187 protein-coding genes, 5 tRNA genes, 3 rRNA genes, 6 pseudogenes and 2 riboswitches (2 of these 203 only partly in view) are annotated in these 230,686 nt (G+C 38.4%); of the genes and pseudogenes, 100 read left to right on the top strand and 101 right to left on the bottom strand.

Annotated elements, in window-relative coordinates; all coding sequences use genetic code 11:
• Positions 1–1,339, top strand: the 3' portion of a protein-coding gene (locus A6A20_RS04250) for an ABC transporter ATP-binding protein/permease (RefSeq protein WP_279572297.1). Its footprint begins 440 nt before the window's first position; 1,339 of the gene's 1,779 nt are visible here — the last part of the coding sequence; its start codon lies beyond the left edge, outside the window; it ends in the stop codon at positions 1,337–1,339.
• Positions 1,340–1,395: 56 nt separating this feature from the next.
• Here A6A20_RS04250 and argH read toward each other — a convergent pair whose 3' ends face one another.
• From argH to folD, 4 genes are all read right to left on the bottom strand, one after another.
• On the bottom strand, positions 1,396–2,769 hold the full coding sequence (gene argH / locus A6A20_RS04245; RefSeq protein WP_279572296.1) for an argininosuccinate lyase: 1,374 nt from the start codon (positions 2,767–2,769) through the stop codon (positions 1,396–1,398).
• 18 nt (positions 2,770–2,787) lie between these two features.
• Positions 2,788–3,561 carry an acetylglutamate kinase gene (gene argB / locus A6A20_RS04240; protein WP_279572295.1) on the bottom strand — a complete coding sequence of 258 codons (774 nt, stop codon included), beginning with the start codon at positions 3,559–3,561 and terminating at the stop codon, positions 2,788–2,790.
• Positions 3,561–4,577 carry an N-acetyl-gamma-glutamyl-phosphate reductase gene (argC, locus tag A6A20_RS04235; protein WP_279572294.1) on the bottom strand — a complete coding sequence of 339 codons (1,017 nt, stop codon included), beginning with the start codon at positions 4,575–4,577 and terminating at the stop codon, positions 3,561–3,563. Before argC ends, argB begins: the two co-directional genes overlap by 1 nt.
• Positions 4,578–4,727: 150 nt before the next feature.
• Complete coding sequence (folD, locus tag A6A20_RS04230) at positions 4,728–5,582, bottom strand: bifunctional methylenetetrahydrofolate dehydrogenase/methenyltetrahydrofolate cyclohydrolase FolD (RefSeq protein ID WP_279572293.1); 855 nt, start codon at positions 5,580–5,582, stop codon at positions 4,728–4,730.
• A gap of 161 nt (positions 5,583–5,743) precedes the next feature.
• On the opposite strand from folD, the gene A6A20_RS04225 reads away from it, so the two are divergent.
• Together A6A20_RS04225 and A6A20_RS04220 are read left to right on the top strand one after the other, a co-directional pair.
• Positions 5,744–5,820, top strand: a tRNA-Pro gene (locus tag A6A20_RS04225).
• Positions 5,821–5,844: 24 nt separating this feature from the next.
• Positions 5,845–5,921, top strand: a tRNA-Arg gene (locus A6A20_RS04220).
• Between the two features lie 90 nt (positions 5,922–6,011).
• Here A6A20_RS04220 and A6A20_RS04215 read toward each other — a convergent pair.
• Positions 6,012–6,289 (bottom strand): annotated as a pseudogene (locus A6A20_RS04215) (radical SAM protein); the annotation flags it as partial.
• A gap of 175 nt (positions 6,290–6,464) precedes the next feature.
• Here A6A20_RS04215 and A6A20_RS04210 point away from each other — a divergent pair.
• The gene (locus A6A20_RS04210) at positions 6,465–6,689 is read left to right on the top strand and encodes a hypothetical protein (protein WP_279572292.1); all 225 of its coding nucleotides are present in this window, start codon (positions 6,465–6,467) and stop codon (positions 6,687–6,689) included.
• Positions 6,690–6,691: 2 nt separating this feature from the next.
• Positions 6,692–7,273: a hypothetical protein gene (locus A6A20_RS04205; RefSeq protein WP_279572291.1), complete on the top strand. Its 582-nt coding sequence runs from the start codon at positions 6,692–6,694 to the stop codon at positions 7,271–7,273.
• A 287-nt stretch (positions 7,274–7,560) separates the two neighbouring features.
• Here the strand turns inward: A6A20_RS04205 and A6A20_RS04200 are convergent, their stop codons facing one another.
• Positions 7,561–7,893: a helix-turn-helix domain-containing protein gene (locus A6A20_RS04200; RefSeq protein ID WP_279572290.1), complete on the bottom strand. Its 333-nt coding sequence runs from the start codon at positions 7,891–7,893 to the stop codon at positions 7,561–7,563.
• A gap of 343 nt (positions 7,894–8,236) precedes the next feature.
• On the opposite strand from A6A20_RS04200, the gene A6A20_RS04195 reads away from it, so the two are divergent.
• Positions 8,237–8,692 (top strand): DUF805 domain-containing protein, encoded by a 456-nt coding sequence (locus A6A20_RS04195; protein WP_279572289.1) that lies wholly within the window; start codon positions 8,237–8,239, stop codon positions 8,690–8,692.
• 38 nt (positions 8,693–8,730) lie between these two features.
• Here the strand turns inward: A6A20_RS04195 and A6A20_RS04190 are convergent, their stop codons facing one another.
• From A6A20_RS04190 to galE, 13 genes and pseudogenes are all read right to left on the bottom strand, one after another.
• On the bottom strand, positions 8,731–9,360 hold the full coding sequence (locus tag A6A20_RS04190) for a 7-carboxy-7-deazaguanine synthase QueE (RefSeq protein WP_279572288.1): 630 nt from the start codon (positions 9,358–9,360) through the stop codon (positions 8,731–8,733).
• A 3-nt stretch (positions 9,361–9,363) separates the two neighbouring features.
• On the bottom strand, positions 9,364–9,792 hold the full coding sequence (gene queD / locus A6A20_RS04185; RefSeq protein ID WP_279572287.1) for a 6-carboxytetrahydropterin synthase QueD: 429 nt from the start codon (positions 9,790–9,792) through the stop codon (positions 9,364–9,366).
• Positions 9,782–10,468 (bottom strand): 7-cyano-7-deazaguanine synthase QueC, encoded by a 687-nt coding sequence (queC, locus tag A6A20_RS04180; RefSeq protein WP_279572286.1) that lies wholly within the window; start codon positions 10,466–10,468, stop codon positions 9,782–9,784. Before queC ends, queD begins: the two co-directional genes overlap by 11 nt.
• Positions 10,469–10,470: 2 nt before the next feature.
• A riboswitch (PreQ1 riboswitch) is annotated at positions 10,471–10,515 on the bottom strand.
• Positions 10,516–10,586: 71 nt separating this feature from the next.
• The gene (lysS, locus tag A6A20_RS04175; RefSeq protein ID WP_279572285.1) at positions 10,587–12,095 is read right to left on the bottom strand and encodes a lysine--tRNA ligase; all 1,509 of its coding nucleotides are present in this window, start codon (positions 12,093–12,095) and stop codon (positions 10,587–10,589) included.
• A gap of 369 nt (positions 12,096–12,464) precedes the next feature.
• A protein-coding gene (gene prfB, locus A6A20_RS04170; RefSeq protein ID WP_279572284.1) for a peptide chain release factor 2 occupies positions 12,465–13,563 on the bottom strand; the annotation gives its coding sequence in 2 pieces (ribosomal slippage) (positions 12,465–13,487 and positions 13,489–13,563; 1,098 coding nt in all).
• Between the two features lie 233 nt (positions 13,564–13,796).
• The gene (locus A6A20_RS04165) at positions 13,797–15,866 is read right to left on the bottom strand and encodes a TonB-dependent siderophore receptor (RefSeq protein WP_279572283.1); all 2,070 of its coding nucleotides are present in this window, start codon (positions 15,864–15,866) and stop codon (positions 13,797–13,799) included.
• A 246-nt stretch (positions 15,867–16,112) separates the two neighbouring features.
• A complete protein-coding gene (gene fhuB / locus A6A20_RS04160; RefSeq protein ID WP_424585412.1) occupies positions 16,113–18,086 on the bottom strand; it encodes a Fe(3+)-hydroxamate ABC transporter permease FhuB in 1,974 nt (657 codons plus the stop codon).
• Positions 18,080–18,967, bottom strand: coding sequence for an iron-siderophore ABC transporter substrate-binding protein (locus tag A6A20_RS04155; RefSeq protein WP_279572282.1), 888 nt, complete (start codon positions 18,965–18,967; stop codon positions 18,080–18,082). Before A6A20_RS04155 ends, fhuB begins: the two co-directional genes overlap by 7 nt.
• A gap of 257 nt (positions 18,968–19,224) precedes the next feature.
• Positions 19,225–19,704 (bottom strand): annotated as a pseudogene (locus A6A20_RS12810) (ABC transporter ATP-binding protein); the annotation flags it as partial.
• Positions 19,705–20,044: 340 nt separating this feature from the next.
• On the bottom strand, positions 20,045–20,626 hold the full coding sequence (locus A6A20_RS04145; RefSeq protein WP_279572280.1) for a DNA glycosylase: 582 nt from the start codon (positions 20,624–20,626) through the stop codon (positions 20,045–20,047).
• A 98-nt stretch (positions 20,627–20,724) separates the two neighbouring features.
• Complete coding sequence (adk, locus tag A6A20_RS04140) at positions 20,725–21,372, bottom strand: adenylate kinase (RefSeq protein ID WP_279572279.1); 648 nt, start codon at positions 21,370–21,372, stop codon at positions 20,725–20,727.
• Positions 21,373–21,534: 162 nt separating this feature from the next.
• Entirely contained in the window at positions 21,535–22,821 is a 1,287-nt protein-coding gene (locus tag A6A20_RS04135) for an AmpG family muropeptide MFS transporter (RefSeq protein ID WP_279572278.1), read from the bottom strand.
• The gene (gene galE, locus A6A20_RS04130) at positions 22,821–23,840 is read right to left on the bottom strand and encodes a UDP-glucose 4-epimerase GalE (RefSeq protein WP_279572277.1); all 1,020 of its coding nucleotides are present in this window, start codon (positions 23,838–23,840) and stop codon (positions 22,821–22,823) included. Before galE ends, A6A20_RS04135 begins: the two co-directional genes overlap by 1 nt.
• Before the next feature lie 134 nt (positions 23,841–23,974).
• Between galE and A6A20_RS04125 the strand changes: the two genes are divergently transcribed.
• On the top strand, positions 23,975–24,355 hold the full coding sequence (locus A6A20_RS04125; protein WP_279572276.1) for a DUF805 domain-containing protein: 381 nt from the start codon (positions 23,975–23,977) through the stop codon (positions 24,353–24,355).
• Between the two features lie 103 nt (positions 24,356–24,458).
• Here the strand turns inward: A6A20_RS04125 and A6A20_RS04120 are convergent, their stop codons facing one another.
• The 5 genes from A6A20_RS04120 to A6A20_RS04100 all read right to left on the bottom strand — a co-directional run bounded on the left by A6A20_RS04120 (position 24,459) and on the right by A6A20_RS04100 (position 26,590).
• The gene (locus A6A20_RS04120; protein WP_279572275.1) at positions 24,459–24,695 is read right to left on the bottom strand and encodes a tetratricopeptide repeat protein; all 237 of its coding nucleotides are present in this window, start codon (positions 24,693–24,695) and stop codon (positions 24,459–24,461) included.
• A 201-nt stretch (positions 24,696–24,896) separates the two neighbouring features.
• Complete coding sequence (locus tag A6A20_RS04115) at positions 24,897–25,298, bottom strand: DUF805 domain-containing protein (RefSeq protein ID WP_279572274.1); 402 nt, start codon at positions 25,296–25,298, stop codon at positions 24,897–24,899.
• Positions 25,299–25,356: 58 nt separating this feature from the next.
• Positions 25,357–25,716: a DUF805 domain-containing protein gene (locus A6A20_RS04110; RefSeq protein WP_279572273.1), complete on the bottom strand. Its 360-nt coding sequence runs from the start codon at positions 25,714–25,716 to the stop codon at positions 25,357–25,359.
• 25 nt (positions 25,717–25,741) lie between these two features.
• Positions 25,742–25,927, bottom strand: a complete 186-nt coding sequence (locus tag A6A20_RS04105) for a hypothetical protein (RefSeq protein ID WP_279572272.1) — start codon at positions 25,925–25,927, stop codon at positions 25,742–25,744.
• Positions 25,928–25,942: 15 nt separating this feature from the next.
• Complete coding sequence (locus tag A6A20_RS04100) at positions 25,943–26,590, bottom strand: tetratricopeptide repeat protein (protein WP_279572271.1); 648 nt, start codon at positions 26,588–26,590, stop codon at positions 25,943–25,945.
• 131 nt (positions 26,591–26,721) lie between these two features.
• On the opposite strand from A6A20_RS04100, the gene A6A20_RS04095 reads away from it, so the two are divergent.
• The 4 genes from A6A20_RS04095 (at position 26,722) to A6A20_RS04080 (ending at position 35,537) form a co-directional block, all read left to right on the top strand.
• Positions 26,722–27,093 (top strand): helix-turn-helix domain-containing protein, encoded by a 372-nt coding sequence (locus A6A20_RS04095; protein ID WP_279572270.1) that lies wholly within the window; start codon positions 26,722–26,724, stop codon positions 27,091–27,093.
• A gap of 768 nt (positions 27,094–27,861) precedes the next feature.
• Positions 27,862–29,445, top strand: a complete 1,584-nt coding sequence (gene asnB / locus A6A20_RS04090; RefSeq protein WP_279572269.1) for an asparagine synthase B — start codon at positions 27,862–27,864, stop codon at positions 29,443–29,445.
• 160 nt (positions 29,446–29,605) lie between these two features.
• Entirely contained in the window at positions 29,606–34,069 is a 4,464-nt protein-coding gene (gene gltB, locus A6A20_RS04085) for a glutamate synthase large subunit (protein ID WP_279572268.1), read from the top strand.
• Between the two features lie 43 nt (positions 34,070–34,112).
• A complete protein-coding gene (locus A6A20_RS04080; RefSeq protein ID WP_279572267.1) occupies positions 34,113–35,537 on the top strand; it encodes an FAD-dependent oxidoreductase in 1,425 nt (474 codons plus the stop codon).
• Between the two features lie 302 nt (positions 35,538–35,839).
• Here A6A20_RS04080 and A6A20_RS04075 read toward each other — a convergent pair whose 3' ends face one another.
• Both A6A20_RS04075 and A6A20_RS04070 read right to left on the bottom strand, forming a co-directional pair.
• Positions 35,840–36,286: a DUF2846 domain-containing protein gene (locus A6A20_RS04075; protein ID WP_279572266.1), complete on the bottom strand. Its 447-nt coding sequence runs from the start codon at positions 36,284–36,286 to the stop codon at positions 35,840–35,842.
• A 47-nt stretch (positions 36,287–36,333) separates the two neighbouring features.
• A complete protein-coding gene (locus tag A6A20_RS04070; RefSeq protein WP_279572265.1) occupies positions 36,334–36,867 on the bottom strand; it encodes an opacity family porin in 534 nt (177 codons plus the stop codon).
• Positions 36,868–37,030: 163 nt separating this feature from the next.
• Here A6A20_RS04070 and A6A20_RS04065 point away from each other — a divergent pair, with 163 nt between their 5' ends.
• On the top strand, positions 37,031–37,417 hold the full coding sequence (locus A6A20_RS04065) for a helix-turn-helix domain-containing protein (protein WP_279572264.1): 387 nt from the start codon (positions 37,031–37,033) through the stop codon (positions 37,415–37,417).
• A 120-nt stretch (positions 37,418–37,537) separates the two neighbouring features.
• Here the strand turns inward: A6A20_RS04065 and A6A20_RS04060 are convergent, their stop codons facing one another.
• The 7 genes from A6A20_RS04060 to A6A20_RS04030 form a co-directional block, all read right to left on the bottom strand.
• Positions 37,538–38,839, bottom strand: a complete 1,302-nt coding sequence (locus tag A6A20_RS04060) for an MFS transporter (protein ID WP_279572263.1) — start codon at positions 38,837–38,839, stop codon at positions 37,538–37,540.
• A 5-nt stretch (positions 38,840–38,844) separates the two neighbouring features.
• Positions 38,845–39,786, bottom strand: coding sequence for an ABC transporter substrate-binding protein (locus A6A20_RS04055; protein WP_279572262.1), 942 nt, complete (start codon positions 39,784–39,786; stop codon positions 38,845–38,847).
• Between the two features lie 13 nt (positions 39,787–39,799).
• Positions 39,800–40,558, bottom strand: coding sequence for an ABC transporter permease (locus A6A20_RS04050; RefSeq protein WP_279572261.1), 759 nt, complete (start codon positions 40,556–40,558; stop codon positions 39,800–39,802).
• A complete protein-coding gene (locus A6A20_RS04045) occupies positions 40,555–41,268 on the bottom strand; it encodes an ABC transporter ATP-binding protein (RefSeq protein WP_279572260.1) in 714 nt (237 codons plus the stop codon). The genes A6A20_RS04050 and A6A20_RS04045 overlap by 4 nt, the downstream gene beginning before the upstream one ends.
• Before the next feature lie 75 nt (positions 41,269–41,343).
• A riboswitch (TPP riboswitch) is annotated at positions 41,344–41,441 on the bottom strand.
• A gap of 91 nt (positions 41,442–41,532) precedes the next feature.
• Positions 41,533–42,783: a NupC/NupG family nucleoside CNT transporter gene (locus A6A20_RS04040; RefSeq protein WP_279572259.1), complete on the bottom strand. Its 1,251-nt coding sequence runs from the start codon at positions 42,781–42,783 to the stop codon at positions 41,533–41,535.
• 14 nt (positions 42,784–42,797) lie between these two features.
• The gene (locus tag A6A20_RS04035; protein WP_279572258.1) at positions 42,798–43,586 is read right to left on the bottom strand and encodes a 4Fe-4S cluster-binding domain-containing protein; all 789 of its coding nucleotides are present in this window, start codon (positions 43,584–43,586) and stop codon (positions 42,798–42,800) included.
• A gap of 13 nt (positions 43,587–43,599) precedes the next feature.
• Positions 43,600–45,138 (bottom strand): YjjI family glycine radical enzyme, encoded by a 1,539-nt coding sequence (locus tag A6A20_RS04030; RefSeq protein WP_279572257.1) that lies wholly within the window; start codon positions 45,136–45,138, stop codon positions 43,600–43,602.
• Between the two features lie 298 nt (positions 45,139–45,436).
• Here A6A20_RS04030 and A6A20_RS04025 point away from each other — a divergent pair, with 298 nt between their 5' ends.
• Entirely contained in the window at positions 45,437–46,180 is a 744-nt protein-coding gene (locus tag A6A20_RS04025; protein WP_279572256.1) for an OmpA family protein, read from the top strand.
• A 160-nt stretch (positions 46,181–46,340) separates the two neighbouring features.
• Here the strand turns inward: A6A20_RS04025 and A6A20_RS04020 are convergent, their stop codons facing one another.
• From A6A20_RS04020 to ilvG, 5 genes are all read right to left on the bottom strand, one after another.
• On the bottom strand, positions 46,341–46,715 hold the full coding sequence (locus tag A6A20_RS04020; protein WP_279573738.1) for a transposase: 375 nt from the start codon (positions 46,713–46,715) through the stop codon (positions 46,341–46,343).
• A 79-nt stretch (positions 46,716–46,794) separates the two neighbouring features.
• On the bottom strand, positions 46,795–47,097 hold the full coding sequence (locus tag A6A20_RS04015) for an IS630 transposase-related protein (protein ID WP_279571896.1): 303 nt from the start codon (positions 47,095–47,097) through the stop codon (positions 46,795–46,797).
• A 342-nt stretch (positions 47,098–47,439) separates the two neighbouring features.
• The gene (gene ilvD / locus A6A20_RS04010) at positions 47,440–49,278 is read right to left on the bottom strand and encodes a dihydroxy-acid dehydratase (protein ID WP_279572255.1); all 1,839 of its coding nucleotides are present in this window, start codon (positions 49,276–49,278) and stop codon (positions 47,440–47,442) included.
• A gap of 35 nt (positions 49,279–49,313) precedes the next feature.
• Complete coding sequence (ilvM, locus tag A6A20_RS04005) at positions 49,314–49,547, bottom strand: acetolactate synthase 2 small subunit (RefSeq protein WP_279572254.1); 234 nt, start codon at positions 49,545–49,547, stop codon at positions 49,314–49,316.
• Positions 49,548–49,549: 2 nt separating this feature from the next.
• Entirely contained in the window at positions 49,550–51,208 is a 1,659-nt protein-coding gene (gene ilvG / locus A6A20_RS04000) for an acetolactate synthase 2 catalytic subunit (protein ID WP_279572253.1), read from the bottom strand.
• A gap of 443 nt (positions 51,209–51,651) precedes the next feature.
• Between ilvG and A6A20_RS03995 the strand changes: the two genes are divergently transcribed.
• The 11 genes from A6A20_RS03995 (at position 51,652) to A6A20_RS03945 (ending at position 63,448) form a co-directional block, all read left to right on the top strand.
• Positions 51,652–52,470 carry a Cof-type HAD-IIB family hydrolase gene (locus A6A20_RS03995; protein WP_279572252.1) on the top strand — a complete coding sequence of 273 codons (819 nt, stop codon included), beginning with the start codon at positions 51,652–51,654 and terminating at the stop codon, positions 52,468–52,470.
• A gap of 39 nt (positions 52,471–52,509) precedes the next feature.
• Positions 52,510–53,439 carry an ADP-glyceromanno-heptose 6-epimerase gene (gene rfaD, locus A6A20_RS03990; RefSeq protein ID WP_279572251.1) on the top strand — a complete coding sequence of 310 codons (930 nt, stop codon included), beginning with the start codon at positions 52,510–52,512 and terminating at the stop codon, positions 53,437–53,439.
• Positions 53,436–54,488, top strand: a complete 1,053-nt coding sequence (gene waaF, locus A6A20_RS03985; protein ID WP_279572250.1) for a lipopolysaccharide heptosyltransferase II — start codon at positions 53,436–53,438, stop codon at positions 54,486–54,488. Before rfaD ends, waaF begins: the two co-directional genes overlap by 4 nt.
• A complete protein-coding gene (rfaC, locus tag A6A20_RS03980; protein WP_279572249.1) occupies positions 54,488–55,450 on the top strand; it encodes a lipopolysaccharide heptosyltransferase RfaC in 963 nt (320 codons plus the stop codon). The genes waaF and rfaC overlap by 1 nt, the downstream gene beginning before the upstream one ends.
• Positions 55,451–55,594: 144 nt before the next feature.
• On the top strand, positions 55,595–56,746 hold the full coding sequence (gene mnmA, locus A6A20_RS03975; RefSeq protein ID WP_279572248.1) for a tRNA 2-thiouridine(34) synthase MnmA: 1,152 nt from the start codon (positions 55,595–55,597) through the stop codon (positions 56,744–56,746).
• A 201-nt stretch (positions 56,747–56,947) separates the two neighbouring features.
• Entirely contained in the window at positions 56,948–57,760 is an 813-nt protein-coding gene (locus A6A20_RS03970; RefSeq protein WP_279572247.1) for a pyridoxal phosphatase, read from the top strand.
• Positions 57,761–57,994: 234 nt separating this feature from the next.
• On the top strand, positions 57,995–60,565 hold the full coding sequence (clpB, locus tag A6A20_RS03965) for an ATP-dependent chaperone ClpB (protein ID WP_279572246.1): 2,571 nt from the start codon (positions 57,995–57,997) through the stop codon (positions 60,563–60,565).
• A gap of 232 nt (positions 60,566–60,797) precedes the next feature.
• On the top strand, positions 60,798–61,241 hold the full coding sequence (gene exbB / locus A6A20_RS03960; protein ID WP_279572245.1) for a TonB-system energizer ExbB: 444 nt from the start codon (positions 60,798–60,800) through the stop codon (positions 61,239–61,241).
• Positions 61,242–61,255: 14 nt separating this feature from the next.
• Positions 61,256–61,642, top strand: a complete 387-nt coding sequence (gene exbD / locus A6A20_RS03955) for a TonB system transport protein ExbD (RefSeq protein ID WP_279572244.1) — start codon at positions 61,256–61,258, stop codon at positions 61,640–61,642.
• Positions 61,643–61,644: 2 nt separating this feature from the next.
• Complete coding sequence (locus A6A20_RS03950) at positions 61,645–62,406, top strand: energy transducer TonB family protein (protein ID WP_279572243.1); 762 nt, start codon at positions 61,645–61,647, stop codon at positions 62,404–62,406.
• Between the two features lie 118 nt (positions 62,407–62,524).
• Entirely contained in the window at positions 62,525–63,448 is a 924-nt protein-coding gene (locus tag A6A20_RS03945) for an IS256 family transposase, variant Zn-binding type (RefSeq protein ID WP_424585440.1), read from the top strand.
• 47 nt (positions 63,449–63,495) lie between these two features.
• On the opposite strand, the pseudogene A6A20_RS03940 reads toward A6A20_RS03945, so the two are convergent.
• Positions 63,496–64,080: pseudogene (locus A6A20_RS03940) on the bottom strand (IS1595 family transposase); the annotation flags it as partial.
• 61 nt (positions 64,081–64,141) lie between these two features.
• Positions 64,142–65,521 (bottom strand): cysteine--tRNA ligase, encoded by a 1,380-nt coding sequence (gene cysS, locus A6A20_RS03935; protein WP_279572241.1) that lies wholly within the window; start codon positions 65,519–65,521, stop codon positions 64,142–64,144.
• Between the two features lie 102 nt (positions 65,522–65,623).
• Here cysS and A6A20_RS03930 point away from each other — a divergent pair, with 102 nt between their 5' ends.
• The 3 genes from A6A20_RS03930 to A6A20_RS03920 all read left to right on the top strand — a co-directional run bounded on the left by A6A20_RS03930 (position 65,624) and on the right by A6A20_RS03920 (position 68,012).
• On the top strand, positions 65,624–66,118 hold the full coding sequence (locus A6A20_RS03930; protein WP_279572240.1) for a peptidylprolyl isomerase: 495 nt from the start codon (positions 65,624–65,626) through the stop codon (positions 66,116–66,118).
• Positions 66,119–66,316: 198 nt separating this feature from the next.
• A complete protein-coding gene (locus A6A20_RS03925) occupies positions 66,317–67,093 on the top strand; it encodes a carbonic anhydrase (RefSeq protein WP_279572239.1) in 777 nt (258 codons plus the stop codon).
• Between the two features lie 118 nt (positions 67,094–67,211).
• Positions 67,212–68,012: a TatD family hydrolase gene (locus A6A20_RS03920; protein ID WP_279572238.1), complete on the top strand. Its 801-nt coding sequence runs from the start codon at positions 67,212–67,214 to the stop codon at positions 68,010–68,012.
• Between the two features lie 4 nt (positions 68,013–68,016).
• On the opposite strand, the gene era is transcribed toward A6A20_RS03920, so the two are convergent.
• The 12 genes from era to mutH all read right to left on the bottom strand — a co-directional run bounded on the left by era (position 68,017) and on the right by mutH (position 79,778).
• The gene (gene era / locus A6A20_RS03915; RefSeq protein ID WP_279572237.1) at positions 68,017–68,919 is read right to left on the bottom strand and encodes a GTPase Era; all 903 of its coding nucleotides are present in this window, start codon (positions 68,917–68,919) and stop codon (positions 68,017–68,019) included.
• Positions 68,916–69,587 carry a ribonuclease III gene (gene rnc / locus A6A20_RS03910; protein WP_279572236.1) on the bottom strand — a complete coding sequence of 224 codons (672 nt, stop codon included), beginning with the start codon at positions 69,585–69,587 and terminating at the stop codon, positions 68,916–68,918. Before rnc ends, era begins: the two co-directional genes overlap by 4 nt.
• 1 nt (position 69,588) lies before the next feature.
• A complete protein-coding gene (gene lepB / locus A6A20_RS03905; RefSeq protein WP_279572235.1) occupies positions 69,589–70,542 on the bottom strand; it encodes a signal peptidase I in 954 nt (317 codons plus the stop codon).
• Positions 70,543–70,556: 14 nt separating this feature from the next.
• The gene (lepA, locus tag A6A20_RS03900; protein ID WP_279572234.1) at positions 70,557–72,353 is read right to left on the bottom strand and encodes a translation elongation factor 4; all 1,797 of its coding nucleotides are present in this window, start codon (positions 72,351–72,353) and stop codon (positions 70,557–70,559) included.
• Between the two features lie 225 nt (positions 72,354–72,578).
• Complete coding sequence (gene hemN, locus A6A20_RS03895; RefSeq protein WP_279572233.1) at positions 72,579–73,970, bottom strand: oxygen-independent coproporphyrinogen III oxidase; 1,392 nt, start codon at positions 73,968–73,970, stop codon at positions 72,579–72,581.
• Between the two features lie 9 nt (positions 73,971–73,979).
• Positions 73,980–74,414 carry a DUF2489 domain-containing protein gene (locus A6A20_RS03890; RefSeq protein WP_279572232.1) on the bottom strand — a complete coding sequence of 145 codons (435 nt, stop codon included), beginning with the start codon at positions 74,412–74,414 and terminating at the stop codon, positions 73,980–73,982.
• Between the two features lie 7 nt (positions 74,415–74,421).
• On the bottom strand, positions 74,422–74,973 hold the full coding sequence (yihI, locus tag A6A20_RS03885) for a Der GTPase-activating protein YihI (protein WP_279572231.1): 552 nt from the start codon (positions 74,971–74,973) through the stop codon (positions 74,422–74,424).
• A 141-nt stretch (positions 74,974–75,114) separates the two neighbouring features.
• Positions 75,115–76,431, bottom strand: coding sequence for a polyamine export protein PaeA (paeA, locus tag A6A20_RS03880; RefSeq protein WP_279572230.1), 1,317 nt, complete (start codon positions 76,429–76,431; stop codon positions 75,115–75,117).
• Between the two features lie 149 nt (positions 76,432–76,580).
• Positions 76,581–77,111 (bottom strand): DUF1523 family protein, encoded by a 531-nt coding sequence (locus A6A20_RS03875; protein ID WP_279573737.1) that lies wholly within the window; start codon positions 77,109–77,111, stop codon positions 76,581–76,583.
• Positions 77,112–77,151: 40 nt separating this feature from the next.
• Positions 77,152–77,934 carry a YchF/TatD family DNA exonuclease gene (locus A6A20_RS03870; protein ID WP_279572229.1) on the bottom strand — a complete coding sequence of 261 codons (783 nt, stop codon included), beginning with the start codon at positions 77,932–77,934 and terminating at the stop codon, positions 77,152–77,154.
• A gap of 252 nt (positions 77,935–78,186) precedes the next feature.
• Positions 78,187–78,906, bottom strand: coding sequence for a TerC family protein (locus A6A20_RS03865; protein WP_279572228.1), 720 nt, complete (start codon positions 78,904–78,906; stop codon positions 78,187–78,189).
• A 185-nt stretch (positions 78,907–79,091) separates the two neighbouring features.
• Entirely contained in the window at positions 79,092–79,778 is a 687-nt protein-coding gene (mutH, locus tag A6A20_RS03860; protein WP_279572227.1) for a DNA mismatch repair endonuclease MutH, read from the bottom strand.
• Positions 79,779–80,434: 656 nt separating this feature from the next.
• Here mutH and ffh point away from each other — a divergent pair.
• Positions 80,435–81,805, top strand: coding sequence for a signal recognition particle protein (ffh, locus tag A6A20_RS03855; protein ID WP_279572226.1), 1,371 nt, complete (start codon positions 80,435–80,437; stop codon positions 81,803–81,805).
• A gap of 121 nt (positions 81,806–81,926) precedes the next feature.
• On the top strand, positions 81,927–82,376 hold the full coding sequence (locus A6A20_RS03850; RefSeq protein WP_279572225.1) for a surface-adhesin E family protein: 450 nt from the start codon (positions 81,927–81,929) through the stop codon (positions 82,374–82,376).
• Positions 82,377–82,442: 66 nt separating this feature from the next.
• Here A6A20_RS03850 and frdD read toward each other — a convergent pair whose 3' ends face one another.
• The 6 genes from frdD to cysZ all read right to left on the bottom strand — a co-directional run bounded on the left by frdD (position 82,443) and on the right by cysZ (position 88,100).
• Complete coding sequence (gene frdD, locus A6A20_RS03845) at positions 82,443–82,790, bottom strand: fumarate reductase subunit FrdD (protein WP_279572224.1); 348 nt, start codon at positions 82,788–82,790, stop codon at positions 82,443–82,445.
• 12 nt (positions 82,791–82,802) lie between these two features.
• Positions 82,803–83,207, bottom strand: a complete 405-nt coding sequence (gene frdC, locus A6A20_RS03840; RefSeq protein ID WP_279572223.1) for a fumarate reductase subunit FrdC — start codon at positions 83,205–83,207, stop codon at positions 82,803–82,805.
• Between the two features lie 10 nt (positions 83,208–83,217).
• On the bottom strand, positions 83,218–83,988 hold the full coding sequence (locus tag A6A20_RS03835) for a succinate dehydrogenase/fumarate reductase iron-sulfur subunit (protein WP_279572222.1): 771 nt from the start codon (positions 83,986–83,988) through the stop codon (positions 83,218–83,220).
• 4 nt (positions 83,989–83,992) lie between these two features.
• The gene (gene frdA / locus A6A20_RS03830; RefSeq protein ID WP_279572221.1) at positions 83,993–85,777 is read right to left on the bottom strand and encodes a fumarate reductase (quinol) flavoprotein subunit; all 1,785 of its coding nucleotides are present in this window, start codon (positions 85,775–85,777) and stop codon (positions 83,993–83,995) included.
• A gap of 474 nt (positions 85,778–86,251) precedes the next feature.
• Complete coding sequence (gene cysK, locus A6A20_RS03825; RefSeq protein WP_279572220.1) at positions 86,252–87,199, bottom strand: cysteine synthase A; 948 nt, start codon at positions 87,197–87,199, stop codon at positions 86,252–86,254.
• A gap of 109 nt (positions 87,200–87,308) precedes the next feature.
• Positions 87,309–88,100 (bottom strand): sulfate transporter CysZ, encoded by a 792-nt coding sequence (gene cysZ / locus A6A20_RS03820; RefSeq protein WP_279572219.1) that lies wholly within the window; start codon positions 88,098–88,100, stop codon positions 87,309–87,311.
• Between the two features lie 191 nt (positions 88,101–88,291).
• Here cysZ and zipA point away from each other — a divergent pair, with 191 nt between their 5' ends.
• Together zipA and ligA are read left to right on the top strand one after the other, a co-directional pair.
• On the top strand, positions 88,292–89,503 hold the full coding sequence (zipA, locus tag A6A20_RS03815; RefSeq protein ID WP_279572218.1) for a cell division protein ZipA: 1,212 nt from the start codon (positions 88,292–88,294) through the stop codon (positions 89,501–89,503).
• Between the two features lie 106 nt (positions 89,504–89,609).
• A complete protein-coding gene (gene ligA, locus A6A20_RS03810; protein ID WP_279572217.1) occupies positions 89,610–91,625 on the top strand; it encodes an NAD-dependent DNA ligase LigA in 2,016 nt (671 codons plus the stop codon).
• 105 nt (positions 91,626–91,730) lie between these two features.
• On the opposite strand, the gene A6A20_RS03805 is transcribed toward ligA, so the two are convergent.
• The 4 genes from A6A20_RS03805 to A6A20_RS03790 form a co-directional block, all read right to left on the bottom strand.
• Complete coding sequence (locus tag A6A20_RS03805; RefSeq protein ID WP_279572216.1) at positions 91,731–92,723, bottom strand: hypothetical protein; 993 nt, start codon at positions 92,721–92,723, stop codon at positions 91,731–91,733.
• 97 nt (positions 92,724–92,820) lie between these two features.
• Positions 92,821–97,749 carry a YadA-like family protein gene (locus A6A20_RS03800; RefSeq protein ID WP_279572215.1) on the bottom strand — a complete coding sequence of 1,643 codons (4,929 nt, stop codon included), beginning with the start codon at positions 97,747–97,749 and terminating at the stop codon, positions 92,821–92,823.
• Positions 97,750–97,770: 21 nt separating this feature from the next.
• Complete coding sequence (locus A6A20_RS03795) at positions 97,771–98,553, bottom strand: OmpA family protein (protein WP_279572214.1); 783 nt, start codon at positions 98,551–98,553, stop codon at positions 97,771–97,773.
• Positions 98,554–98,797: 244 nt separating this feature from the next.
• Positions 98,798–98,956, bottom strand: coding sequence for a hypothetical protein (locus A6A20_RS03790; RefSeq protein ID WP_279572213.1), 159 nt, complete (start codon positions 98,954–98,956; stop codon positions 98,798–98,800).
• A 277-nt stretch (positions 98,957–99,233) separates the two neighbouring features.
• On the opposite strand from A6A20_RS03790, the gene A6A20_RS03785 reads away from it, so the two are divergent.
• The 16 genes from A6A20_RS03785 to A6A20_RS03710 all read left to right on the top strand — a co-directional run bounded on the left by A6A20_RS03785 (position 99,234) and on the right by A6A20_RS03710 (position 119,293).
• The gene (locus A6A20_RS03785) at positions 99,234–102,689 is read left to right on the top strand and encodes an acyl-[ACP]--phospholipid O-acyltransferase (RefSeq protein WP_279572212.1); all 3,456 of its coding nucleotides are present in this window, start codon (positions 99,234–99,236) and stop codon (positions 102,687–102,689) included.
• Positions 102,690–103,131: 442 nt separating this feature from the next.
• The gene (gene nrfA, locus A6A20_RS03780; protein WP_279572211.1) at positions 103,132–104,595 is read left to right on the top strand and encodes an ammonia-forming nitrite reductase cytochrome c552 subunit; all 1,464 of its coding nucleotides are present in this window, start codon (positions 103,132–103,134) and stop codon (positions 104,593–104,595) included.
• A 147-nt stretch (positions 104,596–104,742) separates the two neighbouring features.
• Positions 104,743–105,294: a cytochrome c nitrite reductase pentaheme subunit gene (gene nrfB, locus A6A20_RS03775; protein ID WP_279573736.1), complete on the top strand. Its 552-nt coding sequence runs from the start codon at positions 104,743–104,745 to the stop codon at positions 105,292–105,294.
• The gene (gene nrfC / locus A6A20_RS03770; protein ID WP_279572210.1) at positions 105,291–105,965 is read left to right on the top strand and encodes a cytochrome c nitrite reductase Fe-S protein; all 675 of its coding nucleotides are present in this window, start codon (positions 105,291–105,293) and stop codon (positions 105,963–105,965) included. Before nrfB ends, nrfC begins: the two co-directional genes overlap by 4 nt.
• A complete protein-coding gene (gene nrfD, locus A6A20_RS03765) occupies positions 105,962–106,927 on the top strand; it encodes a cytochrome c nitrite reductase subunit NrfD (protein WP_279572209.1) in 966 nt (321 codons plus the stop codon). Before nrfC ends, nrfD begins: the two co-directional genes overlap by 4 nt.
• A 23-nt stretch (positions 106,928–106,950) precedes the next feature.
• The gene (nrfE, locus tag A6A20_RS03760) at positions 106,951–108,855 is read left to right on the top strand and encodes a heme lyase NrfEFG subunit NrfE (RefSeq protein ID WP_279572208.1); all 1,905 of its coding nucleotides are present in this window, start codon (positions 106,951–106,953) and stop codon (positions 108,853–108,855) included.
• Entirely contained in the window at positions 108,848–109,378 is a 531-nt protein-coding gene (locus A6A20_RS03755) for a DsbE family thiol:disulfide interchange protein (protein ID WP_279572207.1), read from the top strand. The genes nrfE and A6A20_RS03755 overlap by 8 nt, the downstream gene beginning before the upstream one ends.
• Positions 109,375–109,839, top strand: a complete 465-nt coding sequence (nrfF, locus tag A6A20_RS03750; RefSeq protein ID WP_279572206.1) for a heme lyase NrfEFG subunit NrfF — start codon at positions 109,375–109,377, stop codon at positions 109,837–109,839. Before A6A20_RS03755 ends, nrfF begins: the two co-directional genes overlap by 4 nt.
• A complete protein-coding gene (locus A6A20_RS03745) occupies positions 109,839–110,660 on the top strand; it encodes a TPR domain-containing protein (protein WP_279572205.1) in 822 nt (273 codons plus the stop codon). Before nrfF ends, A6A20_RS03745 begins: the two co-directional genes overlap by 1 nt.
• Positions 110,657–111,868 (top strand): BaiN/RdsA family NAD(P)/FAD-dependent oxidoreductase, encoded by a 1,212-nt coding sequence (locus tag A6A20_RS03740; RefSeq protein ID WP_279572204.1) that lies wholly within the window; start codon positions 110,657–110,659, stop codon positions 111,866–111,868. The genes A6A20_RS03745 and A6A20_RS03740 overlap by 4 nt, the downstream gene beginning before the upstream one ends.
• Before the next feature lie 168 nt (positions 111,869–112,036).
• Positions 112,037–112,894 carry a 1,4-dihydroxy-2-naphthoyl-CoA synthase gene (gene menB, locus A6A20_RS03735; protein ID WP_279572203.1) on the top strand — a complete coding sequence of 286 codons (858 nt, stop codon included), beginning with the start codon at positions 112,037–112,039 and terminating at the stop codon, positions 112,892–112,894.
• 82 nt (positions 112,895–112,976) lie between these two features.
• On the top strand, positions 112,977–113,948 hold the full coding sequence (locus tag A6A20_RS03730) for a fimbrial protein (RefSeq protein ID WP_279572202.1): 972 nt from the start codon (positions 112,977–112,979) through the stop codon (positions 113,946–113,948).
• Positions 113,949–114,187: 239 nt separating this feature from the next.
• Positions 114,188–114,733 (top strand): fimbrial protein, encoded by a 546-nt coding sequence (locus A6A20_RS03725; RefSeq protein WP_279572201.1) that lies wholly within the window; start codon positions 114,188–114,190, stop codon positions 114,731–114,733.
• A gap of 92 nt (positions 114,734–114,825) precedes the next feature.
• The gene (locus A6A20_RS03720) at positions 114,826–115,542 is read left to right on the top strand and encodes a fimbrial biogenesis chaperone (RefSeq protein ID WP_279572200.1); all 717 of its coding nucleotides are present in this window, start codon (positions 114,826–114,828) and stop codon (positions 115,540–115,542) included.
• A 51-nt stretch (positions 115,543–115,593) separates the two neighbouring features.
• Entirely contained in the window at positions 115,594–118,134 is a 2,541-nt protein-coding gene (locus tag A6A20_RS03715; RefSeq protein WP_279572199.1) for a fimbria/pilus outer membrane usher protein, read from the top strand.
• 94 nt (positions 118,135–118,228) lie between these two features.
• Positions 118,229–119,293, top strand: coding sequence for a fimbrial protein (locus tag A6A20_RS03710; protein ID WP_279572198.1), 1,065 nt, complete (start codon positions 118,229–118,231; stop codon positions 119,291–119,293).
• 181 nt (positions 119,294–119,474) lie between these two features.
• Here A6A20_RS03710 and A6A20_RS03705 read toward each other — a convergent pair whose 3' ends face one another.
• The 4 genes and pseudogenes from A6A20_RS03705 to tsaD all read right to left on the bottom strand — a co-directional run bounded on the left by A6A20_RS03705 (position 119,475) and on the right by tsaD (position 123,097).
• On the bottom strand, positions 119,475–120,548 hold the full coding sequence (locus A6A20_RS03705; RefSeq protein ID WP_279572197.1) for a fimbrial protein: 1,074 nt from the start codon (positions 120,546–120,548) through the stop codon (positions 119,475–119,477).
• A 94-nt stretch (positions 120,549–120,642) separates the two neighbouring features.
• On the bottom strand, positions 120,643–120,954 hold the full coding sequence (locus A6A20_RS03700; RefSeq protein WP_279573735.1) for a FimD/PapC C-terminal domain-containing protein: 312 nt from the start codon (positions 120,952–120,954) through the stop codon (positions 120,643–120,645).
• A pseudogene (locus A6A20_RS03695) lies at positions 120,949–121,950 on the bottom strand (fimbria/pilus outer membrane usher protein); the annotation flags it as partial. The gene A6A20_RS03700 and the pseudogene A6A20_RS03695, both read right to left, overlap by 6 nt.
• Positions 121,951–122,062: 112 nt before the next feature.
• A complete protein-coding gene (gene tsaD / locus A6A20_RS03690) occupies positions 122,063–123,097 on the bottom strand; it encodes a tRNA (adenosine(37)-N6)-threonylcarbamoyltransferase complex transferase subunit TsaD (RefSeq protein WP_279572196.1) in 1,035 nt (344 codons plus the stop codon).
• Positions 123,098–123,218: 121 nt separating this feature from the next.
• Between tsaD and gmk the strand changes: the two genes are divergently transcribed.
• The 14 genes from gmk to A6A20_RS03620 all read left to right on the top strand — a co-directional run bounded on the left by gmk (position 123,219) and on the right by A6A20_RS03620 (position 143,262).
• Positions 123,219–123,839: a guanylate kinase gene (gmk, locus tag A6A20_RS03685; RefSeq protein ID WP_279572195.1), complete on the top strand. Its 621-nt coding sequence runs from the start codon at positions 123,219–123,221 to the stop codon at positions 123,837–123,839.
• Positions 123,840–123,893: 54 nt separating this feature from the next.
• On the top strand, positions 123,894–124,166 hold the full coding sequence (gene rpoZ / locus A6A20_RS03680; protein ID WP_279572194.1) for a DNA-directed RNA polymerase subunit omega: 273 nt from the start codon (positions 123,894–123,896) through the stop codon (positions 124,164–124,166).
• A 37-nt stretch (positions 124,167–124,203) separates the two neighbouring features.
• The gene (gene spoT / locus A6A20_RS03675; protein WP_279572193.1) at positions 124,204–126,327 is read left to right on the top strand and encodes a bifunctional GTP diphosphokinase/guanosine-3',5'-bis pyrophosphate 3'-pyrophosphohydrolase; all 2,124 of its coding nucleotides are present in this window, start codon (positions 124,204–124,206) and stop codon (positions 126,325–126,327) included.
• 2 nt (positions 126,328–126,329) lie between these two features.
• A complete protein-coding gene (recG, locus tag A6A20_RS03670; protein ID WP_279572192.1) occupies positions 126,330–128,411 on the top strand; it encodes an ATP-dependent DNA helicase RecG in 2,082 nt (693 codons plus the stop codon).
• A gap of 16 nt (positions 128,412–128,427) precedes the next feature.
• Complete coding sequence (gene murI / locus A6A20_RS03665; protein WP_279572191.1) at positions 128,428–129,225, top strand: glutamate racemase; 798 nt, start codon at positions 128,428–128,430, stop codon at positions 129,223–129,225.
• A 452-nt stretch (positions 129,226–129,677) separates the two neighbouring features.
• A 16S ribosomal RNA gene (locus A6A20_RS03660) occupies positions 129,678–131,219 on the top strand.
• A 65-nt stretch (positions 131,220–131,284) separates the two neighbouring features.
• A tRNA-Ile gene (locus tag A6A20_RS03655) sits at positions 131,285–131,361 on the top strand.
• A gap of 39 nt (positions 131,362–131,400) precedes the next feature.
• A tRNA-Ala gene (locus tag A6A20_RS03650) sits at positions 131,401–131,476 on the top strand.
• A 219-nt stretch (positions 131,477–131,695) separates the two neighbouring features.
• Positions 131,696–134,707: ribosomal RNA gene (locus A6A20_RS03645) — 23S ribosomal RNA — on the top strand.
• A gap of 147 nt (positions 134,708–134,854) precedes the next feature.
• Positions 134,855–134,970: ribosomal RNA gene (rrf, locus tag A6A20_RS03640) — 5S ribosomal RNA — on the top strand.
• Together the 16S, 23S and 5S rRNA genes with 2 tRNA genes alongside form the textbook arrangement of a ribosomal RNA operon.
• A gap of 452 nt (positions 134,971–135,422) precedes the next feature.
• Positions 135,423–137,690 carry an NADP-dependent malic enzyme gene (locus A6A20_RS03635; RefSeq protein WP_279572190.1) on the top strand — a complete coding sequence of 756 codons (2,268 nt, stop codon included), beginning with the start codon at positions 135,423–135,425 and terminating at the stop codon, positions 137,688–137,690.
• Between the two features lie 159 nt (positions 137,691–137,849).
• Positions 137,850–138,485, top strand: coding sequence for a superoxide dismutase [Mn] (gene sodA, locus A6A20_RS03630; protein ID WP_279572189.1), 636 nt, complete (start codon positions 137,850–137,852; stop codon positions 138,483–138,485).
• Positions 138,486–138,785: 300 nt separating this feature from the next.
• Positions 138,786–140,240, top strand: coding sequence for a catalase (locus A6A20_RS03625; protein ID WP_279572188.1), 1,455 nt, complete (start codon positions 138,786–138,788; stop codon positions 140,238–140,240).
• Positions 140,241–140,394: 154 nt separating this feature from the next.
• Positions 140,395–143,262 carry a valine--tRNA ligase gene (locus A6A20_RS03620; RefSeq protein WP_279572187.1) on the top strand — a complete coding sequence of 956 codons (2,868 nt, stop codon included), beginning with the start codon at positions 140,395–140,397 and terminating at the stop codon, positions 143,260–143,262.
• A 69-nt stretch (positions 143,263–143,331) separates the two neighbouring features.
• Here the strand turns inward: A6A20_RS03620 and A6A20_RS03615 are convergent, their stop codons facing one another.
• Positions 143,332–144,090, bottom strand: coding sequence for a YaaW family protein (locus tag A6A20_RS03615; protein WP_279572186.1), 759 nt, complete (start codon positions 144,088–144,090; stop codon positions 143,332–143,334).
• A gap of 116 nt (positions 144,091–144,206) precedes the next feature.
• On the opposite strand from A6A20_RS03615, the gene A6A20_RS03610 reads away from it, so the two are divergent.
• The 3 genes from A6A20_RS03610 (at position 144,207) to arcA (ending at position 147,289) form a co-directional block, all read left to right on the top strand.
• On the top strand, positions 144,207–144,470 hold the full coding sequence (locus tag A6A20_RS03610) for a helix-turn-helix transcriptional regulator (RefSeq protein WP_279572185.1): 264 nt from the start codon (positions 144,207–144,209) through the stop codon (positions 144,468–144,470).
• A gap of 382 nt (positions 144,471–144,852) precedes the next feature.
• Positions 144,853–146,436, top strand: a complete 1,584-nt coding sequence (gene prfC, locus A6A20_RS03605; protein ID WP_279572184.1) for a peptide chain release factor 3 — start codon at positions 144,853–144,855, stop codon at positions 146,434–146,436.
• 142 nt (positions 146,437–146,578) lie between these two features.
• Positions 146,579–147,289 (top strand): two-component system response regulator ArcA, encoded by a 711-nt coding sequence (arcA, locus tag A6A20_RS03600; protein WP_279572183.1) that lies wholly within the window; start codon positions 146,579–146,581, stop codon positions 147,287–147,289.
• Positions 147,290–147,348: 59 nt separating this feature from the next.
• On the opposite strand, the gene A6A20_RS03595 is transcribed toward arcA, so the two are convergent.
• The gene (locus tag A6A20_RS03595; RefSeq protein WP_279572182.1) at positions 147,349–148,563 is read right to left on the bottom strand and encodes a pyridoxal phosphate-dependent aminotransferase; all 1,215 of its coding nucleotides are present in this window, start codon (positions 148,561–148,563) and stop codon (positions 147,349–147,351) included.
• A gap of 157 nt (positions 148,564–148,720) precedes the next feature.
• On the opposite strand from A6A20_RS03595, the gene A6A20_RS03590 reads away from it, so the two are divergent.
• From A6A20_RS03590 to pnuC, 4 genes are all read left to right on the top strand, one after another.
• Positions 148,721–149,995, top strand: coding sequence for an isochorismate synthase (locus tag A6A20_RS03590; protein ID WP_279572181.1), 1,275 nt, complete (start codon positions 148,721–148,723; stop codon positions 149,993–149,995).
• A gap of 10 nt (positions 149,996–150,005) precedes the next feature.
• The gene (gene menD, locus A6A20_RS03585) at positions 150,006–151,715 is read left to right on the top strand and encodes a 2-succinyl-5-enolpyruvyl-6-hydroxy-3-cyclohexene-1-carboxylic-acid synthase (RefSeq protein WP_279572180.1); all 1,710 of its coding nucleotides are present in this window, start codon (positions 150,006–150,008) and stop codon (positions 151,713–151,715) included.
• Positions 151,716–152,504 (top strand): 2-succinyl-6-hydroxy-2,4-cyclohexadiene-1-carboxylate synthase, encoded by a 789-nt coding sequence (gene menH / locus A6A20_RS03580; protein WP_279572179.1) that lies wholly within the window; start codon positions 151,716–151,718, stop codon positions 152,502–152,504.
• 258 nt (positions 152,505–152,762) lie between these two features.
• Positions 152,763–153,458 carry a nicotinamide riboside transporter PnuC gene (gene pnuC, locus A6A20_RS03575; protein ID WP_279572178.1) on the top strand — a complete coding sequence of 232 codons (696 nt, stop codon included), beginning with the start codon at positions 152,763–152,765 and terminating at the stop codon, positions 153,456–153,458.
• Here the strand turns inward: pnuC and A6A20_RS03570 are convergent.
• Positions 153,448–154,167 carry a tRNA1(Val) (adenine(37)-N6)-methyltransferase gene (locus A6A20_RS03570; RefSeq protein ID WP_279573734.1) on the bottom strand — a complete coding sequence of 240 codons (720 nt, stop codon included), beginning with the start codon at positions 154,165–154,167 and terminating at the stop codon, positions 153,448–153,450. The genes pnuC and A6A20_RS03570 overlap by 11 nt on opposite strands.
• A gap of 209 nt (positions 154,168–154,376) precedes the next feature.
• Here A6A20_RS03570 and srmB point away from each other — a divergent pair, with 209 nt between their 5' ends.
• Positions 154,377–155,687: an ATP-dependent RNA helicase SrmB gene (gene srmB, locus A6A20_RS03565; RefSeq protein WP_279572177.1), complete on the top strand. Its 1,311-nt coding sequence runs from the start codon at positions 154,377–154,379 to the stop codon at positions 155,685–155,687.
• Positions 155,688–155,732: 45 nt separating this feature from the next.
• Here srmB and A6A20_RS03560 read toward each other — a convergent pair whose 3' ends face one another.
• The 3 genes from A6A20_RS03560 to A6A20_RS03550 all read right to left on the bottom strand — a co-directional run bounded on the left by A6A20_RS03560 (position 155,733) and on the right by A6A20_RS03550 (position 157,594).
• Positions 155,733–156,512, bottom strand: coding sequence for a M48 family metallopeptidase (locus A6A20_RS03560; protein WP_279572176.1), 780 nt, complete (start codon positions 156,510–156,512; stop codon positions 155,733–155,735).
• A 61-nt stretch (positions 156,513–156,573) separates the two neighbouring features.
• A complete protein-coding gene (ppa, locus tag A6A20_RS03555; RefSeq protein ID WP_279572175.1) occupies positions 156,574–157,101 on the bottom strand; it encodes an inorganic diphosphatase in 528 nt (175 codons plus the stop codon).
• A 58-nt stretch (positions 157,102–157,159) separates the two neighbouring features.
• Positions 157,160–157,594 carry a GNAT family N-acetyltransferase gene (locus tag A6A20_RS03550; RefSeq protein WP_279573733.1) on the bottom strand — a complete coding sequence of 145 codons (435 nt, stop codon included), beginning with the start codon at positions 157,592–157,594 and terminating at the stop codon, positions 157,160–157,162.
• Between the two features lie 169 nt (positions 157,595–157,763).
• Between A6A20_RS03550 and tpiA the strand changes: the two genes are divergently transcribed.
• On the top strand, positions 157,764–158,531 hold the full coding sequence (tpiA, locus tag A6A20_RS03545) for a triose-phosphate isomerase (protein ID WP_279572174.1): 768 nt from the start codon (positions 157,764–157,766) through the stop codon (positions 158,529–158,531).
• A gap of 201 nt (positions 158,532–158,732) precedes the next feature.
• Here the strand turns inward: tpiA and A6A20_RS03540 are convergent, their stop codons facing one another.
• Positions 158,733–158,996, bottom strand: coding sequence for a GrxA family glutaredoxin (locus A6A20_RS03540; protein ID WP_279572173.1), 264 nt, complete (start codon positions 158,994–158,996; stop codon positions 158,733–158,735).
• A gap of 137 nt (positions 158,997–159,133) precedes the next feature.
• Here A6A20_RS03540 and nfsA point away from each other — a divergent pair, with 137 nt between their 5' ends.
• Positions 159,134–159,856, top strand: a complete 723-nt coding sequence (gene nfsA / locus A6A20_RS03535) for an oxygen-insensitive NADPH nitroreductase (RefSeq protein WP_279572172.1) — start codon at positions 159,134–159,136, stop codon at positions 159,854–159,856.
• A 4-nt stretch (positions 159,857–159,860) separates the two neighbouring features.
• Positions 159,861–160,769 (top strand): ATP-grasp domain-containing protein, encoded by a 909-nt coding sequence (locus A6A20_RS03530; protein WP_279572171.1) that lies wholly within the window; start codon positions 159,861–159,863, stop codon positions 160,767–160,769.
• 457 nt (positions 160,770–161,226) lie between these two features.
• Here A6A20_RS03530 and A6A20_RS03525 read toward each other — a convergent pair whose 3' ends face one another.
• The 3 genes from A6A20_RS03525 to ispB all read right to left on the bottom strand — a co-directional run bounded on the left by A6A20_RS03525 (position 161,227) and on the right by ispB (position 163,538).
• Positions 161,227–161,703 (bottom strand): hypothetical protein, encoded by a 477-nt coding sequence (locus tag A6A20_RS03525; protein WP_279572170.1) that lies wholly within the window; start codon positions 161,701–161,703, stop codon positions 161,227–161,229.
• Positions 161,704–161,812: 109 nt separating this feature from the next.
• Positions 161,813–162,553: an epoxyqueuosine reductase QueH gene (locus A6A20_RS03520; protein ID WP_424585411.1), complete on the bottom strand. Its 741-nt coding sequence runs from the start codon at positions 162,551–162,553 to the stop codon at positions 161,813–161,815.
• Positions 162,554–162,566: 13 nt separating this feature from the next.
• Positions 162,567–163,538 (bottom strand): octaprenyl diphosphate synthase, encoded by a 972-nt coding sequence (gene ispB / locus A6A20_RS03515; protein WP_279573732.1) that lies wholly within the window; start codon positions 163,536–163,538, stop codon positions 162,567–162,569.
• Between the two features lie 228 nt (positions 163,539–163,766).
• On the opposite strand from ispB, the gene rplU reads away from it, so the two are divergent.
• The 5 genes from rplU to cgtA all read left to right on the top strand — a co-directional run bounded on the left by rplU (position 163,767) and on the right by cgtA (position 167,553).
• Positions 163,767–164,078, top strand: a complete 312-nt coding sequence (gene rplU, locus A6A20_RS03510) for a 50S ribosomal protein L21 (RefSeq protein WP_132691382.1) — start codon at positions 163,767–163,769, stop codon at positions 164,076–164,078.
• A gap of 19 nt (positions 164,079–164,097) precedes the next feature.
• Entirely contained in the window at positions 164,098–164,355 is a 258-nt protein-coding gene (gene rpmA / locus A6A20_RS03505) for a 50S ribosomal protein L27 (protein WP_005539872.1), read from the top strand.
• 142 nt (positions 164,356–164,497) lie between these two features.
• On the top strand, positions 164,498–165,403 hold the full coding sequence (locus A6A20_RS03500) for a DMT family transporter (protein ID WP_279572168.1): 906 nt from the start codon (positions 164,498–164,500) through the stop codon (positions 165,401–165,403).
• On the top strand, positions 165,400–166,323 hold the full coding sequence (locus tag A6A20_RS03495) for a DMT family transporter (protein WP_279572167.1): 924 nt from the start codon (positions 165,400–165,402) through the stop codon (positions 166,321–166,323). The genes A6A20_RS03500 and A6A20_RS03495 overlap by 4 nt, the downstream gene beginning before the upstream one ends.
• 51 nt (positions 166,324–166,374) lie before the next feature.
• The gene (cgtA, locus tag A6A20_RS03490; protein ID WP_279572166.1) at positions 166,375–167,553 is read left to right on the top strand and encodes an Obg family GTPase CgtA; all 1,179 of its coding nucleotides are present in this window, start codon (positions 166,375–166,377) and stop codon (positions 167,551–167,553) included.
• 40 nt (positions 167,554–167,593) lie between these two features.
• Here cgtA and A6A20_RS03485 read toward each other — a convergent pair whose 3' ends face one another.
• From A6A20_RS03485 to A6A20_RS03475, 3 genes are read right to left on the bottom strand one after another with little or no spacing between them, the layout of a single operon-like run.
• Positions 167,594–168,430 (bottom strand): hypothetical protein, encoded by an 837-nt coding sequence (locus A6A20_RS03485; RefSeq protein ID WP_279572165.1) that lies wholly within the window; start codon positions 168,428–168,430, stop codon positions 167,594–167,596.
• Positions 168,431–168,457: 27 nt separating this feature from the next.
• Positions 168,458–169,717 (bottom strand): glutamate-5-semialdehyde dehydrogenase, encoded by a 1,260-nt coding sequence (gene proA / locus A6A20_RS03480; RefSeq protein WP_424585410.1) that lies wholly within the window; start codon positions 169,715–169,717, stop codon positions 168,458–168,460.
• A 9-nt stretch (positions 169,718–169,726) separates the two neighbouring features.
• The gene (locus A6A20_RS03475) at positions 169,727–170,401 is read right to left on the bottom strand and encodes a trimeric intracellular cation channel family protein (protein ID WP_279572163.1); all 675 of its coding nucleotides are present in this window, start codon (positions 170,399–170,401) and stop codon (positions 169,727–169,729) included.
• A 191-nt stretch (positions 170,402–170,592) separates the two neighbouring features.
• Here A6A20_RS03475 and A6A20_RS03470 point away from each other — a divergent pair.
• Positions 170,593–170,838 (top strand): annotated as a pseudogene (locus tag A6A20_RS03470) (transposase); the annotation flags it as partial.
• A gap of 150 nt (positions 170,839–170,988) precedes the next feature.
• On the opposite strand, the gene gap reads toward A6A20_RS03470, so the two are convergent.
• On the bottom strand, positions 170,989–171,990 hold the full coding sequence (gene gap, locus A6A20_RS03465) for a type I glyceraldehyde-3-phosphate dehydrogenase (RefSeq protein ID WP_279572162.1): 1,002 nt from the start codon (positions 171,988–171,990) through the stop codon (positions 170,989–170,991).
• A 434-nt stretch (positions 171,991–172,424) separates the two neighbouring features.
• On the opposite strand from gap, the gene rpsU reads away from it, so the two are divergent.
• From rpsU to A6A20_RS03445, 4 genes are all read left to right on the top strand, one after another.
• Positions 172,425–172,640: a 30S ribosomal protein S21 gene (gene rpsU, locus A6A20_RS03460; protein ID WP_132691019.1), complete on the top strand. Its 216-nt coding sequence runs from the start codon at positions 172,425–172,427 to the stop codon at positions 172,638–172,640.
• 101 nt (positions 172,641–172,741) lie between these two features.
• Complete coding sequence (gene dnaG, locus A6A20_RS03455; RefSeq protein ID WP_279572161.1) at positions 172,742–174,520, top strand: DNA primase; 1,779 nt, start codon at positions 172,742–172,744, stop codon at positions 174,518–174,520.
• Between the two features lie 55 nt (positions 174,521–174,575).
• The gene (gene rpoD, locus A6A20_RS03450) at positions 174,576–176,441 is read left to right on the top strand and encodes an RNA polymerase sigma factor RpoD (protein WP_279573731.1); all 1,866 of its coding nucleotides are present in this window, start codon (positions 174,576–174,578) and stop codon (positions 176,439–176,441) included.
• A gap of 340 nt (positions 176,442–176,781) precedes the next feature.
• Positions 176,782–178,560 (top strand): AMP-dependent synthetase/ligase, encoded by a 1,779-nt coding sequence (locus A6A20_RS03445; protein WP_279572160.1) that lies wholly within the window; start codon positions 176,782–176,784, stop codon positions 178,558–178,560.
• Between the two features lie 134 nt (positions 178,561–178,694).
• On the opposite strand, the gene A6A20_RS03440 is transcribed toward A6A20_RS03445, so the two are convergent.
• On the bottom strand, positions 178,695–180,098 hold the full coding sequence (locus A6A20_RS03440) for a multicopper oxidase domain-containing protein (RefSeq protein WP_279572159.1): 1,404 nt from the start codon (positions 180,096–180,098) through the stop codon (positions 178,695–178,697).
• A 3-nt stretch (positions 180,099–180,101) separates the two neighbouring features.
• Positions 180,102–180,830, bottom strand: a complete 729-nt coding sequence (locus A6A20_RS03435; RefSeq protein ID WP_279572158.1) for a 1-acylglycerol-3-phosphate O-acyltransferase — start codon at positions 180,828–180,830, stop codon at positions 180,102–180,104.
• A 101-nt stretch (positions 180,831–180,931) separates the two neighbouring features.
• Here A6A20_RS03435 and lpxH point away from each other — a divergent pair, with 101 nt between their 5' ends.
• From lpxH to A6A20_RS03400, 7 genes are all read left to right on the top strand, one after another.
• The gene (gene lpxH, locus A6A20_RS03430) at positions 180,932–181,645 is read left to right on the top strand and encodes a UDP-2,3-diacylglucosamine diphosphatase (RefSeq protein WP_279572157.1); all 714 of its coding nucleotides are present in this window, start codon (positions 180,932–180,934) and stop codon (positions 181,643–181,645) included.
• A gap of 280 nt (positions 181,646–181,925) precedes the next feature.
• Positions 181,926–183,050, top strand: a complete 1,125-nt coding sequence (gene rlmN / locus A6A20_RS03425) for a dual-specificity RNA methyltransferase RlmN (RefSeq protein WP_279572156.1) — start codon at positions 181,926–181,928, stop codon at positions 183,048–183,050.
• A gap of 33 nt (positions 183,051–183,083) precedes the next feature.
• On the top strand, positions 183,084–183,665 hold the full coding sequence (gene pilW, locus A6A20_RS03420) for a type IV pilus biogenesis/stability protein PilW (RefSeq protein WP_424585409.1): 582 nt from the start codon (positions 183,084–183,086) through the stop codon (positions 183,663–183,665).
• A gap of 93 nt (positions 183,666–183,758) precedes the next feature.
• Positions 183,759–184,685 carry a helix-turn-helix domain-containing protein gene (locus tag A6A20_RS03415; protein WP_279572155.1) on the top strand — a complete coding sequence of 309 codons (927 nt, stop codon included), beginning with the start codon at positions 183,759–183,761 and terminating at the stop codon, positions 184,683–184,685.
• An 11-nt stretch (positions 184,686–184,696) separates the two neighbouring features.
• On the top strand, positions 184,697–185,800 hold the full coding sequence (gene ispG, locus A6A20_RS03410; RefSeq protein ID WP_279572154.1) for a flavodoxin-dependent (E)-4-hydroxy-3-methylbut-2-enyl-diphosphate synthase: 1,104 nt from the start codon (positions 184,697–184,699) through the stop codon (positions 185,798–185,800).
• A gap of 25 nt (positions 185,801–185,825) precedes the next feature.
• A complete protein-coding gene (hisS, locus tag A6A20_RS03405) occupies positions 185,826–187,112 on the top strand; it encodes a histidine--tRNA ligase (protein ID WP_279572153.1) in 1,287 nt (428 codons plus the stop codon).
• An 11-nt stretch (positions 187,113–187,123) separates the two neighbouring features.
• The gene (locus tag A6A20_RS03400; protein ID WP_279572152.1) at positions 187,124–187,726 is read left to right on the top strand and encodes a YfgM family protein; all 603 of its coding nucleotides are present in this window, start codon (positions 187,124–187,126) and stop codon (positions 187,724–187,726) included.
• 145 nt (positions 187,727–187,871) lie between these two features.
• Here A6A20_RS03400 and xerD read toward each other — a convergent pair whose 3' ends face one another.
• Positions 187,872–188,765, bottom strand: a complete 894-nt coding sequence (gene xerD, locus A6A20_RS03395; RefSeq protein WP_279572151.1) for a site-specific tyrosine recombinase XerD — start codon at positions 188,763–188,765, stop codon at positions 187,872–187,874.
• A gap of 309 nt (positions 188,766–189,074) precedes the next feature.
• On the opposite strand from xerD, the gene A6A20_RS03390 reads away from it, so the two are divergent.
• Both A6A20_RS03390 and A6A20_RS03385 read left to right on the top strand, forming a co-directional pair.
• The gene (locus tag A6A20_RS03390; RefSeq protein WP_279572150.1) at positions 189,075–189,554 is read left to right on the top strand and encodes a hypothetical protein; all 480 of its coding nucleotides are present in this window, start codon (positions 189,075–189,077) and stop codon (positions 189,552–189,554) included.
• Entirely contained in the window at positions 189,541–191,955 is a 2,415-nt protein-coding gene (locus tag A6A20_RS03385) for a hypothetical protein (protein WP_279572149.1), read from the top strand. Before A6A20_RS03390 ends, A6A20_RS03385 begins: the two co-directional genes overlap by 14 nt.
• Positions 191,956–192,024: 69 nt before the next feature.
• Here A6A20_RS03385 and metF read toward each other — a convergent pair whose 3' ends face one another.
• Positions 192,025–192,924, bottom strand: a complete 900-nt coding sequence (gene metF, locus A6A20_RS03380) for a methylenetetrahydrofolate reductase (protein ID WP_279572148.1) — start codon at positions 192,922–192,924, stop codon at positions 192,025–192,027.
• A gap of 192 nt (positions 192,925–193,116) precedes the next feature.
• On the opposite strand from metF, the gene folX reads away from it, so the two are divergent.
• From folX to A6A20_RS03355, 5 genes are all read left to right on the top strand, one after another.
• Positions 193,117–193,572 (top strand): dihydroneopterin triphosphate 2'-epimerase, encoded by a 456-nt coding sequence (gene folX, locus A6A20_RS03375; protein WP_279572147.1) that lies wholly within the window; start codon positions 193,117–193,119, stop codon positions 193,570–193,572.
• 8 nt (positions 193,573–193,580) lie between these two features.
• Positions 193,581–195,542 (top strand): YdgA family protein, encoded by a 1,962-nt coding sequence (locus tag A6A20_RS03370; protein ID WP_279572146.1) that lies wholly within the window; start codon positions 193,581–193,583, stop codon positions 195,540–195,542.
• Between the two features lie 242 nt (positions 195,543–195,784).
• Positions 195,785–197,161, top strand: coding sequence for a prephenate-dependent tRNA uridine(34) hydroxylase TrhP (gene trhP, locus A6A20_RS03365; RefSeq protein WP_279572145.1), 1,377 nt, complete (start codon positions 195,785–195,787; stop codon positions 197,159–197,161).
• A gap of 199 nt (positions 197,162–197,360) precedes the next feature.
• Positions 197,361–197,436 (top strand) — tRNA-Ile (locus A6A20_RS03360).
• A gap of 56 nt (positions 197,437–197,492) precedes the next feature.
• Positions 197,493–197,849, top strand: a complete 357-nt coding sequence (locus tag A6A20_RS03355; RefSeq protein ID WP_279572144.1) for a SirB2 family protein — start codon at positions 197,493–197,495, stop codon at positions 197,847–197,849.
• Positions 197,850–198,543: 694 nt separating this feature from the next.
• On the opposite strand, the gene A6A20_RS03350 is transcribed toward A6A20_RS03355, so the two are convergent.
• The 16 genes from A6A20_RS03350 to argS all read right to left on the bottom strand — a co-directional run bounded on the left by A6A20_RS03350 (position 198,544) and on the right by argS (position 226,038).
• A complete protein-coding gene (locus A6A20_RS03350; RefSeq protein ID WP_279572143.1) occupies positions 198,544–199,584 on the bottom strand; it encodes an Imm49 family immunity protein in 1,041 nt (346 codons plus the stop codon).
• Positions 199,585–199,599: 15 nt separating this feature from the next.
• On the bottom strand, positions 199,600–199,920 hold the full coding sequence (locus A6A20_RS03345; RefSeq protein ID WP_279572142.1) for a hypothetical protein: 321 nt from the start codon (positions 199,918–199,920) through the stop codon (positions 199,600–199,602).
• Between the two features lie 249 nt (positions 199,921–200,169).
• On the bottom strand, positions 200,170–200,739 hold the full coding sequence (locus tag A6A20_RS03340) for a hypothetical protein (protein WP_279572141.1): 570 nt from the start codon (positions 200,737–200,739) through the stop codon (positions 200,170–200,172).
• Positions 200,732–202,378 (bottom strand): hypothetical protein, encoded by a 1,647-nt coding sequence (locus tag A6A20_RS03335; protein WP_279572140.1) that lies wholly within the window; start codon positions 202,376–202,378, stop codon positions 200,732–200,734. Before A6A20_RS03335 ends, A6A20_RS03340 begins: the two co-directional genes overlap by 8 nt.
• A 26-nt stretch (positions 202,379–202,404) precedes the next feature.
• Positions 202,405–202,770: a hypothetical protein gene (locus A6A20_RS03330; RefSeq protein WP_279572139.1), complete on the bottom strand. Its 366-nt coding sequence runs from the start codon at positions 202,768–202,770 to the stop codon at positions 202,405–202,407.
• Entirely contained in the window at positions 202,770–203,735 is a 966-nt protein-coding gene (locus A6A20_RS03325; protein WP_279572138.1) for a hypothetical protein, read from the bottom strand. The genes A6A20_RS03330 and A6A20_RS03325 overlap by 1 nt, the downstream gene beginning before the upstream one ends.
• A gap of 161 nt (positions 203,736–203,896) precedes the next feature.
• A complete protein-coding gene (locus A6A20_RS03320; protein ID WP_279572137.1) occupies positions 203,897–204,175 on the bottom strand; it encodes a hypothetical protein in 279 nt (92 codons plus the stop codon).
• On the bottom strand, positions 204,156–212,774 hold the full coding sequence (locus A6A20_RS03315; RefSeq protein ID WP_424585438.1) for a two-partner secretion domain-containing protein: 8,619 nt from the start codon (positions 212,772–212,774) through the stop codon (positions 204,156–204,158). The genes A6A20_RS03320 and A6A20_RS03315 overlap by 20 nt, the downstream gene beginning before the upstream one ends.
• 21 nt (positions 212,775–212,795) lie before the next feature.
• On the bottom strand, positions 212,796–214,517 hold the full coding sequence (locus A6A20_RS03310; RefSeq protein WP_279573729.1) for a ShlB/FhaC/HecB family hemolysin secretion/activation protein: 1,722 nt from the start codon (positions 214,515–214,517) through the stop codon (positions 212,796–212,798).
• Positions 214,518–214,827: 310 nt separating this feature from the next.
• Entirely contained in the window at positions 214,828–217,101 is a 2,274-nt protein-coding gene (gene nrdA / locus A6A20_RS03305) for a class 1a ribonucleoside-diphosphate reductase subunit alpha (RefSeq protein ID WP_279572135.1), read from the bottom strand.
• A 334-nt stretch (positions 217,102–217,435) separates the two neighbouring features.
• Complete coding sequence (locus A6A20_RS03300) at positions 217,436–218,812, bottom strand: DegQ family serine endoprotease (protein ID WP_279572134.1); 1,377 nt, start codon at positions 218,810–218,812, stop codon at positions 217,436–217,438.
• Positions 218,813–219,122: 310 nt separating this feature from the next.
• Entirely contained in the window at positions 219,123–220,460 is a 1,338-nt protein-coding gene (gene glmM, locus A6A20_RS03295; RefSeq protein WP_279572133.1) for a phosphoglucosamine mutase, read from the bottom strand.
• Positions 220,461–220,483: 23 nt separating this feature from the next.
• Entirely contained in the window at positions 220,484–221,314 is an 831-nt protein-coding gene (folP, locus tag A6A20_RS03290; protein WP_279572132.1) for a dihydropteroate synthase, read from the bottom strand.
• A gap of 200 nt (positions 221,315–221,514) precedes the next feature.
• The gene (ftsH, locus tag A6A20_RS03285; RefSeq protein ID WP_279573728.1) at positions 221,515–223,419 is read right to left on the bottom strand and encodes an ATP-dependent zinc metalloprotease FtsH; all 1,905 of its coding nucleotides are present in this window, start codon (positions 223,417–223,419) and stop codon (positions 221,515–221,517) included.
• A gap of 65 nt (positions 223,420–223,484) precedes the next feature.
• Complete coding sequence (gene rlmE, locus A6A20_RS03280) at positions 223,485–224,111, bottom strand: 23S rRNA (uridine(2552)-2'-O)-methyltransferase RlmE (protein ID WP_279572131.1); 627 nt, start codon at positions 224,109–224,111, stop codon at positions 223,485–223,487.
• Positions 224,112–224,304: 193 nt separating this feature from the next.
• The gene (gene argS, locus A6A20_RS03275) at positions 224,305–226,038 is read right to left on the bottom strand and encodes an arginine--tRNA ligase (protein ID WP_279573727.1); all 1,734 of its coding nucleotides are present in this window, start codon (positions 226,036–226,038) and stop codon (positions 224,305–224,307) included.
• A 90-nt stretch (positions 226,039–226,128) separates the two neighbouring features.
• On the opposite strand from argS, the gene A6A20_RS03270 reads away from it, so the two are divergent.
• Both A6A20_RS03270 and A6A20_RS03265 read left to right on the top strand, forming a co-directional pair.
• Positions 226,129–226,716 carry a VOC family protein gene (locus A6A20_RS03270; RefSeq protein WP_279572130.1) on the top strand — a complete coding sequence of 196 codons (588 nt, stop codon included), beginning with the start codon at positions 226,129–226,131 and terminating at the stop codon, positions 226,714–226,716.
• A gap of 2 nt (positions 226,717–226,718) precedes the next feature.
• Positions 226,719–227,180 carry an outer membrane lipoprotein gene (locus A6A20_RS03265; protein WP_279572129.1) on the top strand — a complete coding sequence of 154 codons (462 nt, stop codon included), beginning with the start codon at positions 226,719–226,721 and terminating at the stop codon, positions 227,178–227,180.
• A gap of 96 nt (positions 227,181–227,276) precedes the next feature.
• On the opposite strand, the gene accD is transcribed toward A6A20_RS03265, so the two are convergent.
• Positions 227,277–228,173 carry an acetyl-CoA carboxylase, carboxyltransferase subunit beta gene (gene accD / locus A6A20_RS03260; RefSeq protein WP_279572128.1) on the bottom strand — a complete coding sequence of 299 codons (897 nt, stop codon included), beginning with the start codon at positions 228,171–228,173 and terminating at the stop codon, positions 227,277–227,279.
• A gap of 212 nt (positions 228,174–228,385) precedes the next feature.
• On the opposite strand from accD, the gene A6A20_RS03255 reads away from it, so the two are divergent.
• Entirely contained in the window at positions 228,386–230,305 is a 1,920-nt protein-coding gene (locus tag A6A20_RS03255) for an FTR1 family protein (RefSeq protein WP_279572127.1), read from the top strand.
• A 40-nt stretch (positions 230,306–230,345) separates the two neighbouring features.
• A pseudogene (locus A6A20_RS03250) lies at positions 230,346–230,686 on the top strand (iron transporter); it runs 180 nt beyond the window's last position.

The following is a 230,686-nucleotide window of genomic DNA, read 5'->3' as shown; positions in this document are numbered from 1 at the left end:
TTATTATAAATCACAACAAGTTTTTAATTTATTAGATAACCCTGATCAACGTATTCAACAAGATGTTCAATCTTATGTAAAATTTACCTTGTCTTTATCCACAGGGGTGATTAGTGCGGTTACGTCAATTATTTCCTTTACCATTTTGCTCTGGGGCTTATCTGGCTCAATGCAATTATTCGGCATTGAAATTCCCCATATGATGGTATTTTTAGTGTTTAGTTATGTGTTAGTAAGCACTGTTATTGCATTTTGGTTAGGACGCCCCTTAATTAGTTTAAGTTTCTTAAACGAAAAATTAAATGCAAATTACCGTTATTCCCTTATTCGGGTACGTGAATATGCGGAAAGTATTGCTTTTTATGCGGGCGAAAAAGCGGAAAAAAATCTGTTATACCGCCAATTTAGCCAAGTCATTAAAAATATGTGGGCGATTGTATTTAGAACCTTAAAATTTTCGGGGTTTAACTTAATCGTTAGCCAAATTTCTGTGGTCTTCCCATTTTTAATTCAAATTGGACGTTATTTTGAAAAGCAAATTAAGCTGGGCGATTTAATGCAAACCATACAGGTATTTGGGCGTTTACATAGTAACCTGTCTTATTTTCGTAATGTGTACGATACCTTTGCGGAATACAAAGCTACATTAGACCGTTTAACAGGCTTTGAAAATGCCATTAATGTTTCCACCAAAGTATCAAAAACCCATATTCAATCACACCCAAGTGATGTGATTTTTGAGCAACTGAGTATTAATTCACCCAATGGGGAACCCCTTATTCATCAGCTAAATGCCACTTTCCCCGCAGGTAGTTCAGTGCTAATTAGTGGTGCATCAGGGGTAGGGAAAACTACCTTATTGCGTACTATCGCAGGCTTATGGCCTTATTCAGAAGGAAAAATCGCTCGTCCTGACGATGTGCTTTTCCTTTCACAAAAACCTTATTTGCCACAGGGCAAACTCTTAGACGCTTTGCATTATCCTAACGCCGCCCCTGAACAACACACTTTTCATCAAGAAATTGAGCTACTCAAGGCTGTGCAACTAGGGCATTTAACCGATAAATTAAATCAAGAAAACGATTGGACAAGGGTGTTATCCTTAGGGGAACAGCAACGTTTAGCCTTTGCCCGTTTATTATTGCATAAACCTAAGGTGGCATTTTTAGATGAAGCCAGTGCCAGTATGGACGAGGGGTTAGAAGACGCAATGTATCGTTTACTAAAACAAGCCTTACCTCACACCACCATTATCAGTGTCGGTCATCGCTCAACCTTGTTTGCTTATCACCAACAGCGTTTAGTGATTGAGGCTGATAAAAGTTGGCGGTTAATTTAATGAAGAAAAGTGCGGTGTAAAATTTTTTATTTTTACACCGCACTTTACCTAACAAATTAAACTAATCTCGCTTTCGCCTCTGCAATGGCTTCGGCGACACGTTGTGGGGAAACGCCACCTTTGGCACAACGTTTGTCTAAACAAGATTGTAGCGAAAGAATTTCATAGACGTCATCGCCAACCACTTGGCTAAATTGTCTAAACTCTGGGATTGTAAGCTGTTCGAGGGCTTTGCCCTGTTCAATGGCATAAACCACTGTTTCGCCGACAATATGATGAGAATCACGAAATGGTACGCCTTTTGCCACTAAATAATCCGCTAATTCAGTGGCATTTGAATAGCCTTTGAGGGCGGCATTGCGAGTGCGTTCTACATTGACTTTAATATCCTCTAACACTAAGGTCGCCATATCTAAACAATCGTGCCAAGTGTCTAAGGCATCAAAAATGCCCTCTTTGTCTTCTTGCATATCTTTGTTATAGGCTAATGGCAAGCCTTTTACTGTCATCAACATACCTGTCAATGCGCCCACTACACGTCCCACTTTACCACGAATTAACTCACAGGCATCAGGGTTTTTCTTTTGTGGCATTAATGATGAACCTGAAGTAACCCGATCGGATAATTCCACAAAATTTGCTTCGCCACTGTTGAAAATAATCATATCTTCCGCAAAGCGAGAAAGGTGTACCATACTTAATGAGGCAGTGGATAATAACTCAATAATATGATCACGATCCGATACGCTGTCTAAGCTGTTGCGGGTGGCAGTGGCAAAACCGAGATCTTTGGCTAATTGTTCACGATCAATGGCATAAGCAGTTCCAGCCAACGCCCCGCTACCCAGTGGACAACTATCTAGCCGTTGGTAAGCATCAGTAAGACGGCTATAATCTCGTTCTAGCATTTCCACATACGCCATACACCAATGAGCAAAGGTAATCGGCTGGGCTCGTTGTAAGTGGGTATAACCGGGCATAACGGATTGTTGATTTTGCTCGGCGGTTTCCACTAATTTACTTTGTAATTGGCGTAAGGATTTTTGTAATAGGGTAATTTGCTGTTTACACCAAAGTTTGATATCAACCGCCACTTGGTCATTACGGCTGCGCCCTGTGTGTAATTTTTTGCCTAAGCTACCTACTTTATCAATGAGCTTACTTTCTACCCAGCTATGAATATCTTCGGCATCATCTTGCAAAATCATTTCAGGTTGTTGCAAGACTTCTTGTTTTAATTGTTGTAAAGCCTGTTCTAGCTGTTGTTGTTCCTCTTGCGTTAATACGCCCACGCTAACTAAGGCTTTTGACCAGCCAATAGAGCCATCAATATCTTGCTCCGCTAAGCGATAATCAAAGCGTAAAGAATCGTTGAAGGCTTTAAAACGTTGATCTGCTGGTTGTGTAAAACGTCCACCCCAAAGTGCCATATTTTTTCTCTCTCGTTATTAAGGTTTAATGGTTGTGCCAATTTGTTCGCCCGCAAAAAGTGCGGTCAGTTTTTCAGCATTTTTCCAGCTGGCAATACGCACGCCACGTTGTAATGTAGTTGCCGCCGCTAAAGCAGCATTGACTTTGACAATCATTCCGTCCGTAATCACTTGCTGTTGAATAAGCTGATCGATTTGTTGGCTGGTTAATTCGTTCAATAATTGTTTATCTTGATTAAGCACGCCATCAACATCGGATAACAATAATAAATCCGCATCGAGCAGTTGTGCAATCGCTGTGGCGGCTTGATCGGCGTTCACATTCATCAATATTCCATTTTTATCAACCGCAATGGAACTGATAATGGGTAAAAAATGGTGTTGTAATAAATTCAATAATAATTTGTTGTCTTTGCCAAAGACATTCGCAACGTGTCCCAATTCAGGATCGAAAACTTCCGCTTGGGTCATATTGCCATCGGCTAAGCTCAGCCCTACGGGATTAAGTTGAGCTTTGCTGGCTTGTGCCACCAGTTTTTTATTGGCGATACCTGCCAATGCCCCAACAATCACTTCAATTTGTGAGCTTGGTGTAATTCGCAAGCCATTTTTTTTCTGCACTGGTAAGTTAAGCTGTTGTAATAAATCATCAACCACGCAACCGCCACCATGCACAATCACGATTTGGCGGGCATTGTTCTGCATATATTTTGCCAAGGCATTGAATAAATTGTCTATTGCTTGTGCTGTATCTAATAATGCACCGCCGACTTTAATGACTAATGGTTTCATTAAATTAATCCTGTTGTTTCCGCTAAATTATAACGAATATTGGCACATTGCACCGCTTGTGCTGCCGCCCCTTTGAGTAAATTATCTTCTGCCCCCACAACGATAATATGTCCTTGATGACAAGCAAAACCAATATCGCAATAAGGGCTAAATTCAACGGCTTTAATGCTTGGCAAGCCTTGTGAATACAAACGAACCAAGGGTTTGTCTTCATAATATTGTTGATAACAGGCGTAAACTTGCTGTTCATCAATCTGAGGTTGTAATTTTGCGGTAATTGTCGCCAAAATGCCACGTTTAAAATTGCCTAAATGTGGGGTAAAAATCACGTCGGTACCAAGGTGTGTCGCGATTTCAGGTTGATGACGATGATGAAACACGCCATAAGGCTGTAAGCTCACTTCACAGAAACTGCTGGTTAAACTGGCTTTACGCCCCGCACCACTCACGCCACTGACCGCATTGATAATCGGTAATTGGGTTAAATCTAACAGCTGATTTTCAATCAGGGGCTTTAAACAAAGCTGAGAAACCGTAGGATAACAACCTGGGACAGCAATTAAATCTGCTTGCTTAATTTGTTCCGCATTCCACTCCGCTAAACCATATACTGCCTTAGCTAATAAATCGGGATATTGATGCTCAAAGCCATAAAACTGGCGATAAAAGTCGCTATTATTAACCCGATATGCCCCAGATAAATCAAAAACTTGACAATTTGCTTGCAAAAAAATAGGGGCAAGATCGTGGCTGACTTCGTGTGCCGTAGCTAAAAAGACTAAATCCACATTTTCCGCAAGTGCGGTCAGTTTTTCCGTTGAATCGGGCAACGGCAATAAAGGCAAATCCACTACCTGTTTCAGTTGCGGATATAATTCAGAGATATTTCGATTTGCATCCGCACTCTGGCTGGATACATAAAGTCCTTGCAAATGAAAATAAGGGTGAGAAAGCAAAATTCTGGCTAATTCCGCCCCTGTATAACCACTTGCTCCGATAATGATTGCATTTAGCATAAACGCCCCTTAAATTGATTATTTATGCTAATATTTTGCATAAATATTATTTTAAAGCAATGAATTTTTGTTTAAATTTTTATATCAAGAGAATTGGGTCTATATAAAAAGGGGAATATTAATCCCCTTTTAAAGTGGAATCATTATTCATTATAGATTTTGGTGGCGTTCATACGCCAATAAAGTATTTTCCATTAACATTGCCACCGTCATTGGACCAACCCCACCCGGTACAGGGGTAATAAAACTGGCTCGTTGTTGTGCTTGTTCAAAATCCACATCGCCCAATAATTTGCCCTCAACACGATTAATGCCCACATCAATCACAATGGCATTCGGTTTAATCCATTCCCCAGCAATAAACTTCGCTTTGCCCACAGCCACCACTAAAATATCCGCTTGACGTACATAGGATTCTAAATCTTGAGTAAATTTATGGGTTACCGTTACCGTTGCCCCAGCTAATAAAAGCTCTAACGCCATTGGACGACCGACAATATTAGATGCCCCCACAATCACCGCGTGCTGCCCATGCAAATCCACGCCTGTGGTGGCTAATAACTTCATAATCCCATAAGGGGTGCAAGCACGTAGCACAGGAATACGCTGACATAACCGCCCAACATTATAAGGGTGAAAGCCGTCCACATCTTTATTTGGGGCAATGCGTTCAATCACCTTGGTGGTATCAATATGGGCTGGTAAAGGTAATTGCACTAAAATGCCATCAACTTGATTATCTTGATTTAATTTATCAATTAACTCTAATAACTCTGCTTCAGAGGTTTGTTCGGGTAAATCATAGGATTTTGATTCAATACCAATTTCTGCACAGCTTTTACGCTTACTTCCCACATAAACCTGTGAGGCAGGATCTGCCCCCACTAAAATAACCGCCAACCCGGGCGCTCGCTTACCTTGTGTAACATAATTACGAATTTTATCCGCAATCTGTGATTTAATATTTTTCGCTAATTCTGTACCTGAAATAATTTTTGCGGTCATACTGATACCTTTATTTGAACAAGAAATTTTTTGCGTGCTTATTCTGTCAGAAAATAGCGGGAAATGTAAGACTAATTGAAATAAATTTAACCGTTCAAACCTAAAATAGAAAAAAATGATTGACTGACACGAAAAGAAATTTATAATCATCAATCACATATCGGCGAGTAGCGCAGCTTGGTAGCGCAACTGGTTTGGGACCAGTGGGTCGTAGGTTCAAATCCTATCTCGCCGACCACCTTTCTAAATATCCCAATGAAATGCGCCCTTAGCTCAGCTGGATAGAGCAACGGCCTTCTAAGCCGTAGGTCATTGGTTCGAATCCAATAGGGCGTGCCATTTATTCATCATTACTATTCTTATATTAATATCAATAAGCTATTTGGTTTACCTCATTCCCACCAATTTATGGGTTTGAATACTCAACTGTTATTTAGGTTTATTGGGGCGTTGGTTTAATAAGCCTAATTGGTAAATGGTTTGTTCCAAATTCATTTTGCCCTCGTTTTCACAAGGGGAGAGGTAATAATGCTGGGCTTCAATGGTGTTTCAATTTGTTCACAAAATGCTAAAACATTGTCATCGGCAACAATGCGGACTTCATGAGCAAAAGGGATACAGCGTTGGCGGTATTTATGCTGGTACAAGCGTTTGGGGCTGGTAGCGATATAATCAATTTGCGGTGGAATAGGTTTTAAGCCGTTGGTTTAAAGCCCTCTCCTAAAATATTATCTAATCAATAATAACTCTATGAAGTTGGTAGTCAGCTTAGCTAATAAACTCCATTATAAAAAACATAAATCAATATTGACAATAAATGAATATTATTTAAAATAAATATTCATTTATAATTGCGTTGTTGTAAGAGGTAATATGAATCTAATGAGAAAAATGATTTTATCTATGGCATTATTCTTTTCTAGTTTTGTCTATGCTGATAACTGGGATAGTGCTTATTTGGACTCCCAAGAATGCCGTTATCCTTATTGCCGATGTATTTATACTGTGGGCGGTAGTGGCGGTTTTAAATTTAACATTACTGTGCGAAAAAGTTTTTGCTCATCAATTATTTATGTTGATTTAGAGCGTGGAGTTTGGAAAGATTAACTATGAAATCAATATTTTTTATTTTTGTATGCATTTGGGGATTATTCGGTTGTACTAGTGCTAGTAATAACATTCCTAATCGTATTACTGAGGTTGTAAAACAAACTAATGCAGAATTGGCCAAACATCAAAATGTAATAAATGTTGCTCAAAAAATGTTTGATAAATTGGAACCTGTAAATCAATATGCAAACCAAGAAGAAATAGCTAGTTTAAATCAATTAGCTCATATTATTAAAAGTACAGTGTATCAATTAGAAGCTATTTATCATATTTCCCCTGAGTTAGAATTTTATACAGATTTTTATAAAATTATTATAGGGGTAAGAGATAAAAAGCTTACTTATTACCAAGCAAGTGAGTATATTTCTGTTATTCAAGCTAGATACCATAAAGCTTATGATATTATAAATCAGGCTCATAGAGAAAGAATTGCGGCAGAAAATGCCATATTTCAGCGAAAATTAGAACGAAATAATGAGCGTTTTAATAGAGCAATGCAAAATAATAGATCACAAAAAACAAGTCGAACAAGATGTTATAATTTAGGAAGTGATGTTATTTGCGATACAACAAGTTATTAACATTGATAGGAGTATAACAACAATATGCGTATGTTCAGTTATATTAAAGAAATATTCTATAACATTGTTGGTGTTTTATCTTATGTTATATTTACACTTTTCGCGATATTACCTATTTATTCAGCAATAAAAGATCTTATGACAGACAAAATTCTTTGGGCTGTTTTAGATTTTACAACAGTCATAATTGGGATAATTAGGGGTATTATGTATCTGTTAGGTTATTTATAAATTTAATTATTAGTGATAGATTTTCATTTTGTGAAAAAATGAAAATCTATTTGCTGCTAATTTTTTATTTTTTCTAATAAGTTTATAAAAGCTTTTTTTTGTTCTTGTGTTAATTGTTGCCAATACAAATCCAGCTCATCACTATTCCATTCACCAGTTTCTATACAACCTACAAAAAAGTAGCTTATAGGTGTTCTTAGGAAATTAGCTATTGCAACTAAATGACTTATATTAATTTTATTTGTACCTCTTTCATAGCGAGAAAGCTGTGGTTGTGAAATATCTACATATTCTGATAGTTTTTCTGCCGTATAACCTAATTCCTTACGTTTTTGTTGAATTCGTTGTCCAATTATCTTATCAATGTTAGTAGATATTAATTGTGCCATGTTTATTTCCTTATTAGTTATTCATTTATGGCATAATTTTTGGTTATTTTTAGCATTGACTGAATACTATTGTAGGAATATAATGATAACTAATTATTCAGTTGATGAATAAAATTAGAGTTGCTTACTAAAAAAGGGATTAATACGGTAATGATCAAAATAGGAATTTTATTCATTACACCAAATTGTAATCGTTCCATTTTGAAATAATACGTTGTTGATACGCTTTGCTTTATTCTTGGTAATGTCTTCAATATTGCATTGTCTTATTTTAAATTGAAGCGGCTATAGTAGAAATACAGAGACTAATTTTTTATTTGTTATAATTAAGGAGTGGATAATTATGTTAAAAAAAGTATTTTGGTTTCTTTTTGGGTTTAAAGGAAGAATTAGTAGATTACATTTTACTTTATTTCTACCATTTTTAAGTATTTTATTTCTACTGCTAGCTAGCTTTTTTACATTTATGATCAAAAAGAGTCATAATATTAATTCATTCTCTGATTTAATGATTAGTTTACTATTAGTCCTCTTCATAGCAGGAATTTATCTTTTAATTAAATATTCTCATATTGTAAGAAGAATACATGATTTTGATAAAAAAGCTAATGAGAGTTTATTGTTTATTATTATATTTTTATGCGATGTAATAAGCTTTTTCTTTCCATTTTTAGATCAGAATGGATTTGTTGTTATTCTTAGACCAATACTCGCTATATTATCAATAATATGTATTATATCTTTATGTTTTATAAAAGGTTCTAAATCAACTAATAGTTTTGATGATAAGACAGAGTGATTGAAAAAATATAAGTAAAAGTTTATAGAACAATCTAATCACCTCATCCCCACCAACTTATGGGTTTGAATACTCAACTGCCATTTAGGTTTATTGGGGCGTTGGTTTAATAAGCCTAATTGGCGAATGGTTTGTTCCAAATTCATCTCGCCCTCGTTTTCACAAGGGGAAAGGTAATAATGTTGGGCTTCAATGGTGGTTTCAATTTGTTCACAAAATGCTAAAACATCGTCATCGGCAACAATACGGACTTCATGGGCAAAAGGAATACAGCGTTGGCGGTATTTGTGCAGATATAAACGTTTGGGGCTGGTGGCGATATAATCAATTTGCGGTGGAATAGGTTTTAAGCCGTTGGTTTCAATGGCGAGAAAATAGCCTTCCGCTTTTAATTGTTCTAACAGTAGGCTTAAATGTGGCACAATCGTAGGTTCGCCGCCAGTGATAATAATATTTTTTGCGGAAAACGACCGCACTTTTGCCATAATTTGGCTTAGGGAATAGGGCTGATACTGGTTGTAATTGGTATCACACCAAGGGCAGGAGAGGTTGCATTTGCCAAAGCGGACAAAAATACTCGGCATGCCTGTGTTAAAGCCTTCTCCTTGTAAACTTTCAAAAATTTCCACAATATTAAATTGTGGATCAAATAATGCTTGTGTTGGCATAATTTATTCCTGATATTCACAAAATGAGGTGGGCGTTTCCCATAAACGAATGGCACTGACGGGTAAATTTTCCTCGTATTTTAGACGGTTAAAAATAAATCTCGCCATTTCTTCTGCGGTTGTACGCGTCGGAAAAGCAAAAGTTTTTGAGTTGAGTTGGTTCAGTAGCTGAGCAATTTGGCTTTCTCGTTCGCTATGTTGATCATAAATAAAGGCGTGATCAAGGGGATCAAGAATGGCACGTTTAACGATATTTTTAATGTCGCCAAAATCCATTACCATACCTTTTTTAGCCCTTGTTTGCTGTAAAGATTGGCTTACTTCCACTTGTAATTTATAGGTGTGTCCGTGTAAATTTTGGCATTTGCCATCATGTCCATCAAGTAAATGCGCCATATCAAAGCTAAATTCTTTGCTAATCTTAAATGCCATTATTTCCCCCTTGCTTTTGTTGTAAATATTGTTGCAAGCCCTTTTCCCTTAATTGGCAACTTGGGCATTGTCCGCAGCCGCCTTGTATCCCTTGATAACAAGTGTGAGTATGTTGGCGAATATAGTCTAAATAGCCCAGTTCATCGGCAAGTTGCCAAGTTTGGGCTTTGGTTAGGTACATTAATGGGGTAATAATATTGAATTGATAGTCCATCGCAAGGTTGAGCGTGATATTCATTGATTTGATAAACACATCTCGACAATCAGGATAGCCACTAAAATCGGTTTCACAAACCCCAGTGATAATATCCTTAATGCCTTGCCCTTTAGCATAAATGGCAGTGTAAAGCAAAAATAGCGCATTGCGTCCGTCTACAAAGGTGTTAGGCAGTTCGCCTTTTGCTTGGGCAATGGTTTGCTGACTATCCATTAAGGCATTATGGGTAATACTTTGCATCACTGAGAGATCAAGGATAGTTTGCTTTACTTTGAGATCTTGAGTGATCCATTTGGCTTTTTCCAGTTCAATATGATGACGTTGTCCATATTGAAAACTGATGGTTTCTACATTTTCAACACCATAATGTTGAATGGCTTGTAATAAGCAGGTGGTGGAGTCTTGTCCACCCGAAAAGATAACAATCCCTTTAGGATTGTTGGTTGCTAAATTGTTCATTGATTTTCCTAGTTTTTTTGCGTGGGAGGTTTGCGAACCACGGTTAAAGGCTATTTGTAGATACAAATAGCCTAAATTTTATAGTCGCCTCATTTTAAATTGAAATGACTATACAGAATTAACTCTTATGCTTCATCGCAGGAAATAAAATCACATCACGAATAGAAGCGGCATTAGCAAATAGCATAGCTAAGCGGTCAATTCCCAAGCCTTCGCCTGCGGTTGGTGGTAAGCCGTGTTCAAGGGCGACCACAAAGTCTTCATCTTTAAACATGGCTTCATCATCGCCAGCTTCTTTGGCAGCAACTTGAGCATCAAAACGGGCATTTTGATCTTCGGCATCATTAAGCTCCGAGAAACCATTACCAATTTCACGTCCCCCAATAAATAACTCAAAGCGATCGGTTACCTCTGGGTTTTGATCATTACGGCGTGCTAATGGCGAAATTTCTGCCGGGTGTGCCATTAAGAACGTCGGTTGAATTAAGTGCGGTTCTGCTACTTCTTCAAAAATAGCATTCACAAGACTACCTAATCCCCAAGATTTTTGTACTTCAATACCTAATTTATTTGCCACCGCAACAGCACGATCAAAATCATATAAATCTGCTTCCACAATTCCTTTCTCCGCACCATATTTTATGATTGCCTCGTGCATTGTAATGCGTTCAAATGGTTTACCAAAATCAAACTCATAGTCGCCATAAGGTACAATGGTTGTGCCAAGAATATCTAAGGCTAATTTACGCAATAATTCCTCGGTGTTATCCATTAAATCGTGGTAATCCGCATAGGCTTGGTAATATTCCAACATAGTAAATTCAGGATTATGCCGAACGGATACCCCCTCATTGCGGAAGTTACGGTTTAGCTCAAATACACGCTCAAAACCGCCGACAACTAGACGTTTTAAATAGAGCTCAGGGGCAATGCGTAAATACATATCCACATCTAAAGCATTATGATGGGTAACAAAAGGACGAGCCGATGCACCGCCTGGGATCACTTGTAGCATAGGTGTTTCCACTTCAAGGAAACCTTTGTTAATAAAATATTCACGAATACCAGCCACCACTTTAGAACGAATAATAAAAGTACGGCGTGATTCTTCATTGGCAATTAAATCTAAATAACGTTGGCGATAACGGGTTTCCTGATCACTTAAGCCATGGAATTTATCAGGCAAAGGGCGTAACGCTTTGGTTAATAATTCCACTTGGTTACAACGTACGGTAAGCTCATTGGTTTTGGTTTTAAATAACGTACCTTGCACCCCTACGATATCGCCTAAATCCCATAGCCCTACGTTATTTTGATATTCGCCCTCAGGTAAATTATCACGAGCAATATAGAGCTGAATACGTCCGCTCACATCTTGTAGGGTGACAAAGGTCGCTTTCCCCATAACACGTCTGGTCATAATTCGTCCAGCAACTTTGACTTGGATTTCTTGGGCTTTTAAACTTTCGCCATCGCTTTCGTCATATTGTTGATGTAAATCCTGTGCTAAAGCATTACGGCGAAAGGTATTAGGAAAGGCGTTACCTTTTTGACGTAAGGTATTTAATTTTTCGCGGCGAGCAAGCATTTCGCCGTTTAAATCTAATTCTTGGTTTTGGTCTGTCATTTTGTTACCTTTTTGTATGTTTAATTTTTAAATTTGTACTTTTTTATGACAAAGTGCGGTGAGTTTTTCGTTTATTTTTTCTATGTTATCAACCGTTTTTATTGTTGGTAATTTATAATCGTTCCACTTTAAACTCATACTGTGTTGGCACGTCTCGCCATACTATTTGTACTGTATTCGGCGTGCCACCTTGTCTTATTTTAAATTGAAACGACTATACTTTAATTTCTTCGTTATGGCTAACGGTTTTCGCCGTTGGCGACTTACTTTCTTTGTTTATCAGAGAACATAAGACAGAATAATAGATGCGCTATAAAATGAGTATCCCAAAAAAACTGTCCTCTGTATTCTGTCCTCTGTCTTCCGAAACTACAACCCCGCCTTTAAACTCGCTTCAATAAAACGGTCTAAATCACCGTCAAGTACAGCTTGGGTATTGCGGTTTTCTACCCCTGTGCGTAAATCCTTAATTCTTGAGTCATCAAGCACATAAGAACGGATCTGGCTACCCCAACCAATATCAGATTTACTTTCCTCCATGGCTTGTTTTTCCGCATTTTGTTTTTGCAATTCCAATTCATACAACTTAGCTTTAAGCTGTTTCATCGCTTGATCTTTATTCTTATGTTGAGAACGATCATTTTGGCATTGTACCACAATACCACTAGGTAAATGGGTAATACGCACCGCACTTTCCGTTTTATTGACGTGCTGTCCGCCTGCACCAGAAGCACGATAAACATCAATGCGTAGATCTGCTGGATTAATTTCAATATCAATATCTTCATCAATCTCAGGATAAACAAACACCGCAGCAAAAGAGGTATGGCGGCGATTGTTAGAATCAAAGGGGCTTTTTCGCACTAAGCGATGAATACCTGTTTCAGTGCGTAACCAACCAAAAGCATATTCCCCTGAAACCCGAATGGTGGCGGATTTCAAGCCAGCTACATCGCCGTCAGAAACTTCCATTAATTCTGTTTTAAAGCCTTTACTTTCCGCCCAACGCAAATACATTCGCAACAACATTTCTGTCCAATCCTGCGCTTCCGTACCGCCAGAACCTGCTTGTAAATCCACATAACAATCTGCACTATCGTGCTGTCCGCTAAACATACGACGAAATTCAAGCTGGGCTAAATTTTGTTCTAGCTGTTCTACTTCTTGACAGGCTTCGGCAAAACTTTGTTCGTCCTCGCCTTCAATGGCAAGTTCAAGCAAGACATCAATATCTTCTACGCCTTGCTCAAGTTGACGAATAGTATTAACCACATTTTCAAGGCTAACACGTTCTTTACCTAAGGCTTGGGCTTTGTCAGGATCATTCCACACTTCGGGTTGTTCTAATTCCGCATTAACCTCTTCTAAACGTTCAATTTTGCTATCAAGGTCAAAGATACCCCCTCAGCAACTGAGTACGCTGCTGAATATCAAGGATTTTATTTTTGATTGGATTGAGTTCAAACATAATGTTTATTTGGTTAAATGAAAGCGACGAATTATAAGCTATTTTGTGTCATTATGATAGCTAATATAGTCGTTTTACTTCAAAATCATACTGTGTTGGCACGCCTCGCCGTACTACTTGTACTGTCTTCGGCGTGCTGCCTTGTCTGATTTTGCATTAAAACGACTATAAGCCAAAACAAAGCTCCGCTAAATACAATTTTTTAACGGAGCTAAACTCAAGAAAGGTTTTAATTAGAATTTATAAGATAAGCTGGCAACGCCACTAATGCCCTCGCCGTAATAACAATAGTAATCACAGCCTGCGAGATATTTACGATTGCCTAGGTTATCAATATTTACTCTAGCTTGCCATTGCGGTGAAATATTATAGCTAGCAAACAGATCCACTAAGGTAGCAGACGGTACTTTAGCACCTGAATATAATGATCCTGTTGCGGTTACACTATTACCAATATAGCGTAAGCCAATGCCTGCATTAAAATCAGGGGTAAATTGATAAGCTAAACGGCTCGCAAGGGTATGTTTAGGGATAAGAGGCTGTTTTGCTCGAGTAGTTTCATCAATAGAATACAAATAAGTATAAGCCAATAAGGCACTTAATTTATCGGTAATATTGGCATTAATTTCTAATTCAATCCCTTTTCTTTCTATTGGATCAGCACTACTTACGGTATTACCACCACTGGCTGACATAATTAATGCTCCTTTATCACGAGCTTGGAAAGCTGCTAAAGAAATAGTCCCCTCTAACCAACTTGGCATATATTTTACCCCAATTTCATGTTGGCGAGTGATGTAAGGTTTATATAAGGTTTGATCACCACTTAAACCATTCGGCAAATAAAAAGATTCACTGTAAGCATAATAAGGGTTTAAGCCTAGATCATTAAAGTACATAATAGAACCTGAATAAGAAGTATGATTTTTCTTCACAGTTTGATCTGTACCTAACTGACTATTTCTTGCTCTATCGTGGCGGACACCTAAGGTTACTCCAAGGCTATCAAATAAATGTGCATTATTTTGTAAATAATAACCTTGTTGAATGGATTTAATATGTACACGAGGGGCATTAATACTATAAGGTTGTCCATAAGAAAGCGAAGGACTATATACATTTACGCTACTTGTTGAGCCAAATAAAGTATAAAGAGAATTAAAATCCTGATGACGGTAATCAAAACCTGCTAATAAGGTATTTTCTAACCAATCATTGTTATATCGCCAAGTAATACGATTATCAATACTATGGCTTTTTGCTCGCCCATTGTTATACACAACACCTCGGGCTAAATCATAATTACTGGTAAAGGGAATGGGATTCCAGTTTGCATCATATTGAGAGGGATAAGCATAAGCCCCTTGATGTTGATTAGAAATATATTGATAGCGATAATTTTGGCTAAAGGTTAAACCTGCACCAAAATCATGGCTAAATTCATAACCAATACTTTTGGCATGATTACGATCATAATCTTGGGTCGGATCGCCAAGGTTGGCATGACGAGAAATTTTGCCATAGGCAGTTGGTACTAAAGTGCCACTTTGTGGTAAGAAATTTGAGCTTGGTGTACCCACATTTTTTAAATAGCTAGCAAGCAAGGTTAAATGAGTGCGATCGGAAATATCCCAGCTAAGAGAGGGAGCAAAATAATAGCTTTCTGACCAAGTGCCATTCCATTCGCCGTCGGCACGTGCATAAGATCCCACTAAACGGTAACGTAGGCTATTATCCGCATTTAATCCGCCCGTATAGTCCAATCCGATGCCACGTTGGTTTTTGTTACCTACATAACTAACGATCGTACCCCCCCCCACAAGATCTTTATGTGGGCGTTTACTAATATAGTTAATTAAACCGCCAGCTTGGGCTGCCCCAAAGGTCATAGAGTCTGCCCCTTTAACCACTTCTACAGCTTCCACCCCAAATAAATCAATTTGTGGCGAGAAGAAACCTTGTTTTAACATTGGTGCACCGTCAAGGGATTGATTTGCTTCCACACCACGAATATTAAACCAGTTTGTATTGGTATCTGAACCATAGGTTTGATTGACAAAACCTGCTTGATAACGTCCTAATTCATCAGCTTTTACCACGCCTTCCTCTTGTAAGGTTTGCTGGCTAATCACTGTGGCAGATTTTGCTTGATTAAAGGGTTGTACATCAAGTTTATTTAATGTACCTACCACTTCAATAGCCTCTAACAATTCTGCTTGTGAGGCATTTTCTTCTGCGAATGCTGGGTTGATTGCCATAGCTATGGCACTGGCTAAGCCAGTATAAACAAAGGATTTTTTCATTGTTAAGTTCCTAGTTAGGTTAAGCCCACAAGGGGCGGTTACACAAAGCAAAAAATACACTTTTTCGCTTTATCGTATTTTATAGTCGTCCCACTTTAAAATGATACAGCGTTGGTACGCCTCGCCGTACTACTTGTACTGTCTTCGGCGTTCCGCCTTGTCTCATTTTTAATTGAAACGACTATAAAATATAACCGTTTCAGCTTGTCTTATTTTAAATTAAAACCACTATGTAACGGCTATATATTACACTTTACGCATCATCACTAAAAAATAGCTACCGCCAAGTAAGGTGGCGACCAATCCCGCAGGAATTTCATAAGGGAAAAGTAGCTGACGTCCTAGCCAATCTGCCATAATCATAATAATGCCACCCAATAAAGCAGCCACAATAAGCTGTTGATAAACCCGCGCCACCACTAAACGGGCTAAATGGGGTACTAATAAACCAATAAAGCTCAGAGGGCCGATAATCAAGGTGGCAATAGCTGTAAGCAAAGCGGAAAATAAAATTAAAATCCACCGCACTTGGCGTAAATTCAAGCCCAAGGCTTGTGCCATAGGGGCTTGTAAGCCTAAAATTTCTAACCAACGGCTAAATAACAAACTTATGCTAAATAACGCCAAGCTAATCAATAAAAAGCCCCAAGCGAAGTGGCTTTCTACCGGTTGAATTGAGCCTGAAGTCCAGTTAAGTAATAAAATGGCTCTCGGATCGCCACTGGCAATGGCTAATCGTTGTAAGGTATCAAATAATGCTGACAAGGAAATCCCTGTGAGTAGCACTTTTTCTGGCAACATACCATTGGCTTGATTAATCAGTAATAATAAGGATAACGCCAGTAATGCCCCGATAATCCCTGCTAACCAAAAGAATACGGGGCTTTGGCTAGAAAAGAAAAATAACAACAGCAAAATGCCCATACTGGTGCCTGAGGATATGCCCAGTAATTCAGGGCTTGCCATAGGATTTAGGGTAAGCCGTTGTAGTAAGACCCCTGCGGTGGCTAATAAAATCCCTACGGCTAATGCCATTAATAAACGGGGATAGCGTAATGCTATAACAATATCTTGTAAGTTATCTTGATTTAGCCAATGCCAACCCTGTCCGCTACGCCCAAAATTTAACGCCACAAAAATAACTGCAAACAAAAGCAACAAGGCAATGCCTATAAAGTGCGGTCTAAATTTAATTTGTTTTGTGGTGGCAGTTTCATTCAATCCTGTGGCTTTCGGTAAGGTGCGGAACATTAACCATAATAATAAAGGTGTACCTAATAACGCGGTTACTGCCCCTGTGGGTAAATGAATACCTCGCCATAATGCCAATAATTGCAACAATAAATCTGTTATTGCCAGTAATAATCCGCCACAATAAAATGCCAAAATAAGCTGATATTTTAGGCTACGCACCCCTAATTGACGCACCAATGTGGTGGCGACTAAACCAATAAAACCTAACATACCAACCGCACTGACCACACAAGCGATCAAATAACTTGCTACTGCAATCCCAATAAAACGCAAGCGAGCCACAGGGACACCTAAGCTGACGGCATTGCTTTCATTTAAACTTAAAATAGTGAGTGGGCGTATTAATAGGGCAATAATCAATAACATTGGGCAAATTTGCCAAATAAGCCATTGACTATCGTGCCAAGACTCTTGCACCAATGAACCTGCTCCCCATAATGCTAAGCCTCGCGATTCTTCGGGATAAAATAACATCATCAGTGATGAAAACGCACCAAAATATAAATTTACCACTAAGCCTGCCAAGATTAGCAATAAGGGCGACATGGTTTTACGCCAAGCTAAACAAAATACTAATAACAAACTCACCACCGCACCGCCTAAAGCGATTAGGCTTGCCCCATAATGTAAACTGGCAGGAAATAAAATGGTGGCTAAAAATAAGGCAAACTGAGCGCCACTGCTGATCCCAATGGTGCTATCGGATACCAAATTATTTGCCATAATTTGTTGTAATAAAAGGCTTGCTAAACCTAATGTCCCGCCCGCTAATAACGCCATAACAATACGAGGTAGGCTATAGTTTTGCAATAACAATACCTCAAGATCTGCGGACTGACGGAATAAATCCGTTAGATTAAAGTGAGCGGGTAATTGCTGGCTTAACAACATTATCGCTAACACAAAAAATAATAAGCATAGGCCCACAAAGAAAAGTGCGGTGGGTTTTGTGTTTATTTTTACCAAGGTTCCCCTCCTGTTTGTAATGCCTGCACCAAGGTTTGGGCAAAACGCTGTGCCGAGGGAATACCGCCAAAGGTCCAAATGGCAGGCAAAACTAAGGTGTTTTCATTGAGCTTTAAATGTTGCCATAAACTATTATGGCTAAGGGCTTGCACCACATTGGCAGGATAAGGTTTAATTACCACCAGTCGCACATTTTGGGGTAATTGGCTTAATTGGGTAATATTAATGGTGGCAAATCCCCACAAGTTATGTTCCCCTTGCCAAGCATTGCGGAAACCCAGCTGGTTTAACACCGCGCCAAGTAAACTATTTTCCGCATAAATGCGTAAGTGGCGAGTATCAATAAATTGCACTAAAGCAATAGGACGTGAGATAAAAGGCTGAGCCTGTGGCAATAACTGTGCAATCTGTTTATCAAAATTTGCCAATAATTTCTCCGCATAATCCGCTCGCCCTACTAAATTTGCTACTTGTTGAGTGGCAGTAACAATATTTTGCCAAGCATTGCCCGCTTGATAAAAATCCACCATTTCTACTTGAGCAAAGGGCTTGAGCATTGCACTTGCCATAGCATAAAAAGGGGTATTAATAAAAATAAGCGGTCTTTGGCTATCTTGCTTGGCTAACCAAGCCACTTGTTCAAGATTAGGTTGATGACGAAGCCCTAAATCAATAATCTGTGGCGGTAAACTAGGCTTTGCCACCCATTTTTCATACGCCTCAACATCGCCAATCGCCACAGGCTCAACCCCTAGGGCTAACAAAGTTTCTGCCACTGTCCAATCAAGGCTTGCATAGCGAGCAGTTCCCGTTTGAGCCTGTGCCAAAACAGCGAAAAAGCAACAGTAAAGTGCGGTGAAAATAAACAAAATTTTTTTCATTAGTAAAAGCTCACTGGACAAGTGGTATTAGGGTGAGGCATTACATTAAGTTGAATACCATAAATCGCTTGTAAATTAGGCTGAGTAATCATTTGTTGCGGCGTACCTTGCATTAACAAACGCCCACTATGCAAGGCAATTAATTCATCGCAAAAATAGCTGGCAAGGTTAATATCATGAATAACAATCACTACTCCTAAGCCCAATTCTCGGCTTAATTGACGAATTAACTGCATAACTTCCACTTGATGAGCAATATCCAAAGGGGCTAAGGGTTCATCAAGCAATAAAAATTGGCTTTGCTGAGCTAATAACATGGCTAACCAAATGCGAGAGCGTTCGCCACCTGATAGAGTATCAATAAATTGTTCAGCAAATTGACAAGTATGGGTCAGTTGCATTGCCCGTTCAATCGCCTGCTGATCCGTTTCAGTTTGACGCCCTAATAAACCATTCCACGCATAACGTCCCATAGCAATCAATTCACGCGCCGTTAATTGTGTTGAAGTAGGTAAATGTTGCGGTAAATAAGCCACTTGTTTCGCAAAATCACGACTTCCCCAAGAGGAAATATCCTGTTTATTAAGCAAAATCTGCCCACCACTGATTTTTTGTTGACGAGCCATTAATTTAATTAAGGTAGATTTCCCTGAACCATTATGCCCAATTAAGCCATACACCTTGCCAGCACTAAAATTCAAATTAAGAGGATATAACAAGGTACGTTGCGGGATCACAAATGACACTTGTTTTAATTGAAACACAATTTCCTCTCCTTATTTTATTCTTGCTGACATTTATGCTGTGGAAAAAATCGGCAAGATTTTAACTGTAAATAAAAATAATTTCAATTTGATTTCTATGTTTGTTGAAAAATGTAATTCAAGACATTTTTGTTAGTTTTTAAATAGTAAAAAACTAAAGAGCGGTAAGTTTTGAGATTATTTTTGCATTGTTATTTCTTATTTTTGTCTTATTTAACGAGAAACGATGATAAAAGGTAGGTTGAATAAGTTTTAAATAGATAGCTAATGATTAATTAGCTATCTATTTTTTATTTCTTTTAAAGAGGAACAACTATAAAACCCCTGCTAGCTCAAAAAAAGTTTTATAGGCTTGAGCTTTTTTCTCTAAACTCAGTGGATAGGCTCTTGAGGTAGAGGGTAGGCGGTAGAGTTTTAATGAGCGATGTTGAAAGGGGAAATCAATATATTGATTGGTTTTAGGGGCTTTAATTTTTTCAGGTAATAAGCTGAGAAGAATTTCTGTGGCTTTACCGCCAGTGGTAAAAATCCATTGGCAATCAGGAAGTTGTTCAAGGATATGCGTTAAGTTTACAGGTTCAACAATTTTGAGAAATTTGTCTGAGGCATTATCTTGTTCACGAATAGCTTTCATTACGGTTGGGCAGGTTGCGATGCCTTTTTGATAGAAAAAATCTTTAATTTTATTAGGATCAAAGCGTTTTTCATTATTGACTTGAAAATAATGAGGATCATTAAAAAACACTAATCCATAAATTCGCCACATATCATTTTGAAAATTCGGGTAATGGAATTCCATACAACGTTTTTCTTCTTTGGGCGGAAAGGTTCCCATCATCATTACTGTTGCCTTTGGGGGTAAAACAGGTGGGAAAGGGTGGGTTTCAATAAGCATAAGAGTATAGTCGTTTTAATTTAAAATAAGATGACTATAAAAGGGCGATTTGCCCTTTTATAGTCGTACCGAATTTGTACATTATTTAGAATGATAGATTATTTCGTTAAGATGCTGTCTAATTCTGCACTGACTTGTTCTACTTTTTGAGTGCCATCTAAACGAAAATATTGGGTATGACCTGCTTTTGCCTCTGCTTGATAATAATCAATTAGTGGTTTGGTGGTGGAGTGATAAACTTTTAAGCGGTCTAACACAGTTTCTGGTTTATCATCGGCACGAATAATGAGTTCTTCACCAGTTATATCATCTTTCCCTTCCACTTTTGGTGGATTATAAATAATATGATAAGAACGCCCAGAAGGTTGGTGTACGCGACGACCGCTCATTCGTTCCACAATGACATCATCAGGCACATCAAACTCAAGCACATAATCAATGGCGATGCCAGTATTTTTTAGGGCATCTGCTTGTGGAATGGTGCGAGGGAAGCCGTCTAATAAAAAGCCATCAGCACAATCAGCTTGAGCAACACGTTCTTTCACTAAGGCAATAATAAGTTCATCAGGCACTAATTGTCCTGCGTCCATTAAGGTTTTTGCTTGTTGTCCGAGTTCTGAGCTTGATTTGATTGCGGCACGTAACATATCCCCAGTAGAAATTTGTGGGATATTAAATTTATTCATAATAAATTGTGCTTGTGTGCCTTTGCCTGCTCCGGGTGCACCTAATAAAATGATTTTCATATTAACCTCTTTGTTAAAATCGCTTTATGGATTTTGTGGAAAATTACCGAGGTAATTTACCTGATTGTCTTAAAAACCGTTATAAAATACCTATATTCCTAATAAAACTCAAGATATTCTAAAAACTTGTTAAAATTTGACCGCACTTTAATCACTTATAGCTTAATTTTGCTGGGGTTTGTTTTGCTTCTCTCGCCAAGGGGCAACCCAAATTAAACAGAGCATACCCGGCACAGCGAGCCAAAAGCAGAACCAGAAATAATGATAATAGCCGAAATAATCAATTAAAACCCCTGCTTGAGAATTAAATAGAGAGCGAGGTAATGCCGCTAAACTGGTAAATAACGCTAATTGTGTAGCGGTATGAATAGGGTTGGTTTCTCTTGCCATAAATGCCACAAAGGCGGCAGTGCCTAATCCTATACCAATATATTCCGCAGCCACCACAAGGGTTAAAGAAATAAGGGCATAGCTATTGATTTGCTCAAAACGTCCATGGCTTGCCAGCCAAGCAAAACCTAAGATTGTAACAATTTGCACTAAACCAAATAACCATAGGGCTTTATTAATGCCAATTTTGAGCATAATAATGCCCCCTAAAATCCCTGCTAAAATCATGGGCCATAGTGAGGCATTTTTTACCACAATGCCAATATCGGTCTTGCTAAAGCCCATATCTAAATAAAATGGCGAAATCAATGCAGTTGCCATACTATCGCCTAATTTATACAGAAAAATAAAGGCGAGAATACCCAATGCAGGCATAATTCCTTTGCGACTAAAAAACTCTTGAAAGGGTTCAAGTACGGTTTCGCGTAAGGTACGGTTAGGACGCAAAGCCACTTGAGGTTCTTTAGCAAGGCATAAGGTCATAAAAATACCAGGTAGCATAAACAATGCGGTAATGATAAACACTGTATGCCAAGGCAAATGATCGGATAAAATCAAGGATAAAGAACCGGGAATCAGCCCAGAGATACGATAGGCATTAACGTGGATTGAATTACCTAGCCCTAATTCATTATCGGTTAAAATTTCTCGCCGATAAGCATCAAGTACAATATCTTGCGTTGCGGATAAAAATGCGGTTAAGGTAGCAAGTATAGCCACTAAGGTTAAATGCTCCGTTTGTGTTGGTTGCAATAATCCGAAACTGGCAAGCGATATAATTAAGCCCAGTTGGGAAAGCAATATCCAACCACGCCGCCGCCCAAGGGGTAAACTAAAACGATCAAGAAATGGTGACCATAAGAATTTCCAAGTATAGGGCAAGCTCGTTAAGGTAAGTAAGCCAATGGTTTCTAGAGCAATTTGTTGGCTGCGTAGCCAAACAGGAATTAAGGAAACTAAAATATAAAGGGGTAAACCAGAACTAAAGCCAGTAAATACACAAATAAGCATATTACGGCTAAAGATCTGGCTAATGAGGGAAGGTGAACGGGATATCATTATTCGTCTTTATAACCTTGTGGATTATTTTTTTGCCAATGCCAAGTGTCTTTCATCATGGTGGTTAAATCTCGTTCGGCAACCCAGCCTAATTGCTGTTTAGCTAAGGTAGGATCAGAGTAACAAGTGGCAATATCGCCTGCTCGGCGAGGGGCGAATTGGTAAGGAATTTGGATTTGATTGGCTTGCTCAAAGGCGTTTACCATATCTAATACCGAATAACCTTGCCCTGTACCGAGATTATAAATGTGTAAACCTGCATCATTATAATGACGCTCAAGGGCTTTAAGATGACCAATAGCTAAATCTACCACATGAATATAATCACGCACGCCTGTGCCGTCTGCAGTATCATAATCATTGCCAAAAATAGACAGTTTCGGAAGTTTACCAATAGCAACTTGGCTAATATAAGGCAATAAATTATTGGGAATACCATTAGGATCTTCGCCAATTAAACCGCTTGAATGCGCGCCCACGGGATTAAAATAACGCAAGATAGTTAAGCTAAATTGTGGAATAGCTTTGGCAACATCAATCAAGGTTTTTTCCACCATAAATTTTGAGGTACCATAAGGGTTGGTTGTTCCCCCCACAGAGCAATCTTCTGTAATTGGAATAATCTCAGGATCGCCATATACGGTTGCGGAAGAACTAAACACAAAATTCCACACACCCGCTTTACGCATTTCATCAATCAGGACTAACGAGCCTGTTACATTGTTCATATAATATTCAATCGGCTTCTGCACCGATTCACCAACCGCTTTTAACCCTGCAAAATGAATTACCGAATCAATAGAATGTTGTTGGAAAATTTGTTGTAATAACTCACGATCTAACACATCGCCTTGATAAAAATTGACAGATTTGCCCGTAATTTGCTCAACACGCTCTAAAGATTTCGCTGACGAATTAACCAAATTATCTAATACTACCACCTGTTTGCCTGCGTTTAATAATTCAACGAGTGTATGAGAGCCAATATAACCCGCACCGCCTGTGACTAAAATTGCCATAATTGAATTCCTCTTTATACCCAAAATTAGCCTAAATTATCGCATTATCTGTTAGAAAAGAAAGTAAAAATTCATTCTCTTTATGCTAATTTGTGCTATAAATAACTTATCTTAACTGCAAAATGGAGGACATTATGAATTGGTATATCAGTGTATTAAAACAATATGCTACATTTACAGGGCGAGCAAGACGCAAGGAATATTGGTTTTTTTGCTTATTTAATCTGATCATTTCTTTTATTTTAAGTATTGTTGATGGTATGACGGGGACTTATAATCCTGAGCTTGGTGTTGGATTTTTAGGTGGTTTATATGTATTAGCTGTATTATTACCAAGTATTGCTGTAACCGTAAGACGGTTACACGACACCGATCGTTCAGGCTGGTGGATTTTAATTGCTTTTATTCCTATTATCGGTGCAATCGTCTTATTTGTCTTTATGCTCTTTGACGGCACAAGAGGAACAAACCGCTTTGGCGAAGATCCGAAAGGGAATAGTCATTCTTTAATGTAATAAAAGTTAAGATTAATTAAAGTATTAAAGAAAAATCTTTTTCATAATGCTTGAGATAATGTTTGTTTTAGGGCTAATCTATTTTAGCCCTAATTAATGGTTATCAATAATTCAATTCTCTATACAAATCACAACCTTGTTGTAAACCATTATCACAAGCTTTACCAAACCATTCTTTTGCTTCAGAAAGGTTTTGGCGAACTCCCTTTCCATATTGATACATGATACCTAAATTATTTTGTGCTGTGGCATGACCTTGTTCAGCCGCTTTATTATACCATTCTACGGCTTTAAAATAATCTTGTCTTACTCCTTGTCCATTAGCATATATTAGCCCCAAATTAGTTTGGGCATTTAGATCTCATTGATTAGCTTGTTGTTGTAGCTGTTTTATATCATTTGCTTGAATGGGTAAACTGATTAGTCCCAAAAAGCTGATAAGAATAAATATTAAGAAATTAAAGCGTTTTATAATATTAATTAATAGAATTTTACTTTTTTCATTAAATACCTCTTTATATTAGTAATCTATAATGTTTTTTTATTGTTTTTCATCTAAATTGGTGTCATATAGATTATTCATTAACAATTTCTTTCCTTTTGATTTTGGATCTTCGCCATATTGATTATCCCTATCTTCCCCTTTAAGAAAAATAAGAATAAAGCTAACAAAGGGAAGGAGTGTCCATAGGCTATAATAACCACTTTTACCAAGATCATGTAGGCGAGCAATAATACAATAAAATCTAGGTACAGTATAAAAAATGAGAAGAATTATAGCAGTTATAAAAATAATAAGTAATTGACAAGCATAATATTCATAATATAAATAATCAATATTTCTTATTAAACTTAATAAAAAAATCCATATCATAGAACTAAAAAAACATGAACTAATATAGTAAATACCATAATCTAAGCGTCTCATTCTTCCGATTTTCATATATTATTCCTTATTTAAATTAGTATAAGTGAAAGTAGTTATTTATTAACAATTTTCTCTACTTTGACTTTGGATCTTTGCCATATTGATTATCACCAACTTCTCCTTTAAGAAAAAGGAGAATAAAACTAATAATACAACCAGCAATGGGAATAATTGTCCATAGGCTGTAATAACCACTTTTACCAAGATCATGAAATCTGGCAATAATAAAATAAAATCTCATTAATGTATAAATAATCAAAATAATGATGCTCCAGCCAAAAATAATGAATGATTGAAATAAATCAAGTTCATAAAGTGAATTATCAATATACTTTTCTAATGCTGTAAAAAATACCCATAGAAATAAATCAAAAACAAATAACCCAATATACCAAAGACCATAATCTAAACGTCTCATTCTTCCGATTTTCATATTTATTCCTTATTTAAGTGGATATTTAATTATTAGATGAATGTGGTGGAATTGAAGCTATAATTCCTATTATTATTCCAATGGCTGCAGCCCATTCAGGAATAAACAGATTAGCAATACCATAAGCAATCCAGCCTGAGGTTATTCCAACAAACAAATATTTATGTAGAAAAAATGATATTAAAATACTGGTAACAATATAAATAGCCATAATATCTCCTTGAAATTACCAAACTTTATTTTGACATTGGGTTAATAAATGTTGATAAATTTTTTGATTCTGCTGTTCTATATATTGATTTTCTATGGCATTAGCATGGTTCTGAGTAGCATATTGACTAGTGAGATATTGAATATCTTGAAAAGATCCTAACCCCACTTTTCCCATTAAAATACCAGCATAAGCAAGTTGTTCTCCTTGTGTCATATTACCAAAAGGCAGATTTGTAGGTTTTAAAGGGTAGAAACCATTAAAGCCAAAATAATCTTTTAAATCATCTAAAATATATTGCGTATTTGGATTAATAGAGTTAAATAGATAATTTAATCCTGTTGAGCAGTCACGTGGCGATTTATCTTGAATATAGAGCCAACCTAAATTTATTCTAGCGAGATTGGCATTATATTTTCGTATTGCTTGTTTATACCAATATTCTGCTAATTCAATATTTTTCTCAGTACCTAATCCATTTTGATAAAAGTAGCCCAAATTAATGTGATTATGAGAATTAGGCTCTGTTTCAGCTGCTTTAACATAATAGTTAAAAGCCTTAGGATAGTTTTTCTCTTTATAATATTGGAATGCAAGTTCAGTGTTAGAACTACAAGCTGTTACTAAAAAAATTATACTGAGAGTGATAACTGATTTTTTCATTTACCTGACTTTATCATTCATTAGCTTTACATAAGCAAATATTCTACCGTAAAAAAACTATTGAAAACCATTTGGTTTATAAAAACCATAAAGTTTACATTTTCATCTTAAATGCAAGCATAATGCCCACTATGAATATTAGTCCTGAAAAAGAAGATTTTGGGGTCAGATTGCGATTAGCACTGAAAATGGCAAACTTAGCTCATTTAAAAACCAGTGATATAGCAACAAGGTTTAATTTACGCCACCCTGAAGAACCCGTTACTCAACAAGCCGTACATAAATGGTTAAACGGCTTGTCAGTGCCTTCTGCTAATAAGATAGTTACTTTATCTAAATGGCTTAATGTATCGGAGCAATGGTTAAAATACGGTATTGATGATTCAAAAAGCTCAACATCACTTTTATCCTCTTTAGACAAGAAATTGCTTAGTTTATTCCTAAATTTATCTGATCCACAAAAAAAGCTGATTATTCAAATAATGCAAAATTTCAGAAAATAACCTTTACTCTTTGACGGTATAAGAGGTGTAAACCGCTTTGGCGAAGATCTGAAAGAGGAGGGTTATTCTTTAATACAGTCGTTTCAAGTTAAAATAAGATGGGGCTGTATGCCAAAAACAGTACAACGGATAGGACAAGGCGTGTTAACGCCGTATTATTTTAAAGTAGGAAGGCTTATAAATGAAAAATAGACCACATTTTGTGTAAAAAATCGCCTAATAGATAGTCTAGAGCATAGATCAAGGATATATTAATTAAAAAACAAAATATGTTCTAATGTTGAATATGAGAATAGGTACACCATTTTGTTTGAAAGTGCAGAATACAGAGAATAATAACAGAAAACAGGGTTGTTTAATATTTCATCAATAGGATTTTAACGATTGTGATGTTTTCCGTTCTCAGTCCTCTAGACAACAAAAAATCGCAAAAAAACACCGCACTTCAATTCAAAATAGGTATAACCTTATTTTAATTGACTATATTCAATAAATCTTATTAACAACCCAAACAAATCAAACAAAATCACAATAAATCGAGAAATAATTAAATAAAAACTAATTTAATTAGATTTTTTGTTAAATTTAATTTATTTTTATTGGCAATTCAATATTTTTCGTTTAAATTATTCACCCAGATAGCTTGCGATTCCTGATAGGTGGATAAGTAAGCCAATAAACAATAAGCTCCCTTGCTATTATTATGGTATATAGCCAAAGCATAGCGAGAGGCTGGCAAAAGAATTAAATAATAAAGGAAATGTATTTATGTGTGGATTTATTTTTTCGTCTTCAAGCGAAACCTCAGAACAGTTTAAGCGTGGTTACGATGCATTGTTTCATCGTGGACCGGATCATCAACGTTTAGTGTCGGATCAAAGTGGTATTTGGGGCTTTCATCGTTTATCTATTATGGATTTAAGCAACAATGGTAACCAGCCTTTTGAGCATGAAGGTGTTCGTTTGTTATGTAATGGCGAGATTTATAATTATCCACAGTTAAAAACTATGTTAGCCAGTGGCTATCAATTTCACTCTGGTAGCGATTGTGAGGTTTTGATCCCTTTGTATCAGCGTTTAGGCATTGAGATGATGATGAAAATGCTTGATGGGGAATTTGCTATTGTTTTATGGGATAGCCAAAGCGGCGATATTATGGCGGGGCGTGATCCTATGGGGATTCGTCCAATGTTTTATGGTTATGATAAGCAAACTGGTGGTATTGCTTTTGCTTCTGAGGCGAAAGGTTTAGTGCCGTTTTGTCGTGATGTGCAGCCTTTCCCACCGGGACATTATTATGCTCAAGGGCAATTTGTGTGTTATAACGATTTGGCGGATCCGAAACGTATTGTGGAACAAGATGTGGATACGATTGCCATTAACTTGCGTGAGAAATTAGAGGCAGCGGTGCTAAAACGTTTAAATTCTGATGCGCCATTAGGTTTTTTACTCAGTGGCGGTTTGGATTCATCTTTAGTTTGTGCCATTGCTCAACGTCATTCTGATAAGCCGATTAAAACCTTTGCGGTGGGTATGGATACCGATCCTATTGATTTGAAATATGCGAAGGAAGTAGCGGATTATTTGGGGACGGAACATACCGAAGTGATTATGACTAAAGATGAGGTGTTATCAAGCCTAGAAAAAGTCATTTGGCATTTGGAAACTTGGGATATTACCACGATTCGTGCCAGTATGGGTATGTATTTGGTGTGTAAATATATTCGTGAAAATACCGATCTGAAAGTATTGCTTACGGGGGAAGTGAGCGATGAAATTTTTGGTTATAAATACACAGATTTTGCCCCAAGTGCGATGGCATTCCAGCAAGAAGCACAAAAACGTATTCGTGAGCTTTATATGTATGATGTGTTGCGTGCTGACCGTTGTTTAGCGGCAAACTCTTTAGAGGCTCGTGTGCCGTTTAGTGATACTGATTTTGTGGATTATGCGATGAGCATTAATCCAGAACGTAAAATGAACGTATATAACAAGGGAAAATATTTATTACGCCGTGCTTTTGAGGGCTTGGATTATTTGCCTGATAGTATTCTTTATCGTGAGAAAGCGGCATTTAGCGATGCGGTGGGACATTCTATGGTGGATCATCTTAAGGCTTATGCGGAAAGCAAATATTCAGATCAAGATTTAGCACAAGCGAAACAAAAATATCCGCATGGTACGCCATTTACCAAAGAATCTTTACTCTATCGTGATATTTTTGAGCAATTCTACCCAGGACAATCTCATTGGATTAAAGACTTTTGGATGCCGAATAAAGAATGGGAAGGCTGTAATGTTGATGATCCAAGTGCGAGAGTATTGGGTAACTATGGGGATAGTGGAAAATAATTAAAGCATAGTTATCAAATTAATATGACTATATGGTGTGGTCAAAAAACTCTCTCTATTTTGACCGCACTTTTCTCTCTCTCCCTAAGGTAGGTATAACTACCAGAACACAACAAATCAATAAAACCAACGACTTTTACTTTTTACAGGAAGTTAAACTATGCAGATGTTATATGATCCTTCTCTGACACGAGAAAACTGCGGATTTGGTTTAATCGCCAATATTGATGGGGTACAAAGCCATAAGGTTGTGCGTAATGCCATTTTAGGTTTATCCAGAATGCAACACCGTGGGGCAATTTTGTCCGATGGTAAAACAGGCGATGGCTGTGGCTTATCCTTGCAATTACCCGAAAGTTTTTTCCGTACCATTGCACAAGAAAATCAATTTTCTTTAGCTAAAATCTTTGGCGTTGGGCAAATATTTTTGCCACAAGATGAACAAAAAGCCCAAGCCTATATTGCCATTATCAATGAAGAATTAACCAATGAAACCTTAGGCATTGCCGCTTGGCGTGATGTGCCTACCAATCCTTCGGTATTAGGGGCGATTGCGTTGGCAGATATGCCTTTGATTAAGCAAGTATTTATTAATGCACCGAGCGGTTGGCGTGTGCAGGATTTACAACGCCGTTTATTTATTGCTCGCCGTCGTATTGAGAAACGCATTAGCGATCCTGATTTTTATATTTGTAGTTTTTCTAACCAAACCATTATTTATAAGGGTTTGTGTATGCCAAAGGATCTGCCTAAATTCTATTTGGATTTAGCGGATTTGCGTATGCAATCTGCCATTTGTTTATTCCACCAACGTTTTTCTACCAATACTCAACCACGTTGGCGATTGGCACAACCTTTCCGTTATCTTGCTCATAATGGGGAAATTAATACTATTTCGGGCAACCGAGCTTGGGCAAGAGCAAGGGCTTATAAATACCGTACGCCGTTAATCCCTGATTTACAAACCGCCGCCCCTTTTGTTGATGAAAGTGGTTCGGATTCAGCTTCCTTGGATAATATGTTGGAATTATTTGTCTGTGGCGGTATGGATTTATTTCGTGCCATGCGTTTATTGGTGCCGCCAGCTTGGCAGCATAATCCTGATATGAGCGATGATTTGCGGGCGTTTTATGATTTCAACTCAATGCATATGGAGCCTTGGGACGGCCCAGCTGGGATCGTCTTATCCGATGGACGTTATGCCGCTTGTAATCTGGATCGTAACGGTTTACGTCCTGCTCGTTATGTGATTACCCAAGATCGTTTAATTACCATTGCCTCTGAAGTGGGAATTTGGGATTATGCCCCTGATGAAGTGGTGGAAAAAGGGCGGGTAGGACCGGGGCAATTATTGGTGATTGATACCCGTAAAGGGCAACTGCTCCATTCTGATCAAATTGATGAAGAAGTGAAAAATCGCCACCCTTATCGCCAATGGCTTAATAAAAATGTAAAAAGTTTAATGCCGTTTGAGCAAATTGCTGAACAGGATATTGGCAAAGCTAGCCTTGATAGTAAACAGCTCAAGATTTATCAAAAGCAATTTTTATATGATAGCGAAGAATTAGAGGGCATTATTCGTGTACTTGGCGAAAACGGACAAGAGGCTGTTGGCTCAATGGGTGATGATACGCCATTTGCGGTATTGAGCGAACGCCCTCGAGTGATTTTTGATTATTTCCGTCAATATTTTGCCCAAGTTACCAATCCGCCCATTGACCCATTGCGTGAAGCCCATGTAATGAGCCTTAACACCAGTATTGGGCGAGAAATGTGTGTGTTCTTTGAGGCGGAGGGAATGTCGCATCGGGTGAATTTTAAATCGCCGATTTTACTTTATTCTGATTTACAACAGCTACTCAACTTACCGCAACAACATTATAAAGCCGAACGCTTAGATGCCACTTATTCGGCGGAGCAAGATTTACAATCTGCCCTAGTACAGCTTTGTGATCAAGCAGAAAGTGCGGTCAAAAATGGCGCTGTTTTATTGATTATTTCTGATCGTCAAATTAGCAAAGAGCGCCAGCCAATTCCGTCTGCGTTATTTGTGGGCGCAATTCAACAACGCTTAGTCAGTGCTAATTTACGTTGTGATGCCAATATTATTGTGGAAACCGCTGAGGCTCGCAATCCTCATCATTTTGCCGTATTAATTGGTTTAGGTGCAACGGCGGTATATCCTTATTTAGCCTATGAAAGTTTAGCACATATGGTGCAAAAGGGTGCGATTAATAAGCCGTTACGAGAGGTGTTGGCGAATTTCCGCAATGGTATCAACAAAGGGCTATACAAAATTATGTCTAAAATGGGGATTTCTACCATTTCTTCCTACCGTTGCGCTCATTTGTTTGAACTCGTGGGAATGAGTAAGGAAATTACCCAATTATGTTTTCCAAAGATCAGCAGTCGGATCGAGGGAGCAAATTTTGCTGATTTACATCAACAAATTAGCCAAACTCGCCAACGTGCATGGCGAGCTAGCCAAGGGCTTGACGCTGGTGGTTATTTGAAATTTAAACCACAAGGAGAATATCACGCCTATAATCCAGAGGTAGTAAATACCATTCAAGCGGCGGTGAATACGGGCGATTACGAAAAATACAAATTATATCGTGATGCCGTTAATCAACGTCCGATTACTACTCTTCGTGATATGTTACGCTTGAAAACTGAGGATTGCCAAGCCATTGCTTTGGAGCAAGTAGAGCCTGCGGAAAATCTGTATAAACGCTTTGATAGTGCGGCAATGTCCATTGGAGCATTAAGTCCAGAAGCACACGAGGCTTTGGCTACGGCGATGAACCGTTTAGGTGGTTTTTCTAACTCAGGTGAGGGCGGCGAAGATCCTAAACGTTACGGCACCGAAAAAGTGTCTCGTATTAAACAAGTTGCCTCAGGACGTTTTGGGGTTACGGCGGCGTATTTAATGAGTGCGGATGTGATTCAAATTAAAGTGGCACAAGGGGCAAAACCCGGCGAGGGCGGACAATTACCTGGCGATAAAGTTACCCCTTATATCGCACAATTACGCTATGCTGTACCTGGCTCAACCTTAATTTCGCCACCACCTCATCATGATATTTATTCTATTGAGGATTTGGCACAGCTTATTTTTGATCTCAAACAGATTAATCCAACTGCGTTAATCTCAGTAAAATTAGTTTCCTTGCCGGGGGTAGGAACCATTGCCACAGGGGTCGCCAAAGCCTATGCGGATTTAATTACCATTGCAGGTTATGACGGCGGTACAGGGGCAAGCCCATTATCCAGCGTTAAATATGCGGGTTCACCTTGGGAATTAGGATTGGCTGAGGCACAACAAGCCTTAGTGGAAAATAATCTTCGCCATAAAGTCCGTTTACAAGTTGACGGTGGCTTAAAAACAGGTTTGGATATTATTAAAGCTGCCATTTTAGGGGCAGAAAGTTTTGGTTTTGGCACAGGTCCAATGGTGGCATTAGGTTGCCGTTATCTGCGTATTTGCCATTTAAATAACTGTGCCACAGGTATCGCCACCCAAGACGATACCCTACGCAATAACCATTACCATGGTACAGTAGAAAAAGCGATGAATTATTTCAAATTTATCGCTCAAGATGTGCGTGAATTATTAGCACAATTAGGGGTAGAAAAGCTCACTGATTTAATTGGACGTACTGACTTATTAGAAATTATTGAGGGAAAAACCGCCAAACAACGTGGGTTAGACTTAACTAAATTATTGTATTCGCCAAAAGTGCCTGACGGCAGTGCACGTTTTTGTCAAGAAAGCAATCCACCTTTTGATCAAGGCTTGTTAAACAAAGCCATTGTGAATGAAGTACAAGAGGCGTTTAACAAAGGCGAAAGTATCCGAGTGAATTTTGATATTAGTAACCTTGATCGTTCGGTAGGGGCAACCTTATCAGGTATGATTGCCAAAGAATACGGTAATAAAGGAAACAGCACTCAAGTTTTTGATATTAACTTAGTGGGAACAGCAGGGCAAAGTTTTGGTGTCTGGTTAGCTGGCGGCGTGAACCTTACCCTCACAGGCGATGCTAACGATTATGTGGGCAAAGGTATGGGCGGTGGTCGCATTGTGATCAAACCGCATAACGGTGTAGCTTTCAAAGCTGAACAAGCTGCCATTATTGGTAACACCTGTTTATATGGCGCAACGCAGGGCGAATTATTTGCTTCTGGGCGAGCAGGAGAACGCTTTGCGGTGCGTAATTCAGGGGCAAGTGCCGTAGTAGAGGGCATTGGCGACAATGGCTGTGAATATATGACGGGCGGTGTCGTGACCATTTTAGGCAAAACAGGTATCAATTTTGGTGCAGGTATGACAGGTGGATTTGCCTATGTCCTCAATGAAGACGGCAACTTCCCACAACGCATTAATCCTGAATTGGTAGAAGGTTTATCCCTAAGGGAATTACCAATGCACCAAGAACATCTACGCGGTTTAATTTCACGCCATGTGGAGCTAACCCATAGTGCCATTGGCGAACGTATCCTCACAGATTGGGAAAACTTTATTGACCGCTTTATTTTGGTCAAACCAAAAGCCAATGATGTCAATGCCTTACTCGGTCATAAACGCCGTAGCATTGAAGAATTACGCGTGGTTACGCAATAACCTTAACTAAGTTAAATATCAAAGGATTTCTAAGGAAAGTATTATGAGTGAGAATGTTTACCAATTTATTGATTTACCTCGAGTAGATCCACCAAAAATCCCATTAAATGCACGCAAAATAGAATTTATTGAAATCTATCAAGCCTTTAGCGATAGCCAAGCCAAATCTCAAGCGGATCGCTGTTTAGCTTGTGGTAACCCTTATTGCCAAAATAAATGTCCGTTACACAACAACATTCCTAACTGGTTAAGGCTGGCTAATGAAGGACGTATTATTGAAGCCGCCGAATTAGCTCATAGCACCAATAGCCTGCCAGAAGTGTGTGGACGAGTTTGTCCACAAGATCGCCTTTGTGAGGGGGACTGCACCCTAAACGCAGAATTTGGTGCAGTAACCATTGGCAACGTAGAAAAATATATTACCGAAAAAGCCTTCGCTATGGGCTGGAAGCCTAGCGTTCCAGCGGTAGAGGCAAGCGGTAAAAAAGTGGCGATTATCGGAGCAGGTCCAGCTGGACTAGGTTGTGCTGATGTATTAATTCGCAATGGGGTAGAGGTTACCGTTTACGAACGCCAACAAGAAATTGGCGGATTGCTGACCTTTGGTATCCCTGCCTTTAAATTAGAAAAGCAAGTGATGCAACGCCGCCGAGAATTGTTTAGCGAAATGGGTATCCAATTTAAACTTGGTGTAGAAATCGGCAAGGATATTGAATTAGCTGACATTGTGGAACAATATGACGCCGTATTTCTCGCGGTTGGGACTTATCAAGGGATCAAGGCGAATATCCCTAACGAACAAGCTCAAGGGGTATATTCAGCTTTACCATTTTTAATCGGCAATACCCAACATCTATTAAATTTACCAGCCCCTGATTATGTGAGTATGCAGGATAAACGCGTGGTTGTGTTGGGCGGTGGCGATACCGCAATGGATTGTGTTCGCACCTCTGTTCGCCAACGAGCGAAAGCGGTAACCTGTGTTTATCGTCGTGATGCCGCTAATATGCCAGGCTCCAAAAAAGAATACACTAATGCACAAGAGGAAGGGGTAAAATTCCAATTCAATGCCCAACCTGTTGAAATTGAAGCCGATCCTGTTGCAGTGGAAGTGGATAAACAAGGCAAAGTAACAGGCATTAAAATCGTCCGCACTCAACTGGGCGAGCCTGATCAACAAGGACGCCGCCGAGCTGAACCTATTGCTGGCAGCGAAGAAATTATCCCTTGTGATGCTATTATTGTTGCTTTTGGTTTTGCACCACATAGTATGCCTTGGCTGAGTAAAGTGGGGGTTACCACCGATCAACGAGGCAGAATTGAAGCAAAAACAGGCTTAAAACAACAAACCGCCAACCCAAAAATCTTTGCCGGTGGCGACATTACTCGTGGCTCTGATCTGGTAGTAACCGCCATTGCAGAAGGACGCGATGCCGCCCAAAGTATTATGGAATTTTTAGATATTTAGTTTCCATTTCATCAATGTTAGTTATGCTAATCCTTTTCGTGGGGATTAGCATTTTTGTTTCCATTAAAAACTAAACAAAAACTTACCGCACTTGGTTAAAATATAGTCGTTTAAATTTTGATATAAGACAACGCGGTGTAATGGACAAAATGGTTGCTAACAATTTGAGGAAATTATTATTAGCAACTATTTTGTCCATTACTCCAATAAATAGCGAAAGGCTTAACGATAAAAATGAGATTTACAAAAAAGAAAAAACAAAGACCTCATTTTAATAATGCTTAAAGAGGTCTTTAACCAGCCTATTTAGCTAAAGCTCTTCGTAATTGGAGAATTGCTTTTTTCCCTTTTTCTTCAGAAACTTGCTCTAAATTAGCACCACCAACAAAAACGCCCATTTTTATATATTGACGAATAAAATAATTTTTACCTGGTTCAGTATTGATATTTAAATCATTGTTGCTAAATTCCGATTCGGTAGAAATTTTATGTGGGCCTGCTTTAACTTGTTTATAAAAATAAACTTTAGGAGCAGACTCACCAATGAAATTATCATCAATATATAAATTCTTTTTTAATGCTGAGCCAAAATAAGAATCACGGTAGATATAGATACCAGTCATTCCTTTTGGTGGAGTGATAAATTGTTTAGCGACCGCATCGTTTTCGGCACTATCCATTGTTGTTTTAGCACAGCCAGTCAATAATAAAGATAAGCTAATAAATAAAATTGCAAAATATTTTTTCATATTAATCCTTGAAAAAGTCTGCATTAAGCAGACTTTTATATGTATTGTTAGAAGCTATAACGTAACCCCACTTGCCCACCGAATTGTCCAAAATCAGAGGCTAAACGATTATATTCTAGACCTAAGTTTAATGCAAAATTATCAGTAATAGAGAATTGTACACCGCCTAATACACCTATGCTATTACTGGTTTTACGTTCTGTTTCAGGGAAATAGAGATCATAGTCGGTTATTTTGGCGATAGAATATCCAACTCTTGCACCAACATAAGGAGTAAATCTGGAGCTATTACGGAAATCGTAGAAACCACTAACACCAAAAGATTGAATTTTAAAACTTGCCCCATAATCATCAAATTTAGCTTTACCAAAATTAGTATAATCCACTGCAATACGGAAACGCTCAAAGTCGTAACCTACGCTGATACGTTGAGTAAACACTGCTTTATTTGGAAGATCGTTATCTTCTGTATCAACAATATGTAAATTAGATACACCTAAATCCCCTTGTACATAAAAACCTTTAGCACTTACAGTTAAAGGTAATGCTGCTAATGCTGCGATAACAAATAATTTTTTCATAATAACACCTCTTTATAAAATTAGTTAAATGTGTAGAATAATCGGATACCTAAGTTTAAAGGTGTTGGTATTGTAAATTTATCTAAATAAGTCAACCAGTATCAAATAAGGCGTATAACATACCGATTTCATCATTAACATTGCTCAAATTGTGAGGGTAAAAATGGGATTAAAAGAAAAAATCAGAATGTTTCGAGAGCTACATCATCTCTCACAAGAAGAAATGGCAAATCGTATGAATATGTCATTAAGTGGTTATGCAAAATTAGAGAGGGGAGAAACCAAATTACATTATGATAAATTGGTACAAATTGCTCAAATTTTTAATATTGATGTGGTAGATTTAATTGATTCCCAAAAAGGCGTTGTTTTTTGTATGAATGAAAATAGTGACTATATTTATACTAATTATCATAATACTAATGACTCGCTTGCCTTTGAAAATGAAAAATTAAAATTGCTTATTGTTCATAAAGATGAGCTTTTAGTGCAAAAACAAAAAGAAATTGAATCCTTACAAAAAATTATTCAATTATTAGAACAAAAATAAAAAGTGTGGCAATTCTATATTGTACTTTTTATTATAGTTTTTCTAGTTTAATATAAGCAAGACGACATACCAAATGCGTTCCAAAATAGTGGTAAGACATGAGCAGTAGAATACTTATTCTTATAAGTTTACCCCCTTTGTTTCCTTAACCCAATATAAGGCAAACAAACTTAATAAGGCATTAAGGGTTAAATAAATACCTACTGCCATTAAACCATAATGGGCATTTAGTGGTAAGGTGACTAAGGTTGCTACGCTTGCTCCGAGAATACCTGCTCCGTTATAAGCTAATGAAGCCCCTGAATAACGTGCAGAGGTGGGGAATAATTCAGGTAAGAAACTGGCAAGAGGTCCGTATCCCATACCGATAAGTGCCATGCCAATCATTAAAAAGTAAAATAAACTTGTGGTTGTGCCGTTGTTGAGGAAAAGCGGTAAAACTAACCCAAAGAGGGCGACACCAAGGGTTGTCCAGATTAACCAACTACGGCGTCCAAATTTATCAATGGCAATGCCTGATAATAGTATTGAGCCTGCCAGTGCAATGGCGCTACACATTAATAATGTGGTAAAGATTTGTGGGGAAATACCTAATCCCATAGGATAGCCTGCTGGCGATAAGGTGGCAGGGGATTTGGCATAAATTTGGCTAAAAGCGATCATAATATAGAATAACACATAGCCTGCCACGCAAATTAATAGTCCTAAAATCAGTGGTTTATAATGACAGGTAAGTACTTGCCATATTGGAAGTTTTACGGGTTTATGTTGTTCTAATGCTGAGAGAAACACTGGGGTTTCCACTAATTTTAGTCGTACATAAATGCCGATGCCAATCAATACCACAGAAAACAGGAAAGGTAAACGCCACGCCCATTCTAGTAGGGCTTGCTCACCTAGGGTGTAGCTGATGAGTAAAAAGGCGGCATTTGCAAGCAATAAGCCAATAGGGGCACCAAGTTGGGGGAAAATGCCGTACCAACCGCGTTGTTGAGCTGGGGCATTTTCAATGGCGACTAATGCTGCTCCTCCCCATTCGCCCCCAAGCCCAATGCCTTGCCCTATGCGACATAGGCATAACAATAGCGTTGCCCAAATACCGATGCTTTGATAAGTGGGCAATAAACCAATGCAAACCGTTGCACCGCCCATTAAGAGCAAGGACATCATAAAGGTTTTTTTGCGTCCAATGCGATCGCCAAAATGCCCGAAAATCACAGCCCCTAAAGGGCGAGCGACAAAAGTTAGGGCGAGGGTAGAAAGTGCCGCTAGTTGATTGGACATAGGATCGCTACTAGAAAAGAATTGCTGATTAAAAATTAATACCGCAGCAATGGCATAAATATAATTATCAAAATATTCAATGGCTGTGCCGATCATGGTGGCACTGGCCACTTGGACTTTGCTATTTTTCTGTGGCATTGCAATTACTCCACTTGAATTGCGTAATCCGCTAAGTTCGGTACGCTATTGATCAGCCCTTGTTGTTGCATAAAGGTTGCCATTGCTTGATAACGTGCGTTATCTAATGCTCGTGGGCGTAAGGTTAATCTTGGTAAAGTATCTCGCCAAGCCAGACGGTTAAGTTCATTATCCAACTCTTGCGGTTTATAACTAACAAAATCTTGCCAAGCCTGTTGTGGGTGATTGATTAAATAGAGGGTAGCTTGTTCAAGTGCGGTTAAAAATGCCGATAATTTCGCTGAATGAAGCTGATTTTTGTTGGCGACTAAAATTAATTCGTCATAAACAGGCACGCCATGTTCTTCAGGATAAAAAGCTCGCCCGGGACGGTTTTCTAAGGCCATTTGATTAAGCTCAAAATTACGGAATGCACCAATGACGGCATCTACTTGTCCACTAAATAAAGAGGGCGAAAGCGACCAATTTACATTAATTAACTCCACATCTTGTGCCGACAAGTTGGCGGATTTTAACATTGCAGATAATAAAGCACTTTCAAAACCACTTACTGAATAGCCAACTTTTTTACCTTTGAGATCGCTTAATTGCTGAATATCACTATCCGCTAACACCACTAAGCTATTTAAGGGGGTGGATACCAATGTACCGATACGCACTAAGGGTAAGCCTTCAGCCACTTGCATTTGTAAATGAGGTTGGTAATCAACGGCTAAGTCCGCTTTACCAGCGGCAACCAGTTTCGGCGGCATTGAGGGATCGGCAGGCTCAATAATTTCTACTTCTAAACCATTCTGAGCAAAAAAGCCTTTTTGTTGAGCCACAATAATGGCGGCATGATCAGGATTAACAAACCAATCAAGCATTAAACTTAATTTCTCTTTAGCATTTAATGAGGGACTAAACATAGCGAAAAGTGCGGTTAAAATTAACAAATATTTTTTCATGGTTGCTCCTTTGTTAAGGTAAATAATTTGCCCAAGGAATTAGGCGGTTAAGTAATTTATCAAGGGTAAAATAAAGTGTTAATGCCATTAGCATCAGCATTAATAATGCAGCAAACATAAGGCTTACTTGCATTCGGGCATTGGCTTGTAACATTAAATAACCTAGCCCTTGGGAAGAACCCACCCATTCGCCCACAATCGCACCAATAGGGGCAATAGAGGTGGCGATACGTAACCCAGAAGCAAGGGCAGGCAAGGCGGCAGGTAATCTCACTTTAAATAAAATTCGCCAAGATGAGGGGGTTAATGTACTGGCTAATTCTAACCATTGTTTCGGTGTTTGGCGTAAACCGTCATAACAAGTCGCCGTAACAGGAAAATAAATAATTAAAACTGTCATCACGATTTTGGACGGCATACCATAACCAAACCATAAAACCAATAAGGGAGCAATGGCAAAAACAGGAATGGCTTGGGATAACACAAGTAAGGGCAATAATAATTTTGCTAAACGTGGGAACAAACAAAGCACCAATGCGGATAATAAACCTAATAAAAAGCCGATGACCAAACCGAGTATAATTTCTATTAAGGTAATTTTGCTGTGCAATAATAACAGCGGCCATTGTTCTATCAAGGTTTTTCCAACGCTAAAGGGCGGTGGTAATAAATAATGAGGTAAAGCAAAATAATGGATGATTGCCGCCCAAATTAACACTAATGCGAGGGCTAACAAAGTAATCTGGGCGAAATAACGCAGCGTTGTTTTCATAATGCCCTCATGAGTTGCTGTAATAATTGTTGTTGTAATTGCCATAAGGTTTGTTGATTAAGTTGACGAGGTTTTTGCCCCGGAGGTTCAATCGCCGCAGAGAGTTGTGCAGGCTGCCCACTTAACACATAAATTTTATCGGCAAGGCGTAAGGCTTCTTGCGGATCGTGGGTAATTAATAACAGGGTTTTATCTTGAAATAGCTGACAGGTCAGATCTTGTAGCTGTAAACGAGTAACGGCATCTAAGGCGGAAAAAGGTTCGTCCATTAAAATAATATCCGCCTGTTGCATTAGGGTTCTTGCCAACGCCACACGTTGTCGTTGCCCACCAGAAAGTTGGTAACAAGGTTTATGCCAATGTTCGTCCAAATTGACCGCAGCTAATAATTGACGAGCTTGCTGGCGAGTTTGTGTATTTTGCGTGCCTGCTAAATATTGAGCTAATTGCACATTATCTTCAAGGGACAACCAAGGATAAAGGCTATCTTGCTGAGCTAACCAAGCAATTTTTCCCGCACAATAAATTTGCCCCTGCGAAATTGCCGTTTGTTCTAACCCTGCAATGGCACGCAACAAGGTTGATTTTCCAATCCCAGACATACCTAACAATGCGACCCATTCGCCCTGTGCCAAACTAAAATCAAATTGATGAAATAGCTTTTGTTGAGCAAAAGACAGGGTCAGCTGGCTAATTTCAATGGCTTTCATGATTAATCCAGCTTTATGGGATTAATAATGATCGGATTTGAGCAAGAGAAAATAAAGGAATAAAGAAAAAAGAGAATAATGGCATAATTAGTTTCCTACGTCAGTATTAGCTGTATCAGGTTCACGGGTATTATCTCAGCTCGGTAAACACCTAAGCACCCCGACTAATGCAATGAATATAACTTAGCTTATGAAAAAAAGCAAAAATTTTGTGAAAATAGACCGCACTTTTTTATTGTGGTTCTTTTCTACATTGTTATCTTTTTAAATTAAAGCAACACCACTGAGATCAATAAAAATACCAGCTATCGTTGCACTGAGCAAATTAGCTAATGTTCCCGCAATGACCGCTTTTAATCCTAAACGAGCAATATCAGAGCGTTTATTAGGTGCAATACTCCCTATTCCTCCAATCATTACTGCAATTGCACTAAAATTAGCAAAACCACATAGTGCAAAGGTGATAATTGCTTTTGTTTTATCACTGAGTTGTGTAGGGGGATCAGGTTGTAAATATTGAGAAAATTCTAAATAACCTACAAATTCATTTACCGCTAGTTTCATACCAATCATTTGACCTGCAATACCCGCTTCTGACCAAGGTACTCCAATTAAATACGCAAGAGGTTTAAATAAGTAACCTAATAGCATTTGTATACTAAGATCTTGATAACCAAGATACCCACCAATATAACTAAGTATGCCATTAAGTAAGGCTATCATAGCAATTACTGCTATTAACATTGCACCGATGTTAAAAGCTAAATACATACCTGATGTTGCACCGTTAGCAAGAGCTTCTAGTACATTATTAGGCTTTTCTGTATTTTCATTTTCAATAAGCTCGTCGGTGAATTTTTGTGTTTGTGGTAGCATAAGTTTAGCAAATAATAATCCAGCGGGTGCCGCCATAAATGAAGCTGCAATAAGGTAGGTTAAAGGAATACCCATTCCTGCATAACCGGCTAATACTGAGCCAGCGATAGAGGCAGTTCCTCCAGCCATTACAGCAAAAAGCTCTGATTCAGTCATTCGGCTTACAAAAGGTTTGATGACCAAGGGGGCTTCGGTTTGCCCAACGAATATATTAGCCGCTGCTGACATAGATTCAGATTTTGAGGTGCCTAAGGCTTTTTGTAGCCCCCCTCCAATAATTTTAATAATCCATTGCATAATACCAATATAATAAAGTACAGAAATGAGAGCAGAGAAAAAGACAATAATTGGCAAGACTTTTATGGCAAAAATGAACCCCGAATTTTTTACATCCGCAAGCCCAGCAAATAAGAAATCGATTCCTTCGTTGGCATAATTGATTATATGACTGATTCCATTTGCCATTGCTAATAAGATTTCTCGTCCGATAGGAACATAGAGTATTAAGGCAGCAAAGGTAATTTGGATTAATAATGCACCTAAAATTGTACGCCAATTAATTTCTTTGGGTTGTGTAGAAAGTAAGATACCGATGGTTAACAAAACCACAATACCTAAAAGGCTAATAAGTATATTCATAATGACCTCAATAATTAGTAAATAGTTTTAATGTTGTGAATTCCGCATTGTTTTGCATAACATGCTAACTGATCAACTTGTTCTATACTGGGAACAAAAGATTGTAATCCCTCAGGATCTCTTGTTCCTTTAGTATGTACCCGAATAATTTTGAGTAGCACCTGAGGATAGGGTAATAATAATTGTGCAACTTTTGTAATTAAGGATTGACTATCAAAGAAATCCGTTAGTAAAACCAACCGCACCTCTTCAATTTTGTCGAGTTTTAATAAATAAGAGAGATTAGTTAAATTACGCATTAGATTGTTAGTTTTGATATATTGATGAGAATTAAATATTTGCAAGGGAACTTTTCCTTGCTGATTTTTTCGATCAAAACATAGCGTTTGTAAACCCTGTCCTTCTCCCTTTAAATCAAATAAAAATTTATCAGTGACGTTAATAAGCTCTTCAATTTGTTGATAATCAAAAAAACCGCTAGTATCAATATAGCAAGTAAGAGCTTGTTTCTTGAGTGCTTTAAATAATGGAATGAGTTTCCTATGATGAATTGTAGGTTCTCCACCAGAAAATGTTACTCCTCGAATGAAAGGGATAGCTTGCATTATTTGTTCATATAAATATTGTAGGCTAACTTGAGAGGCTAGCTTTGAATAACGAGGAATAGTTTCTGGGTTATGGCAATACAAACAATTTAGTTTGCAACCTTGTAAGAAAATACTTGTACGATTACCTTTCCCTTCCACATTAGAGAAGGGAATTATTCGATGTAATGGCACAAACAATTGAGGAAGTGCGGTCATTTTTATAATAATTTTAATTAGTTACATTTTTTTCATCACGTAATTGTCGGTCAAATACATTAGCGCAATCATCTGTACCTGAACCATACCAAGTGGTATCTCGTAATACAGCTTCTCCCTGACGATAGCGTTCCACTTCGCTTTTTTTCACTAAATAGCCTGTAACTCGAATGAGGTCCGTATTTTTGAGATAAGTTGTGATATAACGGTAACCTAGAGTAAAAGCGCCATCAATGATATCAACTATGGCATCTAAATGCTCAGTGTATGTTTGATCAAAGGCAAATAAATCTCCCGTTCCTGAAGGAAAATATTGATGAAAAGGAGCTGATTGTTTTAAATGAGCTAATAATGTTGGTTCTTCACCAACTCTAATACGATGAGCGGGAGTGTTGTGTCTATCTTCTTTATGATTACTTGCTCCTACTTGAGCATGTAATAAATAATGGCCATGAGTACGTTCAACGTATAGCCCTTGGTGTTGTTGATTAATTTGTTGTAGTTTATCCATAATCATTTTAGCAATTTCATCACCTCGTTGACTTTGCCCAAATGTCTCGTTCAATCCTTCTTGTTGTAACAAATGATTGGTTGCATCAGCTAATCCAACGATAGCAATCATACTGGTAAAATTGGTGCGTTTGATAAAACCTTCTTTAACTAAGAAATCAGTATCAAAAAAATGGCTTTGTTCTACTAAAAATTTATGGCGTTTATCCATAGTAGATAGTGCTAATGTTGCAACTTTAGGTAATAAATGATTAACCATTTCATCAACATTCTTACAAGCTCTTCCAATTGTGCCTAAACGTAATCTCGTGAGAGTATAAGCACCACCACATTCTGGAAGTGCATTATAACAACTAGCAATACCATATTGTTCACCTAAATCAGTTATATAATAGGCATCGTTAGCAAAAGAAGGTTTAGAAACTAATAAACAAGCTTTGGCCGCAAGTTCGGCAAATTCTCTTGATGTTTTCGTTTTATCATAACGAATAGTTATATTGGGAGTGGGATTTTCTAGCTCAATTATTGCTTTTAAAATTAAACGACCAGCTTTACTATCATAAGGACCAATATTGGCGTGACAAAAAGAATCAGGGATAGTTTTATCAATATGATTAAGAAAGCGTTTAATTTTACTATAATCTTGTTTTTCATCTGTAATAAAAGGATCGAGTAACAGATCTAAACGTCCAATATAAACGGGGTAAGTGGTAATAGATGGGACGTGAGTATAAAGGATTAATAAGCCATCAAGTACTTCATCTAAATTCTGTGGTGGAGGTAAATCTAGAAATTGACAACCTTTTTGAATATAAACATTATAGTCTGGTAAGATATAGCGAGGCCGATAAATAGCATAACCCTCATTTAAATCACAAATCATTTGATTTTCAATATATTGCCATTCTTCTTGAGTATAACCTAATAGATCAATAGGATTAAATAAGCGTTCAGCGATATTGGCTAAGATCATACCTTTTTGTTGGCAAGTTAGTGCGTTAGATTGCACTGTATCAAGGATATCTTGTAAAGATGATTGCATAGCGAACCTCTCTTCATAGTAAATAAGTGTCAATTTTAATTTAAAACCCATACAAAAACTTTGAGCGGAATCATTAAATTGATTGATTTATATATATTTTATAAAAATGGAAGTTCCTAGATAATATTCTTTTATTAAAGCTCGAGCTATATCTTTACTATATTAGGATATAACAATTATTTAATAAGTATGTCCCCAAGTTATCAACAAGAGAATAGTTACCTACTTGTTTAATTAGTACGTCAATGATAGAATTTCCCATTTACATTTCTGGGTAATCGTAAAATAAGGAAACGATATGAATATTAAACAACTTTTTTTTACTTCTTTGGTGGCCACAAGTTTAGTTGGTTGTGGTAATTTAAGCGAAGTAAGTGATCAAGGTACAACGGATAATCCAGTTTGGCCTAAAATTGAGAATAGCAGTTTTAATAATAGTGGTTCTCAATATGGTTCTTGGCCGAATTGGAATAATGTAAATCTTATTTCTTCAGGTATGAGTAAAGATCAAATTTATAGTTTAATTGGTCGTCCTCATTTTAATGAAGGATTATTTGATGTGAGAGAATGGGATTATGTATTTAATTTCCGTGAAAATGGTCAGCATAAAGTTTGTCAATTTAAGATTTTATTTGACAAACGAATGATTGCTCAATCTTTGTTATGGTATCCAGAAAATTGTGCCTATCGTTATGAGTTATCAGATAATTTATTATTTGGTTTTGATGCTGTTCAATTGAGTACCAAGGGGCGTGAATATTTACTCCAAGTGGCGGAAAAATTCAAAGCTCAAAAAGTAAGTCATATTCGTGTGGCGGGTTATACTGATCTATTGGGACCAGAGGCTTATAATTTGTCTCTTTCACAACAACGTGCAAATGCAGTAAAACAATATTTAATTTCAGCAGGTATTCCTGCGGACAATATTTCTGCGGTAGGTTATGGAAAAGCAGATCAAGTTAAAACTTGTGATGGTGAAACGGGGCAAGCATTAAGAGATTGTTTAGCACCAAATCGCCGAGTAGTGATTAGTGCAGAGTAATTTTTATTTTTCTGTTAATAAAATATTTCGCCCCATTTATTGGGGCGTTTTATTTTGGGTATTATCTATAGTAAAACCCATTAAAAATCGCCACGAAACCACATAAAATAAAAGAATAGACGGTCGATGCAATTTAACCGCCATTCTTTACGTTTTCGCTTTATCCAAGCCCAAGTACGTTCAATTGGATTAAGGCAGGACTGTAAGGTGGGAGCCAGAGAATGGTGTGCCCCGCGGCTTCTATCAATGCTTTTGTGTCTGAACCTTTATGAAAAGCGGCATTATCCATCACAATAACACTGTTATCAGGAAGCTTCGGAAGTAATAACTGCTCGACCCAACCATGAAAAACATCGCTATTAATACTACAATCATACAGCCCCACAGCAAAGAGCTGTTGATTAAGTACAGCACCGATGGCATTACTCTGGTTTTTAAGTTGCCAGTTATACTGGCTAAGACAAGGCTTACCTCTTTGAGCATACCCATAGGGTCTGTTGTCATGCATTTTAAAACCGCTTTCATCTAAATAAATGATTTTTCTCCCCGCTTTTTAAATGCTTTTAGCGCATTAAGAAAAGACTTTCGTTTTTCAGTATCTGCTTGAGAATGTGCTAACGTCTTTTTTTACGCGTTATTCCTAGCCTTTTTAAAGCTGTACAAATGGCGTTTTGGCTACAACCTAAACGCTGTGCCCGCTGCCATTGATAGTCATCGGGATAAGCTTCAACATCGGCTTTGAGGAGGTCATTATCAATCTTATAAGGTTTAACAATACGTTTCTTTCGCTCAGGGTTTTTCTTCCATCTCTGGATGGTGTTAGTACTGAGCTGAAACTCTTGTGCCAATTCTCGAAAGCTTGCGCCACCTTTGAGTTTGGCTAATATCATTTGTCGGTAGTCTTTTGAGTATGCCATGTGAATATTGTAGCGTATTTAATTAGATTTTACTATATAGTATGGTGAGGCAGACCAACACTGTATTATTTTAAAGTGGGGCGACTATAATAAAAATAGTTACTAGCAATTTAAGAATATAATTATTAATAACTATTTTGTTCTTTCTCCCCTCCTCTTTCTCACAAAAAATAAATAAAAAACGACCGCACTTTGGTTTGGGGATAAAAATACAGGTATTAACAGAGCCTAAGTGCGGTTAGTTTTAGAATTTTTTGCTGGTAATTTCTCCGATTTCATTAACGGAGTCGCCGTTAACTAAATCGGAGAACTAACCAAAAAAGATAACAGTAAAAAATAGTTTTATAACTTAGTTTTATCTCTTACTGCACCTTTATCTGCGGAGGTAGCAAAATGTCCAAAGACTTTGAGGGCAAAAGACACTTCTCGTTGGCGGTTAGCTGGTTTCCAGCCTTTTTGATCTTGTTCTGCTCGGCGTTGAGCCAGTTCTTGTTCTGATACTTGTAAATTGATAGCTCGGTTAGGAATATCAATTTCAATAATATCGCCATCTTTCACTAAGCCAATCGCACCGCCTGATGCCGCTTCTGGTGAAACATGCCCAATAGATAGTCCAGAAGTTCCGCCAGAAAAACGTCCGTCTGTTAATAAGGCACATTGTTTACCTAAGCCAATGGATTTGAGATAACTGGTTGGATAAAGCATTTCTTGCATACCCGGTCCGCCTTTGGGGCCTTCATAGCGTATGACCACTACATGCCCAGCCCGTACTTTGCCGCCTAAAATGCCTTCTACTGCATCTTCTTGGCTTTCAAACACAATGGCTTCGCCACGAAATTGCCAAATAGATTCATCAACTCCTGCGGTTTTTACGATACAGCCGTCTAAAGCCACATTGCCTGATAACATAGCCAATCCGCCCTCTTGGCTGTATGCGTATTCTTTGCTACGAATACAACCATGCTGACGATCATCATCAACATCGTCCCAACGACAATCTTGTGAAAAGGCTTTGGTGGTGCGAATGCCCGCAGGGCCTGCTCGGAAGAATTTCAATAGCTCTGGATCTCGGTTGCGCATAATATCATATTGATTTAATTGCTCTTCTAGGCTTAAACCTAAAATAGTACGAGTATGGCGATGCAATAAATTTGCGCGATCTAATTCGCCTAAAATGCCCATAATACCGCCTGCATGGTGGACATCTTCCATATGATATTTATTGGTATTTGGGGCAACTTTGCTTAGACAAGGTACTTTACGAGAAAGACGATCAATATCCGCCATGGTAAAATCCACCCCTGCCTCTTGAGCAGCGGCTAATAAATGCAAGACGGTATTGGAGGATCCGCCCATTGCAATATCTAAGCTCATAGCATTTTCAAACGCCTCAAAGGTAGCAATAGAACGAGGCAACACGCTGTCATCATCTTGCTGATAATAACGTTTGCAAAGTTCAACAATTTGTTCGCCAGCTTTGAGAAATAAGGTTTTACGATCGGCGTGAGTGGCTAGCATAGAGCCATTACCCGGTAAACTTAAACCTAAGGCTTCGGTCAAACAATTCATAGAATTGGCAGTAAACATACCAGAACAAGAGCCACAGGTAGGACAAGCGGCTTTTTCAATGGCATCAACCCGATCATCACTGACATTTTTATCCGCACTTTCAATCATAGCATCAACTAAATCTAAGCGAATAAGCTGGTCAGAAAGTTTGGTTTTCCCTGCCTCCATTGGTCCACCAGAAACAAATACCGTTGGAATGTTTAATCGCATCGCCGCCATTAACATACCCGGGGTAATTTTATCGCAGTTAGAAATACACACCATAGCATCAGCACAATGAGCATTAACCATATATTCCACAGAATCCGCAATTAAATCCCTTGAAGGTAAGGAATACAACATACCGCCATGCCCCATAGCGATACCATCATCAACGGCAATGGTGTTAAACTCTTTTGCCACCGCTAAACCTGTGGCTTCAATTTGCTCTGCCACTAATTTGCCAATATCACGCAAATGTACATGACCGGGAACAAACTGGGTAAAGGAATTGACCACTGCAATAATGGGTTTACCGAAATCATTTTCTTTCATACCGGTTGCACGCCATAAGGCTCTTGCACCCGCCATATTACGACCTTGTGTACTGGTCGATGAACGTAGTTTTGGCATAATCTCTCCAAGTAAATTTTGTTAGGGATATTTTATTAAGCAATCACTTCAACGCTCTCAACATCATAAAGTTTTATGAGTTGATTTACTAATAATGCCTCTGAACGTAAAGATTTTACCTTAAAATCTAACCGCACTTTTTGCTGTTGCTCATCAACTTGAGCGGTAAATTGTGTAACCACAAAACCACGATGACGAATAACTCGCAAAAGCCGTTCTAGGGTTTCAGGGCGATGTTGTGCAATTAACAATAATTGGTATTCATTCATGGTTACACTCCAATATCTTCTTCCATCATATCCGCATTACAAGCACCCGGCGGCACCAATGGCCAAACATTTTCTTCTTCATAAATGCAAACGTGCAATAAATAGGCTTGCTCTGAGCTTAATAAACGATCTAATGCCCCTTCTACCTCACTGGCTTTTTCAATGCGTTCCCCTTGAATACCAAAAGCCGCGGCTAAAGCAACAAAATCAGGATTATCATCAAGAATGGTTTGGCTATGGCGTCCTTTAAAAAACAAAGATTGCCATTGGCGTACCATACCTAGCCGTTGATTATCAATTAATAAAATTTTGATTGGCGTATTCGCGCGTTTGAAGGTGGCTAATTCTTGAATATTCATCATAAATGAACCATCGCCCGAAATTAAAATCACAGGATCTTGTGGACGTGCCTTTTGCGCCCCAATCGCTGCCGGTAAACCAAAACCCATTGTGCCTAAGCCTGCGGAAGTAATATAATTTTCAGGGGCAAAGTGCTGAACATGCTGTGCTGACCACATTTGATGTTGTCCTACATCGGTGGTAATAATAGCATTATTCGGTTTTTTTAAGGACAAACGATGTAATAAGGTAAGAGGGTTAATATCTTGTTCTGCTGCTGGTTGGGTATAGCGGAAATCAAAATCTTGTTTCAAACGCACAATATCCGCTTGCCAAGCGGTAATATCAAGAGGACGGCTAAGTTGTTGAAAGGCTTGTTTTAAATCGCCTAATAGCACCACATCAGGACGGCGTAATTTTCCAATTTCCGCCACATCAATATCCGCATGGATCACTTTGGCATGTGGGGCAAAACTTTCCAATTTTCCTGTTACACGATCATCAAATCTTGCTCCAAATACTAATAGCAAATCAGCCTCTTGTGCCGCATAATTCGCCGCTTTGGTACCATGCATACCAATCATACCCATATAATAAGGCTGATCAGCAGCAATCGCCCCCAATCCTTTTAGCGTAGAAACACAAGGTAATAAAGTAACCGCTAAAAAATCTCGCAATTCAGCAACGGCTTTCGCCATACCAACCCCACCGCCGACATAAACTAAAGGGCGTTTAGCCTGTTGTAACAAGCTCATTGCTTGCTCAATATTTTGTGCCGATAAGCTGGCAGGGGCTAATACAGGGTAACAAATAGGGCTAGCATTGGTTTGAGCAAATTGAACATCTTTCGGAATATCCACTAAGACAGGCCCCGGTCTGCCTGATTGTGCAATTTGAAAGGCTTTTGCCATAACCTCGGGTAATTCCTCAATGTTCTGAACAATAAAACTATGTTTAGTACAGCCTAAAGATAACCCCAATACATCAATCTCTTGGAATGCGTCTGTGCCAATAAAAGGCGTTGCTACCTGCCCAGTAATAGCGACAATAGGGATTGAATCTAACAAGGCATCAGCTAACCCAGTAATCAAATTGGTTGCTCCGGGTCCAGAAGTGGCTAAACAAACCCCCGTTTTACCACTTGCACGAGCATAACCAATCGCCGCCATGGCAGCTCCTTGTTCATTACGACACAATAAATGTTCTATCCCTGAATCGTAAATCGCATCATAAACTGGCATAATCGCCCCACCCGGATAACCAAACATCGTGGTTACCCCCTGTGCTTTTAAACACTCAATAACTAAATTTGCCCCATTCATACTTATTCTCACTCTGCAATTTCAAATTTTCATTATGCTATAAAAAAACCCTCGGCTATGGTTAGCGAGGGTTTATGTTGACCTAAAATCTTTTATTGACTTAGCTCAGCAAACTCTCGCCTCGCAGTAAATAATCACCACGAGGAGGTTAATAATGCTGACTAATGGACTATGTGCCATAAATTTCAATATCCAATGCTGGTCTAGTATGTATGTTGTGTGTCTTCTCGACCCTAATATAGATAGCATATTTTATTTAGAATGCAAATAATTTTTTTGTTTTTTGTAAAAATTAGAGAAATGTTTCTCTCTTTCTCAAATTCGCTAAAATGCCTCAAGTATTGTATTAACCACATTGATATACTAAGTAAAAGAGAAAAAGTGCGGTCAATTTAAGCAAAATTTGCTATGATTTCCCCTCTACAGATTAACTAGGAACAATAATGAATAAATTACCTTTTCGTGCGGTGGTGTCGGATTTAGACGGCACGTTGTTAAATGCTAATCATATTATTGGCGAGTTTACTCTGCAAACGTTGGCGAAAGTCGCTCAACAGCAGGTAGATATTATTCTTGCCACAGGACGTAATTATACCGATGTTAGTGCGATTTTAGCCAAGGCTCAGCTAGATAATGCGGTGATGATTACTTCAAATGGGGCAAGAATACATGATTTACAAGGCAATCTCTTATATAGTAATAGCCTTGATGAAAACTTGGCTTGGCAAATTATGAATGTTGAATTTGATCCTGAGCGTATTTGTGTGAATAGTTATCAAGATGAAGGCTGGTTTATTAACAAGGATATTCCTGAGTTACACAAATATCATCAAGATTCTGGTTTTATGTATCAAGTGGTGGATTTTGCTCAGCATCATGGACGAGGTACGGAAAAAGTGTTTTTTATTGGGCGAGAACCTGCGGATTTAATCCCGTTAGAACAAAGATTACGCCAACAATTTGGCGAGCAAACGGCAATTACTTTTTCTACGCCACAATGTTTAGAAGTCATGAGTAAAAATGTGTCAAAAGGCACCGCACTTGCTTATTTATTAACCCAGCGAGATTACCAACTGCAAGATTGTATTGCGTTTGGTGATGGTATGAATGATGTGGAAATGTTAAGCCAAGTAGGCAAAGGTTGTATTATGCTCAATGCCGATCCTCGTTTAAAAGCGGCTTGTCCGCAATTAGAGCAAATTGGTTTAAACAAAGATGAAGCAGTAGCCAGTTATATTCGGGCGACTTTTGCTATTTATTAATGCTAAAATAATGCAACAAATTGATGAAGGAGAAAGAAGATGATTATTGTAACAGGTGGTGCAGGCTTTATTGGTAGCAATATTGTGAAAGCCTTAAACCAATTAGGACGTAAAGATATTTTGGTGGTAGATAATCTTAAAGACGGCACAAAATTCGTTAATCTGGTGGATTTAGATATTGCGGATTATTGTGATAAAGAAGATTTTATTGCGTCAATTATTGCTGGCGATGATTTTGGTGAAATTGATGCCATTTTCCATCAAGGTGCTTGTTCTGCCACCACAGAATGGGACGGCAAATATATTATGCAAAACAACTATGAATATTCCAAAGAGCTTTTGCATTATTGTTTAGATCGTCGCATTCCTTTTCTTTATGCTTCTAGTGCCGCTACTTATGGCGATAAAACCGAGTTTATTGAGCAACGTGAATTTGAACAACCTTTAAATGTGTATGGCTATTCTAAATTTTTATTTGATCAATATGTGAGAGCCATTTTGCCACAAGCAAAATCCCCTGTGTGTGGCTTTAAATATTTTAATGTGTATGGGCCTAGAGAACAGCATAAAGGCAGTATGGCGAGCGTGGCTTTTCATTTGAATAAGCAAATGTTAAACGGCGAAAATCCGAAATTATTCGCAGGCTCAAGCCATTTTTTACGGGATTTTGTGTATGTGGAAGATGTGGCACAAGTGAATATTTGGGCATGGCAAAAGGGGATTTCGGATATTTATAATTGTGGTACAGGCAATGCGGAGTCCTTTGCGGAAGTGGCTAAGGCGGTAATCCAATACCATGGCAAAGGGGAAATAGAAACCATTCCCTTCCCTGAGCATTTAAAATCTCGTTATCAAGAATATACCCAAGCCAACCTTACCAAGCTACGTCAAGCAGGTTACGATAAACCTTTCAAAAACGTGGCTCAAGGTGTGGCTGAATATATGCAATGGTTAAATCGTAAATCATGAATATTTTAATTATTGGCCCTTCTTGGGTGGGCGATATGATGATGTCCCATAGTCTTTATCAACGCTTGGTACAATTATATCCCCAATGCCAAATTGATGTGCTTGCTCCCGACTGGAGTAAGCCATTATTACAGCGTATGCCCGAAGTTAGACAGGCGATTAGCATGCCTATTGGGCATGGCGAATTTGCCTTGAAAGCCCGTTATCACATTGGGAAATCATTGAGAAAGCAATATGATATGGCAATCGTTTTGCCAAACTCGTTTAAATCTGCCTTAATTCCTTATTTTGCGAATATCAAGTTACGCCGAGGTTGGAAAGGGGAAAGCCGTTATGGCATATTAAACGATTGGCGTAGTAACAAAAGGGATTATCCTATGATGGTGCAACGCTATGTGGCGTTAGCTTATCCTGCCAAACAAATGCCAAATGCTCAACAAATGATTATCCCTAAGCCTTATTTGAGGACAGATCCTGAAGAAATCGCCCAAACCAAGCAGGCTTTTGCTCGTCAGTTAGCCATAACAGAGGCACGCCCTGCTATCGGTTTTTGCCCTGGGGCGGAATTTGGACCAGCTAAACGTTGGCCGCACTATCATTATGCTAAACTTGCCGAGCAATTAATTGCACAGCATTATAGTATTCGCCTATTTGGTTCTGCCAAAGATTTTGCCGTTGGCGAACAAATTCGCAACAGCCTTGCCCCTGAGTTGCAGCCCTACTGCATTAATTTAGCAGGGCAAACGAGCTTAAATCAAGCGGTAGATTTGATTGCGGATTGTCGTGCGATTGTGAGTAATGACAGCGGTTTAATGCACATCGCCGCCGCCTTGCAACGCCCCTTAGTGGCTTGCTATGGGCCGACCAGTCCACAATATACACCGCCTTTATCCGATAATGCCTGTATTATTCGTTTAATTGAGGGAGACTTAATTAAAATTCGGCAAGGTAAAGATAGCCAAGAAGGTTATCATCAAAGTTTAATTGATATTCAACCCGAAAAAGTTTTGCAAAAATTGACCGCACTTTTAGCCGAGCAATCTTCATAATGAGAATTTGTTTAATTAAAACCTCGTCAATGGGCGATATTTTACATAGCTTACCTGCTTTAACTGATGCACAAATGGCAATCAAAGATTTGCAGGTAGATTGGGTGGTTGAGGAAAATTTTTGCGAGATTCCAAGTTGGCATTCAGCGGTCAAACAGGTTATTCCCATTGGACTACGCCGTTGGCGAAAACAGCTGTTTAACGCAGAACATTGGCAGCAATGGCGAGCCTATAAACAGCAATTACAGCAACAAAATTATGATGCGGTAATTGATGCACAAGGCTTGTTGAAAAGTGTGTTATTCGCCACTTATTGGGCAAAAGGGCGTAAATATGGCTATGATCGTCATTCTATTCGTGAACCTCTTGCGAGCTTATTTTATGATCATACCTATGCCATTAATTACCAACAACACGCCGTAGAGCGGATTAGGCAATTATTCGCCGCCAGTTTAGGCTATCCTTTGCCAACAACAAAGGGGGATTATGGTATTCTCTCCCATTTTGGCTCGCAAAATCCCTCTACTGAGCCTTATATTGTGGCAATTCACGCTACCACTAGGGCAAATAAGCATTGGCTTGAATCTTCTTGGGCGGCATTATTTCAGCAACTCAATCAACGAGGCATTAAGATCAAACTGCCTTGGGGCACGCCACAGGAAAAAGCCCGAGCGGAACGTCTCGCTCAACAAGCTCCCTTAGTAGAGGTTTTGCCCAAAACAAGTTTAAGCCAATTAGCCCAAATTATTGCTCAAGCTCGGGCAGTGGTTTCAGTAGATACGGGGCTAGCCCATTTAACTGCGGCATTAGCGGTTCCCAATATTAGTTTATATGGGGCAACGGATCCTCGCCTTATTGGCTGTTATGGGCAACAACAATATTATTTACAAGGCAACACCATGGCGGATATTCAAGTTTCACAAGTAATAACAAAACTTGAGCAACTTGCATTATTTGCTTAATATAACCATTTACAAATAAATAGCCGTTTCAATTTAAAATAAGACAAAGTGTACGGCGTGGCGTACTAACACATTATTTTAAGGTGGGACGAGGATATAAAATTTTTTAAAAATAGACCGCACTTTTACAACAATAGAGTTATTATGAAATCAGCAACTTATCAACAATATATTACCCCAATTAGCCAACAACAACGCCTTGCCAACCAAACGAAAAAAGTTATCGTTGGTATGTCTGGTGGGGTTGATTCTTCCGTATCCGCTTATTTATTACAACAACAAGGCTACCAAGTAGAAGGCTTGTTTATGAAAAATTGGGAAGAAGATGATGATACGGATTATTGCACCGCTGCGGCGGATTTAGCCGATGCACAAGCGGTATGCGATAAACTTGGTATTCACTTACACAAAATCAATTTCGCCGCCGAATATTGGGACAATGTATTTGAACATTTTTTAAATGAATATAAAGCAGGACGCACTCCAAATCCTGATATTTTGTGCAACAAGGAAATTAAATTTAAAGCCTTTTTAGATTATGCCGCAGAAGATCTTGGCGCGGATTATATTGCCACAGGGCATTATGTAAGACGAGGCAAACAACAAGGCAAAGCCCAATTATTACGCGGATTAGACAGCAACAAAGATCAAAGCTATTTTTTATATACCCTAAGCTATCAACAAATCGCCCAAAGCCTTTTCCCTATTGGCGAATTAGAAAAGCCGATAGTGCGTCAAATTGCCGAAGAACTTGACTTAGTGACTGCCAAGAAAAAAGATTCCACTGGCATTTGCTTTATTGGCGAACGTAAATTCAAAGATTTCCTCGCTCGCTTCTTGCCCGCTCAACCGGGCGATATTCGCACCGTTGATGGCGAGATTATTGGTCGCCACGATGGATTAATGTACCATACCCTAGGACAACGCAAAGGCTTAGGTATCGGTGGCTTAAAAAATGCAGGCGATGAAGCTTGGTATGTGGTAGAAAAAGATCTTGCCAATAATGAACTCATTGTTGCGCAAGGGCATAACCATCCAAAACTCTATGCCAAAGGCTTGATTGCTCAACAATTACACTGGGTTGATCGCCAAGCCTTGCAACAACCTTTACGCTGTAGCGTCAAAACCCGCTATCGCCAAACGGATATCGCCTGTACTATTGAGCCAATCAATCAAGATTGCATTAGCGTGATTTTTGATGAACCTCAAATGGCGGTTACCCCGGGACAATCTGCTGTTTTTTATCAAGGCGAAGTTTGTTTAGGTGGGGGGATTATTGAACAATCCTTGAAATAATCCAAGTCAGATTAAAGAGCCAATAAAACTGTTGGCTCTATGCCTAAGTGCGGTCAATTTTTCATTTATTTTTTCCCTATATTTCCACAAGTATTAGTATAGTCGTTTCTCTTTAAAAGAGAACGACTATATTTTATCCGTCAAAAGCCTTATACTTTCAAGCATAACTTTTCATCATCGCCATTTCACAAGGGAGAAAATATGAAATATAAAGTAATCGCATTTGATTTAGACGGTACATTATTAAATAAACAAGGGCAAATTTTGCCCTCAAGTCAGCAAGCCATTGAACAAGCAATCCAACAGGGTATAAAGGTGGTTTTAGTAACAGGACGACATCACACCGCCGTAAAACCTTATCATTACCAACTCAATCTTTCCACACCGATCATTTGTTGTAATGGTACTTATTTATATGATGCCGCTACGGATCAAACCCCTCTCGCTAATCCTTTAAGCCTAAGCCAAGCGGAACAGGTTATTCATCTTGCGGAAAAATACCAAATCCATTTATTAATGTATTCAAGAGATGCCATGAATTATCAGGTATTAAATGAACATATGCGTAAATTTAGCCAATGGGTAGCGGATTGTCCTGAACAAGTGCGTCCTAATTTACGCCAAGTGGCAGATTTTCGTCAGCTTTTAAATGAACAAGAAACTATTTGGAAATTTGTGATTAGCCACCCTGATCGCCAAATTATGCAACAAGCAGTGGCTGAATTATCGCCACAACAGTTTAATTGTGAATGGTCTTGGGTGGATCGTGTTGATATTGCCAACCAAGGCAATAGCAAAGGAAACCGTTTAGCTGAGCTACTAGCATTGTGGCAAATTCCTTCCGAACAAGTTATTGCTTTTGGCGATAATCATAATGATATTAGTATGTTAAAAACCGTAGGCTTGGGCGTAGCTATGGGGAATGCGGAAGAAGAAGTAAAAGCACAAGCAAAACTGGTTACCCTATCCCATAATGAAGACGGCATTGCTCAAGTGTTAAAGCAATATTTATAAGTCTTTCTACTTTAAATAGTACGGCGAGGCGAACCAACGCCGTATTATTTTAAAGTGGAACGACTATAAAACGTCCATATAAAAAAGAGAAAAGTGCGGTCAATTTTTAAAAAATTTTTCTTTTTCCCTTGAATTATGCTTATTAGTACCCACTTACATAAACAAAGTAAATGATAGAATTGATTTAATGAATATCATTATTTAGCAGAATAGTAAGACAGAGAGGAAAAGCAGATGAATATAGAAAAATTTACCACCAAATTTCAACAAGCCTTAGCTGAAGCACAATCTTTGGCATTAGGCAAAGATAATCAATTTATTGAACCTGTACATGTAATGCTGGCGTTGTTAGATCAGCAAGGTGGCTCAGTTGCCCCTATTCTCACTGCAAGTGGGGTAAATGTTGCTCAGTTGCGAAATGAGCTTACACAAGCATTAACAAAATTACCGCAGGTATCGGGTTCGGGCGGTAATGTTCAGCTATCAAATAATATCGTTAGATTATTAAACTTATGCGATAAAATCGCTCAGCAACAACAAGATAAATTTATTTCTTCTGAGCTGTTCTTATTGGCGGCATTAGAAGAAAAAGGAGAATTAAGTTCAATTTTACACAAAGTCGGCGTGCAAAAAGCACGTTTACAACAAGCTATTGAACAAATTCGGGGAGGACAAAACGTGAACGATCAAAATGCGGAAGAAAACCGCCAAGCCTTAGAAAAATATACTATTGATTTAACCGCTCGTGCCGAGGCAGGCAAACTTGATCCTGTGATTGGGCGTGATGAAGAAATTCGCCGAACCATTCAGGTATTACAACGCCGTACCAAAAATAATCCTGTATTAATTGGTGAACCCGGGGTGGGAAAAACCGCCATTGTAGAGGGTTTAGCTCAACGCATTGTTAATGGCGAAGTGCCAGAGGGATTAAAAAACAAACGTGTGTTATCCCTTGATATGGGGGCATTAATTGCAGGGGCAAAATTTCGTGGCGAATTTGAAGAGCGTTTAAAAGCAGTATTAAAAGAATTAGCCAAAGAAGAAGGGCGTATCATCTTATTTATTGATGAAATCCATACGATGGTGGGGGCTGGTAAATCTGATGGGGCAATGGACGCAGGTAATTTATTAAAACCCTCTTTAGCTCGTGGGGAATTACATTGTGTTGGTGCAACGACATTAGATGAATACCGTCAATATATTGAAAAAGATGCCGCACTTGAACGCCGTTTCCAAAAAGTGTTTGTGGGCGAACCAAGTGTTGAGGATACCATTGCGATTTTGCGTGGTTTAAAAGAACGTTATGAAATTCATCATCACGTACAAATTACCGATCCTGCGATTGTAGCGGCAGCAACCTTGTCTAATCGTTATATTACTGATCGTCAGTTACCTGATAAAGCCATTGATTTAATTGATGAGGCGGCGAGTTCCATTCGTATGGAAATTGATTCTAAACCGCAACCATTGGATCGCCTTGATCGCCGTATAATCCAATTAAAATTGGAACAACAAGCCTTGAAAAAAGAGGAAGACGAAGCAAGCCGTAAACGTTTAGCTATGCTAGAGCAAGAGCTAGCCGAGAAAGAACGTGAGTATGCGGAGTTGGAAGAAGTGTGGAAAAGCGAGAAAGCGGCACTTTCTGGTACACAACATATTAAAGCCGAGCTAGATAATGCAAAAACTCAAATGGAGCAAGCTCGCCGTGTGGGTGATCTTAATAAAATGTCAGAATTGCAATATGGCGTGATACCGTCCCTAGAGAAACAGCTTGCTCAAGCTGAATCCAGTGAGGGTAAAGAAATGAAATTACTTCGCTATCGTGTTACTGACGAAGAAATCGCGGAAGTGCTATCAAGAGCAACAGGGATTCCTGTGGCAAAAATGATGGAGGGCGAAAAAGAAAAATTATTGCGTATGGAGCAAGAGCTACATAAACGGGTTATTGGGCAAAATGAAGCGGTTGAGGCTGTTGCAAATGCGATTCGCCGTAGCCGAGCAGGCTTAGCGGATCCAAATCGTCCAATTGGTTCTTTCTTGTTCCTCGGACCAACAGGCGTAGGTAAAACAGAGCTTTGCAAAACCTTAGCTAATTTCTTGTTTGATGATGAAAACGCAATGGTGCGGATCGATATGTCCGAATTTATGGAAAAACACAGTGTTTCTCGTCTTGTGGGTGCACCACCGGGATATGTGGGCTATGAAGAAGGCGGATATTTAACTGAGGCTGTACGCCGCCGCCCTTATTCGGTTGTTTTGCTTGACGAGGTAGAAAAAGCTCACGCTGATGTGTTTAATATCCTATTGCAAGTGTTAGATGACGGACGTTTAACCGATGGGCAAGGGCGTACTGTGGATTTCCGTAATACAGTGGTGATTATGACCTCTAACCTAGGTTCTGACTTAATACAAAATCATCAGCAAGAAAGCTATGATGAAATGAAAATGTTAGTTATGTCAGTGGTTGGGCAACATTTCCGCCCAGAGTTTATTAACCGTATTGATGAATGTGTGGTATTCCACCCATTAGCCAAAGAGAATATCAAAGCCATTGCAACCATTCAATTACAACGGTTAAGCAAACGTATGGAAAGCCATGGCTACCATATTGTATTCAGCGATGCGTTATTAGACTTTATCAGCGAAGTGGGCTATGACCCTGTTTATGGTGCAAGACCATTAAAACGGGCAATCCAACAAGAAGTTGAAAACCCATTAGCTCAACAAATTTTATCAGGTCAAGTGTTACCAACCGAAAAAGTAACCGTTGATTATGAACAAAATAAAGTTGTGGTTAAACAATAAATCAATATAAGCGGGTATATGCCCGCTTTTTTATACTTTATATAGATGATTACAACGTATTAATACTCCAAATAAATATTCTTCTCTGAATTTCTATTCTCATCACAGTGATTTTATCTTAAAAAATATTTACCCCTTTATCCTCTTTTGCTAGAATAGTGAAATTGAAATTTATTCTCAATTAGATAGTTAAAACCTTTTAACACTTTTTTAATTTATCCATAGGTGTACAATGAGCTTATTTGAATTTTTACAAAATTATATTGATTATATTATTCTCGGATTATTGGCTTTAATGAGCTTTATCATGCTTTGGGCGGTAATTGAACGGTTTATTTTTTTAAATCGTGTTGATGTGAGCCAATATAGCAATAAATACCAACTGGATATTGATTTGACACGCAATTTAACCACCATTTCTACCGTGGGAGCAAATGCACCTTATGTAGGGTTATTAGGTACAGTAATTGGTATTCTATTAACTTTTTATGAATTAGGTAATTCTGGCGGTGATATTGATGCGGCCGCCATTATGGTACATTTATCCTTAGCCTTAAAAGCCACTGGTGTAGGTATCTTAGTCGCTATTCCTGCGATGATTTTTTATAGTGCTCTTGGGCGTAAAGTGGAAGTTAATCGTTTGAAATGGAAAGCCTTACAGCAACACCAAGCATAAATTAAGGGGGGATAATGAAAAAGTTTGATGAAATCAATATCATTCCTTTTATTGATATTATGTTGGTTTTGTTAGCCATTGTATTGATTACAGCTTCTTTTATTTCACAAGGAAAAATTGAAGTCAATGTGCCTAAAGCTTCTAGTGCGGTAGCATTTAAATCTGATGAACTAGCAAAATTATTGACGGTAACTGAAAAAGGCGAGCTTTATTATAATGATAAACCCATTGATAAGTCAGCGCTTGAACAAGAAGTGAGTCAATGGGATAAAGATCAGCGAGTAACTCTTAAAGTAGATGCCAATGCTCCGTTTCAGGATTTTGTATCTATTACCGATATTATGGCAAAAAATGATATTAAAAATGTTGCGATTGTAACATTAAAAGAAAAAGGCGAATAAGGATGCAAAAAAAAGATTCCTTAATCGGTTTTTGCGGTTCGCTGATTATTCATATTGTTATTTTTTCGCTATTAGCTTGGGCTATTTTTAAAGATAAAGCTGATGATACCGCTAATGGTTTTGAAGCTAATGTTGTCAGTACCCATATTTCTATGGAAATGATGATGGCAACTGTTATGGAAGAACCTGAACCAACTCCTGAGCCACAGCCTGAACATGAGCCAGAAGTAAAAGAGGAAATTCCTGATCCAACGGTAAAGCCCGAGCCTCCAAAGCCAGAAAAACCAAAGGAAGAACCAAAAAAAGAACCGCCAAAACCGAAACCAGAAAAACCAAAACCAGTAAAACGAGAAAAGCCTAAGCCTGATCGTCCTAAAGCTAATCGAGAGGTAAATTCCGATTCCGCAATTAACTCACAAGCGGCAACGACAGGACCTGTAACGACCAATAATCCTAATTTGGTGGGGAATGGGCGTAATACTGATGAAATCAGTGCTTATCGTAGTGCATTACGCCGAGAAATTGAACGGCATAAACGCTACCCACAAAGGGCAAAAATGATGCGACGTCAAGGGGTTGTTACAGTAAGTTTCAATATTGGTGCAAATGGAAACATTACTGAGGCAAAAATTGCTAAATCTTCTGGTAATGATGATTTAGATAATGCAGCATTAACCGCTGTAAAAAATGCACGCCCTATTGGGCCAAGACCAGCAGGAATGCCTGTTAGTATTACTGTTCCGATCAGTTTTAAAATTCAATAATTCCTCTTAATTTAAGGGTTATCATCAATGAGGTAGCCCTTTTATTTATAAAAAATGTGGGAAAAAAGTGGGTTAAGACCTTATACTGCAAGGCTTTAACCTACTTTTTTGAAAATGAATAAAAAATTGCCTATATTGTCAAAATAACTCAATCCACAAACATGGAAAGAAAAATACCATTCAACGCTATAAATGCAATCATTGTAATAAAACTTTTACCTTTCAAAATAAATTAAATCCCACCGAAATTTGGTTTTATTATTCTCAAGGAAAACAAACGTATAAAGAGCTTGCCATTAAATATCAATATTCTGTTAAAACAATCCAAAGATATATTGATAAAGCCCCTAAAACAGCGTTAAAATTTCCTCTATCAATACATTTAAATATTATTATGGATACCACTTTCTTTAAGCGAGATTTTGGTGTGTTAGTGTTAATGGATAGCCTGACAGAAAAAGTGATTTATCATCAAATTGTAAAAACAGAAAAGGATATTTATTATCAACTAGCTTTAAATAAATTAAGAGAAAAAGGCTATATTATTCAATCAATTACCTGTGATGGTCGTAGTGGGCTGTTAAAAGAGATATTCAATACACCTGTTCAAATGTGCCATTTTCATCTTGTGGCAATGGTGATGAGAAAATTAAGAAAAAAACATCAATCTCAGGCTGGAAAGGAATTAAAAATTATTATGAAAACCTTAAAAGAAAGCCAAAAACATGATTTTTTTCGTCGTTTGCATTATTGGTATTTAAAACATCAAGATTATTTGAATGAACGCTCAGAGAAATGTAATGAAAAAGGTTATTTCCCTTATAAACATAAAGGATTAAGAGGGGCATTAGAGAGTATTAAATATTATGAAAAGTATTTATTTACTTTTGAAAAATATTCGGAATTAAATATTGAAAAAACAATAAATCGGTTAGAAGGTTTATTTAGTGAACTTAAGCGTAAATTAATTAATCATAATGGATTAAGTGGAAAGCGTAAGATTATGTTTATAAAGGATTTTTTAAATAAAAATAGTTGCTAATAATTTGAGGAAATTATTATTAGCAACTATTTTGTCCATTACACCTTAAAACGCCATTCACATTCTTTTAAATACAGCTCAAAATGGGCTTTAGGAATACCATTAAACTTACGTAAATAGCGTTTTGCTTGACTCCAAAAATTTTCAATGCCATTAATATGATTATGATTTTCAGCAAAATGTGTGCTGTGATTGATGCGAAAATAACTAAATTCACTCAAATCAAGTACATCATCTCTGTGATAAGTATCGGTGTAAACAATACTATCAGGTTTTACTTTTTCTCGAATAATAGGCAGTAATGTCGCTGATTTTGTATTAGGGGCAGCAACGGTATAAACTTTACCATTACGCTTCAAAAGCCCGAATACAGCGACTTTACCTGCTGCACCACGTCCTCGTTTACCTTTACGAGCGCCGCCAAAATAACTTTCATCAGCTTCAATTTCTCCCTCAAACATTTCTAAATGAGGACTATTTTGATAAATGAGTAAGCGTAAGCGATGAAAATAAAAGGCTGCTGTATTTTTATTGACATTCACGAGTTCAGCGGCTGTTCGTGCCGTAATACCTGCAACGAAAAGTTCAATAAGTTTGTGTTGTTTATACTGACTTAGACGACTTTTTCTCATTGGACTATTGTACCCTAAATGGAAAATTTGTCAGTTATCTAGTACAGCCCCTTTATTTTTATTAAGCTCTCCGCCAAGTTGTACCATTTGCACTATCTTCTAAAATAATGCCCATTTCGGTAAGTTTATCACGAGCTTGGTCGGCGATTGCCCAATCTTTATTAGCACGAGCAGTATTGCGTTGTTCAATAAGTTGTTCAATAAGTACAATATCATCTTGGTTTGCCCCTGCTTGTAGAAATTGCTCTGGATCTTGGTATAAAAGACCCAATACGCTAGCTAATTCACGTAATCCTGCGGCGAGTTGATCGGCTTTTTGTTGATCTTCATTTTTTAATTTATTGAGTTCACGAGCCATATCAAACAGTACAGCTAGAGCGGACGGTGTGTTAAAATCGTCATTCATCGCTGTTTTAAATGCCGTAATATATTGTTCTCCTCCTGCGGGCTTGGTATGTGGATTTGTGCCACGTAAAGCGGTGTAAAGACGTTCTAAGGCTTGACGAGCATTGCTGAGAGCCTCTAAATCATAGTTAAGCAATGAACGATAATGTGCAGTGAGAAAGAAATAGCGTAAACTTTCAGCGTCATATTGTTCAAGCATTGTCCGAATGGTAAAAAAATTCCCCAGCGATTTGGACATTTTCTCTTTATCAATAGTGAGCATACCTGTATGTAGCCAATAATTGACATAATCATGTCCATTAGCACAGCAAGATTGTGCAATTTCATTTTCATGATGTGGGAACATTAAATCTGAGCCACCACCATGAATATCAAAATGCTTACCTAAGGTTTTTTGATTCATTGCGGAACACTCAATATGCCAACCCGGGCGGCCTTTTCCCCATGGCGAATCCCAGCTTGGTTCATTAGGTTTTGACATTTTCCATAGCACAAAATCCATGGGATTACGTTTCACCGATTTTATTTCAACCCTTGCCCCAGCTTGGAGTTGCTGTAAATTTTGGCGAGATAATGCCCCATATTGGCTAAAACTTGGTACATTAAACATCACATCGCCGTCCTCTGCCACATAAGCATGACCTTTAGCGATAAGTTTTTCTACCATAGCAATAATTTCTGCAATATTATGGGTGGCTCTTGGTTCAATATCAGGGCGTTGAATATTAAGGGCATCAAAATCTTGGTGCATTTCGTGAATCATTCGCTCTACTAATTGTTCACTGCTTTCGTTATTTTCTAACGCTCGCTTAATAATTTTATCGTCCACATCAGTGATATTACGAACATAAGTCAGATCATAGCCAAGATAACGTAAATAACGGGCAATGACATCAAAAGAAACAAAGGTTCTTCCATGTCCAAAATGGCAAAGGTCATAAACGGTTACCCCACAAACATACATGCCTACTTTATTATGATGAATAGGTTTGAAAATTTCTTTTTCTCGAGTTAGGGTATTAAATATTTTTAGCATAAAATTTTCCAATGATAAGTAAAATTATTCTTCACATTTTATAGCACTTTTTTCTAATTTATGAAATAATGATAACTTCATTTTCTAAATAGGATTGAAAAAATGGTTACATTACATACAAATTTTGGTGACATTAAAATTGCATTGAATCATGAAAAAGCACCTAAAACCGCAGAGAATTTTTTAAATTACTGCAAAAATGGCTTTTATAATAACACAATTTTCCATCGTGTTATTGATGGTTTTATGATTCAAGGTGGTGGTTTAGAAGTGGGTATGCAAGAAAAAGCAACCAATCAACCGATTCAAAATGAAGCAAATAATGGGCTTAGTAACAAACGTGGTACCATTGCAATGGCACGTACTGCTGATCCTCATTCTGCAACCGCACAATTTTTTATTAATACCGTTGATAATGATTTTTTAGATTTTAAATCAGAATCTATGCAGGGTTGGGGATACTGCGTATTTGGTGAAGTTGTGGGCGGTATGGAAATCGTGGATAAAATCAGTAAAGTGAAAACAGGTAACTATGGTTTTCACCAAGATGTTCCAAAAGAAGAAGTGGTTATTACTTCGGTTTCAGTAGATGAATAATAAAGATGATAAAAGAGGGCGTAATATACGCCCTTTAATTTTGCCTAATGTTTACTCTTTATGTGTTTTTGTTATATAAAATATATCTAAATTGTTATTATAATTATATGAGTTAATGCTTTGATTAAACTAGCTTAGTCAAAGCATTTGCTATTTATTTGGAGTATATTAATTTGTTCATAATATAAAGAGGTAATTATGATGAAAAAAATAGGGGTAATCAGCTTATTTACGGCTTTTCTTTTAGGTTGTAGTCAACAACAGTCAAACATGGCTCACGATGAAAAAGCAATACATTCTGTTCATCATCACTGGTCTTATGTTGGTAATGAAGATCCTGCCCATTGGGGAGATTTAGCAACAGATTATCAAGTTTGTAAGTTGGGTAAAAACCAATCTCCAGTGGATTTGTCTGAGTCTATTGTAACGCATTCTCATTCAATTAAATTGCGTACAGCTAAAACAGAGGTAACATTAGAAAATAATGGGCATAGTATTCAAGTAACGCCAGCAAACACGAATAATATGTTATGGATTAAACAAAAACCTTTTGTTTTACAGCAATTCCATTTTCATACACCAAGTGAGCATACCTTTAAACAGCAGCATTTTCCGTTAGAAGGACATTTTGTCTATCAAAGTGAAGATGGGCAGTTGGCTGTCGTTGCTGTCTTTTTTAATATAGGTAAAGCCAATGCTGTATTAACTCAATTAGAACAACAAACTTTATCTGTAGGACAAAAGTATTCTTTAACTCAAGCTATTGATTTAGCCAAACTTATACCTAAAAATCAAAAACATTTGCGTTTAACGGGGTCATTAACGACACCACCTTGTACTGAGGGAGTAAATTGGATTATTATGCAACAACCGATTGAAGCAAGTCAGACACAAATTGATTGGCTAGCGAAAATAATGGGAAAAAATAATCGTCCATTACAGCCGTTAAATTCACGTTTTATTATTCAAGAATAATATTAGGGACTGTTCTAGTTATCTAGTACAGCCCCTTATTTTAAATTGAAATGACTAATACTATAATGCCAATATTTTTAATATTGGCATTAAACTAACTGATTAAACTGTGCAACAAATGAGATTTTTTGATACCCATACCCATTTAGATTATGTTCAACAGCAAACTCAGCAACCTTTAGCTACTTTATTGCACAATGCCAAACAGCATCAAGTAGAAAAAATATTGATTGTGTCAGTCATGGCGAAAGATTTCAAAAAAATTGAAAAAATGACCGCACTTTATCCACAACAACTTTATTATGCTTTAGGCTTGCACCCTTTACATTTGTTACAACACCAAACTAAACACCTTGAGCAATTAGATTCATTATTGGCACAATGCCCTAGCCATTGTACTGCCATTGGCGAAATTGGTTTGGAGCGTGCAGTGCCTGAATTAATTACACCACAAAATTGGCATAAGCAATGTGAATTATTGGAATGTCAGTTGCAACTCGCTAAACGCTATGCCTTGCCTGTAAATATTCATTCTCGTAAAGCTCACGAACAGCTTGTCCCTTTCTTAAAAAGGGCTGATTTAACCATCACAGGGGTTATCCATGGTTTTGCGGGCAGTTATCAGCAAGCAAAGCGTTTTGTTGATTTAGGTTATAAGATTGGTGTTGGTGGAACAATTACTTATCAACGAGCCAATAAAACCCGTCAAACTATGGCAAAATTGCCGTTAGACTGTTTATTGTTAGAAACGGATAGTCCTGATATGCCTGTTTTTGGCTTCCAAGGGCAAGTTAATCGTCCTGAGCGAATTAATCAAATTTTTATGGCGTTGTGTCAATTAAGAACAGAATCGCCACAACAAATTGCCGAGGTTATTTGGCAACAAAGTTGTGGCTTATTTGCGAGTAAACAATATTGAGGGGTTAATTATCCATATAGCCTAAACTTCTTAAGGCACGTTCGTCATCAGCCCAGCCAGATTTGACTTTAACCCATAATTCTAAATGGACTTTTGCGTCAAATAAACGTTGCATATCTTGACGTGCCTCAGTGCCGATAGTTTTGATTTTTTGCCCTCCACGCCCAATGACCATTTTTTTCTGTCCTTCTCGTTCAACCAGAATTAAGCCATTAATTTCATAAATACCACGTTCATTAACTTTAAATTGTTCAATTTCAACGGTTACCGAATAAGGTAATTCCTCGCCAGTAAAACGCATTAATTTTTCACGAATAATTTCTGATGCCATAAAGCGTTGGGAACGGTCAGTAACATAATCTTCAGGGAAATGATGAATACCGGGACGTAGGGTTTTACGCACAATATTTTCTATTTCCTGTACATTTTTGCCCCGTTGAGCGGAAATAGGCACAACATAAGCAAAAGGAAATTTTTCGGTTAATTGGCTAATAAAGGGAAGTAATTCATCTTTATTTTTTACATTATCAATTTTGTTAATTGCCAATAACACAGGGGGGTTTGTTTTGCGTAGTTTATTTAGCACCATTTCGTCATCATCATTCCAATGTGTACCGTCCACTACAAAAATAATGAGATCCACATCGCCAATAGCACTGCTTGCTGCTCGATTCATTAAGCGATTAATGGCACGTTTTTCCTCAATATGTAGCCCCGGTGTATCCACATAAATGGCTTGGTATGCTCCTTCCGTATGAATACCTACAATACGATGGCGGGTAGTTTGTGCTTTGCGTGAAGTAATGGAAATTTTTTGCCCTAAAATTTTATTTAATAAGGTGGATTTGCCTACATTGGGGCGTCCTACAATCGCAATAAATCCACAATAAGTTTGTTGTTCTGTCATAGTTTTAACTCTTTTAAGATTTGTTCAGCGGCGGATTGTTCCGCTTTTCGGCGGCTTGAGCCTATGCCAATAAAGGTTTTTTTCATATTTTCAACATGGCATTTAATTTTAAAGGTTTGGCAATGATCCTTGCCTTGAATATCAAGAATTTCATAGTTAGGTAGAGGTAAATGTTTACCTTGTAGATATTCTTGTAAGCGAGTTTTGGGATCTTTTTGATTTTCACCGGGTTTAATTTGTTGCAATAATGGGGTATACCATTGTCTTACTATGGCACAAGCTGAAGTTAAATCACTATCAAGTAAGATTGCCCCAATAATAGCCTCAACGCCATCAGATAAGATAGATTCACGCCGAAAACCACCGCTCTTTAATTCCCCCGGTCCAAGATATAAATAACTGCCTAACTCAAACTCGCGAGCTAAAATAGCCAAGGTTTGTTCTCTCACTAAAGTGGCTCGCATACGACTAAGCTCACCTTCATTCGCTTTTGGAAAACGGTAATATAGGTCTTCTGCAATGGTTAAATTCAAAATAGCATCGCCAAGATATTCTAGCCGTTCATTATGTTTATACCCTGCACTACGGTGAGTCAGGGCTTGTTCTAATAAAGCAATTTGTTGAAATTGATAACCAATTTTTTGTTGTAGTTTTTTTAATTTATTCATATTATTGGATTTTTGTAAACATACGATCAAATCTTAAACCTGTTGGCCATTGATTTGGTTTTTTATCTAAACTTAACCAAATATAACTTGCTTTGCCTACCACAGATTGTTCAGGCACAAAACCCCAAAAACGGCTATCTTCACTATTATCACGATTATCGCCCATCACAAAATAATGCCCTGCTGGCACAACCCATTCGGTTTGTGGATAATAAAAAGGTTCTGGATTATTTAAGATCTTGTGGGTAACACTTCCATACTCAGTACGTTCTAATTGTGGTTGTTGATAATAGATAAATTCCGGATTAGGTTCAGCTTGCGAGTATTTAAAATGGATCACTTCACAATTTTGCTCACAAGGTTCGCCATTGACATTAGGAATAAGACTAATATCACGTGTGGCTAAATCATAAATCACTTTATCACCACCAACCCCAATAACACGCTTAATATAGTCTAAGCTAGGTTGTGGCGGTGCTTTAAACACAATCACATCGCCACGTTGCGGTTTGCCCGTTTCAATTAAGGTATGTTGAAAAATAGGATCTTTAATGCCATAGGCATATTTTTCTACAAGAATAAAATCGCCTACTCTTAATGTGGGTTCCATTGAACCTGAAGGAATTTGAAAAGGTTCAAAGAGAAATGAACGCAAAATTAATACAAACGCCAATACAGGAAATAATGAACCAATAAATTCAGAACCCTCTGAAAGCGGTTCAATTTGATTTTTTTCTGCCTCAGTCAAGGTTTTACCTGAGCGCTGTTCCGCGCGGGCAATTTGACGCTTACGCTTTGGTAATGCCGAGAAACGGTTATAACACCAAAATATCCCAGCAATAAAGGTTAAAATCACCAGTAAAAGGGAAAAAGTATTAGGTAAGTTAAGACTTTCTAATATTTTCCAACCAATAAAGGCAACAACAAGTAGAATAGGCAGAAAAAATTTTGACATAGTAATTTCCTTTTTTATTTATCCTTACCAACATGCAGAATGGCTAAAAACGCCTCTTGCGGGACTTCCACATTTCCTAAGGATTTCATACGTTTTTTCCCTTCTTTTTGTTTTTGTAACAATTTTTTCTTACGGCTTACATCGCCACCGTAACATTTGGCTAACACGTTCTTACGCAACTGTTTTACTGTTGAACGTGCAATAATATGATTACCAATCGCCGCTTGAATTGCAATATCAAATTGCTGACGAGGAATAAGCTCACGCATTTTCTCTACTAATTCACGACCACGATAAGGGGCATTATCTTTATGCACAATCAAGGCTAAGGCATCAACCCGTTCACCATTAATCATAATATCCACACGCACCATATTCGCTGCTTGGAAACGTTTAAAACCATAATCAAGAGAGGCATAACCCCGAGAAGTGGATTTCAAGCGGTCAAAGAAATCCAGCACCACTTCGCCCATTGGGATTTCATAGGTTAATGCCACTTGATTGCCATGATACACCATATTGGTTTGCACCCCACGTTTTTCCACACAAAGGGTAATCACATTGCCTAGATAACTTTGTGGTAAAAGCATATTACATTCCGCAATAGGCTCACGAATTTCTGCAATATTATTTAATGGCGGCAATTTCGCAGGACTATCAACATAGACTATTTCGCCATTGGTTAATTCTACTTCATAAACCACCGTTGGGGCAGTGGTAATTAAATCAAGATCGTATTCGCGTTCTAATCGTTCTTGGATAATTTCCATGTGCAATAAACCAAGGAAACCACAGCGGAAACCAAAACCGAGTGCTGTTGAGTTTTCTGGTTCATAAAATAACGAGGCATCATTTAAACTTAACTTACCCAATGCATCTCGGAAAGCTTCATAGTCATCAGAACTCACAGGGAAAAGTCCGGCATAAACTTGAGGTTTGACTTTTTTAAAACCCGGTAGAGCAGCATCAGCAGGATTATGTTGGTGCGTGAGAGTATCGCCCACAGGTGCACCCAAAATATCCTTAATAGCACATACAACCCAACCTACTTCGCCACATTTTAATTCAGCGGTATCTACTTGTTTTGGGGTAAAAATACCAAGACGATCAACGCCATAGGTTTGCCCTGTACTCATCACTTTGATTTTATCGCCTTTACGCAATGTACCATTTTTAATGCGTACTAAAGACACTACACCAAGATAATTATCAAACCAAGAGTCAATAATCAAGGCTTGTAATGGGGCATCAGGATCGCCCTCAGGTGCTGGAATTTTGGCAACAATTTCTTCTAGCACATCTTCAATACCCACGCCTGTTTTGGCTGAACAACGTACGGCTTCCATTGCATCAATACCAACAATATCCTCAATTTCTTCCGCAACTCGCTCAGGATCAGCGGCAGGTAAATCAATTTTATTCAGGATAGGCACAACCTCAAGATCCATTTCAATGGCGGTATAGCAGTTAGCGAGGGTTTGTGCTTCTACCCCTTGCCCTGCATCAACCACCAATAATGCCCCCTCACAAGCGGCTAAGGAACGAGATACTTCATAGGAAAAATCTACGTGTCCTGGGGTATCAATAAAATTCAGTTGATAGGTTTGCCCATCTTTGGCTTGATAATTTAAGGTTACGCTCTGGGCTTTAATGGTAATACCACGCTCACGTTCTAAATCCATTGAATCCAAGACTTGTGCCGCCATTTCACGATCACTCAAACCACCACAAGTTTGAATTAAACGATCGGATAAAGTGGATTTACCATGGTCAATATGAGCAATAATGGAGAAATTTCTAATATTTTGCATAAATTAAGGTTTTTTATCTTTTTCTAATGCTAATCATTATTTAATCGGCAAATTTTACCTGAATATTTGTTTTAGTGCTATATATTCCGATCAGAAGACGGAGGACTAAGAACTGAAGACAGGGTTACAAATGTATTTGATGCCAAAAGTGCGGTGGATTTTGAAAAAATTTTCTAAATCTCAATGTGAGGTAAATGTAACGCTCTCTGTCTTCTGTCCTCCGAACTAGATAATCCTAGAAAATTGTTGTCTTCTCGCTTGCTGGCGAGAATAGGTATCAAAACATAAACAAATATTACGAATTAACAAACGCCCCTGTGGTGTAACTTGTAATCCATTATTGTTAATCTCTATTAAGCCATCTTCTGCTAAAGGTGCTAAGAGGGTTAAATCTTCCGCAAAATGCTGTTTAAAATCAATCTGATAAAGATTTTCAATCCAACAATAATCTAATTTAAAGTTACAAATAAGTTGCTTAATCACATCTCGCCGTAAGCAATCTTCTTGCGTCATTGCTAAACCTTTATGTAACGCTGTTCCTTGTTTTTCCACTGCCGTATAATAATGTTTTAATTCTTTTTGGTTTTGAGCATAGGTATCGCCTAATAAACTAATGGCAGAAACCCCTAATCCAAGTAAATCACATTCTTCTTGTGTGGTATAACCTTGGAAGTTACGATGCAATACCCCTTGCTGTTGAGCGAGAGCTAATTCATCATCGGGTTTGGCGAAATGATCCATACCGATAAATTTATAACCAGCTTGAGCAAGGGTTTCAATGGTTTTTTGCAAGATAGTGAGCTTTGTTTGTGGTGCTGGTAATTGTGTTTCTTTAATTTTATGTTGACCTGCAAAGCGGCTTGGTAAATGGGCGTAGTTAAATACACTTAACCGATCTGGATTAAGCTCAATAACACGTTGCAAAGTAAACATAAAACTCTCTACGGTTTGTAAGGGTAAACCATAGATTAAATCAAGATTAATGGAATCAAATTGTAATTCTCTCGCTCGTTTTACTAGAGCAAAGACGAACTCTTCATCTTGCTCTCGATTAATGGCTTTTTGTACGTCTTTATTGAAATCTTGGATTCCCATACTGATCCGATTAAATCCTAATTGACGTAAATGCCCTAGCATAGAGAGTTCAATTTCACGAGGATCCATTTCAATACTAATTTCAGCATTGGCAAGGACATTAAAGTTTTCCCGTAACATGGCCATTAAGCGTTGTGATTGTTGTTCGGTTAAATAAGTGGGTGTGCCACCGCCCCAATGTATTTGACTTACTTGACGTTGTTTAAACAATGGCGAACGGGTTTTAATTTCTTTTTCTAAATAATCTAAATAGATATCTGCTTTATGTTGATGGCGTGTAATAACCTTGTTACAGCCACAAAAATAACAAAGTTTATGACAAAAAGGAATATGAACATACAGGGAAAGTGGGCGTTGCGGATAACGTTGTGTTGCTTGTTGAAAATCTTCCTCACCATAGGTTTCATTAAATTCTAGTGCGGTGGGGTAGGAAGTATAGCGTGGCCCAGAATGATTATATTTTTGAATAAGATCCAAATTCCAACTTACTTCAGTGGTAAGATTGGCGATAGATGCTGACATAAGTTTCCCCTACAATTTTTCTACATCAGCCAGTAACTGATGCAACTCCAACATAATTTTTTGTTCTAATTTGGCTTCTGCACTTTCTCGCTCTAAATCTAATCGCATACGTTCATTTTTGACTAAAGCACGCCGAGCTTCGTGAGTAGGCATATCTTGCACTACCTGATAAAGTTCAAACATAGCAGGATAGCGATCCAATTTGTGCCCAAGGGGTTCAAGGAGCATTTTTAAGCGAATTACCCCCTCGGAATGATTACAATCATTGCTCCTCATTGCTTTGGCAATAATCACAATACTTTCTTTTAAACGATTTTTACGGGCTAATTGAGCCTGCATAAATGCTTTTTTTTGTTTCTGCAATGAAAGTAATAAGCTCACAGCATAACCTAACAAAGCCAAAATAATAATTATGGCGATAATCGCCAACCAAGTGATTAACATCGTCTATTTACTTAAATTGGTTAATATCAATATGGGCAAAAGTGCGGTATAAATCTTCCTCATTTTCCCCTTCTTCCTCTACCATACCAAGTTGTTGCATTAGCTCGTCAATGCGTTGTAAACATTCATCAACAAAGGCTTGATCCTGTGGTTTTAAGGTTTTTCCTGCTTCTAATTGATCTAATAACTCATTTAAAATTTCATTATTTTCCAACCGTTCTAATTCTAGGGCAGGATCCATTGGCTGATATTGTTTCGTAGGGGCTTTATTTTCTCTATTGACAAATTCCACCACCAACGGCACTTTTTTACGACTGCCAAGGCGAGGATCTTGGCGAAGTGTATTTTCCTGTTTGTTATTGTCGCTTGCAACACTATGGCGAGAACCTGAAGGCAATCCCTTATGTTTTCTTTTGCGTTTTTCTTCCCTCGCTTTTGCATCTAACTCGTAACGTGTCAGTTTTTTACCACGACGAGGTTTTTCCGCCAAAGGCTTTTTATCAGCCTTACGAGCAGGCATAATATCTGTTACTTTACGGCTTTTTTTCTTACGTGCCATTTGTTTTACCTTTTTGATCAAAAATTGTTATGAATTGTATCATTATATTCTTTTTCTCTCTATTCTCTCAGCGAGAATAAAAAATCAGAAAATAGACCGCACTTGGTTCAGCTATAGTCGTTTCATTTTAAAGTACGATGACTATTTTTCCGTTTGGGACGTATGGCTAAATTCTTTGCGTAATGACACCATAAGCTGATCAATTTTGAAATTTTCTGTATCAATAATTTCAAATTTATATTTATCATACATGACAAAATCGGTTTTTTTCGGGATTTTGCGTAACATATACATCATAAAACCACTAATGGTTTCATAGTTCTGATCATCTGGAAATTGCTCAATATCCAAGGCACGTTGCACATCTTCCAAAGGTGTAGCCCCATCAATTAACCAAGAGTTTTCATCACGTCTGACAATTTGTTCTTCTTCATTGGAAACCAATTCGCCCATAACAATGCTCATTACATCTTTAAGGGTAATAATCCCCACCACTAAGGCATATTCATTCACAATTACCGCAAAATCTTCGCCTGAAGATTTAAATAATTCTAAAACCTCGTATAAAGACAGGGTATCAGGAATATACAAAGGTTTACGTAAAATACGATTATCGGTCAGGGTAACAGCATTATCATTTTGCAAAAATAAGGTTAAAAGATTATGCGACTCTACATAGCCTAAAATTTTATCAATACTGTTATCACAAATTAATAGTTTGGAATGGGAATTTTGGCTTAGGGTTTCCACCACTTTTTGCCGATCATCGGTTTTATTTAAAAACACAATATATTCACGACTTGTCATGGTTGAGGTAACCGTACGAGCCTGCATATCAAAGATATTCTCAATTAAATATTGCTCTTGGGCTTTAAATACTCCAGCTTGAGCGCCAGCATCAAGCATTGCCACAATATCTTCGGAACTCATACTTTCTTGGCGTACTGTTGGGATTTTGAATAAACGGAAAAGTAAATTAGCAACCCAATCAAAAACCCAAACAATGGGTTTGAAAATAAAAATTGAAATGCTCATAATGCGTACGGTGGCAATCGCCAACTGTTCTGGTTTGGTCATTGCTACACGTTTAGGCATTAAATCCGCAAATAAAATAAAGGACGCTGTGACCAAAATAAACGAAAGCCAAGAGGCAAGGGTTTCAAGCCAAGCTGAGCTAGAATATTGGGCTAATAATTCTTGCAAATAGGGACGAACCGCACTTTCGCCTACAATACCACCAGAAATTGCCACCATATTTAAGCCAATTTGCACTACTGTAATAAATTTTCCCGGCTGTTCTTGTAATTTAAGCACTTCTAAGGCTTTATTATTCCCCTCATTGGCTAACTGTTGTAATTTTAATTTCCTTGCACCAGCTAAGGAAATTTCAGCGGAAGAAATGACCGCACTTATCAGAATTAAAATCATTAAAATAATGATTGCTTCAATTAATCCCATAATATTTCCATTATTAATTAAACAGGACGATTATAATCGTTCCACATTAAAATAATAGGGCATTGGTAAGCCTTGTCTTATTCTAAATTGGAACGACTATAAATTAATCGCCCAAGAAAAGTTTCAATATCGGTTTATGCTTGGCTTGGTTACTTTTCGCTATCAAACCAACCACGAATAAGCTGAATGGATAAGAATAATGTCAGTGCCAAGCAGGCATATAAAATATAGCTTAATAGTGGAATAGCTGGCGTATCTTCGGCGGATACCGCTTTGATGGCTGTAATGTTGCGATATTCATCAAACATTACTAAACGCCAACCATAGTATTTTACTTGAACTAACTGATCTGGTTCATTAGCAAAAGCAGAGGCTTGTGCTTGTAAATTGGCAGAACCAAATTTAAAGTAAAATGGAAAACCCCAACGGGTATCTTCGTTACGATAAACCATAGGACCGCTAGTATTTGATTGTTGCGTATAAATATAGTAAACATCACGAGTTGGACCGTCCGCAGGATTGGCTTTGGTAATTGGACCGTCTTTATCCACACGCTTTACTTCAACCCCAGTAACTCGGGTAATTTCATAGTGCGGTGTAACATAATTGACTACCGCAAAAAGAAAAAGATGAAAAGCGAGAGTAACGAGAAGTAAAAAGTATTTAATATATTTTCTAATTGCCATAATTGATCCTTATTAAACGAGCAAACATCATACACTATACTAATTTGATTTTGAATAAGTCCATAAAGTTTTGTGTGGTAATTTCAGCGAATTCTGTCATAGATAATCCCTTTAATGTTGCCACATATTCGCAAACTTCTCGTACATAAGCAGGTTGATTTTGTTTACCACGATAAGGGACAGGGGCAAGATAAGGCGAGTCAGTTTCTACTAACAAGCGATCTAACGGAATATAGCGTACTACATCACGCAATTCTTCCGCATTTTTAAAGGTAATAATGCCTGAAATGGAAATATAAAAACCAAGATCGAGGGCTTGTTCTGCCATTTGTTGGTTTTCCGTAAAACAATGCAAAACACCACCGCACTTATCTGCTTGATGCTCTCTCAATAATTGAATTGTATCTTCTCGAGCCGAGCGTGTATGCACAACCACAGGTTTATTTAACTGCTTAGCGATCTCTATTTGTTGCATAAATACATTCTGTTGTAATGATTTATTTTCCGCACTGTAATAATAATCTAATCCCGTTTCGCCAATGGCTACTACTTTCTTATCGCTGGCTAAGGTTAATAAACGCTGATAATTAAAAGGCTCTTCCTCAAGATCTAAAGGGTGAACTCCACAAGCTAGCGACACATCGTCACGATGAGCTAAACTATCACGCATTTTTTCAAATCGGCTTAGTGTAACCCCAATAGATAATAAATGTTTTACGCCACGAGCTTTGGCTTTATCAATGACATCATCAATATTTTGGTGAATTTTTTCATAATCTAAGGCATCAAGATGACAATGGGAATCCACAATAAACATAGTATTCTTCACATTCCTTAATCAATAAATCGGTAAAAAAGCGTTAAAGTGTAACATAGTGAGAGGGGAAGGGCTATATAACAATTTTGTATTTCTTTTTATAGGAAGTAACAAGTACCGATTTTTTTATAGTCGTTTCAATTTAAAATGAGACAAGGCGGTACGCCGAAGACAGTACAAGTAGTACGGCGAGGCGTACCAACGCTGTATCATTTTAAAGTGGAATGACTATAATCGGTATTCGTTAATGGTCTAAGGCTTAGTAATATGCTTACGCATTTTAATATTAATCATCTCCACCACCACAGAAAAGCCCATGGCGAAGTAGATATAGCCTTTAGGAATATGCAGATCCAGCCCCTCACCTAATAATGCCACACCAATTAAAATCAAGAAAGATAAGGCTAAAATCTTTAAGGTCGGGTGTGATTCTACAAAGTCACTAATGGATTTTGCAGCTAACATCATTACGCCCACTGCAATAATAATGGCAAGGATCATCACTTCAATATGATTTGCCATACCAACAGCGGTAATGACGGAATCTAAGGAAAATACAATATCAAGTACGGCAATTTGTGCCAAGATACTGAAAAAATTAGCGTGTTTAGGCGCGTGTTGTTCATCGTTTTGTTCAGGCATCATCGCGTGATGAATTTCATGGGTACTTTTTGCCACTAAGAATAACCCTCCTATTAATAGGATCAGATCACGCCCAGAAATTTCATTGCCCATAATACTAAACAAGGGGGCTGTGAGTTTCATGACCCAAGCGAGGGAAAGTAAAAGTAAAATTCGCATTGCCATAGCAAGGGTTAAGCCAATTAAACGGGCGGATTGGCGTTTTTGTGCTGGCAGACGACTGACTAAAATGCTAATAAAAATGATATTATCAATGCCTAACACAATTTCCAATGCGGTTAGGGTAAATAATGCGACCCAAGCCTCAGGGCTTGCTAGCCATTCAAACATAATATAATGTCCTTAAATGTAGAATTATCGTTGTCCCACTTTAAAATAATACGGCGTTGGCATACCTTGTCACACTTGTTGTACTGTATTCGGCGTACCGTCTGGTCTTATTTTAAATTGAAACGACGATAAAATAGAAAGTAAAAAGAGAGATCATAGCTTGTTATCATAATAAAGCAACTTATTTACTTATTTTTATGGGCATTTTGTGCTAAAAATGCTTGTAATATTTGTGTGGTAAATTCTTTGCGTAAATAAAAACCAAGGGGAAGGGTATCTATAACTTGCCCGTTTTTGCCGATACCTTTGGTTAAGGCACGACGATTTGCCCCTTTGGGACGTAATTGCAATACTTCCCCTAATTTGGCGTTAATTTGTTGTACTTTGCCTAGGGCAATGTAATCCATGAGTTCTTCCCAATCTTGGCGTAATTGCTGTTCTTGTTGTGGACTAGGTTGCCATAAAATAGGACAACCTATCCGCCGTTCGGCGAGGGGGATTGTGCGTTCGCCCTCAATGGGTATCCATAAGACTTTGGATAATTTATGGCGAACATGGGAATTTTGCCAATTTACCCCAACATTCTGGATCAAGGGAGCGAGGCTTACGAAAGTGGTTTCTAACGGTAAACCTTGTTGATTGATTGGGATTGTTTTTAACTCGATCCCTAAATGGGCAAAATCTTGTTCTGCTTTACTGCCCGCTTTTGCCCCCAGTGCAGTTTCAATTAGCATACCCACCCAGCCTTTATCACGTTTAAGATCAGGAGGAACGGCAATGTTTAAACTGCGAGCTAATTCAGCAAAGGTTAGCCCAGCAATATCGTAGGCTCGTTGTAGTAATTCTTGTTCTGATTGTGGTGTTTGTATCATGCGTATTTAATTGTTTAATAAATAATCATCAAGATCCGATCCCAATATTGATCCTGTTAATTTATTCATACTGAATATTTATCACTATGATAAATAAAGAAAAAATATTAGATCTTAATGTTTGTTTTAAAGGCTAAAAAAGTTATTCTAAATTATACCTTATTTCAACCACAATTTTATCCACAGAAAATCTGAATAACTCACAAAGCAAAAAATATTTATCAATATTGATTAGGATTACAACAAGATTTGTTGCTTTTTTATCTGTTTTATTCAGTAAGATAACGTTAAAAAGTGAGGTATTATTTGAATAATACAAGGTTTATTCAAGATTTATTCATAACTTATCCACAAGCTAGAGTATCGCCATTTCACTTTAAAATAATACGGTATTGGCACGTCTTGCCTTATTTTAAATGATTAAGTGCGGTCTAATTTAGCAAAATTTTATGATTGCCTAATCCTTTTTCAATTGAGCAAGGGATTGCATTGATAAAATTAACAAACCTTTGGATTTAAAGTATAATTTGTTTAATCATTAGGCTGTCGTTGTTTTACTTTGCAATAATACTGTGTTGTCTCGTCTTGCTTTATTTCAAAGTGAACAACAATAAAAAGTGCGGTCAATTTTTGTAACGTTTTTATAAGGATTATTTATGTTTGAGAATTTATCGGATCGTCTAACAAAGACCTTGCGTAATATTACAGGTAAAGGACGATTAACCGAAGATAATATCAAAGAAACTTTGCGTGAAGTGCGTATGGCATTGCTTGAGGCTGATGTCGCCTTGCCCGTAGTGCGTGAATTTATTAACCGAGTGAAAGAACGGGCGATTGGTGAAGAAGTCAATAAAAGTTTAACGCCCGGGCAAGAATTTCTGAAAATTGTACGGGCAGAGTTAGAGTTAGCTATGGGAGAGGCGAATGAAAGCCTGAATTTAGCTACTCAGCCACCTGCGGTTATTTTAATGGCAGGTTTGCAAGGGGCGGGGAAAACCACTTCTGTGGGCAAACTCGCGAAATTTTTGCGTGAACGCCATAAGAAAAAAGTCTTAGTAGTTTCGGCTGACGTTTATCGTCCAGCAGCGATTAAACAGTTAGAAACCCTTGCTCAAAGCGTGAATGTGGACTTTTTCCCTTCTGATGTACAACAACAGCCCGTACAAATTGCTCAGTCAGCATTGCAACATGCCAAGTTAAAATTCTATGATGTGTTGATTGTGGATACTGCTGGTCGCTTACATGTGGATAGCGAAATGATGGAAGAAATTAAACAGGTTCATCAGGTATTAAATCCTATTGAAACCCTGTTTACTGTGGACGCTATGACAGGGCAAGATGCCGCTAATACAGCGAAAGCCTTTAATGAAGCTTTGCCTCTAACTGGGGTGATTTTAACTAAAGTTGATGGCGATGCACGTGGTGGTGCGGCGTTGTCCATTCGTCAAATTACAGGGAAGCCTATTAAATTTTTGGGTGTAGGCGAAAAAACCGATGCCCTTGAGCCGTTTCACCCAGACCGTATTGCCTCAAGAATCTTAGGAATGGGCGATGTTTTATCCTTGATTGAAGATTTAGAACGTTCCGTTGATAAAGAAAAAGCGGAAAAAATGGCACAAAAGTTCAAGAAAGGCGATGAATTTACCCTTGAGGATTTTCGTGATCAGTTGATCGAAATGAAAAAAATGGGGGGAATGATGTCTATGTTAGAAAAATTGCCGGGGGCTAAAAATTTACCTGACCATATTAAGGGGCAAGTTGATGATAAAATGTTTAATCGTATGGAAGCGATGATTAACTCTATGACTCCAAAAGAACGCCGCCGTCCAGAAATTATTAAGGGATCACGCAAACGCCGTATTGCTATGGGATCAGGCACGCAAGTACAGGATTTAAATCGTATGCTTAAGCAATTTGATGAAATGCAACGTATGATGAAAAAAATGCGTAAAGGGGGTATGGCTAAAATGATGCGAAATATGAAAGGTATGATGGGCGGTGGTTTCGGTGGTATGTTTGGACGCTGATACCTAAGCAAAGTGCGGTGAGATTGAGTAAAAATTTTATTATATAGTTGTTCCACTTTAAAATAAGAAAAATTGAGCCGCATACCTAAAGCTTTAATCAAAATAAAGAAAGGGGGAACAAATGAGAAAATATGTTGTTACAGTCATGATGTTGAGCTTAGTTGCTTGTAGCCATAGTGAAAATGTTGATTTAGCGAGACCTCAACAAGTGGAAACAGGTTTTATACAAGTGCTTAATCAACCGGGTTATTATATTGATAGTGCCTCTATTTGGATTGATAGCAAATCCCCTGCGGTAATTAATTTTGATATGGTAACCAATTTAAGCCAAGGGCAACAAGGCTTTAAACATTATCCTACGGAAATAGCTAAGTCTGTGCGTAGCCACAAAAAAATAAATTGTCAAACCAATACTTATTCAAGAGCTGGCGAAATTGTTTATTCTGATTTTTGGGGAAAAGGCATTGCATTAAGCCAACATCGTCAATTATCAAGAACAGTGACGATTCAACCTGATACGCGACTTGATACAGTGGCAAAAGTGCTTTGTGCGAATTTTTATAAAGATTAAATGGACGACTATAAGTATAAAAAACCTAATCTATATAGATTAGGTTTTTTATACTTTTACTTAGGATTATAGGTTAAATACGGCAAATAATACTAATACCGAGTATAAAGTAGATAACCCATAAAAAATTAAACCACCAGCGGGTACATGGATTTTAAAATCGTGCATACCATGATGAATACGGTGCATAGCTCCCCATACAGGGAAAATTAATAGTACTAAAATAAGTAATTTACCAATAATGGTTTGTGAAAAAGCAACGAGATTTTCCACGCCGCCATCAATAAGACCAAAGGGAAGTAAAAAACCAAAGATTAATACTAGTATTGGATAGAACATGGCACTAACCGTTGTCCCTGCACCAAAAAGTAACCATACAACAGGTTCATTGGAACGTTTTGGATCTGTTTTCATATTTCCCCCAATTTATCGATAAATTAGCACTAAGGCAATAATACTTACCAATGCGGTCGCAATCCAAAGACCAATAGTAATAATATTTGGATTAAGACGTTCGTTTTTAACCACAATATTTAATACCTTCGGTGTCATCACATAATAAGTAACGGTATTTAGTAATACAGCGGCTAAGGTAATCACATTGAGGATTACTACCACAGGATTTTGCAAAAACGGAATAAAATGTTGTTTTACACTTTCAACACCGCCACCTAAGCAAATTACCCCATAAAATAGGATAAGGCTGAACCATAAGGTTGGAATTGCAGTGGCTTCACGAAATACATAAAGTTTATAAAAATCTAATTTCGTCCACCAATTTGCTTTTATTTCACGCACATATTTGCGTCTTTTACTGGTTGTTGTCGTCATTTTCCTCTCCTTATTTCTGTGGTCTTAACATGGCAATAATATAGTCTTTTGAACTTTCCACTTTGCCTTGGTTCACTGCAGCGGCAGGATCCACATGTTTTGGACACACTTCGGAACAATAACCCACAAAGGTACAGCTCCATACCCCATTTTTGCCATTAATGATCTTCATACGCTCAGCTTTACCATGATCACGATTATCAAGGTTATAACGGTGAGCAAGGGTTAATGCGGCTGGTCCAACAAACTCAGGATTTAGACCAAATTGTGGGCAAGCGGCATAACATAGACCACAATTAATGCACATAGAAAAAGTGCGATATTTTTCTAATTGTGCAGGTGTTTGTTTGGTACGGCTTTTGGCAAGTTCTGCTGATGGGTGAGGTTTACCGTCTAAGGCAGGAGCTTGGTTGCCGATAATATAAGGTTTGATTGCCTCTAAACTTTCAATAAAGTGGCTCAAATCCACCACTAAATCTCGCTCAATTGGGAAGTTAGCCAAAGGCTCAATACGCATATGACCACTGTAATCACGTAAGAAAGTTTTACAAGCGAGTTTTGGCTTATTATTTACCATCATACCGCAAGAACCACAAATTGCCATACGACAAGACCAACGATAAGAGAGTTCTGGTTCAAGTTGATCCTTAATATAACCTAAAGCATCAAGTAATGACGTTTGGCTATCATAAGGCACTTGATAACTTTTTAAGTACGGTTCTTTATCTTCTTCTGGATTATAACGCAGCACTTCAATATTCATCATTTGTTGATTTATCATCTGCTTACTCCTTTGCTTTAGCGGCTTCTTGGGCTTCAGCTTCTGCACCATACACCCGTTTCGCTGGTTGAGATTTCGTGATTTTTACATCGCTGTATTCAATACGTGGCATACCATTTTCATTGTAAAATGCGAGGGTATGCTTCAAGTAATTGACATCATCACGTTCAGTATAGTCTAAACGTTGGTGTGCACCACGAGACTCTTTGCGTTCAATGGCTGAGTTGGCAATAGATTGTGCCACATCCAAAATATAGCCTAATTCAACGGTATATAAAACGTTGGTATTAAAGACGCTAGAACGATCAGCGATACGAATGCGTTTATAACGCTCTTTTAATTCGGCAATTTTATCTACGGTTTTTTGCATACTTTCTTGAGTACGATAAATCCCGCACCCTTCTTCCATAGAATCGCCCATTTCATCACGAATTTGTGACCAAGATTCATTACCTTCTTGGTTATAGAGATCTTGCAAACGATTAACCACATCTTGAGCTTGAGCATCTACTGCGGTTTGATTTACGGCGGTGGCTTCTACAGCACGTTGTGCGGCATATTCCCCTGCAACACGACCCAATACTAATAATTCAGCTAAAGAGTTAGAGCCTAAACGGTTTGCACCATGTAAACCTGATGACGCACATTCACCTACTGCAAACAACCCTTTGATGCGTGTTTCACTGTTAAAATCTACCTCAATACCACCCATAGTGTAGTGTACAACAGGACGTACAGGAATTGGTGATTTAGCAGGATCAACCCCTTCATAAGCACTGGCTAGCTCACAAATAAATGGCAAACGTTCGTGTAAGTATTTTTCCCCCAAATGACGTAAGTCGAGGTGAACCACATCAACCCCTTTTGCTGTTTTTAAGGTATTACCTTTACGCCATTCTTGCCAGAAGGCTTGTGATACTTTATCACGAGGGCCTAATTCCATATATTTGTTTTCAGGTTTGCCAATCGGTGTTTCAGGACCTAAACCATAATCTTGCAAATAACGATAACCGTCTTTATTGACTAAAATACCACCTTCACCACGACAACCCTCGGTCATTAGAATCCCTGTGTTTGGTAAGCCTGTTGGATGATATTGCACAAATTCCATATCACGCAACGGCACACCATGGCGATAAGCCATAGATAAACCATCGCCCGTTACAATACCGCCATTGGTATTAAAGCGGAAAGCACGACAACCACCACCTGTAGCAATGACTACTGCATTGGCATTGATTTGGACAAGTGTTCCCTCCATCATATTCATTGCCACTAAACCACGAGCATGACCATCATCAACAAGAATATCAAGGACGAAATGTTCATCAAAACGCACGATTTGCGGAAATTGAATAGAAGTTTGGAATAAAGTATGTAATAAATGGAAACCTGTTTTATCGGCGGCAAACCAAGTACGCTCAATTTTCATACCACCAAAACGGCGAACATTCACATCACCATCAGCTTTACGACTCCAAGGGCAGCCCCAACGCTCAAGCTGTGTCATTTCCACAGGGGAATGTTCCACAAAATATTCCACCACATCTTGCTCACATAACCAATCGCCACCTGCTACGGTATCGTGAAAATGTTTATCATAAGAATCTTCTTCTTTAATCACTGCCGCAGCACCACCTTCAGCGGCAACGGTATGGCTACGCATTGGATAAACTTTTGATACTAATGCAACTTTTAGATTCGGATTTGCTTCCGCAGCAGCGATCGCAGCCCGTAAGCCACCGCCACCAGCACCAATAATTGCAATATCGACATTAATGCTTTGCACGATATTCCTCCAAGAATTAACAAAAGTAAAATAAGAAAATAACTTTCTTTTATTAGGGTAGGGTTATTCTGCCATTATTTACGCAGGGATTTAACTTTTTTTTATAGAAAAACCAAGAAATTAATTCATTTCGTGATCTACCTCAAAAAAGTTAATTTGCTTAATTGGTTATCATTTTTATTTGTATATTGAGAATAAAAATCTTTGCGAGTTAGTGAAAATTATTATCAAATGGTGTAAGAGAATGAATAGTGAAAGAGGGAGAAAATAAGTGCGGTCAAAAATCAAAAAGTTTTTGACCGTTTTTTATAGTTGTTTTTCAATTTATAGTTGTTTCAATCTAAAATAAGACAAGGTAGTATGCCATTGCCAATATACGAAATAAAGTTACATAGGCAGAGAAAATAAAAAAATCCCCTTAGTAACTAAGGGGATTATTGAGGAGGAAAATGTCTTAAATAACAAAATAATACATTATGCCTCAATACCGTCAAATAATACGGTACTTAGATAACGTTCTGATGCTGACGGTAAAATTACCACGATTTCTTTATCAGCAAATTCTGGTAATTTGGCTAAGCGATCTGCTGCAGCGAGGGCGGCCCCTGAGGAAATTCCTCCTAAGATCCCTTCTTCCGCCATTAAGCGGCGAGCATATTGTACAGCGGTTTCGCTATCTACGGTTTCCACACGATCGACTAAAGATAAATCTAAATTTTTAGGAATAAAGCCAGCCCCAATTCCTTGGATTTTATGTGGACCCGGCTTGGCTTCTTCGCCGGCACGAGTTTGGGTAATGACAGGTGATTCTGCTGGTTCAACGGCAACAGAAATAATTTGTTTGCCTTTTTCTTGTTTAATGTAACGGCTAACACCTGTAATGGTACCACCAGTGCCTACGCCAGCCACTAACACATCAATTTTTCCTTCAGTGTCATTCCAAATTTCTGGACCTGTGGTTTTTTGATGAATATCAGGGTTGGCTGGGTTTTCAAATTGTTTTAACATGATATAGCGGTTTGGATCAGAATTGGCAATTTCTTCCGCTTTAGCGATTGCCCCTTTCATACCTTTTGCCCCTTCGGTCAAGACTAAATTAACGCCTAAGCCTTTTAATAGTCTTCTACGCTCTAAACTCATGGTTTCAGGCATGGTTAGGGTAATTTTATAGCCACGAGCCGCCGCCACATAGGCTAATGCGATACCTGTATTACCACTGGTAGCATCAACAATCTCTTTGTCTGCATTGAGGATACCGTCTTTTTCCGCTTGCCATACCATATTGGCACCAATACGGCATTTCACACTAAAACTTGGATTGCGCGATTCAATTTTGGCAAGAATATTGCCATTGCCAAAATGTTTTAAACGAACTAATGGGGTATTACCAATGGTTAATGAATTATCTGCATAAACGGTCATTTGGATCTCCTTGGATATGATATTGTTATTGGCGATTTATTCTGCATTATTTTTAACATAGCTTTTTATATGTAAAAAATAGTTATTTGCTATATTTTATAACTAAATGCTATTTTAGTATTGTAATTTCATTGGATTGATTTGTTTTATTCACTTGTGTATCAGGTAATTTTGTACGATATTGCTCTACCCACATTGCGGTTGCTCCGCAAACTGCTACAGGAATAATTAAAAAGTTGACCAGAGGCACAAAGGCACAGAGTGCTACCAAGCTACCAAATGTGGTATTTAACACAGGTTTTTGAGCGAGTTGATCACGCATAATGCGGAAAGGGATTTTATGATTATCAAAAGGATAATCACAATATTGAATGGCTAACATCCAAGCAGTAAAAATAAACATCAAAACAGGCGCGATAGTTTGCCCTAAAGCAGGAACAAAACCCAGTAGAAATAAGAATAATAATCTTGGTAGGCTATAACAAAGTTTTTGCCATTCACGTTTGAGCATACGCGGAATATCTTTAACAAAATCCCACATATTGCCGGTAGAAAAGTCTTCTCCTGTAAGCATTTTTTCTACTTTTTCCGATAATAGTCCATTAAAAGGGGCGGAAATAAAGCCTGCTAAGGTAGTAAAAATAAAATAAAAAACGAGGAGTATCATAATGATAGCCAATACTAAAATTACTGAACTTAGCCAGTCAAGCCAATCAGGCATGACATCAACAAACCACGCCGTAAATAGGGAGAGTTGAGATAATGCAATCCAAAAAATGGCACTAAGGAGTAGGATATTAATAAAAATGGGTAAAATTACAAAACGGCGTAAGCCTTTCTGCCCAATTAATTGCCAACCTTGAATAAAATAACCAATTCCTGCACTCAATTCTTTATGCATATTTTTTCTCCATTAGGGTTTACTTACTCTGACAAATAAATTCTCGGATTAGCTTATAAAAATAGGAAAAAATATGATAAGCTAACGACAAATTTCTTCTTTATTATATCCATAAATTCTCTTATTTTTAACTTGAAGTAGGGCGTATTTGTAGGATATGGATAAACAACAGTCAACAGAATGGGTTAATAATGGATTTGAATACAATTTTGATTATCTTGGGCATACTTGCGTTAGTTATCTTGATTGCCCATGGGTTATGGTCAAGTCGCCGTGAAAAAACACATTTTTTCAAAAATGCCAATACCTTTACACGAGATGGGCGGATTGAACAAGTAAATACCAATGTAACGGATAAACAAACCGATCCATTAACAGGATTGCCTATTCAACAAGCGGGGCAATTACATGGGCAACAACAACCTTTAACTGCACAAATAGAGCAACCAAGTTTAAGCCAAATTTCCCAACAAACTCAGCCAATACAACAAGGATTAGATTTTGAGGCGTATGATGTAACAGCGGATAAAGTTTCTGTTGAGCCATTAAGCGCATCGGCTACGGATAACTCAGCGGAAGTATCATTAGAACAAGCCGTAAATGAAATAAAAATTACCTTGCCTAACCAGTCTCAAGCAGAAAAGGCTGAGCCTGTTTATTATGATATGTCCTCAAGTTCACGAGCGAATACCGCTCATCAATCTACTTATTCATCGCCTTCTACATCTTATCAATATCATCAGCCTACGCCAACCAACACACAACAAGCGGATTTAGCATATCGTTCCATTGCGGATATTGAAGCAAGTTTAGGCGAAGAGGGCGTGAACTTATCCTCGCAAGTATTGCGTGAGCAATTAGCGACCGCTTCGTTACAAGGACGATCTGGAGCAAATAGCGCGACAGCACAAACGACATTAAATCATTCTTATGACGAACCTCAGCCTTTAGTGGATACTCAACAAAATCAACAATCTCAATCCACCAAAGCAACCAGCAATCATCAAGCTCAAGATTTTATTGTGCTTTATGTGGTTGCACCAGAAAACCGAGAGTTTAATGGCACACATCTCGCTCAAGCCTTAGAAGAATTAGGTTTTGTGTATAGCGATGAAGGCATTTTTAATCGTCATTTAGATACAATGGCAAGCCCTGTGCTTTATAGCGTGGCGAATATTCACCAACCGGGTACATTTGATCTGAATACAATGGCTGACTTTAGCACCATTGGTGTAGCGATCTTTATGCAATTAACGGGTAATGCAAATGATCGTGTGAATTTTATTTACCTATGCCAAGATGCTAAAAATTTAGCTGATAAATTGGCAGGCTATGTATTAGATGAACAACAAGAACTCTTTACAGAACAAACTAAAGCTAGCTATCTTGCTCGTTTAAATTAATGATTTAAGTAAAGAAATTTTCGCAAAACCGACCGCACTTTTAGGGCTATAAAAGTGCGGTTTGTTTTGAAATAATTTTTTATTTAGGAATAATGAGATTAAATCTATGCAACAATCAATAGAACAGCAACTTGAACAATTACGCCAACAGCTACGTCATTATGAGTATCAATATCATGTATTAGACAAACCAACAATCCCTGATGCCGAATATGATCGGTTAATGAACCAATTAAAAACCTTAGAGCAACAATATCCCGAATTAATTAGTGCCGATTCGCCAACTCAACGTGTAGGAGCAAAACCCCTCGCCAGTTTTGCTCAAGTACGCCACGAGATCCCAATGTTATCCTTAGATAATGCCTTTTCGGATCAAGAGTTTTATGCCTTTGTAAAACGCATTCAAGAGCGTCTAGGCTATGGCAATGATGATTTAACCTTTTGTTGTGAGCCAAAATTGGACGGATTAGCGGTAAGTATTTTGTATGAAAATGGCATTTTGAGCCAAGGCGCAACCCGTGGTGATGGTAGCACAGGCGAAGATATAACCCTCAATATTCGTACCATTCGCAATATTCCTTTGCAATTATTAACGGATAACCCACCTGCTCGTTTAGAAGTGCGAGGGGAAGTATTTATGTCGCAAGCTGGCTTTGAGCAATTGAATGAAAGAGCGTTGGCACGCGGCGAAAAAACCTTTGCCAACCCACGCAATGCAGCAGCGGGATCATTACGTCAACTTGATCCCAAAATTACTCGTCAACGCCCTTTAGTGTTTAATGCTTATGGTATAGGTATTGCTGAGGGCGTGGTATTACCTGATACTCATTTTGCACGCTTACAGTGGTTAAAACAGATTGGTATTCCCATTAATCAAGAAATTGAACTATGCCGAGGCACTGAACAAGTGCTTGAGTTTTACCGCCAAATGGGGCAAAAACGTGATGGATTAGGCTACGATATTGATGGCACTGTATTAAAAATCAATGAGATAGCCTTACAACAACAGCTAGGTTTTGTGTCTAAAGCACCAAGGTGGGCAATCGCTTACAAATTCCCTGCTCAAGAACAATTAACCATTTTAAAAGCCGTTGAGTTTCAAGTGGGAAGAACAGGGGCTATTACCCCTGTGGCAAAACTTGAGCCTGTTTTTGTGGCAGGGGTAACCGTTAGCAATGCCACTTTGCATAATGGCGATGAAATTGCACGTTTAAATATTGCCATTGGCGATACGGTAATTGTTCGCCGAGCAGGCGATGTGATACCACAAATTATTGGGGTCGTGCTTGAACGCCGTCCAGCTAACGCACAAGCTATTGAATTTCCAACACAATGCCCTGTGTGTGATTCTGCCATTATTCGTATTGAGGGCGAGGCAGTGGCACGTTGTACTGGCGGATTAATTTGCCCTGCACAACGTAAAGAGGCATTAAAACATTTTGTATCACGCCGAGCGATGGATATTGATGGTGTAGGGGGCAAGTTAATTGAACAATTAGTGGATCGTGAATTGGTGCATACCCCAGCAGATTTGTTTAAACTTGATTTAATTACCTTAATGCGATTAGATCGTATGGGGGCAAAATCCGCAGAAAATGCCTTAAATAGCCTAACTAAAGCTAAACATACCAGCCTTGCTCGTTTTATTTTTGCCTTAGGTATTCGTGATGTTGGCGAGGCAACCGCATTAAATTTAGCTAATCATTTCAAAACCTTAACCGCATTAAGACAAGCGGATATTGAACAACTCAAAGCGGTACAAGATGTGGGCGATGTGGTGGCAAATCGCATTTATCTGTTCTGGCAAGAACCCCATAATGTTGCAGTGGTGGAAGACTTAATTGCACAAGGGGTACATTGGGACGATGTACAAACTCAACAACCAGCCAGTGATAATCCTTTTAAGGATAAAACAGTAGTGCTTACTGGCACATTAACCCAAATGGGACGCAATGAAGCAAAAGCTTTATTACAGCAGTTTGGAGCAAAAGTAACAGGCAGTGTATCCGCTAAAACCGATTTTGTCATTGCCGGCGATAATGCGGGTTCAAAATTAACTAAAGCACAAGAGTTAAATATCCCGATCTTAACAGAGCAAGCGTTTTTGGCGTTAGTCAATTAAGGTATAATTTTGTTTATTACACCTCTTATCGGAGGACGAAATAATAGATACCACTAATTAAGTGACTATTCAAAACTAACACTGTATTCCGTCCTCTGAACTTGATTATCGCTTAACCGCCTGTAAAATCAAACTTTGCTTTTTATCATTTTGAATAGAAATTTGATTAGGGGCGCGGTTTTTCTTGTGGATAATGGCGAGGATATTGTCAAGTTGGATAATGTCCTCGTGTTTACTGCGTACATTGAGTTTGCTGGTGTCGGTTTGTTTATCAAACAACAAAAAGGTGGCGATTTTGGTGGTTTGTACCTTATCTAAACCCAAGCGGTTTTTGCTGTTGATTTTATAACTGGGGATAACTCGGTGTTGATATTGTTTGTCCTCATTGCTTAAGTTTGCCTCATTAATCAACTGTTCTAAACGACTAATTTGGGCGATGCGTTGCTCTTGCTCCGGGCTAAGGATAATGGGGGTGAGATTGGCTTGCTCTTGCGTGGAGTGGTCAATTTTTTCGTCAGGCTTTTCTTCTGGCTTTTCTTCCGTCTCCGTGTGTTGAGTTTGCAAGCTCTCTCTTTCCTCAGCCTGATTATCTTGTGGTTGTGGCTTTTCTGTTTCGTTATGTGCCGTTGGTTTTTGTCCGGTTTCCTCTGTTTGTGCAAGGATTTCCACCTCTAACCGATTGGCGGGTGGGGTAGGGCGTTCAAAAATCACTTGCCCAATATATTGTTGTGGTTGTTGTTCCCGTTGTAAGGGTTCATCGCCGGAGGAAAGCACTAAAAACACACGGTTACCTAAGGTTTCAAAGCGAATATTTACTTCGGGTAATTGTTGTTGAATTTGTTGGATAAGCAGAGGTAGAGGTTGGCTTTGGTTATGGGTATCAAGTTGAATAGGGCGGGTACTATCCACATTATAGCTAATAAAGCCTATATTTAGCCGTCCTGCCAGTTTTTGTAAAAAGTCGCCTAGTTCCCCTTGATAATTCAGGTTAATTTTAGCTTGTTCATAACGATTTAATTCCATATTTTGTGCCAACGCAGGAGAGGTGAGCAGAAAAAATAAGCCAAGTGCGGTGAGTTTTGAGATTTTTTTTAACATGATGATTCCTTGTTTAATCTTGCTGTGTTTGACATTATGACAGGCTATCCTTGTGGGATAGCCTGTTTACCTAAGACGAGGGTTGCCATGATTTAGCTTAGAATACCCAACCAATCCCCACTTTGGCAGCAGGTTTAGTCGCGCCGTTACCGGTGAGCGAGGTTCCTACCCCCAGGGAAATATTCATTTTGCCCGATTGGGAGAGGTAATTACCATTAATGGCAATGGCAGTCTGGCTATCATAAAAGCCTGTGCCGATACCCACAGCTAATTCACCTGGGTGCTGATTAGGCACTTGGGTAGAAAGGGCTAAAGCTGAGGCAATCCCTTGTGATGCCACTTTACGGTTACGCTGAATTTCATGGCGTAAGGTTTGGCTTACCGCTCCCACCGCTTGGCGTACTTGCCCTACGGTGGCAGCATCGGAATCTAAAATCCCATCAGCCACATTGGTAATACGGCGTTTTAATTCCGTATTCCCCACAGAAAACTCTGCTGTTCCCGGGGCATTGGCGCCCGCCTCACCAGTACGTGAACCAAAACCTAATGCTACATCAAGAGGGTTATTGGCTTGTGCTCCACTACCAATGGCAACACCACCATCGGCATTGGCGGTAGCACCACCACCGATAGCCACCGTTTCACGTCCTTGGGCTTGTGCTGGGGCAAGCTCGGAATTGGTACGGGTGTATTGGGTGCCATTTTGGTTAATATGGTCAATGGCGGTACCAATATTATTGACGTTTCGAGTACTGCCATCTTGGTTATAGACGGTATAGTTTGCCTTGACAGTTACCGAGCCATCAGGATTGACCACTAACTCACTGTCATCGCCTGCAAGAGATTTTACTGCGGTATAAAGCTGTGCCCCATTAACAGCCTCGCTACTGGTGCTACTTACTGCACCTGCCGCCACGTTACGAATTTTAGTTGGGGTGGTGGTTAAACCATCACTTGCCACGGTTGATAGCATAACTAAAGCATTATCAATCACCGAGGTAGTGGCTTGCCCTTGTTCATTAGCAAGATAGAAATTGCCGTCCTCACCCCGCACCAAACGATTCCCCTGAGCGTCGGTATAAACTAAAGCACCCGCCTCGCCATTGCGTAGGGCATTGACTTTGCTATTCACGTCTTTGCCATTTAGTCCATCTTCACCTGCAGCGCCTACCGCGCCATTAGTGCCGTTTGTACCGTCAGAAATAGGTGTTTCTCCACTAATAATTTGGCTAATTTGGGCAATCTTATCATCTAAAGTACCTAAACTATTTTGAGTTTGCTGAGTAATGGTTTCAACAGTGGTTACTCGACCATCTAAGCCGTTAATACCATCTTTAGCTTGTTTTACATCAGCCTCAACGGTGGTTACTCGACCATCTAAACCGTTAATACCATCTTTAGCTTGTTTTACATCAGCCTCAACGGTGGTTATTCGACCATCTAAACCGTTAATACCATCTTTAGTTTGTTTTACATCAGCCTCAACAGTGGTTACTCGACCATCTAAACCATCAATATCGTCTTTAGCCTGTTTTATGTCCGTTTCTACTGTGATTACTCGTTTATCTAAACCTGAAATATCTTTTTGTTGAGCAATCAGTTTATTATCAAGCGAGTTTACAGATTTATCAAGTTGTGCCTTGTTGACAGCTTGATTATCTTCTTCTGCCTCTTTTACGCCAGTTAGCGTACGATCACCTTGTTTACCAGATAAATCTACTTTATCACTCGCACTGGTTTTAGCGATACTAATAGCTTGATCATCTTTATCCTCTTGTACCAAACCATTCCCACTTGTTTGAATATTGTTAATGATTTTCTCAAGGCTTTCTACTTTGCCACCTAAGCCATTTACACCGTTTTTCGTTTTCAACACTTCTTCATTGAGGCTATCAATGCGAGTATTAATGTTTTTAACACCAGTTTTAATGCTTTTATCTAATTGTGCTTTATTGACGGCTTGATTATCTTCCGTTGCCTCTTTAACACCAGATAGGATACGGTCACCACTAGTTCCAGCAAAATTGACTTTTGCACTGTCGCTTAAAGAAGCAATATCAATAGTTTTATCATCGCTATTTTCTAAGACTAAACCAGTGCCACTGGCAACTTGTAGGTTATTAATAGTTTTTTCCACTTTTTCAATACGTCCAGTAACCCCATCAATACCTTGTTTTACCGTATTATCTAATAATCCTTTATTTACCGCTTCATGATCAAGGGTAGCCTCAGCAATATTAGCAAGTGTAACAGGGTTAGAGGTTGAGCCATTTGCACCTACAGCGGAAAGTTTAATCTGTTCCTGATTAATCTCTTGGTTGAAGTCAGGAGTGCCATCGGCTTTAGCAAGATAGAATTTATTATTTTGTTGAATAACCCGTTTACCTTGTTGATTGGTATAAACGATATTACCTGCCTCTCCATAACGTAAAGCATCAATTTTATCAATAATGTTTTTACCAGTAAGTCCATCTTGTCCAGCAATGCCATCTTTGCCATTATTACCATTGGTTCCCGCAATACCGTCTTTACCATCGCGACCATCGGAGCCTGCAATACCAGCAATACCGCCTTTACCATCGCGACCATCGGAGCCAGTGATACCAGCAATACCGTCTTTACCATCACGCCCATCGGAGCCAGCAGTACCAGCAATACCGTCTTTACCATCACGCCCATCGGAGCCAGCGATACCAGCAATACCATCTTTGCCATCACGTCCATTAGTACCAGCAGCACCATCAATGCCATCTCTACCATCACGTCCATCTCTGCCAGAGGTTCCAATAAGTTTAGCGATTTCATCAAGGCGACTATCTAAATCTTTAACAGAATTATCAAGTTGTTCTTTATTTACGGCTTCATTATTCTTGGTTGCAGATTTAATACCAGCGAGGATACGATCACCTTGATTTCCCGCTAAATTAACAGTATCACTATCACTTAATGTCGCCACATTAATGGTTTTATTGTCTTTGTCATCAACGACTAAACCATCACTATTTCCCATTTGTATATTGGTAATAGTACGTTCAATATTTTCTACTTTACCGTCTAACCCATCAATGCCTTGCTTATTCGCACTAATTTGATCATTTAAGAGTTTGACAGAGCTATCCAGTTGTTTTTTATTTACTGCATGGTCGTCTTGCGTTGCCGTTTTAACGCCTGCTAATGTTCTTGCACCTTGAGAACCCGTAATATCTACTTTATCGCTTTCACTAGACTTAGCGATAGTAATGGTATTACTTGCTTGATCATCAAGTACTAAACTACCACCATTTATTTGTAGATTATTGATGGTTGTTTCCATTTGATTTACTTTTCCATCTAAGCCAGTAATATCTTGTTTATTGGTATCAATTTGTGAGGTTAATAGGGCAATGGATTTATCCAACTGTCCTTTATTTACCGCATCAGAGCTATCTTTCCCCTCAGCAATATTACTTAGCACAGTGGGATTATTAGCGGAACCATCAGGATTGATCGTAGCAAGTTTGATATTTTTATTGTCTACTTGCTGAGTTTTATCAATGGTTCCATCATCTTTGGTAAGATAGAATTTACCGCTCTCATCGCGTACTGCCCGTTGTCCCTTATTATTCACATAAACCACAGCACCAGCTTCGCCATTCCGTAGGGCATTTACTTTTTCTACCAAGTCTTTGCCGTTTAAACCATCTTTACCAGCAGCACCCGTATTGCCATTACGTCCATTGGTGCCATCTTTACCGTTTTTCCCTGAGGTACCAATAAGTTGAGTAATTTGGCTGATTTCACCTTTTAGACCATCAACGCCATCTTTGGCTGTTTTGGTATCCAGTTTAATATTAACAATATCCTTATTGATGCTATCAATTTGCTGTTTATTATCGCTAATTTTACCATCAAGATTATTGACAGCTTTGTCCAACTGTCCTTTATTTGTCGCATCAGAAGCGTTTTTCCCCTCAGCGATATTACTTAACACAGTGGGATTATTAGCGGAACCATCAGGATTGATCGTAGCAAGTTTAATATTTTTATCGTCTACTTGCTGAGTTTTATCAATGGTTCCATCATCTTTGGTAAGATAGAATTTCCCGTTCTCATCGCGTACTGCCCGTTGTCCTTTATCATTCACATAGACTACTGAGCCCGCCTCACCATTACGCAAGGCATCAATTTTTTCCACAAGGTTTTTACCCGCTAAACCGTCCTGCCCAGCAATGCCATTTCGTCCGTTGATACCATCTTTGCCATCTTGCCCAGAATTACCCACAATAGCGGTAATTTGACTGATTTTATTATCCAGGCTTTTTATTGATTTATCTAACTGCCCTTTATTGACCGCATCTGAATCTTGTTGCCCCTCGGCGATATTTCGCACTAAAACAGGAGAGAGCGGTGAAAGTCCATCAGGATTGACCGCACTTAATATCACCTGTTTCGCATCAACAGGTTTATCGGTATCCGCGATAGTTTGATTATTTTCATCAAGTTTAGTTTGGTAGAATTTGCCCTCTTGGCGAATAAGGTTATTGCCCTCTGTATCGGTAAATACTAATGTACCAGAACCATTGGTACCAATTTGTTCAGTAATTTCTTGAATAACCTTATTAACGATTTGCTCGTTTTTGGTTTCTACATTAGTAACATATTCATAAGAGGTGTTAATTTTTTTAGTAATTTCGTCGGCGAGTTTGATTGAATATTTAGCCGTAATACCATGATAACTAGCTGATACTTGAAAATCAGGAGAAAATTTTGTACATACATTAACACCTCTAGTGCTTTCTTCCTTTGAGCCCATTTGGACATATTTCTGGGCCGAATATATCCACCCCTGAGTTCCAGCAGGGTTACAAGGTTGCTCATATCTACTACTCGCCGTTACTCTAAACGCATCTGCCTCTATAGGATTTATTAGAGATAATAATCCTAATAGCGTAATGCAAACTAATTTATTCTCCTTAGATTTCGCCAACTCCGACACCGCAATATTTTGCCCTAAGGCATTTTTAACAATTTTATAGACTTTATTCATAAGAACCTCGATCAAATAAGATTAATGTTGTGACTGTGCATAATTCACCTGAATTTCCACCCGACGATTAGGCTGTAAACAGGCTTTTAGCTGTGTAATAGGTTGTGCTTGGCATTGTACCAACGGCTCGTTTTCCCCTTTGCCTTGGGCAATAATTTTGACATTTTGTAAATTTAGCCCCTGCTGTTGCCAAGATTGACGGAGATATTGCGCCACCGTTTCCGCTCGGCGTTGCGATAATAATTGATTGCTTTGCTCCGAACCGATACGGTCGGTATGTCCCGTAATTATCACTTGTTCTAGACGAGAGCCTTGCTTTGTCATTCTAGCGGCAAATTCCTGCAGGGATTGTTGACCCTGTGGCAAAATATCCTGATAATGCCATTGCCCAAATTTAAACAACGCCTCGGCATCAAGGCGAATATGCTCTGTTTGGCTTGGACAATGCAAAATGCCCTGTTGAATTTGCCCTAAATATTGCTTGGCTTGCTCGGCAAAATGCTCGCCATGTAAACGGTAATCGCCGTAACCCTCTTGGCTTTCATATTCCAAACCGAGCAGGGCAACGTCGGCACAAGCAAAGGCTTTTGGTGCACAGGCAACGCCCCGCTGTTGCGCTAATTGAGTTAGTCTTTCCCGTTGTGGCAAGGCTAAACGAGGATAGCCTGGGCTAGCGGGGGTAAACAGAGGAATACTTTGTTTATTTAAGGCTGCTTGCTCCGCCGTTATGGCTTGTTGCGTCAGATATTCGGTAATACCTGTGGTGCGGGTTTCACGGTAAGTCCATTGTGCCAGTTCAATCAAACATTGGGCTTTAAGATAGGCATAATTATTATTGAATTCGCCGGTTTGGTTATGCTGTTGCAGGCGATTTTGTAAGGATTGTAAATCTTGTGCGGTAACATAATTGCCCGCCCCTTGCCAACCATATTCAATGGTTTTATGAGAGAGTTCCGCCAGAAGATTGGGATTAGAGGAAGAAGAACAGGCAGTGAATAGCCCAGCAAAAAACAGATAAAAAAGACTTGAAATTAGGGTAGAGAAATGATTAACTTGCTTGCTTGCTTGCTTGCTTGCTTGCTTGCTTGCTTGCTTGCTTGCTTGCTTGCTTGCTTGCTTGCTTGCTTGCTTGCTTGCTTGCTTGCTTGCTTGCTTGCTTGCTTGCTTGCTTGCTTGCTTGCTTGCTTGGCAGATAGATATTTATCATAAGCGATCCTTAAATAGAATGACCATAAAGAAAATTAATGTAAATAAATGTTTTGCCAGATATGATAATATCAAAAATACAAAAAACAAGATAAATTTTGATTAAAATCATTTTAGTTTTTGGAGTAGGGAAATAAAAGTGAAAAAAATCTCAAAACTCATCACGCTTCCCATTTATCAACATATTCATCAATGAAAATCACTAAAAATATTGCTTTTTTAATCAATTTACTTATCCTATCTATTCAATTAACCATAATAACAATTTGAGGTAAAGTGTGAGTTTATTGAAAACAAAGGGGTTTTTGCCCTATCTTGCTATTGCATTTTTGAATGCTAGTGTGGATTTAGCCCATAAAATTACTATTCAAAATGTATTGTTGAAGAGTTTTGATGGAACAACCTTAGTGGTATTGACTGCATTAATCAATGCGATGATTTTGCTACCCTTTATTTTCTTGTTTTCACCATCAGGTTTTATCAATGATAAATATTCTCACACCAAAGTGATTCGTCTTGCCAGTGTGGCTGCTGTGTTAATTAGTGCCGCTTTGTTTATTTGCTATGTGGCTGGTGCTTTTGAGTTAGCTTTTATGCTTACTCTGGTGCTTGCAACGCAAAGTGCGGTTTATTCGCCAGCTAAATATAGCATCATTAAATCTATTGTAGGCACTGAAAACCTAGGGCGAGCCAATGGGATTATTCAGGCTTTGACGATTGTTGCCATTTTATTTAGTTCTTTTGCTTTTTCTTTTGTATTTGAGCGGTTTTATGTGGTGGGTGATAGCCCTGATGCCATACTTGCCAGTATGTATGTAATTGGTTTTTGTTTGGTGTTATTAAGTGCCTTAGAAGCGTTTTTTGCCTTTAAAATTCCGTTTTTTGCCGCCAAAAATGATGATGTACAAGGGGAAAAATTTGATCTGAAACGTTATTTTACCCTGTCATATTTAAAACAAAATATGCAAATTGTGCGCCAAAATCATAATATTTGGTTAAGTATTATTGGATTAAGTGTATTTTGGGGCGTGTCGCAAGTGATTGTGGCTGCATTTCCTGCTCATTATAAAGCGATTTTTGCCGATGATAATGCCATTATTATTCAAGCGATTTTGGCGGTAAGCGGTTTAGGTTTAATTGCGGGATCAGCGATTGCGGGGGCGATGTCAAAAAAACATATTGAGCATGGTATTGTGCCAGTAGGGGCTTTGGGGATTTTCTTTGCCATTTTCTTTATTGCTTCTTCCTCAAATCTTGCGGTAATGGTGCTATGTTCATTCCTATTTGGCTTATTTGGTGGCTTATTTATTGTGCCATTAAATGCCACCATTCAATTTTTTGCCCCTGAAAAGACCAGTGGTAAGATTATGGCGGGCAACAATTTTATGCAAAATATTGCTATGGTTGCCTTCTTATTATTGAGCATTGCTTTTGTGTCAGCTAATGTTTCTACACGAGGTTTATTGTTATTTGCGGCGGCGGTATGTTTAGTGGGGTCATTTTATGCGGTATTACAACTGCCTCATTTATTTACCCGTTTGTTGTTATTGCCTGTGCTAAAAACAGGTTACCGCTTTAATGTAGAAGGCTTGAACAATCTTCCGCAAAGTGGCGGTGTGTTATTGCTGGGTAACCATATTAGCTGGATTGACTGGTTAGTATTACAAGCTGCAAGCCCTAGAGCGATTAAGTTTGTGATGTATCGGGGTATTTATAACAAATGGTATCTCACTTGGTTATTTAAAATTTTTAAAGTGATTCCTATTGGGGCAGGTTCAAGCAAAGAATCTATTGAAAAAATTCGTCAATTACTTGCCAATGGGGAAGTCGTGGCATTATTCCCTGAAGGGCATATTAGTTATAACGGACAAATTAATGAATTTCAACGTGGTTATGAGTTAGCTATTAAAGATCTTGAAGAAGTATGTATTGTGCCTTTTTATCTACGGGGATTATGGGGTTCAAGTTTTTCACGAGCAGAGCAACATTATCGTGCCATTTCTAAAGTAAGAGGCAAGCGAGATATTTTGGTGGCATTTGGTAAACCGATTCGCCAATTTATTGATCGTGCAGCAATGAAACAAAAAGTGGTGGAATTGTCATTCTCTTGTTGGGAAAACTTTATCGATCGTCAGCAGCCCTTTATGTATGAATGGATTGATAGTGCTAAGAAACGTTTATTTAAAACTTGTAGCGTAGATAGTATGGGTATGAACCTCAGCAATTTGAAGTTTATTACTGCGGTATTGGTGTTTAAAAAATTATTCTCCCATCAGCTTGGCGAAGAAAAACATATTGGTGTGTTGTTGCCGAGTTCGTCCATTGCAGCGATTGTGAATATGGCGTTATTTATTAGTGGTAAAGTGCCTGTGAACCTCAATTATACCTTGAGTGAGCAAAGTATGACGGCGGCATTGAATAAAGCCAATATTCATACCGTTATTACCTCTGAAAAATTTTTAGCCAAGTTACAAAATAAAGGCTTTGATTATCAGCAATTATTAGCAGACAAAGCCTTGTTGGTGGAAGCATTGTCAAAGCAAGTGAAAAAATCGCAAAAAATTTTGTCATTATTGACCGCACTTTTATTGCCAGCGAGTTGGTTAAAATTAACCTTTAGCCATACCCCTTTACAGGATACGGCGGTAATTTTATTTAGTAGTGGTAGCGAGGGCGAGCCAAAAGGCATTGAATTAAGCCATAAAAACTTATTAACCAATATTAAGCAAATTAGTGAGTTATTAAATTTCAAACAAAGTGATGTGATTTTAAATTCCCTGCCGGTATTCCATTCCTTTGGCTTGACGGTAACCACATTATTGCCTTTATGTATGGGAATAAAAATGGTTAGCGTACCAGATCCTACTGACAGTGTGGCAGTAGGCAAAATGGCAGCACGTCATAGTGCAACCATTTTATTTGGTACATCAACTTTCTTTAGGCTTTATATTCGCAATCGCAAATTGCACCCATTAATGTTCCAATCTATACGAATGGTGGTAGCAGGAGCTGAAAAATTAAAACCAGATGTTAAAGAGGGCTTCAAATTAAAATTTGGGCTTGAGGTTTATGAGGGCTATGGTACAACGGAAACCGCCCCAGTTGCCTCAGTGAATATGCCAAATATTTTAGATCCTGATAGTTTAAAAGAAATGGTCTTTAACAAAGTGGGTTCGGTGGGTATCCCATTGCCGGGTACGATCATTAAAATTGTTGATCCACAAACCTTAACCGAATTACCTATGGGTGAAGATGGCTTAATTGTCATTGGTGGCGGACAGGTTATGAAAGGCTATTTAAATGATCCTGAGAAAACGAATGATGTGATCGCCGAGATTGATGGTATTCGTTATTACAAAACTGGCGATAAAGGACATATTGATGAACAGGGCTTTATTACCATTGTGGATCGCTATTCTCGCTTTGCCAAGATAGGCGGAGAAATGATAAGTCTTGGCAGTGTTGAAGAACAAATTGGTAATATCTTAGGCGAACAAGCTACATTTGTTGCCGCTAATGTACCTGATGAGAAAAAAGGCGAAGCGGTGGTTTTATTAGTGAAGTCAGAGCTTGAATTAACGCAAATTCAAGAACGGTTAAAAAATTCAACCCTTCCACCACTAATGCAACCTTCGGCAATTTTTATGGTGGAAGAGATTCCAACCTTAGCCAGTGGTAAAGTGGATTTTAAAGGTGCGAAAAGTTTAGCGATGACCTTATTGCAACAAGTATAACATTGCCATTTTTAAATTAAGCCTTGGTTTGTTTTTAGCCACTTTATTTTGGCGAAAACAAACCAATGGTAGAAAATATATAAATTAAAAAAATAGTTAGTAAAATATTTTGTGGTTTAATTCAACGTGTGATCAATTTTGCAATTATTTTGCTCAATAATCTCAATATCCCCAATTCTTCTCCCCCCCCTTTTTTAAAACACCAACTCAAATACCTCTTTATAGGTATGAAGTTGTTATAAATTAAACACTTAATTTAAAAAAATTGATCAAAAACAAAGAAAATTCACATAATTTAGCAAGGGCTGGGGGTTTTTGCTATTTTAGTCTTGCGTAAATTTCAAATTAGTAATCTATCTTGTTGTTTTAAATGATAAATATTCTCATTTTGAATAACAATCTTACCCATTGACCATGGTTAAAATTTTATGGAGTAATTATCGTGAACGTCCTAACTAAGAGCCTCGTTATTACAACTGCGGTGCTGGCTTATGTGCTATCGCCACAAGCTATTGCAGAGTTTAAATATACCCCGATTGAACAAGAGGTTAAGCCTGTTAATCCTGAGTTAATTGTGGAGTCCGCCAATCATCAATTTGCTGAAAAATATCCAAAACAATATCAAACTTGGGCGGATACTGCACAATCTGATGCCATTGATTCGGTAAATGTGGAAGATCCTCGTACTGTGATTTTATGGGCAGGCTATGCTTTTGCTAAGGAATATAATAAACCGAGAGGGCATTTTTATTCTGTGATTGATGTGCGTAATATTTTGCGGACAGGGGCACCGGGGGTTACAGGGGATACGCAACCTATGGCTTGTTGGACTTGTAAAGGCCCTGATGTGGCTCGTTTAATTGCGGAATGGGGCGAGGAAGGTTATTTCAGTGGTAAATGGTCAAAAGGCGGTGCTGAGGTGGTAAACGCTATTGGCTGTGCTGATTGTCATGATACGGGGTCAGAGGATTTTGCTCAGGGTAAACCTGCTTTAAGAATTGCTCGTCCTCATGTATTAAGAGCCTTGGATAAGTTGGATATGTCCTTTGATGGCTTGGATCGTACCGATCAACGTGCTGCCATTTGTGCAAATTGTCATGTGGAATATTATTTTGCTGGGGATTTGAAACAGGTTACTTTTCCTTGGGAAAAAGGGGTAACAGCAGATGCCATTGAGCAACATTATGATGAAATCGGTTTTACTGACTGGACGCATAAAATTTCTAAAGCTCAAATGTTAAAAGCACAGCACCCAGATTATGAAACTTGGATGTTGGGTATGCATGGTAAAAATGGGGTAACCTGTATTGATTGTCATATGCCAAAAGTTAAAGGGGCGGACGGTAAAGTCTTTACCGATCATAAAATTGGTAATCCATTTGATTCTTTTAACAATACCTGTGCCAACTGCCACGATCAGAGCAAGGAAACCTTACAAAATATTGTTCAATCTCGTAAAACAGAAATTAAAGATGTGATGATTCGCTTAGAGGATCAGTTGGTTCACGCACATTTTGAAGCACAAGCGGCTTGGAATGCTGGGGCAAGTAAGCAAGAAATGGAACCTGCTTTAGTGGATATTCGTCATGCGCAATGGCGTTGGGATTATTCTGCTGCAGGGCATGGTGGGCATATTCATGCCCCAGAAGTGGTGTTACATGTGTTAGGCACTGGATTGGATAAAGCCGCTGATGCTCGAGTGAAATTGGCTCGTGTTTTAGCGAAACATGGTATTACTGAGCCAGTCAAAATTCCTGATATTTCTACCGCAGAAAAGGCTTGGGCAGCCACAGGAATTGATATTGATGCAGAGCATAAAGCAAAAGATGAATTCTTAAAAACAGTTGTGCCTCAATGGGATAAGGAAGCGAGAGCGAAAGGTTTACTTCCTGAGGATAAAAAATAATTTAAAAAAACACCGCACTTGGTATTCATCAAGTGAGATAAAGAAAAGTGCGGTTGGTTTTCCCCATTTTTTGAGGTAATAAATATGTATAGAAATCAGATAATGCAAGCGAGTAAGCGAGCTTGGGGGTGGTTGGGGTTATTGTTAATGGTATTATTGCCCCTAGCTAGCCAAGCCAATGATGAATTAAGCTATGAACCTGTTTTAGAGCATCAACGTGATCCTAATCAATATTGTGCGAAATGCCATAAATTTGAGGGGAGCGAGGGGCAATCAGGTGGGGTGTTTCACGCTGGAAAATTTCATGGTATTCATTTAAGTAAGCAAAGTCCTAATACGGGCGAGCCTATTACTTGTGTGAGTTGCCATGGCAATATTGGTGAAGATCATCGCCGAGGGGCAAAAGATGTGATGCGGTTTGAGGGCGATATTTTTAATGAAAAATTGCCGATGTATAGTGCGGAACAGCAGAACCAAGTGTGCTTTGCTTGTCATCAACCAGAGAAATTACGTGAAAAGTTGTGGGCTCACGATGTACACGCGATGAAATTACCTTGTGCAAGTTGCCATACTTTGCACCCAAAAAAAGATGCGATGTCCGATATTCCTCATCGTGATCAGGTTAAACTTTGTGTAGATTGCCATGGCAAACAACAACAGCGTTTAGAACAACAGGAACAACAAAAGGATAGCCAATGACTTGCTCACGCCGAAATTTTATTACTGGTATGGGGGCTTTAGCTGTGGTGTCAGGTATTGCGGTAAAATCCAGTGCAAAGGAAAATCAACCCGAGCAGAAGATACGCTATGCTATGGTGCATGATGAGGTTGCTTGTATTGGTTGTACCGCTTGTATGGACGCTTGTCGTGATGTTAATGATGTGCCAGAAGGGGTATCTCGCTTAGAAATTTTACGCAGTGAACCCTATGGCGAGTTTCCTCATCAGAAATATCAATTTTTCCGTCAATCTTGCCAGCATTGTACCAACGCCCCTTGTGTGTCTGTTTGCCCTACAGGTGCGTCTTTTATTGATAAAAGCACAGGCATTGTTGATGTGCATAAGGATCTGTGTGTGGGTTGTCAATATTGCATTGCGGTATGCCCTTATCGTGTACGTTTTATTCACCCTGTGCATAAAAGTGCCGATAAATGTAATTTTTGCCGAGATACCAATTTAGCCCAAGGTAAACAACCTGCTTGTGTGGAGGCTTGTCCAACCAAAGCCTTGACCTTTGGCGATATGAATGATCCGCAAAGTGAGGTGGCAAAAAAAGTAAAAAGCAACCCTGTTTATCGCACCAAAGTGGAGCTTGGTACACAACCTAATTTATATCATATTCCATTCCAATATGGGGAGCCAAGACGATGACCTTAGATTATCCTGTTCCTTTTCATACCCCTAATTTAGTTTGGGATTCAACCATTGCCATTTATTTGTTTTTATTAGGCATTTCCTCAGGTTCGTTGTTATTGGCGATTTTATATAAGCGTCATCGCCAATTAACTAAACCCAGTGAAAATTGGATAATCCGTAGTGCAGCGATTTTGGCCCCAAGTACAGTGATTATTGGATTATTGTTGTTAATTTTCCATTTAACCAAACCTTGGACGTTTTGGTATTTAATGTTTAATTACCAATTCAATTCCGTAATGTCTATGGGAGTAATGCTATTCCAAATTTATATGGCATCGGTATTTATGTGGATCGGCATTATTTTTCGGCAAGAAATTGGTTTGCTATTGCAACGTTTTATCCCCAAATTATCCTTTGTGGTAAATTGGCTTAATGTTTTACAGCGATTTGAACGTTGGTTAGAGTCATTATTATTGATTTTGGCGGTATTATTAGGGGCTTATACGGGCTTTTTATTGTCCGCTTTAATTAGCTATCCAATGCTAAATAATCCTGTATTACCTGCTTTATTCCTTGCATCAGGTTCGTCATCAGGTATTGCTATGGTGTTTATCCTGATTTTAACCCTAGGCAAATTGAAAGGACATTCTGACGAAGTGCATTTTATGCACAAGTTTGAAGTGCCGATTATGCTGGCGGAGCTGTTTTTAATTGTGTGCTTTTTTGCTGGCTTACATTTTGGTGGCGGACAAAAAACCGTTGCCATGTATAATGCCTTGAGCGGATTTTGGGGCGGCATTTTCTGGATAGGCATTATGTTTATTGGGATTTTAATTCCATTATTGGGGAATTTAGCGGTGAGCGATAAGCTAAAATATCATCGCCATTTTATTATTTTCGTCTCTATTTGTGATTTAATTGGCGTATTATGTTTACGTTATTTTATTCTTTATGCAGGACAGCTCACCATAGCATAACCACTTAATCAATGGATAACTTAATGATTGCAGAATTAGGATTTATTGCGTTAGTTTTTGCCACAGTCTGTGCTTTATTGTTATCCATTTTGCCCCATATTGGCATTTATAAACATAATGCTCAGTTAATCAGTAGTGCGTGGAATTTAAGCTATTTAGTCGCTTTATTTAGCATTATTGCCATTGCCTGTTTAGTTTATGCCTTTGTGCTTGATGATTTTTCCTTAGAATATGTGGCGTCCCATTCTAATTCTCAATTACCCCTGTTATTTAAAATAGGGGCAACTTGGGGCGGACACGAGGGATCAATGCTATTTTGGTTGTTTGCACTGAGCTTATGGCTAACCGCCTTTGCTTGGCAAAGTCGCCGTTATGATCCCCTTATTGCCGCTCGTTCTCTCGCTATTCTTGGGCTAATTTGTCTGGCATTTTGCCTATTTATTTTATTGCTTTCTAATCCCTTTAACCGCTTATTTCCTTCTCCCCTAGAAGGGCGAGATCTCAATCCAATGTTACAGGATATAGGGCTGATTTTTCATCCGCCATTATTGTATTTTGGCTATGTGGGCTTTGCGGTGAATTTTGCCTTGACCTTGGCTGGCTTACTCAGCGGTCATCTTGATGCCGCCTTAGCTCGCTGGATACGCCCTTGGGTATTGGTTTCTTGGTTATTTTTAACCTTAGGTATTGCGTTAGGTTCTTGGTGGGCTTATTACGAGCTAGGCTGGGGCGGTTGGTGGTTCTGGGATCCAGTGGAAAACGCCTCATTAATGCCTTGGCTTGTGGGATTAGGCTTATTACATTCCCTGATTGCCACCCAACAACGAGGGATTTTTAGTTATTGGACAATTTTATTATCCATTTTTGCCTTTGCTTTAAGTGTATTAGGCACATTTATCGTGCGTTCAGGGGCATTAACCTCGGTACACGCCTTTGCCATTGATAGTGCCAGAGGGGGAGCATTATTATTATTGTTTTTCTTATTGTTAGTGGTTGCCCTCAGCTTATTTGCCTTTAAAGTCAAACTGGTCAAAAGCCCTGCTCGTTTTCCATTATTGAGCAAAGAAAGCCTATTATTGTTTGCTAACCTGTTATTCAGTGTCGCCACCCTTTGTGTTTTTCTCGGCACATTTTATCCTATGTTATTTAGCACCTTGGGTTTAGGCTCAATTTCTGTGGGTGCACCTTATTTTAATAGCCTATTTATGCCCATAATTATTTTGGCTTTGTTGGCAATGTTATTGGCATTATTGGCACGTTGGAAAAAAGTTGAACAACGCCGTTTAAGCAAGTTAAGCCTATTATTGTTGCCAGCATTAGGGCTAAGCAGTGCCATTATTATGATGCAATTACGCCAAGAAGCGAGCCTAACATTTCATCTTACCGCCTTTATTTTTGTCAGTTTGGCTTTTTGGTTATTGCTGGCTTGTTTATGGCAAAATTGGTTTAGGTTACCTTTACAACGTAAAGCCATGTTGGTGGCACATATAGGCGTGGCAATAACCGTTATCGGTGCGGTAATGAATAGTTACTATGGTAGCGAAATTGGGGTAAGATTAAAGCCTGAGCAAAGTGCGGTGCTAAATGGCTATGAATTTCGTTATTTGGGTTTTCGCAATGAACTGGGTAAAAATTTTACCAGCGAAAAAGCCATTTTTCATATTTATAAAAATAATCAAAAACTGACCGCACTTTATCCAGAGCGCCGTCATTATGATGTAAGAACTATGAATATGAGCGAAGTGGGGTTACAGCGTGGTTGGTTTGGCGATCTTTATATTGTCATGGGCGATAAACTTGCTCCCAATGAATTTGCTTTCCGCTTGCATTATAAGCCCTTTGTGCCTTGGCTATGGTTAGGCGGTTTATGTATGGCGACAGGGGCTTTACTGGGCGTATTGGCTTTACGGAAACAACGCAATGAATAGAAAGATTTTATTTCTCCCTTTGATCTTAGTGATTGCCATTTGTGGCTTATTGTTAGCAGGGTTGCAACAAGATCCCAGAAAGATTAGCTCGGCATTAATAGATAAAGCCGTTCCTGAGTTTTATTTAGCGGATTTAGTTGAACCACAACAACAATTAACCCAGCAACATTTGCCGAAACAATGGTATTTGCTTAATGTTTGGGCGAGTTGGTGTACCGCTTGCAGAATAGAACAGCCTTTTTTAATCTATTTATCACAACAAAATATCGCCATTGTGGGCTTAAATTACCGAGATAAACGGCAAAATGCCTTAGAGATGTTAGCCAAAATGGGCAATCCCTTTACGCTAAATTTATTTGATCCACAAGGCATATTGGCGTTAAATCTTGGGGTGGACGGTGCGCCAGAAACCTATTTAGTGGATCAATATGGTATTATTCGCTATCGTCATTCAGGTTTACTGGATCAACAAAGCTGGCAACAACAATTTGTGCCAATTATTGAACAATGGACAGAAAAATGAAATACAAGTTACTGATAATATTAGGATTATTATTGAGTTTTACTGTTCAAGCTGAAATGGTGGATACTTTCCAATTTTCTAGCCCAGAACAACGCATAAGGGCAGTGGCTTTAGCTAAATCGCTACGTTGTCCGCAATGCCAAAATCAAAACTTGGTAGAGTCTAATTCCCCTATTGCCTATGATTTACGTTTAGAAGTGTATCGTATGATTGAAGAGGGCAAATCTAATCAGCAAATTATCCAACTGATGACCGACAGATTTGGGCTTTTTGTGCTATACAAACCGCCTTTACAATGGAATACCCTGTTATTATGGGGCTTACCCTTATTGTTATTAGTGGGTGGGCTAATGATGATGATTTTTCATATTCGCCGTAAATCCGCTACAACGTATTCATCATTAACCCCACAGCAACAACAAGCTCTCGCTCAACTGCTTGCCCATAAGGATAAACAATAATGTTATTTTGGTTTGTTTTGGTTTTATTTAGCTTATTGACTGTCATTTTGCTCTGTGTGCCAATGAGCAAATTTATTGATTGGCAAAAAAATCATCGCCAACAAACCAATATTGCCCTGTATCAAGCTCAACAAACTCAACATACTGAACTTGCCAACGAAATGGCACAGCGTTTATTGCAAGATGAACAATATAATGCTCAGTATCGCCCACTAAGTGCGGTGCGTTTTCGTCCTATTTTTGCCTGCTTGCTCGCCTTATTGGTTTTAGTGGCGAGCTTCGCTTATTATTTTACTCTCCCTCGTTATCAACAGGCTCAACAAGGACAACAAGCCAATAGACAGCAACACGCCACCTTAGCACAAAGCAATAGCCAACAAAAAAATGATATACACCTTATTAATGTCCAAAATCGGCTAAGACAAGATCCCAATAACGGCGAAACTTGGTATCAATTAGGGCAACTTTATTTATTTAACAATGAATTTGCTAACGCCTTTGAATCCTTTCGCCGAGCAAAAATTTTACTTGGCGATAAACCCTATATATTAGGTGCTATGGCAACGGTCTTATATTATCAGGCAGGGCAAAAAATGACCGTACAAAGCCAACAATTCGTTCAGCAAGCCCTCGCTCAAGATCCTTTAGATACCGCCAGTTTATCTTTGCTTGCCTCAGAGGCATTTTTAAATGCCGACTATGCTCAAGCCTTAACCATTTGGCAACAAATTTTAGATAGTGGACGCAGTACAGTGGAACGGCGTAGTATAATCCAAAGTATGCAAATGGCAGAGGGATTACAGCGAGCGACACAGCAATGAACAGCGAAATTATTATTATTGGTGCAGGGGCGGCAGGTTTATTTTGTGCTAGCCAACTGGCGAAAGCAGGCAAACAGGTTAGCATTTTAGATAATGGTAAAAAAATTGGGCGTAAAATTTTAATGTCAGGTGGCGGATATTGTAATTTCACTAATCTTGAGGTTAGCCCACAACATTATCTTAGCCAAAATCCGCATTTTGTGAAATCGGCGTTAGCAGGGTTTAGCCAATGGGATTTTATTGCCCTTGTCGCTCAATATGGTATCGCTTATCACGAAAAAGAGCAGGGGCAACTCTTTACCGATCAAGGGGCAGAGCAGATTGTTGCTATGTTGCAACAAGAATGTCAAAAAGCTGGGGTAACCATTTGCTTACGTCAGCAAGTAGAGCAAGTTACCGCCACTGCACAGGGTTTCCAATTACAAGCTAACGGGCAAGTATGGCAAACACAGCACCTTATTATCGCCACAGGGGGATTGTCTATGCCAGCCTTGGGGGCGAGTGCCTTTGGCTATCAAATTGCCGAACAATTTGGCTTAAAAATCGTTGCCCCTCGTGCCAGCCTTGTTCCCTTTACTTGGCGAGAAAAAGAACAATATTACACCGCACTTGCAGGCATATCTTTGCCTGTTAGCGTAAAAAGCCAAGTAGGACAATCTTTTAACAATCAACTGTTATTTACTCATCGAGGGTTATCAGGCCCTGCAATTTTACAAATCTCTAATTATTGGCAACCAAATCAAAGCATTGAAATTGATTTATTACCACAACAAGCCATTGACCAATATTTAACTCAGTTACGCCAACAATCGGCAAAATTGCAATTAAAAACCGCCCTTAGCCGAGTATTGCCCAAAAAATTGGTGGAATTATGGTTACAACAACAGCACATTCAAGATCAACCCCTTGCTAATTTAAGCAAGCTACAATTAAAACAGTTAGTCAATTTAATTCATCATTGGCAAGTTACCCCAAATGGCACAGAGGGGTATCGCACCGCAGAAGTTACCTTAGGTGGCGTGGATACCCACGATATTTCCTCAAAAACCATGCAAGCTAACAAGGTAAAAGGGCTTTATTTTATCGGCGAAGTGCTAGATGTAACAGGCTGGCTCGGTGGCTATAATTTCCAATGGGCTTGGAGCTCAGCTTATGCTTGTGCTAAGGGGATTATTGAGCAAGGTTATAGTCATTCCACTTTAAAATGATACAGCGTTGGTACGCCTCGCCGTACTACTTGTACTGTCTTCGGCGTTCCGCCTTGTCTCATTTTAAATTGAAACGACTATAAATCTCCTTGTGGGCTAATTACATTCCCCTGAGGATCGTATATAATCAATTTCACTTCATTTTATTTTTAACAATAAGGTATTAATATGCAAAATCCAAAAGATGATGTACTTTATGCCCCTGTACAATGGGTGGATCACAGTGCAGGCTATACGGACATTCGTTATCATAAATCTAGCGATGGGATTGCAAAGATTACAATTAATCGCCCTGAAGTGCGTAACGCTTTCCGTCCGCAAACTGTCAAAGAGATGATCCAAGCCTTTTCTGATGCACGTTTTGATGAAGAAATCGGTGTGATTGTATTGACAGGCGAGGGCGAAAAAGCCTTTTGTTCTGGTGGCGATCAAAAAGTGCGTGGCGATTATGGTGGCTATAAAGATGAGGCTGGGGTACATCATTTAAATGTATTAGATTTCCAGCGTGATATTCGCACTTGCCCTAAACCTGTGGTGGCAATGGTGGCTGGTTATGCCATTGGTGGCGGACATGTACTACATATGTTATGCGATATTACCATTTCCGCCGATAATGCCATTTATGGGCAGACAGGTCCGAAAGTAGGCTCTTTTGACGGCGGTTGGGGAGCGTCTTATATGGCTCGCTTAGTGGGGCAGAAAAAAGCACGTGAAATTTGGTTCTTATGTCGCCAATATAATGCTCAAGAAGCATTAGACATGGGATTAGTGAATACCGTTGTTCCTTATGCTGAATTAGAGCGTGAAACAGTGCGTTGGTGTCGTGAAATGTTACGTAATAGCCCAATTGCATTACGTTGCTTAAAGGCGGCACTTAATGCCGATTGTGATGGACAAGCAGGCTTACAAGAGCTAGCAGGCAACGCCACAATGTTATTCTATATGACTGAAGAAGGGCAAGAAGGTCGCAACGCTTTCAATGAAAAACGAGCTCCTGATTTTAGTAAGTTTAAGCGTAATCCTTAATAAGATTAAAAAGTGCGGTAATTTTTACCGCATTTTTTTTTACCACTAAACCCTCTTGGCATCGTAAAAAGGAAAAATGCCTATGCTTAAAATGATGATAACAATGCTTTTCTTTTTTATATCCTGTTGCTTTTCACATACTGTTTGGGCAGTAATCGAGCTAAAATATGATCCGAACAGCAAAGGATTTACTTCTTATTCAAGTGAAGATGTGCGAGAGTTATGTTCCAATCGGCGAGGACGACCTTATCGAGGATTAGTCGTCATTGAGATTAATACAACTTCCTTATCCTTAAATTCCCCTTACCTTTCTTCTTATACCAATCGCCTTGATTTACAGGCTCGTATCGCAGGACAAAAATTTGTCATAAGGGGGTCTCAACAACGGATTGCAGTGGACGCTCGTCGTTCAGCAAAACTGGAACTTGAGGCGAGTTTAGCTATTCAGCAAAGTGATGAATATATTTTTGCAGGACAAAATAATGCGGTTATTCCAAGCCAAGTTTTATCGTTAGAGATAAATTGTCAAACACCAGAAGGGATAAAATTACACTCAAGTAAGGTTGATGTACAGGTCAGTGATATTCCCCTTGATTCGCTGGTAAATACCAAGACTTGTGTAATAACCTCTGAACGAAATCTTAATATTACTATGCCAACCATTACGGTTAGCCAATTAACACGCCAAAATGAAATCTTTGGTCGGCGTTTTAGTATTAGCACTGATTGCGGTACGACCTCCTCCTTGAGCAGTGCTTATGTGGTTTTTAGTGATGGAATTTGGGCGGATAATCACAGTGATATTTTAAAGCCAAGTTCAGATTCAGCCACAGGGGTAGGCTTAAAAATTTATCCGCAAGGAAGTTCATCGCCAATAGTCTATTATCCCACAGGGCGTTATGAAAAAGTGCTTAATCGGCAAATTGCTACCCCCTTTAGTTCCTTTCAACAAGGTAAAGGAACGCAAAGTTTCGATGTGTATTATGTGAAAACAGGAACGGTGGAAAGTGGTAGAATAAAAAGTTTGGCAATTTATACATTGTTTTATAAATAGTCTGCTAATTGGTCTGGTTTTAGAATATTTTGCTAAAATAGGTTAATTATGTGGTGTTTATCACTATTTTGCAGGGGGGGGGTGGCTATGCTATTTTTATCAAAATGTCAATTACCCCCCCCCCTATCTCATTGTAAAGTTTTGAAAATCATTACCTGCATAATGTTTACTTATATCGACGATTTCTCTATAATTCGGACTCCATTTAACTATCCACTTAACGTAAAGAGGAATCAATAATGAAAAAATTAGTTTTAGCAACATTAATTACTGCAAGTTTAGGTTTTTCACAACTTGCTGGTGCTACTCAGGGGACTATTACTTTTAATGGAACAATTACTGATGCGACTTGTAAAGTAAAAATTGGTAGTGAAGATACAAATGGTACAGTTACATTACCAACTGTATCAAAAACAGTTTTAAATGCAGATGGTAAAACGGCAGGAACAACTCCATTCACTATTACTTTATCTGAATGTTCTGGTTTGGGAACATTGACATCTGCTAAACCATTTTTTGAAACAAATTCAGATGTAAATACTACTTCAGGTCGTTTAGTGAATACCTTAACAACAGGAAATGCAACTAATGTAGAAATCCAATTATTGCTTGATGATGCTAGTACAGCTATTAATATTGCTAGTTCTAATCAAGGTATTGCGGCGCAACCTGTTACATCTAACCAATCTCAAACCTATAATTTCTATGCACAATACTATGCAACAGGTGCCTCAACAGCAGGTGATGTAACAGCGAAAGCGACCTATACTATTGCTTACGAATAATCCTTAACACAGGATTTTCTCTTATTGGGTAGTATTCACTACCCAATTTTCTATTAAATTCTATTATATTGCCTTAATAAAAGGATTGCGTTATGTATAAAGGTGTTTTATTGATTTTCTGTGCTATTTGGGCAAGTCTAAGCCAAGCCAATATCGTGGTAACAGGCACTCGAATTATCTATCCAGCAGAACAAAAAAATATTACAGTACAACTGACTAATGTGGATAAATCGCCCTCTTTAGTACAGGCTTGGATTGATAATGGCGACCCACAAGCCGCACCTGACCAAATTAAGACCCCCTTTGTGATTACGCCACCCATTACTCGAGTGGACGGCAATAAAGGACAAAGTTTGCGTATTACCTATACTGGCGAGCCTTTACCACAGGATCGAGAATCGGTTTTTTACTTTAATATCTTAGATATTCCGCCGAAACCTAGTGCCAATTCTGGTGTGGATAATTATTTACAAATCGCCATTCGTAGCCGTTTAAAATTATTTTATCGTCCGCAGAATTTGCCGATAAGCGTTGATGAAGCCTATAAACAAGTGCAATGGCATATTGAGCGACAAGGCAATAAAACCTTTTTAGTGGCAAATAATCAAACCCCTTATTTTATTACCTATTCGGAGCTTGCGGTGGAGCAAAATGGCGGACGTAAAGTCAGTGTGAAAGAAGCGGATATGCTTGCCCCTTTTAGCCAACAAAAATTCGAGCTGGCTGGCAATGTGAGCCAAGGCACTGTTGCTTGGACGGTTATCAATGATTATGGTGCAAGACCAAAGGGGACTTCTCCGTTACGTTAAATTTCATTTAACAGACTAACCCAATAACGAAACAAATAAAAGATTAATATTATGAAAGTAATAACATTAGCGACACCTTTACCTAAGTCTTATCAGAGCTTTAAATTGAATAAACTATTGACGGCATTACTTGGTTGTATGGCATTGCCTAGTTTTGCCCAATCGGATTTTGCCGAGTTTAATGCGGATTTCTTGCGAGGTTCATCGGCGAACCAAATTGATATTCGTCGTTTTAGCTATGGTAATCCTGTTAATGAGGGGGAATATTTAGCTGATGTTTACTTAAATGATAAGTTGAAAGGACGTATTAATTTGCAATTTGCGGAAGTCGCCGAGAAAAATAGTGCGTCTTTATGTGCAACGCCTACCCTATTAGAGTTGCTTGATCTCAATTCACAAGCAATTCATACCGATAAATCAGGGTTGGCACAATGTCCGTTATTGAGTGAAGTCGTGCCAGAAGCGAAAGTCAAATTTGATGTGGCAACTTTGACGCTGAATGTGGAATTGGCACAAGCCTATATTCGTCAACGTCCAGCAGGTTATATTTCACCTGCCCAATGGCAAACAGGTGTGCCTGTGGCTTTTGTTCGTTATGATGCCTCTTATTATCGTTATAATTATGCTGGTACTAGCTATGATCAAAGTTATTTAGGTATTGAGGCAGGGGTAAATGTGGCTGGTTGGGCATTACGCCATCGAGGGAGTCAAACGTGGTTTAAGCAAAAACGTGATCCTTATCAATCAATCTCAACCTATTTACAAACTGACGTTGCCCCTCTGCGAGCGCAATTCGTTGTCGGCGATTTTACTACTTCTGGGGATTTAATGGAAAGTTTTGGCGTAAGAGGATTGCAATTACGCTCCGATGACAGAATGTTGGCGACCTCTGAGCGAGGTTATGCCCCAGTAATAAGAGGGGTTGCCAATAGCAATGCGTTAGTGAGTATTCGCCAAAATGGTAATTTGTTAAAAGAGGTCAATGTGCCAGCAGGACCGTTTGCGATAGATGACCTTTATCCGATAAGTTATGGTGGCGATTTACAAGTAGAAATCTTAGAAGCCAATGGCGAACGCCGTTATTTTACCGTTCCTTATACCGCAACCGCTCAGTTAATGCGTCCGGGGTATAGCCGTTATCAATTTACCGTAGGTCGTTATCGTTACGATGGTCGGTTATATGAAGCAAAAGTCGGTCAGGGGACGTGGCAATATGGTTTAAGCAATGATGTAACGATAAATTTGGGGGCAACGGTTTCAGAAGGCTATCATTCAGAACTCCTAGGTTTATCGTGGAATACGGGTATAGGTACATTTTCGAGCAATATAACGTTATCGAACGGACGAATAGAGGGAGGCGAGAAGAGTCGTTATAGGGGTTATAGTATATATGGTAGTTATAACACACGTTTAGATAAGACGAATACGAATATCACGTTAGCGGCGTATAGATATTTGTCGAGGGATTATTTGAGTTTAGAGGATACGTTAAGAGCCCGAGAGGGTAATGGTAGAGCTTATGTATTTGACAGAGGGGTATTAGGTAATAGGTCGAAACATCAGTTTCAGTTATCGATAAGTCAGACATTTAAAGCGGGTTGGGGTTACGGTTATATATTGGGGACGAGTAATCGTTATTGGAATAAACGTAAGCCACAATTGGAATATCAATTAGGTTATAGCAACAATTACAAGCAATTAAACTATAACGTAGCGTTTTCGCAGAGTCGGAATCATTTTGGAGTAAAAAATAATGCGATTTATGTAACGTTATCTTATACATTTGGTAGTGGTAAGAATCGTCCATATTTATCGCAAACAATCAATATAGATAGAAGTAATGGTAATACATTTAGCAGCAGTTTATCAGGTAGTTTAGGTGAAGATTATGCCTATAACTACAATATAGGTATAAATCATCAAAGTAGAAATAACACATCAGGAATAAGTATAAGCAATAGTTATACGAGTTCGTTAGCCCGAATAGGAGGTTCATGGAGTCGGAGCAATTCAGGTAGTGAACAATGGTCAGGGAATATATCAGGTGGGTTGGTAGTTCATCCGAAAGGGGTAAGTTTAACGCCAGAATTGGGAGAGACGTTTGCGATAATTCATGCGAAAGGAGCGACAGGGGCGAAGATAAATGGAACGAGTGCGAATAAGATAGATTATTTTGGTAATGGAATAGTGCCTTATGTAGATCCATATAATGTGAATTATGTAGGAATCAATCCAGAAAGTTTATCAAATGAAGTGGAATTATCGGCGACAGAGCAACGAGTGATACCGAGAGCGAATAATGCGATATTGGTAAATTTTGCGACGCAGATAGGTCAAGTAGCGTTCTTTGATTTAAGCAATATAGATGAAGATTTTCCGCCGATAGGAACGGAAGTGTTTAATGAGAGTGGAGAGTCAGTAGGCGTGGTAGCTCAAGGAGGAAGAATTTATAGTCGCGGTTTGAAAGAGCGAGGTAAGTTACATTTATCTTGGGGAGAGAAGCGTTGCGAGTTTAGTTATGACTTACGGATTAAATCCGCATCAGAGAGTTCATATCCATTGATATTGCCAGTGGTGTGTAAATTTGATTAGGTTATCAATTTGAGAGAATAAGCGTAATCAGGTAAGCAATATTATCAATGTTGTCAATGTTATTAAAGGGTCAATAATAGTGAGGAGAAAAGCAGTGAAGTATTTAAAGAGAGGATTTGAAGAGAGCAAGGGTAAATTACCAAGGGTATTAGAGAGAGTTTTTTTGGGTAAGATATGGTTATGTATGGGATTGGTTTTTAGTCTCTCTGCTAATGCAGTAGTAATAAAAAATTTTACTTCAACGGGTACACGTGAATCATCAAATACAACCTCGGATGGTTCAACAACCCTCGTATATAAATTTAATCTAGGAAATAGACTTAAAGATTTATGTGCTGGTTATGTTGGTGCAAGTTGGCAATTAAATGCGACTTTTTACCCACATATAGTTGGGGTACAAAATTATATTGACAAATATGTTGTTATGAACAATACAACTTTACGACCAAATGTACAATCTTCATTTATATTAAGAGATAATAATACAGTAGTTTTAAATGCGATCCTAACATTATCTGCTGATAATAAATTATTTTCAGGTGAAAATATTACCATTTTATCTGGTAGCAGTTTAGGTACAGTAGGTTATAATTGTATTAATGCCAATCAGAGTAATTCAGGTACTTATCAACAAGGTAGTATCGCTTTAAATTTACCTAGTGAAGTAATAAAGCCACCTGTATTAAATACTTGTACATTGGCTTCAAACCAAGATCAAAATATTCCTTTAACGCCAGTTCTTCGTTCAACATTAGAAACCGCAGGAGAAGTTAGAGGTGGATCTTTTACCATTAGTTTGGTTTGTCAAAAAAATGATGGAATAAAAACAGGATCGGAAATAGATGTTTATGCAAGTTTTATTGATGGCACAACGATCGCTAATACTACTAATTTATTAAGTTTAACCACAGACTCTACCGCTTCTGGCGTTGCTTTAAGAGTTTATCCAAGTGATAGTGATACTGCCATTACTTTTACTCCAGCTGCAATAAATTCGCCAACGGTTATTGGTGTTAATGAAGCCTATAAAATGGGGAGCTATAGTAAAGCTAATGGCGGTTCAGTGACGAAATCTTATAATGTTAATTATGTTAAAACAGGCACTGTAACAGCAGGTTCTGTTATTGGTGTTATGCGATATAATATTTTCTATAAATAAGAATTTTGAGAACGCCCACGAGGATACGATTTATCGTATCCTCGTGGGCGTTCTTTTCCCATTGTGTCGCCCTCCCCATTAAGGGGAGGGCGACACAATGGGAATAATTTAGCAAATATAGTTATTCTACTTTAAAATAACGACATTATAGACGTCCCACTTTAAAATGATACAGCTATATTTATTGATAAAATAAATTGTAAATCGCCAATCCCTCAACATTTCCTGCTGTTACCGTATCGCCTGTTTTAGCATAATAAACATCAAAGGTTTGCGAACCACTGCCAGATTGAAAATTACTCATTTTATAGCCTGCTGACTCAGCAAGTACCCATTTAGTGAGTCCTTCTGGGTTATATGTAATTGCTGTTGAGCTACCAGAAGGATAAATTTTTAAGCCAACGCCTTGAGCATAGCCATCGCCACTGGTTGTTGTTAATACATTAGTTGTATTACTTGAGTTGTTACCATCAGTAAACACCACATAAGCACTTTTTACCGCTGAACTTGAACCACAATTAGTGCTAATGGTAAAAGAACGACCAAAAACTTCTCCATCAGATATTAACTTAGCTCGGGTAATTGAATTCATATTAATTATTTGATTAACATCTGAAGTAATAGTACAAGTTTTAATATTGACTGGGGAGGTTAGTGTAAATGGGTTGAGCCTAATACGTAAAAAATTATAATCTGCTGCACCATTTTTTCCCCAACATACCGCTACAATTTGTGAAACCTGAATTTTTTGAGTTAACGCCCAAGGTAAATCATCTGTCCACGAAAAAATATTTCCGCTAACTGTTTTAGGAAACTCAAGTGTAGCAGTTAATGTACCACGACTATAAATTGAAGGTGTTACGCCTCGAGCTATTCGTTGCCCATTATAGGAGGCACTTCCATTAATCACTGTTGCATAATTAGTAATTTTACTCGCATTACTACCAAATAAAGTTGTAAGAGAATTACTACTATTTGAAACGGCAAAATCGAAATAGCGAAAATCATTTATATTTATACTTGGGCATAAAGTCGCTGTTGTACCTACGGTATATGAACTAAATGTTCCTGAATTTGGATCATATGTTATATCAATATCATAATAGTGCATTCCCACAGCCCCAGCCTCTCGAACAAAAAGAAACTGGCTAAATATCAATCCCATACATAACCATATCTTACCCAAAAAAACTCTCTCTAATACCCTTGGTAATTTACCCTTGCTCTCTTCAAATCCTCTCTTTAAATACTTCACTGCTTTTCTCCTCACTATTATTGACCCTTTAATAACATTGACAACATTGATAATATTGCTTACCTGATTACGCTTATTCTCTCAAATTGATAACCTAATCAAATTTACACACCACTGGCAATATCAATGGATATGAACTCTCTGATGCGGATTTAATCCGTAAGTCATAACTAAACTCGCAACGCTTCTCTCCCCAAGATAAATGTAACTTACCTCGCTCTTTCAAACCGCGACTATAAATTCTTCCTCCTTGAGCTACCACGCCTACTGACTCTCCACTCTCATTAAACACTTCCGTTCCTATCGGCGGAAAATCTTCATCTATATTGCTTAAATCAAAGAACGCTACTTGACCTATCTGCGTCGCAAAATTTACCAATATCGCATTATTCGCTCTCGGTATCACTCGTTGCTCTGTCGCCGATAATTCCACTTCATTTGATAAACTTTCTGGATTGATTCCTACATAATTCACATTATATGGATCTACATAAGGCACTATTCCATTACCAAAATAATCTATCTTATTCGCACTCGTTCCATTTATCTTCGCCCCTGTCGCTCCTTTCGCATGAATTATCGCAAACGTCTCTCCCAATTCTGGCGTTAAACTTACCCCTTTCGGATGAACTACCAACCCACCTGATATATTCCCTGACCATTGTTCACTACCTGAATTGCTCCGACTCCATGAACCTCCTATTCGGGCTAACGAACTCGTATAACTATTGCTTATACTTATTCCTGATGTGTTATTTCTACTTTGATGATTTATACCTATATTGTAGTTATAGGCATAATCTTCACCTAAACTACCTGATAAACTGCTGCTAAATGTATTACCATTACTTCTATCTATATTGATTGTTTGCGATAAATATGGACGATTCTTACCACTACCAAATGTATAAGATAACGTTACATAAATCGCATTATTTTTTACTCCAAAATGATTCCGACTCTGCGAAAACGCTACGTTATAGTTTAATTGCTTGTAATTGTTGCTATAACCTAATTGATATTCCAATTGTGGCTTACGTTTATTCCAATAACGATTACTCGTCCCCAATATATAACCGTAACCCCAACCCGCTTTAAATGTCTGACTTATCGATAACTGAAACTGATGTTTCGACCTATTACCTAATACCCCTCTGTCAAATACATAAGCTCTACCATTACCCTCTCGGGCTCTTAACGTATCCTCTAAACTCAAATAATCCCTCGACAAATATCTATACGCCGCTAACGTGATATTCGTATTCGTCTTATCTAAACGTGTGTTATAACTACCATATATACTATAACCCCTATAACGACTCTTCTCGCCTCCCTCTATTCGTCCGTTCGATAACGTTATATTGCTCGAAAATGTACCTATACCCGTATTCCACGATAAACCTAGGAGTTCTGAATGCGGAAAAGATTATTCTTGATTTTTATGAGATTTTTGTAATGGGGGAGATGGGGCGTGAGTTAAAAAGTGCGGTGATTTTAACCGCACTTTTTTATTTTTATGCCATAATCGGACTTAATTCCGTCATATTCCAGCGTGGTTTAACTTGAATTGCGAGATTTTGTTGTTGGCCGTTTTTTAGGCGTAAGAAGCCTGCGTAGGCAATCATTGCACCGTTGTCGGTACAGAATTGAGGTTGGGGATAAAAGACTTCGCCACCAAGTTGGCTCATTAATTGTGCGAGGTGTTGGCGTAGTTGTTGGTTGGCACTAACACCGCCTGCAATCACGAGGCGTTTTAACCCTGTTTGTTGTAATGCTCGGCGACATTTAATGGCTAAGGTTTCTACTACCGCTTGTTGAAAAGCATAAGCAATATCTGCTTTGGTTTGTGCGGTGAGGTGTCCCTCTTGTTGTATCGCTTGCTGAATGGTATTAGCAGCAAAGGTTTTTAATCCTGAAAAGCTGAAATCCAGTCCGGGACGATCAGTCATTGGGCGAGGAAAAAGAAAGCGATTAGGGTTGCCTTGTTGAGCGAGGCGAGATAATGCTGCCCCACCGGGGTAGTCTAAACCTAATAATTTGGCGGTTTTGTCAAAGGCTTCGCCAGCGGCATCATCAATGGATTCGCCTAAGAGTTGGTAATTGCCTACACTTTCTACTTGGACTAATTGGGTATGTCCGCCAGAAACCAATAAAGCGATAAAGGGGAATTGAGGTGGTTTTTCTTCTAGCATTGGGGCGAGCAGATGCCCTTCCATATGGTGTACACCTAAAGCAGGGATTTGCCAAGCATAAGCTAAAGAGCGAGCAATGGTTGCACCGACTAATAAAGCCCCTACTAAGCCGGGGCCAGCAGTGTAGGCAATAGCGTCAATATCTTTGGCACTAAGATTTGCCTGTTGTAAGGCAGCTTGGATAAGGGGGAGCGTTTTGCGAATATGATCCCTTGAGGCCAGTTCAGGTACAACGCCACCATAATCGGCGTGTAAGTCAATTTGGCTATAAAGTTGGTTGGCAATTAGCCCTTGATGTTCGTCATAAATGGCGACACCTGTTTCATCGCAAGAGGTTTCAATACCTAATACTTTCATTAAATTTCTCTCATTGGCTATTATTGCAGGGTATTCTAACAGAAATATTGTGAAAAATGACCGCACTTTTTGTGGAATTTTGGCATAATAAGTGGGTTTGAATTTAGGAGAAGAAAATTTTATGCAACAAGGTAATCTTTATATTATTTCTGCACCCAGTGGGGCAGGCAAATCTTCATTGATTAATGCGTTATTGGCGGATTCAGAAACTATGAAAGTTTCTGTTTCTCATACCACACGCCAAGCAAGACCCGGAGAGCAGGAGGGCGTGCATTATTATTTTGTGGAGCAAGCGGAGTTTGAACGTTTGATTGAGCAAGGGGTATTTTTGGAATATGCCAAAGTGTTTGGCGGACATTATTATGGTACTTCATTACCGATGATTGAGCAGTCTTTGGCACAGGGTATTGATGTGTTTTTGGATATTGATTGGCAAGGGGCTCGTCAGATTCGTGAAAAGATGCCAAGTGTAAAAAGCATTTTTATTTTGCCCCCTTCTTTAGCTGCGTTGGAACAACGTTTGATTGGGCGAGGACAAGATTCGGCAGAAGTGATTGCACAACGTATGGAAAAAGCACAGAGTGAAATGAGCCATTATGATGAATATGATTATGTGATTATTAATGATGAATTTTCTCAGGCCTTGCAGGATATTCGTCATATTTTGGCAGCAGAACGTTTAAAAACTCAAGTGCAGAAGATAAGTCAGCAAGGATTAATTGCTGAATTGCTAGCAAAATAGACCGCACTTTAGTATGATATACGCCCTTTATATTGAGAGAAATTGGAGTAAATTATGGCTCGAGTAACAGTACAAGATGCGGTTGAGAAAATTGGTAACCGTTTTGATTTAATTTTAACCGCAGCACGTCGTGCAAGACAGTTGCAATTACATGTGCGTGAACCTTTAGTCCCAGAGGAGAATGATAAACCTACCGTTATTGCGTTGCGTGAAATTGAGAAAGGTTTAATCAATAACGAGATTATGGACGCTCAAGAATTACAACTTGAAGAAGAAAGAAAAGAAAGCGAAGATTATGCGGTATCTTTGCTCAGCGAGAATGGGTAATCTAGTTTAATTATTGTGGGCGAAGTGCGGTCAAAATATGTATCTTTTTGAAAGTTTAAATACCATTATTCAAGGTTATTTGCCAGCGGAGCAAATTGAATTAGTAAAACGTGCATTTGTGATTGCTCGAGATGCTCATGAGGGACAATATCGTTCTAGTGGTGAACCTTATATTACTCACCCTGTGGCGGTGGCTTCCATTATTGCGGAGATGAAACTGGATCACGAGGCAGTAATGGCGGCGTTATTGCACGATGTTATTGAGGATACGCCTTATACGGAGCAACAATTAACCGCCGAATTTGGCAAAAGTGTTGCGGAAATTGTAGAGGGCGTGTCAAAACTTGATAAATTAAAATTCCGTACACGTAAAGAAGCAGAGGCAGAAAACTTCCGTAAGATGATCTTAGCCATGACCAAAGATATTCGGGTGGTTTTGATTAAATTAGCGGATAGAACCCATAATATGCGTACTTTGGGAGCATTGCGTCCTGATAAACGTCGGCGTATTGCTAAAGAAACCCTTGAAATTTATAGCCCTTTGGCGCATCGCCTTGGTATTGAGCATATTAAAAATGAATTGGAAGATTTGGGCTTTGAGGCGATGTATCCGCAACGTTACTCGGTATTACAAAAAGTGATCCAAGTGGCACGCGGTAATCGTAAAGAGATGATTCAGCGGATTGCTCAAGAAATCCAAGGGCGTTTAGATGATGTGGGAATTAAAGCCAGAGTATTTGGGCGTGAAAAACACCTTTATTCTATTTATCAGAAAATGCGTCTAAAAGAACAGCGTTTTCATTCTATTATGGATATTTATGCTTTTCGTGCGGTAGTTACTGATGTGGATACTTGCTACCGAGTATTGGGGCAAATGCACAGTTTGTATAAACCCCGCCCCGGCAAAGTCAAAGATTATATTGCCGTTCCTAAAGCTAATGGTTATCAATCGTTGCATACTTCAATGATTGGTCCGCATGGTGTGCCTGTGGAAGTGCAGATTCGTACGGAAGAAATGGATCAAATGGCGGAAATGGGGGTGGCGGCACATTGGGCGTATAAACAAAATGGCAAAAATGACTCTACCACCGTACAAATTAAGGCACAACGTTGGCTACAAAGCATTATTGAGCTGCAACAAAGTGCAGGCAATTCTTTTGAATTTATTGAAAATGTAAAATCAGATTTATTTCCTGATGAAATTTATGTGTTTACCCCAAAAGGACGGATTGTGGAACTGCCAGCAGGGGCAACACCAGTGGATTTCGCCTATGCGGTACATACTGGCATTGGTAATACCTGTGTTGGGGCAAGGGTTGATCGTGAGCCTTATCCCTTAGCACAAGCCTTACAATCAGGGCAAACGGTGGACATTATTACAGCCCCAGCAGCTCGCCCTAATGCAGGTTGGTTAAATTTCGTGGTTACTGCGAAAGCGAGAGCCAATATTCGCCAAACTTTGAAAAATTTACGCCGTGATGAGTCCATTTTATTAGGCAAACGTCAGTTAGTTCATGCCTTAGCCCCTGTAAAATTAGACCAGCTAGAACAGTCGCGTATCCAAGCCGTATTGCAGGAATTAAAGTTAGCAAGTTTTGATGATTTGTTGGCTGAAATTGGTTTAGGTAACCAAATGAGTGCGGTGATTGCGGTAAAATTATTGGGTGAATCCATAGAAATTGATACCGATGGCGATTTACATAATCAGCAACAACATTTAGTGATAAAAGGGGCGGAAAGTTTATTAACCACCTTTGCTAAATGTTGTCGTCCTATTCCGGGTGATCCTATTGTGGCCTATGTTAGCCCAGGTAAAGGGTTGGTTGTTCATCATGAATGTTGTTCAAATTTAAAAGATCGGCAAGAAAACCCTGAACAATATATGACGGTGGAATGGGAAAAAAGCGAAAATAAAATTGAATTTGAAACCGAGTTAAGGGTGGAGATTATTAATCAGCAGGGGACTTTTGCTAATTTAACGACAGCGATTACTGAGGCTGGCAGTAATATTCATGGGATTTCTACTGAAGAACGGGACGGGCGTTTGTACCAAGTTACCTTGGTATTGACTACTCAAGATCGTAAACATTTGGCGAATGTGATACGCAAAATCCGTACTGTTTCTGGTGTAGTGAATATTGTGCGTAATAAAAATGAATAATGATGACAACACAATTACTTGATGCTGTTCCGCTTACGGCTTTATCAGGGGTAGGTGCAGCTATTGCAGAGAAATTAGGACGCATTGGCATTAATAATGTACAGGATTTGTTATTTCATTTTCCATTGCGATATGAAGATCGCACCCGAATTACCCCAATTATTGATTTACGTCCAGAGCAATATGCCACAATAGAAGGTGTAATACAGACTTGCGAAGTGCAGACAAGTCGCCGTCCAATGTTAATGGTTACTTTATCCGATGGGACTTCAAAACTGGCTTTGCGGTTTTTTAATTTTAATGTGGCTATGAAAAATAGCTTGCAAGTGGGGGAAAGGGTAAAAGCCTTTGGCGAAGTGAAACGTGGACGGTTTATGGCAGAAATGCACCACCCTGAATACCAAGTGATTAAAAATAATGCCCCTTTACAATTAGAGGAAACCTTAACGCCGATTTATTCAACCACAGAGGGCTTAAAACAAGCGACATTGCGTAAACTAACGGATCAAGCCTTAAAATTATTAGATAAAATTCAAGTACAAGAGATTTTACCTGAGCAATTTAATCCACATTATTATAGTTTAAAGCAAGCCATTCAATTTTTACATCGCCCTACGCCTGATGTTAGCCCACAATTATTAGAACAAGCTCAACACCCCGCTCAGTTACGCCTTATTTTTGAAGAATTATTGGCTTATAATTTAGCGATGCAAAAAGTGCGGTCTAAAATTCAACAGAATTTTGCTTATCCACTTGTGATTAAGACTGATTTGGTAACCAGATTTTTAGCAAGTTTGCCTTTTCAACCTACTCAAGCACAACTTAATGTAAGTACGGAAATTAAACAGGATTTAGCCAAACAAGTGCCGATGATGCGTCTTGTTCAAGGTGATGTGGGGTCAGGAAAAACCTTAGTGGCGGCGTTGGCGGCGTTAATTGCCATTGATAATGGTAAACAAGTTGCCTTAATGGCACCTACGGAGATTTTAGCAGAACAACATGCACAAAATTTTACCGCTTGGTTTGAGCCGTTAGGATTAAAGGTGGGCTGGCTAGCGGGTAAGGTAAAAGGTAAAGCAAGACAAACACAATTAAGCCAGCTAGCTGAGGGACAAATTGATATTATTATTGGTACACATGCTTTATTTCAAGAGCAAGTTCAATTTGCCGATCTCGCTTTAGTCATTGTTGATGAACAGCATCGTTTTGGTGTACATCAACGTTTAATGTTGCGTGAGAAAGGGGAAAAGCAAGGCGTTTATCCTCATCAGTTAATTATGACCGCAACTCCTATTCCTCGCACATTAGCGATGACCGTTTATGCGGATCTTGATACTTCTATCATTGATCAGTTGCCACCGGGACGCACACCGATTACGACGGTAGTCATGGCAGAAGATCGGCGTGATGAAATTGTACGGCGTGTTTATCATGCTTGTAGTGAAGAAAAACGCCAAGCCTATTGGGTGTGTACCTTGATTGATGAATCCGAAGTGTTAGAAGCACAAGCGGCAGAGGCTATCGCTGAAGATTTGCGTCAATGTTTACCTCAGTTAAAAATTGGACTTGTACATGGGCGAATGAAAGCTCAAGAAAAACAAGCGATTATGGCTGAGTTTAAACAGGCAAAATTGGATTTATTAGTGGCGACGACGGTCATTGAAGTAGGGGTTGATGTTCCCAATGCCAGTGTAATGATTATTGAAAACGCCGAGCGATTGGGGTTATCGCAGTTACATCAGTTACGAGGGCGAGTGGGGCGAGGCTCAACGGCGTCCTATTGTGTATTAATGTATAAAGCCCCTTTAGGCAAAATTTCACGTCAACGATTACAGGTTATGCGAGATAGCCAAGACGGTTTTGTTATTGCGGAAAAAGATTTGCAAATTAGGGGAGCTGGCGAAGTTTTAGGGACAAAACAAACAGGTATGGCGGAATTTAAAGTGGCGAATTTGGTACGAGATCGCAAAATGATTCCTAGTGTACAATATTATGCTAAACAAATTATGCAAACGTCGCCACAGCTTGCCGATGAAATTATAAAACGTTGGTTAGGGCAACGGGAAATTTATACCAATGCGTAAATAAGGAATAGGATTAATGAAACCCACCATTTTATTTTTTGATTCTGGTGTGGGCGGATTGAGTGTTTATCGAGAAGTTCGTCAATTATTGCCAGATTACCATTATTTATATTGTTTTGATAATGCGTTTTTTCCTTATTCTGAAAGAGCTGAGGCTGAGATTATTGAACGGGTATTGATGATTTGTCAGCAACTGGATCAACGTTATCCCCTTGATTTAATTGTGATTGCTTGTAATACAGCGAGTACGGTGGTGCTACCTGCATTACGTCAAGCCTTTCGTTGCCCCATTGTTGGGACCGTACCAGCCATTAAACCAGCGGCAATAATCAGTAAAACGAAACATATTGGATTATTAGCCACCAAAGGCACGATAAACCGCTCTTATGTTGCGGAACTTATTTGTCAATATGCGAAAGATTGCAAGGTAGAGAAAATTGGTTCAACTCAATTAGTCCAACTAGCAGAACAAAAATTACATGGACATTCAGTGGATCTTATTGCTTTGCGTAAGGAATTACTCATTTGGTTGGAACAAACGGATTTAGATACCGTTGTATTAGGTTGCACCCATTTCCCTCTATTAAAAGAAGAAATTCAAATTTGTTTACCTCAGGTAAAATATTTTGTTGATTCAGGACAAGCTATTGCAAAGCGTATTCAATCTTTGTTGGAGGATTATCAGGAGAATAAATCTGAAGAAATGCAGGCATTATTATTTAATCAGGCTTTTTGTACTCATGATTTTTCAACATTGTTTCAATTTGAACGTAGATTAAAACAATGGGGATTTGCAACGTTAACATTATTATAAGTGCGGTCAATTTTGATATTATAGCCGTTCCACTTTAAAATGATACAGCGTTGGTACGCCTCGCCGTACTATTTGTACTGTCTTCGGCGCACCGCCTTGTCTCATTTTAAATTGAAACGACTATATTTTTCCTTATTTAAGGACAAAAAGGCGAATTTGTTCGCTGATTTGCCGTAAAAATATGCAATTAAGCAAAAAAGTCAAAAAAATTGCAAAAAGCACTTGCAAGGCGAAATGAAATCACTATAATACGCCCCACACAACGACGCTGTAGTTGATAAGATGAAAAATCAGCGTCGTTTTTCTTTCTGAATAGAAAGTTGTTCTTTAAAAAATAAATCAGACAATCTGTGTGGGCACTCGTGTGCTTGAGTTTGAAAATATTGAAAATTTTAGATTTAACACACCAGTGCTGAACAATTTATTTGAAGTCAGTATTGAGTGTAAGGATTAAACTGAAGAGTTTGATCATGGCTCAGATTGAACGCTGGCGGCAGGCTTAACACATGCAAGTCGGACGGTAACAGGGGAGAAACTTGTTTCTTTTGCTGACGAGTGGCGGACGGGTGAGTAATGCTTGGGAATCTGTCTTGAGGAGGGGGATAACCACGGGAAACTGTGGCTAATACCGCGTATAATCGGAAGATGAAAGTGTGGGACCGTAAGGCCACATACCTTGAGGTGAGCCCAAGTGAGATTAGCTAGTTGGTGGGGTAAAGGCTTACCAAGGCGACGATCTCTAGCTGGTCTGAGAGGATGACCAGCCACACTGGGACTGAGACACGGCCCAGACTCCTACGGGAGGCAGCAGTGGGGAATATTGCGCAATGGAGGAAACTCTGACGCAGCCATGCCGCGTGAATGAAGAAGGCCTTCGGGTTGTAAAGTTCTTTCGGTGGTGAGGAAGGTTGTTGCTTTAATAGAGTAGCAAATTGACGTTAGCCACAGAAGAAGCACCGGCTAACTCCGTGCCAGCAGCCGCGGTAATACGGAGGGTGCGAGCGTTAATCGGAATAACTGGGCGTAAAGGGCACGCAGGCGGTAACTTAAGTGAGGTGTGAAATCCCTGGGCTTAACCTAGGAATTGCATTTCATACTGGGTTACTAGAGTACTCTAGGGAGGGGTAGAATTCCACGTGTAGCGGTGAAATGCGTAGAGATGTGGAGGAATACCGAAGGCGAAGGCAGCCCCTTGGGGAGAGACTGACGCTCATGTGCGAAAGCGTGGGGAGCAAACAGGATTAGATACCCTGGTAGTCCACGCTGTAAACGCTGTCGATTTGGGGATTGGGCTATATGCTTGGTGCTCGTAGTTAACGTGATAAATCGACCGCCTGGGGAGTACGGCCGCAAGGTTAAAACTCAAATGAATTGACGGGGGCCCGCACAAGCGGTGGAGCATGTGGTTTAATTCGATGCAACGCGAAGAACCTTACCTACTCTTGACATCCTAAGAAGCCTTTAGAGATAGAGGCGTGCCGTAAGGAGCTTAGAGACAGGTGCTGCATGGCTGTCGTCAGCTCGTGTTGTGAAATGTTGGGTTAAGTCCCGCAACGAGCGCAACCCTTATCCTTTGTTGCCAGCATTTAAGGTGGGAACTCAAAGGAGACTGCCAGTGATAAACTGGAGGAAGGTGGGGATGACGTCAAGTCATCATGGCCCTTACGAGTAGGGCTACACACGTGCTACAATGGTGCATACAGAGGGCAGCGAGAGTGCGAGCTTGAGCGAATCTCAGAAAGTGCATCTAAGTCCGGATTGGAGTCTGCAACTCGACTCCATGAAGTCGGAATCGCTAGTAATCGCAAATCAGAATGTTGCGGTGAATACGTTCCCGGGCCTTGTACACACCGCCCGTCACACCATGGGAGCGGGTTGTACCAGAAGTGGATAGCTTAACCGGAAGGAGGGCGTTCACCACGGTATGATTCGTGACTGGGGTGAAGTCGTAACAAGGTAACCGTAGGGGAACCTGCGGTTGGATCACCTCCTTATGAAGAGGCTTGAGTACACGAGGTGTCCACACAGATTGTTTGATAAAGATAATGCTCAACTCTGCGGGTCTGTAGCTCAGGTGGTTAGAGCGCACCCCTGATAAGGGTGAGGTCGGTGGTTCAAGTCCACTCAGACCCACCACTTGATAAAAGCAAGTGGCAGAGTGAATAGAGGGTATTTGGGGATATAGCTCAGCTGGGAGAGCGCCTGCCTTGCACGCAGGAGGTCAGCGGTTCGATCCCGCTTATCTCCACCAAATCACTTTATGGCGAAATCCTTATGGGTAAAAGGTGATAAGAAATGACTTTTTACCCATGATGATTGATAAGATTATCTGATGTTCTTTAACAAGTAGGAAACAAGCTGAAAACTGAAGACTTTCAAGAAAAGTCTGAGTAAAGACCTTAATTTATTAAAAAGGGTAAATTAAGGACATTCTTAAGTAGACCTCAAGTGAGAGCACTAGAGGTTGTATAGTTAAGTAATGAAGCGTACAGGGCGGATGCCTTGGCAATCAGAGGCGAAGAAGGACGTGCTAATCTGCGAAAAGCTTGGATGAGTTGATAAGAAGCGTTTAATCCAAGATGTCCGAATGGGGAAACCCAGTAGATGAAGAATCTACTATCATTAACTGAATCCATAGGTTAATGAGGCGAACCGGGAGAACTGAAACATCTAAGTACCCCGAGGAAAAGAAATCAACCGAGATTCCGTCAGTAGCGGCGAGCGAAAGCGGAGTAGCCAGTAAGTGATAGTTTTGTTATCAGTAGAAGGTGTTGGAAAGCACTGCCATAGCGGGTGATAGCCCCGTATACGAAGATAATGGAATGGTACTAGGCTTACGAGAAGTAGTGCGGGACACGAGGAATCCTGTATGAAGATAGGGGGCCCATCCTCTAAGGCTAAATACTCCTGATTGACCGATAGTGAACCAGTACTGTGAAGGAAAGGCGAAAAGAATCCCGGTGAGGGGAGTGAAATAGAACCTGAAACCCTGTACGTACAAGCAGTGGGAGCCTGTTAAGGGTGACTGCGTACCTTTTGTATAATGGGTCAGCGACTTATATTTTGTAGCGAGGTTAACCGCATAGGGAAGCCGAAGGGAAACCGAGTCTTAACTGGGCGAGAAGTTGCAAGGTATAGACCCGAAACCCGGTGATCTAGCCATGGGCAGGTTGAAGGTTGGGTAACACTAACTGGAGGACCGAACCGACTAATGTTGAAAAATTAGCGGATGACTTGTGGCTGGGGGTGAAAGGCCAATCAAACCGGGAGATAGCTGGTTCTCCCCGAAATCTATTTAGGTAGAGCCTTAAGTGAATACCTTCGGGGGTAGAGCACTGTTTCGGCTAGGGGTCCATCCCGGATTACCAACCCGATGCAAACTGCGAATACCGAAGAGTAATGCTTAGGAGACACACGGCGGGTGCTAACGTCCGTCGTGGAGAGGGAAACAACCCAGACCGCCAGCTAAGGTCCCGAAGTCTATATTAAGTGGGAAACGAAGTGGGAAGGCTTAGACAGCTAGGATGTTGGCTTAGAAGCAGCCACCATTTAAAGAAAGCGTAATAGCTCACTAGTCGAGTCGGCCTGCGCGGAAGATGTAACGGGGCTAAAATATAGCACCGAAGCTGCGGCATCAGGCGTATCACTAATAAGTCTAATGAGAGACGATTAACAACGTGTTCGCGTAGCGAACGGGTTGTTCAAGCGTCAACCACGTTGAGTGGTAAAGAGGTAGAAAAATAGACATATTAGTGATACGCCTGTTGGGTAGGGGAGCGTTGTGTAAGCCGTAGAAGGTGTATTGAGAAGTATGCTGGAGGTATCACAAGTGCGAATGCTGACATAAGTAACGATAAAACGGGTGAAAAACCCGTTCGCCGAAAGACCAAGGTTTCCTGTCCAACGTTAATCGGGGCAGGGTGAGTCGGCCCCTAAGGCGAGGCTGAAAAGCGTAGTCGATGGGAAACGGGTTAATATTCCCGTACTTGAATAAACTGCGATGTGGGGACGGAGCAGGTTAGGTTAGCAGTAGATTGGATAGTACTGTTTAAGTTTGTAGGTGGGGTTTTTAGGCAAATCCGGAAACCTGATAACACTGAGAAATGATGACGAAGCTCTACGGAGCAGAAGTAACTGATACCCAACTTCCAGGAAAAGCCACTAAGCTTCAGGTTTATTTAAACCGTACTGAAAACCGACACAGGTGGTTAGGTAGAGAATACTCAGGCGCTTGAGAGAACTCGGGTGAAGGAACTAGGCAAAATAGCACCGTAACTTCGGGAGAAGGTGCGCTGGCGTAGTGTGAAGTTTGCACAAATGGAGCATGAACCAGTCGAAGTGACCAGCTGGCTGCAACTGTTTATTAAAAACACAGCACTCTGCAAACACGTAAGTGGAGGTATAGGGTGTGATGCCTGCCCGGTGCTGGAAGGTTAATTGATGGTGTCATCGCAAGAGAAGCACTTGATCGAAGCCCCAGTAAACGGCGGCCGTAACTATAACGGTCCTAAGGTAGCGAAATTCCTTGTCGGGTAAGTTCCGACCTGCACGAATGGCATAATGATGGCCAGGCTGTCTCCACCCGAGACTCAGTGAAATTGAAATCGCCGTGAAGATGCGGTGTACCCGCGGCTAGACGGAAAGACCCCGTGAACCTTTACTATAGCTTGACACTGAACCTTGAATTTTGATGTGTAGGATAGGTGGGAGACTATGAAGTGGTAACGCCAGTTATCATGGAGTCGTTGTTGAAATACCACCCTTTAACGTTTGATGTTCTAACGAAGACTGCGTAACGTGGTTTCGGACAGTGTCTGGTGGGTAGTTTGACTGGGGCGGTCTCCTCCCAAAGCGTAACGGAGGAGCACGAAGGTTTGCTAATCACGGTCGGACATCGTGAGGATAGCGCAATGGTAAAAGCAAGCTTAACTGCGAGACGGACAAGTCGAGCAGGTGCGAAAGCAGGTCATAGTGATCCGGTGGTTCTGAATGGAAGGGCCATCGCTCAACGGATAAAAGGTACTCCGGGGATAACAGGCTGATACCGCCCAAGAGTTCATATCGACGGCGGTGTTTGGCACCTCGATGTCGGCTCATCACATCCTGGGGCTGAAGTAGGTCCCAAGGGTATGGCTGTTCGCCATTTAAAGTGGTACGCGAGCTGGGTTTAGAACGTCGTGAGACAGTTCGGTCCCTATCTGCCGTGGGCGTAGGATAATTGAGAGGGGCTGCTCCTAGTACGAGAGGACCGGAGTGGACGCATCACTGGTGTGCCAGTTGTCTCGCCAGAGGCATTGCTGGGTAGCTAAATGCGGAAGAGATAAGTGCTGAAAGCATATAAGCACGAAACTTGCCTTGAGATGAGTTATCCCAATCTAAGGATTGTAAGGGTTGTTTGAGACGAAGACGTAGATAGGCTGGGTGTGTAAGTGTAGTGATACATTGAGCTAACCAGTACTAATTGCCCGAGAGGCTTAACTATACAACGCTGTAGTGTTTTTGCGAGGTAGAAAGAAGAAAGTATCAGACGAGAGAGAATAGAGAGTTAAAGTAGGCAGCTTGTTTTTGAAGTTAAAGAGAAGAAGAATAAAGAAAGGATAAAATTGAAGTAAATCATCAAAGGAATTATCTTGGCGGCGATAGTGCGGTGGTCCCACCTGACCCCATGCCGAACTCAGAAGTGAAACGCCGTAACGCCGATGGTAGTGTGGGGCATCCCCATGTGAGAGTAGGTCACCGCCAGGTTGTTATGAATAGTACCCCTGTTGTGAAGCAACGGGGTTTTTTGTTTATTAAGAATTAAGAAAAAAATTTTAAAACTGACCGCACTTTATTACACCAAAGTGCGGTCAGTTTTAGAATAATTTTCTCATAAATATTGATATTCTCATTTTCCCTCCTCTTTAAAAAATTTTAGTGTGAATTTATCTATATCTAGATAAGAAGTTTTTAAATAAGTTGGTGTAGAGCCAGAAGCAGAAAGCCTACTATCTTTCAACGATATTTTTCGGATTATAGAAAATCATTTTGTTTAATTAATCAATGTTTACCACAAATTTTAGTAAGATATTCTAATATTGTGGTACATATCACAAATTATCTTTGAAATCAGTTTATAATAAGAAAGTTTAAATGTAAGGTTTACATTTAACTGTGAATGATTAAATTTACCTATATCAAAGAGAGAGGATCATTTTATGGACGAACAGTTACGCCAAGCAGCACTTGATTTTCATGAATTTCCTAAACCGGGGAAAATAGAAGTTACGCCAACAAAGTCTTTAGCAACGCAACGAGATCTTGCTCTTGCTTATTCTCCAGGTGTGGCTGTTCCTTGTTTAGAAATACGAAATGATCCCTTATTAGCACATAAATATACCGCAAAGGGTAATTTGGTTGCGGTTATTTCTAATGGTACGGCTGTGCTTGGTTTGGGCAATATTGGTGCTTTAGCGGGTAAACCCGTTATGGAGGGGAAAGGCGTTTTATTTAAAAAGTTTGCGGGGGTTGATGTTTTTGATATTGAGATTGATGAGCATGATCCTGATAAATTAGTGGATATTATCGCTGCCCTAGAGCCAACTTTTGGCGGCATTAATTTAGAAGATATTAAAGCCCCAGAGTGTTTTTATATTGAACAAAAATTGCGTGAGCGTATGAATATCCCTGTTTTCCATGATGATCAGCATGGTACAGCGATTATTAGTGCAGCAGCGATTTTAAATGGTTTACGTATCGTGAACAAAAAAATAGAGGACGTTCGTTTAGTTGCCTCAGGAGCTGGTGCGGCTTCTATTGCTTGTCTAAATTTATTGGTTAGTTTAGGCATGAAAAAAGAAAATATTACCGTATGTGATTCTAAAGGTGTGATCTATAAAAATCGTGATGAACGTTTAGATGAGACTAAAAAACACTATGCGATTGAAGATAATGGGCAACGTAGTTTAGCTGATGCGATACCTAATGCCGATATTTTCTTAGGTTGTTCAGCAGCAGGAGCATTAACGCAGGATATGGTTAAATCCATGGCAGCAAGCCCATTAATTTTGGCGCTGGCGAATCCTGATCCTGAAATTACACCTCCAGAAGCAAAAGCGGCACGTGCTGATGCCATTATTTGTACAGGACGTTCAGATTACCCAAATCAAGTGAATAATGTGCTATGTTTCCCATTTATTTTTCGAGGTGCGTTAGATGTTGGAGCGACCACCATTAATGAAGAAATGAAAATGGCAGCAGTTTATGCCATTGCCGATTTAGCTTTAGCGGAGCAAAGCGAGGTGGTTTCTTCGGCTTATGGTGATAGTGAACTTTCCTTTGGACCTGATTATGTGATTCCAAAACCTTTTGATCCACGTTTAATCGTAAAAATTGCCCCTGCGGTGGCGAAAGCGGCAATGGATAGTGGGGTAGCCACTCGTCCAATTGAGGATTTTGAGGCTTATATTGAACAATTGACTCAGTTTGTTTATAAAACTAATTTATTTATGAAACCCGTATTTGTTCAAGCTAAGGCGGACAAAAAACGGGTTTTATTGACCGATGGGGAAGAACCGAGAGTTTTACATGCGGTGCAAGAAATTGCTTCTTTAGGCATCGCATCGCCAGTGCTGATTGGACGCCCAGCGGTCATTGCGGAACGAGCGAAGTCCTTAGGTTTAAAAATTCAAGTTGGACAAGATTATGAAGTGATCAATATTGAAGATAATCCTTATCATGAACAATGTTGGAAAACTTACTATGAACAACAAAAACGCCATGGCGTTACCCCTGTTGCAGCACAACGTGAGTTGCGTACTAATCCTACTATTATTGGGGCAACTTTATTGCAATTAGGGAAAGTTGATGCCCTGTTATGTGGTTTACTTGGAAATTATGCTTCCCATTTAGATATTTTGAAAAATGTGATTGGTATTAAATCTGATGTCTCCACTCTAGCCACCGTAAATGGTTTAGTGCTAGCCAAATCAAATTTATTTTTAGCAGATACTTTTGTGAATCTTGAGCCTACTGCGGAACAATTAGCTGAAATTACCTTAATGGCAGCTAAACAAGTGCGTGATTTTGGTATTGAGCCACAAGTTGCTTTAGTTTCCAGTTCTAATTATGGTAGCTCGGATACACCAAACGCGTTAAAAATGCGTAAAGCATTAGCTTTGGTACAACAGCAAGATCCAAATTTAGTGATTGACGGTGAAATGCATTGTGATGTTGCATTATCGCAGAGTTTACGCCAAGAGATTATGCCTGATAGCCCAATTAAGGGGGCTGCGAATTTATTGGTTTTCCCATCAATGGAGTCCGCACGCATTAGTTTAAATTTATTACAAGGTACCGCAACACCAAGTACCATTGGACCTTTATTAATGGGATTAAATAAATCTGCCCATATTTTAACGCCAGTCGCCTCGGTACGCCGTATTATCAATATGGTGGCAGTTGCTGCCGTTAAGGCACAGCATTAACAAAATAAGAGCGGAAAATTTTTGAAAAATAGACCGCTCTTTATCTTAATAAATCATTAAACTTGGTTATAATTTATTCTTATAAGCAATTTTAATGATATTAATCAAAAAATTTGTTAAACTAAACAGGATTTTTAACCCTCAACAAAAGGAATGATTATGGCTTATACTTTACCAGAATTAGGTTATGCTTATGATGCCCTACAACCGCATTTTGATGCACAAACCATGGAAATTCATCACAGCAAACATCACCAAACTTATATTAATAATGCCAATGCTATCTTAGAAACCTCACCTGAATTAATGGCATTAGCCAATGCAGGTTGCCCGGGATCTTTCTTACGTAATTTAGATAAAGTTCCAGCAGATAAATTAACAGCATTACGCAATAATGTTGGTGGACATGCTAACCATACATTATTTTGGAAAAGTTTGAAAAAGGGAACAACCTTACAAGGCGACTTAAAAGCCGCGATTGAACGTGATTTTGGTTCAGTTGATGCCTTTAAAGCTGAATTTGAAAAAGCCGCTACCACACGCTTTGGTTCTGGTTGGGCTTGGTTAGTTTACGAAAATGGTAAATTAGCTGTTGTTTCTACCGCAAATCAAGATTCACCATTAATGGGTAAAGACATTGCCGGCTGTTCTGGTTTCCCAATTTTTGGTTTAGATGTATGGGAACATGCTTATTACTTAAAATTCCAAAACCGCCGTCCAGATTATATCAAAGAATTCTGGAATGTAGTAAACTGGGATTTTGCAGCAGAGCGTTTTGCTAAAGCGACAGCTTAATATTTTCCCCTATATTTATAAAAAACCTTGATAAAATATCAAGGTTTTTTTGTGGGAAATAAATATAGTCATTCAACTAAGTATAGTCGTTTCAATTTAAATTATAGTTGTTCCACTTTAAAATGATACGGCGAGGTGTACCATATTTTGGAAAGGGAGGGGCTATACTTTGTATTGTTTATACTTTCAATAGAGATTTAAGTATTGCTAAAACTAATTGATTTAATAGTTTGATAAGTAATTCCAATAGATAGATAATTTACTAGAAAATTTTAACTATCAATGTTGGAGTGATTATTTATGACACAAAAATGCCCTTTTGATCATCATAGCAAAACCCTTACCACCGCAGCGGGTGCGCCCGTTGTGGATAATGACAATACCATGTCAGCAGGTCCGAAAGGCCCTTTATTATTACAAGATGTTTGGTTTCAAGAAAAATTAGCCCATTTTGCTCGTGAACGTATTCCTGAGCGTGTTGTTCATGCCAAAGGTTCAGCAGCTTATGGGACTTTTACTGTTACCCAAGATATTACAAAATATACTAAAGCGGCTTTATTTAGCGAAATTGGTAAACAAACTGAAGTGTTATTGCGTTTTTCTACTGTGGCAGGCGAACGTGGTGCGGCAGATGCTGAACGTGATGTGCGTGGTTTTTCATTAAAATTTTATACTGAACAAGGTAACTGGGATTTAGTGGGTAACAACACGCCTGTTTTCTTTATTCGTGATCCATTAAAATTCCCTGACTTTATTCATACGCAAAAACGTAATCCACAAACCAATTTGCGTGATGCCAATGCCGCTTGGGATTTTTGGTCAAGACACCCTGAATCAATGCACCAAATTATGATCCTCTTTAGTGATCGTGGTATTCCTGCGACCTTACGCCATATGAATGGTTATGGTAGCCATACTTATAGCTTAGTGAATGCCAATAATGAACGTTTCTGGGTCAAATTCCATTTCAAAACCCAACAAGGTCATCGTTTTTTTACCAATGCTGACGCGGCTAAAGTGGTGGGTGAAAATCGTGAATCCAGCCAGCAAGATTTATATGAATCTATTCAAAATGGCGATTTCCCTCGTTGGACAGTACAAGTGCAAATTATGCCTGAAGCAGATGCGCATAAACATAATTATGCTTTTGACCTCACTAAAGTATGGCCACATAAAGATTATCCGCTAATTGAAGTGGGGATATTAGAATTAAACCGTAACCCTGCAAACTATTTTGCTGAGGTAGAGCAAGCGGCTTTTGCACCAAGTAATATTGTTCCGGGCATTGGTTTCTCGCCTGACCGTATGTTGCAAGGGCGTTTGTTCTCTTATCAAGATGCACAACGTTATCGTTTAGGGGTAAATCATCATCAGATCCCAGTTAATGCACCAAAATGCCCATATCATAACACTCATCGTGATGGTGCAATGCGTGTGGATAATAATGGCGGACAGCATCCGAATTATGCACCAAATTATGCCGGTACTTACACCCCAACCCACGATCAATTATCCTTACAAATTGAACGTGAGGCAGCACATTTTGATTTTCGTGAATACGATCAAGATTATTATTCACAACCAGCGGCTTTATATGCCATTTTTGATGAACAGCAAAAAGCCCGCTTAGCAAGCAACTTTGCGGCGAGTTTAAATGACGTAACAGACCCAGAGATTGTTGAACGTCAAATGGCACATTTTGCCCAAGTAAGCGAACAGCTTGCTCAAGCAATTCGTGCGGAGTTAAAAGGTTAATTCTCCTCAATAATTCACTAAGACCTCTCCTTTAGCGAGAGGTGTTTTTTATCGCCTTTACGGACTTTGCATTCCCCCCCACTTTTCGGTAAAATTAACCACTTTTATATCATCACAACTAGCATTGGCTAACCTTGATAAATAACGAGATATTATGACAACACAATTTGAAATGGCAGATCGTTTTGAACCATCTGCAGTGGAACAAGCCTTATATCAGCATTGGGAAGAAAAGGGCTATTTTAAACCTTCAGAAAATGAGAATGCACCCAGTTATTGTATTGCAATTCCGCCACCTAATGTAACAGGTAGTTTACATATGGGACACGCTTTCCAACAAACCTTAATGGACACCTTAATCCGTTTTCATCGTATGGAAGGCGATAATACGTTATGGCAGGCGGGTACAGATCACGCAGGCATTGCCACCCAAATGGTAGTGGAACGTAAAATCGCAGCAGAAGAGGGAAAAACTCGCCACGATTATGGACGAGAAGCCTTTATTGATAAAATTTGGCAATGGAAAGCCCATTCTGGCGGTACAATTAGCCAACAAATGCGTCGTTTAGGCGATTCAGTGGATTGGCAACGTGAACGTTTTACGATGGACGAGGGGCTATCTAATGCAGTCAAAGAAGTATTTGTCCGTTTGCATGAACAAGGCTTAATTTATCGTGGTAAACGTTTAGTCAACTGGGATCCGAAATTGCATACCGCCATTTCTGATTTAGAAGTGGAAAATAAAGAAAGCAAAGGCAGTTTGTGGCATTTCCGTTATCCGTTAGCCGATGGGGCAAAAACTGCTGAGGGTAAAGAGTATTTAGTGGTGGCGACAACACGTCCTGAAACGGTGTTAGGCGATACAGCGGTTGCGGTACACCCTGAGGACGAACGTTATCAATCATTAATTGGTCAATATGTTGTTTTACCTTTAGTCAACCGTAAAATTCCAATTATTGCTGATGATTATGTGGATCGTGAGTTTGGTACGGGAGTGGTAAAAATTACCCCTGCTCACGACTTTAACGACTATGAAGTGGGTAAACGTCATCAGTTGCCAATGGTTAATGTAATGACTCTCAATGCGGATATTCGTGATGAAGCCGAAATTATTGGAGCAGATGGCAAAGTATTAACCAATTATCAAGCCGTTATTCCAACTCAATATCAAGGATTAGAGCGTTTCGCTGCACGTAAACAAATTGTGGCGGATTTTGAACAATTAGGTTTGTTGGACGAAATTAAACCGCACGATCTCAAAGTGCCTTATGGCGATCGTGGTGGGGTGCCTATTGAGCCAATGTTGACCGATCAATGGTATGTAAGTGTTAAGCCTTTAGCCGAAGTGGCAACCAAAGCGGTAGAGGACGGTGAAATTCAATTTGTGCCTAAACAATATGAAAACCTTTACTTTTCTTGGATGCGAGATATTCAGGATTGGTGTATTTCTCGCCAATTATGGTGGGGGCATCGTATTCCTGCTTGGTATGATGAACAGGGTAATGTTTATGTGGCTCGTAATGAACAGGAAGTGCGGTCAAAATATCAATTAAATTCTGATGTAGTTTTACGTCAAGATGAAGATGTACTAGATACTTGGTTTTCTTCAGGATTATGGACATTCTCAACCTTAGGTTGGCCTGAGCAAACCAAAGAATTAAAAATGTTCCACCCTACTGATGTGTTAATTACAGGGTTTGACATTATTTTCTTCTGGGTTGCTCGTATGATTATGTTTACTATGCACTTTATTAAAGATGAAAATGGTAAACCGCAAGTCCCATTCAAAACCGTTTATGTTACAGGTTTAATCCGCGATGAAAATGGGCAAAAAATGTCAAAATCTAAAGGAAATGTGCTTGATCCTATTGATATGATTGACGGTATTAGTTTAGAGGATTTATTGGCAAAACGCACAGGCAATATGATGCAACCGCAACTTGCCGAAAAAATTGCCAAAGCCACTAAAAAAGAATTTGTCAATGGTATTGCGGCTCACGGCACTGACGCTCTACGTTTTACCCTTGCCGCTTTAGCCAGTAATGGACGTGATATTAACTGGGATATGAAACGTTTAGAGGGCTATCGCAATTTCTGTAATAAATTATGGAACGCGAGCCGTTATGTGTTAATGAACATTAACAATTTACAATTAGCGGAAGGCGAAATGCACTTTAGCCTTGCGGATCGCTGGATTCAAGCGGAATTTAATCAAGCGGTACAATCTTTCCGTTCGGCTTTAAGCCAATATCGTTTTGACTTGGCAGCCAATGCCATTTATGAATTTACTTGGAACCAATTCTGCGACTGGTATGTAGAATTAACTAAACCTATTTTTGCTACGGGTTCTGATGCACAAAAACGTGCTGCTCGCCATACTTTAATTGAAGTGTTAGAAAAATTATTACGTTTAGCACACCCAATTATGCCATTTATTACCGAAGAGATTTGGCAAAAAGTGAAAGGCTTTGCTGGTGTAACGGGCGATAGCATTATGTTACAACCGTTCCCACAAGTGGTAGCAGAATACCAAGATCCACAAGCGGTAAGCCAAATGAATTGGCTTAAAGAGATCATCATTGCTGTACGTAATATTCGTGCAGAAAGCAATATTGCCCCAAGTAAAGTATTAGATCTTTATTTACGCAATTTAGCTGAGACAGAAAAAAATTGTTTGCAAAACAACCGCACTTTATTACAAGCAATGGCAAAATTAGGCGATATTACGGTGCTTGAGCCACAGCAAAATGCTCCGTTATCTGTTACTAAATTAGTAGGCGATGCGGAGCTATTTGTGCCAATGGCGGATTTTATTAATAAAGAGGCAGAACTTGCTCGCTTGAATAAAGAGCTAGAGAAACTCAAAGGCGAAATTGTGCGTATTGAAAATAAATTAGCCAATGAAACCTTTGTGGCAAAAGCACCAGAAGCGGTTATTGCGAAAGAAAGAGAAAAAATGCAAAGTTATCAAGAAGCCTTAGATAAACTCAAATTGCAATATCAAGCTATTGAAAATTTATAAACATTGAAAGCGACAAGTGATTGTCGCTTTTTTCTAATATTTTGTTGTTAATTGTTATATTACGATTTACTAGAGAGTAAAACTTTCAGTTGCTCGAATAGCTTCTGAATGTGTTTTTAAATGACGTAAAAATGCTATTTGAATAACAACTGGAATAGTTACTCGATATGCTGGACCCGCAATATCAAATGCAGTCCATATTCCAGTAATTGCCCAACCAATTGGACCTGTTAATATAGCGGCTGTGCGAGTAAGAAGTATATTACCACCTATCGTTAATCCTCGCCCAATTAATGCTTTTAAAACAGCATTAGCAATAATCACTGTTAGTTGATATGATTTGAATCCTCCCATTTTAAATATAGTAAGTAATGCGGCAGTTGTTGCCTGACTGCTTAAGTTATTTGTATTTTTTAGATCTAGTTGGATAGAGAGTTGTTTTAACTGTTCTGTGGACATCTCATATATCGCTTTTTCTAATATTTTCATGAGCAGATTTTCTTCAATTAGTTTTGTAGAGCTATTGTCATTATATGGCACTTTGAGTTTATCACATACATCACATAATATTTCTCTATAACAAACACCTTTGCCTCTAAATAAATTCATAATTGAATTTCCACCAAATGTTTGAATTTCAGCAGCAATTTCTTCCCAATATTTATTGTGATTTGGTCTGTATTTTTTATATTTATGATTTGAACTCAACTCTTCTGTAAGACGTTTAGTATTATCAGAATCATATATCAATGTTTTTACAAGATCATCAAGTTCATTTGCGTCACAAGTTGCAAGAAATTCCAAATCTGGGTCGTAACGGTATTCCATAGTTTTTCCTCTAAAATCAATGATTCAATGGAATTATTTTATAAAAATAGTTATACTCATCGCTAGGAACAATTTGGGGAGATGAGCTACCTAATTAGTTAATAATGGAGGTTATTATGAGTAATATGCTACTAGAAATGATCCGTAAATTAAGGGAAAGCAAAAAAATAACTCAAGCGGAGATGGCTAGAAGTTTATATATTACAGAGGCTGCCTATGGAAAACTTGAAAGAGGAGAAAACAATATTAGTTTAAAGCGATTAAATCAGATTATGCAAATATTATTAAATATTGACTTTGAGAAAATTCTCATTTCTCAATTTGAAGTTTTAGATTCCCCCCCCCCCAGAGAATATCAATTTTATATTAAAAAAGGATAAGTTATACAATAATGATATAAGATATTTGTTAGGGATAGTAAAACAACAACAAGAAGAAATTGATTTTCTTCGACAGATAATAAAAGATAAAATATCCAAGTAAAATTCATTACATATTAAGTAATACTCTTTTTTAATTATTAAAAGTATTTCTAATGATTTTTGTTTTCTTGCATAAGAAATGTTAATTTTATTATTCGAAGTTTCTCAAAAAGGAGAGGGGGATAAAGGATAGTCAAAAATAAAGTTATCACTATCATTAATCATCTTTAATCTCATTATTTCTCATTTTTTTCATACCAATTTTACTTTTGCTATTTTATCCCTTTTGCAATTTATGGCATAATTAGCCACTATTTAGTTTGCATTTATATTTAATACTATGTCATATCCACAACAAGTTAATAAACGCCGTACCTTTGCGATTATCTCGCACCCTGATGCAGGGAAAACCACCATTACTGAAAAAGTCCTACTCTATGGTAATGCAATTCAAAAAGCAGGTTCCGTTAAGGGTAAAGGCTCAGCGCAACATGCTAAATCAGACTGGATGGAAATGGAAAAACAACGGGGAATTTCTATTACCACTTCGGTTATGCAGTTTCCTTATAATGACTGCTTAGTTAATTTATTAGATACACCGGGACACGAGGATTTCTCGGAGGATACCTATCGTACCTTAACCGCAGTAGATAGCTGCTTAATGGTTATTGATAGTGCTAAAGGGGTAGAGGAACGTACCATTAAATTAATGGAAGTAACTCGTTTACGTGATACCCCTATCCTTACCTTTATGAATAAACTTGACCGTGATATTCGTGATCCTATGGAATTACTTGATGAAGTAGAAAATGTATTAAAAATCCATTGTGCTCCTATTACTTGGCCCATAGGTTGTGGGAAACTCTTTAAGGGAGTTTATCATTTATATAAAGATGAAACCTATTTATATCAAACGGGACAAGGACATACTATTCAAGATGTTAAGGTAATCAAAGGCTTAAATAATCCTGATTTAGATCAAGCGGTGGGTGATGATCTTGCTCAGCAATTACGTGATGAATTAGAACTGGTACAAGGTGCCTCTAACCCTTTTGAATTGGAAGCATTTTTAGCAGGCGAACTGACACCTGTCTTTTTTGGTAGCGCATTAGGGAATTTTGGCGTTGATCATATGTTAGATGGATTAACTCAATGGGCGCCAGCACCACAAGCACGCCAAGCAACCAACCGACAAGTAGAGGCAAGTGAGGAAAAATTTACTGGTTTTGTATTTAAAATTCAAGCCAATATGGATCCAAAACATAGAGATCGTGTTGCCTTTTTACGTATTGTTTCAGGCAAATATGAAAAAGGTATGAAGTTACGCCATGTTAGAATTGGTAAAGAAGTAGTTATTTCCGATGCCTTAACCTTTATGGCTGGGGATCGTAGCCATGCGGAACAAGCCTATGCAGGTGATATTATTGGTTTGCATAATCATGGCACGATACAAATTGGTGATACTTTCAGTCAAGGTGAAGAACTGAAATTTACTGGAATACCTAACTTTGCACCAGAATTGTTTAGACGTATTCGCCTTAAAGATCCACTTAAACAGAAACAATTATTAAAAGGATTAGTCCAATTATCAGAAGAAGGTGCGGTACAGGTTTTCCGTCCATTAGTCAATAATGATCTTATTGTTGGTGCGGTAGGGGTATTACAATTTGATGTGGTGGTTTCTCGCTTAAAAACAGAATATAACGTTGAGGCTATTTATGAAACCGTTAATGTCGCCACAGCACGTTGGGTTGAATGTACCGATCACAAAAAATTTGAAGAATTTAAACGTAAAAATGAACAAAATCTTGCCCTTGATGGTGGCGATAATTTGACTTATATTGCCCCAACAATGGTAAATCTTAATTTAGCTCAAGAACGTTATCCTGATGTGGTATTTTTTAAAACAAGGGAACATGGTTAGTATCGTTTTTTATGATAAAGATCATGAAAATTAAGATTAGCGTAACAAATTTAACATTTTGGATTGTGATCCTTTACTAACAATAATACAATTCGGCTGATTTTACCAAAAACTGGAAAATAAAATTTACATAGGAAAAAATATGACGACTCCGAAAATTCTCATTGTTGAGGACGAAGCGGTAACACGCAATACCTTAAAAAGTATTTTTGAAGCGGAAGGATATGAAGTTCATCAAGCTTCTGAAGGCCTACAAATGAACAAAGTTCTTGCTAATGAACCTATCAATTTGGTTATTATGGATATTAATTTACCCGGTAAAAATGGTTTAATGTTAGCAAGAGAATTAAGGGAAAATGCCGATATTGCCTTGATGTTTTTAACGGGCAGAGATAATGAAGTAGATAAAATCCTTGGCTTAGAAATTGGTGCTGATGATTATATTACCAAGCCTTTCAATCCAAGAGAACTTACTATTAGGGCACGTAATTTATTACAACGCACAATGAATGATAAACATAAAGAGCATAAAGAATCGGTTAATCAATATCGTTTTAATGGTTGGACATTATATATTGATAGTCGCTCATTGATTACCCCAGAAGGGGAAGTTCATAAATTACCACGTAGTGAGTTTCGGGCGATGCTACATTTTTGCCAAAACCCGGGGAAAATCCAAACACGAGAAGGATTACTGAAAAAAATGACGGGGAGAGAATTAAAACCTCATGATCGTACAGTGGACGTAACTATTCGCCGTATCCGTAAACATTTTGAAGATCATCCAGACACCCCCGAAATTATTGCTACTATTCATGGAGAAGGTTATCGTTTCTGTGGGGAACTTGAATAATAATGATAAAAACCTCGATAGCTAGATCGAGGTTTTCTGCTTTAACCTTTTATCAATATTTACTGCCGATACCCCTGCAAAAACCTTGCTAATCGTCCTAGTGCGTCTTCAATTTGGTAAACATAAGGTAGGGTGACGATACGGAAATGATCTGGGCTGTGCCAGTTGAAACCTCGTCCATGCACTAATAACACTTTTTCTTGGCGTAATAAATCTAGCACCATTTTTTCATCATCATAAATATTAAATTTTTTCACATCAATTTTGGGAAACATATATAACGCCCCCATAGGTTTGACACAGCTAATACCCGGAATGGCGTTCAATAATTCATAAGCCCGATTGCGTTGCTCTAATAACCGTCCGCCGGGCAGAATATATTCATTAATGCTTTGATAGCCCCCAAGTGCGGTTTGAATAGCGTGTTGCATTGGGACGTTAGCACATAAACGCATTGAGGCGATCATATCTAAGCCTTCAATATAGCCTTTGGCGTGATTTTTTGGGCCATTTAATACCAGCCAGCCTTGGCGAAAGCCTGCCACACGATAAGCCTTAGATAAGCCGTTAAAGGTTAAGGTTAATAAATCAGGTGCTAAAGCGGCGATATGTTGATGCTCTGCACCATCATATAAAATTTTGTCATAAATTTCGTCAGCAAAAATAATTAATTGATGCTGGCGAGCAATTTCGGCAATTTGTAGTAATAATTCTTTGCTATATACCGCACCTGTTGGGTTATTGGGATTAATAATTACAATGGCTTTAGTGCGAGTAGTAATTTTGCTTTTAATATCTTCAAGATCAGGATACCAATCCGCTTGTTCATCACAAACATAATGTACCGCTTTACCGCCAGCAAGTGTTACAGAGGCTGTCCATAAAGGATAATCTGGCATAGGAATTAACACTTCGTCCCCGTCATTTAATAAGGCTTGTGTTGCCATAGTGATTAATTCTGATACCCCATTACCAATATAAACATCATTTACTGTTACACTACGCATATTTTTAGATTGATAATATTGTACAATGGCTTTACGAGCAGAGTATAGCCCTTTAGAATCGCAATAGCCTTGAGCGGTAGGTAAGTTACGCAAAACATCAACCAAAATTTCATCGGGGGCTTCAAAACCAAAAGGGGCAGGATTACCGATATTGAGTTTTAAAATTTTATTGCCTTCTTCTTCAAGGCGTAATGCTTCTTTATGCACAGGACCACGAATATCGTAACAAACATGCTCAAGTTTTGCGGATTTGGGGAAAATGCTCATATTATCACCTAACTTAACGAATTTTATTGTTGAGAGTAAATTCATCACTTTACGCTTATTTTGTCAATATGAAAAGATTTAGTAAAAAATTATTTCAAAATAGGCTAGAATAGCCCATTATTTTTTCCGTTATCGCCATAAATGTTTGTTTTTTTATATGGATAATTTGCAGTTACTCAAAAGCAAAATAGTTGATTTTGTTGTTCAATATCAAGCTGACCAACATACTTCTATTACTTTGTTTAAAACCCATATTACTGGCTCAATATCCTTATTAAGCTGGTTAAAAGCACAGACAATTTATCCGCAGTTTTATTTTAAATTACGCAATCATACTGCCACCTTTGCCGCTATAGGTAAAGTGCGGTCATTTTCTGATAAATTTTTGGCTCAAGCCTTTATGGCAGAGCAGGATTTTCCCCTTGTGGGCGGTATGCAATTTGCTGGCAATAGCTTATTTTATTTGCCACAATTATTGTTACAACAGGAACAGGATAAGCTATCTTGTTGGCTATTTATTGATAATCAACAACCCCTTGCTCAACAAATTGATCCTTTATTGGCAACACTCACTGATACCGTTTCGTTGCAAGCCATTGATCACATTCAATTTATTGAGCAATATCGCCAAGCCAGCTTTGCACAATGGCAACATTGGATTGAACAAGGGCTAGCTTGCTTTAAACGGAAAGCATTAAGCAAAGTAGTGCTAGCCAATCAATATCATTTAACCAGTGATTGCTCAATTAATGCCAAGGATATGCTCGGGCAAAGTGAGCGAGTTAATTCCCATTGTTATCATTTTTTGCTGGCTGAAAATGCGGATAGTACCTTTTTAGGCTCAAGCCCCGAGCGTTTATATCGGCGTGAACAACAACAATTAGCCACTGAGGCGTTAGCGGGGACGGCTTTTATGGGCAATGATCAAAGAAAAAATCAACAACAAGCCGATTGGTTATTGCAAGATCAAAAAAATCAATATGAAAATCAATTAGTTGTGGACGGTATTTGCCAGCATCTAGCCCCTTATGCACAACATATTGAGGTGCAAGACAAAACATTAGTGCCATTACGCAATGTACAGCATTTATGCCGTAAAATTCAGGTAACTCTAAAGCCTGAGTGCCATGATGCCCATTGTTTGCAAGCCATTCACCCTACCCCTGCGGTGTCAGGTTTACCTCAACAACCAGCGGTGGAATTTATTAAAAATTGTGAAAATTTTCACCGCACTTGGTATGCAGGTTGTCTCGGTGTTATGCAGCCACAACAAGCGGAATTTTGTGTTACTATTCGTAGTGCCTTTGTGGAACACAACAAAATTCGTGTTTTTGCAGGGGCAGGTATTGTTGAAGGATCTAATCCCTTGTTAGAATGGCAGGAAATTGAGCGTAAAGCAAAAGGATTAATTTCCTTGTTTAATCAATCATAATGGAGAAATTATGTCAGAGGTGAGTACTTTTAATCGTTGTTGGGCAAAAGTCATTTTAGCCAGCTTAGTTCGGCATGGCGTACAACATATTTGTATCGCCCCGGGTTCACGTTCAACCCCCTTGACCCTAGAGGCGGCACGCTTACAGCAACATAAACAAGTGCATTGCCATAGCCATTTTGATGAACGAGGTTTAGCCTTTTTTGCCCTTGGTATCGCCAAGGCAAGCCAATCGCCTGTTGCGGTAATTGTTACCTCTGGCACAGCCGCTGCTAATTTATACCCTGCGATTATTGAGGCTCGCCAAACAGGTGTTAATCTTATTGTGCTTACCGCCGATCGCCCGCCTGAATTATTAGAGTGCGGTGCAAATCAAGCGATTTTACAAGCTAATCTCTTTGCGGATTATCCTGTGGCACAGCTTGATCTGCCTCGCCCAAGTGCGGATTATCCTGCGCAATGGCTGATTTCTCGTATTCAGCAAGCCTGCTTGGCTCAGCAACAACAAGCAGGGGTAATCCATATTAATGTACCTTTTGCCGAGCCGTTGTATCAAGCTGATGAACAGCAAATTCAACAACATGCTTGGTTACAGCCGATCCAATCTTGGCTAAGCCAAAATAAGCCTTGGATTGCATGGCAACCCCCACATCAAGAAGTGTTAATTCACGAAAATTGGGATTTTTGGCGGAGCAAACGAGGCGTGATAGTCGTGGGGCAAATCCCCTTAGCACAAAGTATGGGGCTGGCTACTTGGGCGAATACTCAAGGTTGGATTTTATTAACGGATATTCAATCCACTGTTGAGCCTAGCTTGCCTTATGCGGATATTTGGTTGGCAAATCAAACCGTAAGACAAAAATTATTGCAAGCGGATATTGTGATCCAAATGGGAGCAAAGATTATCAGCAAACGCATTAACCAATTTTTAGCGGAATTTAACGGCGAATTTTGGTTAGTTGATCCGCAAGCAAGACAATGCGATCCTTATCATCATCATCAAACCCGTTTCCAAGCAAAAATTCATCATTGGCTACGGGCTCACCCTGCATTACGGCAAAAAACTTGGCTACTTGAGCCTCTGGCGCTATCTAAGTTTTGTGCTACCTTTATTGAACAACAGGTGGGCGGTACATTAAATGAAGCCTCTTTAGCCCATAATTTAGAGCGTGTATTGCCGAGTAACGGCGTATTATTCTTGGGCAACAGTTTATTTATCCGCTTAGTTGATGCACTTTGCAAATTGCCAGAAGGTTATCCTGTTTATACCAATCGAGGGGCAAGCGGTATTGATGGGTTATTAGCGACTGCAGCAGGTATTGGCGTTGCCACTAACCAACCACTCGTGGCGGTGCTTGGTGATACTTCCGCCCTTTATGACCTCAATTCCTTGGCTCTCTTTAAGTCCGTTAATCAACCTACCATTATTTTCATTATTAATAATAATGGCGGAGCGATTTTTGATCTGTTGCCAGTGGACGAAGAACTCAAAAACAACTTTTATCGTATGCCACATCATCTTGAATTCTCTCAAGCCGCATCAATGTTTGAGCTCAAATATGCTCGTCCTTATACTTGGGCTGATTTAGGTTCAGTATTAAAACAAGCCTATGGACGGCGAGAAACCACATTGATTGAAATTAAAGTGAATCCAAGTGATGGCTCAAAGTTGTATAAACAGCTTATTGAACAAATTAGCCACGCAGTAATTGGAGTATAAATGCCATTGCCAAGCTCAAACGCCAATAAACAAGGGCAAAAGCCTTTGTTAGTATTGCTACATGGCTTGCTTGGCGATAAACAAGATTGGCAAAAATTGATGGATTTTTTACCGCACTTTGACTGTATTGCGTTAGATTTACCCTTTCATGGCACTAGTTATTCCGCACAACAACTGGCACAAGCTCAAGATTTTCAACAAGTTTGTGCCTTATTAGCTCAGCATATTCAAGCACAAATACAACAACGCCCTTATTATTTAATGGGCTATTCCCTTGGTGGACGTTTGGCTTTATATGCTTATTTTGCTCAGTTATTGCCAACTCATTCATTGCAAGCTCTGCTGTTAGAGGGCGTTAATCTCGGTTTATCCGATTCCGCTCAACGACAACAACGTTGGCAACAGGATCAAAATTGGGCAAAGCGTTTTGCTCATCAACCCATTCAACAAGTGCTTGAGGAATGGTATCAACAACCTGTTTTTGCTCATCTTACCCCACAACAACGGCAACAACTTATTCAATTACGCCAACATAATAACGGACAAGCCATTGCCCGTATGCTTACAGCTACCTCATTAGCCAAACAACCAGATTTTAGATATAAAGTGCGGTGCGTTTCCTTACCTGTTTTTTATTTTTGTGGCGAAAAAGATCAAAAGTTTCAACAAATTGCCAAACAAAATCAGCTAGATTTAACCTTAATCCCCCAAGCAGGGCATAACGCCCACCAAGAAAACCCACAGCAATTTGCAAAGTTATTGACAGAGAAGTTATGTTCCAGAGAATAAATAATTGTTAATATGCTATTTGGGTAAATAGGCATAAGTAATGTTCTCTTTTTCTTTTGAGCCTAAAGTGCGGTTGATTTTGGAATTATTTTTGCCTCTTTTTCTGACTTTAGCATATCATATCAAAATATTAAATTTCTTATCTGCTACAAAATTAAAAAATTATTCTTAGTTTATAAGTTTTTTGTTATCTATACTTGACATTGTATTGTTTGCGGTGTAAAAGTAGGCAAGTTTTCTACAATTAAGGAATCAACGATGACATTGAATAATTATTGGCAGCTTGCTCGTAAAGAGTTTTTTGGTGGTTGGAAACCATTAGAAGTGGCTTGGATTGTGGTTTTTGTTGGGGCTCAAATTTGGGCTTATGTGCAAGAGCCAGATTCTATTTTGGCAATGATTTCGGGGATTGCGGGCTTGCTTTGCGTGATCTTTGTGAGTAAAGGAAAAATCAGTAATTATTTCTTTGGCTTAATTTTTGCTTATACCTATTTTTATGTGGCTTGGGGGGCGAATTATATTGGTGAAATGAATTCTACCCTCTATGTTTATATTCCTGCTCAATTTATTGGTTATTTTTTATGGAAAGCCAATATGCAAAATGATAACAAAGGCAATGAAACGGTGAAAGTTAAAGCCTTAACTTGGCGAGGCTGGTTAATTTTATTGGTCAGTATGACGATTTGTTCTTTGTTGTTTATTGAAGCTGTAAGCATGGCGGGGGGGGGTAAACCAGCCCTTGATGGCACAACCACAATCATTACTTTTTCCGCTCAATTATTAATGATTTTACGTTATCGTGAACAATGGTTGTTATGGATTAGTTTAAATATCCTTTCTATTGTTTTGTGGGCGGAAACCCCAGCGATGTATATTATGTTTACTGGCTATTTGGTCAATTCCATTTATGGTTATTATAATTGGCTCAAATTATCGCAATCAGCTAAAATTTAAGATAAAACGCCTGAGTTAATTGCTTAAATTTGTCGGTATATTGATTGTTTTGATCGTAAATCACTAAGTTATCTTGTCGCAATGGCGAGGCTTGTTGGGCAAAGCTAATCAACGTTCGGTGAGGTGTTTTGCCCATTTTGGTTATAATGTCGCATTGTTCAATACAATAAAGTGCGGTTTGTTTTGCTTGTGTTTTGAGTAAATTTGCCGCTTGAACAGGTAGTACAAAACAAATTTTACCTTGTGGGCCTAAACAGGATTGTGCCATTGTTAGCCAAGCGAAATGGCTTTGTTGTTGGTAGCGAGCCAATTCTCGTTGAGCTGATGAACAAGCAACCCCTTGAGCAAAATAAGGGGGATTAGCGACAATCAGATCAAATTGTGTCAAGACCGCTGAGCCTTGGCGTGAGGCAACAAATTGTTCAATAGATTGTCCAACGATGTGGATATTGTGTTGCCAAGGACAAGCCTTAGCATTTTCTTTTGCTTGTTGGGTGGCTTGGGTATCATATTCAACCCCTGTTATTTGTGCTTGTGGGTAACGTTGAGCTAACATAATCGCTACCAATCCTGAGCCTGTGCCTAAATCTAAAATATGCTGACAGTTGGCATTGCTTGCCCAAGCTCCCAATAAAATGCCGTCAGTGCCGACTTTCATCGCACATTGATCATGTCTAATAAAAAATTGTTTAAAGCGAAAACCTGTCATAATGTTAGTAAGCATAAATTTTTAAGGTTAAGTGAGTTATAGTCGTTTCAATTTAAAATAAGACAAGGCGGCACGCCGAAGACAGTACAGATAGTACGGCGAGGCGTGCCAACGCGGTATTATTTTAAAGTGGAGCGACTATACGATTTTCATTTATATCACTATCCGCTATAATTCTTGCCAATTTTAAAGATGCAGTGAGAAATGCCATGATATTACCACAATTTGCTGATTTTGACCTTTGTCCTGAATTATTAAACGCATTGCGAGATAAAGGTTATGAGCGTCCTACTACCATTCAACTTGAAGCCATTCCGCAAGCAATGGACGGACGAGATGTGTTAGGTTCTGCACCAACAGGCACAGGGAAAACCCTTGCTTTCCTGTTGCCAGCTATTCAACATTTATTGGATTATCCTCGCCGTAAACCGGGGGCACCTCGAATCTTGATCTTAACCCCAACACGAGAATTAGCGATGCAAGTAGCGGAACAAGCTCAACAGGTAGCGAAATATACTAAGTTGAGTATTGCTACCATTACGGGTGGGGTGGCTTATCAAAATCATGGCGAAGTATTTAATAAAAATCAAGATATTGTGGTCGCGACACCCGGACGGTTGTTGCAATATATTCAAGAGGAAAATTTTGATTGCCGAGCGGTGGAAATGCTTATTTTTGACGAAGCCGATCGTATGTTGCAAATGGGTTTTGGGCAAGATGCAGAAAAAATTGCAATGGAAACTCGTTGGCGTAAGCAAACCTTGTTATTTTCGGCAACCTTAGAGGGGGAATTGTTGCTGGATTTTGCTCAACGCTTGTTGCAAGATCCTGTGCAAGTCAATGCTGAACCCAGTCGGCGTGAACGCAAGAAAATTCAACAATGGTTTTACCATGCGGACAATGTAGAACATAAAATTAAATTGTTAGCACGCTTTGTTCAACAAGAACAAGTAAGCAAAGGCATTGTATTTGTACGGCGGCGTGAAGAGGTGCGACAGCTATCGGAAACCTTGCGTAAGCGGGGAATTCGTAGCACCTATTTAGAGGGTGATATGGCACAGCATCAGCGTAATCAGGCGATAGATAAATTGAAAACAGGGACGGTTACTCTATTGGTGGCGACAGATGTTGCGGCGAGGGGGATTGATATTGAAGATATTAGCCATGTGATTAATTTTGATTTGCCTTATAGTGCGGATACTTATTTGCATCGCATTGGGCGTACCGCTCGTGCTGGGAAAAAGGGCGTGGCGATTTGTTTGGTTGAGGCACATGATTATAAATTATTAGGAAAAATTAAACGTTATACCCAAGAATTATTAAAAGCAAGAACCCTTGAAGGACTTGAACCTCGTACTAAAGCGCCAAAAAATGGCGAAGTGAAATCAGTGAGCAAAAAACAAAAAGCAAGGTTAAAACAAAAACGAGAACAGCTTAAAAAAGAACAAAATAAGAAAAAAATCAAAATTCGTCATAAAGACAGTAAAAACATTGGTAAAAGACGTAAGCCTGCATCATAATTCAAAAAAGGGTTAAGTTTACTTAACCCTTTTTATGTTATAACACTAATTTCTTGCCTGATATAACGCCATTGCTTCAGGCATTAAGCGTTCTAAGTTTTTTTGGCGATCAGCATTGGTCGGGTGAGTGGACATTAACCCCGCTAAGGCACTATTTGAACTGCCTGTGGCTTGGTTCATTTTTACCCATAATCCCGGTGCGGCTTGCGGATTATAGCCTGCTTTTGCCATCAGCATAAGCCCCACTTCATCAGCTTCGGTTTCATTGCTACGAGAATAAGGTTTGTCTAAACCCCAATCTTTTGCAACTCCAATAACTAAGCCACTGGCATCAGAACCAATTTGGGTAGAGAGTGCAATATGAGCAACTTGAGCAAAAATACCAGTGATTTGGCTCATATTGACTTTCTTTTTACCATGTTCTTTTAAGGCGTGTGCCATTTCATGTCCCATTACTACGGCGATTTCATCATCGCTGAGTTTTAATTGATCTACCAAGCCTGTATAGAACACCATTTTGCCTCCGGGCATTGCCCAAGCATTGAGCTGATTAGATTTAATTACATTGATTTCCCAATTAAAGACCTGCCCTGTGTTATTTTCTTGATTAGCATAAGGCACCATTTTTTGGAATACTTTATTTACTCGTTTAGCGGTTGTAGAGCTCGTATCTAACACACCTTGCTCACGCATTTGTGTCATTTCTTGCCGATAGCTTAATGCAGATTGTTGGTTAATTTCTGAAGAACTCGCACAAGCATTTAAGAGGATAATCGCACTAAAAAGTGCGGTCAGTTTTGTCAGTTTTTTTAGTGAATTTAACATGATAAAGGCTCCTTAAAATGATAAAAAAATACCGTTTTCAATAAAACGGTATTTATATAGATTATTGGTTAGCACGCTCAAAGGAGGCTAAAATCTCTTGGCGAGCCTCGTTGACATCCGCCCAACCATCAACTTTAACCCATTTACCCGCTTCTAAGGCTTTATAGCTTTCAAAGAAATGCTGAATTTGTGCTTTTAATAAAGCAGGAAGATCATTGACATCTTGAATATGATCATATTCTTTGGTTAATTTGCTATGGGGAACAGCAATCACTTTGGCATCTTGTCCTGATTCATCCGTCATTTTCAATACCCCAACTGGGCGACAACGAATGACCGAACCGGGTTGTAATGGGTAAGGGGTAGGAACAAGCACATCAACAGGATCGCCATCTAAGGATAAGGTATTGTTGATATAGCCATAGTTTGCTGGATAGAACATAGCGGTTGCCATAAAACGGTCAACAAACAAAGTGCCAGTTTCTTTATCCACTTCATATTTAATTGGATCAGAGTTTGCAGGAATTTCAATGACCACATAAATATCATCTGGTAATGCTTTACCTGCTGGTACATTTTTTAAACCCATTTTTTCTTCCTTTTTTATTTATTAGTACTAATGAAAATATTTGGCGATTATAGCTTGATTATAACCGCAATTCAAACACTGCTTTTTTGTGATTGATCTTAAAGCCTTCGGCTTCCCATAATTGGCGATGTTGCTGATTTTGTTCTACTACTAAAAAATGGGATTGGGTATAGCATACAAACTCTTTGGCTTTTTCAATAAGTGCGGTGTAAATTTGCAATTTATTAGGGCAATCTTGCACAAAAATATCGGTTAATTGCCAATAGCGTTGTAACTGTAAAGAGGACAGGCGAGGATAAAGCTGAATAAACCCTTGTGCATTGTGTTGTGGATCAAGGGCGATAAATAAAATACTTTCACTAAAGCGAATACGATTATTTAAAAAGGTTAGGGTTCGTTCAGGATTAGCGGGCATACCTTGCTGAGTACGATATTGTTCAAATAAAGGAAGTAATAGCGGGAGGTTCCATTGTTCGGCTTTAAAAATTTTCATCATTATTATTCATTTTATCAACAATCCATACAGTGGATTGTAGCTTTTTAACGCAAAATAATCATCTTTTATTAATGAAAAGGCGAAAATTTTTGATCTAAAACTAAAGTTTATAGGCAAAATTTGATATAGTAAGCGAGTTATTAATTAATTATATGGAGAAAAAATTATGGCACGTCGTCCTTTAGTTATGGGGAACTGGAAATTAAATGGCAGTAAGGCTTTTACTCAAGAATTAATCGCAGGATTAAAAGCAGAGTTAGCAGGGGTTGAAGGCTGTGATGTGGCGATTGCACCGCCTGTAATGTATTTAGCCGAGGCAGAGCAAGCGTTAGCGGGTAGCCAAATTTTCCTTGGTGCACAAAATGTTGATGTGAATGTGCAAGGGGCATTTACTGGCGATATTTCCACCGAAATGTTAAAAGATTTTGGTGCAAAATACATTATCATTGGACATTCTGAACGCCGTCAATATCATCACGAATCCGATGAATTTATTGCTAAAAAATTTGCCGCATTAAAACAAGCAGGGTTAGTACCTGTGCTTTGCATTGGTGAATCTGAAGCGGAAAATGAAGCAGGACAAACAGAGCAAGTTTGTGCTAAACAAATTGACGCAGTGATTGATGCCCTTGGCGTAGAAGCCTTTAATGGCGCAGTGATTGCTTATGAACCGATTTGGGCGATTGGTACAGGCAAATCTGCTACCCCAGAACAAGCTCAAGCGGTACACGCCTTTATTCGAGGACATATTGCTAAGAAATCACAAGCGGTAGCAGAGCAAGTGATTATCCAATATGGTGGCTCAGTGAATGATGCTAATGCTGCCCAATTATTTACCCAACCTGATATTGATGGAGCATTGGTTGGTGGCGCATCATTAAAAGCACCAGCATTTGCTGTGATTGTAAAAGCTGCTGCAGCAGCGAAAAATTAATTGTTGATTGACATTGAAAGCGCAAAAACGGCATTATGTTAATAATGCCGTTTTTATAGGATTTGTTTAAAGTGGTGTAATGGAAAAATGGTTGCTAATAATAACTTTCTCAAATTATTAGCAACTATTTTGTCCATTATTTCACTATTGGCAAGGTTCTATAACCGAGGGAGAATTTAAGGTATCAAATTAATCTATTTATTAAGCCACAACGCCAAATTGTTGTTTCATTAATGCCTCAAAATCAGTGCAACCACCAATTGGTTTTTCATCAATAAAGATTTGCGGCACAGTTTCTACAGGTTTACCCACAGATTTTGATAAATCCGCTTTACTAATCCCTTCTGCAATAATGTCTACATAGCGATAGCTAAAATCTTCTACCGTATTTTGTAATTTTTCCGCTAATTCTTTTGCGCGAACACAATACGGACAACCTGGGCGACCAAAAATAACAACAAACATAAATAACTCCTATTAGTAAAATCAGTTTATATGCTGTCTATTCTATCTTATTCTTAACCTTTTAATAAACTGTTTTTCAGCATTATTTTGATTGGTATAATATATCAATCTTATATAAGCTAATCTAGGAGAGCCTTATGCAAGCATTATCATCAACCATAGCAACCCAACTACATCACCGCTCTATTCGCCAATTTACCGAACAACCTATTGCTGAACAAATTTGTCAGCAACTCATTGATGTAGCAAGAATGTCCTCTTCCTCTAATCATTTGCAATGTATTTCTATTGTACGCATTACAGATATGGCATTACGAGAACAAATTATGGCTTGTGCTTCCCATCAAGTTTATATTAAACAAGCCCCAGAGTTTTGGGTATTTTGTGTGGACTTTGCTAAACATCAACAACTTTGCGAACAAGCACAACTCGATTATACCGAAGTTGCCTTAATCGGTGCGGTAGATGCTGGTATTATGGCACAGAATGTCATGGTTGCCGCCGAATCATTAGGCTTAGGTGGGGTATTTATTGGAGCATTACGCAATCATATTGAAAAAGTCGGTGAGCTATTGCATTTGCCTCCTCATTGTTTTGCGGTACTTGGACTATGTTTAGGCTATCCCGATCAAAATCCACCACAAAAACCCCGTTTACCACAACAAACAATGTGTTTTGAGAACCAATACCAACCTTTAACTCAAAACCAATTAGATAGCTATAATCAAGACATCAAAAATTATTATCAACAACGAGGTAAAACAAGAGATTGGTATGCAAATATAGCCAAAACCTTAGCCCAACCTGTACGACCACATATTTTACCTTATTTACAGCAACAAGGTTTTATGAAGAAATAAATCAATGAAATTATTAATGTTATGCCGAGAGCCTCGTTTATATAGCTGTGTAAGGCTCAAGCAAGCGGCAGAAAATAGTGGACATCAGCTAGATATTCTTGATCCTAATCGTTGCTTACTAAAACTTGAGCAAAACTCACCGCACTTTATTTTGTATTATCAAGAAAAAAATGACAGTGAGCCTGTTTTATTAACGGATTACCAAGGAATAATCCCCCGTTTTGGCACAACTAGTACCCAAATGGGCTGTGCTGTATTACGGCATTTTCAAGCTAAAGGTGTTGTGTGCTTAAATGAAGCACAAGCCTTTTTATTGGCGCGAGATAAATGGCAAAGTTTGCAAGCATTATTGCAGGCTAATATTCCTATTCCTACAACCTTATTAGCGGGAAATGAATGTTCTGCCTCAGTAGCAGTGGCACAACTAAATGATGAAATTATTTTAAAAACATTAACAGGGGCACAGGGGATAGGGGTCATGTTAGCGGAAAAAGCACAAAGTGCGGTCAGTATTTTAGAAACTTTACGTCAAGCCAATATTCCCACCTTACTACAACAGTTTATGCAAGAGGTACAAGGACGTGATATTCGTTGTTTTGTCATAGGTCAACAAGTTATCGCTTCAATGCAACGTATTGGAAAAGCGGGGGAATTTCGTGCTAATTTTCATCGTGGTGGTTCAGCAGAACCAATCCAACTTTCTTCACAAGAAAAAAATATCGCTATCCAAGCCAGCCAAGCGCTTGGGCTTGATGTAGCAGGAGTCGATCTTATTCGTACTCAACAAGGAACAATGGTATTAGAAGTAAACGCAAGTCCGGGCTTAGAATTAATTGAACAAATTAGTCATATTGATATCGCCAGCCAAATGATTGCCTATTTAGAAAAGAAAATATTAGCGAAAAAGGATTAATTAACCCTATTGCAACCCTACTAAAATAGAAAAATCATTCTTAAAAGAATTATTATCGTCATTTTATAGTCGTTTTAATTTAAAATAAGATAAGGCGGTACGTTGAATACAAATAGTATGGCAAGATGAACCAACTCTGTACTACTTTAAAATGAGATGGCTATAAAAATAAGGGAATACTGATTTTGAGTAAGTGCGGTCTATTTTGGAATAATTTTTCTGTACATTTCCCTTTAAAAACTATGTAAAGCTTAAAACCATAGATGCCTTTCTTTCGCCAAAGCCTAGTGGAATAGAAAAAGTAAGTCGCTAATGGAAAAGCGAGTAAGGGAAGTCGGAAAAAAAAAGCAAAAAAATCTCAAAACTAACTGCACTTTGGGTTAACAAAATAAAAAGGCATATATATGCCTTTTTATAGAATATTTTTCTTTTAATTGATTGATTTTAGGACTAAAAATTATTTTTTCTCAGCCACTTTATTTTTTAATTCAATCAAGGCATTGTTCGCATCAAGTAACTCTTTAGTTGAATCTTGTTGTAACTGCATAAAAGCACTAGCCTGTTCTGATGTTGGTGGGTTGGTGCTATATTCTGCACTTTGGTTCATTAAGCTAATAAATTTAGTAATTGCACTATCAAATTTAGCTTGTACGTTTTTACCTTCTTCTGTTTTAAGTTTTAAGCTCGCTACTGAATCTTTTAATTTGCTATATTCAGCACTGACTTCGGTAAAGATTTGCTTAAGTTGTTCTTTATCTAATGAACCCGATACAAGTTGAGTTTGTAATTGTTCAATTTTTTGTAATGTGCCACTTTGCTCAGTAACTTGTTCAATGGCATCAATATCAGCTTGCATATCTTTTTTGGCATCAGAACAAGCGACCATTACAAAAGCAGCGAGTATTAAAGTGAAAATTTGATAAATACGTTTCATGTTAATTCCTTTATTTTTGAGTTAATGAATAAATAGGGGAATTCCCCCTTATTTCTGTTCAACTTTTATTGATAAGTATAAAAGTAAACAGATTGAATAGATAAATGCCTTAATCCGCAGAATAATACAATTTACCTATTTCAATTTTTTGCCGACCATTGGCTTCTCGCCATTTATTGGTATCACGTAGAGAGTAAACGCAACCGCAATATTCTTGTTGATAAAAACGTTCACGTTTACTGATTTCAATCATTCGTTGTGAGCCACCGCCTTTACGCCAATTATAATCCCAATAGATCACGTCCTCATATTTCTCTGCGGCACGATGTCCACAACCGTTGATTTGATTCATATCTTTCCAACGAGAAATACCTAAACAACTGGTAAAAACAGGAAAGCCATTCTCGTGAGCATATTGTGCCGCTTTTTCAAAACGCATATCAAAGCACATAGTGCAACGAATACCACGCTCAGGCTCATTTTCCATACCTTTGGCACGATCGAACCAATTTTGCCGATCATAATCCGCATCAATAAAAGGAATTCCCCATTTTTCAGCAAAACGAATATTTTCTTCTTTGCGAATAAGATATTCTTTTAGAGGATGAATATTGGGATTGTAAAAATAAATGGTAAATTCAATACCTGAGGCGTGAATTGCTTCCATTACTTCCCCTGAGCAAGGGGCACAGCAAGAATGTAATAATAATTTATTATGCCCATTAGGTAGGCTTAATTTTGGACGCACAAAAGGGGCGTTGGGATCTTTGTTATTTTTTTGTCGGCGAGATTTACTCTTTTTTTGTTGAAAATCCACTGCACTTTTTTGTATAGAGATATTTTGTTGCATATTCATAATAGGGTTAATATTGTCTATCAATAGATAAATAAGCTAAAGAAATTAAAGCCTGTTTATAAGGGCTATCAGGTAAGATTTCAATGGCGGCTACCGCTTTTTCAGCTTCTTCTCTTGCTCGTTGCATAGCATAATCAAGCGAACCATATTGTTGCATAATGGCTAATATTTCATCAAGTAGGTGGCGTTGCCCAGCTTGTTCTATGGCGGAGCGAATTAAAGCGGCTTGTTGAGCATTACCTTGTTGCATAGCGTGTAATAAAGGTAATGTTGGTTTGCCTTCTTCTAAATCATCGCCGATATTTTTGCCTAGTGCTTGGGCATTGGCACTATAATCTAATACATCATCAACTAGCTGAAATGCTGTACCTAAATAACGTCCATATAATTGCAAGGCTTTTTCTTGTTGTTCATTACCTTTCGCCACAATGGCGGCACATTGGCTGGCAGCTTCAAACAGGCGAGCTGTTTTGCTATAAATTACTTGCATATAGCTTTGCTCGGTGGTGTTTGGATCATTGCAATTCATTAATTGTAGGACTTCGCCTTCAGCAATAACATTGGTAGCATCGGACATCACTTGTAAAATTTTCAGTGAATTTAAGCTCGTCATTAATTGAAAAGCACGAGTATAAATAAAATCGCCCACTAATACGCTCGCCGCATTACCAAACTCTGCGTTAGCGGTAGGATTGCCACGACGCATATCGGATTCATCAACCACGTCATCGTGAAGCAAGGTGGCGGTATGGATAAATTCAATAAAGGCAGCACAAGTAATATGTTGTTGTCCTTGATAACCCAGAGCATTGGCGGCTAACACTGCAATTAATGGACGAATTCGTTTGCCACCGCCTTGGATAATATAATGACCTAATTGATTAATCAGTACCACATCAGAATTTAATTGCGCTAAGATTGCTTGATCAACTGCTTGCATATCCTGCTGAATTAATTGCTGAATACTGTTTAAATCCATAGATAAATGATGTTTTATCATAAACTTATCAAATGCGTTAAACTTAAAAATAGCAAGATTGTACCTGAATTTCTCAATTTTCTGAACAATTTATCAATTTTTTTGTTTTATCGTAAAATCCTGCTTGCTAAATGCTTTATTTTTCCGTAAAATCCACCACCTATTTATATAATTTTTGATGTGCTAAATGACATAAACATTGAAATAGCACAAAATAGCGGAGTATATATGTACGCAGTATTTCAAAGCGGTGGTAAACAACACCGCGTCAGTGAAGGTCAAGTGGTTCGTTTAGAGAAACTTGAAGTAGCAACTGGCGAAACCGTTGAATTCGATTCTGTATTGATGGTTGTCAATGGTGAAGACGTTAAAATTGGTGCACCATTAGTAAGTGGTAGCAAAGTAGTGGCTGAAGTGGTTGCACACGGTCGTGGCGAAAAAATTAAAATCGTTAAATTCCGTCGTCGTAAACACAGCCGTAAACAACAAGGTCATCGTCAGTGGTTCACAGAAGTGAAAATCACTGGGATTCAAGCATAATTCAGAGGAGATCAAGTAGATGGCAACTAAAAAAGCAGGTGGTTCAACTCGTAACGGTCGTGATTCTGAAGCTAAACGTCTTGGTGTAAAACGTTTCGGTGGTGAATCTGTATTAGCGGGTAGCATTATCGTTCGTCAACGTGGTACAAAATTCCACGCAGGTAACAATGTAGGTATGGGACGTGATCATACTTTATTTGCAACCGCTGATGGTAAAGTGAAATTTGAAGTAAAAGGCGAGAAAAGCCGTAAATATGTAAGTATTGTTACTGAATAATTTCAATCAACGAATTGAGAACCCCACTGATCAAATGTGGGGTTTTTTTATATTTGCATATTAGGTTATTCACAAGCATAAAAGTGCGGTGTGTTTTAAGATTATTTTTTAGATAATAAATGAGTGAAAATGGTGTAATGGTATGGGCTTTCTTTTTACCCTGATTGCTGTAACGATGTGGGCAAGTTTTCCCATTGCTGTACAGCAAGTGCTAACCGATATGGATCCACAGACTATCGCTTGGTATCGCTTTGCGGTTGCTACCTTAGTCATTTTTATCTTATTGATTAAAAAAAATAAGCTACCCCGTTTAACGCAATTAAAAGGAAAAATCCTGCTCTTTTTATGTATTGCAACTTTGGGCTTAGGGCTGAATTTCTTTTTTTATCATTTAGCGTTACGTTATATTCCACCCGTTACCAGCCAAATTTTAAGTCCATTATCTTCATTTATGATGTTATTGGCTGGCGTTGTATTATTTAAAGAGCGTCTATCGTCTTATCAAAAAACCGGTTTATTATGCTTAGTTATTGGATTGGCGATCTTTTTTAATGATAAATTAGAAAACTTTTTAACTTTTGATTTATATTTTCAAGGTATTTTACTTGCGATATGTGCTTCTGCTCTTTGGGTAACTTATGCCATTAGCCAAAAATTGTTGCAACATAAACTGGAAGCACAGCAAACCTTATTAATTATTTACCTCGGTTGTACCTTATTTTTTACGCCAGTGGCGGATATTGGACAAATTAGGGCATTAAATAATGTGCAATTAGGTTACTTATTTTTTTGTTGTATCAATACATTATTAGCCTATGGTTGCTATGCGGAAGCCTTAAATCGTTGGGAAGTATCAAAAGTGAGTGCTTTAATTACTCAAATTCCCGTATTTACTATTTTATTTGCCAATGGCTTATTTTACCTTTTCCCTAATCATTTTGCCGATCAACAGGTAAATGGGTTAAGCTATGTGGGGGCAGCTATCGTAATTTTGGGGTCTTTAACCTCAGCAGTAGGGCATAAATTATTTAGCAAGGGGGCAAAATGAAAGATCAACCGATAATAGGTTTTATCTTTGCTTTAATTACCGCTATGGCTTGGGGCTCTTTGCCTGTTGCCTTAAAACAAGTGCTAACGGTAATGAACAGTCAAAGCATTATTTTTTATCGTTTTTGGGTTGCTGCGATTATTTTATTAATCATTTTAGCTTTGCGTGGAAAATTACCTAAAAAACAGCAATTTAATCGTTATTATGTGGTTCTAATCTTCATTGGGATAATGGGATTAGCAGGAAATTTCTTTTTATTTAATAGTTCATTAAATTATGTTGAACCAGCGATTGCACAAATCTTTATTCATTTATCTTCTTTTGTGATGTTGATTTGTGGTGTGATTGTTTTTAAAGAAGCCCTAGGTTTGCATCAAAAAATAGGTTTAGTTATCCTGATTATCGGATTAGGTTTATTTTTTAATGATCGATTTGATTTATTATTTGGACTTAATGTTTATGCAATGGGAATTTTAGCCAGTATCAGTGCAGCATTAGTGTGGGTGGCTTATGGTATGGCACAAAAATTGATGTTGCGTAATTTTACTGCACCACAAATTTTATTAATTATGTATTTAGGTTGTGCAATAATTTTTACCCCTTTTGCTCAGCCAAGTCAAGTGAGCGGACTAACAGGAATTAGCTTATTATGCTTTATTTATTGCTGTTTAAATACATTGATTGGTTATGGTGCTTATGCAGAAGCCCTAAATCGTTGGGAGGTGTCTAAAGTGAGTGTCGTCATCACCTTAGTACCTTTATTTACCATTTTATTTTCCCATTTATTGCATAGTATATTGCCTGATTATTTTGCTGATCCAAAATTAAATACGCTCAGTTATGTGGGGGCGATGGTCGTGGTATTAGGGGCTATGTTGTCGGCAATAGGACATAAATTTATTAAAACAAAACAGAATTAAATCCCTAATCATTGAGGATTGAATAATATTTTTTAAATTGAAGGATTACAAATGAAATTTATTGATGAAGCATTAATTCGTGTTGAAGCAGGGGACGGTGGCAATGGTTGCGTAAGTTTCCGCCGAGAAAAATACATTCCTAAAGGTGGGCCTGATGGCGGTGATGGTGGTGATGGCGGTGATGTTTATTTGCTTGCTGATGAAAATCTTAACACCTTAATTGATTACCGCTTTGAAAAACGTTTTGCGGCGGAACGTGGTGAAAATGGGCGTAGCTCAAATTGTACAGGGCATCGTGGAAAAGATATTACTTTGCGTGTCCCCGTAGGCACACGAGCCATTGATAATGATACTAAAGAAGTATTAGGTGATTTAACCCAACACGGCACAAAATTATTAGTGGCAAAAGGGGGATACCACGGTTTAGGTAACACAAGATTTAAATCTTCAGTAAATCGTGCCCCTCGCCAGAAAACCAATGGAACAGCAGGCGAAAAAAGAGATTTACAGCTTGAGTTATTATTACTCGCTGATGTGGGTATGCTTGGTTTACCGAATGCAGGCAAATCAACCTTTATTCGTGCGGTTTCTGCTGCCAAACCGAAAGTGGCTGACTACCCTTTTACCACCTTAGTACCAAGCCTCGGCGTGGCTCGTGTTGGGGCTGATCGCAGTTTTGTGGTCGCCGATATTCCGGGATTAATTGAAGGGGCGGCTGAAGGAGCAGGATTAGGTATCCGTTTTTTGAAACATTTAGAACGTTGCCGAGTATTAATCCATTTAGTGGATCTTGCTCCGATTGATGAAAGCGATCCAGCAGATAATATTGCGATTATTGAATCTGAGCTTTTTCAATATAGTGAAACCTTAGCGGATAAACCACGCTGGTTAGTCTTTAATAAAATCGATCAATTTAGTGAACAAGAAGCACAACAGCGAGCGGAACAAATTGCACAAAAGTTAGGGTTGACAGAAAAATATTACCTTATTTCAGCGGTTACAGGGCAAAATGTGAAGGAATTATGCTGTGATATTATGGACTTTATTGAGGCTAACCCTCGCCAATTAGAGCAACAACAACCTGTTCAAGCTGAGGAAGTGAAATTTAAATGGGACGACTATCATCAACAACAACTCTCTGAACACCAAGAACAAGATTGGGAAGATGACTGGGACGATGATTGGTCAGAGGAAGATGAAGAAGGGGTTGAGATTATTTATAAGCCTTAGTTTAAAAGAAAAATGGCACATTAAGTGCCATTTTTTATGTTTACTTCAAATACTCCAACCCATTAATAACCATACGTTTACCGCTTGGTGCTCCTATTGCGTTGGCGAGGTTATGTTTGAGCGAGTTGGCAAAATTTCCCGTATATAATTTTGCCCCTTGGTGGGTAAGGTTAGAATGACAATCAATATAGACTTTGCCACCAATTTGCCGCCAAAGGTAGCAAAAGCCATAGTCTTCGGAAAGATAACGGTTGGAAACAGGATCAACCATGGCATCAAAAAAGCGGTAATGTAAGCCTTTATCTTCAAAGCCAATGCTATCTGGGGTATAACGTAATTCTGGATAGGCGTTGATCAATTTCTCAAAAACTTGACGTTTTATTACCATAAAGCCTGTTGGTGCTTCATCAACTTCAAGGAAGCCATCGGGCTGAATATTAAAAATGACCTCGTCATTTTCTACTTTGGCATGATTGACGGTATAACGTGTACTGGCAGCCTCAAACTCCTGTGGAGTCATATTGGCTTTTATATGACTTGGCCATTGTTCGTGTTTTAAAGGGTAAACTCCTGCGGCTACGTCATAATCTGACAATAACAAGCGAATGACCGCTTGCGGTTCAAAACCAATATCGGAATCAATCCAAAATAAATGTGTCCAGTTTGGATTAGCCAAAAATTCTGCTACCGCATTATTTCTTGCTCTGGTAATAAGACTTTCGCCTCGTTGTAAAGACACTTGCATTGGTAAGCCTAATTGTTGAGCTTGACTGGTGAGATTGAGTAAGGAAATCACATAATTATGAAAATATTTACCATCGTGGCTTGGGGTAACAAAGACAGGAAACATTTGTTTTAAGTCATTCATTTCTAACATAAATTTTCTTCCGCTTAATTTTTTGGATTAATTTCTTATGGTATAGTCGCCAGCACATAACCATTTATAAGTGGTTAGGGCTTCAAGTCCCATTGGGCCTCGGGCGTGTAATTTTTGGGTGCTAACCGCCACTTCAGCCCCTAAACCAAATTGCGCTCCATCGGTAAATCTGGTGCTGGCATTAATATAAACCGCAGCAGAGTCCACCTGTTGGGCGAACTGTTGAGCTTGCTGAATAGACTCGGTCAAAATGCCGTCAGAATGTTGGCTACCATAGTGGCGAATATGAGCAACCGCTTCGGCTAAATCCTGCACAATGACCACATTAAGATCATAGGAAAGCCATTCTTGGTAAAGTTGCTCGGTTTGTAGCGGTACAACATTCGCTTGGCATTGTTGTAAAATAGCAAGTGCGGTAGGATCTGCGTGAAATTTTACCTTTTTATGACTTAATTGTTGGTGAAGTTTAGGTAAAAATTCGTGAGCAATGGATTGTTGCACCAATAAGGTTTCTAGCGTATTACAAGTACTTGGACGCTGAGTTTTGGCATTTTCAATTAATGGTAATGCTCTCGCTTGATCGGCACTTTGTTCCACAAATAAATGGCATACACCAATACCGCCAGTAATCACAGGAATGGTTGATTGTTGTTGGCATAAGGCTTGTAATTTTGCACCGCCACGAGGAATAATCATATCCACATATTGATCCAATTTGAGTAATTCTAATACAAGTTCTCGATCAGGATCGGTAATGGCTTGTACCGCATATTTTGGTAGCCCTGCTTGTTGTAAGGCGGATTGAATTACTTCCACTAAAATTTGATTAGAATATTGGGTTTCTTTGCCACCACGTAAAATCACCGCATTACCTGTTTTCAAACATAGGCTTGCCACATCAATGGTAACATTTGGGCGTGCTTCATAAATTGTACCAATAACGCCAAGGGGGACACGCACACGCTGAATAGTTAAACCGCTATCTAATTTACCGCCGTCAAGAATTTGCCCAATAGGATCGGCTAAGGAAATCACTTGACGTACATCATTGGCAATGGCTTGTAAACGTTGTGGGGTAAGCAATAGCCGATCAATGATAGCCTCTGAAAGTCCATTGGCTTTGGCTTGTTCAATGTCTTTAGAATTTTGCTGTAAAATGACCGCACTTTGTGCTTCTAATTGTTCGGCAATCCGCTGTAAGGCGTGATTTTTTTGCTGTTCTGATAGCTGTGCAAGGACAAAACTGGCTTGTTTGGCTTGTTTGCCCATGTTAATTAATGTTGTCATCGTCATTCCCTATTTTTTAGGTGGGGGTAATTTATCATTGATTTTTTGTTTAGGTACGATTTGTTGTTCTTGATAATCAAAAACAGGTAAGCCTAATTTGAAATAAATGGCAAGTAAACGCAATAAAAAGCCACAAATTAACGTAATAATAATCACTAAATTAGCCGAGATACCTAAATGCAATAAGCCAATATAAATGCTTGCGGATAACAAAGCAACGCTGGCATACAATTCTTTTTGGAAAACCAAAGGAATACGGTTACAAAGTAAATCTCTTAACACACCACCAAACGCCCCTGTAATAATGGCGGAAATCACCGCGATAGTGAAACCATGTCCCATACTTAATGCCACTTGAGCACCGATAATGGCAAAAACAATTAAGCCCAATGCGTCTAATACCAAAAAAACGGTGCGAAAATAACGCATAAAATTATTAATTAGAGGAGCAATAAATACCGTCATAATGGCAGCTCCTGCCACAATCAAAATATATTCAGGCTGTTTTACCCAAGTTAAAGGATAATGCCCTAATAGCATATCCCGCACTGAACCGCCGCCAATGGCTGTCATTGAGGCAATAATAATGACACCAAAAATATCCATTTTTTCCCGCCCTGCGGCTAATGCCCCCGTAATCGCCTCTGCGGTAATACCAATGATATAAAGAATGGTTAATAGCATGTTAAAAGAATAATTGATTATTTTGCTGTATTGTAGTCGCTAATGGGATAAATTGCTATGTTTAAGCAATGAAATGGCAACAAAAGTGCGGTTCGTTTGGCAAAAATTTTTGTGAAACTGACCGCACTTTTATAAAAGTATCATTGTTTTATAGTTGTCCCATTTTAAAATAGGAGCTGTATTAGATTAGCAGTTATGATGTTCTTGATGTGAGTGAGTTTAAACACTATCGGATTAATCATCAAAGCCATTTTGCGGTAAAGAAAGATCACATTAATAGCATTATTTTTGGAATCAAGCAAAACGTGTATTAATAAAGTATCATGCTATTGACCGAAAATCCTTTCCTTTATTTCTTGAAAGAATGTGAATTTCGGTTTAACTTTGGAACACCTTCTCAGCAACTTAAAATTTTGCGAAAATGGTGTGAAATTTAGAGCTTATCTAATACGGCCTTTAACTTTTTAAGAGGGAAACAATAGAGCGATTAATCGTTAGCTTACATATTCCTTAGAGAGGATGTAAGTAATAGACGCTTAGGGGAGTAAAACCGCACGTTTTACGTGCGGATTATTATTCTAGATTAATTATTTATGATTATGTACTAAAGCCACTAAATCTAATACTTTGTTTGAGTAACCTGTTTCGTTATCGTACCAAGAAACTAATTTCACGAAAGTATCTGTTAATGCAATACCTGCTGCCGCATCAAATACAGAAGTTAATGCACAACCGTTGAAATCGGTAGAAACGACAGCATCTTCGGTATAACCTAAAACGCCTTTCATTTCATTTTCAGAAGCACGTTTGATTTCTGCACAGATTTCTTCGTAGCTTGCTGGTTTTTCTAAGTTTACAGTTAAATCAACAACTGAAACGTTTGCAGTCGGAACACGGAATGCCATACCGGTTAATTTACCATTTAATGCTGGCAATACTTTGCCTACTGCTTTCGCTGCACCTGTTGAAGAAGGGATAATGTTTTGTGCAGCACCACGACCACCACGCCAGTCTTTCGCTGATGGACCATCAACGGTTTTTTGAGTTGCGGTTGTTGCGTGAACAGTGGTCATTAAACCATCTTTAATACCGAATTTTTCGTGGATTACTTTGGCTAATGGAGCTAAGCAGTTAGTGGTACAAGAAGCGTTTGATACGATATCTTGTCCTGCGTATTGATCGAAGTTCACACCGTTTACAAACATTGGTGTATTGTCTTTAGATGGACCTGTTAATACCACTTTTTTTGCACCCGCAGTGATATGTTTACGTGCAGTTTCGTCAGTTAAGAAAATACCTGTTGCTTCAACGGCGACATCAACACCGATTTCGTTCCATTTTAAATTAGCTGGATCTTTTTCTGAAGTAACGCGAATTTCTTTACCGTTTACCACTAATTTACCGTCTTTGACTTCAACTGTACCATCAAAACGACCGTGAGTTGAATCGTATTTTAACATATATGCCATATATTCAACATCGATTAAGTCGTTGATACCGACTACTTCAATATCATCACGTTGTTGAGCTGCACGGAATACGATACGACCGATACGACCGAAGCCGTTAATACCAATTTTAATTGCCATAAGATTTTCACCTTTTTAGTTAGTTAAAGTTAAACAAAAAATTTTCTGCCCTATATATTAATTTATTCAATAAAATTAATCCAGTTTTATTGTCCTAACTGTTGAGAGAGTAATCCCCTCACCAAGGGAAATTATCGCATAAACATAAATATAACCTATTGATTTATTAGAATTATTTATATTGTTTTGGTTATTTTTCTAATGAATTTATTTACAATAAAAAGGGTAAATTCGTTTGTCTTAAGTTATTTTATTCCTGACGAAATAAAATACAATTTTCAAGATAGAAAACGAAATCAGCAAGAAATCTGAACTTTCACTTTACTTTTAGTAGCAAAGTAGATTAAAATTGCGACCTTTATTGAATAAAGTTGCCTTTGTTATGGGCAATAAAGTAAATTTAAAATAGTAAATTCTATTGAGGTGAATGGCACATGCCGGTAATTAAAGTACGTGAAAATGAATCATTTGACGTAGCATTACGTCGTTTTAAACGCTCATGCGAAAAAGCAGGTATCTTAGCTGAAGTTCGTAGTCGTGAGTTTTACGAAAAACCAACAACTATTCGTAAACGCGAAAAAGCATCTCGTGCAAAACGTCATGCAAAACGTGTAGCTCGTGAGAACGCACGTAATACTCGTCTATATTAATTCATAGCATTTCTTAATTTTAGAAAAACCGTGAAACCTATAAAGGAATCACGGTTTTGTTGTCCTCTCTAAAAATCTATTGACAGTTACGAGGATACAAGGTGAAAGGTCAAATTCCACGCACATTTATTGACGAATTATTAGCAAAAGTTGATATTGTTGATATTGTAAATAGTCGTGTTAAGCTCAAAAAAGCAGGGCGAGATTATCAGGCTTGTTGTCCGTTTCATCATGAAAAAACCCCGTCATTTACAGTAAGCGAAAAAAAGCAGTTTTACCATTGTTTTGGCTGTGGTGTACATGGCAATGCCATTACTTTTTTAATGGAATACGACAAATTAGAATTCGTTGAAGCCATTGAGGAATTAGCTTCTTTTATTGGCGTAGAAGTTCCCTATGAACAACGTAGTCCATCGTCAAAACCACAAGTAAGTTATCAAGCAAAACGCAATTTGCACGAGTTAATGCAGGATATTGCTCAATTTTATCAGCAACAACTCAAAACAAGTTTACCTGCTCAGCATTACTTACAACAACGGGGACTTTCTGCGGATATTATTGAGCGATTTCAAATTGGCTTTGCTCCTGATGCAATGAATAGCGTATTGCAACATTTTGGTAAAAATAAACAAGAACAAAAATTGTTGTTAGACATTGGTATGCTTTCTAACAACGAGCGAGGAAATATTTATGATCGCTTTCGTCATCGCATTATGTTCCCAATTCGTGATCGGCGAGGACGAAATATCGCTTTCGGTGGACGAGTGATCACTGATGCAAAGCCAAAATATTTAAACTCCCCAGAAACGGTGCTTTACCATAAAGGTAATGAATTATACGGTTTATATGAAGCCTTGCAGATTAATGATAGTCCTGATTTTTTATTAGTGGTTGAAGGCTATATGGACGTGGTCGCTTTGGCACAATTTGGGGTAGATTATGCCGTAGCCGCCTTAGGAACAGCTACTACGCCAGAACAAATTCAGTTAATTTTCCGCTCTACTGAGCAAGTCATTTGCTGTTATGATGGCGATAGAGCGGGACGTGATGCTGCTTGGCGTGCATTAAATAATGCTTTGCCTTATCTTTATGATGGACGACAATTAAAATTTGTGTTCTTGCCTGATGGCGAAGATCCTGATTCTTTTATCCGTCAATATGGCAAACCTGCTTTTGAACAACATTTAGCACAAGCACAATCTTTAACAGACTTTATGTTTGCTCATTTGATAGCACAAGTCGATCTCGCCACTCAAGAAGGAAAAAGTAAATTAGCCGCTTTAGCCATTCCCTTGATTAAACAAATTCCGGGCGATATGCTACGTTTGTATTTGCGTAATAGCTTAGCTCAGAAACTGGGTATTCTTGATGAAAAGCAATTAGAACGATTACTCCCTGTTCAAGCTAGTTCCAATCAAAGTGCGGTGGATAATCAGCCTAAATTAAAACGTACACCTATGCGAATTTTAATTGCATTATTATTGCAAAATCCACAATTAGTGAATTTAATTAATATGGATTTATCGCCCTTAAAACAATTAAATGAAGCAGGATTTGAGCTGTTTTATGATTTAGTGGAACAATGTCGTCGCCGACCAGATAGTAAAGTGGGGCATTTATTAGAACACTGGCGAGATACAGAACATTTTAAGCCCCTTGAAATCTTATCAAGCTGGAACCATTTGATAAAGGAAGACAAAATTGAAGCCACTTTCATTGACACGCTATTATTTTTATATGAACAATGGGCTGAACAGCGTATGAATGTGCTTATTGCTAAAGATCGTAGCGGTAGTTTAACAATGGCAGAAAAACTTGAATTTACTCAATTATTAAATTCTCACAAAAAGAAGTCGCTAGAGAATAGCAACGAACAATGATAAGATAGCACATTAGCTGTCTTTTATGATTAATCAACCAATGCGGATAGGAAATATGGAGCAAAATCCACAATCACAATTAAAATTGTTAATCGCCCAAGGAAAAGAGCAAGGGTATTTAACATACGCAGAAGTGAATGATGCACTACCAGAAGAATTAGTCGATACCGATCAAATTGATGACATTATTCAAATGATCAATGATATGGGGATTCAAGTTTTAGAAGTTGCCCCTGATGCCGATGATCTCATGCTAAATGAAAATATTGCAGATGAAGATGCCGTTGAGGAAGCGACTCAAGTTTTATCTAGCGTTGAGGCTGAACTTGGTAGAACAACAGATCCTGTGCGTATGTATATGCGTGAAATGGGAAGTGTTGAACTATTAACCCGTGAAGGGGAAATTGATATTGCTAAACGTATTGAAGACGGCATTAATGAAGTGCAATGTGCAGTGGCAGAATATCCAGAGGCAATAACTTATTTGTTAGATCAATATCAATTAGTTGAAGAAGGTTCAGTTCGTTTATCGGATTTAATTACAGGCTTTGTTGATCCTAATGTCATTTCTGAAGAGCAAATTAATGACGAATTATCAGATTTAGATGATGAAAACGAAGAAAGTGATGTAGATTCGTCAGATTTAGATGATGAAGAGGACGATGAAGAAAACGAAAATACAAGCTCAGATGAAGGAGATACCGATAATAGCATTGATCCTGAAGTTGCTCGTGAAAAATTTACAGCCTTAAAATCGCAACATACGAAAACCCTAGAGGCGATTCAAACCCATGGGCGTACTCATAAGAAAGCGAAAGAGCAAATTGTACTATTGTCAGACATTTTTCAACAATTCCGTCTTGTACCAAAACAATTTGATACTTTAGTCATTTTCATGCGTAATATGATGAAACAAGTGCGTGTACAAGAACGAGGGATTCAACGTTATGCGGTTGAATTTGCAAAAGCCCCAAAAGGCACTTTCCAAAAAGCCTTTATTGGCAATGAAACTAATGACGAATGGTTAAATAAACTTCTCTCAGCGGGTAAACCTTGGTCAGAAAAATTAGCCAACTATGAAAATGAAATTCGCCAGTCAATTATGGCATTAAAAGCGATTGAAGCTGAAAGTAACTTAACCATTAAACAAATTCGTGATATTGGCGAACGAATTGCACAAGGCGAATTAAAAGCTCGTCGTGCCAAAAAAGAAATGGTGGAGGCTAACTTACGTTTAGTGATCTCTATTGCTAAAAAATACACAAATAGAGGTTTGCAATTCCTTGATTTAATTCAAGAAGGTAATATTGGTTTAATGAAAGCGGTAGATAAATTTGAATATCGCCGAGGTTATAAATTTTCTACCTATGCCACTTGGTGGATTCGTCAGGCGATTACTCGTTCTATTGCCGATCAAGCTAGAACGATACGAATTCCAGTGCATATGATTGAAACGATCAATAAATTAAACCGTATTTCTCGCCAAATGTTACAAGAAATGGGGCGAGAAGCCTCACCAGAAGAATTGGCTGAACGTATGGGTATGCCTGAAGATAAAATTCGTAAAGTATTAAAAATTGCGAAAGAACCTATTTCAATGGAAACCCCTGTGGGCGATGATGACGATTCACATTTAGGTGATTTTATTGAGGATAATACCTTAGAATTACCATTAGATTCTGCTACGGCACAAAGTTTACGAGCAGCCACTCACGAGGTGTTAGAAGGATTAACGCCAAGGGAAGCTAAAGTATTGCGTATGCGTTTTGGTATTGATATGAATACGGATCATACTTTAGAAGAAGTGGGTAAACAATTTGATGTAACACGTGAACGCATTCGTCAAATTGAAGCAAAAGCCTTGCGCAAATTACGCCACCCAAGCCGTTCAGAAACCCTAAGAAGTTTCTTAGATGAATAGAAACTAAACTATTAAGACGAGAATCTTATAATACTAACAAACCCACACATTTTATAATGTGTGGGTTTTTATAATCGTTTTAATTTAAAACGCCTAAACAGTACGGCAAGGTGTGCCAACGCTATATTATTTTAGGTGGGACGACTATAAAACAAGATTTCTTTTTTCTCTACATCTTAGATGCCATTTTATTTGAAATTCTATTTTTTGCTTATTTCATAAATAAAGGTTTAAGCGATAACACAAAAAATCACTGGCTATTTTCTGCAAAAAATATTATATTAGCTTACAAGTGTAAGCTAAATTATTCTTTGATGATTATGTGGGGAAAGCAATAAATATGCTTGATTTTCATTTAGTAAACCGAATTCGTCAACAAACCAAAAAATTACAAAATCAGACCGCACTTCGTTATTTAGAACAGGGGCAATGGCAAGCCATGTCATGGCAACAATTTCAGCAACAAATCGATCAAGTTTCTCTTGCTTTACTTGCCCATCATATTGATATTCAAGATAAAATCGGTATTTTCGCTCACAATATGCCACAATGGACAATTACGGATATTGGGGCTTTGCAAGTGCGTGCCATTACTGTTCCTATTTATGCCACTAATACCGCTAAACAAGCAGCGTTTATTATCAATAATTCTGATATGAAAATGCTATTTGTCGGCGATCAAGAACAATATGATCATATTGTTGAAATTATTGCACAATGCCCAAAGCTAGAAAAAGTTGTTGCGATGAAAAGCGATATAGATTTGAGAGAACAGGTGTTCGCTTGTCATTGGCAAGAATTTATTGCTCAAGGCACAATGCAGTATCAACCTGAATTAACTCAACGCCTAGAAAACAAACAAATGGCGGATTTGTTTACCTTAATTTATACCTCAGGAACAACAGGCGAACCAAAAGGCGTAATGCTTGATTATGCTAATCTTGCTCATCAACTCAAGGCTCATGATCAAGTATTACAACCTATTGATCATCATGATACATCATTATCATTCTTGCCATTTTCCCATATTTTTGAACGAGCTTGGGTTGCCTATATTTTACATCGGGGAGCGACCAACGTTTATATTGAAGATACAAATCAAGTCAGAGAAGCCTTAACTGCTATGCGTCCAACATTAATGTGTGCAGTGCCACGCTTTTATGAAAAAATTTACAATGCAGTATGGGACAAGGTCAATCAAGCCTCTTGGTTTCGCCGTAATCTGTTTAAATGGGCTATTCGTATCGGTGAAAAATATTTTTATCAAGCAAAACCTAGCTGGCTATTACGTCAACAATATGCTTTAGCGGACAAATTAGTTTTAGCGAAATTACGTAATTTACTCGGTGGTCGTATCCGTATGATGCCTTGTGGCGGTGCAAAATTAGAACCCTCAATCGCTTTATTTTTCCATGCGATCGGTATTAACATTAAATTGGGTTATGGTATGACCGAAACCACAGCCACTATTTCTTGTTGGCAAGAACAAGCATTTGAGCCTAATTCAATCGGCACTATTATGCCCAATGTAGAAGTTAAAATTGGCGAAAATAATGAAATTTTAGTGCGTGGTGAAATGGTAATGCGAGGGTATTATAAAAAGCCAGAAGATACTGCACAGGCATTTACTGCTGATGGTTTTCTTAAAACGGGCGATGCGGGGGAAATTGATGCACAAGGGCATTTATATATCACCGATCGCATTAAAGAATTAATGAAAACCTCAAATGGTAAATATATTGCCCCACAATATATTGAAGGCAAAATTGGTAAAGATAAATTTATTGAGCAAATTGCGGTCATTGCTGATGCGAAAAAATATGTTTCTGCCTTGATTGTGCCTTGTTTTACCAGCTTGGAAGAATACGCTAAGCAAATTAATTTAAAATACCAAGATCGGTTAGAATTGCTAAAAAATGTAGAAATTATTAAGTTTTTTGAGAAACGTATTAATGAATTACAAAAAGAATTACCGAGCTTTGAACAAATTAAAAAATTCACGCTATTACCACAAGCCTTTAGTGTGAAAATGGAAGAAATTACGCCAACCTTAAAATTACGGCGTAAAATTATTATGCAACGTTATCGTCAGCAAATTGATGATATGTACTCTAATTAATAAATTTAATAAGGAAAGGCGACACGCCGAAGACAGTACAACGAGTACGGCGAGGCGTGCCAACCAGGTATTATTTTAAAGTGGAACGGCTATAAAATATAGGGCGTTTAATTTACGCCCTTATTTCAGCAATATTACTGCACGACCATCAAGCCCATCGCACCTTTATCGGCGAGCATCAAATCTGAGCTTCCAAAGGTTAAGGGAAAGTTATGTGATGATGGGTGGGTAAAATGAACCAGAAGTTGTACAGACTTATCTACCCATACTGTATCTTTCCAGCTTTGTTGTTCTAGCGGTAATGGTTGGTTATCAATACTTTCAATAATAAATCTTGCCCCTTGCAAACGAAATCCCACAGGAGAATCCGCACTCACTTGCCAACGCTCTAGGCTACCTAATTTTGCATTTACGTCAATACGTCTTGGGTCAAAACGGCGTTGGTTAATCATCGCACTAGCATTATTAATATGAAACTGCCGTTGCTGACTTATAGCGGAAGGCAAGGCTAAATCAGGCTTAAATGGAATGTTGGGTTGCTGACTAAATACAGATAGCAAGCCCTCAGGACGCAATTCCAAAACGGTATTATCAAGTAAATTCTGCTCGGAAGAAAATAAGCTGGTTAATTTATCCCAAAGGTTAGCGGAACGTCCTGCCATTAATTTCACATTTCCCCCTTCATTAAGATCAAGTAAAATCTCTGCCCTTTCACTTGGGGCTAAGAATAAAGATTTTACTGCCCTACTCGCAGAGAAAAAACCTTGATCACTGGCAATCCAGTGTAAATCTCTACCGTCATCACAGCTCAATTCATAACATCTGGATAAAGAAGCATTAACAATGCGTAATCTTACCCAACCACGAGCAACCTTTAAATAAGGCGATTGTTGCCCATTGACAAACAAACGATTACCTAAAAATACATCTTGATTGGGTTGAAATAATTGTGTTCCCTGATTATTCAGCTGTAAATCTTGTAAAATCAGAGGAATATCATTTACTCCATATTGGCTTGGTAACAAGCCTTTGCTTGTGGTTGGCTCTTCAATTAACCACATTCCTGCTAAACCACGATAGGTTTCATAAGCACAACGCGTTAAACTATACCCTTGATACCAACAAGTCGCAGGTGCTTGTTCAATGGCAATAATGGGCGACCAACTTTGCTGAGGTTGTAATACTTTACCTACACCACCCAATAATTCTGCTGGGGCTTGTAACCCTTGTACATTCACAGCAACTGGACGAGATAAATTATTACGATAAACAAGGCGAACAAACTCACCACGTTTAACCCGAATAGTCGGCCCTAAATAAAGCCCATTAAATCCCCAAACTTCCGTTGATTTGTCATCAATTAAAGATTTACGCACGCTTTCTAAGGTTAAATATAATGGACGTCCACGCCGACTTTCTAACAAGGGCGGTATAAATAAAGGCGGACGCTCCGTTGCCCACACCCTTTGTGGTAAGCCCAAAAGTGCGGTGGAATATAAACCTGTTTTTAATAGTTGCCGTCTTGTTATCGCTTTCATTTTTTACGTTCTATTTTGTTGAGCAATTTCGGCATCAAGCTCGGCAATACGTTGCGCCATAATTTGATGACAATAATTAGCTAACTCACGCACATTTTCTTTGCTATAATGGCTCACATCAATGGGTTGCATAATTTCGCAAATCACTTTGCCATTATTTTTACGATTAAGATCCACTTGATTATGAGTGGTTGAACACACCACTGGCACAATCGGCACACCTGCTGAAATTGCCGTATGAAATGCCCCTGTTTTAAAAGGCAACAAACCTCGTCCACGACTACGAGTCCCCTCTGGGAACATCCAAATAGATAATTTTTCCTGATTAATACGTTGGGCTAAAGTCGCCATTGTACTATGGGCTTTATTGCGATTATCACGATCAAGAAAAATATTGCCTGTTACCCAATACAAAATACCAAAAAATGGCACCCAAATAAGACTTTTCTTGCCTACACTTACCGTACGAGGCATAACCATGTAGGAAATGGTCAACATATCGTAATTATTTTGATGATTGCCAATATAAATACAAGGACTAAATTCCTTCACATTTTCGGGAAAACGATGTTCTACGTCTAACCCCACCAAGGGATATAAACGTCCAAACCAACGAGCCATAATACTCACATTATTGGGATTTCTAAAACGGATAAAAGAGTATAATGAACCTAGAATACAAATTAATAATGAACAAGTAACCACAGTGATCACACGCCACAATTTCAACATAATTTAACGTTCCTACTAAAAAATTTCCGCAAGTATAGCGAAATTCCAAGCAAATGGGTATAAACTATCACAAATAAACTTTATCTTATCAATCATTAACTATGACAAAACCCATTTTTTTTATTGCCGATTTACATCTCAACCCTGCTCAACCTCATTTAACGGCACTTTTTACTCAATTTATGCAACAGCAAGCACCGAAAGCGCAAGCGGTCTATATTCTTGGGGATTTATTTGATTTTTGGATTGGTGATGATGAACAATCAGATTTGATTGAGCAAGTTAAAAACCAAATAAAACAGCTTACTGCACAAGGCGTACCCTGCTATTTTATCCATGGCAATCGAGATTTCTTATTAGGTGAACAATTTGCTCAACAATGCCAACTGCAATTATTGCCTGAATATTATATTATTGATTTATATGGAAAAAGAACCTTGCTTTGTCATGGCGATACTTTATGTATTGATGATGTGGCTTATCAAAAGTTTCGCCAGCGAGTACAACAAAAATGGTTGCAACGACTATTTTTATGCCTTCCCCTGTCTATACGTTTAAAAATCGCCCATAAAATTCGGCAAAAAAGCCAACAAGATAAACAATATAAAAATAGTCAGATTATGGACGTGAACCCAGAATATGTATTGAAAATCTTACAACAATTTAAGGTGGAACAAATTATCCATGGTCATACCCATCGGCAAAATATTCATCAAATCCCACCGCACTTTTGTCGCATTGTCCTCGGCGACTGGGGCGAAACCGCCTCAATCCTAATGGCTGATGAAAAAGGCTTGAGATTTTTAGCTAATTAAAGCCTATTTATGTTACTTTTGTGCCATAGATCGCAAAAAGTGCGGTCTATTTGGCAAAAATTTTTTCATCTTGCAATAAAACTGCTAGATTAATGTGAGCTAAATCAGTACAATTCGCATTTATTTTTGCCGTTAGCTGAGGATTATAGTCCTTTCAATTAAAAATAAGACAAGGCTTGCCAATGCGTTATTATTTTAAAGTGGAACAGCTATAACAACTTCAATGGCTAACTAAACTTTCACTCTACTTCTGCCACAAGTGTAACAACGAGGCGTTTTTATGTCAGAAAAAATCAATTTAATGAATCTTACTCGCCAACAAATGCGTGAGTTTTTGCAAGAATTGGGGGAAAAACCGTTCCGAGCAGATCAATTAGTCAAATGGATTTATCACTTTGGTGAAGACAATTTTGACAATATGACCAATATTAATAAAAAATTACGAGAAAAACTAAAAGCCGTTGCTGAGATTAAAGCGCCAGAAGTTGCCGTTGAGCAACGCTCTGCGGACGGTACAATAAAATGGGCAATGCAAGTGGGCGATCAGCAGGTAGAAACGGTGTATATTCCTGAGGCTGAACGTGCCACCTTATGTGTATCTTCTCAAGTGGGCTGTGCCTTGGCTTGTACTTTTTGCTCAACGGCTCAGCAAGGTTTTAATCGCAATTTGACGGTATCTGAAATTATTGGTCAGGTATGGCGTGCCTCTAAAATTTTAGGTAATTTTGGTGTAACTGGTGTACGACCTATTACCAATGTAGTAATGATGGGTATGGGCGAGCCTTTATTAAATATGGCAAATGTGGTACCTGCCATGGAATTAATGCTTGATGATTTTGCTTATGGACTTTCTAAACGGCGAGTTACTTTGTCCACTTCTGGCGTTGTACCCGCTTTAGACAAATTAAGCGAAATGATTGATGTGGCGTTGGCAATTTCATTACACGCACCTAACGATGAATTGCGTGATGAAATTATTCCGCTTAATAAAAAATATAATATCAAGATGTTAATGGACGCTGTAAATCGTTATTTGAGCCAATCTAACGCAAATCATGGTAAGGTAACCATTGAATATGTGATGTTAAATCAAGTTAATGATGGGGTTGAGCATGCACACCAACTGGCACAAGTGCTTAAAAATACCCCTTGTAAAATTAACTTAATTCCTTGGAATCCATTCCCTGAAGCCCCTTATACGAAAAGCTCAAATACACGCATTGATCGTTTTCAAAAAACCTTAATGGAATATGGTTTTACCGTTATTGTTCGCAAAACCCGTGGCGATGATATTGATGCGGCTTGTGGACAATTAGCCGGCGATGTTATCGATCGCACGAAACGGACAGCGATTAATGCCATGAAAAAGCAATTTGGTGAAAATATTCGTGTACAGCATCAATAATCAGTGACAATAAAGATTATAACAGGAGGAAATATGCTCAACTTATTATCTAATCTAAAAAGTGCGGTGCGATTTTCTCTTGTTTTTCTCGTTATTATGTTGATGTTAGGCTGTGTTTCCTATTCTACAAGCCCATTAACCCAAGAAATCAATAAACAACAAGCCGCCAAAGCACGAATAGAACTGGCTTTAGGTTATCTTGCTCAACAAGATACGCAACAAGCCAAAATCAATTTGGATCGTGCTTTTGCCCACGCTCCAAATTATTATTTAGTCCATTCTGCTTTAGCCTATTTTTATCAAAAACAAGGCGAGGTTGCCCAAGCGGAACAGGCTTATCGTACGGCGATTGAACTTGATCCAAAACAAGGGGATAGTTACAACAATTATGCCACTTTTTTATGTGCCCAAGGGCGTTTTGAACAGGCTTATGCACAATTTGAACGCGCATTAAACAGCCCACATTATTATCATCAAACCGATACCTATGAGAATTTGGTACTTTGCAGTGCTGCGGCTAAAGACAAAACTCGTTTACAACAATATTTTACTCAATTACAACAACAGGATCCTCAACGAGCTAATCCATTATTTCCCTTGCTCAAGAAAGAGTAAATTATAGCAATAATAGTGGATAAGTATTGCAAAACTATCCTTACAAATTTAAACTTTAGCATTTAAATTAAAACTTATTAGAATTGGAACATTATGCAAGATAAACCAGATTTCACTGAACAAAATACGCCTTCCCTCGGTGAGCAATTTCGTTTAGCACGCGAAGCCTTGGGACTTTCTTTAGATGAGGCAGCCCAAAAAGTGGGATTACGCAGTTCCATTTTGCAACATATTGAAAATAATGAATTTATTCATTCTGCGATACCAGCGACCTTTATGCGTGGTTATGTGCGTAACTATGCGAAACTATTAAAGCTACCCGAAAATATATATCAACAAATTCAATTTGGTGAAACAGAGAAAAATGATCTAAATAAAAATGCTCGTGCTAAAAAAGTGGTTAATAACCATGCTGGGCATGGGCGCTGGGTTAGCTGTTTAACTTGGTTTGTGGTAATTGTGGTAATTGGTATGACTTTATTGTGGTGGTGGGAAAATCACCAACAAACCAATGCTGAGCGAGATAACTTAGTTGATAACTATGTTGTTGAGCACGCCGATACAACACAGGCTAATAATGTAACAGTTACTATCCCACAAGCAGAAAAACAGCAAGAAGCCATAACAGAAGTTTCCCAAGGAGATAACTTATCCTATGGGAATACTCTTCAATCTGTAAGTACAAGTGATAATCTTTCGGATAATACAAGCCTTACAGCTCAACAGATCAGTAATATTACTCAATCCGAGCCATCTTCATCAAATACCGAGCCAAACTCTCAACCTATCTTGCAAATTGAAGTAACCCAAGCGAGTTGTTGGATTAGTGTGAGAAATGCCAATAGAAAAATTTTAGCGGAAAAAGAATATAAACAAGGTGAGGTGCTTAACTTTAATGATGGTGAGCATTATTCATTAATTATTGGTGCACCAAGCAATGTCAAAATTACCTATCGTGGGCAAAATGTACCATTAAAAGTTGATGGACGTGTTGCTCGCTTTAGTTTACCTGAATCATAATTAGGAAAATTATGTTAGCAAAACCAAATATTAAACGTCGTGAATCCACAAAAATTTATGTGGGTAATGTGCCTGTGGGTGGCGATGCCCCTATTGCGGTTCAATCTATGACCAATACACGTACTACCGATGTTGAAGCAACGGTGGCACAAATTAAGGCACTAGAACGTGTGGGAGCAGATATTGTACGGGTTTCTGTCCCCACTATGGACGCTGCGGAAGCCTTTAAATTAATTAAACAACAAGTTAATTTGCCCTTAGTCGCCGACATTCACTTTGATTATCGCATTGCCCTAAAGGTTGCCGAATATGGTGTTGATTGTTTACGCATTAACCCGGGTAATATTGGGCGAGAAGATCGTATTCGTGCGGTGGTAGATTGTGCGAAAGACAAAAATATCCCTATTCGTATCGGTGTTAATGCAGGTTCATTAGAGCGTGATTTACAAGAAAAATATGGCGAACCAACGCCAGAGGCATTATTAGAATCCGCGCTACGCCATGTGGAAATTTTAGATCGTTTGAATTTCGATCAGTTTAAAGTCAGCGTTAAAGCCTCTGATGTATTCCTTGCCGTTGAATCTTATCGGCTACTTGCTAAAGCCATTAAGCAACCCTTGCATTTAGGCATTACTGAAGCGGGTGGTGCAAGAGCAGGGGCGGTAAAAAGTGCGGTAGGTTTAGGAATGCTTTTAGCGGAAGGTATTGGTGATACCCTACGTGTATCCCTTGCTGCCGATCCTGTGGAAGAAATCAAAGTTGGATTTGATATTCTAAAATCCTTGCGTATCCGCTCAAGAGGCATTAACTTTATTGCTTGTCCTACCTGCTCACGACAAGAATTTGATGTGATTGGTACGGTGAATGCCTTAGAACAACGCTTAGAGGATATTGTTACCCCTATGGACGTTTCTATTATTGGTTGTGTCGTTAATGGCCCCGGCGAGGCGTTAGTATCAGATCTTGGCGTTACAGGGGGTAACAAAAAAAGTGGTTATTATCTTGACGGCGAACGTCAAAAAGAACGTTTTGATAATGAACTATTAATCGATCAACTTGAGGCAAAAATTCGTGCCAAAGTGGCAACTCAAGATCCTAAAAACCGAATTATTTAATAATTAATAACAGAAAGGAAATATTGTGGCAAAAACGATTCAAGCAATCCGCGGAATGAATGATTGCTTACCAAACGAAACCCCTTTATGGCAATGGGTAGAAAGCCAAATACGCCAAGTTTTAGCGAGCTATGGTTACGCCGAAATTCGTATGCCTATCGTAGAGAATACACCCTTATTTGCTCGAGCTATTGGCGATGAAACAGATGTGGTCAGTAAAGAAATGTTTACTTTTAATGATCGTGATGAAGAAAGCCTTACCTTACGTCCAGAAGGAACAGCAGGGTGCGTGCGTGCAGGTATTCAACATGGTTTATTGTATAACCAAGAACAACGTTTATGGTATATGGGGCCTATGTTCCGCTATGAGCGCCCACAGAAAGGACGTTATCGCCAATTTCATCAAGTAGGGGTAGAAATTTTTGGCATTGCAAATCCTGAAATTGATGCGGAATTGATTATCTTGACAGCTCGTTTATGGAAAGCCTTAGGCATTGCCGATCACGTTAGCTTACAACTCAATTCTATTGGTTCATTAGAAGCACGCAAAAATTATCGTCAAGCCTTAGTGGATTTTCTTCAACAACATTTAGATGTTATCAACCAAGATGAAGATTGTAAACGCCGTCTTACCACTAACCCATTGCGGATTTTAGACAGCAAAAACCAAGCAATACAGCAACTACTCGATCATGCCCCTAAATTACATGATTATTTAGATGAAGAATCAAAAACCCATTTTGCACATTTATGCCAATTATTAGATAGCATGGGTATTCACTACCAAATCAACCAAAAATTAGTGCGAGGTTTAGATTACTATAATAAAACCGTATTTGAATGGGTAACCTCTGCATTAGGGGCACAAGGTACAGTGTGTGGCGGTGGACGTTATGACGGCTTAGTTGAACAATTAGGTGGACACGCCACCCAAGGCGTAGGTTTTGCCATGGGCTTAGAACGTCTCGTATTATTGGTGCAAGAAGTTAATCAAACAATCCCTGTCAATAAACCTGTTGATGTTTACTTAGTACATAGTGGTGAAAATACAACCCTTGCAGCATTCAAACTCGCAGAACAACTGCGTACAGAACTCCCACAATTACGCACAATGTTACATTGCAGTGGTGGTGCTTTTAAAAAGCAATTCAAACGAGCAGATAAAAGTGGTGCAAAATTTGCTTTAGTTATTGGTGAAACAGAAGTACAATCCCACCAAGTGATTGTCAAAGACCTATTGAGCAATAATCAACAAATCAGCCTCGAGCAAAGTGCAGTGATAGATTATCTGCGTCAATATTATCAAGGATAAAAGGAGAAATTATGGCTTATTCCGCAGAAGAAGAACAAGATTTAGAACAACTTAAAAGCTGGTGGCAACAAAATTATTTAGTCATCATTATTGCTGTAATAATCGCCTTCGTGGCGGTATTTGGCTGGCGCTATTGGCAATCCTATCAACAGGAAAAAATGTTACAAGCCTCACACCAATATGAACAACTTCTTTATCAAGGTACCGACAATTCAGCCCAAATTGCCGAGCTTGTTCAACAACATGGTAACAGTAGTTATGCTGTATTTGCTTTATTAGATCAAGCTAAAAATGCAGTTGAAAAACAACAATTTACCGAAGCTGAAACCGCATTAAAACAAGCAACGCAACAAGCAAAAGATGATATTTTATTGTCTATCAGCGCCATTCGCTTAGCTGCGGTACAATATCAACAACAACAGTTTGATCAAGCATTAGAAAGCCTTAAACTGGTCAAAGGTGAAGTTTGGCAAAGCCGTAAAGACTTGCTCACAGGCGATATTTTACTGGCTAAAGGCGATAAAGCAGGTGCTAAAGCAAGCTATCAACAGGCACAAAATAAAGCTACCCCTTTTGAACAACAATGGATAGAAGTGCGGTTGAATAATCTTTAATTTTCTTTTGCCGTTTAGTATAGCCATTCCACTTTAAAATGATACAGCGTTGGCACGCCTCGCCGTACTACTTGTACTGTCTTCGGCGTACCGCCTTGTCTCATTTTAAATTGAAACGACTATAGTATGACTAAACGGCTTATTTTTATCCCCTCGGATGAAAACGTTCATGTAAACGTTTTAAGCGTTCTTTTGCCACATGGGTGTAGATTTGGGTAGTAGAAAGATCACTATGCCCTAATAACATCTGTACCACCCGTAAATCAGCGCCATGATTGACTAAGTGCGTGGCAAAAGCATGGCGTAATACATGGGGCGATAAATGTTCAGTATCAATTTGTGCGAGAACCGCATAATGTTTAACCCGATACCAAAAAGTTTGCCTTGTCATCTGTAAGCCTAACCGACTAGGAAACAGCACATCGGAACTTTGCTCATTTAATAAATTGGCTCGTCCATAAGCTAAAAAAGCGTTAATCCAATGTACCGCCTCTTGCCCCATTGGTACTAAACGCTCTTTATTTCCTTTACCTATAACCCGTACAACGCCTTGATTAAGGCTAATATTATCCATTTGTAAAGACACCAATTCACTTACTCGCAATCCAGTGGCATACAATAGTTCAAGCATTGCCTTATCTCGCAATTCCAACGGAATGTCCACATCGGGGGCATTCAATAAATCCGTTACTTGTTGCTCCGATAAATATTTGGGTAAGCGGCTAGGTAATTTAGGCGAACTTAACACCGCACTTGGATCATCTACTCGGTATTTCTCTCGATACAAATACTGAAAAAACTTGCGTATACTACTTAACATACGAGCCATTGAGGTAGATTTATAGCCCTGTTGCAAACGCTCTCCCAGAAAAGTTTGCAAATCAATGCTATCCAATTCTAATAATGAGAGCTTTTGGCTTTCAAGCCAAAATAATAATGCTTGTAAATCTAAACGATAAGAGGCTATAGTATTCTGTGATAAGCCTTTTTCTAACCATAATTCTGTTAAAAATTGCTCAATTAACTGATTTTTCTGCATAATTCCGCACCATAATTCGTTTTATAGTCGTTTCAATTTAAAATAAAGGCAGTACAAATAGTACGGCGAGGCGTGCTAACGCTGTATTATTTTAAAGTGGGATGACTACTATATAAGGTAGCAGTAATTGAGGGCATTAGCTATCTTTATGTTACCCAATAGTTTAACCTGTTTATTTTTGAGCAATATTTGCTTGAAATTACCGCACTTTTAACATAAAGTATATTTCTGCTTTTTTATGTAAACTTCATCATCTATAAAGCAAAGACAACAAATCAATTTATCTTTTATTCATTTAAGGAGAATATTATGACAACCACCTTAAAATTACTTGATGCCAAGCAAGAAATCGCTACGTTTAATGTGAAATCAGGCGAAACCCTTACCCTGAGCGCATTAGATAATATCAACTATCAATTAATTGATGAACAAACCCAACTCGGTCCGCAACAAATTTCTGCTCAACGTGTTGGCGAAGATTTACATATTTACATTGATAATGCCCGTAAACCTGAAATTATCGTGCAATCCTATTATGCCGAAGGGGTAGCAGGCGAGGCTAACTTGATTATCGGACAAGGTGCTGATGGACAAATTTATGCTTATACCCCAACCTCAGGCACTACCGAGGGCGTAATTGGTAGCTTAAGCACTGAACAAAGCGTAACACAAACCCTTGGCGGACAAGCCTTATCAAGCACCAGTTGGGCATTTAATCCTTGGTGGGCATTAGGTTTAGTTTCTGTTGCCGCAGCAGGCGTTGCCTTAGCGAGCAATGGGGGGGGGTAACACAAATAATAATGAAAGTAAACAAAACGTAGAAAATAATTCTTCAAATACATCAACCTCGTCATCAACTGATGCCACTAATCCAACGAATAACCAATCATCAGGCACAACTGCTTCAAGTGATAACCAATCTGCTAACACAGCCCCAACTACAAATACAGACACATCAAACGACACTACAAACCAAACAGCTAATCAAACAGACAATACGGAAAATACTTCCACTACACCACAATCCTACTCCTACCCTTCTCTAGAAAATCAAACCATTACGTTAGATAGTGGCAATAACCATATTCAAGTGGAAGAGAATATCACTAGTTCTACGATCAGCACCGCTGATGGAAATGATAATCTAATAGTCAATGGGAATATTGAAAATGCCACCATTGATTTAGCCGATGGTAATAACAAAATTGAAACTACAGGTGATATTCGTGCTTCAACTATTACTGCTGGCGATGGCGATGATGAAATTAATGCAAATAATATTGGTGTTAGGGCTTATGCCTCGCGTTCAACCCAACCTGATGATTTGGCGGTAGATTATATTAACCTTGGCGAGGGAAATAATAAAATCACAGTAAACAACAATATTTATAATTCTGCAACGATTTTCACAGGCAGTGGCGATGATACATTAACCGCAAACAATATTGAGGCGAAAGAAATCAATTTGGGTGATGGTAATAATAAAATTTCCGCTAATAATGTCATAAATACAGACATTACCCTAGGAGATGGAAATAATAAAGTACAAATTAATGAAATGAATATTGATAGTCGCTTAAATTTAGGCAAAGGAGATAATTATGTCGTTATCAACAAGATGGAAGGAGGGCTATATTCAGAGGGTGGTAATAATACTATTGAAATCGATGAATTTGAAGCAACAAAAGTAGTTGTTGACGGTAATATTACTATAAAATCTTTACGAGGTTCTTTACACACAACCAATGCAAGTATTTTAACAATAAAAGATGAAATGAGCGGTTATTGGCATGCAGGTGATGATATTGATACCTTGGTTATGCATGGTAAATTTCAAGCCCCAGAACGTCTACTTCTAAGAAAACATCTAACCAATGTAGATATAATTGACTTATCATTAGCCCCTGAACAAACTATTGAAGGCGGCTATTTTGATAATTTTACTTATGATGTGTATATAAAAGGTCATTCAGGTATTACACTCGATCTAGACGTTTTAACTGGTTACGGTGGTTTTGACATTCGCCGTTGGGAAAAAACAGGCTCACAACAAATAGAAGGAATTAATTATGATCTCTATCAATATCGATACAATGAATTATTGTTAGAACCTATCGTATATGTTGAACAGAATATTAATGTCGTTGGCGTTGAAAACACAAGTCAATTTGAGGATTCTGATTTATCAGACAATAATCAAGCAAATTATGCCTATATTTCATTAAAAGATAAAGAAATCTCATTAACCACAGATAATAACCTTATTCAAGTGGGAAAATATATCTCTAATTCCAAAATTACTACAGGAGATGGAAATGATAGCCTGATAGTCAGAGGAAATATTGAAAATGCCATCATTAATTTAGCCGATGGCGATAACAAAATTGAAGCTGCTAATATTCATGCCTCAACCATTACTACTGGCGATGGTGATGATAATATATGGGTAAAAAGTTTTCATGGTGATATAAATGTCGGTAACGGTAACAATCAATTTGAAATTGGAGTACTTACAGGAACTATTAAAAGTGGTGATGGAAATGATTCAATAACTATTGATCATATTGAAGATTACGGAATCATAAATTTAGGAGACGGAAACAATACTATTGACTTCCCTTCTTTCCATAGTGCCATTTCATCACCTGATAATGTACAAATTATAACGGGTAATGGTGATGATATTTTAAATCTAGCTGGAAAATCATCGGGTCCATTAAATGTAAATTTAGGTAATGGTAATAACTCTATTAATATTAAAGATTCAGATAGTTCCATATATCTAACTACGGGTAATGGTAACGATGTTCTAACCATAACCGATTATAGTCGCCTTGCTAAATGGCATGCTGGAGAGGGAAGAGATACTCTTATTGTAAAAGGATACCTTTATAATCAGCACTTGCTAGCCAAAATAAATAATGTAGATATTATTGATTTCACTGAATCACCTGAATCAACTGGATTTGGAAATATCATACAAGTACTTCCAACTTATCTCTCCAATGACATATACATAAAAGGGAATGACCAACTTAAAATAAATATCAAAACTGATACAGATCAAGATACTGGTACTTGGAACAAAACAGGTTCACAACAAATAGAGGGCATTAGTTATGATCTCTACCAATATAGCGGATCGGAACATACCTTATATGTTCAAGAAAATATTAATGTCGTTATCTAACTAATAAAAAGCATAAGACCTAGGCAAAACCTAGGTCTTATTTTATCCATTACCAATATTTCACAAATTTTATTCTGCGGTTATAGGCAACTCTGGACGAACCCCCAAGGTATGGCAAATGGCATAGGTCAGTTCACAACGGTTTAGGGTATAGAAATGGAAGTCTTTTACCCCCTCTCGGGAAAGTACACGCACCATATCCATCGCCACGCTTGCTGCCAAAAGATTACGTGTGGCTTGGTCATTATCTAAACCTTCGTACATTCTGGCTAGCCAATGAGGAATACGCACATTGGTAACGGCAGCCATTTTTTGTAATTGTTTAAAATTGGTAACAGGTAAAATTCCCGGCACAATTTCTACTTCAATGCCTGTAGCAACACAGCGATCTCTAAAACGTAAATAACTATCAATATCAAAGAAAAATTGGGTAATCACATGATTTGCCCCTGCATCAATTTTACGTTTTAAATTAATTAAGTCTGCTTGTGCTGATTTTGCCTCAGGGTGCACTTCAGGATAAGCTGCCACAGAAATATCAAAATCCGCCACTGAACGCAATAATGCCACCAAATCTGAGGCATAAAATGGCTTTTTGGTATAGCCTTTTGGTTCATCACCACGCAACGCCACAATACGGCGAATACCGCTATTCCAATAATCTTTGGCGATTTCTACCAGTTCCTCTGGTGTAGCATCAATCCCCGTTAAATGAGGGGCAGCTTCTAATCCTGTTTGCTCTTTTACCGATTTTACAATGCTATGGGTACGATCACGCTCTCCTGAGTTTGCCCCATAAGTAACGGAAATAAACTTAGGTTTAAGCACTTTTAAACGATCCACTGAATGCCAAAAAATTTGTTCCATTTTTTCATTCTTTGGCGGAAAAAACTCAAATGAAACATTAATATCGCCACTTAGATCAGCGATACATTGGTTTAACGCATCAATTTCTTTAGCATAACTCATGGATATTTCCTCTTTTTTCTTAGCCATTCAGACGTCTAAATTAAAGGGAAGATGAATATGTGTCAATTTCAAAAAATTCATCATTTTTATGAATAAAATTCATAGGATAGGCGTTTCGGCATTTTTGCTAAAAAAGTGCGGTCAGTTTTACTAAAGTTTTAGCGGATTTCTTGCAAAATTCTGGGCGAGTTAATGAATTTAATCTGTTTATCCGCTATACTTGACAACAATCATTTCCGTTTTTATCTAGGTTATATAGGCAAGATTATGAACTTACCTCAAGCAAGTGCAACTATTCATATTAAAAATTTACGTCTGCGTACATTTATTGGGATCAAAGAAGAAGAAATTAATAATAAGCAAGATGTGATTATTCAAGTCAAAATCAAATATGATTGTGGTCAAGCAAGCCTGTCAGATAATGTTGATGATGCCCTTAACTATCGTACCATTACCAAAAAAATTATTGACTATGTAGAAAATAATAATTTTGCCTTACTTGAACGCTTAGTAAAAGAAGTGCTACTTATTGCCAGTGAGCATACTTGGGTGCAATGGGCAGAAGTGGAAATTGAGAAACCTTTTGCTTTGCGTTATGCTGATTCTGTTTCGCTAAGTATGCAATATCAACGTCCTCTTTCGGATTAAGGTAAAAAATGATGAATAAAAAACTAAAAGTTATTTTAAATCTTTCTGTGATTACTGCTCTACTTGCCACAGGGGCGCAATTCTATACCAATTATAAAATTAACCAAACCTTACAACAATTTCCTTATTATTTTAGTGATAAATTAACCGTTCACGTTGCACAAACTAAACAAAACTTTTTTTCTCGTGAACTCACATTTAGCATTGAACCAACCGATGAAAAACAAAAAATAGAGGTTATTCATACTGAGCTTACCGCTTTGCCCTTTGCCATACTGGCTAAATCAGAATTACCCGAGCCACTTATTCGTAAATTAAATGAAAAACTAAATATTACTATTGATGAAAATATTATTAATAGTCGTTTTTCTGTGGTGGGTGATTATTTACAATCCACCATGCAAACGAAATTCCGTGATTTTACCAATGTTAATCAGTTACTTAAAACAGAATTAAATTTTGCCTCAAAAACAAAATTTGTGGAAATTCAGACCGCACTTACTGGGTTTAATTATGATTCTGTTACCGAATTTGGCAAATTAACGGGTAATTATTTATTACAGCCTATGGGCGATCATCGTTATGATCTTATTCAAGCCAATGTTCATCTTTCTAACCTAAATTTTATTAATGGCGAAAATAATCAATTTAATTTCAAAAATATTGTTTATTTATTGGATAAATCCTTTAATGAACAACAAACTTATAACTTAAAATTATCTTTAAATATTGATGATTTAAATTATAATAATCAAACCTCTTTTCAACATATTGCCCTACAATCTAATCAAGTTGGTATTCCTAATGAAGTTAATTTTTATGAAAAAATAAAAGCACTTAACTTATATGATTTGTCCATGGATAATCTTGAGCAATATAAAAAATTAGAAGAAATTACTCATGTTATATTTGATTATTTATTTAATAATAAACAAGCTGATTGGTCGTTCGCTGTAAAAAAAATAACGGAACAACGAGAAGATGAAAACCCAGAAATAAATAACTTGCAATATCAGCTTAGTATTAATAATCAATCAAAGCTCAGTGATATTTATAGTCATTTAACACTTTCCCAAGTAAATTTTCCTTATAAAACTCGCATTAAAGATTTGTCTTTTGAGCATAAGACCAATAAGTTCGATCTTGCTGGGCATATTGCTATATTAAAACAATATTTATTCAAAAATATCAATACTCCCCATGATCCAGAATTTATTCACAAACTGTTAGAGCTAGCAAAGCACTATCAAGCCGAGAGTTATTCCACAATTAAAATTGGACAATTATCAGAAAAAGATAAATTCAATTTAGAAAATATTGTGCTAAATTATCATGACCATATTATTGAGCAAGATAAAATAGCCTTTAATATTCAAGCCAATATTGATAAGTTGCAAATAGAGAATGAAGATCTGGATATCAGTCAAATTCGTTTATCTGTTCCAGCAACAATATCGCCTATTTCCGAGTTATATCCTATTTATTATTGTACTAACTCACTTTTTTCTTTGACTTGTATAAATAATCTTGATAAACAGGCTTATAACACATTAATTAGCCAAGCCATTGCTGAATTTGATCTTAATGTTGAGCAAGCTAAACTTGATTTAACTTTAAATAGATTATCAGATAATCATCATACCGAGCAAATTACAGCCGTACTCAATGCCAAAATACCGGCTATTCCAAATAAAATGCGTGCCGATTTATTAATGTTTGGCGATAAATTGGAAAATTCTACAACGGATATTCGCCTTTCAATTCCAGCGAGTTTAATTGATGAGATAAATCAACAATCTTTATCTTATGATTTTTGGGCAAATCTCGCACATAGCATAAAACCAAACAATAAACTCAATCCTTATTTTAAACTTATGGACAATCGTTATGTGCTTGAATATCATCAAGCCAACGGAAAAACGCTGATTAATAACAAACCTATTGAAGATTATATTCAAGAAACTGAATAAACCATTCAATCCCCTATTTATTAGGGGATTGCTATTTACAAATGATAAAATATGCCTACAATGTGCCATTTAATCTCATTATAGTCGTTCCATTTTAAAATGATACGCTGTTGCCGTTTCTCGCCGTACTATCTGTACTGTATTCGGTATGCTGCCTTATCTTATTTTAAATTGAAACGACTATTATATTACCCCACTTCCTAAGGGAAGTGGCTGACTTGAAATCAGACTAAGAGAAAACAATGACAACAACCTTTAAACCTGAGCTACTTTCTCCTGCTGGCTCATTAAAAAATATGCGTTATGCCTTTGCCTATGGGGCAGATGCGGTTTATGCAGGGCAACCTCGTTATAGCTTGCGTGTACGCAATAACGAATTTAATCATGCCAACCTCAAAATTGGCATTGATGAAGCCCATGCCCTAGGCAAAAAATTCTATGTGGTTATCAACATTGCACCACATAATTCAAAATTAAAGAGCTTTATCAAAGATTTAGAGCCTATTGTTGCAATGCAACCTGATGCTTTTATTATGTCCGACCCCGGGCTTATTATGTTAGTAAGAGAGCATTTCCCGCAAATGGATATTCATCTCTCGGTACAAGCTAATGCGGTAAACTGGGCAACAGTAAAATTCTGGCATCAAATGGGTTTAACTCGCGTCATTCTCTCTCGTGAATTATCCCTAGAAGAAATTGCCGAAATTCGCCAAAAAGTGCCTGACATTGAACTTGAAATTTTTGTACATGGGGCATTATGTATGGCATATTCTGGGCGTTGCTTACTCTCTGGTTACATTAACAAACGTGATCCTAATCAGGGAACTTGCACCAATGCGTGCCGTTGGGAATATAATGTTGCTGAGGGAAAAGAAGACGAAGTGGGCAATATTATTGCTGAAAATCAACAGATTCCCATTACCAATGTTGCGCCAACCTTAGGCGAAGGGGCTACCACCAATAAAGTGTTCTTATTAACGGAAAATCAACGTCCTGATGAACAAATGTCCGCCTTTGAAGACGAGCATGGCACTTACATTATGAATTCTAAAGATTTACGGGCGGTACAACATGTTGAAAAACTCACCGCACTTGGTGTGCATTCATTAAAAATTGAAGGACGAACAAAATCTTTTTATTATTGTGCCAGAACTGCCCAAGTTTATCGCAAAGCCATTGATGATGCAGCTGAAGGTAAACCTTTTGATGAAAGCCTAATGACAACTTTAGAATCTCTTGCTCATCGAGGGTACACCGAAGGTTTTTTACGCCGCCATACCCATGATGAATACCAAAATTATGATTATGGTTATTCCATTTCCGAGCGTCAACAATTTGTTGGCGAGTTTACTGGGGTGCGTAATCAAGAGGGATTAGCCGAAGTTGCGGTAAAAAATAAATTTTTAGTGGGTGATGAAGTAGAAATGATGACACCAAAAGGCAATATCACTTTTACGATTCAACGTATGCTAAACCGCAAAAATCAACAAGTTGAGGCGGGATTAGGTGATGGGCATTTTGTCTTTCTTGATGTACCAAAGGATATTGATCTTAATTATGCTTTATTAATGCGTAATTTAAACAATACCAATACAAGAAACCCACACCAACAAAAATAACAAAAAAAGTAAAAAAATAGTATTGCTTTTGTTAAAAATATGTTTATAATTATGCTCATACCCTAAAAAAGTATGACTCCAAATATTTTTAGCCTTTCAATTTTTGAAAGGCTTTTTTTTGTTTGAAATTCATTCAGTTAAATACGAACTAATAGACATAACGCCATTATTACAATATAATTGCCGAGTTTTCATTTATGCCCCCTTAGCTCAGTGGTTAGAGCAGGCGACTCATAATCGCTTGGTCGCTGGTTCAAGTCCGGCAGGGGGCACCAATCTTTTTTCCTCATAGCTATATTTTCTATATTCTTACTTTAATTTGGAGTGATTAATGTTTGATAGTCTAACCTTGTTTTATATTCATATTACCAGTGCATATACTAGCTTATTACTCTTTATAGTGCGTAGTGCTATGCAATTTCGTGGTAAAAACTGGCGTGCCATAAAACTTTTAAAAATCCTACCGCACTTAAGTGATACTTTATTATTAGTCAGCGGATTGGCAATAACTATTTTATTGGGATATGGTTTACCCACTTGGCTAGCGATAAAATTACTATTATTAGTGGGGTATATTATTTTTGCGGCTAAAACCCTTAGTAAGAAATCCTTAGGATTTAGTCCTTTGTATTTTTTCATTGCCTGTGCTTGCTTTATTGGAGCGATACTCGTTGCTTATTTTCATTAGTATTTGAAGATAGGCTATCATCAAGCAATAAAAAAGCACTCGTTGATAATCCTCCGAGTGCTTTTATTATAGCTAGACAAAATATATCTATAAGAAACATACTCTATTTGTACGGAATCAAAGAGTTTAATAGATGAAAAGAAAAATCTTTGCTATGATCTACGCCCCTAAAAAATTAGACTAAACAATTAACGGATTAAGAAGTAGATTTTTTTATGATAAAGTATAACTAGACATTTGAACAATAAGTCGTTGATTTCTATTTTCAGCATAACAATGAATTTGCCTATACTTGTCGTTATATTAATTTGACGATAAGATGCCGGGTTAGTTTGTTTAGCCATGTGGAGCAGGTAGCAGAACTGACAAGTCTATTCGTCCGAATTTAAATTTTCAAGAGCTTCAATAAAGTTAGGTGTGTGATGAAGCAAGCTATCGTTCTACCCACGAGGGCTACCGACTCTAAAGCTTGAATTTTACCACCGAGGTTGATGAGTTTTTGCTGGGCAAGCAAATTCACATTATTGCCAAATAAATTGCCTTGTTGGGTGATGTTTGGGGACATTGGCTTTTTACCTATATTTTATTAGAAGCTGTATTAGATTAGCCTTAAATACATACTATTACACCAATCAAAGGCTAGCAACTCACCAATATTAAAGCCATTAGAACTCGTTATCATTGTCACATAGGATTACTTAATAAATATTTTTATAATTGATATTAATTCCTGAAACCAAGAGGGCTTTTTACGGTTCTTTTCTGCTTCACGTTGATTTTCTTCAATAATAGCATTCCAATAATTGATCCAATTCATAATTGGTTGGTCATAATCAAATTCTTTCATAAAATCGTAAGGGTCTTCATATTCCCGTGGTTTGAGGGGTTTATATTCAATTAACTCCTTAGGGGCGATAGGGCTATCAATGCCTAAATCAAAGCCGTGAATGGCTGCGATTTTGGCATATAATAACACCTGTAATTGTAAATAAAAATCAAACCATACATTGGTATCATATACTGCACGTTTGGCTAATTTAGGTTCTAATAATTTGTTTAATGCGGTTTTCATTCCTTCAATATCTTTATCACATAGGGCGATGTAAAATTCATGGTCAGGTATGCGCATTCGGTAATGACGTGATTTATATTCATCTTTTAAATAGACTTGACTTCTACTTTTTAACAGCTCCCATTCCCCTGATAATGCCAATAAGGTATTGGCATTAAAATAAGGTCGAGGATCATCACTGGCATAACGTTTTTTTACTGAAACGATCTCATCACGATGTTTAATCAAAAAGTTAATTAAATCAGGGCTATCCGACATAATGCTAAGAAAAAAATGATGTACATTGATGCCGTTATATGCCCATTGATAATCATATTCTGAGAGAATTTGCAGTTTTCCTGCAATATAAGCATGTTTTTTAAATGCTTTAATATCGGCGTTAAGCAATAAATCCAAAGAGGCTTGAGCAGCATAATAGTTACTAATCCATAACATACTATATAAAGGATGTCCTTTTTTTTCCTTAATACGCTTTAATTTTTCTTCAAGCGTACTGATTGGCTTATCTCTTAAAGTTCTTGTACCTTTATCGAAATCTACATCGTAGAGGTCAAAATATCCTTTTTTATAAAGATAATCAGCTTCACTTTGGCAATGCTGAATACTTTCTTCATAACTGCGTCCTGTTACGTTACCTAAATAAACTTTGTAATTTTTTGACATAGAACCTATCCTCTGTTATTTGGTTTTATCAGGTATTTTTACGGGAATTAACTTAATGGTGCCATCTCGTTTATCCACCCCAGCAACAATGGTTTTCATTTTATTTTCATCGAGAGATTGCAGGATCTGTTTTTTAATATCCTCATTAGGTAGTTTACCTGCTACATTAGCTATCCATTTTCGAGATAGCTGATTGCTATTCCCAGCTGCATTATTGCTTACCTGAATAGCCCCATTTCTTAATTGTTTGCTATCAATAATGATAATGGTGCCGTCTTTGCCCATTAAAACATGATCAAAACCATTATTTGAGCCATATTTACCCCAATCAAGCACTTTATATCCTGAACGTCCTGCAAGGCTGGTGATTAATTGCTCTGTTTTGACCCCTGTGCGGTCACCATTTTTAACAATGCTCTCAATAAGATCTCTTTCTTTATTGCTGGTCGGTTTTAATTCACAAGCGGATTGGCATACTTTTGATGCATTAACAAATCCTAACTCACGATATTAATATTTGCTCATTTTCTTGTATTTTTGGAAGTAATTGAGATTTTATATTTTCTTTTGTCCTACTTATAATTATTACTTCAGTAAATTAATATTAAATCTTTTTGAAAACTCATCTTCATCTAGGACTTCTATGGCTCCAGCACCAAGAAATAGCCATTTTAATGTTCCTGCTAAAAAAGGATCATCTAATACTCTAGTTGTAAAAAATAAATAATTATTTCCATCTTTTTCATCTATGACTGTAGCTCCCCACCAAAACCAACTTCTATCTATTGGTTCCATTAGAAAAATCCAATTTTCAAAAGTCCATTTACTATTCTGAGGTTTTTTAGATGTCATTTTATGAAAGAAATTAGACCACAAATTTTTAGTTATCTTTTTTTCTTCTTTTTCAAAATTATTTAAAAAGTTTTTAGGCATAAGACTCAGCCATTTTTCATCGCTAGGCCAAGTTTTAGCTGAGTATTGTTCGTTAATAATTAATAAAACCTTTCTAGCCAAATCTAACACTTCTGTAGCATTGCCATTACATATAATTAGAAAATTAGCTCCCATTCCATCATTTTCTCGATATTCTGGAAAAGCGGAATTTTTCAATCTCTCTTTTTCCATAATAATCATTTGATAAAAATCATTATTCATTTCCATTCTTTCCACTACCTTCAATAATATTAGATTTTAATTTCTTGATTTGTTCTTTTCTCAACCCATACTGATATTTTGCTTTTGTAGGATCTGCTATGACTGGTTGCAATCTATTAGGATCGTCTGTTTTTATTTTTTTCTCCTCTATTGCAATGTCACTTATCTCATTTCTAAATGATTTAGGAATTCTAAAGCTTTTTATTTCAGCTCCGATTAAACCGTTATCAACTTTTTGTTGTAAATATTGAATTGCTCTTTTTTTACTACCAAAGTTTAAATACAATGTTGTATCTCCAAGGAAAGTAACATTACCTGTTTCATCTATGAATAATCGCTGATTTGGAATTCCTTCTACTCTATATACCGTGACTTCTCCTCTTAATAAATCTTTTATTTTGGCGTAGGTATCAGCAGTATTTAAAGAAGTCTCTTCCATAGTTTTTTTACTTCCGATGACAATACTGTCACGTCTTTTCGATATCTTATTTAGAGTACCTGTAACCGTATCAATCCCCCCATAAGCAGTAAGCCCTTCTAAACTAAGCAATGTTGAATTAGCTTTTTGATATGCTATGCGTTCATCTTTACTGAGATAGCCTTGTACTTCAGCAAGAGAATAAATGTTACTTATACTGTTGTTAATATTGGAATTGATTGTTTGTAAATTTATCCGTTCTTGATTATGTTCCGTATTTACTTCGCCTTGGTTTATTCCTTTCAAGGTATATTCAATGCCAGTTCCTGAAAATATGACTCTTTTTTCCCACCCGTGTTCTTGTTGAGATTTTGCAGTATTATTCGCCAATGCTAGAATTGATTCTTGCTTTGACGTAATAAGGTGGTCTAATAGCGTTTTTTGTACTTTTTCCGGTTGGCTTGCCATATTACCTAATTTAGAGTTCCCAGCTTTCCAAAGTATTTCGCTACTCAGATTATTGTGATATGTTGGGGACTGTGCAACAACATTATTGTATAATTCGCTATTAGGACGAACATACTCAATATTAATCGCAAAGTTATCAAAGTTAGAATTTCCTTTTTCATCAAATAATGTTTGTATTCTTCCATACTCATCAGTAAAGTGAGTTCCCGCAATACTAGCAAGAAACTTTTGAGCATTTTGGTAATGTAGTGTGTCATTTTCCAAATAACTATAGGCTTTATCTACTTGAGATAGAGCGACTGAAGTCAAGATACGTTCAGCTTCTTGTTCAGTCAAACCTTGCTGGACAGCAAATTGTTTTGCGTTTTCTTTTATCCATTTCATTTCACTCGGATGCAACTGGCGATTATACCAATCGGTATTTATCCCCGCACTGATCGCTCCCATATTACCCTTGCCTACGGCGGCACCAACGGCTAAGCCAGCGGTCATATCAACCACCGCTTTTCCTGCGTTGCCAAACTGGGCTTGGGCTTTATCGCTTAGTTGTTCAATCAGTGGGGCTGAAAGGGAAGTCGCACCTGAAGCAGCAGCACCGCTGATATCGCCTGTTAATAATCCGCCTGCGGTTGCGTGCAATAAGGCTCTGCCCATGCCCCCTTCTTTCCAAAGGTCATAGCGAGTTTGGTTGTCGTTAAGATAGTGGGTTAATTGGGTTAGCTCAGCTTGCAATTGAGCTTGTTCTAATATCAATAATCGTATGCATGGCATTTAATTAGTTATAAATGACAAATATTTTTTTTCCAACATTCAGTAGGGTTAGCGATATAATATCCTTTGTCTTTCATACATAAAGCAAACTTACGAATACCATTCACATTCTTTCCACTAAAATCATCTACACGAGGAAGAGTTTTATCTATCCAACCATCTTCAGTATATTTTGCCCCACAACTAATAGCGTCTTGCCAACGCTGTTCTTTATTGGTATTTCCTAAAGAATCAGGTTTTTGATATCTTGTTATATCAGGATAAAGTGGATACTTCCAAGTACAGTTAGTTGTAACAAGGGTATAGAAACAGTCATTAGAAAACCAACAAGCACTTGTCAATGTAGACAAAAGAATTATTATCAATAATCGCATTAATTGCCCCCTATTTTCATTAATATTTCTACAAAATCAGAACTCATAAAATCCGCCAAGGCAAGAGGGGCGGTAACGGGTATGGCGACAGCCGTAGTAATATCTGCTCTTAATTGAGTTGCAGGATCTTTAGCCGCTGTATTTCCGTCCTTATCATAGAACCCCCAAACTTGCCCACCTAAAAGGTCATGTGGACCAGCAAAGGCTTCTACTATGTTGTCAGAAAAACTATTAATTTTATAAGGAATCCCCTGATTAGAAAAATACCAACCCCCTTGTATAGCTTGTAGCCCTCCTGTCTGTCCATACATACCTTTTATTCGTGCATCGTCATTTAAGTTTGGATTTAAAACATCCCTTAATGTTTGATATTGGTTATCACCAATATAAGTAAAAGAACCGTCCGAATTTTCTTGACATCGGTCTTTATCACAAATAGCATTAACATCAAGTCTAACCCCGCCTAATTTAACCCCATCAAAATAGCCACTATCATAAGAGACATTTGACAAGACTTCGCCGGTTTTCTTATCAATAATACCTTTAAATTTTCTTGAGTTTGCTAAGGTTTCTTCTCGCATTCTCGTTGCGGCGAGTTGTAATGTACCCTGTGTTATTGCAATATCAGGCGAGCCACTGACAATCCCTACTACTGTTTCAAGTAAACGTTTTTGATATTGTAATTTATAAATTTCAGCGTAAAGTGCGGTCTTTTCTTCCTCTGTTTTGGCTTGTTTAATTTGCTTGCGTAATTCCGCTTGTTTAGGTTCAACATAAGCGTTAATGGTGCTAAAGGCATTTTGTCTAAATTCTTTTGTTACCTTGACTTGAATATTTAACTCTTTTAAGGCTTTATCTTTATCAAAATGGTTTTCCAATTTCCCAGAATGTGCCGTAGCGGTATCGGTGGTAATCTCCGTTTTCACTGCCGCTAAGGTTTCGCTTAGGGTTTTTTTATATTCCATCCACATTTCTTAGATAAAAGTTGATATTCTTGTTCAGATAAACCTTTAATATAATCAGTTGATACATAACAATCTTCATAAAGTTTCTCTTGTAACTGATCTATAAAAAAACATCCATTTAATAATATAGAAATAATGAATATTAAACTTATTTTAATCATTTATAGTTCTCCTAAAATATTTTTATCTGATTCAAATTTATAAGATCCATTAGAAAGAATACATTGATTCAGAATATGAATATCTATCTTTTCATTATATTTACTTTTAAGTATTTCTTTGGCTAAATTTTTCTGCTCTTTTTCGCATCGTATTCTTTTTTTATACCACCAAGTTTCTTCTTTACTTTCATTACAATTCCAGTCTAGAAATTTACAAGGATAGCACCCTGTTAATAAAAAGCTAGAAATTAAAATTAATTTAGAATGGATTTTCATCAAAAGCCCCCCCTTTTTCTTGATTGGTTGGTTTAACTAATTTTGGTAATGACGGATTATCATTTGGGTAAAGTGGCGTTCCCCAGATGCTTATAAAATCATTATATTTTTCTTTTTGTAAATTAGGATCAGGTATTTCAGCATAATAACTACTATGAGAGTAGCAAAATAAGCAATTACCTCCAGTCGTATTATTGTTTCCTACTAAACCTAAAAGCCATTTATTCCCTACAAAATCGGATTCATGTACAGCTGAATAAGCTCCACTTTGATAAGTGGTTTTCTCATTTTGGTAGCTATAACCATTACGTTGTAATTGGTTTGCATAAGATTCTACATTGGTAGCCGTACCATAAAAACGAGCTTTTCTAATAGGAATATCTTTTTCCTGCTTCCAAATATTTATATCTTGCAAAGCAATACTGGCAGTTAATCCACCCCGGCTATGATTGTTTAAATCAATTTTATAGCCTAATTGCTTGGACTCACGATACAAATCTTGATTAAGTTTTTGTGAATTAGTAAGTGGTAAAGCACCCCATAAATATTTATCATTAAGTTTATCGTATGCTGCATACATTAATTCTGATACAAGAGAGGTTGGAAGCCAAAATCCATCGTATCTTCCTGTTGGGGGATTCATTACAACTATTATGCCTTTTTGATTTGTTTCTGAAGTATTTTGTTTTTGAGCATTTTTTAGAGCATCTTTACGATCATTAAAAATACCAGGGTTAGATATGGTTAATACATTGTTATCTATTTCTAAGTTTGCTCGTTCATCATTGGTCAAATCATTTAATGACCAAATTTGTCTACGATTTTGTTTGCCTGTGCAATCATCATTACTAGATGGACATTTTTGATACCACATTTCTTTTGGGGCGGTAGCGGAGCGTAAAACTCTGTCAGCCTGAGTTGTGGCAAACATTCCCCATAATGTATTAGAGTTGCCAGCGCTACCAATAAATAATCCTAATCCCATATCTAACCAGCGTATTTGCTCATCTAAAATTTTTGCTTCTGCATCTAGTTTTTCAGATTTATTAGTATCATATCCTCCATTTTCTTTTCGTATTGAAGTAGCTAAAGCTCTTTTACTATCAACAATAGAATATAGTTTAGCTTTGATTTCTTGTCGGTTTTTATCAAGTTCTTGAGTAACTTTAACTTGAGTATTCAGTTCTTTTTGTACTCGTTCTTTATCAAAATCTTTGGGTAAAATTCCAGTATTTTCTACCGCACTTTCTGTAACAATATTAGTCTTAACTGCTTCTAAGGTTTCGCTTAGGGTTTTGCCGGTTTTCTCAAGTTGTTCCTGTTCATTACGGATATAAATATTCTTAGTATTAATACCGCTTTGGGTAATAGAGGACTGGCTATCACTATCATAGCCAAAGCCTACTCCCATACTGGTTTTTAGCGAATCTCCACCGCTGGCTAAAACACGGCTATTGGCTTTACCGTCAGCCCCTTTTGCTTGTGTGGTTTGTTGCCCTTGTGCATCGGTGTAAAGTGCTTCGCCTTTGTCATTAACGGCTTGTTTATCACTTTGAGCCTGTGCATGTTTGCCTAAGCCTAAATCGGCATTAAATGCCATTGAGCCAGCAACACCAAATGCTGAGCCTTTATAGTTGGAATGATTTTCTATATTTTGGCTGGCTAATGTGCCAGTACTAAAGTGATTTTTATTGGCTAATTCTGCTTTTTGAGTGGATGTTACCATACCGCCCACCAGCTCCGTATGATTAGCAATATTAATTTGATAGCCCTCATCGCCAGCATAAATGCCCGATTGTTCAACCACACTGGCATAATCGGCATTGATACGAGATTGGTTATAGCTAGCAGAGCCAGAAGCACCATAGCCAACGGTCACTTGCCCACTGACATTCATTTGTTTACCCTCATATTTCATGGTGTCTTGTAGGCTTTCAATGGTCAGGTTTTGGGCATTGAGGGCAACGCTTTTACCCTGTACTTGCGCCCCTTTCAAGGTGGCGTTATTGCCAGCCTGAATGATAGTTTGGCTTGCACTGTCGCCGATATGGGTATTGCGATAGGTTATTTCATCACCGTTACCATACCCCTTACCATAGTTACCGCCAGCGGTAATACCAAATGAAACCCCATTACCTACTGCAACTGCCACGCCAGCATTAAAGCCAAAGGATTGATTTTTACTGCGCTCCATATGGTTTTGTTGTTGTGCAAGCAAGTGAATATCATTGTCAGCAACGAGGGTTGTACCTTGTTTACCGCTAACATCAGAACCGATGATATGAATATTAGATTGTTTATCAGCACCTGTGGCAAGGATAGACACTTTACCGCCAGCATTCACTTGACTATTATTGGCGGTAGTTCCCTCTGTGTGTTGGGTATTGACATTTTTTTGTTGCCCATAAGTAATAGAAACGCTGACCGCTTCAGTAGGTACAGTACCGTTTTGCATCAGCTCCCCTAACTCTTTACCAATTTTCCCTAACGTTTGTCCTGCTCTAAGCGTTGTCCAACCTGCATTCGCCGCTGCCATAGCATTAATGCGGTCATCTTTACTTTCCCCAACAGTTTGTATTGCATCATTCACGCTTTCTATAGCATTAATCGCTGCTTGAATAGGGGTATTAATGGCAATTGTTAATCCTTTTTTCTCATAAGTCTGCTTATAATTGGTATCATATTTATCGCTTGTTGCTAAAATATCTACCTGTTTGGCTTGAATATTCACATCGCCCTCAACGGCAGTGACCGCACTGGCAGTTTGGCGATATTGTTCATTCGCCAGTAGGGTAGTGTCGCCGGTTAAGCTCCCCACTTGGCTTTGGCTGGCATAGTAACGAGTTTGGTCATTTTCGGTGGTATTTTTACGCAATCCCACACTAAAACCAAAGCCACCACTGCCCATTAGCCCCGATTTTGAGGTTTTCTCAACATCTTGTTGATAAATTTGATTTTCTGCATGCTGAATATCAATATTGTTTGCACTGGCAACAAGTTGATTTTCTGCCACCACAGAAGAACCCTGCACCCTTATATTGCCCTTATCAGCTTGTAATACAATATTGTCAGCATCAATCGCAGAGCCTTGAGCCATATCATATTGATGTAAATGTTTGGTGACAGTGGTGGTTTTTTGTAGGAAACCACTTTGGCTACTTTTTGCGCCAAAATCAAGTTGCTCTTGATGACGCCCCTCTTGAATATGAATATCGCCTTGGGCAGCTTGAAGGGCGATAGTGCCGTTATCGCTATGGAGCGAGGCTTGACGTAAGGTAGTGTTATGTTGGCTAACAATCTGAATATCGCTTTGAGCGTTAAGTTGCGAGCCGATTTCTTGCTGTTGGTCTAAGCGATAATAATTATCCGCATCGCCATTATAATGCTGTTTATTGCTGGTGTTTATGGTAGCGAGTTCAACATTATCCCCTTGAATATGAATCACATTTGCAGCCATATTGGCAGCATTAATTACTACATCTTGCGGACTATAAATGGTTAATGTGCCATTGGTTGAAATATTACTTTGTTTGTCTAGATGAGTATGAGCAAACTGGTTACCAAAAGCATCATTATTAGCGGAACTGCTGGTGGTGCTAGCAATATTAACCCCTGTTTTACCCACGAGGGTTGCTGACTCTAAGGCTTGGATTTTACCACCGAGGTTGATGAGTTTTTGTTCGGCAAGCAAATTCACATTATTGCCAAATAAATTGCCTTGTTGGGTGATGTTTTGGGCTGAAAGTGCGGTTAAATCTCGCCCTGCAATAGTACCGCTATTGTGAATATCGCCATTAACCTCCGCTACAATTTCACGGGCAGAAATTAATGCCCCTTCGGTGGTTACCTCTGTATTGCGAGAAACCAAATAAACTTGTGGTGTAAGTACATCTAAGGTCGTACCGTCAGCTAGCGTAACAGGCTGATTAACAAACCAAACCATATCAGAGGTAAGTTGTGCCATTTGGTTGGCGGTTAAGCCTATACCTGGGGTCAAATTAAATTTATTAGCATAATAAATGCCGTTATTCATTAATGCTTTGTATTGTTCAAAATCTGAACTGTAATTATCTAAGAATCGGCGTCCTGTTAATTGTTGGATTTGTTCGTTGACTAAACGTTGTTCATAGAATCCGTCACCAAGGCGTTTTTGCACATTATTATGATCATAACGCAGAGCTGTAAACATATAATCAGAACTTAACCATTGTTTACGATCGGTAAATTGGCGATCAGTTTCTACTAAATAGCCATTCGGTGCATCAGGATTGATTTGATAAAGACTCGCCTGCGGTAAGCGAATTGGTGTTAAGTGGGTTTTAATTACAGGTAAGGTTCCTTTCGCTAAGTTTTCAGGGGAAATGGCTGAAATTTGCCCTGAAATTACAGGACTTGGCGTTGAGGCGGTTATGTTATTGGAATCAACAGGCAATGAATAGTTAAGATTTTTTAATGTAATTTGTTGGGCAGAGGATTGGCTATGGATACTCGTATTGGTACTAGCCACTTCGCTACCAATATTATTTAATACTTTATTAAAGCTAAAATGTTGCACTGGATGGATTTCATTGATATTACCAGAACCATTGCCATAAACTGCCCAGCGTTTTCTGCCTCTGATACCATAACGTCGATATTGTTTCCCAAAACTTTCCCATCTTCCAGTGTCGGTAACATTGATAGTTCCCTCAATATCAATATTTCTTAAGCTAGTATTACCTGAAGTTAAATTCTCGTTATCGGTATTATCGGTAAAAATACGATCACCCAATAAGAGGGTTTTGCCGACAGAGAGGGTAGAGGCGTTATTTTCTAAATCTGTCCCCGTCAGGGAAAGATTGCCAGCAATTAAAATTTGGGCAGGATCGCGATGTTCAATGGTACTGGTTACGGTATGTCGATTATAATTCCAGTTTGTCCAATAGCGAGAACCGATACGTTTGCCATTTCTGAATACAAAATAAGAGTTAGAATCGCGTCTATGATTATTTTTTAAATCAAAGTAGCCTTCACCACCATCTTTATTTTGTGTAGCATAGCGGGTTGAACTGTTTGATGGGGCATATTCAATAATACGCTCATCGGTATGATGTTCACCTAGGGTAAGATAGAGATCGTGATTTAATAAGCGTTCTGTTTTGATTTCGCCATTACCTAAGGCTTCAATTGTGGCACTGCCGTTATCAATAAATGTGGCATAACCCTCTGCTTGATGTTGTTCATTTAATTGCCCACCAATCGCCAAATCACCCTGGCTAAAAATAAGGCTATGATCTCGGTTAGTTAAAGTGCCTACCGCTAAATCTAACCGTTCTCGTGCTGCAATGGTTGCTGATTTTTCACCGTCTTTTAGATTATTAAGGTTGTTTGCTTGAATGGCTAAATGGTTACCATAAATTCGCCCTGTTCCTAGATTATTTAGGGTCTGTGTTTTAATAATATTTTCGCTGCCGTCTAATAAACCATAGTTGGTTATGCTTGTCGCATTAATAATAGTACGATTTGAGGATATTTCGGCATGTTGTGGATTAAGCAAGTTTATGGCATTAAATATGGCTTGATTGCCGATAACTTGTTTGACATTATTGGTAAAGTTCCCTTGGGTGGTAAAGGTTAAATTGTTACCCACTTGTAGTGCTTGATTTAAGGTAAAACTATCCGTGAGGTTGATTTCTGCATCGCCTTGGGTTTTGATTGTTCCTTCATGCTGTAAGGTTTTGGCGGTTAAGTTAAGCTGTTGACCAGCTTCAATAGTACCATTTTGGTTATCTACCACTAAATGTCTATCAAGGGAATCAATGTTGACAACTTGTCCTGCTAATAATTCACCAGCTTGATTGTTGAGTTGTTGATTTATGGTTGTAGCAAGCGTGTTGGTTGCGTAAATCCCCCCTTGTTGGTTATTTAGTTCCGCTACATTGAGTTGAATATTTTTACCTTGTAATCCCTGAGTTGGTTTTGTACTGGTGGCGATGGTTTGTTGGTTGTTAAGCTGTGTTGCCGTAATATTCAGCTTGTTTGTTGCCCCAATTAATGAGCCATTTTGCTCAGTGTACTGGTTATTCACTACATTCGCATTTAAATGGGTATCTGTTGCCCAAATTGTGCCGGCCTGGTTATTTATTTGTTCTGCTTGGATTAGGGCTTGTTGGGCGTTGATTAGCCCTTTATTATTGTCTAGGGTTGCAGTATTTATATTTAAATCTTGGGCTGAGGCAATTTTGCCTTGCGTATTATTAAGTTGGTTGATGTTATTTAATATGACTGTGCCTAAACCGAGAATACCTTGAGAGGATTGCTGGGTCTGTTGATTATTAAGGTTTCGGTTATGCGTATCAATCGTCAGCGTTTTATCGCCTCGTAGTAAACCTTGTTGATTGTTAATCTCTCCTGTACTTAGGCTAGTGATATTGGCAAAAATTTGCCCTTGTTGGTTATTTAGTGCTGATTGCTGTGTATCAATGACAAGTTTATCTGGACTACCTATGGTACCTAACTGATTATTTAATGTATTTGTTACAATATTCAATGTATTGTTGGCAAAGATTGTTCCTGTTGTATTATCTAGGTTGGCACTGTTGATGATTAAATTACCCAATGCAATAATGCCTTGTTGCGTATCGCTATTTAATTGGGTTTGTTGATTGATAATATTATCATTATGGGTATTAATTTGCATATCACCAAGGCTTTTAATTAGACCCTGAGTATTAGTGAGTTGACCGCTCGTTAAGTTGAGTGATTTATTGGCAAATAATACTCCTTGTGTAGAATTGAGTTCACCACTGAGGTTTATATTGAAATGTTGACCTGCGATTAATTGTCCACCAGTATTATCCACTTCTTTGGCATTGAGATTAAAATTACCAGCAGTGCTAAATACTCCTCCTTGATTTTGTAGATAACGTAGCTTGAGCTCAAAGTCCGCAGTGCCATGTTGTTGCCATACTGAATTCTGCGTATTTAAATCTTGTTGTGCAGTTTGAATATGGTTTGCACTAAGTTGGCTATGTTGGGTAGAAAGCGTTTTTGGGGTAGAAATTTTGAGATTTTCCACCGCACTTAATTGGCTTTTATTTGCTGTTACATTGCCTGTTTGTGCTTTGAGCTTGATGTTATAAGCATGGTTTTGACTGTTGTCTAAATCAATTGATTGAGCTGTAACAGCGAAATCGCCACTGGCGATATGACGCCCAGCAAGTTGAGCGTGATTATCGGCTTTAAGAGTAATAGCTGAGCCTTGTGCTGATTGTTTATCTAATTGTAGGGTTTCACCATTAGCAGTTTGTGTAGTGGTTATACCAGCGGCAAATAGAGAAGATTGGCTAGCTTTGATTTCTGTGGCGTTATAGTTAATTTTACCTTTAGCTAGGCTTTCACCGCTTTGGCTTATATTTTTGGCTTGAGCATTGATTGTTCCTGTTTGGGCAATTAGGCTACCTGCTTGATTGATATTCTCATTGGCATTTAGCAGGATATCCTGAGTTTTATTTTCTATACGTCCATGATTTTCAATAGATTGATGAGCGTTTAGGCTAATTTGTTGTTGAGCATTGATTATACCTTGATTAACAATTTTTCCTTGCGAATCAATGGTCAATGTATCGGCACTTGCGCCAATATGTCCAGCATTACGCACGCCCAAACCTTGTTCTGTCCCCACTAAATGAATTTTGCCTGCATACATACCGCCAAGTTCGCTAACATCTAAGGCAAATAATGGGGTATTTTCATTGATATTTTCAGCAGAAATACGGGTAATTTGTAATTCATTATTTGCGTTTTCAAGGCTTGCTTGTTTAATGGTATTTTTACCTGTTACCACATTGAGTTTTTTATTTGTCCATATCCCCGCATTGATTTCCGTTTCTCGGGCAAGAATATCGGTATAATCAACTCGGCTATTATCTAAGCCTTTACCACTGACTTTGATTTTCCCTTTTTCTACTACAAAGCTATCTATTTGTCCCTCTTTAATTTGCGGTTTTCCTGTGGTCATTGTAGCTCGAGAGGCGTTAATTGTGCCACAACCATCACAATATAAACCATTGGGATTGGCAATGATAATTTCAGCTTTTCTACCTGCGACTTCAAGATAACCTTTGAGTTGGCTAGGATTATTTGAGGTAACCTCATTTAAAATAACTTTTGCTTCGCCTTTAGCAAGATAAGGATTACCTTGAATAAAGCCTGCTTGTTGGGTTTGTATGGCTTTATGGCTATTGTTTAGAATAGCCCCTTTATTATCTACATTAAAATCTTGATATTTATTATGGGAAAGCCCTTTGTTATTCGGTGTTTGAATATTAACTTGAGGAAGACCATTAGCCGTTTGTAATACGATTGGTTGTTGGTTTTTCGGGGCATTAGGATCGGCTTTAATAATTAATGTGTCAGCAAGTACAGGCATAGAAAAGGTAACAAAACCTAAGGCACAGAATAAATGAAATCCCAGCGTAGTTAAACTTGCTAAAATAGGTTTAAAATTGACCGCACTTTGTTTATTTGAGGTGGATTTATCTGATGATTTTGCCAGTTCTGATACCACCACTAAGCGTTGTAATGTTTTACTAAAAATTACACGGAAATATTGTTTATTCATCATTTATCTCCTATTCTAGTATTAAAATGTCATACCTATATTAAAGCCTGTAATGCCATTGGATGCACGAAAGCCCATGGGTTTGCTGATTGGACGACCAATAAAGAAGTCATAGTAAAAAAATTTCCAACTACCTCGTATGCCGATAGCGGTGCCGATTAAATGATGCCCTAATCGCATTTCTTTATCACGCCCCATTACTCGACCACCGTCTAATGCCATATAAATCCATTGTCCTTTATTTGCCACATTCCAACTGATCTCATTACGCCATAGCCAGCCTCGTTCGCCAGAAAGTGTGAGTTCGCCATCAAATCCTCGTACACTATAACGCCCACCGATACTAAAACGATCCTGTTGAATTAATGGGCGATTATTCCATTGTGCTGACCAAAATGTATTAAATGCCCAAGCTTGTTTACCAATGTTAAACGGAGTGTTTAGCTCAATAGAAGCGGTAATAATGCGTGGGCGAGATGTCCCTTCTCCCCAGTATTCTTCAGGGGCTTCAATAGAACGGCGAACCCCTGTTCCCCATTTAAAGCCAGTGGAAAGTTTTAATGTGGTTGCATTGATATATTCAGTATGTGTGAGATTAATTTGCCAACCTGCCATACGGCGGCGTTGTACATCAATTTCTGCTTTATCAATATAGTTTTGAGAGTGGCGTGACCAAAAACCGCCAGAAACGGTGGTTTTGCGTACCGCATCTCTATAAAGTAAATAAGACAGCGTTAAGTTAGTATATTCACTGCGACCTGAGTAAATGTAGTTATTATTGAAAGCGGCAAAGACTTCTTGATGATATTGATTTTTATAGAAAGAAGCAGAAAATGCCCAATAACCGAAAGGTACAGAATAATAAAAGCCATAATTTTGGCTTGCTCGTCTGCCATCATCATCGCTTTGGCGTTTTAGGCTATGGGTAAAGCTGGTATAAAATAAATCATTGGCAGAAAAGAGATTGTCCCAAGAAAATACCGCCGTTCCTTGCCATTTACCTGTAGATTTAGAGCCTGAATCATCAAGGCTGAGGTTTAAATGGAAAGGAAAGCCTTGTTGATAAGTGATTTTTATATCGCTTTCGCCTATTTGAGCTTGATCATTTTCGGCAGGTAATATTTCAATATTAGCTTCTGCACTTGGTACACGTTTTAGGTTTTCTAAAGACTGCTCAATATCTCGTATATTCAGTAAATCTCCCCGTTTAAATGCCGTTGCTGTTTTAGCCGTTAATTTACTAAACCAAGGGATATGGCTAGCATCAGCAACCACTGTATGACGAATTTTGCCAGGAATAACCGTGAGATGAAGTGTGCCTTGGGTTAAATCTTGTTCTTCTGCGACAATGCGTGTGGTGATATAGCCTTTTTCAATGATCTTGTTTTGTATTTGTTTCATCAATAGTGCTATTCCCTCACTACCAAAACAATGGGGTAATTTTAGCTTTAATTGCTGAGTCGTTTGATGTAATGCCCAGTAAAATTGGCTAGAAATAGAACGTTCATTAGCATTAGGGGAATAATCTTGTAAACTAATGTGATGAATAGGATAACAAGGATATTCATCCGACGGAAATGCCGAAATTTTTTCGGTGGATACATTCATTCTCACATCAGATTTTGCTTGAAATTGTTCTGATTGATAGCTTTGTTGTTCTTGCTGGCGTTGTTGTTGAATGGCATCAAGTTGATTTAATTCTCGACGCTGAGTTTCATCTATGGCATATAACGCAGATGACATGCCACATAATAGTAGAGCTAAAAGGAGGGATTTCATCATGCAAATGATCCAAAATAACGAATTGTTGACAAAAGTATAACGATGATAGATGTTACTGTAAATATTTAAATAAAATTAATCATAAATTAAGTTATAGTCGTTTTAATTTAAAATAAGAAAAAGTGGTACGTTGAAGACAGTACGGAGAGGTGTGCCAATGCTGTATTATTTTAACGTGGGGTGGCATATTTTATGCTAAACATAATTGGGATTATCAAAGTGCGGTCAAAAATACAAAAATTTTGACCGTACTTTTTAGAGATAAATTACTTTAGATTTTACAAGCACCACCAGCACAACTGTCATCAGCAAGATCTTGTTGTTCATCATCAGCACCATCTCTGGTGTTTTGATAATAGAGGGTTTTTAAGCCATATTTATAGGCAGTTAATAAATCGCTTAATAAGCGTTTCATTGGGACTTTGTCGCCATCAAAACGTTTAGGATCATAATTGGTATTGGCGGAAATGGCTTGATCCACAAATTTTTGCATAATGCCAACCAAATGGAGATAGCCATCGTTATTAGGTAAATCCCATAATAATTCATAATGATCGCCTAATCGTTCGTAGTCTGGCACAACCTGTTTAAGGATACCGTCTTTGGAGGCTTTAATGCTGATATGTCCTCGTGGTGGCTCAATGCCGTTGGTGGCATTGGATATTTGCGATGAAGTTTCCGATGGCATAAGGGCGGTTAGGGTAGAGTTGCGTAGTCCAAAGGTTTGGATCTGTTGGCGTAAGGTTTCCCAATCCAAGTGGAGCGGTTCTTGGCTAAGGTTATCAATATCTTTTTTATAAGTATCAATAGGGAGAATACCTTTTGCATAGGTGGTTTGCTGAAAGTATTGGCAAGGACCTAATTCTTTAGCTAAGTTCATTGAGGCTTTGAGCAAATAATATTGGATTGCTTCAAAGGTTCGGTGTGTCAGATCGTTGGCTGAGCCGTCAGAATAACGCACGCCGTTTTTGGCTAGATAATAAGCGTAATTGATAACACCAATGCCTAATGAGCGCCGTCCCATTGCGCCTTTTTTGGCGGCAATAATCGGATAATCTTGATAGTCTAGTAGGGCATCTAAGGCTCGCACCGCTAAATCTGCTAGTTCTTCCAATTCGGATAATTGTTCTATTTTGCCTAGATTAAAGGCGGATAATGTACATAGTGCAATTTCGCCATTTTCATCATGGATATGGTTGAGTGGCTTGGTAGGTAAGGCGATTTCTAGGCATAAATTGGATTGACGTATTGGCGCAATCGCAGGATCAAAAGGGGAGTGTGTATTACAATGATCCACGTTTTGAATATAGATTCTGCCCGTAGAAGCACGTTCTTGCATCAATAAAGAAAATAATTCCACCGCTTTGACTTGGCGTTTACGAATATGTGGATCTTGTTCATATTGCTGATAAAGTTGCTCAAATTTTGCTTGATCAGCAAAAAAGGCTTCATATAAGCCCGGTACGTCAGAGGGACTAAATAGCGTAATATCGTCCCCTTTGATTAAGCGTTGGTACATCATCTTATTAAGTTGTACCCCATAATCCATATGACGAACTCGGTTTTCTTCTACCCCACGATTGTTTTTTAACACCATTAAACTTTCTGCTTCAAGATGCCAAATAGGGAAATAAACTGTTGCCGCACCACCTCGTACACCACCTTGTGAACAGGATTTTACCGCGGTTTGAAAATGTTTATAAAAAGGGATACAACCTGTATGAAATGCCTCGCCATCACGAATTGGGCTACCTAAGGCACGAATTGCCCCTGCATTTATTCCAATGCCAGCACGTTGTGATACATATTTGACAATCGAGGCGGCAGTGGCATTGATGGAATCCAAACTATCATCACATTCAATAAGCACACAAGAGCTAAATTGACGAGTTGGGGTGCGTACTCCCGCCATAATTGGGGTTGGCAAGGAAATTTTAAAGGTGGAAGTAGCATCATAAAAACGGCGAACATAGTCTAACCGTTTTTCTTTTGGATATTGTGAGAATAAACAAGCCGCAACTAACAAATATAAAAACTGGGCGGACTCATAAATTTCGCCTGTTACGCGATTTTGTACTAAATATTTACCTTCTAGTTGCTTAACTGCGGCATAGGAAAAGGTCATATCACGCCAATGATCAAGATAGCTATCCATTTCGTCCCATTCTTCTCGGCTATAATCGGTTAAGAGGGCTTGATCATATTTGCCTAAACGAACTAATTTTTTTACATGTTCATATAAACGTGGAGGCTCAAATTGCCCATAGGCTTTTTTGCGTAAATGAAAAATGGCTAAACGGGCAGCTAAATATTGATAATCTGGCGTTTCTTTACTGATTAAATCTGCGGCAGCTTTAATAATGGTTTCGTGGATATCTGAGGTGCGAATACCTTCATAAAATTGGATATGGGAACGTAATTCTACTTGTGAAACGGAAACATTGTCTAAGCCTTCTGCAGCCCAAGTAATAACTCGATGGATTTTATCCAAGTTGATTGGTTCAAGTCGCCCATCACGTTTGGTAACCATTAATGCCTTATTCATTGTTATTTGACCTTTTTATATTTGATAAGAAAATACGAGATATAGTGGTTAAAAGAAATTGGAACAACAAGATAATGGGTTGTAGGGAAAAATTCAAGTATAAAATTTAGTGGTCAATTATTGACTTTAACTAACTTATTCTGAGGGTTAATATTTTTATAGTCGTTTCAATGTGAAATAATACGCTGTTGGTACGCTTTGCTGTATTCTTTCTTTTTGCACTATCTTTGCTGTACCCTCAAGTTTTATTTTAAATTGAAACGATTATATTAAAGAAAAGAATAAAGAGATTAACCGCTCAAGCTAGGCAAATGCCCTTGAGCGGTGTTAGAGATTATTGTACTAATAAATAAAAGTTAGCACCGTCACGCAAGATATTTAAAGCAATAGCAGAAGGTTTGCTATCAAGGATTTTGCGGAATTGTCCGATATTCTCCACTGGATTACGGTTAATTCCTACAATCACATCGCCTGCCCGTAAGCCACGACGTTCAGCCATTGAGCCACTAGCGACTTTGCTAATTTCCACCCCTTTAATGCCTTTACTATTATAGTTGCTTAATTCTGCACCTTCTAAGGCAGGAATAATGCTGGTGGCAGAGGCTTGATTTTGGTCATCAGATTGTAGAACGACTTTTACTTCGTTTTCTTTGCCATCACGTAGGTAAGTTAAGCGAATTTCTTTACCTGCTCCAGAGGTTGCCACTTTGGCTCTTAATTCTGCAAAACTACCGATACGTTGCCCATTAAAGCCAATAATGACATCGCCTGCTTTGATGCCAGCTTTATCGGCAGCAGAACCACTCATGACTTCGCTGACAAATGCGCCTTGTTTAGCGGTAACATTAAAGGCTTCTGCTAAATCGGCATTAAGTTCGCCACCTTTAATACCAAGCATACCACGGCGTACTTCACCAAACTCAATAATTTGTTGTACTAAACTGTTCGCCATATTACTTGGAATGGCAAAAGCAATGCCCGCATTGCCGCCACTTGGCGAGATAATAGCAGTATTAATACCGATTAATTCCCCTTTTAAATTGATTAGTGGACCACCTGAGTTACCACGATTTACTGCGGCGTCCGTTTGAATATAGTTTTCATAGGCTGAAGAATCCATTCCGGTTGAACGTCCTAAGGCGGAAACAATCCCTGAGGTTACAGTTTGCCCTAAACCGAATGGGTTACCGATAGCAACAGTAAAATCGCCCACTTTAAGCTGATCGGAATCGGCAAATTTTATTGCGGTAAGATTGCTTGGATTTTCCACTTGGATCAATGCCACATCAGACATATTGTCAGTACCTATGACTTTGGCTTTGAATTCACGTCCGTCTTGTAGTTTTACGGTAATTTTATCCGCACCATCAATCACATGGTTATTGGTAATAATATAACCTTTGTCCGCATCAATGATTACGCCTGAACCTAAGCCTTTAAATTGGCGTGGAGAGCGGTCGCCAAATTGATCACCAAAGAAAAAACGAAATTCTTCTGGGATATTACTGCGAGCATCTGATTTTTGTTGCCCTTCAACGGAAATGGAAACTACCGCAGGTAACACTTGTTCTAGCATAGGGGCAAGGGTTGGGGTTGTTTGCCCTAATTGTCCTAACACAGGAACAGGAATACTAGCTTGACCGATAATTGGGGTTGCGATAACGCTAAGTCCTAATGCAATACTACTTAATACTAAATGTGTTTTTTTCATATTTTTTTCCTAAATGATTAAAATATAGTCGTTTAAATTTAAAATGAGACAAGGCGGTACGCCGAAGACAGTACAAGTAGTACGGCGAGGCGTACCAACACTGTATCATTTTAAAGTGGAACGACTATAGAATATGGCAAAGACGCCATGATTAAATTCGCAATATATAAGACAAAAAAATAAGTAAAATGTTCACATTGAGATATTTTTTTATGATATTTCGCCGAAAATGGCGGAGAGGCACTAATAAAGTGCGGTGTTAAATCAAAAAATTTTTTTATTTTGCACCGCACTTTTTATGTTGAATTCATTAGCAACAGGCTTTAACCGCTTGGGCGATTTGTTCGGCACAGTCTTGTGCTAAATCGGCATTTTCACATTCTACCATCACACGAATTAAAGGCTCAGTACCTGATTTGCGTAGTAAAATACGTCCTGTATTGGCTAAGCGTTGTTCCATTTGTTGGCTGATCTGTTTGACTTGTTCCTGTTCCAACGGGTTATGCTCGCCATTAAAACGCACATTGATTAGCACTTGCGGAAATAATTGAATAGCTTGGGTCAGTTCGTGTAAGGATAACTTTTGTTCTACCATCGCTTGCAATACCGCAAGGGAAGCAATGATACCATCGCCTGTGGTATTTTTATCAGCAATGATAATATGCCCAGAATTTTCGCCACCAAGTCCCCAACCTTGTTCTTGCATTTTTTCTAATACATAGCGATCGCCCACTTTGGCACGAATAAAAGGTATAGCAAGTTCTTTTAGGGCGAGTTCTAAACGCATATTACTCATTAATGTTCCTACTACGCCACCTTGTAATTTGCCAGCTCGCAAGGTTTCACGAGCAATAATAAATAAAATTTGGTCGCCATCTACTTTGTTACCTTTATGATCTACCATAATAATGCGATCGCCATCGCCGTCATAAGCAACACCCACATCAGCTTTACATTCAAGGACTTTTTGTTGTAATGCCTGAATATCCGTTGCGCCACATTTCTCATTAATATTCATACCATTAGGTGCTGTGCCTAATTCAATGACTTCTGCTCCAAGTTCTCGCATCACATTGGGGGCAATATGGTAAGTCGCCCCATTGGCACAATCTACCACAATTTTATAGCCCTCTAAACTGAGGTGAGCAGGGAAAGTGCTTTTGCAAAACTCAATATAGCGTCCTGCCGCATCATTAATTCGGCTTGCTCGCCCTAATTGAGCGGAGTCCACACAGTCCATAGGCTGTTCTAACATTGCCTCAATGGCAGATTCTAATTCATCAGGTAATTTAGTGCCTTGGGTAGAAAAAAACTTGATACCATTATCATAATAAGGGTTATGTGAGGCGGAAATCACAATGCCAGCTTCTGCTCGAAAAGTGCGAGTAAGATAAGCAATGGCAGGGGTTGGCATTGGACCGACAAAAGCAGCGGATAAGCCAGCAGCAGCTAAGCCTGCTTCTAGGGCAGATTCCAACATATAGCCAGAAATACGGGTATCTTTGCCGATTAATACCTGACCTGAACCTTGGGTTGCCAATACTTTACCAGCCGCCCAGCCTAATTTTAGGACAAAATCAGGAGTTATTGGGGCGTTGCCCACCTTGCCACGAATACCGTCAGTACCAAAATATTTACGTTCTTTCATTATTTTTCCTTATAAAAATTAGACTATTGATAATCTTGAGTTGCTTGCCAAATTTTTAAGGCATCAGCGGTTTCTGCTACATCATGTACTCGCAGAATTTTTGCCCCATTTTGGGCGGCAATTAATGCTCCAGCGACACTAGCGATAATCCGTTGCTCAACGGGCTTATCTAATATTGCTCCTAGCATGGATTTGCGTGATAACCCCGCTAAAACAGGAAAGCCTAAGGCGGAAAATTCTGTTAAATGGGCTAATAATTGGTAATTATGTTGTACACTTTTACCAAAACCAAAACCCGGATCAATCAGGATATGTTGAGGAGCAATGCCTGCTTGGCAACATTGTTCAATTTTTTGTTGTAAAAATGACCGCACTTCTTTGACCACATCATTATATTGTGGAGCGGTTTGCATGGTGCGAGGTTGTCCTTGCATATGCATAATGCAAACGGGTAAGTTTAGTTGAGCGGCTGTGTGTAGCGCATTGGGTTCGCTTAAGGCACGAATATCATTGATCATATCCATACCTACTTCGGAAGCTTGTCGTATCACTTCCGCTTTTGAACTATCCACCGAGATCCAACAATCAAAACGCTGATGAATAGCTTCAACCAAAGGAATAACACGCTCAAGCTCTTGTTCTAAGCTAACTTCTTCAGCCATTGGGCGTGTTGATTCTCCACCAATATCAATAATACTTGCCCCAGCGTTGAGCATTTTTTCGGCGTGATAAAGGGCTTTATCAAGCTGAAAAAATTGCCCGCTGTCCGAAAATGAATCAGGGGTAAAATTGAGTATGCCCATAATTTTGGGGGTAGCGAGATCTAAGGTTTTTTCTCTTGCTTGTAGTATCATAATTGTTGCGTTATCTGATTTAATGGGGCGATTATACTACAAGAGCATAGGGAAATAAAAAAGCCTTTTATAGTCGTCCCACTTTAAAATGATACAGCGTTGGTACGCCTCGCCGTACTACTTGTACTGTCTTCGGCATACCGCCTTGTCTCATTTTAAATTGAAACGACTATAATCTAAAAGGCTTTTTTGTTTAGGCTTTATTGATGATTATCATTGTTGTTTTCAGCTTCAGTCTCTGTGCTATTTGCCTTAGCATTTTCAGAATTTTCAGCTTGATTTTGTGTTTTTGGCTCTTCCCAACCCGGCGGTGGGGTAACCGCTTGACGGTTCATTAACTGTTCAATTTGTTCCTCTTCAATGGTTTCATATTTCATCAACGCATCTTTCATCGCATGCAATATGTCCATATTATCCACTAATAGCTGTCTTGCACGCTCATAATTTCTGGTAACAATTTTGCGCACTTCTTCATCAATGGTATGGGCAGTTTCATCAGACATATGTTTGGCTTTTGCCATTGAACGCCCAAGGAACACTTCGCCTTCATCTTCTGAATAAAGAATAGGTCCTAATTTGTCGGAAAAACCCCATTGAGTAACCATATTGCGAGCAATATTGGTGGCAACTTTTATATCGTTAGATGCTCCAGTAGAAATATTTTCTTCGCCATAAATCAATTCTTCGGATAAACGTCCCGCATAGAGGGTAGAAAGTTTACTTTCTAATTGTTTTTGGCTCATACTCACTTGATCGCCCTCAGGTAAGAAGAAAGTTACCCCTAAAGCACGTCCACGAGGGATAATAGTTACTTTATGCACAGGATCATGTTCAGGTACAAGATAGCCTACAATGGCATGACCTGCTTCATGATAAGCCGTAGATTCTTTTTGTTGCTCTGTCATCATCATTGTACGGCGTTCAGGTCCCATATTGATCTTGTCTTTTGCTTTTTCAAATTCAAGCATGGAAACCACTTTTTTGTTCGTGCGAGCGGCAAAAAGGGCAGCTTCATTAACTAAATTCGCTAAATCAGCACCAGAATAACCCGGTGTACCACGTGCAAGCACCATTGGATCAACCGCAGGATCAATCGGCACTTTACGCATATGTACACGCAAGATTTGTTCACGTCCACGTACATCAGGCAATCCCACTACCACTTGACGGTCAAAACGTCCCGGACGTGTTAATGCAGGATCTAATACATCTGGTCGGTTAGTGGCGGCAATAACGATAACGCCTTCTTTACCTTCAAAACCATCCATTTCCACCAACATTTGGTTTAGGGTTTGTTCACGTTCATCATGTCCGCCACCAAGCCCAGCACCACGTTGACGACCTACCGCATCAATTTCATCAATAAAAATCAAACAAGGAGCATTTTTCTTCGCTTGCTCAAACATATCACGCACACGAGAAGCACCAACACCCACAAACATTTCCACAAAGTCAGAACCAGAAATCGTAAAAAATGGAACTTTTGCCTCGCCAGCAATGGCTTTAGCAATTAAGGTTTTACCTGTTCCCGGTGGGCCGACCATTAAAATACCTTTAGGAATTTTACCGCCTAATTTTTGGAATTTACCTGGATCACGTAAGAAATCTACAATTTCACTCACTTCTTCTTTGGCTTCATCACAGCCTGCCACATCGGCAAAAGTGGTTTTTATTTGCTCTTTGGTCATCATTCTTGCACGACTTTTCCCAAAGCTCATGGCTTTACCGCCACCGCCTTGCATTTGACGCATAAAAAATAACCAAACTCCAATTAATAACAGCATAGGAAACCAAGAAATAAAGATTTGTGATAATAAACCTCTTCTTTCTGGTGGCGTACCTTCTACTTTGACTTTTTTGTTTAAAAGATCATTTAAAATATTTTCGTCAAGTAAAGGCATTACCGTCATATATTTGCTACCGTCTGTTTTGGTAACAAAAATTTCATTATCGTTAAAACGAGCCTCTTTCACTTGGTTATTGCCCACATCTGAAACGAAGGTTGTATAATCAATGTTCCCTCCATTAGCATTGGAGTTAAAACCCTGATATGCGGTAATTAATACCACTGCCACAACGGTCCAGAGAATTAAATTTTTTACAATATCGTTCAAGGTTGACCTCATTTATTGGTTTTAGTTAATCAAGATGGTTGTATAAACATAGGTTACTATAATTTATAACCTGTTGCCACAATATATACCTCTCGAGAACGACCACGAGAGGCTTCTGGTTTACGCACTTTTACGTTGCTAAACAAAGAGCGGATTTCTTTCAAATATTGATCAAAACCTTCCCCTTGAAAGACTTTTACCACAAAACTGCCTTTGGGGGCTAATACTTGGCGACACATATCTAATGCCAGTTCCACCAGATACATTGCTCGAGGAATATCTACCGCAGGCATACCACTAAAATTAGGTGCCATATCCGACATTACCACATCAACTTTTTCTTCGCCAACACGTTCTAGTAGAGCATTTAGGACATTTTCATCACGAAAATCCCCTTGTAAGAAATCCACACCAACAATGGGATCCATTTCTAAAATATCACAGGCGATAACTCTTCCTTTTGTGCCAATTTGAGTAACCACATATTGCGACCAACCACCGGGTGCAGCCCCTAAATCCACTACGGTCATACCCGGCTTGAATAAGCGGTCAGTTTGCTGGATCTCATCAAGTTTAAAATAGGCTCGAGAGCGTAATTTTTGCTTATGTGCTTTTTGTACAAAAGGATCTTTAAAATGTTCATTTAGCCAACGGCTAGAACTTGCGGAACGTTTTCTGCCCATAATTTTTATTTACTAGCTATGTGTTGAAAAAATATGGGGCATTATACCGTTATTTCAATAGGAGCGAGATAAATTTTTGCCAATTAATTTAAAAGCACGCCTTTATAGTCGTTTCAATTTAAAACAAGATAAGACGTGCCAACGCTGTCTTATTTTAAAGTGGGACGATTTATAGCGTGCTTTTTTTAACAGACTACATCTTTTCTACGGTTTTAATGCCCAATAAATCTAAACCTAATTTTAAGGTTTTTTCTGTTAATGCTGCCAGTTTTAGCCGACTTAACTTAATTGTTTCATCAGGATTGTTTAAAATCGGACAATGCTCATAGAATGAAGAAAAGATACCTGCTAATTCATATAAATAAGCACATAAAATATGTGGAGATCCCTCTTTGCCTACAATTTGCACCGCTTCTTCAAATTGCAATAATTTTAATGCTAACACATGTTCCTTCTCATCATTAAGTACAAGGTTCGCTTGCTGTAAGGCTTGTTCTGAAACTTGGCTACGATTAAAAATAGAACGAATACGGGTATAGGCATATTGCATATAAGGGGCGGTATTGCCCTCAAAACTGAGCATATTATCCCAATCAAACACATAATCAGTGGTACGATTTTTGGAAAGATCGGCATATTTCACCGCACCAATGGCAACCGCCTCAATCACCGCTTGTTTTTCTTGGGCAGATAAATGAGCTGCTTTTTCATTAATTAAGACGGTGGCACGTTCTATGGCTTCATCAAGTAAGTCCGCTAATTTCACTGTCCCGCCTGTACGAGTTTTAAAGGGCTTACCGTCTTTGCCGAGCATCATACCAAAATTTTTATGTTCAAGGCTAAAGCTGTCAGGAACATAACCTGCTTTACGGGTAATTAACCAAGCCTGTTGCATGTGTTGGCTTTGTCTTGTATCTGAAAATACCAAAGCACGATCGGCTTTTAAAGTTTCATAACGGTATTTAGCGGCGGCAATATCGGTAGTAGTGTAAAGAAAACCACCATCTTTTTTCTGAACAATTACCCCCATAGGCTCGCCATCTTTATTTTTAAATTCATCAAGATAAACAACCCAAGCCCCATCATCTTCAACCGCCAAACCTTGTTGTTTTAAATCCGCCACAATAGCAGGTAGCATCGGATTATATAGGCTTTCGCCCATCACATCTTTATTGGTTAAGGTAACGTTTAAACGATCGTAGTTATGTTGGTTTTGCTGCATAGTAATATCCACCAATTTACGCCACATAGTGCGACAATATTCATCGCCACTTTGCAGTTTTACCACATATTGACGTGATTTCTCGGCAAATTGTGCATCTTCATCATAATGTTTTTTGGCTTCACGATAGAATGCCTCTAAATCACTTAACTCCATGGCAGAGGCTTGCTCATTTTCCATTTTCTCTAAATAAGCAATCAACATACCAAATTGCGTTCCCCAATCGCCCACATGGTTAGCTCGGATAACATGATGCCCTAAAAATTCTAAGACTCGCACAACGGAATCGCCAATAATGGTTGAACGTAAATGCCCAACATGCATTTCTTTTGCCACATTAGGCGAAGAATAATCCACCACAATGATTTGTTTTTGTTCACTACTAATGCCTAAATGCGCTTGGCTTAATGCTTGTTGTGCTTGATTAGCGAGCCAAGTATTGGCTAAGAAAATATTAATAAAGCCCGGACCTGCAATTTCTAATTTTTCAGCAATATCCGATAAATCAAGTTGTTGCAAAACTTGTTCCGCAAACTCTCGAGGGTTTTTGCCTAATTTTTTTGCTGCTGCCATAATGCCATTAGCTTGATAATCGCCAAATTGAGGTTTTGAGGATTGACGAACTAAAGCATCAGCAGATTGATCTGCTCCAGCCTTAATCATCGCTTGAGTAATTTTTTCAGATAAAATGGCTTGAATATTCACAACAATACCTTTGTTAATTTGATTAAACATCATAAAATGGCGGTTATAATACTAAGGATTAAAGCCACAGAAAAGAGAACAGCATAAAAAATGCAAAATTTAACGCAAAATCATCTTTTATTTAAACAAAATCCCCTTTTACTGGCGGAATTTCAACAATTTGAGCAAAAAATTTATCGCTTGGCTCAACAAGTTCATATCCCCTTACATCACTATGAAATTGATCATCTTGCGGTACGTGTCAATAATTTGGCACAAGCACAAGATTGGCAACATCTTTTGACCAAGTGCGGTAGGATTTTAAGCCAAAATTTAGTGAATGGGCGTCCTATTTTTCTGTTTGACTTGTTTGAACCATTGCTATTTATGCAGCAAAAAGTTAGCATAATTGAATTGCCTTATCCTAAAGATAAACAATATCCGCAACAAGGTTGGGAGCATATTGAGATTGTTTTGCCTTTTTTAGCTAACGAATCATTGAATGAATGGCTAATGCGAGTAGAAAAACAATTTTTATTGAACCAATCTCCACATTTGATGGTCAAAATCTCTGAGCCTAAAGTTGAAGGGGAGCGTTTAGCTAATCCCTCTATTGCAGTAAGTTTAAAGGATAAAACGGATAATCATTGCTGTATTAAGGTTCATCCTTATCATATTAAACAAATTATTGAGGTGTAATTATGAAAAAAATGACATTGGCATTAGCGGTACTTACATCAGTAAGCCTTGTGGGTTGTGCTAATACGGATATTTATAGCGGCAGCGTTTATGAAGGTAATCAAGCGAAAGAAGTCCGCTCAATTAGTTACGGCACTATCGTGAGTGTACGCCCTGTGAAAATTCAAGCGGATAATCAAGGGGTTATCGGTACAGTGGGCGGCGGTGTATTAGGTGGAATCGCTGGTTCTTCTATTGGTGGCGGAACAGGACAAGCAATCGCAACAGCCGTAGGTGCTATTGCTGGGGCTGTGATTGGTAGTACAGTGGAAGAAAAAGCCTCACAGGTTAATGCACTTGAGCTAACAATTAAAAAAGATAATGGACAAGAAATTGTGGTTGTACAAAAACAAGATCCAACCCTAACTGTCGGTCGCCGAGTACGTATCGTAGGCGGTTCAACCGTCAATGTTTCGGCATTATAATAAAGCGTAAATAAACTAAAAGGCGGAATATTCCGCCTTTATGTTATTTATAGCCTGTTATATTTATTTTAGATCAAAGTGCGGTGCGTTTTCAGTTTATTTTTCCGCTTTCATTTCTACCAATTCAGGTTCAACAAAAGGCGAAGGTTGATGGGTTAGTTTGCTTAGAATACTGGCTAAGGTTTCACGCATTTTAGCCCGTTCCACAATCATATCAATTGCCCCTTTTTCTAATAAAAACTCACTGCGTTGAAAACCTTCTGGTAATTTTTCACGCACTGTTTGTTCAATTACACGAGGACCAGCAAAGCCAATTAATGCTTTAGGTTCGGCAATATTTAAATCCCCTAACATAGCAAAACTGGCAGATACTCCCCCTAAAGTAGGATCGGTCAAAACAGAAATAAAAGGTACCCCTTTTTCTCGCATTTTTGCCAATACTGCACTGGTTTTTGCCATTTGCATTAAGGAAAATAATGCCTCTTGCATACGCGCACCACCGCTGGCAGAAAAACAAATAAAAGGACAATGTTGTTCTATGGCTTGTTCGGCTGCCTTAACAAATTTTGCCCCGACTACTGACCCCATAGAACCGCCCATAAAACTAAAGTTAGAGGCGGCAACAATTACAGGCATTCCATATAATGTACCACGAAATGTTACTAATGCGTCTTTTTCGCCTGTTTGTTTTTGTGCGGCGGATAAACGATCTTTATATTTTTTGAGATCTTTAAATTTCAAAATATCTTGTGGTTCAAGATCAGTGCTAATTTCAACCGCACTTTCCTTATCCAACAAAGCCAATAAACGCTCTCTAGCATCAATCCGCATATGATGACCGCATTTAGGGCAAACCTCAAGATTACGTTTTAATTCATCACGATATAAAACCTGTTCGCAGGCAGTACATTTTGTCCATACGCCCTCGGGTACATTGGCTTTTCTTCCGCTTGAAATAGACGTTTTACTTAGAATTTTTTCAATCCAACTCATTTTTATCGGGTATCCTCTGGTAAAAATTTTCCGGCTATTACACCATAAATTTAGTGGCTAGGCTAGCGCTGTTTAGCATTATAAAGCATATCCAACCACTACTATTTTTAGTATTTTGTAAATATTTGTCTTGATTTTGGCGAAAAAGAGCGCATAATTCAGCTATTGATAATAATTATTACTTTTATTTGTAACTTTACATGGAGGGTAATATGGTGGTTTATTGGCATAAACAGGGTACTTTATGCTGGATATATTTGTTGTTATTTTTATTCCCTTTACCTCTTCAAGCAAATCAACATTATTCTGCATTGATCGTTGATATTGAAGCGCGTTTAGATAATACCTTGGCGTTATATAAACAGCAGAAAATTGATGAGGCACGAACGGAAGTACAAATGGCTTATTTTGAAGTCTTTGAGAATTTAGAAGGGCCGATTCGTATTAATTTTTCTGCTCAGAAAAGCTATCAAATGGAATCTCGCTTTGGTGAAATTCGTAAAATGATTAGTCAACAGCAACCCATTTCACTTATTCAGCAAAAGATCATTGATTTAAAACAAGATTTACAAATGGTATTACCCGCTTTAGAAACAGGGCATAAAGTTATCGCTGAGGGGCAACATGGGGCTTATGACAATGAAAATATTCTTCCCTATTGGCAACAAAATTTTAGACATATTGATGATTTGTTAGCTCAAGCGGTTAGTGCTTATGAACAACAACAATTTGAGCAAGTAAAAAAATTGGTACAACAAGCTCAATTTGAGGGCTATAAAAACTCAGAAATGGAAATAGCTATTCGGCAAAATCGTTCCGCCAGTGCTTCATCAGCAATTAATCAGCAATTTAATCAATTAATTCGTTTAACTGAACAAACTGAACCTATTGCTGTATTTGGCTATCATATCACTATGCTATTACAAGATATTGAAGAACAGCTTCCTGATTTGCCTACAACAAGAGAATCCCAGCAACCGTCTTTAGCAAATCACTCAAATAATACAGACGACAATAATGAACAAGATTGGCAACAAATTCGTCAACAAATTATTGATGACATTCAAATAGCAATTGCCCTTTATCAACAGGGTGAAAGCAAAAAAGCAATGCTTGCCATTCAAGACAGCTATTTTGATGTATTTGAAAATAGCGGAATGGAAAATAAAATTGGGGCAAGAGATAGCCATTTTAAAGCACAACTTGAGGGCTATTTTACCCGTTTAGTTGGACTAATTAAAAACGGTGCTGATAGTGAGAAACTACAACAACAAGCCAATACCCTTGCGCAAGAACTTGAACAAGCCGTAACCATGTTACAAACAAAGCAAGATAGCCATTGGTCAATGTTTTTATATAGCTTGCTTATTATTGTGCGTGAGGGGCTCGAAGCCTTATTAATTGTAGCTGCCATTACCACCTACTTAATTAAAAATCATCATCAGGATAAGTTAACGGTTATTCGTCAATCCGTCTATGTGGCGTTAATCGCAAGTCTAATTACTGCTGTTTTATTCCATTTTATGTTTGATAACGCAGGTGCAAGCCGAGAATTACTTGAAGGCTTTACGATGATGATTGCGGTAATTATGTTATTTAGTATGAGTTACTGGTTATTGTCTAAAGTGGAGACGAAAAACTGGAAACGCTATTTAGAGGGTAAATTATCTACCGCATTAACCACAGGTTCACTTATCGGTTTATGGTTTACGAGCTTTCTTGCAGTATATCGAGAGGGGGCTGAAACCGTTTTATTTTATTATGCTTTAATTGCTGATGTGAATGATATGCTCAGCTATATCTACTTATTGGCAGGTTTTATTGTAGGCATAATCCTCTTAATCATTTGTTACATTATTATGCGTTATACTGTGATAAAACTACCATTAAAGCCATTTTTTATTTTCACAGGTGGTTTTATGTACTTTATGGCTTTTGTTTTTGCCGGCAAAAGCGTATTGGAATTGATTGAAGGCAAATTATTTGAACCTACATTATTACAGGGTATGCCTGAAATCAGTTGGTTAGGTATTTATCCTTATTTAGAAACCTTAATACCTCAATTTTTCCTTATTCTTGCGGCAATTTTTGCCTTGTTATATATGAAATATCAAAGCAAAAATATAAGCTGAATAATCCTCAAATCAACTACTCAAAAGGAGTTTTATAATGATGAAAAAAACACTGTTAGCCACCACGTTACTTGCCAGCATTTTAACTGCTCCCACGGCTTTAGCTTTTAAAGAATATCCTGCTGGCGAACCTGTTACCATTAATGAAATGGAAATTGCGGCGGTATATTTACAACCTGTTGATATGGAACCTCGTGGTATGGGCTTGCCTGCGGCAAAATCTGATATTCACTTAGAAGCGGATATTCATGCCCTTGAAGGCAATAAAAATGGTTTTGGCGAAGGCGAATGGATTCCTTATCTGACGATTAATTATACCTTAGTGAATACCGATACAGGCGAAAGCCAGCAAGGTACCTTTATGCCTATGGTGGCTGGCGA

Origin of the sequence: Volucribacter amazonae (assembly GCF_029783845.1) — a bacterium.
GTDB lineage: Bacteria > Pseudomonadota > Gammaproteobacteria > Enterobacterales > Pasteurellaceae > Volucribacter > Volucribacter amazonae.
Note: the sequence above shows the minus strand (reverse complement) of the source record. Positions and strands in the feature narration are given on the sequence as shown.

Bases quoted from the DNA above. Each gene is read 5' to 3' on its own strand.
- lepB (WP_279572235.1), bottom strand. From the start codon at position 70,542: ATGTCAAAATTTTTTCTGCCTATTCTACTTGTTGTTGCCTTTATTGGT.
- menD (WP_279572180.1), top strand. From the start codon at position 150,006: ATGTCAGAGGTGAGTACTTTTAATCGTTGTTGGGCAAAAGTCATTTTA.
- ispG (WP_279572154.1), top strand. From the start codon at position 184,697: ATGTTAGCAAAACCAAATATTAAACGTCGTGAATCCACAAAAATTTAT.
- A6A20_RS03300 (WP_279572134.1), bottom strand. From the start codon at position 218,812: ATGAAAAAAACACATTTAGTATTAAGTAGTATTGCATTAGGACTTAGC.
- A6A20_RS03440 (WP_279572159.1), bottom strand. From the start codon at position 180,098: ATGAAAGCGATAACAAGACGGCAACTATTAAAAACAGGTTTATATTCC.
- pnuC (WP_279572178.1), top strand. From the start codon at position 152,763: ATGACATTGAATAATTATTGGCAGCTTGCTCGTAAAGAGTTTTTTGGT.
- asnB (WP_279572269.1), top strand. From the start codon at position 27,862: ATGTGTGGATTTATTTTTTCGTCTTCAAGCGAAACCTCAGAACAGTTT.
- A6A20_RS04105 (WP_279572272.1), bottom strand. From the start codon at position 25,927: ATGGCTATTTATATTGTTACCAGTATTTTAATATCATTTTTTCTACAT.
- rlmE (WP_279572131.1), bottom strand. From the start codon at position 224,111: ATGGGCAGAAAACGTTCCGCAAGTTCTAGCCGTTGGCTAAATGAACAT.
- A6A20_RS03805 (WP_279572216.1), bottom strand. From the start codon at position 92,723: ATGTTAAAAAAAATCTCAAAACTCACCGCACTTGGCTTATTTTTTCTG.
- ffh (WP_279572226.1), top strand. From the start codon at position 80,435: ATGTTTGAGAATTTATCGGATCGTCTAACAAAGACCTTGCGTAATATT.
- argH (WP_279572296.1), bottom strand. From the start codon at position 2,769: ATGGCACTTTGGGGTGGACGTTTTACACAACCAGCAGATCAACGTTTT.
- lepA (WP_279572234.1), bottom strand. From the start codon at position 72,353: ATGCAAAATATTAGAAATTTCTCCATTATTGCTCATATTGACCATGGT.
- queD (WP_279572287.1), bottom strand. From the start codon at position 9,792: ATGGCATTTAAGATTAGCAAAGAATTTAGCTTTGATATGGCGCATTTA.
- nrdA (WP_279572135.1), bottom strand. From the start codon at position 217,101: ATGAATAAGGCATTAATGGTTACCAAACGTGATGGGCGACTTGAACCA.
- A6A20_RS04100 (WP_279572271.1), bottom strand. From the start codon at position 26,590: ATGAAAAAATCAGTTATCACTCTCAGTATAATTTTTTTAGTAACAGCT.
- A6A20_RS04165 (WP_279572283.1), bottom strand. From the start codon at position 15,866: ATGAAAAAATCCTTTGTTTATACTGGCTTAGCCAGTGCCATAGCTATG.
- ligA (WP_279572217.1), top strand. From the start codon at position 89,610: ATGCAACAATCAATAGAACAGCAACTTGAACAATTACGCCAACAGCTA.
- lpxH (WP_279572157.1), top strand. From the start codon at position 180,932: ATGACAAAACCCATTTTTTTTATTGCCGATTTACATCTCAACCCTGCT.
- cgtA (WP_279572166.1), top strand. From the start codon at position 166,375: ATGAAATTTATTGATGAAGCATTAATTCGTGTTGAAGCAGGGGACGGT.
- glmM (WP_279572133.1), bottom strand. From the start codon at position 220,460: ATGAAAGAACGTAAATATTTTGGTACTGACGGTATTCGTGGCAAGGTG.
- A6A20_RS03315 (WP_424585438.1), bottom strand. From the start codon at position 212,774: ATGAATAAACAATATTTCCGTGTAATTTTTAGTAAAACATTACAACGC.
- A6A20_RS03635 (WP_279572190.1), top strand. From the start codon at position 135,423: ATGGACGAACAGTTACGCCAAGCAGCACTTGATTTTCATGAATTTCCT.
- tpiA (WP_279572174.1), top strand. From the start codon at position 157,764: ATGGCACGTCGTCCTTTAGTTATGGGGAACTGGAAATTAAATGGCAGT.
- A6A20_RS03435 (WP_279572158.1), bottom strand. From the start codon at position 180,830: ATGTTGAAATTGTGGCGTGTGATCACTGTGGTTACTTGTTCATTATTA.
- A6A20_RS03560 (WP_279572176.1), bottom strand. From the start codon at position 156,512: ATGTTAAATTCACTAAAAAAACTGACAAAACTGACCGCACTTTTTAGT.
- A6A20_RS04095 (WP_279572270.1), top strand. From the start codon at position 26,722: ATGAATATTAGTCCTGAAAAAGAAGATTTTGGGGTCAGATTGCGATTA.
- A6A20_RS03730 (WP_279572202.1), top strand. From the start codon at position 112,977: ATGCTTAAAATGATGATAACAATGCTTTTCTTTTTTATATCCTGTTGC.
- A6A20_RS03925 (WP_279572239.1), top strand. From the start codon at position 66,317: ATGATGAAAAAAATAGGGGTAATCAGCTTATTTACGGCTTTTCTTTTA.
- A6A20_RS03800 (WP_279572215.1), bottom strand. From the start codon at position 97,749: ATGAATAAAGTCTATAAAATTGTTAAAAATGCCTTAGGGCAAAATATT.
- argB (WP_279572295.1), bottom strand. From the start codon at position 3,561: ATGAAACCATTAGTCATTAAAGTCGGCGGTGCATTATTAGATACAGCA.
- A6A20_RS04055 (WP_279572262.1), bottom strand. From the start codon at position 39,786: ATGAAAAAATATTTGTTAATTTTAACCGCACTTTTCGCTATGTTTAGT.
- cysZ (WP_279572219.1), bottom strand. From the start codon at position 88,100: ATGCATAAAGAATTGAGTGCAGGAATTGGTTATTTTATTCAAGGTTGG.
- A6A20_RS03620 (WP_279572187.1), top strand. From the start codon at position 140,395: ATGACAACACAATTTGAAATGGCAGATCGTTTTGAACCATCTGCAGTG.
- A6A20_RS03610 (WP_279572185.1), top strand. From the start codon at position 144,207: ATGAGTAATATGCTACTAGAAATGATCCGTAAATTAAGGGAAAGCAAA.
- adk (WP_279572279.1), bottom strand. From the start codon at position 21,372: ATGAAAATCATTTTATTAGGTGCACCCGGAGCAGGCAAAGGCACACAA.
- A6A20_RS03870 (WP_279572229.1), bottom strand. From the start codon at position 77,934: ATGTTTATTGTGGATTCCCATTGTCATCTTGATGCCTTAGATTATGAA.
- mutH (WP_279572227.1), bottom strand. From the start codon at position 79,778: ATGATACAAACACCACAATCAGAACAAGAATTACTACAACGAGCCTAC.
- A6A20_RS03835 (WP_279572222.1), bottom strand. From the start codon at position 83,988: ATGATAAATCAACAAATGATGAATATTGAAGTGCTGCGTTATAATCCA.
- lysS (WP_279572285.1), bottom strand. From the start codon at position 12,095: ATGACAGACCAAAACCAAGAATTAGATTTAAACGGCGAAATGCTTGCT.
- A6A20_RS03255 (WP_279572127.1), top strand. From the start codon at position 228,386: ATGGTGGTTTATTGGCATAAACAGGGTACTTTATGCTGGATATATTTG.
- A6A20_RS03355 (WP_279572144.1), top strand. From the start codon at position 197,493: ATGTTTGATAGTCTAACCTTGTTTTATATTCATATTACCAGTGCATAT.
- A6A20_RS03415 (WP_279572155.1), top strand. From the start codon at position 183,759: ATGCAAGATAAACCAGATTTCACTGAACAAAATACGCCTTCCCTCGGT.
- A6A20_RS03865 (WP_279572228.1), bottom strand. From the start codon at position 78,906: ATGTTTGAATGGCTAGCAAGCCCTGAGGCTTGGGTCGCATTATTTACC.
- folD (WP_279572293.1), bottom strand. From the start codon at position 5,582: ATGACCGCAAAAATTATTTCAGGTACAGAATTAGCGAAAAATATTAAA.
- gltB (WP_279572268.1), top strand. From the start codon at position 29,606: ATGCAGATGTTATATGATCCTTCTCTGACACGAGAAAACTGCGGATTT.
- A6A20_RS04035 (WP_279572258.1), bottom strand. From the start codon at position 43,586: ATGACCGCACTTCCTCAATTGTTTGTGCCATTACATCGAATAATTCCC.
- proA (WP_424585410.1), bottom strand. From the start codon at position 169,717: ATGACAACATTAATTAACATGGGCAAACAAGCCAAACAAGCCAGTTTT.
- A6A20_RS03595 (WP_279572182.1), bottom strand. From the start codon at position 148,563: ATGAGCATTTTCCCCAAATCCGCAAAACTTGAGCATGTTTGTTACGAT.
- A6A20_RS03385 (WP_279572149.1), top strand. From the start codon at position 189,541: ATGGGGGGGGGTAACACAAATAATAATGAAAGTAAACAAAACGTAGAA.
- A6A20_RS04045 (WP_279572260.1), bottom strand. From the start codon at position 41,268: ATGAAAGCCATTGAAATTAGCCAGCTGACCCTGTCTTTTGCTCAACAA.
- A6A20_RS03445 (WP_279572160.1), top strand. From the start codon at position 176,782: ATGCTTGATTTTCATTTAGTAAACCGAATTCGTCAACAAACCAAAAAA.
- rpoD (WP_279573731.1), top strand. From the start codon at position 174,576: ATGGAGCAAAATCCACAATCACAATTAAAATTGTTAATCGCCCAAGGA.
- spoT (WP_279572193.1), top strand. From the start codon at position 124,204: ATGTATCTTTTTGAAAGTTTAAATACCATTATTCAAGGTTATTTGCCA.
- A6A20_RS04205 (WP_279572291.1), top strand. From the start codon at position 6,692: ATGAAATCAATATTTTTTATTTTTGTATGCATTTGGGGATTATTCGGT.
- murI (WP_279572191.1), top strand. From the start codon at position 128,428: ATGAAACCCACCATTTTATTTTTTGATTCTGGTGTGGGCGGATTGAGT.
- mnmA (WP_279572248.1), top strand. From the start codon at position 55,595: ATGAAATCAGCAACTTATCAACAATATATTACCCCAATTAGCCAACAA.
- yihI (WP_279572231.1), bottom strand. From the start codon at position 74,973: ATGGCACGTAAGAAAAAAAGCCGTAAAGTAACAGATATTATGCCTGCT.
- A6A20_RS03715 (WP_279572199.1), top strand. From the start codon at position 115,594: ATGAAAGTAATAACATTAGCGACACCTTTACCTAAGTCTTATCAGAGC.
- A6A20_RS03890 (WP_279572232.1), bottom strand. From the start codon at position 74,414: ATGTTAATCACTTGGTTGGCGATTATCGCCATAATTATTATTTTGGCT.
- nrfB (WP_279573736.1), top strand. From the start codon at position 104,743: ATGGTATTATTGCCCCTAGCTAGCCAAGCCAATGATGAATTAAGCTAT.
- A6A20_RS03790 (WP_279572213.1), bottom strand. From the start codon at position 98,956: ATGATAAATATCTATCTGCCAAGCAAGCAAGCAAGCAAGCAAGCAAGC.
- A6A20_RS03525 (WP_279572170.1), bottom strand. From the start codon at position 161,703: ATGAAACGTATTTATCAAATTTTCACTTTAATACTCGCTGCTTTTGTA.
- argC (WP_279572294.1), bottom strand. From the start codon at position 4,577: ATGCTAAATGCAATCATTATCGGAGCAAGTGGTTATACAGGGGCGGAA.
- waaF (WP_279572250.1), top strand. From the start codon at position 53,436: ATGAATATTTTAATTATTGGCCCTTCTTGGGTGGGCGATATGATGATG.
- gap (WP_279572162.1), bottom strand. From the start codon at position 171,990: ATGGCAATTAAAATTGGTATTAACGGCTTCGGTCGTATCGGTCGTATC.
- rlmN (WP_279572156.1), top strand. From the start codon at position 181,926: ATGTCAGAAAAAATCAATTTAATGAATCTTACTCGCCAACAAATGCGT.
- frdC (WP_279572223.1), bottom strand. From the start codon at position 83,207: ATGACGACAACAACCAGTAAAAGACGCAAATATGTGCGTGAAATAAAA.
- A6A20_RS04210 (WP_279572292.1), top strand. From the start codon at position 6,465: ATGAGAAAAATGATTTTATCTATGGCATTATTCTTTTCTAGTTTTGTC.
- A6A20_RS03540 (WP_279572173.1), bottom strand. From the start codon at position 158,996: ATGTTTGTTGTTATTTTTGGTCGCCCAGGTTGTCCGTATTGTGTTCGC.
- A6A20_RS03495 (WP_279572167.1), top strand. From the start codon at position 165,400: ATGAAAGATCAACCGATAATAGGTTTTATCTTTGCTTTAATTACCGCT.
- A6A20_RS04125 (WP_279572276.1), top strand. From the start codon at position 23,975: ATGAATTGGTATATCAGTGTATTAAAACAATATGCTACATTTACAGGG.
- A6A20_RS04030 (WP_279572257.1), bottom strand. From the start codon at position 45,138: ATGCAATCATCTTTACAAGATATCCTTGATACAGTGCAATCTAACGCA.
- exbB (WP_279572245.1), top strand. From the start codon at position 60,798: ATGAGCTTATTTGAATTTTTACAAAATTATATTGATTATATTATTCTC.
- srmB (WP_279572177.1), top strand. From the start codon at position 154,377: ATGATATTACCACAATTTGCTGATTTTGACCTTTGTCCTGAATTATTA.
- A6A20_RS03850 (WP_279572225.1), top strand. From the start codon at position 81,927: ATGAGAAAATATGTTGTTACAGTCATGATGTTGAGCTTAGTTGCTTGT.
- metF (WP_279572148.1), bottom strand. From the start codon at position 192,924: ATGAGTTATGCTAAAGAAATTGATGCGTTAAACCAATGTATCGCTGAT.
- A6A20_RS03590 (WP_279572181.1), top strand. From the start codon at position 148,721: ATGGATAATTTGCAGTTACTCAAAAGCAAAATAGTTGATTTTGTTGTT.
- cysK (WP_279572220.1), bottom strand. From the start codon at position 87,199: ATGACCGTTTATGCAGATAATTCATTAACCATTGGTAATACCCCATTA.
- folX (WP_279572147.1), top strand. From the start codon at position 193,117: ATGAATTTAATCTGTTTATCCGCTATACTTGACAACAATCATTTCCGT.
- A6A20_RS03270 (WP_279572130.1), top strand. From the start codon at position 226,129: ATGCAAAATTTAACGCAAAATCATCTTTTATTTAAACAAAATCCCCTT.
- zipA (WP_279572218.1), top strand. From the start codon at position 88,292: ATGGATTTGAATACAATTTTGATTATCTTGGGCATACTTGCGTTAGTT.
- A6A20_RS03520 (WP_424585411.1), bottom strand. From the start codon at position 162,553: ATGCAACAAAATATCTCTATACAAAAAAGTGCAGTGGATTTTCAACAA.
- xerD (WP_279572151.1), bottom strand. From the start codon at position 188,765: ATGCAGAAAAATCAGTTAATTGAGCAATTTTTAACAGAATTATGGTTA.
- era (WP_279572237.1), bottom strand. From the start codon at position 68,919: ATGACAGAACAACAAACTTATTGTGGATTTATTGCGATTGTAGGACGC.
- rnc (WP_279572236.1), bottom strand. From the start codon at position 69,587: ATGAATAAATTAAAAAAACTACAACAAAAAATTGGTTATCAATTTCAA.
- A6A20_RS03570 (WP_279573734.1), bottom strand. From the start codon at position 154,167: ATGACAGGTTTTCGCTTTAAACAATTTTTTATTAGACATGATCAATGT.
- A6A20_RS04065 (WP_279572264.1), top strand. From the start codon at position 37,031: ATGGGATTAAAAGAAAAAATCAGAATGTTTCGAGAGCTACATCATCTC.
- A6A20_RS03485 (WP_279572165.1), bottom strand. From the start codon at position 168,430: ATGTTAGAAATGAATGACTTAAAACAAATGTTTCCTGTCTTTGTTACC.
- recG (WP_279572192.1), top strand. From the start codon at position 126,330: ATGACAACACAATTACTTGATGCTGTTCCGCTTACGGCTTTATCAGGG.
- queC (WP_279572286.1), bottom strand. From the start codon at position 10,468: ATGAACAATTTAGCAACCAACAATCCTAAAGGGATTGTTATCTTTTCG.
- A6A20_RS03755 (WP_279572207.1), top strand. From the start codon at position 108,848: ATGAATAGAAAGATTTTATTTCTCCCTTTGATCTTAGTGATTGCCATT.
- A6A20_RS04025 (WP_279572256.1), top strand. From the start codon at position 45,437: ATGAATATTAAACAACTTTTTTTTACTTCTTTGGTGGCCACAAGTTTA.
- hemN (WP_279572233.1), bottom strand. From the start codon at position 73,970: ATGTCAGCATCTATCGCCAATCTTACCACTGAAGTAAGTTGGAATTTG.
- A6A20_RS04190 (WP_279572288.1), bottom strand. From the start codon at position 9,360: ATGCCAACACAAGCATTATTTGATCCACAATTTAATATTGTGGAAATT.
- A6A20_RS04115 (WP_279572274.1), bottom strand. From the start codon at position 25,298: ATGAAAATCGGAAGAATGAGACGCTTAGATTATGGTATTTACTATATT.
- A6A20_RS03550 (WP_279573733.1), bottom strand. From the start codon at position 157,594: ATGAAAATTTTTAAAGCCGAACAATGGAACCTCCCGCTATTACTTCCT.
- rpoZ (WP_279572194.1), top strand. From the start codon at position 123,894: ATGGCTCGAGTAACAGTACAAGATGCGGTTGAGAAAATTGGTAACCGT.
- frdD (WP_279572224.1), bottom strand. From the start codon at position 82,790: ATGAAAACAGATCCAAAACGTTCCAATGAACCTGTTGTATGGTTACTT.
- A6A20_RS03475 (WP_279572163.1), bottom strand. From the start codon at position 170,401: ATGCTATTAACCATTCTTTATATCATTGGTATTACCGCAGAGGCGATT.
- A6A20_RS04155 (WP_279572282.1), bottom strand. From the start codon at position 18,967: ATGAAAAAAATTTTGTTTATTTTCACCGCACTTTACTGTTGCTTTTTC.
- nrfC (WP_279572210.1), top strand. From the start codon at position 105,291: ATGACTTGCTCACGCCGAAATTTTATTACTGGTATGGGGGCTTTAGCT.
- rpsU (WP_132691019.1), top strand. From the start codon at position 172,425: ATGCCGGTAATTAAAGTACGTGAAAATGAATCATTTGACGTAGCATTA.
- A6A20_RS03310 (WP_279573729.1), bottom strand. From the start codon at position 214,517: ATGTCATCTGCGTTATATGCCATAGATGAAACTCAGCGTCGAGAATTA.
- A6A20_RS03530 (WP_279572171.1), top strand. From the start codon at position 159,861: ATGAAATTATTAATGTTATGCCGAGAGCCTCGTTTATATAGCTGTGTA.
- A6A20_RS03400 (WP_279572152.1), top strand. From the start codon at position 187,124: ATGGCTTATTCCGCAGAAGAAGAACAAGATTTAGAACAACTTAAAAGC.
- A6A20_RS03725 (WP_279572201.1), top strand. From the start codon at position 114,188: ATGAAAAAATTAGTTTTAGCAACATTAATTACTGCAAGTTTAGGTTTT.
- prfC (WP_279572184.1), top strand. From the start codon at position 144,853: ATGTCATATCCACAACAAGTTAATAAACGCCGTACCTTTGCGATTATC.
- A6A20_RS04110 (WP_279572273.1), bottom strand. From the start codon at position 25,716: ATGAAAATCGGAAGAATGAGACGTTTAGATTATGGTCTTTGGTATATT.
- A6A20_RS04040 (WP_279572259.1), bottom strand. From the start codon at position 42,783: ATGAATATACTTATTAGCCTTTTAGGTATTGTGGTTTTGTTAACCATC.
- A6A20_RS04070 (WP_279572265.1), bottom strand. From the start codon at position 36,867: ATGAAAAAATTATTTGTTATCGCAGCATTAGCAGCATTACCTTTAACT.
- rpmA (WP_005539872.1), top strand. From the start codon at position 164,098: ATGGCAACTAAAAAAGCAGGTGGTTCAACTCGTAACGGTCGTGATTCT.
- trhP (WP_279572145.1), top strand. From the start codon at position 195,785: ATGACAACAACCTTTAAACCTGAGCTACTTTCTCCTGCTGGCTCATTA.
- A6A20_RS03720 (WP_279572200.1), top strand. From the start codon at position 114,826: ATGTATAAAGGTGTTTTATTGATTTTCTGTGCTATTTGGGCAAGTCTA.
- A6A20_RS03625 (WP_279572188.1), top strand. From the start codon at position 138,786: ATGACACAAAAATGCCCTTTTGATCATCATAGCAAAACCCTTACCACC.
- A6A20_RS03500 (WP_279572168.1), top strand. From the start codon at position 164,498: ATGGGCTTTCTTTTTACCCTGATTGCTGTAACGATGTGGGCAAGTTTT.
- A6A20_RS03615 (WP_279572186.1), bottom strand. From the start codon at position 144,090: ATGGAATACCGTTACGACCCAGATTTGGAATTTCTTGCAACTTGTGAC.
- A6A20_RS04075 (WP_279572266.1), bottom strand. From the start codon at position 36,286: ATGAAAAAATATTTTGCAATTTTATTTATTAGCTTATCTTTATTATTG.
- A6A20_RS03950 (WP_279572243.1), top strand. From the start codon at position 61,645: ATGCAAAAAAAAGATTCCTTAATCGGTTTTTGCGGTTCGCTGATTATT.
- A6A20_RS03920 (WP_279572238.1), top strand. From the start codon at position 67,212: ATGAGATTTTTTGATACCCATACCCATTTAGATTATGTTCAACAGCAA.
- A6A20_RS04050 (WP_279572261.1), bottom strand. From the start codon at position 40,558: ATGAAAACAACGCTGCGTTATTTCGCCCAGATTACTTTGTTAGCCCTC.
- clpB (WP_279572246.1), top strand. From the start codon at position 57,995: ATGAATATAGAAAAATTTACCACCAAATTTCAACAAGCCTTAGCTGAA.
- ilvD (WP_279572255.1), bottom strand. From the start codon at position 49,278: ATGCCAAAACTACGTTCATCGACCAGTACACAAGGTCGTAATATGGCG.
- A6A20_RS03265 (WP_279572129.1), top strand. From the start codon at position 226,719: ATGAAAAAAATGACATTGGCATTAGCGGTACTTACATCAGTAAGCCTT.
- ilvM (WP_279572254.1), bottom strand. From the start codon at position 49,547: ATGAATGAATACCAATTATTGTTAATTGCACAACATCGCCCTGAAACC.
- menH (WP_279572179.1), top strand. From the start codon at position 151,716: ATGCCATTGCCAAGCTCAAACGCCAATAAACAAGGGCAAAAGCCTTTG.
- A6A20_RS03350 (WP_279572143.1), bottom strand. From the start codon at position 199,584: ATGTCAAAAAATTACAAAGTTTATTTAGGTAACGTAACAGGACGCAGT.
- A6A20_RS03390 (WP_279572150.1), top strand. From the start codon at position 189,075: ATGACAACCACCTTAAAATTACTTGATGCCAAGCAAGAAATCGCTACG.
- accD (WP_279572128.1), bottom strand. From the start codon at position 228,173: ATGAGTTGGATTGAAAAAATTCTAAGTAAAACGTCTATTTCAAGCGGA.
- nrfF (WP_279572206.1), top strand. From the start codon at position 109,375: ATGAAATACAAGTTACTGATAATATTAGGATTATTATTGAGTTTTACT.
- A6A20_RS04195 (WP_279572289.1), top strand. From the start codon at position 8,237: ATGTTAAAAAAAGTATTTTGGTTTCTTTTTGGGTTTAAAGGAAGAATT.
- rfaC (WP_279572249.1), top strand. From the start codon at position 54,488: ATGAGAATTTGTTTAATTAAAACCTCGTCAATGGGCGATATTTTACAT.
- A6A20_RS04145 (WP_279572280.1), bottom strand. From the start codon at position 20,626: ATGCTTATTGAAACCCACCCTTTCCCACCTGTTTTACCCCCAAAGGCA.
- cysS (WP_279572241.1), bottom strand. From the start codon at position 65,521: ATGCTAAAAATATTTAATACCCTAACTCGAGAAAAAGAAATTTTCAAA.
- nrfD (WP_279572209.1), top strand. From the start codon at position 105,962: ATGACCTTAGATTATCCTGTTCCTTTTCATACCCCTAATTTAGTTTGG.
- folP (WP_279572132.1), bottom strand. From the start codon at position 221,314: ATGATACTACAAGCAAGAGAAAAAACCTTAGATCTCGCTACCCCCAAA.
- rfaD (WP_279572251.1), top strand. From the start codon at position 52,510: ATGATTATTGTAACAGGTGGTGCAGGCTTTATTGGTAGCAATATTGTG.
- rplU (WP_132691382.1), top strand. From the start codon at position 163,767: ATGTACGCAGTATTTCAAAGCGGTGGTAAACAACACCGCGTCAGTGAA.
- nrfE (WP_279572208.1), top strand. From the start codon at position 106,951: ATGATTGCAGAATTAGGATTTATTGCGTTAGTTTTTGCCACAGTCTGT.
- A6A20_RS04015 (WP_279571896.1), bottom strand. From the start codon at position 47,097: ATGGCATACTCAAAAGACTACCGACAAATGATATTAGCCAAACTCAAA.
- A6A20_RS04135 (WP_279572278.1), bottom strand. From the start codon at position 22,821: ATGATATCCCGTTCACCTTCCCTCATTAGCCAGATCTTTAGCCGTAAT.
- nfsA (WP_279572172.1), top strand. From the start codon at position 159,134: ATGCAAGCATTATCATCAACCATAGCAACCCAACTACATCACCGCTCT.
- A6A20_RS04080 (WP_279572267.1), top strand. From the start codon at position 34,113: ATGAGTGAGAATGTTTACCAATTTATTGATTTACCTCGAGTAGATCCA.
- exbD (WP_279572244.1), top strand. From the start codon at position 61,256: ATGAAAAAGTTTGATGAAATCAATATCATTCCTTTTATTGATATTATG.
- A6A20_RS03340 (WP_279572141.1), bottom strand. From the start codon at position 200,739: ATGAATAATGATTTTTATCAAATGATTATTATGGAAAAAGAGAGATTG.
- A6A20_RS03740 (WP_279572204.1), top strand. From the start codon at position 110,657: ATGAACAGCGAAATTATTATTATTGGTGCAGGGGCGGCAGGTTTATTT.
- paeA (WP_279572230.1), bottom strand. From the start codon at position 76,431: ATGGGATTAATTGAAGCAATCATTATTTTAATGATTTTAATTCTGATA.
- pilW (WP_424585409.1), top strand. From the start codon at position 183,084: ATGCTCAACTTATTATCTAATCTAAAAAGTGCGGTGCGATTTTCTCTT.
- ppa (WP_279572175.1), bottom strand. From the start codon at position 157,101: ATGGGTTTAAAAAATGTACCAGCAGGTAAAGCATTACCAGATGATATT.
- A6A20_RS03995 (WP_279572252.1), top strand. From the start codon at position 51,652: ATGAATAAATTACCTTTTCGTGCGGTGGTGTCGGATTTAGACGGCACG.
- A6A20_RS03370 (WP_279572146.1), top strand. From the start codon at position 193,581: ATGATGAATAAAAAACTAAAAGTTATTTTAAATCTTTCTGTGATTACT.
- A6A20_RS03330 (WP_279572139.1), bottom strand. From the start codon at position 202,770: ATGCGATTATTGATAATAATTCTTTTGTCTACATTGACAAGTGCTTGT.
- sodA (WP_279572189.1), top strand. From the start codon at position 137,850: ATGGCTTATACTTTACCAGAATTAGGTTATGCTTATGATGCCCTACAA.
- ilvG (WP_279572253.1), bottom strand. From the start codon at position 51,208: ATGAATGGGGCAAATTTAGTTATTGAGTGTTTAAAAGCACAGGGGGTA.
- A6A20_RS04200 (WP_279572290.1), bottom strand. From the start codon at position 7,893: ATGGCACAATTAATATCTACTAACATTGATAAGATAATTGGACAACGA.
- A6A20_RS03970 (WP_279572247.1), top strand. From the start codon at position 56,948: ATGAAATATAAAGTAATCGCATTTGATTTAGACGGTACATTATTAAAT.
- A6A20_RS03745 (WP_279572205.1), top strand. From the start codon at position 109,839: ATGTTATTTTGGTTTGTTTTGGTTTTATTTAGCTTATTGACTGTCATT.
- menB (WP_279572203.1), top strand. From the start codon at position 112,037: ATGCAAAATCCAAAAGATGATGTACTTTATGCCCCTGTACAATGGGTG.
- arcA (WP_279572183.1), top strand. From the start codon at position 146,579: ATGACGACTCCGAAAATTCTCATTGTTGAGGACGAAGCGGTAACACGC.
- tsaD (WP_279572196.1), bottom strand. From the start codon at position 123,097: ATGAAAGTATTAGGTATTGAAACCTCTTGCGATGAAACAGGTGTCGCC.
- A6A20_RS03325 (WP_279572138.1), bottom strand. From the start codon at position 203,735: ATGGAATATAAAAAAACCCTAAGCGAAACCTTAGCGGCAGTGAAAACG.
- gmk (WP_279572195.1), top strand. From the start codon at position 123,219: ATGCAACAAGGTAATCTTTATATTATTTCTGCACCCAGTGGGGCAGGC.
- A6A20_RS03930 (WP_279572240.1), top strand. From the start codon at position 65,624: ATGGTTACATTACATACAAATTTTGGTGACATTAAAATTGCATTGAAT.
- ispB (WP_279573732.1), bottom strand. From the start codon at position 163,538: ATGGATTTAAACAGTATTCAGCAATTAATTCAGCAGGATATGCAAGCA.
- galE (WP_279572277.1), bottom strand. From the start codon at position 23,840: ATGGCAATTTTAGTCACAGGCGGTGCGGGTTATATTGGCTCTCATACA.
- A6A20_RS04060 (WP_279572263.1), bottom strand. From the start codon at position 38,839: ATGCCACAGAAAAATAGCAAAGTCCAAGTGGCCAGTGCCACCATGATC.